The organism is Flavobacterium panici (genome assembly GCF_024499525.1).
GTDB lineage: Bacteria > Bacteroidota > Bacteroidia > Flavobacteriales > Flavobacteriaceae > Flavobacterium > Flavobacterium panici.
The window spans coordinates 692,059-922,744 of sequence record NZ_CP100437.1 but is presented as its reverse complement, the minus strand read 5'-3'; the positions used below and the strand labels follow the sequence as shown (position 1 = coordinate 922,744).

Annotated in this window: 204 protein-coding genes and 3 tRNA genes (1 of these 207 cut by a window edge); 106 read left to right on the top strand and 101 right to left on the bottom strand. The window is 32.9% G+C overall.

From position 1 onward, the window contains the following. Positions 1–450 carry the 5' portion of an NUDIX hydrolase gene (locus NLJ00_RS04280; protein WP_053473428.1) on the bottom strand. Its footprint begins 285 nt before the window's first position, so 450 of the gene's 735 nt are visible here — the first part of the coding sequence; the start codon lies at positions 448–450; the stop codon falls past the left edge of the window. A gap of 20 nt (positions 451–470) precedes the next feature. Further along, positions 471–1,187 (bottom strand): NUDIX hydrolase, encoded by a 717-nt coding sequence (locus NLJ00_RS04275; protein ID WP_053473427.1) that lies wholly within the window; start codon positions 1,185–1,187, stop codon positions 471–473. Positions 1,188–1,650: 463 nt separating this feature from the next. On the opposite strand from NLJ00_RS04275, the gene NLJ00_RS04270 reads away from it, so the two are divergent. The 11 genes from NLJ00_RS04270 to NLJ00_RS04220 all read left to right on the top strand — a co-directional run bounded on the left by NLJ00_RS04270 (position 1,651) and on the right by NLJ00_RS04220 (position 25,177). Beyond that, positions 1,651–4,764, top strand: coding sequence for a SusC/RagA family TonB-linked outer membrane protein (locus NLJ00_RS04270; RefSeq protein WP_256636352.1), 3,114 nt, complete (start codon positions 1,651–1,653; stop codon positions 4,762–4,764). Between the two features lie 12 nt (positions 4,765–4,776). Beyond that, a complete protein-coding gene (locus tag NLJ00_RS04265; protein WP_053473454.1) occupies positions 4,777–6,378 on the top strand; it encodes a RagB/SusD family nutrient uptake outer membrane protein in 1,602 nt (533 codons plus the stop codon). A 20-nt stretch (positions 6,379–6,398) separates the two neighbouring features. Further along, positions 6,399–7,253, top strand: a complete 855-nt coding sequence (locus tag NLJ00_RS04260; protein WP_053473425.1) for a hypothetical protein — start codon at positions 6,399–6,401, stop codon at positions 7,251–7,253. Positions 7,254–7,347: 94 nt separating this feature from the next. Beyond that, positions 7,348–9,834 (top strand): beta-galactosidase GalB, encoded by a 2,487-nt coding sequence (gene galB / locus NLJ00_RS04255; protein ID WP_256636351.1) that lies wholly within the window; start codon positions 7,348–7,350, stop codon positions 9,832–9,834. 196 nt (positions 9,835–10,030) lie between these two features. Further along, positions 10,031–12,430 carry a glycoside hydrolase family 31 protein gene (locus tag NLJ00_RS04250; RefSeq protein WP_256636350.1) on the top strand — a complete coding sequence of 800 codons (2,400 nt, stop codon included), beginning with the start codon at positions 10,031–10,033 and terminating at the stop codon, positions 12,428–12,430. A 567-nt stretch (positions 12,431–12,997) separates the two neighbouring features. Beyond that, the gene (locus NLJ00_RS04245) at positions 12,998–15,004 is read left to right on the top strand and encodes a glycoside hydrolase family 97 protein (RefSeq protein ID WP_256636349.1); all 2,007 of its coding nucleotides are present in this window, start codon (positions 12,998–13,000) and stop codon (positions 15,002–15,004) included. Positions 15,005–15,142: 138 nt separating this feature from the next. Then, positions 15,143–16,714: a GH39 family glycosyl hydrolase gene (locus NLJ00_RS04240; RefSeq protein ID WP_256636348.1), complete on the top strand. Its 1,572-nt coding sequence runs from the start codon at positions 15,143–15,145 to the stop codon at positions 16,712–16,714. Positions 16,715–16,752: 38 nt separating this feature from the next. Further along, positions 16,753–18,987 carry a glycoside hydrolase family 3 C-terminal domain-containing protein gene (locus NLJ00_RS04235; protein WP_256636347.1) on the top strand — a complete coding sequence of 745 codons (2,235 nt, stop codon included), beginning with the start codon at positions 16,753–16,755 and terminating at the stop codon, positions 18,985–18,987. A 1-nt stretch (position 18,988) separates the two neighbouring features. Continuing rightward, positions 18,989–20,494: a cellulase family glycosylhydrolase gene (locus tag NLJ00_RS04230; protein WP_256636346.1), complete on the top strand. Its 1,506-nt coding sequence runs from the start codon at positions 18,989–18,991 to the stop codon at positions 20,492–20,494. A gap of 114 nt (positions 20,495–20,608) precedes the next feature. Then, the gene (locus NLJ00_RS04225) at positions 20,609–22,558 is read left to right on the top strand and encodes a sialate O-acetylesterase (RefSeq protein WP_256636345.1); all 1,950 of its coding nucleotides are present in this window, start codon (positions 20,609–20,611) and stop codon (positions 22,556–22,558) included. A 213-nt stretch (positions 22,559–22,771) separates the two neighbouring features. Then, a complete protein-coding gene (locus NLJ00_RS04220) occupies positions 22,772–25,177 on the top strand; it encodes a glycoside hydrolase family 95 protein (protein ID WP_256636344.1) in 2,406 nt (801 codons plus the stop codon). A 146-nt stretch (positions 25,178–25,323) separates the two neighbouring features. On the opposite strand, the gene NLJ00_RS04215 is transcribed toward NLJ00_RS04220, so the two are convergent. Next, positions 25,324–25,872, bottom strand: coding sequence for a CvpA family protein (locus tag NLJ00_RS04215; protein ID WP_256636343.1), 549 nt, complete (start codon positions 25,870–25,872; stop codon positions 25,324–25,326). A gap of 245 nt (positions 25,873–26,117) precedes the next feature. Here NLJ00_RS04215 and NLJ00_RS04210 point away from each other — a divergent pair, with 245 nt between their 5' ends. From NLJ00_RS04210 to NLJ00_RS04200, 3 genes are all read left to right on the top strand, one after another. Next, complete coding sequence (locus tag NLJ00_RS04210) at positions 26,118–26,474, top strand: hypothetical protein (protein WP_053473416.1); 357 nt, start codon at positions 26,118–26,120, stop codon at positions 26,472–26,474. A 122-nt stretch (positions 26,475–26,596) separates the two neighbouring features. Next, positions 26,597–27,616 (top strand): phenylalanine--tRNA ligase subunit alpha, encoded by a 1,020-nt coding sequence (gene pheS, locus NLJ00_RS04205; protein WP_053473415.1) that lies wholly within the window; start codon positions 26,597–26,599, stop codon positions 27,614–27,616. 123 nt (positions 27,617–27,739) lie between these two features. Beyond that, the gene (locus NLJ00_RS04200; protein WP_053473414.1) at positions 27,740–28,147 is read left to right on the top strand and encodes a hypothetical protein; all 408 of its coding nucleotides are present in this window, start codon (positions 27,740–27,742) and stop codon (positions 28,145–28,147) included. A gap of 138 nt (positions 28,148–28,285) precedes the next feature. On the opposite strand, the gene NLJ00_RS04195 is transcribed toward NLJ00_RS04200, so the two are convergent. The 3 genes from NLJ00_RS04195 to NLJ00_RS04185 form a co-directional block, all read right to left on the bottom strand. Next, complete coding sequence (locus NLJ00_RS04195) at positions 28,286–29,281, bottom strand: NAD(P)H-dependent glycerol-3-phosphate dehydrogenase (protein ID WP_053473413.1); 996 nt, start codon at positions 29,279–29,281, stop codon at positions 28,286–28,288. Positions 29,282–29,669: 388 nt separating this feature from the next. Next, the gene (locus NLJ00_RS04190; RefSeq protein ID WP_256636342.1) at positions 29,670–30,827 is read right to left on the bottom strand and encodes an iron-containing alcohol dehydrogenase; all 1,158 of its coding nucleotides are present in this window, start codon (positions 30,825–30,827) and stop codon (positions 29,670–29,672) included. A gap of 89 nt (positions 30,828–30,916) precedes the next feature. Then, positions 30,917–31,678: a type 1 glutamine amidotransferase domain-containing protein gene (locus NLJ00_RS04185; protein ID WP_256636341.1), complete on the bottom strand. Its 762-nt coding sequence runs from the start codon at positions 31,676–31,678 to the stop codon at positions 30,917–30,919. Between the two features lie 86 nt (positions 31,679–31,764). On the opposite strand from NLJ00_RS04185, the gene NLJ00_RS04180 reads away from it, so the two are divergent. The 12 genes from NLJ00_RS04180 (at position 31,765) to NLJ00_RS04125 (ending at position 40,471) form a co-directional block, all read left to right on the top strand. Then, positions 31,765–32,670 carry a LysR family transcriptional regulator gene (locus NLJ00_RS04180; protein WP_053473411.1) on the top strand — a complete coding sequence of 302 codons (906 nt, stop codon included), beginning with the start codon at positions 31,765–31,767 and terminating at the stop codon, positions 32,668–32,670. A 47-nt stretch (positions 32,671–32,717) separates the two neighbouring features. Further along, the gene (locus NLJ00_RS04175) at positions 32,718–33,077 is read left to right on the top strand and encodes a PKD domain-containing protein (protein WP_256636340.1); all 360 of its coding nucleotides are present in this window, start codon (positions 32,718–32,720) and stop codon (positions 33,075–33,077) included. 131 nt (positions 33,078–33,208) lie between these two features. Next, positions 33,209–33,565: a PKD domain-containing protein gene (locus NLJ00_RS04170; RefSeq protein WP_256636339.1), complete on the top strand. Its 357-nt coding sequence runs from the start codon at positions 33,209–33,211 to the stop codon at positions 33,563–33,565. Positions 33,566–33,686: 121 nt separating this feature from the next. Continuing rightward, positions 33,687–34,379 (top strand): NUDIX hydrolase, encoded by a 693-nt coding sequence (locus NLJ00_RS04165; protein WP_256636338.1) that lies wholly within the window; start codon positions 33,687–33,689, stop codon positions 34,377–34,379. A gap of 73 nt (positions 34,380–34,452) precedes the next feature. Continuing rightward, complete coding sequence (gene prs / locus NLJ00_RS04160) at positions 34,453–35,280, top strand: ribose-phosphate diphosphokinase (protein WP_256636337.1); 828 nt, start codon at positions 34,453–34,455, stop codon at positions 35,278–35,280. After that, positions 35,277–36,095 carry a TIGR02452 family protein gene (locus NLJ00_RS04155; protein WP_256636336.1) on the top strand — a complete coding sequence of 273 codons (819 nt, stop codon included), beginning with the start codon at positions 35,277–35,279 and terminating at the stop codon, positions 36,093–36,095. Before prs ends, NLJ00_RS04155 begins: the two co-directional genes overlap by 4 nt. A gap of 44 nt (positions 36,096–36,139) precedes the next feature. Further along, positions 36,140–36,667 (top strand): NADAR family protein, encoded by a 528-nt coding sequence (locus tag NLJ00_RS04150; RefSeq protein WP_256636335.1) that lies wholly within the window; start codon positions 36,140–36,142, stop codon positions 36,665–36,667. A 112-nt stretch (positions 36,668–36,779) separates the two neighbouring features. Then, entirely contained in the window at positions 36,780–37,250 is a 471-nt protein-coding gene (locus tag NLJ00_RS04145; RefSeq protein ID WP_256636334.1) for a macro domain-containing protein, read from the top strand. 14 nt (positions 37,251–37,264) lie between these two features. Next, positions 37,265–37,813, top strand: coding sequence for an RNA 2'-phosphotransferase (locus NLJ00_RS04140; RefSeq protein WP_053473404.1), 549 nt, complete (start codon positions 37,265–37,267; stop codon positions 37,811–37,813). Next, positions 37,810–38,541 carry a metallophosphoesterase family protein gene (locus NLJ00_RS04135; protein WP_256636333.1) on the top strand — a complete coding sequence of 244 codons (732 nt, stop codon included), beginning with the start codon at positions 37,810–37,812 and terminating at the stop codon, positions 38,539–38,541. The genes NLJ00_RS04140 and NLJ00_RS04135 overlap by 4 nt, the downstream gene beginning before the upstream one ends. A gap of 2 nt (positions 38,542–38,543) precedes the next feature. After that, entirely contained in the window at positions 38,544–39,005 is a 462-nt protein-coding gene (locus tag NLJ00_RS04130) for a nucleoside 2-deoxyribosyltransferase domain-containing protein (protein WP_256636332.1), read from the top strand. Continuing rightward, positions 39,002–40,471 (top strand): nicotinate phosphoribosyltransferase, encoded by a 1,470-nt coding sequence (locus NLJ00_RS04125; RefSeq protein ID WP_256636331.1) that lies wholly within the window; start codon positions 39,002–39,004, stop codon positions 40,469–40,471. Before NLJ00_RS04130 ends, NLJ00_RS04125 begins: the two co-directional genes overlap by 4 nt. A gap of 125 nt (positions 40,472–40,596) precedes the next feature. On the opposite strand, the gene nadD is transcribed toward NLJ00_RS04125, so the two are convergent. The 5 genes from nadD to NLJ00_RS04100 form a co-directional block, all read right to left on the bottom strand. Then, on the bottom strand, positions 40,597–41,178 hold the full coding sequence (gene nadD, locus NLJ00_RS04120) for a nicotinate (nicotinamide) nucleotide adenylyltransferase (protein ID WP_256636330.1): 582 nt from the start codon (positions 41,176–41,178) through the stop codon (positions 40,597–40,599). 109 nt (positions 41,179–41,287) lie between these two features. Continuing rightward, entirely contained in the window at positions 41,288–41,860 is a 573-nt protein-coding gene (gmk, locus tag NLJ00_RS04115) for a guanylate kinase (RefSeq protein ID WP_053473399.1), read from the bottom strand. Between the two features lie 77 nt (positions 41,861–41,937). Further along, complete coding sequence (locus tag NLJ00_RS04110) at positions 41,938–42,321, bottom strand: hypothetical protein (RefSeq protein WP_256636329.1); 384 nt, start codon at positions 42,319–42,321, stop codon at positions 41,938–41,940. A gap of 55 nt (positions 42,322–42,376) precedes the next feature. After that, positions 42,377–43,237: a YicC/YloC family endoribonuclease gene (locus NLJ00_RS04105; RefSeq protein ID WP_180855948.1), complete on the bottom strand. Its 861-nt coding sequence runs from the start codon at positions 43,235–43,237 to the stop codon at positions 42,377–42,379. A 201-nt stretch (positions 43,238–43,438) separates the two neighbouring features. Next, complete coding sequence (locus tag NLJ00_RS04100; RefSeq protein ID WP_256636328.1) at positions 43,439–43,786, bottom strand: arsenate reductase family protein; 348 nt, start codon at positions 43,784–43,786, stop codon at positions 43,439–43,441. 79 nt (positions 43,787–43,865) lie between these two features. Between NLJ00_RS04100 and NLJ00_RS04095 the strand changes: the two genes are divergently transcribed. Next, positions 43,866–44,321, top strand: a complete 456-nt coding sequence (locus NLJ00_RS04095) for a DinB family protein (protein ID WP_256636327.1) — start codon at positions 43,866–43,868, stop codon at positions 44,319–44,321. 41 nt (positions 44,322–44,362) lie between these two features. Here NLJ00_RS04095 and NLJ00_RS04090 read toward each other — a convergent pair whose 3' ends face one another. The 6 genes from NLJ00_RS04090 to NLJ00_RS04065 all read right to left on the bottom strand — a co-directional run bounded on the left by NLJ00_RS04090 (position 44,363) and on the right by NLJ00_RS04065 (position 51,362). After that, entirely contained in the window at positions 44,363–44,851 is a 489-nt protein-coding gene (locus NLJ00_RS04090) for a septal ring lytic transglycosylase RlpA family protein (protein WP_180855942.1), read from the bottom strand. 90 nt (positions 44,852–44,941) lie between these two features. After that, positions 44,942–45,364, bottom strand: coding sequence for a hypothetical protein (locus NLJ00_RS04085; RefSeq protein WP_053473393.1), 423 nt, complete (start codon positions 45,362–45,364; stop codon positions 44,942–44,944). Between the two features lie 107 nt (positions 45,365–45,471). Beyond that, complete coding sequence (locus tag NLJ00_RS04080; RefSeq protein ID WP_180855941.1) at positions 45,472–48,216, bottom strand: TonB-dependent receptor; 2,745 nt, start codon at positions 48,214–48,216, stop codon at positions 45,472–45,474. A gap of 322 nt (positions 48,217–48,538) precedes the next feature. Next, a complete protein-coding gene (gene pgi, locus NLJ00_RS04075; RefSeq protein ID WP_256636326.1) occupies positions 48,539–50,182 on the bottom strand; it encodes a glucose-6-phosphate isomerase in 1,644 nt (547 codons plus the stop codon). 120 nt (positions 50,183–50,302) lie between these two features. Further along, positions 50,303–50,791 carry a lipocalin-like domain-containing protein gene (locus tag NLJ00_RS04070; RefSeq protein ID WP_256636325.1) on the bottom strand — a complete coding sequence of 163 codons (489 nt, stop codon included), beginning with the start codon at positions 50,789–50,791 and terminating at the stop codon, positions 50,303–50,305. A gap of 10 nt (positions 50,792–50,801) precedes the next feature. After that, complete coding sequence (locus NLJ00_RS04065; protein ID WP_256636324.1) at positions 50,802–51,362, bottom strand: short chain dehydrogenase; 561 nt, start codon at positions 51,360–51,362, stop codon at positions 50,802–50,804. Positions 51,363–51,457: 95 nt separating this feature from the next. On the opposite strand from NLJ00_RS04065, the gene NLJ00_RS04060 reads away from it, so the two are divergent. Beyond that, positions 51,458–52,303 carry an AraC family transcriptional regulator gene (locus tag NLJ00_RS04060; RefSeq protein WP_256636323.1) on the top strand — a complete coding sequence of 282 codons (846 nt, stop codon included), beginning with the start codon at positions 51,458–51,460 and terminating at the stop codon, positions 52,301–52,303. Between the two features lie 24 nt (positions 52,304–52,327). On the opposite strand, the gene NLJ00_RS04055 is transcribed toward NLJ00_RS04060, so the two are convergent. From NLJ00_RS04055 to uvrC, 11 genes are all read right to left on the bottom strand, one after another. Next, complete coding sequence (locus tag NLJ00_RS04055; RefSeq protein ID WP_256636322.1) at positions 52,328–52,864, bottom strand: hypothetical protein; 537 nt, start codon at positions 52,862–52,864, stop codon at positions 52,328–52,330. Positions 52,865–52,867: 3 nt separating this feature from the next. After that, positions 52,868–53,023, bottom strand: coding sequence for a hypothetical protein (locus NLJ00_RS04050; RefSeq protein ID WP_165590704.1), 156 nt, complete (start codon positions 53,021–53,023; stop codon positions 52,868–52,870). A 103-nt stretch (positions 53,024–53,126) separates the two neighbouring features. Continuing rightward, on the bottom strand, positions 53,127–53,747 hold the full coding sequence (locus NLJ00_RS04045) for a hypothetical protein (RefSeq protein ID WP_256636321.1): 621 nt from the start codon (positions 53,745–53,747) through the stop codon (positions 53,127–53,129). Positions 53,748–53,768: 21 nt separating this feature from the next. Beyond that, complete coding sequence (locus NLJ00_RS04040; protein ID WP_053473385.1) at positions 53,769–54,989, bottom strand: M23 family metallopeptidase; 1,221 nt, start codon at positions 54,987–54,989, stop codon at positions 53,769–53,771. A gap of 23 nt (positions 54,990–55,012) precedes the next feature. Further along, the gene (locus tag NLJ00_RS04035; protein WP_256636320.1) at positions 55,013–55,954 is read right to left on the bottom strand and encodes a tryptophan 2,3-dioxygenase family protein; all 942 of its coding nucleotides are present in this window, start codon (positions 55,952–55,954) and stop codon (positions 55,013–55,015) included. Next, positions 55,954–56,724: a DUF3108 domain-containing protein gene (locus NLJ00_RS04030; RefSeq protein WP_256636319.1), complete on the bottom strand. Its 771-nt coding sequence runs from the start codon at positions 56,722–56,724 to the stop codon at positions 55,954–55,956. Before NLJ00_RS04030 ends, NLJ00_RS04035 begins: the two co-directional genes overlap by 1 nt. A 298-nt stretch (positions 56,725–57,022) precedes the next feature. Continuing rightward, on the bottom strand, positions 57,023–58,183 hold the full coding sequence (gene hppD / locus NLJ00_RS04025; protein ID WP_142451496.1) for a 4-hydroxyphenylpyruvate dioxygenase: 1,161 nt from the start codon (positions 58,181–58,183) through the stop codon (positions 57,023–57,025). A gap of 229 nt (positions 58,184–58,412) precedes the next feature. Next, on the bottom strand, positions 58,413–59,570 hold the full coding sequence (locus NLJ00_RS04020; protein ID WP_053473381.1) for a homogentisate 1,2-dioxygenase: 1,158 nt from the start codon (positions 59,568–59,570) through the stop codon (positions 58,413–58,415). A gap of 258 nt (positions 59,571–59,828) precedes the next feature. Beyond that, on the bottom strand, positions 59,829–62,126 hold the full coding sequence (locus NLJ00_RS04015) for a patatin-like phospholipase family protein (protein ID WP_256636318.1): 2,298 nt from the start codon (positions 62,124–62,126) through the stop codon (positions 59,829–59,831). A gap of 62 nt (positions 62,127–62,188) precedes the next feature. Then, positions 62,189–62,701 (bottom strand): XAC2610-related protein, encoded by a 513-nt coding sequence (locus tag NLJ00_RS04010; protein WP_256636317.1) that lies wholly within the window; start codon positions 62,699–62,701, stop codon positions 62,189–62,191. Between the two features lie 6 nt (positions 62,702–62,707). Then, complete coding sequence (gene uvrC / locus NLJ00_RS04005; RefSeq protein ID WP_180855926.1) at positions 62,708–64,507, bottom strand: excinuclease ABC subunit UvrC; 1,800 nt, start codon at positions 64,505–64,507, stop codon at positions 62,708–62,710. Between the two features lie 136 nt (positions 64,508–64,643). On the opposite strand from uvrC, the gene NLJ00_RS04000 reads away from it, so the two are divergent. From NLJ00_RS04000 to NLJ00_RS03990, 3 genes are all read left to right on the top strand, one after another. Then, positions 64,644–65,624 (top strand): succinylglutamate desuccinylase/aspartoacylase family protein, encoded by a 981-nt coding sequence (locus NLJ00_RS04000; RefSeq protein WP_256636316.1) that lies wholly within the window; start codon positions 64,644–64,646, stop codon positions 65,622–65,624. Next, positions 65,611–66,183 carry a 5-formyltetrahydrofolate cyclo-ligase gene (locus NLJ00_RS03995; RefSeq protein ID WP_256636315.1) on the top strand — a complete coding sequence of 191 codons (573 nt, stop codon included), beginning with the start codon at positions 65,611–65,613 and terminating at the stop codon, positions 66,181–66,183. Before NLJ00_RS04000 ends, NLJ00_RS03995 begins: the two co-directional genes overlap by 14 nt. A 375-nt stretch (positions 66,184–66,558) precedes the next feature. Next, positions 66,559–68,109: a vWA domain-containing protein gene (locus NLJ00_RS03990; protein ID WP_256636314.1), complete on the top strand. Its 1,551-nt coding sequence runs from the start codon at positions 66,559–66,561 to the stop codon at positions 68,107–68,109. Between the two features lie 450 nt (positions 68,110–68,559). Here the strand turns inward: NLJ00_RS03990 and NLJ00_RS03985 are convergent, their stop codons facing one another. The 9 genes from NLJ00_RS03985 to NLJ00_RS03945 all read right to left on the bottom strand — a co-directional run bounded on the left by NLJ00_RS03985 (position 68,560) and on the right by NLJ00_RS03945 (position 78,419). Beyond that, positions 68,560–69,306 (bottom strand): tetratricopeptide repeat protein, encoded by a 747-nt coding sequence (locus NLJ00_RS03985; RefSeq protein WP_256636313.1) that lies wholly within the window; start codon positions 69,304–69,306, stop codon positions 68,560–68,562. A gap of 61 nt (positions 69,307–69,367) precedes the next feature. Then, complete coding sequence (locus NLJ00_RS03980; protein ID WP_256636312.1) at positions 69,368–71,122, bottom strand: BatD family protein; 1,755 nt, start codon at positions 71,120–71,122, stop codon at positions 69,368–69,370. Positions 71,123–71,245: 123 nt separating this feature from the next. Continuing rightward, entirely contained in the window at positions 71,246–72,016 is a 771-nt protein-coding gene (locus tag NLJ00_RS03975) for a tetratricopeptide repeat protein (RefSeq protein WP_256636311.1), read from the bottom strand. A 95-nt stretch (positions 72,017–72,111) separates the two neighbouring features. Then, entirely contained in the window at positions 72,112–73,140 is a 1,029-nt protein-coding gene (locus NLJ00_RS03970) for a VWA domain-containing protein (RefSeq protein ID WP_256636310.1), read from the bottom strand. Positions 73,141–73,264: 124 nt separating this feature from the next. After that, the gene (locus NLJ00_RS03965) at positions 73,265–74,269 is read right to left on the bottom strand and encodes a vWA domain-containing protein (RefSeq protein WP_256636309.1); all 1,005 of its coding nucleotides are present in this window, start codon (positions 74,267–74,269) and stop codon (positions 73,265–73,267) included. Then, the gene (locus NLJ00_RS03960; protein WP_256636308.1) at positions 74,269–75,900 is read right to left on the bottom strand and encodes a hypothetical protein; all 1,632 of its coding nucleotides are present in this window, start codon (positions 75,898–75,900) and stop codon (positions 74,269–74,271) included. The genes NLJ00_RS03965 and NLJ00_RS03960 overlap by 1 nt, the downstream gene beginning before the upstream one ends. Positions 75,901–75,977: 77 nt before the next feature. Further along, positions 75,978–76,334 carry a four helix bundle protein gene (locus NLJ00_RS03955; protein WP_256636307.1) on the bottom strand — a complete coding sequence of 119 codons (357 nt, stop codon included), beginning with the start codon at positions 76,332–76,334 and terminating at the stop codon, positions 75,978–75,980. 73 nt (positions 76,335–76,407) lie between these two features. Next, the gene (locus tag NLJ00_RS03950; protein WP_180855917.1) at positions 76,408–77,271 is read right to left on the bottom strand and encodes a DUF58 domain-containing protein; all 864 of its coding nucleotides are present in this window, start codon (positions 77,269–77,271) and stop codon (positions 76,408–76,410) included. A 143-nt stretch (positions 77,272–77,414) separates the two neighbouring features. Further along, positions 77,415–78,419 (bottom strand): AAA family ATPase, encoded by a 1,005-nt coding sequence (locus NLJ00_RS03945; RefSeq protein ID WP_256636306.1) that lies wholly within the window; start codon positions 78,417–78,419, stop codon positions 77,415–77,417. Positions 78,420–78,631: 212 nt separating this feature from the next. Between NLJ00_RS03945 and NLJ00_RS03940 the strand changes: the two genes are divergently transcribed. From NLJ00_RS03940 to NLJ00_RS03930, 3 genes are all read left to right on the top strand, one after another. Next, positions 78,632–79,504 (top strand): aldo/keto reductase, encoded by an 873-nt coding sequence (locus NLJ00_RS03940; protein ID WP_256636305.1) that lies wholly within the window; start codon positions 78,632–78,634, stop codon positions 79,502–79,504. Positions 79,505–79,600: 96 nt separating this feature from the next. Beyond that, positions 79,601–80,356, top strand: coding sequence for an SDR family NAD(P)-dependent oxidoreductase (locus NLJ00_RS03935; RefSeq protein WP_256636304.1), 756 nt, complete (start codon positions 79,601–79,603; stop codon positions 80,354–80,356). Positions 80,357–80,486: 130 nt separating this feature from the next. Then, positions 80,487–81,632 carry an ATP-binding protein gene (locus tag NLJ00_RS03930; RefSeq protein WP_256636303.1) on the top strand — a complete coding sequence of 382 codons (1,146 nt, stop codon included), beginning with the start codon at positions 80,487–80,489 and terminating at the stop codon, positions 81,630–81,632. Positions 81,633–81,697: 65 nt separating this feature from the next. Here NLJ00_RS03930 and NLJ00_RS03925 read toward each other — a convergent pair whose 3' ends face one another. Continuing rightward, positions 81,698–82,441: a DUF3298 and DUF4163 domain-containing protein gene (locus NLJ00_RS03925; RefSeq protein ID WP_256636302.1), complete on the bottom strand. Its 744-nt coding sequence runs from the start codon at positions 82,439–82,441 to the stop codon at positions 81,698–81,700. A 104-nt stretch (positions 82,442–82,545) separates the two neighbouring features. Here NLJ00_RS03925 and NLJ00_RS03920 point away from each other — a divergent pair, with 104 nt between their 5' ends. Then, on the top strand, positions 82,546–83,688 hold the full coding sequence (locus tag NLJ00_RS03920; RefSeq protein WP_256636301.1) for a cystathionine gamma-synthase: 1,143 nt from the start codon (positions 82,546–82,548) through the stop codon (positions 83,686–83,688). 84 nt (positions 83,689–83,772) lie between these two features. Here the strand turns inward: NLJ00_RS03920 and NLJ00_RS03915 are convergent, their stop codons facing one another. Then, a complete protein-coding gene (locus NLJ00_RS03915; protein ID WP_256636300.1) occupies positions 83,773–84,567 on the bottom strand; it encodes a THC0290_0291 family protein in 795 nt (264 codons plus the stop codon). A gap of 323 nt (positions 84,568–84,890) precedes the next feature. Here NLJ00_RS03915 and gdhA point away from each other — a divergent pair, with 323 nt between their 5' ends. The 7 genes from gdhA (at position 84,891) to NLJ00_RS03880 (ending at position 97,689) form a co-directional block, all read left to right on the top strand. Further along, positions 84,891–86,234 carry an NADP-specific glutamate dehydrogenase gene (gene gdhA / locus NLJ00_RS03910; RefSeq protein ID WP_053473359.1) on the top strand — a complete coding sequence of 448 codons (1,344 nt, stop codon included), beginning with the start codon at positions 84,891–84,893 and terminating at the stop codon, positions 86,232–86,234. Positions 86,235–86,367: 133 nt separating this feature from the next. After that, entirely contained in the window at positions 86,368–88,650 is a 2,283-nt protein-coding gene (gene porZ / locus NLJ00_RS03905) for a type IX secretion system anionic LPS delivery protein PorZ (protein WP_256636299.1), read from the top strand. Between the two features lie 91 nt (positions 88,651–88,741). Continuing rightward, positions 88,742–89,455 carry a DNA repair protein RecO gene (recO, locus tag NLJ00_RS03900; RefSeq protein ID WP_256636298.1) on the top strand — a complete coding sequence of 238 codons (714 nt, stop codon included), beginning with the start codon at positions 88,742–88,744 and terminating at the stop codon, positions 89,453–89,455. 129 nt (positions 89,456–89,584) lie between these two features. Further along, a complete protein-coding gene (locus NLJ00_RS03895; RefSeq protein ID WP_053473356.1) occupies positions 89,585–91,474 on the top strand; it encodes an outer membrane protein assembly factor BamB family protein in 1,890 nt (629 codons plus the stop codon). Positions 91,475–91,531: 57 nt separating this feature from the next. Further along, entirely contained in the window at positions 91,532–93,451 is a 1,920-nt protein-coding gene (locus NLJ00_RS03890) for an Atg14 domain-containing protein (protein WP_256636297.1), read from the top strand. Positions 93,452–93,653: 202 nt separating this feature from the next. After that, positions 93,654–97,298, top strand: coding sequence for an isoleucine--tRNA ligase (gene ileS, locus NLJ00_RS03885; RefSeq protein WP_256636296.1), 3,645 nt, complete (start codon positions 93,654–93,656; stop codon positions 97,296–97,298). 10 nt (positions 97,299–97,308) lie between these two features. After that, positions 97,309–97,689 carry a TraR/DksA family transcriptional regulator gene (locus tag NLJ00_RS03880; protein ID WP_017497677.1) on the top strand — a complete coding sequence of 127 codons (381 nt, stop codon included), beginning with the start codon at positions 97,309–97,311 and terminating at the stop codon, positions 97,687–97,689. 243 nt (positions 97,690–97,932) lie between these two features. Here the strand turns inward: NLJ00_RS03880 and NLJ00_RS03875 are convergent, their stop codons facing one another. Together NLJ00_RS03875 and NLJ00_RS03870 are read right to left on the bottom strand one after the other, a co-directional pair. After that, the gene (locus NLJ00_RS03875; RefSeq protein ID WP_053473353.1) at positions 97,933–98,313 is read right to left on the bottom strand and encodes a hypothetical protein; all 381 of its coding nucleotides are present in this window, start codon (positions 98,311–98,313) and stop codon (positions 97,933–97,935) included. 33 nt (positions 98,314–98,346) lie between these two features. After that, the gene (locus NLJ00_RS03870) at positions 98,347–98,703 is read right to left on the bottom strand and encodes a roadblock/LC7 domain-containing protein (RefSeq protein WP_053473352.1); all 357 of its coding nucleotides are present in this window, start codon (positions 98,701–98,703) and stop codon (positions 98,347–98,349) included. A gap of 180 nt (positions 98,704–98,883) precedes the next feature. Here NLJ00_RS03870 and NLJ00_RS03865 point away from each other — a divergent pair, with 180 nt between their 5' ends. The 6 genes from NLJ00_RS03865 to NLJ00_RS03840 all read left to right on the top strand — a co-directional run bounded on the left by NLJ00_RS03865 (position 98,884) and on the right by NLJ00_RS03840 (position 108,819). Then, the gene (locus NLJ00_RS03865) at positions 98,884–99,090 is read left to right on the top strand and encodes a hypothetical protein (protein ID WP_053473351.1); all 207 of its coding nucleotides are present in this window, start codon (positions 98,884–98,886) and stop codon (positions 99,088–99,090) included. Between the two features lie 121 nt (positions 99,091–99,211). Then, positions 99,212–99,808 carry a lipoprotein signal peptidase gene (locus NLJ00_RS03860; protein ID WP_073485592.1) on the top strand — a complete coding sequence of 199 codons (597 nt, stop codon included), beginning with the start codon at positions 99,212–99,214 and terminating at the stop codon, positions 99,806–99,808. 167 nt (positions 99,809–99,975) lie between these two features. Continuing rightward, on the top strand, positions 99,976–103,134 hold the full coding sequence (locus NLJ00_RS03855) for a UvrD-helicase domain-containing protein (RefSeq protein ID WP_256636295.1): 3,159 nt from the start codon (positions 99,976–99,978) through the stop codon (positions 103,132–103,134). An 81-nt stretch (positions 103,135–103,215) separates the two neighbouring features. Continuing rightward, positions 103,216–104,409 carry a glycine C-acetyltransferase gene (kbl, locus tag NLJ00_RS03850; RefSeq protein ID WP_256636294.1) on the top strand — a complete coding sequence of 398 codons (1,194 nt, stop codon included), beginning with the start codon at positions 103,216–103,218 and terminating at the stop codon, positions 104,407–104,409. Between the two features lie 113 nt (positions 104,410–104,522). Next, the gene (locus tag NLJ00_RS03845) at positions 104,523–105,992 is read left to right on the top strand and encodes an OmpA family protein (protein ID WP_180855893.1); all 1,470 of its coding nucleotides are present in this window, start codon (positions 104,523–104,525) and stop codon (positions 105,990–105,992) included. A gap of 64 nt (positions 105,993–106,056) precedes the next feature. After that, on the top strand, positions 106,057–108,819 hold the full coding sequence (locus NLJ00_RS03840; RefSeq protein WP_180855891.1) for a PD-(D/E)XK nuclease family protein: 2,763 nt from the start codon (positions 106,057–106,059) through the stop codon (positions 108,817–108,819). A 438-nt stretch (positions 108,820–109,257) separates the two neighbouring features. On the opposite strand, the gene NLJ00_RS03835 is transcribed toward NLJ00_RS03840, so the two are convergent. Beyond that, a complete protein-coding gene (locus tag NLJ00_RS03835; RefSeq protein WP_165590703.1) occupies positions 109,258–109,401 on the bottom strand; it encodes a hypothetical protein in 144 nt (47 codons plus the stop codon). A 281-nt stretch (positions 109,402–109,682) separates the two neighbouring features. Between NLJ00_RS03835 and NLJ00_RS03830 the strand changes: the two genes are divergently transcribed. After that, entirely contained in the window at positions 109,683–110,003 is a 321-nt protein-coding gene (locus tag NLJ00_RS03830; protein ID WP_053473346.1) for a roadblock/LC7 domain-containing protein, read from the top strand. A 22-nt stretch (positions 110,004–110,025) separates the two neighbouring features. Further along, the gene (locus NLJ00_RS03825) at positions 110,026–110,400 is read left to right on the top strand and encodes a hypothetical protein (RefSeq protein WP_053473345.1); all 375 of its coding nucleotides are present in this window, start codon (positions 110,026–110,028) and stop codon (positions 110,398–110,400) included. A 72-nt stretch (positions 110,401–110,472) separates the two neighbouring features. On the opposite strand, the gene NLJ00_RS03820 is transcribed toward NLJ00_RS03825, so the two are convergent. Beyond that, positions 110,473–111,249: an alpha/beta fold hydrolase gene (locus NLJ00_RS03820; RefSeq protein ID WP_256636293.1), complete on the bottom strand. Its 777-nt coding sequence runs from the start codon at positions 111,247–111,249 to the stop codon at positions 110,473–110,475. Positions 111,250–111,590: 341 nt separating this feature from the next. On the opposite strand from NLJ00_RS03820, the gene NLJ00_RS03815 reads away from it, so the two are divergent. Together NLJ00_RS03815 and NLJ00_RS03810 are read left to right on the top strand one after the other, a co-directional pair. Beyond that, the gene (locus NLJ00_RS03815; protein ID WP_035653111.1) at positions 111,591–111,947 is read left to right on the top strand and encodes a hypothetical protein; all 357 of its coding nucleotides are present in this window, start codon (positions 111,591–111,593) and stop codon (positions 111,945–111,947) included. 90 nt (positions 111,948–112,037) lie between these two features. Continuing rightward, positions 112,038–112,556 carry a ferritin gene (locus NLJ00_RS03810; RefSeq protein WP_180855885.1) on the top strand — a complete coding sequence of 173 codons (519 nt, stop codon included), beginning with the start codon at positions 112,038–112,040 and terminating at the stop codon, positions 112,554–112,556. Between the two features lie 49 nt (positions 112,557–112,605). On the opposite strand, the gene NLJ00_RS03805 is transcribed toward NLJ00_RS03810, so the two are convergent. Both NLJ00_RS03805 and NLJ00_RS03800 read right to left on the bottom strand, forming a co-directional pair. Next, positions 112,606–113,505: an alpha/beta fold hydrolase gene (locus NLJ00_RS03805; protein WP_256636292.1), complete on the bottom strand. Its 900-nt coding sequence runs from the start codon at positions 113,503–113,505 to the stop codon at positions 112,606–112,608. A gap of 6 nt (positions 113,506–113,511) precedes the next feature. Then, the gene (locus tag NLJ00_RS03800; protein ID WP_256636291.1) at positions 113,512–114,804 is read right to left on the bottom strand and encodes an aminopeptidase P family protein; all 1,293 of its coding nucleotides are present in this window, start codon (positions 114,802–114,804) and stop codon (positions 113,512–113,514) included. 655 nt (positions 114,805–115,459) lie between these two features. Here NLJ00_RS03800 and NLJ00_RS03795 point away from each other — a divergent pair. After that, positions 115,460–116,725: a putative phage abortive infection protein gene (locus NLJ00_RS03795; protein WP_256636290.1), complete on the top strand. Its 1,266-nt coding sequence runs from the start codon at positions 115,460–115,462 to the stop codon at positions 116,723–116,725. 113 nt (positions 116,726–116,838) lie between these two features. Here the strand turns inward: NLJ00_RS03795 and NLJ00_RS03790 are convergent, their stop codons facing one another. Beyond that, positions 116,839–117,252: a helix-turn-helix domain-containing protein gene (locus NLJ00_RS03790; protein ID WP_256636289.1), complete on the bottom strand. Its 414-nt coding sequence runs from the start codon at positions 117,250–117,252 to the stop codon at positions 116,839–116,841. Between the two features lie 200 nt (positions 117,253–117,452). Here NLJ00_RS03790 and NLJ00_RS03785 point away from each other — a divergent pair, with 200 nt between their 5' ends. Together NLJ00_RS03785 and NLJ00_RS03780 are read left to right on the top strand one after the other, a co-directional pair. Further along, positions 117,453–117,995 (top strand): hypothetical protein, encoded by a 543-nt coding sequence (locus tag NLJ00_RS03785; protein ID WP_256636288.1) that lies wholly within the window; start codon positions 117,453–117,455, stop codon positions 117,993–117,995. A gap of 39 nt (positions 117,996–118,034) precedes the next feature. After that, positions 118,035–118,472, top strand: coding sequence for a GNAT family N-acetyltransferase (locus tag NLJ00_RS03780; RefSeq protein WP_256636287.1), 438 nt, complete (start codon positions 118,035–118,037; stop codon positions 118,470–118,472). 391 nt (positions 118,473–118,863) lie between these two features. On the opposite strand, the gene NLJ00_RS03775 is transcribed toward NLJ00_RS03780, so the two are convergent. Further along, entirely contained in the window at positions 118,864–120,225 is a 1,362-nt protein-coding gene (locus NLJ00_RS03775; protein WP_256636286.1) for a hydroxymethylglutaryl-CoA synthase family protein, read from the bottom strand. 356 nt (positions 120,226–120,581) lie between these two features. Here NLJ00_RS03775 and NLJ00_RS03770 point away from each other — a divergent pair, with 356 nt between their 5' ends. The 7 genes from NLJ00_RS03770 (at position 120,582) to NLJ00_RS03740 (ending at position 132,404) form a co-directional block, all read left to right on the top strand. Next, positions 120,582–121,247, top strand: a complete 666-nt coding sequence (locus tag NLJ00_RS03770) for a succinate dehydrogenase cytochrome b subunit (protein WP_053473333.1) — start codon at positions 120,582–120,584, stop codon at positions 121,245–121,247. 11 nt (positions 121,248–121,258) lie between these two features. Further along, a complete protein-coding gene (locus NLJ00_RS03765; protein ID WP_256636285.1) occupies positions 121,259–123,259 on the top strand; it encodes a fumarate reductase/succinate dehydrogenase flavoprotein subunit in 2,001 nt (666 codons plus the stop codon). A gap of 94 nt (positions 123,260–123,353) precedes the next feature. Further along, positions 123,354–124,100, top strand: a complete 747-nt coding sequence (locus NLJ00_RS03760; protein ID WP_053473331.1) for a succinate dehydrogenase/fumarate reductase iron-sulfur subunit — start codon at positions 123,354–123,356, stop codon at positions 124,098–124,100. 102 nt (positions 124,101–124,202) lie between these two features. After that, positions 124,203–125,219: a hypothetical protein gene (locus NLJ00_RS03755; protein WP_256636284.1), complete on the top strand. Its 1,017-nt coding sequence runs from the start codon at positions 124,203–124,205 to the stop codon at positions 125,217–125,219. A 141-nt stretch (positions 125,220–125,360) separates the two neighbouring features. Beyond that, positions 125,361–125,759 carry a hypothetical protein gene (locus tag NLJ00_RS03750; protein ID WP_256636283.1) on the top strand — a complete coding sequence of 133 codons (399 nt, stop codon included), beginning with the start codon at positions 125,361–125,363 and terminating at the stop codon, positions 125,757–125,759. Positions 125,760–125,870: 111 nt separating this feature from the next. Continuing rightward, positions 125,871–126,617, top strand: a complete 747-nt coding sequence (locus NLJ00_RS03745; protein WP_256636282.1) for a hypothetical protein — start codon at positions 125,871–125,873, stop codon at positions 126,615–126,617. 186 nt (positions 126,618–126,803) lie between these two features. Beyond that, positions 126,804–132,404, top strand: coding sequence for a reverse transcriptase domain-containing protein (locus tag NLJ00_RS03740; RefSeq protein ID WP_256636281.1), 5,601 nt, complete (start codon positions 126,804–126,806; stop codon positions 132,402–132,404). Between the two features lie 39 nt (positions 132,405–132,443). Here the strand turns inward: NLJ00_RS03740 and NLJ00_RS03735 are convergent, their stop codons facing one another. After that, on the bottom strand, positions 132,444–134,747 hold the full coding sequence (locus NLJ00_RS03735; RefSeq protein ID WP_256636280.1) for a family 20 glycosylhydrolase: 2,304 nt from the start codon (positions 134,745–134,747) through the stop codon (positions 132,444–132,446). Between the two features lie 190 nt (positions 134,748–134,937). On the opposite strand from NLJ00_RS03735, the gene NLJ00_RS03730 reads away from it, so the two are divergent. Next, positions 134,938–135,714, top strand: a complete 777-nt coding sequence (locus tag NLJ00_RS03730) for a DeoR/GlpR family DNA-binding transcription regulator (protein ID WP_053473326.1) — start codon at positions 134,938–134,940, stop codon at positions 135,712–135,714. On the opposite strand, the gene NLJ00_RS03725 is transcribed toward NLJ00_RS03730, so the two are convergent. The 8 genes from NLJ00_RS03725 to NLJ00_RS03690 all read right to left on the bottom strand — a co-directional run bounded on the left by NLJ00_RS03725 (position 135,711) and on the right by NLJ00_RS03690 (position 146,626). After that, the gene (locus NLJ00_RS03725; RefSeq protein ID WP_256636279.1) at positions 135,711–136,781 is read right to left on the bottom strand and encodes a dipeptidase; all 1,071 of its coding nucleotides are present in this window, start codon (positions 136,779–136,781) and stop codon (positions 135,711–135,713) included. The two genes, NLJ00_RS03730 and NLJ00_RS03725, sit on opposite strands and share 4 nt — an antisense overlap. A 17-nt stretch (positions 136,782–136,798) precedes the next feature. Further along, complete coding sequence (locus NLJ00_RS03720; protein ID WP_256636278.1) at positions 136,799–137,914, bottom strand: D-TA family PLP-dependent enzyme; 1,116 nt, start codon at positions 137,912–137,914, stop codon at positions 136,799–136,801. 3 nt (positions 137,915–137,917) lie between these two features. Then, positions 137,918–138,565 (bottom strand): beta/alpha barrel domain-containing protein, encoded by a 648-nt coding sequence (locus tag NLJ00_RS03715; protein ID WP_053473323.1) that lies wholly within the window; start codon positions 138,563–138,565, stop codon positions 137,918–137,920. Between the two features lie 9 nt (positions 138,566–138,574). Continuing rightward, positions 138,575–139,606, bottom strand: coding sequence for a sugar kinase (locus NLJ00_RS03710; RefSeq protein ID WP_256636277.1), 1,032 nt, complete (start codon positions 139,604–139,606; stop codon positions 138,575–138,577). Between the two features lie 283 nt (positions 139,607–139,889). Further along, positions 139,890–140,357: a RidA family protein gene (locus NLJ00_RS03705; RefSeq protein ID WP_053473321.1), complete on the bottom strand. Its 468-nt coding sequence runs from the start codon at positions 140,355–140,357 to the stop codon at positions 139,890–139,892. 4 nt (positions 140,358–140,361) lie between these two features. Further along, positions 140,362–141,681, bottom strand: a complete 1,320-nt coding sequence (locus tag NLJ00_RS03700; protein ID WP_256636276.1) for a GntP family permease — start codon at positions 141,679–141,681, stop codon at positions 140,362–140,364. Between the two features lie 228 nt (positions 141,682–141,909). Then, positions 141,910–143,436, bottom strand: coding sequence for a SusD/RagB family nutrient-binding outer membrane lipoprotein (locus NLJ00_RS03695; protein WP_256636275.1), 1,527 nt, complete (start codon positions 143,434–143,436; stop codon positions 141,910–141,912). Between the two features lie 34 nt (positions 143,437–143,470). Then, positions 143,471–146,626 carry a SusC/RagA family TonB-linked outer membrane protein gene (locus NLJ00_RS03690; RefSeq protein WP_256636274.1) on the bottom strand — a complete coding sequence of 1,052 codons (3,156 nt, stop codon included), beginning with the start codon at positions 146,624–146,626 and terminating at the stop codon, positions 143,471–143,473. A 237-nt stretch (positions 146,627–146,863) separates the two neighbouring features. On the opposite strand from NLJ00_RS03690, the gene NLJ00_RS03685 reads away from it, so the two are divergent. After that, positions 146,864–147,631 (top strand): nitrilase family protein, encoded by a 768-nt coding sequence (locus NLJ00_RS03685; protein WP_053473318.1) that lies wholly within the window; start codon positions 146,864–146,866, stop codon positions 147,629–147,631. On the opposite strand, the gene NLJ00_RS03680 is transcribed toward NLJ00_RS03685, so the two are convergent. Further along, positions 147,628–149,316, bottom strand: coding sequence for an Ig-like domain-containing protein (locus NLJ00_RS03680; RefSeq protein ID WP_256636273.1), 1,689 nt, complete (start codon positions 149,314–149,316; stop codon positions 147,628–147,630). The genes NLJ00_RS03685 and NLJ00_RS03680 overlap by 4 nt on opposite strands. A gap of 171 nt (positions 149,317–149,487) precedes the next feature. On the opposite strand from NLJ00_RS03680, the gene NLJ00_RS03675 reads away from it, so the two are divergent. From NLJ00_RS03675 to NLJ00_RS03650, 6 genes are all read left to right on the top strand, one after another. Beyond that, a complete protein-coding gene (locus tag NLJ00_RS03675; RefSeq protein WP_256636272.1) occupies positions 149,488–150,492 on the top strand; it encodes a hypothetical protein in 1,005 nt (334 codons plus the stop codon). After that, positions 150,452–152,809 carry a hypothetical protein gene (locus tag NLJ00_RS03670; RefSeq protein WP_256636271.1) on the top strand — a complete coding sequence of 786 codons (2,358 nt, stop codon included), beginning with the start codon at positions 150,452–150,454 and terminating at the stop codon, positions 152,807–152,809. The genes NLJ00_RS03675 and NLJ00_RS03670 overlap by 41 nt, the downstream gene beginning before the upstream one ends. 9 nt (positions 152,810–152,818) lie before the next feature. Continuing rightward, entirely contained in the window at positions 152,819–153,223 is a 405-nt protein-coding gene (gene mce / locus NLJ00_RS03665) for a methylmalonyl-CoA epimerase (RefSeq protein ID WP_256636270.1), read from the top strand. Between the two features lie 146 nt (positions 153,224–153,369). After that, positions 153,370–153,443 (top strand) — tRNA-Ile (locus tag NLJ00_RS03660). Between the two features lie 291 nt (positions 153,444–153,734). Next, a complete protein-coding gene (locus NLJ00_RS03655; protein WP_256636269.1) occupies positions 153,735–154,838 on the top strand; it encodes an IS3 family transposase in 1,104 nt (367 codons plus the stop codon). A 27-nt stretch (positions 154,839–154,865) separates the two neighbouring features. Next, complete coding sequence (locus NLJ00_RS03650; protein WP_256636268.1) at positions 154,866–156,023, top strand: IS3 family transposase; 1,158 nt, start codon at positions 154,866–154,868, stop codon at positions 156,021–156,023. A 142-nt stretch (positions 156,024–156,165) separates the two neighbouring features. Here the strand turns inward: NLJ00_RS03650 and NLJ00_RS03645 are convergent, their stop codons facing one another. The 3 genes from NLJ00_RS03645 to NLJ00_RS03635 are packed head-to-tail and all read right to left on the bottom strand — an operon-like array spanning position 156,166 to position 159,098. Next, positions 156,166–157,050: a PriCT-2 domain-containing protein gene (locus NLJ00_RS03645; protein WP_256636267.1), complete on the bottom strand. Its 885-nt coding sequence runs from the start codon at positions 157,048–157,050 to the stop codon at positions 156,166–156,168. A 30-nt stretch (positions 157,051–157,080) separates the two neighbouring features. Then, positions 157,081–158,730, bottom strand: a complete 1,650-nt coding sequence (locus NLJ00_RS03640; protein WP_256636266.1) for a DNA primase family protein — start codon at positions 158,728–158,730, stop codon at positions 157,081–157,083. Between the two features lie 2 nt (positions 158,731–158,732). Then, on the bottom strand, positions 158,733–159,098 hold the full coding sequence (locus NLJ00_RS03635; protein WP_256636265.1) for a helix-turn-helix domain-containing protein: 366 nt from the start codon (positions 159,096–159,098) through the stop codon (positions 158,733–158,735). A gap of 209 nt (positions 159,099–159,307) precedes the next feature. Between NLJ00_RS03635 and NLJ00_RS03630 the strand changes: the two genes are divergently transcribed. Then, positions 159,308–159,835, top strand: a complete 528-nt coding sequence (locus tag NLJ00_RS03630; protein WP_256636264.1) for a hypothetical protein — start codon at positions 159,308–159,310, stop codon at positions 159,833–159,835. A 528-nt stretch (positions 159,836–160,363) separates the two neighbouring features. On the opposite strand, the gene NLJ00_RS03625 is transcribed toward NLJ00_RS03630, so the two are convergent. Genes NLJ00_RS03625 through NLJ00_RS03610 form a run of 4 tightly spaced genes read right to left on the bottom strand, consistent with a single transcriptional unit; the run spans position 160,364 to position 165,108 of the window. Beyond that, complete coding sequence (locus NLJ00_RS03625) at positions 160,364–161,020, bottom strand: GNAT family N-acetyltransferase (RefSeq protein WP_256636263.1); 657 nt, start codon at positions 161,018–161,020, stop codon at positions 160,364–160,366. 32 nt (positions 161,021–161,052) lie between these two features. Then, on the bottom strand, positions 161,053–162,960 hold the full coding sequence (locus NLJ00_RS03620; protein WP_256636262.1) for a DUF262 domain-containing protein: 1,908 nt from the start codon (positions 162,958–162,960) through the stop codon (positions 161,053–161,055). A 4-nt stretch (positions 162,961–162,964) separates the two neighbouring features. Continuing rightward, complete coding sequence (locus tag NLJ00_RS03615) at positions 162,965–163,966, bottom strand: hypothetical protein (protein ID WP_256636261.1); 1,002 nt, start codon at positions 163,964–163,966, stop codon at positions 162,965–162,967. Beyond that, positions 163,963–165,108, bottom strand: coding sequence for an AAA family ATPase (locus tag NLJ00_RS03610; RefSeq protein WP_256636260.1), 1,146 nt, complete (start codon positions 165,106–165,108; stop codon positions 163,963–163,965). The genes NLJ00_RS03615 and NLJ00_RS03610 overlap by 4 nt, the downstream gene beginning before the upstream one ends. A 74-nt stretch (positions 165,109–165,182) precedes the next feature. Between NLJ00_RS03610 and NLJ00_RS03605 the strand changes: the two genes are divergently transcribed. Together NLJ00_RS03605 and NLJ00_RS03600 are read left to right on the top strand one after the other, a co-directional pair. Continuing rightward, a complete protein-coding gene (locus NLJ00_RS03605; RefSeq protein WP_256636259.1) occupies positions 165,183–167,258 on the top strand; it encodes an ATP-binding protein in 2,076 nt (691 codons plus the stop codon). 23 nt (positions 167,259–167,281) lie between these two features. Beyond that, complete coding sequence (locus NLJ00_RS03600; RefSeq protein WP_256636258.1) at positions 167,282–168,133, top strand: hypothetical protein; 852 nt, start codon at positions 167,282–167,284, stop codon at positions 168,131–168,133. A 17-nt stretch (positions 168,134–168,150) separates the two neighbouring features. Here the strand turns inward: NLJ00_RS03600 and NLJ00_RS03595 are convergent, their stop codons facing one another. Then, the gene (locus NLJ00_RS03595; protein WP_256636257.1) at positions 168,151–168,585 is read right to left on the bottom strand and encodes a hypothetical protein; all 435 of its coding nucleotides are present in this window, start codon (positions 168,583–168,585) and stop codon (positions 168,151–168,153) included. 54 nt (positions 168,586–168,639) lie between these two features. Between NLJ00_RS03595 and NLJ00_RS03590 the strand changes: the two genes are divergently transcribed. Then, the gene (locus NLJ00_RS03590; RefSeq protein ID WP_256636256.1) at positions 168,640–169,413 is read left to right on the top strand and encodes a hypothetical protein; all 774 of its coding nucleotides are present in this window, start codon (positions 168,640–168,642) and stop codon (positions 169,411–169,413) included. 153 nt (positions 169,414–169,566) lie between these two features. Here the strand turns inward: NLJ00_RS03590 and NLJ00_RS03585 are convergent, their stop codons facing one another. Then, positions 169,567–170,787, bottom strand: a complete 1,221-nt coding sequence (locus tag NLJ00_RS03585) for a site-specific integrase (RefSeq protein WP_256636255.1) — start codon at positions 170,785–170,787, stop codon at positions 169,567–169,569. A 134-nt stretch (positions 170,788–170,921) separates the two neighbouring features. Here NLJ00_RS03585 and NLJ00_RS03580 point away from each other — a divergent pair, with 134 nt between their 5' ends. From NLJ00_RS03580 to NLJ00_RS03570, 3 genes are all read left to right on the top strand, one after another. Further along, on the top strand, positions 170,922–171,122 hold the full coding sequence (locus NLJ00_RS03580) for a hypothetical protein (protein WP_256636254.1): 201 nt from the start codon (positions 170,922–170,924) through the stop codon (positions 171,120–171,122). A gap of 98 nt (positions 171,123–171,220) precedes the next feature. Further along, positions 171,221–171,625 carry an XRE family transcriptional regulator gene (locus NLJ00_RS03575; RefSeq protein WP_256636253.1) on the top strand — a complete coding sequence of 135 codons (405 nt, stop codon included), beginning with the start codon at positions 171,221–171,223 and terminating at the stop codon, positions 171,623–171,625. Between the two features lie 153 nt (positions 171,626–171,778). Then, the gene (locus NLJ00_RS03570; protein ID WP_256636252.1) at positions 171,779–172,219 is read left to right on the top strand and encodes a very short patch repair endonuclease; all 441 of its coding nucleotides are present in this window, start codon (positions 171,779–171,781) and stop codon (positions 172,217–172,219) included. Positions 172,220–172,221: 2 nt separating this feature from the next. Here NLJ00_RS03570 and dcm read toward each other — a convergent pair whose 3' ends face one another. Continuing rightward, positions 172,222–173,211 (bottom strand): DNA (cytosine-5-)-methyltransferase, encoded by a 990-nt coding sequence (dcm, locus tag NLJ00_RS03565; RefSeq protein ID WP_256636251.1) that lies wholly within the window; start codon positions 173,209–173,211, stop codon positions 172,222–172,224. A gap of 558 nt (positions 173,212–173,769) precedes the next feature. On the opposite strand from dcm, the gene NLJ00_RS03560 reads away from it, so the two are divergent. Beyond that, entirely contained in the window at positions 173,770–174,021 is a 252-nt protein-coding gene (locus NLJ00_RS03560) for a hypothetical protein (RefSeq protein ID WP_256636250.1), read from the top strand. Between the two features lie 34 nt (positions 174,022–174,055). Here the strand turns inward: NLJ00_RS03560 and NLJ00_RS03555 are convergent, their stop codons facing one another. After that, positions 174,056–174,646 carry a riboflavin synthase gene (locus NLJ00_RS03555; RefSeq protein WP_256636249.1) on the bottom strand — a complete coding sequence of 197 codons (591 nt, stop codon included), beginning with the start codon at positions 174,644–174,646 and terminating at the stop codon, positions 174,056–174,058. Between the two features lie 57 nt (positions 174,647–174,703). On the opposite strand from NLJ00_RS03555, the gene pdxA reads away from it, so the two are divergent. The 12 genes from pdxA (at position 174,704) to NLJ00_RS03495 (ending at position 183,524) form a co-directional block, all read left to right on the top strand. Then, a complete protein-coding gene (gene pdxA / locus NLJ00_RS03550) occupies positions 174,704–175,753 on the top strand; it encodes a 4-hydroxythreonine-4-phosphate dehydrogenase PdxA (RefSeq protein ID WP_053473307.1) in 1,050 nt (349 codons plus the stop codon). A gap of 105 nt (positions 175,754–175,858) precedes the next feature. Further along, on the top strand, positions 175,859–176,401 hold the full coding sequence (locus tag NLJ00_RS03545) for a YceD family protein (protein ID WP_053473306.1): 543 nt from the start codon (positions 175,859–175,861) through the stop codon (positions 176,399–176,401). Between the two features lie 9 nt (positions 176,402–176,410). Further along, entirely contained in the window at positions 176,411–176,605 is a 195-nt protein-coding gene (gene rpmF / locus NLJ00_RS03540) for a 50S ribosomal protein L32 (protein ID WP_008465217.1), read from the top strand. Positions 176,606–176,777: 172 nt separating this feature from the next. Next, positions 176,778–177,776, top strand: coding sequence for a beta-ketoacyl-ACP synthase III (locus NLJ00_RS03535; RefSeq protein WP_180856914.1), 999 nt, complete (start codon positions 176,778–176,780; stop codon positions 177,774–177,776). 23 nt (positions 177,777–177,799) lie between these two features. Then, positions 177,800–178,288 (top strand): acetyl-CoA carboxylase biotin carboxyl carrier protein, encoded by a 489-nt coding sequence (gene accB / locus NLJ00_RS03530; RefSeq protein WP_053473304.1) that lies wholly within the window; start codon positions 177,800–177,802, stop codon positions 178,286–178,288. A 110-nt stretch (positions 178,289–178,398) separates the two neighbouring features. Next, complete coding sequence (gene accC / locus NLJ00_RS03525) at positions 178,399–179,748, top strand: acetyl-CoA carboxylase biotin carboxylase subunit (protein WP_053473303.1); 1,350 nt, start codon at positions 178,399–178,401, stop codon at positions 179,746–179,748. Between the two features lie 681 nt (positions 179,749–180,429). Continuing rightward, positions 180,430–180,726 carry a hypothetical protein gene (locus tag NLJ00_RS03520; RefSeq protein WP_180856913.1) on the top strand — a complete coding sequence of 99 codons (297 nt, stop codon included), beginning with the start codon at positions 180,430–180,432 and terminating at the stop codon, positions 180,724–180,726. A gap of 69 nt (positions 180,727–180,795) precedes the next feature. Then, a complete protein-coding gene (locus NLJ00_RS03515) occupies positions 180,796–181,092 on the top strand; it encodes a hypothetical protein (protein ID WP_053473301.1) in 297 nt (98 codons plus the stop codon). Positions 181,093–181,119: 27 nt separating this feature from the next. Next, positions 181,120–181,410: a hypothetical protein gene (locus NLJ00_RS03510; protein WP_053473300.1), complete on the top strand. Its 291-nt coding sequence runs from the start codon at positions 181,120–181,122 to the stop codon at positions 181,408–181,410. A gap of 22 nt (positions 181,411–181,432) precedes the next feature. Beyond that, positions 181,433–181,729 (top strand): hypothetical protein, encoded by a 297-nt coding sequence (locus NLJ00_RS03505; protein WP_053473299.1) that lies wholly within the window; start codon positions 181,433–181,435, stop codon positions 181,727–181,729. A gap of 16 nt (positions 181,730–181,745) precedes the next feature. Next, positions 181,746–182,042, top strand: coding sequence for a hypothetical protein (locus tag NLJ00_RS03500; protein WP_053473298.1), 297 nt, complete (start codon positions 181,746–181,748; stop codon positions 182,040–182,042). A 129-nt stretch (positions 182,043–182,171) separates the two neighbouring features. Further along, positions 182,172–183,524: a sigma-54-dependent transcriptional regulator gene (locus NLJ00_RS03495; protein WP_053473297.1), complete on the top strand. Its 1,353-nt coding sequence runs from the start codon at positions 182,172–182,174 to the stop codon at positions 183,522–183,524. Here NLJ00_RS03495 and NLJ00_RS03490 read toward each other — a convergent pair. Beyond that, positions 183,521–185,962 carry an ATP-binding response regulator gene (locus NLJ00_RS03490; protein ID WP_256636248.1) on the bottom strand — a complete coding sequence of 814 codons (2,442 nt, stop codon included), beginning with the start codon at positions 185,960–185,962 and terminating at the stop codon, positions 183,521–183,523. The genes NLJ00_RS03495 and NLJ00_RS03490 overlap by 4 nt on opposite strands. 180 nt (positions 185,963–186,142) lie before the next feature. After that, complete coding sequence (locus tag NLJ00_RS03485; RefSeq protein ID WP_256636247.1) at positions 186,143–188,044, bottom strand: S9 family peptidase; 1,902 nt, start codon at positions 188,042–188,044, stop codon at positions 186,143–186,145. A 294-nt stretch (positions 188,045–188,338) separates the two neighbouring features. Here NLJ00_RS03485 and NLJ00_RS03480 point away from each other — a divergent pair, with 294 nt between their 5' ends. From NLJ00_RS03480 to NLJ00_RS03470, 3 genes are read left to right on the top strand one after another with little or no spacing between them, the layout of a single operon-like run. Further along, positions 188,339–189,451, top strand: a complete 1,113-nt coding sequence (locus tag NLJ00_RS03480) for an NAD(P)/FAD-dependent oxidoreductase (protein ID WP_256637457.1) — start codon at positions 188,339–188,341, stop codon at positions 189,449–189,451. Continuing rightward, positions 189,451–190,236: a monofunctional biosynthetic peptidoglycan transglycosylase gene (mtgA, locus tag NLJ00_RS03475; RefSeq protein WP_256636246.1), complete on the top strand. Its 786-nt coding sequence runs from the start codon at positions 189,451–189,453 to the stop codon at positions 190,234–190,236. Before NLJ00_RS03480 ends, mtgA begins: the two co-directional genes overlap by 1 nt. Further along, positions 190,226–191,182, top strand: coding sequence for a lipid A deacylase LpxR family protein (locus NLJ00_RS03470; RefSeq protein WP_256636245.1), 957 nt, complete (start codon positions 190,226–190,228; stop codon positions 191,180–191,182). The genes mtgA and NLJ00_RS03470 overlap by 11 nt, the downstream gene beginning before the upstream one ends. Before the next feature lie 38 nt (positions 191,183–191,220). Here NLJ00_RS03470 and NLJ00_RS03465 read toward each other — a convergent pair whose 3' ends face one another. Then, the gene (locus NLJ00_RS03465) at positions 191,221–191,751 is read right to left on the bottom strand and encodes a hypothetical protein (RefSeq protein WP_256636244.1); all 531 of its coding nucleotides are present in this window, start codon (positions 191,749–191,751) and stop codon (positions 191,221–191,223) included. A 33-nt stretch (positions 191,752–191,784) separates the two neighbouring features. Next, positions 191,785–192,327, bottom strand: a complete 543-nt coding sequence (locus tag NLJ00_RS03460) for a hypothetical protein (RefSeq protein WP_256636243.1) — start codon at positions 192,325–192,327, stop codon at positions 191,785–191,787. A 189-nt stretch (positions 192,328–192,516) separates the two neighbouring features. Between NLJ00_RS03460 and NLJ00_RS03455 the strand changes: the two genes are divergently transcribed. Beyond that, positions 192,517–192,672, top strand: a complete 156-nt coding sequence (locus tag NLJ00_RS03455; RefSeq protein ID WP_256636242.1) for a hypothetical protein — start codon at positions 192,517–192,519, stop codon at positions 192,670–192,672. A gap of 117 nt (positions 192,673–192,789) precedes the next feature. Here NLJ00_RS03455 and NLJ00_RS03450 read toward each other — a convergent pair whose 3' ends face one another. The 5 genes from NLJ00_RS03450 to NLJ00_RS03430 all read right to left on the bottom strand — a co-directional run bounded on the left by NLJ00_RS03450 (position 192,790) and on the right by NLJ00_RS03430 (position 196,409). After that, positions 192,790–193,185, bottom strand: a complete 396-nt coding sequence (locus NLJ00_RS03450) for a helix-turn-helix domain-containing protein (protein ID WP_256636241.1) — start codon at positions 193,183–193,185, stop codon at positions 192,790–192,792. A 138-nt stretch (positions 193,186–193,323) separates the two neighbouring features. Further along, positions 193,324–194,058 (bottom strand): hypothetical protein, encoded by a 735-nt coding sequence (locus tag NLJ00_RS03445; protein WP_256636240.1) that lies wholly within the window; start codon positions 194,056–194,058, stop codon positions 193,324–193,326. A gap of 20 nt (positions 194,059–194,078) precedes the next feature. Then, positions 194,079–194,648, bottom strand: coding sequence for a hypothetical protein (locus NLJ00_RS03440; RefSeq protein ID WP_256636239.1), 570 nt, complete (start codon positions 194,646–194,648; stop codon positions 194,079–194,081). A gap of 52 nt (positions 194,649–194,700) precedes the next feature. Beyond that, positions 194,701–195,285, bottom strand: a complete 585-nt coding sequence (locus tag NLJ00_RS03435) for an SMI1/KNR4 family protein (RefSeq protein WP_256636238.1) — start codon at positions 195,283–195,285, stop codon at positions 194,701–194,703. A gap of 95 nt (positions 195,286–195,380) precedes the next feature. Beyond that, positions 195,381–196,409 (bottom strand): oxidoreductase, encoded by a 1,029-nt coding sequence (locus tag NLJ00_RS03430; protein ID WP_256636237.1) that lies wholly within the window; start codon positions 196,407–196,409, stop codon positions 195,381–195,383. Between the two features lie 224 nt (positions 196,410–196,633). On the opposite strand from NLJ00_RS03430, the gene NLJ00_RS03425 reads away from it, so the two are divergent. Further along, positions 196,634–196,810 (top strand): hypothetical protein, encoded by a 177-nt coding sequence (locus NLJ00_RS03425; protein ID WP_256636236.1) that lies wholly within the window; start codon positions 196,634–196,636, stop codon positions 196,808–196,810. A gap of 205 nt (positions 196,811–197,015) precedes the next feature. Here NLJ00_RS03425 and NLJ00_RS03420 read toward each other — a convergent pair. The 3 genes from NLJ00_RS03420 to NLJ00_RS03410 all read right to left on the bottom strand — a co-directional run bounded on the left by NLJ00_RS03420 (position 197,016) and on the right by NLJ00_RS03410 (position 197,461). Next, positions 197,016–197,092, bottom strand: a tRNA-OTHER gene (locus tag NLJ00_RS03420). Beyond that, the gene (locus NLJ00_RS03415; protein WP_256636235.1) at positions 197,066–197,314 is read right to left on the bottom strand and encodes a GIY-YIG nuclease family protein; all 249 of its coding nucleotides are present in this window, start codon (positions 197,312–197,314) and stop codon (positions 197,066–197,068) included. The genes NLJ00_RS03420 and NLJ00_RS03415 overlap by 27 nt, the downstream gene beginning before the upstream one ends. Positions 197,315–197,387: 73 nt before the next feature. Next, positions 197,388–197,461 (bottom strand) — tRNA-Ala (locus tag NLJ00_RS03410). A 353-nt stretch (positions 197,462–197,814) separates the two neighbouring features. On the opposite strand from NLJ00_RS03410, the gene NLJ00_RS03405 reads away from it, so the two are divergent. The 4 genes from NLJ00_RS03405 (at position 197,815) to NLJ00_RS03390 (ending at position 200,219) form a co-directional block, all read left to right on the top strand. After that, the gene (locus NLJ00_RS03405) at positions 197,815–198,579 is read left to right on the top strand and encodes an enoyl-CoA hydratase/isomerase family protein (RefSeq protein WP_256636234.1); all 765 of its coding nucleotides are present in this window, start codon (positions 197,815–197,817) and stop codon (positions 198,577–198,579) included. A gap of 167 nt (positions 198,580–198,746) precedes the next feature. Continuing rightward, positions 198,747–198,923 carry a hypothetical protein gene (locus tag NLJ00_RS03400; protein ID WP_180856906.1) on the top strand — a complete coding sequence of 59 codons (177 nt, stop codon included), beginning with the start codon at positions 198,747–198,749 and terminating at the stop codon, positions 198,921–198,923. A gap of 32 nt (positions 198,924–198,955) precedes the next feature. Next, entirely contained in the window at positions 198,956–199,408 is a 453-nt protein-coding gene (locus NLJ00_RS03395; RefSeq protein WP_256636233.1) for a 6-pyruvoyl trahydropterin synthase family protein, read from the top strand. Positions 199,409–199,475: 67 nt separating this feature from the next. Then, entirely contained in the window at positions 199,476–200,219 is a 744-nt protein-coding gene (locus NLJ00_RS03390; protein ID WP_180856905.1) for a UDP-2,3-diacylglucosamine diphosphatase, read from the top strand. On the opposite strand, the gene NLJ00_RS03385 is transcribed toward NLJ00_RS03390, so the two are convergent. The 10 genes from NLJ00_RS03385 to NLJ00_RS03340 form a co-directional block, all read right to left on the bottom strand. Continuing rightward, entirely contained in the window at positions 200,220–201,431 is a 1,212-nt protein-coding gene (locus tag NLJ00_RS03385) for a cytochrome c3 family protein (RefSeq protein ID WP_256636232.1), read from the bottom strand. An 82-nt stretch (positions 201,432–201,513) separates the two neighbouring features. Further along, positions 201,514–201,870, bottom strand: coding sequence for a hypothetical protein (locus NLJ00_RS03380; RefSeq protein WP_256636231.1), 357 nt, complete (start codon positions 201,868–201,870; stop codon positions 201,514–201,516). Between the two features lie 165 nt (positions 201,871–202,035). Then, a complete protein-coding gene (locus tag NLJ00_RS03375; protein WP_256636230.1) occupies positions 202,036–202,950 on the bottom strand; it encodes an alpha/beta fold hydrolase in 915 nt (304 codons plus the stop codon). A 26-nt stretch (positions 202,951–202,976) separates the two neighbouring features. Then, entirely contained in the window at positions 202,977–203,555 is a 579-nt protein-coding gene (locus NLJ00_RS03370; RefSeq protein WP_180856901.1) for a hypothetical protein, read from the bottom strand. Further along, positions 203,555–204,835, bottom strand: a complete 1,281-nt coding sequence (locus NLJ00_RS03365; protein ID WP_256636229.1) for an MFS transporter — start codon at positions 204,833–204,835, stop codon at positions 203,555–203,557. Before NLJ00_RS03365 ends, NLJ00_RS03370 begins: the two co-directional genes overlap by 1 nt. Further along, positions 204,825–206,525: a single-stranded-DNA-specific exonuclease RecJ gene (recJ, locus tag NLJ00_RS03360; RefSeq protein ID WP_256636228.1), complete on the bottom strand. Its 1,701-nt coding sequence runs from the start codon at positions 206,523–206,525 to the stop codon at positions 204,825–204,827. The genes NLJ00_RS03365 and recJ overlap by 11 nt, the downstream gene beginning before the upstream one ends. Positions 206,526–206,541: 16 nt before the next feature. Continuing rightward, a complete protein-coding gene (locus tag NLJ00_RS03355) occupies positions 206,542–207,036 on the bottom strand; it encodes a hypothetical protein (RefSeq protein WP_256636227.1) in 495 nt (164 codons plus the stop codon). Between the two features lie 18 nt (positions 207,037–207,054). Beyond that, positions 207,055–207,399 carry a HopJ type III effector protein gene (locus NLJ00_RS03350; protein ID WP_256636226.1) on the bottom strand — a complete coding sequence of 115 codons (345 nt, stop codon included), beginning with the start codon at positions 207,397–207,399 and terminating at the stop codon, positions 207,055–207,057. A gap of 193 nt (positions 207,400–207,592) precedes the next feature. Further along, positions 207,593–208,312: a 16S rRNA (cytidine(1402)-2'-O)-methyltransferase gene (gene rsmI, locus NLJ00_RS03345; protein WP_256636225.1), complete on the bottom strand. Its 720-nt coding sequence runs from the start codon at positions 208,310–208,312 to the stop codon at positions 207,593–207,595. Positions 208,313–208,424: 112 nt separating this feature from the next. Beyond that, positions 208,425–209,468, bottom strand: a complete 1,044-nt coding sequence (locus tag NLJ00_RS03340; RefSeq protein WP_256636224.1) for a hypothetical protein — start codon at positions 209,466–209,468, stop codon at positions 208,425–208,427. Positions 209,469–209,713: 245 nt separating this feature from the next. Between NLJ00_RS03340 and NLJ00_RS03335 the strand changes: the two genes are divergently transcribed. Together NLJ00_RS03335 and NLJ00_RS03330 are read left to right on the top strand one after the other, a co-directional pair. Beyond that, entirely contained in the window at positions 209,714–210,304 is a 591-nt protein-coding gene (locus NLJ00_RS03335; protein ID WP_053473446.1) for a thymidine kinase, read from the top strand. Between the two features lie 47 nt (positions 210,305–210,351). Continuing rightward, positions 210,352–210,771 carry a hypothetical protein gene (locus NLJ00_RS03330; RefSeq protein WP_256636223.1) on the top strand — a complete coding sequence of 140 codons (420 nt, stop codon included), beginning with the start codon at positions 210,352–210,354 and terminating at the stop codon, positions 210,769–210,771. Here NLJ00_RS03330 and NLJ00_RS03325 read toward each other — a convergent pair. The 4 genes from NLJ00_RS03325 to NLJ00_RS03310 all read right to left on the bottom strand — a co-directional run bounded on the left by NLJ00_RS03325 (position 210,737) and on the right by NLJ00_RS03310 (position 217,356). Beyond that, positions 210,737–210,943 (bottom strand): hypothetical protein, encoded by a 207-nt coding sequence (locus NLJ00_RS03325; protein WP_256636222.1) that lies wholly within the window; start codon positions 210,941–210,943, stop codon positions 210,737–210,739. The genes NLJ00_RS03330 and NLJ00_RS03325 overlap by 35 nt on opposite strands. Before the next feature lie 601 nt (positions 210,944–211,544). Next, positions 211,545–213,005, bottom strand: a complete 1,461-nt coding sequence (rpoN, locus tag NLJ00_RS03320; RefSeq protein ID WP_053473445.1) for an RNA polymerase factor sigma-54 — start codon at positions 213,003–213,005, stop codon at positions 211,545–211,547. Positions 213,006–213,150: 145 nt separating this feature from the next. Then, the gene (gene asnS / locus NLJ00_RS03315) at positions 213,151–214,596 is read right to left on the bottom strand and encodes an asparagine--tRNA ligase (RefSeq protein WP_256636221.1); all 1,446 of its coding nucleotides are present in this window, start codon (positions 214,594–214,596) and stop codon (positions 213,151–213,153) included. Between the two features lie 393 nt (positions 214,597–214,989). Beyond that, entirely contained in the window at positions 214,990–217,356 is a 2,367-nt protein-coding gene (locus NLJ00_RS03310) for an efflux RND transporter permease subunit (protein ID WP_256636220.1), read from the bottom strand. Positions 217,357–217,537: 181 nt separating this feature from the next. Here NLJ00_RS03310 and NLJ00_RS03305 point away from each other — a divergent pair, with 181 nt between their 5' ends. From NLJ00_RS03305 to NLJ00_RS03290, 4 genes are all read left to right on the top strand, one after another. Continuing rightward, a complete protein-coding gene (locus NLJ00_RS03305; protein ID WP_053473269.1) occupies positions 217,538–217,867 on the top strand; it encodes a DMT family transporter in 330 nt (109 codons plus the stop codon). A gap of 152 nt (positions 217,868–218,019) precedes the next feature. Beyond that, positions 218,020–218,781 (top strand): sensor histidine kinase, encoded by a 762-nt coding sequence (locus NLJ00_RS03300; RefSeq protein ID WP_256636219.1) that lies wholly within the window; start codon positions 218,020–218,022, stop codon positions 218,779–218,781. Next, positions 218,744–219,463, top strand: coding sequence for a LytR/AlgR family response regulator transcription factor (locus NLJ00_RS03295; RefSeq protein WP_180856889.1), 720 nt, complete (start codon positions 218,744–218,746; stop codon positions 219,461–219,463). Before NLJ00_RS03300 ends, NLJ00_RS03295 begins: the two co-directional genes overlap by 38 nt. 302 nt (positions 219,464–219,765) lie before the next feature. Then, complete coding sequence (locus NLJ00_RS03290; protein WP_256636218.1) at positions 219,766–222,039, top strand: cation:proton antiporter; 2,274 nt, start codon at positions 219,766–219,768, stop codon at positions 222,037–222,039. 359 nt (positions 222,040–222,398) lie between these two features. Here NLJ00_RS03290 and NLJ00_RS03285 read toward each other — a convergent pair whose 3' ends face one another. The 3 genes from NLJ00_RS03285 to pyrH all read right to left on the bottom strand — a co-directional run bounded on the left by NLJ00_RS03285 (position 222,399) and on the right by pyrH (position 226,356). Then, complete coding sequence (locus NLJ00_RS03285; protein WP_256636217.1) at positions 222,399–224,894, bottom strand: DUF5686 family protein; 2,496 nt, start codon at positions 224,892–224,894, stop codon at positions 222,399–222,401. 117 nt (positions 224,895–225,011) lie between these two features. After that, positions 225,012–225,575, bottom strand: coding sequence for a ribosome recycling factor (gene frr, locus NLJ00_RS03280; protein WP_053472458.1), 564 nt, complete (start codon positions 225,573–225,575; stop codon positions 225,012–225,014). A gap of 73 nt (positions 225,576–225,648) precedes the next feature. Then, positions 225,649–226,356: a UMP kinase gene (gene pyrH, locus NLJ00_RS03275; RefSeq protein ID WP_053472459.1), complete on the bottom strand. Its 708-nt coding sequence runs from the start codon at positions 226,354–226,356 to the stop codon at positions 225,649–225,651. Between the two features lie 189 nt (positions 226,357–226,545). Between pyrH and NLJ00_RS03270 the strand changes: the two genes are divergently transcribed. Continuing rightward, complete coding sequence (locus tag NLJ00_RS03270; RefSeq protein WP_256636216.1) at positions 226,546–227,163, top strand: thioredoxin family protein; 618 nt, start codon at positions 226,546–226,548, stop codon at positions 227,161–227,163. Between the two features lie 371 nt (positions 227,164–227,534). Here NLJ00_RS03270 and truB read toward each other — a convergent pair whose 3' ends face one another. From truB to NLJ00_RS03250, 4 genes are all read right to left on the bottom strand, one after another. Next, positions 227,535–228,227 (bottom strand): tRNA pseudouridine(55) synthase TruB, encoded by a 693-nt coding sequence (truB, locus tag NLJ00_RS03265; protein WP_256636215.1) that lies wholly within the window; start codon positions 228,225–228,227, stop codon positions 227,535–227,537. After that, a complete protein-coding gene (locus NLJ00_RS03260) occupies positions 228,227–229,024 on the bottom strand; it encodes an undecaprenyl-diphosphate phosphatase (protein ID WP_180856883.1) in 798 nt (265 codons plus the stop codon). The genes truB and NLJ00_RS03260 overlap by 1 nt, the downstream gene beginning before the upstream one ends. Positions 229,025–229,108: 84 nt before the next feature. After that, positions 229,109–229,363, bottom strand: coding sequence for a DUF3098 domain-containing protein (locus tag NLJ00_RS03255; RefSeq protein WP_256636214.1), 255 nt, complete (start codon positions 229,361–229,363; stop codon positions 229,109–229,111). A gap of 102 nt (positions 229,364–229,465) precedes the next feature. Beyond that, positions 229,466–230,341 carry a cell division protein FtsX gene (locus NLJ00_RS03250; protein ID WP_053472464.1) on the bottom strand — a complete coding sequence of 292 codons (876 nt, stop codon included), beginning with the start codon at positions 230,339–230,341 and terminating at the stop codon, positions 229,466–229,468. Between the last annotated feature and the right edge of the window lie 345 nt (positions 230,342–230,686).

The window sequence follows — 230,686 nt, the reverse complement described above, 5'->3', positions numbered from 1 at the left end:
TAAAATCTCATTATGGTCAAAAATTAAATTGGGAACCTCATTAATCTTACACCATTTTGCTTCACGAACCGCTATACTTGCCCTAACATTATAATCTTCTTGATTTACAAGTGTATAATAACCAATAGTTACAATGCGGCGATCGTGAACACGACCCGGATTTGTAAAAGCTTTTAACTGCTCCAGATAAATATTATCCAGACTCGTAAGTTCATATAAAATTCGCTGTGCAGCATCATCGGCACTTTCTTCCCTTTTCAGCCAGCCTCCTAATACGCCCCAGCTTCCTTCACTTTCTCCGCCGGCATGCTGAACCAATAGCACTTCAAGACTTTCTTTTTTAAAACCAAAAATGACACAGTCAATTGAAATTCCGTCAATTGCTGTCGCATTATTTAAAGCAGATTTGCTTTCGGTTTTAGAAGTTTTTGTAGAAGATACTGTTGCCATTTAGCCTTTATGCTTGTTTTTTAAAATTCAAAATTGAAACCTTTTTCAGTCAGTTTTTTGTAAATATCAGGATCAAACTTATACAATTTTGCAGCCCTGTGTGAAACATCCTGTTGTTTTTCGTCTAAAGCAACTAATAATTTCATATGCAGAATTTTTCGGCGGAAATTAGATTTATCCATTTCAATTCCCAGGATTTCTTCATAAAGATGCATCAACTGCAGCAAAGTAAATTTTTCCGGCAAAAGATTAAATCCAATAGGCGCCTGACGAACGCGGTTACGAAGATTTTGTATACTATAAGATAAAATTTCGTTGTGATCGTAAATCAAATCAGGAATACTGTTGATTTTATACCATTTAGCATCAGAAGCTGTAAAACCTGCTTTAATATTATAATCTTCTCTTTTTACAAGCGCATAGTAACCAATAGTAATAACACGGCGAAGCGGGAAACGATCCGGATCTCCAAAAGCCTTTAACTGCTCCAGATAAATATTATCCAAACCAGTAAGTTCGTTTAATAAACGATGTGCAGCATCATCCGTACTTTCTTTTTTATAAATCCATCCACCGGGTAAACCCCATTTTCCTTTACTGATACCTTCTGCGTGCTGGACTAAAAGTACTTCCAGACTTCCTTCATCAAAACCAAAAACAACGCAGTCAATTGTGATTGCATTCATTGCATTTTGTTCGCTTTTTGCAACAGAGTCGGCATCTACTTTTTTATCCATATGCGAAATAAATTTTGACAAATTAAACAAATAAAATGCATAACTGTCTTTTTTGATTACTTAATATTTTTTTAACAGATCAAAAAATTGATAATCAGCTGATTGAAATTACGATGAAAAATTAAATTACAAATAAAAATCTTTTAAATGATTGATTGTCAAAACGCTATAGCGTTATTTTTTTGATGTTTTTTATTTCGTTTTAATCTTTAATCTTATCGGATTGACAAAAATGAATCCCCATAAATCAGAATAGAAAAAAAATAACCTTAATATTTTGCTAAAATAGAAAAAAAGTTTTACACTTGTAGTCAAATTTACCATAAGATAAATTCAAAATGACTATAAGTTTTAAAAAACTAACTTTTGAATTAGAAGGAGAAGGTAAATTATAGAGAAAAAGAACTTACACTTTGATCACAATAAACGTAACTAACTTAATTTAAACCAACTCTTATTTACTATGAAAAGCAAATATTGTATTAAAACAACAATGCTCTCGTTTTGCACGATGCTGTTGTTTAGCTTATTTATGATGCAGTCGGCTTTTGCTCAGGCACAATCCCGATCTGTGAATGGAATTGTAACATCGGCTGTTGACGGAATGGGCGTTCCCGGAGCATCTGTCTCTGTAGAGGGAACTAAAATTGGTGCCGCAACCGATTTTGATGGAAATTATAAAATAGAGGCAAAAGCAGGAGACGTTCTTGTTTTTACTTTTATTGGATTTAAAACTCAGAAAGTAACAGTAGGAACTCAAAAAACTATCAATGTTACCATGCAGGAAGAAACTGCAGAACTGAAAGAAATTGTAGTTATCGGGTACGGTACACAAAAGAAAAAGGTCAATACTGCCGCAACTTCATTAGTTTCAGGAAAAGACATTCAGCAGGTAGCAACCCTAGATGTTACAAATGCTTTGCAAGGTCAGGCTGCGGGTGTAAATGTCACTTCAACTTCTGGGCAGCCGGGAGCGGGAATGGCAGTAAACATTCGTGGAGTTGGAACAGCAGGAAATAATACACCTCTTTATGTAGTTGATGGGGTTGTTGTAGATAACGGAATTGGATATCTTGATCCTTCTTCTATAGAAAGGGTTGACGTTCTAAAAGATGCTTCTGCAGGATCTATCTACGGAGCCAGAGCGGCAAATGGGGTTATTTTGGTAACAACAAAAAAAGGAAAAGATGGTAAAATGAATGTGTCTTTTAATTCTTATACAGGTTTTCAGCAAGTAGCTAAAAAACTAGATTTGTTAAATACACAGGAATATACAACTATTATGAATGAAGCGCGTGTAAATTCTGGTTTAACACCATTATATACGCAGGCACAAATCGCTGCGTTTCCAAATCATGACTGGCAGGACGATTTGTTTAACGAAGGTGCAATAAAACAAAACCACTCACTTACTATTAGCGGAGGTGATAAAAAATCTACAATTGCAACCGGATTGTCTTATTACGGGCAAGAAGGCATGATTGGCGGTTCGACAAATCAATCGCAATATGATCGTATTACATTCAATGTAAATTCAACTTCAGAAGTAATTGAAAATTATTTGAAAATTGGAGAAAACTTCTCTTTTGCCAATATTAAAAGTTCAGGAGTTGCAGATCAGGGAATTTACAGTAATGCCATCAGAAGCTTTTTGAATGCAGCGCCAATTGATGCCGCTTATGATGCCAATGGAGGTTTTGCTCATTCTTCTATTTCAGCAGATATCAGCAATCCGCTTGGATCATTGTATTATAATAATTTCAACGAAACAAAATCAAACCGTTACGTAGGAAACATTTTTGCAGAATTAAAATTCTTTAAGAATTTTACGTACAGAACAAGTTTTGGTGTTGATATGACAGATAGCAATTACCGTTCTTTCAAACCGGTTTATTCTCTTTCTTCAAATGATAATAATACGGTTTCGAGCGTTACTCAAAACGCAACTAAATCTTTAGGATGGATTTTTGAAAACACGGTTCAATACAAAGGAACTTTAAACGGAGTTCACAATTTTGATGTATTGGTTGGTACTTCTGCCAAAAAAAATACGTCAGATTTCATGGAAGCAACGGGTAAAAACTTAACTTTTGATGATTTTGCTCATGCTTATTTGAGTAATGCTACAGACCAGACATCAAATACAGTAAAAGGAAATCGTGGAGATTACGGAATTCAGTCTTATTTTGGACGTTTATTGTATGATTTCAATAACCGATATTTATTTACAGCAACTTTAAGAAGAGACGGTTCATCAAACTTTGCAGCTTCAAACAGATATGGATATTTCCCATCAGTTTCTGCAGGTTGGAATGTTGATAAAGAAGCTTTCTTCCAGGAAAATAAAGTTTTAAATTCATTGAAAATCAGAGCAAGCTGGGGACAAAATGGTAACGATCAGATTCCTGCTTTTTCTTATATGTCAACTATTAGTTCCTACAATAAAAACTATCATTTTGGAACAGGAACAGAAACGTTACAAACAGGTGCAAGCCCGGATCAGCTTTCAAATCCTGACTTAAAATGGGAAACGTCAGAGCAATTAGATCTTGGATTTGATGCTGTTTTGTTTAAAAACTTCTCATTAACATTTGACTACTACGATAAAAAAACAAAAGACTGGCTGGTTTTAGCATCGATTCCAGTTTACGCAGGTGCTACAGCTCCTTATATTAATGGAGGAGATATTCAAAATAAAGGATTTGAAATTGCTTTAGCCTATCATACTAAGTTTAATGAAAATTGGAATTTTGCTGTAAACGCCAATCTTTCGCACAATGAAAACAAAGTACTTAGAGTTGCAAACAGCGAAGGTATTATTCACGGAGATCCAAATTTATTATTTCAGGGAACAGATGAGTTGAACCGTGTTGAGGTTGGACAGCCAATAGGTTATTTCTACGGATTAAAAACAGCTGGAATTTTTCAGAATGCGGCAGAAGTTGCAGCAAGCGCACAACCGGGTGCAGCGCCTGGAGATGTTCGTTTTGTAGATTTAAATGGAGATGGAAAAATCGATGCCAATGATAAAACGAAAGTTGGAGATCCAAACCCTGATTTTACTTACGGTTTAAATTTTGACTTATCATACAAAGCATTTGACTTAACGGTTAATACTTATGGAGTTGCAGGAAATCAAAATGTTTTTGGAATTCATGATCCAACACGCGGTTACACAAACTATACTACAGATGTTTTAAACAGATGGACTACAGAAGGAAGTTCTAACAGAGTTCCAAGAGTTACTTATGGAACAGATTCAAATGGAAATTACACTAAGTTTTCTGATTTATATGTTCAAAATGCTGATTTCTTCAGAATTAAGAATGCAACTTTTGGTTGTGATTTAACAAAATTGACAAACAAGTTGAACTTCTTCAGCAAATTCAGATTGTATGTTGCGGCTAATAACTTATTCACTTTTACCAAATATAAAGGAATGGATCCTGAAATTGGATTTGGGAATACTGCAAGAGACAGCAACGGTAACTTAACACAACCGTGGGCAAAAGGAATTGATGTTGGATATTACCCACAGCCTCGTACGTACATGATGGGTCTAAATGTTAACTTTTAAATTATGAAAACGATGAAAAAATATATAAAATTATTAGCTGTCTCAAGCTTGTTCGTTTTAGGAGCTTGTTCAAATGATTTTCTAGATACGGAGCCTTCTACAACCAAAGTTGAAGAGAATTTTTATAGAACACCAGCTGATGCCTATTCAGGATTGATTGCTGTTTATGATGTATTACAGCGTGAAGCTTACGGCGGGCCTTTATTGATTAGTGAACAGGCTTCGGACGATTGTTTTGGAGGATACGGTATTGCCGATGCGCAGACAGATATAGAATGGGACAGATTTTTATTTGTTTCGAATAAAGAAATGAATGCTGATGTATGGAAATATGCCTATTTAGGAATTTACAGAGCCAACATTTTATTAGAAAATCTGGATAGAGTAAACTGGGGATCTGATACAGCTCTAAAAACAAGATACGAAGCAGAAGCTCGTTTTTTAAGAGCACATTTCCACTTTATGGCAGCTAAAATGTTTGGAGATATTGTGCCATTAGACCATACTATTAAGGCAAGCGAATTTTTATTGCCGAGACAACCGGCTGAGGTAACATACGCTTTGATCGCAAATGATTTAAAATTCGCTTCAGATAATTTAAACAATGATAATTATTCTCAGGCAGGAAATGCCAATTATGGACGCATTACAAAATGGGCAGCAGAAGCTTATTTGGCAAGAACATTTTTATTCTACACTGATTATTATAAAAAAACGGACTTGGCAGGAGTTATAACTAAAGCACAAGCCGTTACTTATATTAATGATGTAGTCAATAACAGCGGACATGGATTAGTTGCTGATTTTGCTAATCTTTGGTTAGCAGCATCTTTCGACAAATTTGCCGGAGAAGATAATACAGAAATGGTTTGGGCTGTTCGCTTTAATGGTTCAGGAAAAGGAGACTGGAATTTGAATGAAGGAAATCGTTTTCAGGTTGATATCGCACCTCGAGGCGGCGCAATTGGTCCTTATGCAACAGGATGGGGCGGCGCAACTGTTACGCCTAAATTGTATAATGCTTACGAACCGGGAGATACCCGCAGAGATGCAACAATCATTGATTATAAAAATGAAAGCTATAAAGGAAATCCTTTAAATTTTGATCCGGTAGCAAGAGAGCAGCGTCAATACACAGGATATTCCTGGAAAAAATACTGCCCAATTAACAATGATGCAGGAGTAAGTATTGTAGAAGCAAACGGAGGAAATTTCCAAATTGACAACTATCAGGATTTTGCTGTTATTCGTTTTTCGGATGTATTGTTAATGGCTGCCGAATTAAATTTAGAAACTAACAGTGCTTTGGCATTGGCAGATATAAACAGGGTTCGTGACAGAGCTTTTAAAGATACAAATCACAGATTAACAGTGGCTAATTTTAATAAAGCTGCAATCATGAAAGAGCGCCAATTAGAATTAGCTCTGGAAGGATTACGTTATTTCGATTTAATCAGACAAGGAGTTGCTGTAGCTAAAGCTGAAATTGATAATGCAAACGTTGATTCTCAATTTAATGTAACATTTAGAACAGAAACGCAAGGCTGGTTTCCATTACCGCAATCTCAAATAGTTCTTTCTAACGGTACTATTTCACAAAATCCAGGTTGGTAATTAACTAAAAACAAACTATTATGAAACGTATATTATATATTTTAATAGCTGCAATAACACTAAGCTCACTACTGTTTTCATGCGAGCCGGTAGAAGATCGCGAGAGTTTGCCAGCAGTGACTTTAACATCGTCAACACTTAAGTTTTCGGTAACACAAAATGCTGCAAATAAGAATATAGTAATCTTAAAAAATCAAGATCCGGAAGTAATTCCATATTGGAGATATGTAGACGGAAATGGTAATGAATTAGGGCATTCTAATAAAGGCGAGGATCAAATTACATTTCCTTTTGCTGGAAAATATACCGTTTATTTTACGGCTTATACAAGAGGAGGTTCTGTAGATGCAGCCCCGGTAGAAGTAAATGTGGAAGAAAATGACGAAACGTATTTCAGCGATCCAAAATGGGCCATGCTGACTAATGGCGTAGCAGGTAAAACTTGGGTTCTGGATTTTATTGATCCGGTTGGCTGGGCAGGTTTAGACTATCCTGCCGCATCTGGAGACAACTGGAACTGGTTTCCGGATTATGCAAGTAACTCATGGATCATGCCAAGCAAAGACTGGGGAGAAATGTATTTTGATTTGAACGGAGGTTATAATACTACCGTAAAACAAACAGCAATTAGCAGTAATGTGCAGACAACCAAAAAAGGAACTTATAGTTTTGAAATCGCCAATAATAAATTAATTTTTAATGGAGGCGTAGAAATGCTGTATGGTGGAGATTATTATGCAGATTGTGCTATTTGGTACAGTGTAAAAGTGGTTGAACTTAAAGATAATTCATTGCGTCTGGCTGTTATTCGTAACCAAAGCAGAACCGGAGAAGGCGTTTGTTTAATCGTTTTTCATTACAAGCCTAAACCATAATACATTATAAAAAAGAAAACTACCGGTAGGGGATCGATACAGACACCTATCGGTATGTTTATATTTGTTATACAAACCACAAAAACGACTATCTATGAAAACCACATTTAAATATCTGAGCAGACTTTCAGTTTTGATTTTTTCTGCGATGTTTTTATTAAGTTCCTGCAGTAAAGAAAATACTTTTTCAAACCGAAAAATCTCTTTTAATGCAGACTGGAGTTTTCATTTAAATGATAGTTTAACAAATAAAGATACCATTGGAACTTCAACCAAATGGAGAACCTTAGATCTTCCGCATGATTGGAGCATCGAAGGCAAATTTGATGAGAAAAGCTCAGCTGGATATGGGGGTGGATCACTAAATGGAGGCTTAGGTTGGTATAAAAAAACTTTTAAAATAGCAAAAGAAGATATAAATAAAATAATATCAATAACCTTCGATGGCGTTTATAAAAACAGTGAAGTCTGGATAAACGGACATTATTTAGGAAAACGTCCAAACGGATATATTGGCTTTCAATATGAACTTTCACCATACTTAAATTACGGAGAAAAAACCAACGAAATAATTGTAAAGGTTGACAATTCAAAACAACCAAATTCACGCTGGTATTCAGGATCAGGAATTTTTAGAAATGTCTGGTTAGAAACCACAGATAAATTACACGTTGAACATTGGGGAACTTATGTTACAACTCCAAAAGTTACTGCCGAAAAAGCTTCTGTAAATATTGAAACTAGAATTCAGAACGATCATTTAGAATCAAAAAAGTTAACATTAGTAACTACCATTTATAAGGAAGATAAAAAAGTTACCTCAGGCTCCACTACATATATAACGCTTACTCCAAAAAGCGGCACATTGCTAAATGTAAAAGCAGAAGTAGAATCGCCAGTTTTATGGTCAGTTGAAAAACCAGAATTGTATACAGCTATTACGGAGATTTTGGTTGATGATAAAATTGTTGATCAATACAAAACGAATTTCGGAATCAGGGATTTTAAATTTGACTTGAACAAAGGTTTTATTTTAAACGGAAAACAAGTCAAAATAAAAGGAGTCTGTATGCATCACGATTTAGGTCCGCTGGGTTCTGCAATCAACACGCGCGCTATCGAACGTCAGTTAGAAATTCTGAAAGAAATGGGCGTAAACGGAATTAGAACGTCTCATAATCCGCCCGCTCCGGAACTTTTAGATCTATGTGATAAAATGGGTTTCATTGTCATGGATGAAGCTTTTGACATGTGGAAACAAAACAAAACCAAATACGATTATGCAAATGATTGGGACAAATGGCATAGACAAGATTTAGCAGATCAATTACGCCGTGACCGAAATCACCCAAGTATTTTTATATGGAGTATTGGAAACGAAATTCCGGAACAATGGAATGAAACAGGTGTTGAAATTGCCAAAGAATTGGCAGAAATCGTTCGTATAAACGATAAAACCCGCCCACTTACAGCAGCAATGAACCCGCCGGTAAATATGAATATTGATGCTGTAACATTACAATTCGAAAAAAAGAATGTTCAGTTTAATGCTATTGCAAAATCTGGTATTTTAGATTTAATCGGATATAATTATGCGCATCAAACCTATGAATATCATCAAAAGAATTTTCCAGACAAACCTTTCATAGCAACCGAAACAACTTCAGGTTTAGAAACACGAGGTTATTATGATACCGTTTCAGATACTATAAAGAAATGGCCCGTAAGATGGGATCTTAAATTTACAGAAGGAAATCCCGGAAACACTGTTTCAGCTTACGATCAGGTTCAGGCACCTTGGGGTTCAACGCACGAAGCAACCTGGAAAGTCATTAAAAAACACGATTTCCTTTCGGGAATGTACATTTGGACAGGTTTCGATTATATCGGAGAACCAACTCCATACGAATGGCCATCAGTAAGTTCGTATTTCGGAATTGTAGATTTAGCCGGTTTCCCAAAAGACGTTTATTATATGTACCAAAGCGAATGGACAAACAAAACCGTGCTTCACGTTTTTCCACATTGGAACTGGAAAGCCGGACAAACTGTCGACGTTTGGGCATACTATAATAATGCTGATGAAGTGGAACTTTTCGTAAACGGAAAATCAGTTGGAAAAAGAAGCAAAAAAGGAGACGATTTACACGTAATGTGGAGAATTCCTTTTCAGGCCGGAACACTAAAAGCCATTTCTCGTAAAAACGGAAAAACAGTTTTAGAAAAAGAAATCAAAACAGCCGGAAATCCTTCGCAATTAAAACTAACCGCAGACAGAAGTACCATTAAAGCCGACAAAAATGATTTGTCATTTGTAACCGTTGATATTTTAGACGATAAAGAAACTTTGGTTCCAAATGCCAATAACGAAATCAATTTCTCATTAACAGGAAATGGAAAAATTGTAGGCGTTTGCAGCGGAGATCCCGTAAGTCACGAATCGTATAAAGGAAATAAACATACTGCTTTGGCTGGAAAATGTCTGGTTATTGTACAATCTGGAGATAAAACAGGAAGAGTGGAATTAACCGCAAAAGCAAAAGGATTAAAACCCGCAACAATAGTAATCACAACAGAATAATAATACAACGTCAACATTCCTGCAAGGTTTCCAAAACCTTGTAGGTATAATTAAGTTTTAGATAAGTCTACACAAAACCTACAAGGTTTGAAAAACCTTGCAGGATGAATAAAATGAGATTTTAAATAGAAGAAAAAATACAAACCTACAAGGTTTTGAAAACCTTGCAGGAGAACTAACATCTAGAATATTACCAATGAAAAACACACAACTAACCACTTTGTTTTCAATCTGTATGTTTGGATTGCTGCTTACGCCAAAAGCATCGGCACAAATCCAAAATGCGGATGTATTAAACGCCCCAATAGACATCAGCAAAGATTTTCAGAACTATCTGAACACTTTTTATTTTGCCGATGAACTAGCTTCTTTCGATCCGGCAACGGGAAAAGGAACCATAAAATATTTGAGATACAATTACAAAACGCGTCAGGCTTTCAACAACATGATGATGAAACCTGATGTAGAAAAAGCAAACGAATTTCCAACAACAGAATATGAAGAATCTCCTGTTTTGCCATTCGAAATTCAGTTTGTTTCTGATAGAACGATCAGAATAAAAACCACTTCGGGACCGCAATTTCATCCGCAAAAAGAATCTCTAATGCTCGTTGACGGCGTTGCGCCAAATCATCCTGAATTATGGAAATATTCTAAAATTGAAGGCGGTCACAGTTATACAAATAAACATGGAAGAGTTGAAATTTTGACCAAACCATGGCACGTAAAAATTTACGATGAAAACGGAAAACTGCTGACAAGTACACTTCACGATACCGATTTTAAAAACACGTATACACCAACACTTCCATTCTCTTACGTTCGCAGAAACAGCGATTATTCAAGAAGTATGGGCGCGGCTTTTAGCTTAGAACCAGACGAAAAAATATTTGGCTGCGGAGAATCATTCACGCAATTCGACAAACGCGGTCAAAAAGTTGTTTTATGGACAGATGATGCAAACGGAATCCAGAATGAAACGATGTACAAACCCATTCCGTTTTACATGAGCAGTCGTGGTTACGGAGTTTTCATGCATCACTCAACACCAATAACCGTTGACTTTGGTAAATATTTTGGAAGTGCCAACGAAATGTACATTGGCGATGACGAAGCTGATTTGTTTTTCTTTATTGGAGAGCCAAAAGATGTTTTAGATCAATATACCAATTTAACCGGAAAAGCAGCAATGCCACCGCTTTGGTCTTTCGGTTTCTGGATGAGCCGTATTACTTATTTCTCTGAAAAAGAAGGAAGAGAAGTAGCCAAAGATTTACGCAAATATAAAATCCCAACCGATGTAATTCACTTTGATACAGGTTGGTTTGATGTAGACTGGAGAAACAATTATGAGTTTGCAAAAGCACGTTTCCCAGATGCAACAAAAATGATGTCTGATTTAAAAGAAGATGGTTTTCATGTTTGTTTATGGCAGTTACCATATTTCACACCAAAGAATACTTTGTTTCCGGAAATTATGGACAAAAACTTAGCTGTAAGAGACAGAAAAGGAAATCTTCCTTATGAAGATGCCGTTTTAGATTTCTCAAATCCGGAAACAGTAACTTGGTATCAGGGAAAATTGAAGAAATTATTTGACGAAGGAGTTTCAGTTTTCAAAGTTGATTTTGGAGAAGCCGCTCCGCCAGACGGAATTTACCATTCAGGAAGAACAGGATTTTACGAACACAATTTATATCCGTTACGATATAATAAAGCTGTTGCCGAAATTACTCAAAAAGAAAAAGGATATACTTTAATCTGGGCAAGAAGCACTTGGGCAGGATCTCAGCGTTATCCGTTACATTGGGGTGGAGATGCCGAAACTTCTAACGGAGCAATGTCGGCAGAATTACGTGGCGGACTTTCATTAGGATTAAGTGGATTCAGTTTTTGGAGTCATGATGTTGGAGGATTTGCAACAAAATCTCCAGAGAATTTATACAGAAGATGGGCACCATTCGGAATGTTTACTTCACATGTAAGAAGCCATGGAGAGCCTCCGCGCGAACCTTGGTTATACAGTAAAGATTTCTTGGAAGGATTTAGAAAAGCTGATAATATGCGTTACGAATTAATGCCATATATCTACGCTCAGGCAAAAGAAAGTTCTCAAAAAGGTTTACCAATGATGCGTGCCTTATTTGTAGAATATCCAAATGATCCGGGAGCCTGGTTAGTAGACAATGAATATTTATTTGGGTCAAGTATTTTGGTTGCACCGCTTTTTGAAGAAGTAACAGAAAGAGATGTTTACCTTCCGGAAGGAACATGGATTGATTATCAAACTAAAAAAGTATACCAATCTGGGTGGCATAAAATTAAAGCCGGAGAAGTGCCAATTGTAGTTTTGGTAAAAGACGGAACTGCATTGCCTCACATCGCTTTAGCGCAATCTACAAAAGATATGGATTGGAGTAAATTAACGCTGAAAGTTTATGCAAGCGACAAAACAACTTCGGCGGCAGCCAAAGTATTTTTACCAAATGACACTGCAGTTCAGGAAATAAAATTAACCAAAAACGGAAACAATTTCGATGTAACAACAAACCCATTAAACGGAAAAACCACTTTTAAAACGGAGTGGATAAAATAAAAAGTTTGCCACGAATTGCACGAATTTCCACGAATTGAATTTGTGATAATTTGTGTAATTGCTTCGCCTATTCGCTATCGCTCGGTTCGTGGCAAAAAATAAAATATTTAAACACATAGGAACATAGATTTTTGTTTGTGAATAAAAGAAAATAAAAAGAAACTAGTTTCTTCACACATAGAAATAAATGCAATTATGTAGATCGTGTTTATCCCCTAGGGATTTTATATCGGTAGAAAAAAATGTTACGCATTATATTTTGTCCCGTTAGGGACTAAACAAATTTAGAAAACATATAGTCCCTAACGGGACACTGGAAACGGATTTCTCTTTTTTTCTACCGATATGAAATCTCTACGAGATAAGGTAGATGTGAAAAGGCTAATATTCAAATTCAGCTATGTTTGTTTAAACAAATGAAATGCCTTTTATAAGTTTAGTAAATCTATGTCACTATGTGTTTAAAAATCACATAACAATATTAAAAATAAGTTTTTGTTGAGTTTCTAAATCGGGTGAAAGCCTTGCCAACGCCCGATTTATTAAAAATGAATTAAGAAAAATATCATGAAAAAACACCTGATTCTTCCCGCTTTATTACTTTCAGTTTCGATTGGATACAGTCAGAAAAATAAAAATGCGTACGAACTCGCTTCGCCAAACGGACAAAATAAAATCAAATTTGAGTTAGTAAAAAATGCTCCGAAATATGCCGTTTCACACGGAAAAACTGAAGTCATTACACCATCAGATTTAGGATTTTTATTGAAAGGAAATGAAGATTTTAGTACCAACTTCGAAATCAAAAATGTCAAAAACTCCACTTTTGATGAAACTTGGGAACAAGTTTGGGGAGAAAAGAAAAACATCAGAAATCATTACAATCAGCTTTCGGTAGAATTACAGCAAAAAACAGGAAACAAACGTAAACTGGAAATTCAGTTTCGTGCTTTCGATGACGGAGTTGCTTTCAGATATGTATATCCAAAACAAAATGTAAAAGACAGTATTTTCATTATGGATGAAAAAACGACTTTTAATTTAAAAGAAGATGGAAAAGCATGGTGGATTCCGGCCAACAGAGAAAACCGTGACGAATATTTATTTGAAGCTGCTCCGGTTAGTAAATTAGATACAGTTTTGACTCCGCTTACAATCGAAAGTAAAAGCGGATTAGCGTTGAGTTTTCATGAAGCAAATTTGATCGATTACGCCAGTACAACTCTGGTAAATAATGAAGGAACACAATTAAAAACAGATTTAGTTCCTTGGGCAGACGGTGTAAAAGTTCGTGTAAAAGATACCTTCACTTCATCTTGGAGAACGATTCAAATTGGAGAAAAACCAGCAGATTTAATTATGTCTTATTTGATTTTAAACCTGAATGAACCAAACAAATTAAAAAACACAAACAGCTATTTTAAGCCATACAAATACTTAGGAATTTGGTGGGGAATGCACATTGGGAAATATACTTTTTGGGAAAGCGACAAACAAGGCGCAACCACAAAACACGCCGAAGAATATATTGATTTTACAGCAAAAGAAGGTTTTCATCATTTGTTGATCGAAGGCTGGAACAAAGGCTGGACGCCGGGCTGGTATGAAAACCGTATGCACATGTTCAGTTTCACCCAAAACGCCGATAATTTCGATTTAGAAAAAGTAGTCGAGTACGGAAAGAAAAAGAATATCGAATTAATTGGATATCACGAAACAGGTTCGAACCTGATAAATTATTTAAAACAAGTTGACGAAGGTTTTGCCTTATACAAAAAACTTGGAATTCACACGGTAAAAATTGGTCACGTAGGTTCTAAATTAAATATGAAACAAATGCACTTCGGGCAGTTTGGAGTAAATTATTTCAGATACATTTTAGAAAAAGCAGCACAATATGATTTAGCTGTTTTATATCACGAATCCATAAAAGATACTGGAGAGCGCAGAACTTTTCCAAACATGGTTTCGAGAGAAGCAGCGCGTGGACAAGAATACAACGCTTGGAGCGAAGGAAATCCGCCGAATCATTTAAGTATAATTCCGTTTACAAGATTACTTTCAGGACCGATGGATTTTACACCGGGAATTTTTGATGTTGAGGTAAAACAAGGTTATCCGGGAAAAAGAATTCAGGGAACTGTTGGGCAACAATTGGCAATTTATGTAACGACATATTCTCCAATTCAAATGTTGGCTGATCTTCCTGAAAATTATGAAGGGAAACCAGCTTTACAATTCCTAAAAGATGTTCCAACAGATTGGGAAGACACAAAAGTGTTAAACGGAGAAATTGGTCAATACATCACAACGGCTCGTAAAGACAGAAACAGTGCCGACTGGTTTTTAGGAAGTATAACAAATGAAAACCCAAGAGAACTTGAAATTTCACTTTCTTTTTTAGATAAAAACGCAACTTACGAAGCACAAATTTATGCTGATGCCGAAGGAACAGACCAAAAACACAATCCCGAAGCAGTAGCCATTTCGAAGAAAACCGTAAAAGCTTCCGATTCGCTAAAATTAAAATTAGGCGGAGCGGGAGGAACAGCAATTAGATTTAAAAAATTGTAATTACACAGATATTCAAACCCGACAAGTTTTTTAAAACCTGTCGGGTTTACTCAACAAAACGATTACAAACAATTTGTAGAAACGCAATTCGTAGAGACGCACAGCAGTGCGTCTAACACAACGTAATTCCGAACAGATATGAAAAGAATTTTTATACTACTGGTTTTAATTCATTCAATCCAAATTATTGGACAAAATAACAATGCTGAAAACCGAATCATAAAAATCGATTACAATAAAGAAGCAGGAAAATTAAACACCATGTTTAAAGAATGCATCGGCGCCGGAAGAGCAAACGAAGGTTTACGTGCCGACTGGCAGGAACAATTAGCATTGGTTAAAAAAGAATGTGATTTTAAGTACATCCGAATGCACGGTTTATTGACCGATGACATGGCCGTTTATCGAGAAGACGAAAAAGGAAATCCTGAATACAATTATCAATACGTCGATGTTTTGTTCGATTATATAGTAAGCTTAAAAATGAAACCTTTTGTAGAATTAGGTTTTATGCCGAATGCATTGGCAAGCGGAAAAGAAACTATTTTTTGGTGGAAAGGAAATGTAACGCCACCAAAAGATTATAAAAAATGGGAAGATTTAATTCAAAATTTAACCCAGCATTTTACAGAACGATACGGAGCAGAAGAAGTAAAAACATGGTATTTTGAAGTTTGGAACGAACCTAATTTATCACCAGGTTTCTGGACAGGAACACAAGCCGATTATTTCAAATTATATGAATATGCGGCACGTGCAGTAAAAAATGTAAATAAAGAGTACAAAGTCGGCGGGCCAGCGACAGCAGGAGCGGCGTGGGTTCCTGAAACAATTGACTTTTGTGCAAAGAATAATGTTCCAATCGATTTTATTTCAACACATACTTACGGCGTAAAACATGGATATCTGGATGAATTCGGAACATCGGGAACAATTTTGAGTCAGGATGAATTCAGCGTAAGCGGCGATATTTTAAATTCAAGAAAACAGATTGCAGCTTCGGCAAAACCAAATCTGGAATTACATTATACAGAATGGAGTACTTCTTATACTCCGGCAGATCCAATTCACGACAGTTATCATTCTGCAGCGTATATTCTGCAAAAAATAAAACAAGTTGGTAATGCTGCAAACTCCATGTCATATTGGGTTTTTACCGATATTTTTGAAGAAGCAGGACCAAGATTTACACCTTTTCACGGCGGTTTCGGATTATTGAACACGCAGGGAATTAAAAAGCCTGCCTATTTCTCGTATTATTTGATGAACAAATTAGGAGAAATAGAACTTCAAAATTCAGATAAAAATTCATGGATAACTAAAAATGAAAAAGGCGATGTACAACTTTTGTTTTGGGATTTTACGAACACACATCCGGGCGATAAAGTTTTAAACCAAACTTATTATCTTCAGGATTTACCTTCGAAATCAAAAGGAGTTGTAAAAATCGAATTAGACAATCTGGTAAAAGGAAAATATAATCTGGAAATCTATAAAGTCGGTTATAAAACACACGATGTTTATGCCGATTACTTGGCAATGAAAAGTCCAAAACAATTGAGTAAAGAACAAGTAAAATTGCTTAAAGAAAAAAATAACGATTGTTTGATTTCATCAGAAAAAATAAAAATAGATTCAAAAGGAGCATTCAATAGAGATATTTCAATTAATGAAAATGATGTTTATATGTTTAGATTTGTAAAACAGTAAACTAACTATAAAATCTAAAAACTAAAAAACCACAATCAATGAAAAACAAATTTATATACTTCTCGGCGGCACTGGCAGTGATGCTGTTTGTTTCGTGCAAAAATGAAGTACAAAATTCAGATGCTGAATCAGCTCAAAAAGAATATTTAGGAAAAGAAATCGGTACAGAACATGATGCCGAAATAGATAAATTAATTTCTCAAATGACACTTGAGGAAAAAGTTGGAATGCTTCACGGTAACAGTATGTTTGCCAATGCGGGCGTAAAACGTTTAGGAATTCCGGAATTAAAAATGGCCGACGGACCGCTTGGTGTTCGTGAAGAAATTTCACGCGACAATTGGGCTCCGGCAGGATGGACAAACGATTTTGCAACTTATTATCCAGCAGGCGGCGCTCTGGCAGCAACTTGGAATGCAGAAATGGCGCATACTTTCGGAACTAGTTTAGGAGAAGAATTACGTGCGAGAGATAAAGACATGTTACTTTCTCCGGCAATCAACATGGTAAGAACGCCGCTTGGAGGAAGAACTTATGAATACATGAGTGAAGATCCGTTTTTGAATAAAAAAATCGCCGTGCCTTTAATTGTAGGTTTACAGGAAAAAGATGTAATGGCGTGTGTAAAACATTTTGCAGCCAACAATCAGGAAACCAATCGTGATTATGTAGATGTACAAATTGACGAACGTACACTTCGCGAAATTTATCTTCCGGCTTTCGAAGCTTCGGTAAAAGAAGCAAAAGCATACAGTATAATGGGCGCTTACAATAAATTTAGAGGAGAATATTTATGTGAGAACGATTATATGCTGAATAAAATCCTACGTGATGAATGGGGATTTAAAGGAATTGTGGTTTCAGATTGGGCTGCGGTCCATTCTACAGCAAAATCATTGAAAAATGGTTTAGATATTGAAATGGGAACACCAAAACCGTTCAATGAATTTTTCTTAGCCGATAAATTAATTGCTGCAGTTAAATCCGGAGAAGTTTCAGAAAAAGAAATTGATCTTCATGTAAAACGTATTTTACGAGTTTTATTCCAAGTTAAAGCAATGGGCGGCGGCGAACGTGCAAAAGGAAGCATCGCAACCGAAGCACATTACCAAGACGCTTATAAAATTGCTGCAGAAGCAGTTGTTTTATTGAAAAATGAAAACAACGCATTGCCATTAAAATTAGACGGAGTTAAATCTATCGCTGTAATTGGAAACAATGCCACAAAGAAAAATGCTCTTGGCGGATTTGGTGCGGGAGTAAAAACAAAAAGAGAAATTACGCCTCTTGAAGGTTTAAAAAACAGGCTTCCATCTTCAATAAAAATCAATTATGCTGAAGGTTATTTAGAGCGTTACGACGAAAAAAATAAAGGAAATCTAGGAAACATAACATCAAACGGTCCGGTAACAATTGATCAATTAGATCCGGCAAAAGTTCAGGAAGCAGTTGAAGCTGCTAAAAATTCTGATGTTGCGATCATTTTTGCAGGCTCAAACCGTGATTATGAAACAGAAGCTTCTGATCGTAGAGATCTGCATTTGCCTTTTGGACAAGAAGAATTAATTCAAAAAGTATTGGCTGTAAACCCAAAAACAATTGTAGTTTTTGTTGCCGGAGCACCTTTTGAAATTGAAAGTATCAGCAAAAAATCGCAAGCTGTAGTTTGGTCTTGGTTTAACGGTTCTGAAGGAGGAAATGCTTTAGCCGATGTATTATTAGGAAAAGTAAATCCGTCAGGAAAATTACCTTGGACAATGCCTAAAGCGATTATGGATTCTCCGGCGCATGCCACAAACAGTTTCCCTGGAGGAAAAACAGTAAATTATGCTGAGGGAATTTTAATTGGATACCGTTGGTTTGATACCAAAAATATTGCGCCTTTATATCCTTTTGGTTACGGATTATCATATACTACTTTTGGTTTTGAAAATGCGAAAGCAGATAAAACTGATTATGCGCAAAATGAAACAATCTCAGTTTCTGTTGAAGTAAAAAACACAGGAAAAGTGGATGGAAAAGAAGTAGTTCAATTATACGCTTCAAAATCAGATTCTAAAGTTACACGTGCAGCTCAGGAATTAAAAGGATTCTTAAAAGTTTTAGTAAAAGCAGGATCTTCGCAAACAGTTACAATTAAAGTTCCGGTAAAAGAATTAGCTTATTATGATGTTACTGCCAAAAAATGGACAGTTGAGCCAGGAAAATACACTTTAAAAGTGGGGAATTCTTCAAGAGATATTAAAAAAGAAATTCCTGTAACAATCAAATAAGATGAAAAATACAATTAAAACTTATTTTTTAAGTACGCTTTTATGCTTTTCATTTTTGAGTCTTTGGGCTTGCAGTTCTGATAAAGAAGGAGAAAAAGCAGCGGCAAAAACACTTACAGTCGACACTAATAAAATTGATTTTGTAAGCAAAGGAAGCGAAGCCAGCGTAAAAATAAATACAAATGTTACAGCATGGACAATTAGTAATCCAAATTCAAACTGGCTTCAGTTAAGTCAGGCGGGAGGAACTTCGGGAACTATTACCGTTAAAATAACAGCTCTGGAAAATACAAGTACCGAAGCAAGAACGGCAACAATTACAATTAATTCAGGCGAAACTTCATCTGTACAAATTGCAGTTACTCAGGCAGGCGCGGCAGTTGTTACGAGTTTATATCCGAGTTACAATACAAACCCAATTACGGCAGATCAATCCGGAATGTCAAGTACTGCTGTACAATTAGCAGCAAAAATAAAATTAGGCTGGAATATTGGCAATACATTAGAAGCAACCGGAGGAGAAACTGCTTGGGGAAATCCAAAAGTTACCAAAGCTTTGATTGATGCTGTAAAAGCAAACGGATTTAATGCGATAAGAATTCCATGTTCTTGGAACCAATATTTGGAAAATGCTTCAACAGCAAAAATCAAAACAGAATGGCTCGACAGAGTAAAAGAAGTAGTTCAGTATTGTGTTGATAATGATATGTATGTTGTAGTGAATATTCACTGGGACGGCGGCTGGCTGGAAAATAATATCACCGAAGCTAAAAAAGTCGAAAACAATGCAAAACAAAAAGCTTTTTGGGAACAAATTGCAACACATTTACGCGGATTTGACGAACATTTACTTTTTGCAAGTGCCAATGAACCAGCGGTTGAAGATGCCTCACAAATGGCAGTTTTAACTTCGTATCATCAAACTTTCATTAATGCAGTTCGTTCAACCGGAGGAAAAAATGCTTATCGTACTTTAGTAGTTCAGGGACCAACAACAGATATTGAAAAAACAAACAAATTAATGACTACTTTGCCAACAGATTCTGCGGCAAACAGAATGATGGTTGAGGTTCATTATTATGCTCCGTGGAATTTTGGCGGTTTAACTAAAGATGAAACCTGGGGAAAAATGTTCTATTATTGGGGAGCAAATTATCATTCCACAACAGATACAGAACGAAATGCAACTTATGGAGAAGAAGCAGATTTAGAGAAAAATTTCAAATTAATGAAAACTCAGTTTGTCGATAAAGGAATTCCGGTTTTGTTAGGAGAATTTGGAGCCATTCGCAGAACGACTTTAACCGGAGATGCCTTAACTTTACATTTAGCTTCGAGAGCGTATTATTTAAAAACGGTGGTAAAAACAGCAAAAGCAAATGGATTATTACCTTTTTATTGGGACGAAGGAAGCATCGGAAATAATGGTTTTGGAATTTTTAAAAGAAGCGATAATTCCGTTTTCGATACTCAGGCCTTAACCGCTTTAAAAGAAGGATTACAGTAAAAAAGTTTTTATAAACCATATAAGTGATATAAGTAAAATTAAGTTTTTTGTCAGCATTGAGCTTAAATTATCTTATATCACTTATATGGTTTAAACAATTTAAATTTAGAAGAAATGAAAAAATGTATTGTATTTATTTTTCTGATAATAAATGTTTTAGCTAATGCAAATGTCAAAATGCCTTTACTGTTTTCTGATGGAATGGTATTGCAGCGTGATAAAAAAATCCCGTTTTGGGGTTTTGCCGATGCAAATGAAAAAATAGAGGTTCATTTTAACAAACAAATTCAAAAAACAACTGCCGATAAAAACGGAAAATGGACTTTAAATCTAAATTCTGAAAAAGCGGGCGGACCTTTCGAATTAATTATTATCGGGAAAAATAAAATCACAATCAAAAATGTTTTGGTTGGTGAAGTCTGGATTTGCAGCGGACAATCGAATATGGAATTTCAGGTTTTTAAAACGATAAATGCCGAAAAAGAAATTGCCAATTCTGATTATCCAATGATTCGTCATTTTGGAGTTGCACAAGATTTAAGCGGAAAACCAAAAGACGATTTAAAAGCCGGAAAATGGGAAATAGCAAATAAAGAAACTGTTGGTAATTTTACAGCAGTTGGATATTACTTCGCCAGAAAATTATATGCCGAATTAAAAATCCCAATTGGAATCATTAATACTTCTTGGGGCGGAACGAATGTAGAAACCTGGACAAGCCGCGAAGCATTTCAAAAAAGTGATGATTTCAAATCTATGATTGCTGAAGTTCCTTCGCTAAATGTCGATTCTATTTCGAAATTGTACGCCAAAAAAATGAAAGAAAGAGTCGAGAAAATTCAGGGAACTCCGGTAAGTACAGATAATGAAAATACTTTTAAAGAATTTGATTTCAACGATTCATCTTGGGGCGAATTAAATACGCCGAGTTTATGGGAAAACCAACCTTTAGGTGATTTAGACGGAATTGTTTGGATGCGAAAAACGATTACACTTTCTGCAGAAGATATAAAAAACAAAGCAACACTTTATCTTTCAAAAATTGATGATGAAGACATTACATACGTAAACGGAATTGAAGTTGGTAAAAACTCACAATACGATTTAAAACGTGTTTACGAAATCCCATCAAATGTTTTGAAAGAAGGAAAAAATGTAATTTCGGTTAGAATTGTAGATAATGGCGGCGGCGGTGGAATCTACGGCGATGCAGCCGATTTGAAACTAAGTCTCGGCAGTAAAAATATTCCGCTTGACGGAAAATGGAAATTCAAAGTTATTACTGTAAAAACAGCATTATCACCAAACAGTTATCCGTCGTTGTTATACAATGCCATGGTAAATCCGCTGGTTCCGTACGCTATTGAAGGCGTTTTATGGTATCAGGGCGAAGCGAATGTTTGGAGAGCGAAGCAGTATAAAAAAGCATTTCCGTTAATGATTACAGATTGGCGAACAAAATTTAAACAAGGTGATTTTCCTTTTTATTTCGTTCAATTATCAACTTTCAATGAGTTCAACGGAAACAGTAAAACAGGAAGCCGTTGGGCAGAACTTCGCGAAGCACAGTCTGAAACTTTAAAACTGCCAAATACAGGAATGGCGGTTACGACGGATATTGGAAATGCAAAAGATATTCATCCAACAAACAAACAAGATATTGGATTGCGTTTGGCAGCAGTTGCTTTAAATAATATTTATGGCAAAAAACAAGTTCACAGTGGACCAACTTATAAATCGCAAGAAATAAAAGGAAATCAAATTATTTTGACTTTCGATAATATTGGTTCGGGTTTAACGGCTTCAGATAATTCAGAAAACCTAAAAGGATTTGAAATTGCAGGTGCAGACAAAGTTTTTCATTCCGCGAAAGCGATAATAAAAGACAACAAAGTAATTGTATCAAGCGATCAGGTTCAAAATCCCGTTGCAGTTCATTATGGCTGGGCAGATGACGATACCGAAATTAATCTTTTCAACAAAGAAAAATTCCCGGCATCGCCATTTAGAACTGATAATTGGGAAATGATTACGGCGAATGAAGTTTACAAAGTGAGTAAATAGTTTTTAGTTCTTAGTGATTAGTAAATAGTAATTAGTGAGAAGTAAAAAGTCTTTTGAACGGTTTTTTGAAACTTGTTTGAATGAAAATAAATAAAAATGTTCCGTTAGGAACAACTCGTCGGTAGCAACGGATGAAATCCGTTGATCAAAAAAACAACATTGCAATAATGTTCCGTAGGAACATCTGATCGGTAATATTTAAAACGCAGCAAAATGAATCCAAGCCTCATAAAAACATTTCTCATTTTACTTTTCGCCTCTTACTACACAAACATTTCGGCACAATCGAAAAATGTTTTATGGTACGATAAGCCTGCTGATTTCTTTGAAGAAAGTTTGGTTTTAGGAAACGGAAAAATGGGTGCAACGGTTTTTGGAGGTGCAAATTCAGATAAAATTTATTTGAATGATGCGACGCTTTGGTCGGGAGAACCTGTGAATGCAAAAATGAATCCGGAAGCGTATAAAAACATTCCCGAAATTCGCGAAGCATTAAAAAACGAAAATTATAAACTAGCCGAAGAATTAAACAAGAAAATTCAAGGGAAAAACTCCGAATCGTATGCACCTTTAGGAACATTAGAAATCAACAATGCTGAAAAAGGAAAAGCGGTAAATTATCATCGAGAACTGGATATTTCGAACGCCATTTCGAAAGTAAGTTATGAAATGGCCGGAATAAAATATACACGTGAATATTTTGTTTCAGCTCCAGATCAAATTATGGTAATCAAATTAGCAGCCGACCAAAAAGGAGCTTTAAATTTTGATATCAATTTAAAAAGTCTTTTACAGTCAAATATTGAAGTAAGAAATAATATTTTGGTAATGACAGGTTCTGCACCCATTCATGAAAATGCCGGATATGCTGTTTCACCAAAATATCTGGAGATAAAAGACAGAGGAACAAAATTTACCACTTTAGTCCAAATCAAAAAAACGGACGGAAAAATTACAAGTTCGAGAGAAACACTAACTTTAAAAGATGCGACGGAAGCTATTATTTATGTTTCTGTAGCCACAAGTTTTAATGGTTTTGACAAAAATCCAGCAACTGAAGGTCCTGATGATGTAAACATTGCATTGCAAAACCTGAACAAGGCATTTGCAAAACCTTTCGACAAATTAAAAGAATCTCATATTGCCGATTATCAAAAATTCTACAATCGTGTAACGTTAGATTTAGGCAAAACCACAGCACCAGATTTACCAACAGACGAACGTTTACTGCGCTACGCTGACGGAAAAGAAGATAAAAACCTCGAAATTCTCTATTTTAATTACGGGCGGTATTTATTGATAAGTTCTTCAAGAACATTGGGCGTTCCGGCGAATTTGCAGGGAATTTGGAATCCGTATTTGAATCCGCCTTGGAGCAGTAATTATACGATGAATATTAATCTCGAAGAAAATTACTGGCTGGCAGAAAACACGAATCTTTCAGAAATGCATTTGCCGCTTTTGAGTTTTATAAAAAATCTTTCGGTAACCGGAAAAGTGACAGCAAAGACTTTTTATGGTGTAAACGAAGGCTGGGCGGCGGCGCACAATTCTGATATCTGGGCAATGACAAATCCTGTTGGGCAATTTGGAAAAGAAGAACCAATGTGGGCTTGCTGGCCAATAGCGGGCGCTTGGTTAAGCACACATATTTGGGAACATTATATTTTTACTGAAGATGAAGCTTATTTAAAAAAAGAAGGTTATCCTTTGATGAAAGGTGCAGCCGAATTTTGTTTGGGCTGGCTGGTAACAGATAAAAATGGAAATTTAATTACATCGCCATCAACCTCACCGGAAAATCAATATAAACTAGCAGATGGTTTTGTAGGCGCTACATTATATGGTGGAACTGCCGATTTAGCTATGATTCGCGAATGTTTTGATAAAACCATTAAAGCTTCAAAAGTTCTGAATGTTGATGCTGATTTCAGAAAAAAATTAGAAACAGCACTTTCAAAACTGTATCCGTATCAAATTGGTAAAAAAGGAAACCTTCAGGAATGGTATTTTGACTGGGAAGATAATGATCCGAAACACCGTCATCAATCGCAGTTGTTCGGACTTTTTCCGGGCGATCATATTACGCCTTTAAAAACTCCAGATTTAGCCGAAGCTTCAAGAAAAACACTCGAAATAAAAGGCGATGAAACTACGGGCTGGTCAAAAGGATGGAGAATTAATCTTTGGGCAAGACTTTGGGACGGAAATCGCGCTTATAAAATGTTCCGCGAATTATTGCGTTACGTTGATCCAGACGGTAGGAAAACAGAAAAACCAAGAAGAGGCGGAGGAACGTATCCGAATTTATTCGACGCGCATCCGCCATTTCAAATTGATGGAAATTTTGGTGGAGCCGCAGCCGTTGCCGAAATGTTAGTGCAGTCTAATGAAAATGAAATTAGATTACTTCCGGCCTTACCAGATGCCTGGGAACAAGGTTCTGTAAAAGGAATCTGCGCAAGAGGCGGGTTTGAATTAGAAATGATTTGGAATAATAAGAAACTGGAAAAAGTAATTGCTTCTTCGAAAAAAGGAGGGAAAACAACTTTAATTTTTGGAGATAAAAAACAAGATATTATCTTGAAAAAAGGAGAAAGTATAGAAGTGAAATTCTAAATATTATTTTGAAAAATATTGTCATCCTGAGCGAAGTCGAAGGCTCGATTAACATAAAATGGCTTCGACTTCGCTCAGCCTGACACACTAATTAACAAACCCGACAGGTTTTTAAAACCTGTCGGGTTTACTTTGCGCAAAGAATATTATTCTTTTTTAGAAGGATCTTTTTCTTCTTCAGATTTCTCAGCTTGTTTTTCTTTAAAAGTCTCATACCATTTTTCAATAGAAGGATAAACAAAAGCAGCCACTTTTTTAACCGGATTATAGAAAATAGATTTATCTAAAGTTTCCTTTTTAGCGAAAGTATTATTGAAATTGATTTTCTCGAACAAAGCAATAAAAATACTTAAGATCAGGATTGTTTTTAAGATTCTGAAAAAACCTCCGCCTAACTTATTCATCCAGCCCAGCATTGCAAAATCAGCAATTCCGGTTAATATTTTAGCAAGGAAATAAACACCAATTACAACCAGAATAAAAGTTAGGATAAAAGCAGTAATTTGAATATTAGTAGGATTCCATGAAACATGTTTTGAAATCATGCCGGCTATTAAAGAAGAAAATTTAATCGCAAGATAAATTCCCAATAAAAGTGAAATAAAAGAAGCAACTTCTACAAAAAGACCGTTTTTAATTCCTTTGTATAAACTGTAAACTAAAAGTGCGGCAACGATAATATCAAAAAAACTCATGTTTTGGTATGTTTAATAAAGGCGCAAATATATGTTTTTTTTAAGGTTTAAAGGCTCAGAGCTGCAAAGGTTCAGACGTTTTTAATCTTGATATATCTAATATTTAAAATCTATGTTTCTATGTGTTTAATTTTTTTAACGTGTTTGAATTTGAACTGTGTATCTTTGCAGCTCTAATTTAAGACTTCAGATTGCAGATTTTAGATTTTAAATCAGCAATCTAAAATCTAAAATCATAAATAAAAATGTCTAGAGATACACAATTAAAAGAGCGCTGGGAAAAGCTCGTCGATATACTTTCAAATCAATTTTCGCAAGGCGAAGATTTAGATTTAGATGCCATAATTTACCTAATTGGAGTTCAGGAACTCGGAAAAGTGCACCGTGAATTCAAAAAAGATGAAAAATTAAACTTAATGCATATTGCAATTTGTAGATTGCTTGAACCTTATGGGTTTTATGAATTTGATTTTTTTGATGCTGAAGGCTGGCCGCATTACAAAGTAAAAGAGCAATTGCCTGCGCTAAAAGCCGGAGAACAATCTGTTTTAATGAAAGAAGCAATTGTAAATTATTTTTTAGAAAGAAACGTTATTGAGTAGTTTTTAGTTTACAGTCGCAGTCTCAGTTTACAGTCGATTGAACTGAAAACTGAAAACTGCGACTGCGACTGCGTACTTTAAACTAAAAACACTAAATTTGTACTCTCAATTATCGAAGGAAAATGATAGATAAGATCAAACAACATATAGAGGAAGCTAAAGCCTTTAATGAGAAAAATAAAGAATCGTTAGAACAATTCCGTATTAAATATTTAGGAAGTAAAGGTTTATTGAAAGAACTTTTTACTGAATTTAAAAATATTCCAAACGACCAGAAAAAAGACTTTGGACAAGTAATAAATACTTTAAAAGCTGTTGCTGAAGAAAAAGTAAGAGTTATTCAGGAAGAACTTGAAAGCAAAGAAGAAACAAAAGGAATTTTTGGCGATTTAACACGTGCCGCAGAACCGGTTATTATTGGTTCTCGTCATCCTATTTCTATCGTAAAAAATCAGATTATAGATATTTTTGCCAATATTGGATTCAACGTTTCTGAAGGTCCGGAAATTGAAGACGACTGGCATAACTTTACGGCATTAAACCTTCCGGAATATCATCCGGCAAGAGATATGCAGGATACCTTTTTCATTCAGACAAATCCTGATGTATTATTGCGTACGCATACATCATCTGTTCAGGTGCGTTATATGGAAAATCATAAACCGCCAATTCGTACTATTTCTCCGGGACGTGTTTTCCGTAATGAAGCTATTTCATCACGTTCACACTGTATTTTCCATCAGGTAGAAGGATTGTATATTGACAAAGATGTTTCTTTTGCAGATTTAAAGCAAACGTTACTTTATTTCACTAAAGAAATGTTCGGAAAATCTAAAATCCGTCTTCGTCCGTCTTATTTCCCTTTTACAGAGCCAAGTGCTGAAATTGATATTTATTGGGGACTAAAAACGGAAACCGATTACCGTATTACTAAAGGAACGGGCTGGTTAGAAATTGGTGGCTGCGGAATGGTTGATCCAAACGTTTTGAAAAACTGTGATATTAATCCAGACGAATACAACGGTTTTGCATTTGGAATGGGAGTAGAGCGTATTGCCATGCTTTTATACCAAATTGGCGATATCCGTATGTTCTACGAAAATGATGTTCGTTTCTTAGAGCAATTTAAAGCAAATATATAAGTTGCAATTTAGATTTTAGACTGTAGATTTTAGATTAATTCGAATGTCTAATTTATTATAATAATATAATAAACCTTTGTTGAAGTTTAGGCTTTGACAAAGGTTTTAAAGCTTTTAATAAAAATGAAAAAAGATATAACAATTCCAGAAGTTGAAAATGTGTTTCTTGCTGCGGTGCAGGAATGGAGCGATGATTTTATGGAAAAAGTGTGGTACGCTTATCTTGTAAACGACAGCGACTTTAATTTAGACAGCGTTATGGTGGTTTCAAAAGCATTTGGAACTATTGATGGTGAAATGAAAAAAACATCGGTTTTACGTCACGCTTTTGTTGAAGTTCCGGCAGTTTCTGTAGTAAAGATCGAAATGATAGAGAAAAGCCTTTTGGTTTTGAATAATGAATTTATGGTAACATTCTTTATCGGGAACACTTTGTACGATAAGAAATTTATATTCAAATCTAATTTAATCAACGAAAATAATACGGAAGAAGTGCCTATTTTGTTTGTTGAAGGGATAATGGTGAAATAGTTTTTAGTTTACAGTCGCAGTATTCAGTCTCAGTTTACAGTGAAAAGTAAATAGTGAAAAAATAAAAAAGTCAGGAATAATTTTAAATTATATTCCTGACTTTTTTATTGACTGAGACTGTAAACCGAGACTGAATACTTAATCTAAAGACTCCGTTAATTTCTTAAATACAGACTTCGCATCTTTTCCTTCATATAAAACAGCATAAACAGCGTCTATAATAGGTGTTTTTGCTCCGTAACCCTGATTTAGTTTATAAGCACTTTTTGTTGCGTAATAACCTTCCGCAACCATGCTCATTTCCATCATGGCACTTTTTACAGTATATCCTTTTCCAATCATGTTTCCAAACATTCTGTTTCTTGAGAAAACCGAATATCCTGTAACTAATAAATCTCCTAAATAAGCAGAATCATTAATGTTACGTTTCATTTTATGAACTTTACGAATGAATTTTTTCATTTCACGAATTCCGTTACTCATCATAACCGATTGGAAATTATCTCCATAACCTAATCCGTGAGCAATTCCGGCAGCGATTGCATAAATGTTTTTAAGCATTGCAGCATATTCGGTACCAATAATATCATCAGAAATTTTAGCTTTAATATAATTTCCAGAAAGTGATTTTGCAACCGTACGAGCTTTTTCGGGGTCTCCACAGGCAATTGTTAAGTACGAAAGTCTTTCAAGAGCAACTTCCTCAGCGTGGCAAGGACCAGTAATAACACCAATATTATAATATGGAATATCGTATTGAATGTGAAAGTGTTCACCAACTATTAAACTTGTTTCTGGAACAATTCCTTTAATGGCTGAAAAAATGATTTTATCAGCTAATGAAACCGTCATGTTTTTTAATTCGGCATCTAAAAAAGCAGATGGAATCGCAAAAATGATATAATCTGCAAATTCGATTGCTTCGTTTATATTGCTTGTTAATCTAAGTTTGCTGGTATCAAACTCAACAGAACTTAAATAATTAGGATTGTGTTTATATTTTTGGATATGTTCGATTGCAGATTCATTACGCATATACCAGGCAATTTCTGAAAGATTCACACATAACATCTTTGTAATTGCCGTTGCCCAGCTTCCTCCTCCAATTACTGCAAATTTTAATTTTCCGCTCATTATTTTAATAATTTAAAACAAAAGTACTTAATAATGTAGTAATAATACAAAATCTGATTTAAGAAATTTGATGAACGTCTTTAATTTCAATGGTTTTCAGCATGTTTGAATAAAATAAATAATATTTTTAACAAGTATGCAATAAAGAATAAAAACGTGCGTTATAACTAATTGTAAATTAGAATTTAATGAATTTATCAAGAATTGAGTTAGTTAGTTTTGTTTTAGTATTTTGAAAAGGCGTTCCTAAACTTATTAAGAACGCCTTTTTTAGTTAAATTCCAATTTAGAAAATCCAAATTCCAATTTCAGCTTCAAATAAAAAATTCCAAATCCCAATAATTAAGTATGCTATTGGAATTTGGAATTTAAAAATTTTGGAATTTACTTAATAACTAAGCTCAACAATAGATTTTACTTTATCTAAAGTTACCAATTGATTTTCGCCTAAACCTTTCCAGCCTCTTTCGTCGAAACGATTTACGATAAAATCTGCAGTTTTGGTATAATCATCCGTGTATTGAGAAAGTTTCGTGTCCATTCCCATTGTATGGAAAAATTCAACCGTTTTATTGATTGCTTCTTTTGCCACTTCATCATCAGAACCAGAAAGATTAAAAATACGTCTTCCGTATTGTGCTAATTTTCCTTTTTTAGTTTCGAACATTACGTTATATAAACTTGGGCCGATAATTGCCAAAGTTCTCGCATGATCAATTCCGTAAAGAGCCGTTAATTCGTGACCAATCATATGCGTTGCCCAATCACTTGGAACACCTTTTTGAATTAATCCGTTTAATGCCATTGTACAGCTCCACATAAAGTTGGAAGCCAAAGCATAATCATTTGGATTTTCAACCACTTTTGGGCCAACTTCAATTAAAGTCTGTAAAATTCCTTCGGCGATTCTGTCTTGAAGAAAACCTTCATGCGGATACGTTAAATATTGCTCCATTACGTGTGTGAAAGCATCAACAACACCGTTTTGAATTTGTCTTTTTGGTAAAGATTCAATTACAGTTGGATCACAGATAGAAAATTTCGGAAATAATGCACTTCCGCCAAAAGCCAGTTTTTCCTGAGTAGCTTCGATTGTAACTACAGAACCTGAATTCATTTCACTTCCTGTTGCAGGCAGCGTTAAAACAGTTCCGAATGGTACAGCGTTTTCTTTAATCAGAATTCGTTTTTGTAAAATATCAATCGGATTTCCTTGGAAATTAACGGCTGCCGAAATAAATTTCACACCATCAATTACAGATCCTCCGCCCACGGCAAGAATGAAATTAATTTTCTCTGCTTTGATAACTTCAACAGCTTTCATTAAAGTTTCAAAATGCGGATTTGGCTCAATTCCTCCAAATTCAACAATTTCAAAACCTTTTAAGTTTGCGATTACCTGATCGTAAACGCCATTTTTAAAAATACTTCCACCCCCATAAGCCAAAAGGATTTTTGCATCTTTTGGAACTAAAGTCGAAAGTTTTTCAATTTGTCCTTTTCCGAAAATTAAATTTGTCGGATTGTATAATTCAAAGTTTAGCATGATTTTTATTTTTAAGTTGCTAAGGTTCTAAGATGCTAAGATTCTAAGTTTTTTTAAAAGAATTTAATCTTAGAACCTTAGCGCCTTTTTTATTTCAATTTTTCTAATAATTTTCCAGCTACTAATTTAGATGATGCCGGGTTTTGGCCTGTAATTAAAAGACCGTCTTCAACAGCATAGGGCTGCCAGTTTGCACCTTTAGAAAAAATGGCTCCGTTTGATGCCAAAGCATCTTCTAATAAAAATGGAACAACTTTAGTTAATCCAACGGCTTCTTCTTCGGCATTTGTAAATCCGGTAACTTTTTTACCTTTTACTAAATAATCCCCTTTTACTTTTACATTTTTTAAAACAGCGGGAGCGTGGCATACAAAAGCTACAGGTTTTTTATGGGTATAAAAATCTTCAATCAAAGCAATTGAACTTTTATCTTCCACTAAATCCCAAAGCGGGCCGTGTCCACCAGGATAAAAAACAGCGTCGTAATCTTTTTGGTTAACCGTTGAAAGCTTTAGCGTGTTTTTTAATTTTTCCTGTAAAGTTTTATCAGCGTCAAAACGTTTTGTGTCTTCAGTTGCCGATGAAGGATCTGCACTTTTTGGATCAATTGGGGGCTGTCCTCCAAGCGGAGAAGCAATTGTAATTTCAACTCCTTTATCTAATAATTCATAATAAGGAGCTGCAAATTCTTCAGACCAAAATCCTGTCTTTTCTCCTGTATTGCCCAGCTTATCGTTGCTGGTAACAACAAATAATACTTTTTTCATCCCTTTTTTATTTGATTTTTGTGCGACAGCAGAAACACCTGCAGCGGCAAATGCAATTATTGCGAGTAATGCTATTTTTTTCATGTGATTAAAATTTTTAACAAATTTACGCGGAAAGTGATATTAGTAAAAATAAAATAAACTATGTTTGTTATAAACAAATTTATATCATGGTAAATTTAGAATGGTACAGAACTTTTAAAGCAGTTTACAAAAACGGCAATTTTTCAGTTGCCGCAAAAGAATTATTTATGAGCCAGCCTGCAGTAAGTCAGCAGATTTCTATGCTCGAGGCTCATGTGGGGAATAAATTGTTTAATCGGAAATCAAAAGGAGTTGAGCCAACCGAATACGCTAAGTTACTGAATAATTTAATTATAGACGCACTCGACAGACTCGAAAGTGTCGAAACAGGTTTTAGGGCAAAAGCAGAAGACGCCAACCGATTAATTTCTGTTGGGGTTTCAAAAAATCTTTTTGATTGTATTGGTAATCTTTTAATTGCTAAGTTTGATTTAATCGATTTTACTTTTGCAGAAAACGACGAACTTTTTGAATTAGTGAATTCAAAAAAACTCGATTTTGCCATTACCACAAAAAGGTTTGATACGTTTGATACGACTTATGAAATTGTTGGAAAAATTAAACTGATAATGGTTGCGCCAACAAGTTTAGACATAACCGAATTCCGCCAAAGATTAAAAGCCGATAATTTTACAGAAATAGAACAATGGCTGAATGCACAAAAATGGTACAGTCATGATGCGAGAATTCCGCATATAAAAATGTTTTGGCTGCATGCTTTTAATAAAAAGAGACCGTCCATGGTTCCTAATTATATTATTCCTTCAGAATCTGAAATGCTTAGGCTTTTATCTAAAAATGAAGGGGTAGCCGTTACCTGGAATTGTAATGCAAGAGATTACATCAAACAAAATAAACTGCAGTTAGTTTGGAACAGTTTTCACGTTCCGGAAGAATTTGTGTATTTGTTAACTCCTAAAAACAATAATTTGAATTCGTTTTTCGAAATTATTTCTAAAGAACTAAAATTGTTTTACGGAAATAGATTGTAACTAATTCTAAGAATATCTTTAACTAACCAAATCCCTTTAAACCTTAAATGAAAATAGCGGCGAAAATTTTATTACTACTAATGGTAATTTTCATTAGTGATTCCTGCACAGAAGAACAATTAGATTCTATAATAAATTGCTGGGGACAATCCTCTAAGGTTGAGATACAATATTCTTTAGATCCGCTTAATGCTAAGAAAATTACGTATTCAGTTAAATATGAAGGATCAGGATCCTTAAGTACTATAAAATGGACATTTGGTGATGGTAAACCAACTGTCGAAGGTTTAAGAGTAACTCATACTTATGAAACAGCAGGAAATTATGAAGTTCAAGCGGATATTACAGTTAGAAAAGATCAAGAGAATTGTAATATAATCGAAAAGAAAAATATACAGGTGAATTAATATAAATATCCAAAAAAGCTTTCTTTAAAACCTGAAACGGTTATAAAAATATATGAAAATTCTTCTTTTTTTGTTTGAGCTTGCCTTTTAAAATCATAAATTTGATTTAACAAACCTAAAATCAATTACTTATGAAAAAGATGAAAAGAATTTTTGCAGTTGTTATTATAGTTTTTTTAGGTATTTCCTGCAGTAAGCATGATGACGAGGAAATAGTAGATTGTTTTGGCGAATCGATTTTAATTCAGTTAAAGCATTCTGTTGATGGAGCTAATTCCAAGAAAATAAATTATTCGATAGAATATGCCGGAACAAAAACAGTAAGTTCTGTAAAATGGACTTTTGGAGATGGAACTTCTGGTGAAGGAATGAATGTTTCACATACTTATGCGGCTGCCGGCACATTTGAGGTAAAGGCAGATGTTACTACAAAAGAAGGAAGTTCAGAATGTACAAGCAGTCCAAAGAAAAGTATTACGGTGAATTAGAAAAGGTTAAAGAAAAATAGTAAGATAAAAATATTGAGAGTCAATTTTATAATTTATGCTTGTGCATTAGATTATAAAATTGGCTCTCATTCGTTATATTTGTTTGATATGATTTAGGATTATGGAAAATTTACAAAATATTAGAATTGCTGTCGATGCGATTGTTTTTGGATACAAAAACAATGATTTATATGCGTTATTGATTGAACAGCAATTTGGAACTTCAGAAAAATATTGGGCTTTGCCAGGCGGTTTGGTTCAAAATTCTGAATCGTTGAGCGATGCCGTTATTCGGGAACTTCACGAAGAAACAAACGTACAGCTGACTTTTATGGAACAACTATACACATTTGGAGACGATATTTACAGAGATTCCAGAAATCGTGTAATTTCTGTTGCTTATTATGCTTTGGTGGATGCTTCAAACTTAGACATCAAAGCAAGTACCGATGCTGAAAGAGTACAATGGTGTAAAATAGATGAAATTCCGGCTTTGGCTTTTGATCATAATTTAATACTCGAAAAAGCAATTTCAAGATTAAAATCTAAACTTACTTACGAACCAATTGGTTTTGATTTACTTCCTGAAGAATTCTTATTTTCAGATCTTGAAAACCTTTACTGCACTATTTTAGAAAAAGAAATTGACCGACGAAACTTCAGAAAAAAAATCTTAAGCTTTGATATTTTAGAGGAAACAGAAAAATTTTCACCAATAAAAACAGGTCGTCCTGCTAAACTTTTTAAGTTTAATAAGCAGAAATATAACGAGTTAACTCAAAAAGGCTTTCACTTCGAAATAAAGTTTGCGTAATTTTTACACTAAATAAATTGTTTATTTAAAATTTAATTCTACATTTGCGTATAATTAACGCAAACTAAAAACCATGATACTAAATCTCGACCCAAAATTCGCTCCTTTCCAAAATCAGGAAGAAATCAAATTTCAAAGTTTTACATTCTCTGGAGGAGAACCACACATAAAAATTAATCCCGATTTTGATAGCAATCAAAAAATAACAATCACACACAGATTAAACTCTTTCAACGATTTAGGTTTGTTGTGTATTACGGTTGATGCTTTACGCAGAATGGACGTTAAAATCATCGATTTGTTTATTCCATATTTCCCTGCTGCAAGACAAGATCGTGTTATGATTCCCGGCGAACCATTATCTGTAAAAGTGTATGCTGACATTATAAACGGACTTCAGTTGAATAAAGTTTTTGTTTTTGATGCGCATTCTGAAGTTACTCCGGCTTTGGTAAACAATTGTACCATAATTCCGAACCATACTTTTATTCAGCAGATTTTAAAAATCATTGGTGAAAACGTAAAATTAATTTCTCCGGATGGCGGAGCTTTAAAGAAAATCTATAAAGTTTCTGAATTTTTAGGCGGAATTGATGTGGTAGAATGCAGTAAAAGTCGTGATGTAAAAACAGGTAAATTATCTGGTTTTAAAGTTTATGAAGACGATTTAAACGGAATTGACTGTTTAATTGTAGATGATATTTGTGACGGCGGAGGAACTTTTGTTGGACTTGCCGAAGAATTAAAAAAGAAAAATGCCGGAAAATTATACTTAGCCGTAAGCCACGGAATTTTCAATAAAGGTTTTGAAGTTCTGGATTGCTTTGACAAAATCTTTACCACAAATTCTTTCAAAGATTTTGATGATGAAAGAGTGGAGGTTATAAAATTAGAATTATGAATAAAAATTACCGAGTAGAAATAGCAAATAAAACCTTAGAAATCGTAAAGAATGGTTTTTATGAATACAAAGGAAAAAAGATTGTTATAGAAAAAGAACTCGAAGAATCTATAGAAAATACGTTTACAATTGCACCAAATGATTGGGAAGCAATCTTGAAAACTTCAATTGAAAATACGTTTGAAACAGAAATCGTTACCAAAAATTGTTCGACAATTGAAGCACTTGATCAGGAGAAAAATGGAAAAATCTGTGTTTTGAATTTCGCTTCTGCAAAAAATCCGGGCGGTGGATTTTTAGGAGGAGCTTCTGCTCAGGAAGAAAGTCTGGCAAGGTCTTCAAACCTTTATGAAACGCAAATCAAAAACAAAGCGATGTATGATTTTAACAGAAATCAATCTTCGTTTTTATATTCAGATTACATGATTTATAGCCCGAATGTTTTGTTTTGGAACGATGATAATGGAGATTATTTTGAGAAACCACTAACAGCAGACGTAATTACGGCAGCAGCTCCAAACAAAGGCGCGATGTTGCAGCATAACAGGAAAGAAGAAATTGCCGAAATAGAAGAAGTTTTAAAAAACAGAATGGATAAAGTATTGGCAATTGCTTTAAAACAAAAAAGTGAGACAATCATTTTGGGAGCTTGGGGTTGCGGTGTTTTTAGAAATGAACCCAAAGATGTAGCACATTTGTTCAAAGAAATTATTGCAGAAAAATACACAGGTGCTTTTAAAAAGATAGTTTTTGCAATATTTGACAATTCTGAAAAGAAATCAAACTTTAAGCAGTTTGAAGATATGTTTAATTAGTTTCAAGTTTGAGAACGTGAAACTTGAAACCTGAAACAAAAAAAATGAAATACAATATAGATACCATAGCTCCGGAAAGTAAGTTTTTATTTTTCTGGGGACATCAGGCTAATAAAGACGGAAAAATTACCAAAACCTGTTTCAGTCAATGGTGGTTAAGTTCTTTTAAAGTTGAAAAAGTAACCTATAAAACAGCTGAACACTGGATGATGGCAAAAAAAGCAGAATTGTTTCAGGATGAAGAAATCTTAGAAAAAATTCTAGAAGCAGATTCTCCGGCCGAAGCCAAAAAGTTAGGAAGAGAAGTTAGAAATTATGACGAAAAACTTTGGTTAGAAAACCGATACGAGATTGTAAAACAAGGGAATTATCATAAGTTCAGTCAGAATCCAGATTTAAAAACATTTTTACTAAATACAAAAGATCGGGTTTTAGTGGAAGCAAGCCCGGTTGATCCTATTTGGGGAATTGGAATGGCAAGTGATCATACAAATGCTTCAAATCCTGAAAAATGGCAAGGATTGAATCTTTTAGGTTTTGCTTTGATGGAAGTTAGGGATGAATTAAAATAATGGGAGATTATGGAATATCAAAGATGTTCCATGGGAACATTTCATCGGTAGAATAAAGTATCCCCAATTGTATTTACGTTCCGTAGGAACGTTTGATTAAAATATATAAAAAATGAAAGACATTCAATATATAAAAGGAGATGCAACATCGCCACAAACATTAGGAAACAAAATAATTGTACATGTTTGCAATGACATAGGCGGATGGGGAAAAGGATTTGTTTTGGCTATCTCAAAAAAATGGAAAGAACCAGAAACCCAATATAGAGAATGGTTCAGATCAAAAGATAATTTTGAATTAGGAAAAGTGCAGTTTGTTCAGGTTGAAGAAGATTTATGGATAGCAAATTTAATTGGACAGCACAAAATAAATAAAGATGAAAACGGAGGCGCTCCAATACGATACAACGCCATCGAAGAAGGATTAGAAGCAGTTTCTGATTTTGCAGAAAAAAATAATGCTTCTGCTCACATGCCTAGAATTGGTTGTGGTTTGGCTGGAGGAAAGTGGGAAATGATTGAACCAATTATTCTCAAAACGCTTTCGAGTAATGATATTGAAGTCGTTGTATATGACTTCTAGAAAAAATAATAATAATGAATGAAAATATAGCAAAAACAGTAAGTAAATTTCTAAGTTTAGTACTTAGACATTCACCGGAAAAAATCGGATTAAAACTAGACGAAAATGGCTGGGCAGATGTAGAAGAATTAATTTTGAAATGTTCTCAAAAAGGAAACAAATTAGATAAAGTTCTTTTAGATTATGTGGTAGAAAACAATGATAAAAAACGCTTTGCATATAACGAAGATGAAACCAAAATCCGTGCAAGTCAGGGACATTCCATTTCGGTTGAATTGAATTTATCGGAAACAGAACCTTCGGAATATTTATATCACGGAACCGTTGGAAAGTTTATGGAAAACATCCAGAAAGAAGGTTTGAAAAAAATGAGCCGTCAGCATGTACATCTTTCCAAAGACAAAGAAACGGCAATAAAAGTAGGAAGCAGACGTGGAGTTCCTCAAATTTTAACCGTTAGAAGCGGAGCAATGCACAGAGACGGATTCAAGTTTTATTTGTCTGAAAATAATGTTTGGTTGACAGATGAAGTTCCGGCAAAGTATATCGAATTTAAATCATGAAAAGAACTTTAGTTTTTGGAGATATTCACGGCGGATTAAAAGCATTAATTCAGTTATTAGAACTAATTGATTACACAGAAGATGACAGATTTATTTTTCTTGGAGATTATGTTGACGGTTGGAGCGAATCAAAACAATTAATTGATTTTCTTATAGATTTATCCCAAAAACAAGAATGTATTTTTATAAAAGGAAATCATGATGCCTGGTGTCAGGAATGGTTAGAAAAAGATATCGTAAATGATATTTGGTTTTTGCACGGAGGAAAATCGACGATAGAAAGTTATGCCGATATTGAGTCTTCGGAAAAAGAAAAACATCGCCATTTTTTCAATGCTATGAAAGATTACTTTGTAGATGAAAATAATAATTTGTTTATTCACGCTGGTTTTTCATCCATGCACGGACCAGAAAAAGAACATTACAAAACAAACTATTCTTGGGACAGAACACTTTGGGAAATGGCTTTGACAATGGACAAGAGAATCAAAAAAGATTCCCTTTCGTACCCAAAAAGATTATTACTTTATAATGAAATTTATATTGGCCATACACCAACACTTCATTATAATGTTGAAGTGCCAATGCAAGGTTGTAATGTGTGGAATATTGATACCGGAGCTGGTTTTTACGGAAAATTAACTTGTATTGATGTAGAAACAAAGAAATTTTGGCAGAGTGATGCAGTACAAACGTTTTATCCAGCTGAAAAAGGAAGAAATAAATAGCCATGAAGAAAATTTATAAAGCACCAGAAGAAATTCCTTTGCAAATTGATTTAAAAACCGTTTTCTTAGCAGGTTCTATAGAGATGGATAAAGCTATTAACTGGCAGAAAAAATGTGAAGAATTATTACAAGATCAATTCGTTATTTTTAATCCAAGAAGAAACGAGTGGGACAGCAGCGGGTCGCAAACCATAGAAAATATTCATTTTAAGGAACAGGTAAGCTGGGAACTTCAGGCACTTGAAAGGGCAGATATTATTATCATGTATTTTGCAGGAAATACAATGTCACCAATATCGTTACTGGAGTTTGGACTTTATGCACAATCGAATAAAATGAAAGTAGTCGTCGAAGAAAATTTTTGGCGTAAAGGAAATATTGATATCGTATGCGAAAGATATTCGGTAGAACAATTTAAAACTTTAGAAGAGTTAATTCAAAATTTATTAAATAAAAATATATGAACACATTATTATTAACCGACGGTTACAAAGTTGACCACAGAAGACAATATCCAGATAATACCACTTTAGTTTATTCTAACTGGACGCCACGTAAATCAAGAATTGAAGATCTTGATGAAGTTGTGTTTTTTGGATTGCAGTATTTTATTAAAAAATATATCATTCACGATTTTGAACAATATTTCTTCAAACAGCCAAAAGAAGAAGTAGTTAAGAAATATTCTAGAAGAATTAATAACTATTTAGGCGAAAACCAAGTTGGAACAAAACATATCGAAGATTTACATGATTTAGGATATATTCCGATGGTTTTTAAAGCTTTGCCAGAAGGAGCAAGCGTTCCATTGCGAGTTCCAATGTTTACGATGTATAATACAATTCCTGAGTTTTTCTGGTTGACGAATTATTTTGAAACCTTGCTTTCAGCAGTAATCTGGCTTCCTTGTAACTCAGCAACAATTGCAAAAGAATATAGAAAAGTATTGGATAAATATGCAGATGAAACTTCTTCTGTTCCAGAATTTGTAGATTGGCAGGCGCACGATTTCTCTATGCGCGGAATGGGCGGAATCGAAGCGGCAGTAACTTCTGCAGCCGGACATTTATTAAGTTTTACAGGATCAGATACAATTCCGGCAATTGATTTCTTAGAAGAATATTACAAAGCCAATTCAGATTCAGAATTAGTTGCAGGTTCAGTTGCCGCTACAGAGCATTCTGTAATGTGTATGGGAACGACAGAAGGCGAATATGAAACCTTCAAAAGGTTAATTACAGAAGTGTATCCAAAAGGAATTGTTTCTATCGTCTCTGATACCTGGGATTTATGGAAGGTTTTAACGGATTATTTACCGCGTTTAAGAGAAGATATTGTTTCTAGAGAAGGCAAAGTAGTAATTCGTCCTGACAGCGGTGATCCGGTTGATATTATCTGTGGAAATCCAAACGGAAAAACAGAACAGGAAAAGAAAGGTGTAATTGAATTGCTTTGGGATGTTTTTGGCGGTTCTGTAAACCAAAAAGGATTTAAAGAATTAGTTCCGCAAATTGGAGCAATTTATGGTGACAGTATTACCGTAGCAAGAGCGACACAAATTTGCGAAAGGTTAAAAGAAAAAGGATTTGCATCTACAAACGTAGTTTTAGGAATTGGTTCTTTTACGTATCAATATAATACCAGAGATACTTTCGGATTTGCGATGAAAGCAACTTACGGGGAAGTAAAAGGAGAGGGAAGAGCTATCTTTAAAGATCCGATTACAGATGACGGAACTAAAAAATCGGCTAAAGGATTGATGAAAATCGATTTAATCGACGGGAAGTATCATTTAACGGATAATGTTTCTTGGGAAGAAGAAAAACAAGGCGAATTGAAAGAAGTTTTCAGAGATGGAAAACTTTTAGTAGATCAATCTCTAAGTGAAATCAGAACCCGAGTAAAAAGTGAAGTTAACGTTGAAGCATAAAAATAAGAAAGCCTGAATTTAAATTCAGGCTTTTTTATTTGTCATTGCGAGGAACGAAGCAATCTCACTGCAATATACTAATTGATCTAGCAAGTGAGATTGCTTCGTTCCTCGCAATGACAGTTTTATTTCTTATAAAAATTATTATGATCTATATATTCCCAAACTTTCGGCGGTAACAAAGGCTGAATATTTTTACCTTCTTTAATGCTGTTTCGAATAAAAGTTGAAGAAATTTCTACAATTGGCGCATCGATTACATGAATTTTTGGGTGCGATTTTAATTCTATATTTTCAGGTTCATCAGAAATTCTCGGATAAACATAAATATCATGATTTTCAAGAATCACTTCATAGTTTCTCCATTTATGAAGCGTTTTCAGATTGTCTTCACCCATAATCAAAGAAAATTGATGGTTGGGATATTTCTCTTGTAAATGCACTAAAGTAATTACGGTGTAATTTGGCTGAGGTAACTTAAACTCAATATCCGAAGGTTTAATTTTCGGATAATCCTCAGTTGCCAGATAAACCATTTGCAAACGATGATGATCATCAAGCAAAGTTGCTTTCTTTTTTAAGGGATTATGAGGCGTAACGACCATCCAAATCTGATCTAAATCTGCAAACTCGGCCATATGATTGGCAATTATTAAATGACCAACATGAATGGGATTATATGTTCCGAAGTAAAGACCTATTTTCATTTTTTTAATTTTCTCAGAGATTCGCTAAGATAGCACAAAGATTCGCAAAGTTTAATTAGAACTCTGCGAATCTCTGTGATTTTTCTTTGTGAATCTCTGCGGAATAAAATTACTTATTTACAAAATCCTTAACCAATTGATGTGCTTCTTCTAAAGCAACTGGTAAATCGTAGTTTTTGATAATCACGTCAAATTGTGGCGCAGTAGCTAATTCTACAGACGCTTTTGCAATACGCATATTGATTTTATCGTCGCTTTCTGTAGAACGCTCTTTTAAGCGGCGTTTAAGTTCGTCCACACTTGGAGGTTTTACAAAAACGGCTAAAGTTTGTTCCGGAAATTTATGTTTAATACGTAAACCACCTGCAACATCAATGTCAAAAATTACATTTTTCCCTAAAGCCCAGATTCTTTCAATTTCAGATTTTAAAGTACCGTAAAAGTTATCGCGGTAAACTTCTTCCCATTCCAGAAAATCTTCAGCTTTAATGTGTTTTTTGAATTCTTCCAACGAAATAAAATAATAATCTTTTCCGTGGACTTCCTCACCGCGCGGATCACGTGATGCTGCTGAGATCGAAAATTCAAGATTTAAATCTTCTTGTCCTAATAAATGTTTTACTATAGTTGTTTTTCCTGATCCTGAAGGTGCCGAAAAAACAATTAATTTTCCTTTGTTCATTATGTATGCTTTAGGCTTTAGGCAATATGCTTTAAGCTTTAATTTGTATGTTGTTTAGCTTTTTAAGCCGTAGTTATTTATTCTATTTTTTCATAAGTTGTCGAGCATCCTTCGTCACATAGAATTGTATAATCAGCTGATACGGTTTGTAAATACATTTTCTCAGAATCGCTTTCGTCTTGATGATAGATATAGTAGATTTCTTCGTTAGGGAAAATGATATGTAATCTATTTTCTGAAATTTCATATTTCCCTTTATTTTTAAGATCATCACTTATGATATTCCCTTTTTCAAAAACAAGTTCATTTCCATCCTCAATATCTGTCCGATACATTTTGGCTCCATCACTTCCGCTTGATTCTATTGCTTTCCATTTTCCTATTAAGGTGAATTCTTTTTTTTGAAATTTGCAACTAGTAGTGAAAATTATTATGATTAAGAATAGAATTAATTTTTTCATAAACTTTAAGGAATGAATACTACAAATAAGTTGATTTTAAAATAACTTCTAAAAGTTATAACACATTTAAAACCTGTTCCTTAATTTTCTCTAATTCATCCTTCATCATCACAACCAGCTTCTGCATTTGCGCATGATTTGATTTTGAACCCATGGTATTGATTTCACGACCCATTTCCTGAGTAATAAAACCTAATTTTCTACCATTTGCTTCGCTTCCGCCTAAGGTTTCGATGAAATAATCTAAATGATTCGTTAAACGAACTTTTTCTTCTGTAATATCTAATTTTTCAAGATAATAAATCAATTCCTGCTCAAAACGGTTTTCATCAACATTAACCTGTAATTCTGCAATTGCGGTCTGTAAACGATCTTTTATTGCCTGAACGCGTTCTGGATCAAGTGCCAAAGCATCATTCATATATTGGCGAATATTACCAATTCGAAGATTAAATTCTTTTTCAAGAGATTCTCCTTCGTCTTTTCTAAAACTTAAAATGTTTTGTAAAGCTTCGTCTATAATAACCTGAATTTGCTCCCAATCGTTTTCATCGATTTCTTCGCGTTCTGTTTTTAATGTATCAGGCATACGAACCGCCATTTTCATTAATTCAGTTTCATCAGCATCAGCATAAACCTCTCTCAATTGTGCAATATAATTTTTCACAACAGGCACATTTACTTTCGTCGAAGTTTGTTCTGCAGTACTTTCTACATAGATTGCAAAATCAATTTTCCCTCTTTCCAGTCTGGTTGAGATTTGAGTTCTTAAACCTAATTCCATTTCACGGTAAACCGATGGCATTCTTACGTTTAAATCTAAACCTTTACTGTTTAAGGATTTTACTTCGACTGTGATTTTTTTTGTAGGCAATTGCAAAGAAGCTTTGCCAAACCCTGTCATAGATTGTATCATATAATTGAGTATAAAGGCGCAAAGATAAATAAAAGTTTGCAGTGTTATGATGTAAAATACTATTCTGTAAGGTATAGAGGTATTTAAAGTTTTTTTGTCGCGAATTTCACGAATTTACACTAATATAATTTCACAGTTTGAGACTTAACAAGCCTAAATAAAATTCGTATAAATTCGTGAAATTAGTGGCAGAAAAAAAAACTAACTCAAAACCTGAATAACTTCCGCTACATTTTTTTGGCTGTTGCCAATGTAAATCTTACCGTCAATAATAAAAACCGGACGGCTTAGAAAAGTATAATGTTCTAAGATGTATTTTTTAAAATCAGCTTCGGTCAATGATTTGTTTTTTAAATCCATTGATTTGTATAACTGTGCTTTTCTGCTGAATAAAGCTTCGTAACTTCCTGAAAGTTTATACATTTCTTCTAATTCAGCTTCAGTAATTGGATCTTGTTTGATATCGTGAAAAACCAAATTGTTTTTCGGAAGACTTTTGATGATTTTACGGCAAGTGTCGCAAGATGCTAAATAATATATTTTGTTCATGCTTTTTCGAATTTGTTAGAATACAAAGAAAATTCATTTGAAACTTAAAATTGTCTAATTTTAGAAAAAAAATAAAATTATGAGTTCAGTTTTTGAAACACAAAAGACTATCAGGGAAATCCTTGTAAAAATTTTAGACCATCATTCATTGGAACAATTAAATAAAATCCCGGACGGATTTAAAAATAATTTGATTTGGAACATCGGACATTGTATCGCTTCGCAGCAAATTTTAGTCTATAAATTATCAGGTCTGCCTTTGCAGGTTTCAGATGAACTTATTGCCAAATATTCAAAAGGAACAAAACCGGAAGCAGATGTTTCGCAGGAAGAAGTGAATGAAATTAGAAATTTGCTTACCCAAACTCTACTTCAAACAGAAAAGGATTATAATGATAATGTTTTTACTAATTATAATCAATACACGACCAGTATGGGTTTTGATCTCAAAAATGTAAAGGACGCATTAGATTTTGTGAGTTATCATGAAGGAATTCATACCGGAATCATAATGGGGATTAAGAAATTTATCTAAAAATGAAAATCCCGTTCTGAAATTTCAGAACGGGATTTTTTTTATTCTATTATTCTTTCGATTGTTACTTTCATCGCACCGGCACCTTTGTGCTTTGTAATTTCCATAAACGCTCGTTTTGAAAGGTCAATTTCACGGGTTTTTACAAATGGGCCGCGATCTGTTATTTTTACAATTACAAATTTTCCGTTTGCTTCATTTGTTACTTTAACTCTTGTTCCAAAGGGAAGTTTTTTGTGAGCGGCGGTGTATTTGTTGTTGTTAAATCTGCTGCCGTCAGCTGTTTTTCTACCATTAAAACGATCTGCATAGTAGGAAGCATGTGCCGTTTTTTTGTATAGTTTTAATTTTAAACCGTTGTCTGTAAATACAGAATCGGTTGGTATTGCAATAATGTTTGGTCTGGCATTTTTTACAGTGTCTTGAGGTACTTTGGGATCAATTACTGGCTTTGTTTGACTTATTACGTAGGTAAAACAACTCAAAAAAGTTATTGCAAATGCGGTAAGTATAAAGTTTTTTTTACTCATGGTTTATTTTTTTTCAGACTTGGGGAGTTTGTACAAATAATATGCCGAGATAAAAAAAGCCCTTTTTTGGAGGGCTTTAATTGGTATTTTCTAGAACCAAAGGTTCCACGGAATTCTACTTAAAATAAGTATTAATCCTAATCCGTAATAAATAGCAAAGGTTTTATGTTTCGCCTCACTATTAATTAGTTTTTTATGTTTTGACCATCCAATAGTAATTAAAACTATAGCAATTAGGTTAATAAGCGGATGTTCTAATGATGTTAATCGTAATGCGGCATTAGACATTTGACCAAAAGAATCTTTTCCTAACGGAGACACAAAATAAAGGATCAATCCAATCAATAATTGTGTATGCGTTCCAATTAAGGCAAATAAAGAAATTTTGCGGTCTTTTGCTGTAAATTCTTTTTTAGAAGTCAAGCCGATAACAGCGTTAATTACTGCAAACAATAAAAGCAGTAAAGCTAGATATGCCCAGCCCGAATGAAGCTTTTGAATAAAATGATACATAAACTGTGTTTTTTTGTTAAAAACAAATATAGCAAAATTGGTCAAAAAAAAACGGCATTAAACTTAAAAGTCAATGCCGTTTATAGTATTTATTTAGATTCTAAATATTAGAAATCGTAACGTAAAGCAAAGTTCCAAGTTCTACCGAAACCGAAGTATACTTGGTTTGTAGTAGCAATACCTTTGTATGTTGGAACAGTAGGGACATCAGCTGCAAATATATTTGTTTTAGCTTCAGCAATGTAAGTGTAATCAAAAACGTTGTTAACGTTTAATCTGAAACCTACCGAGTTGTCTTTGTTTTTACCAACTAACCATTTGTAAGATAATCCAGCATCAGCTGTACCATAAGAAGGTAATTGTAATGACCCTCTGTTAGTTGCAGAAGTAAAGTTTCCTGGAGAAATTGCAGCATATAACTTATCATTGTAGAAATAGTTTGCATCAACAGTAAAACGAGGCAGGATTTCGTAAATTGCTCCTAACGCTGCAGTTGTTTGAGCAGCATCTCCAACTCTTACACCGTCAAGGTATAATGTTATAGGAGTTCCTCCACCGATAGGATTGTTTCCTGAGTCGTAACGATTACTTGTACTTGTTCCGTCATATTTCCAATCTCCAATAGAAAACATTCCAGTAAGAGTAAGTTTGTCAAGAACTTTTGCAGTAGCGTCAAACTCTATACCTGAGTGAATTTCTGTAATTCCAGCGAAATCAAAGTAACCTCCAGGGTTGTCAGCAGCTCCGTCATTTTGTCTTTGGTATCTGTCTTTCCATGAAGTACGGTAAAAGTTTAAGTTTGCAGTAAACATTTGTGTACGTAAACCATAACCAGCCTCAATACCGAAGATTTTCTCATTTGTTAAATTACCATTTACTAATGAAGCGTTGTTTGGGTAAACAGCATTAAAGAATGGTTGTTTTGAGTAGTATCCTGAGTTAACAAAAACGTTATGGTGCTCGTTGATGTTGTAGTTAACACCACCTTTTACGTTACCACCTAAGATGTTCTCGTAATCTGTACTTGCCAACGGAGTTCCAGCTTGATATTTGAAATAATCAACTCTTTTGAATCCTTGTTGAGAAAGTGCACCTTGCACGAATGCAGTAAATTTATCTGTAGAATACTCTAATTGAGTAAATCCACCATACCATCTTACATCACCATCATTGTTGAAGTTGATTTTTTCTTCTTTGTCAGTATCTTTAAATACATTCCAAGAAGCGTATGTAGAATATGTATTTGTTAAAACTCTGTTTGGATTGTTTACATCAAAGTTATCAATGTAAGAATTAGCCCCTAATAAGTTGTTTATGTTTTGGTAGTGAAGACCTTTGTATCCTCTAACGTCAACTCCTAAATCCCAAGTTAAATGATCAGAGAATTTTTTGTTGAAGTTTACGATTGCACCGTACCAGTTATGAGAGTTAACTGATGAAATTTGAGAAATACCAGTTGTAGAGTTTGTTAAACTTCCAGTAGCAGAACTGTTTTGGAATTGTCCGCTTGTACCGTTAGTTGTACGAGTGTAATTAGTACCATTAATGTTTACTGTTTGTCCTGAGTTGTAAGCAACAATTTTGTCAAAATCAACTAAACCGTCCGCAGTTCTGAATGCGTTATTAGCATAGTTAAAACCTCTAATACCACCAGCTCCTCTAGAACCTCCTCCACGTCCGAAAGAAACGTAAGCTACAGTAGATAATTTTGAAGTTTCGTTAATGTTCCAATCATAATTTAATGAAACAACTGGCTTGTGGTAGTAGTTTCTTACCATATTAAATGATTCTCCATTTTTATAACCCCAATCAGAGTTATATTTAATGTTTGGATCAGACTCTGTACCATATTTTTGGTATTGAGCTATAGTAATAAATGTAGATCTTTGATCGTGCCATTGTGGAGCACCAGTAACTGTAAATTGGAAATCGTGCTTGTTATTTTTTGTAGTATAACCAAGAGCTATATAGTAGTTATCTCCGTTAAATTTAGTTCCATCAACGTATCCATCACCTTGTGTATGGCTATATAAAACAGAAGCAGAGAATCCGCTGTCTAATTTTCCTGTATTGTAAGAAACGTTAGATTTGAAGAAATTATCGTTACCAAAAGAAGTACCAACAGTACCGCCTTGTTTCAAATCTGAAGCTTTGGTTACGTAGTTCATAGTACCCCCAACAGAAGCAATAGCTAATTTTGAAGATCCTAAACCTCTTTGTACTTGAATGAAAGAAGTAACGTCAGATAAACCCGCCCAGTTACTCCAGTATACAGCTCCGTTTTCCATATCGTTAACCGGCATACCGTTTACCATTACGGCAACGTTATTTTGGCTAAATCCACGAACTGTAATTCTTGAATCTCCAAAACCACCACCAGATTTAGTTACGTAAACAGATGGAGTGCTTTTTAACATTTCAGGAATCTCTTGATTTCCTAATTTTGCCTGAATTTCAGCTGCTTTAATTGTAGAAACTGCCACAGGTGTTTTTCTGTCTTTCGCAATATCTACAGTAGTACTTTTTACAACGATTTCACTTAATTCGTTTGAATTAGAAGCTAAAACGATTGTTCCTAAGTTTGTAGAACCATTTACTGTGAATTTCACAGTTTGGCTTTGATAACCTAAGTAAGAGATAACGATTTCTCCCGTACTTGTTGCAGATTCGATAGTGAATTTACCATCAAAATCTGTTGAAGTCGCTGCGCTAGATCCTTTGATCACAACGTTAGCGCCTGGTAATGAACCTGTACCATCTGTAATAGTACCAGTCACTTTTCCTTGAGAAAATACGGTTGAAACTATCATAAAAAATAGTCCAGTAAGTAACCAATTTTTCATTTTCTTCATTTGTTCTTGAGTTTATTGTTTTTGGCAAAATTATAACAATTAAATCAGATAATGTTATCAAAATGTTAAGAAAAATAAGTTTTACGGTTTGTGCTGCACATTAAAATGAATATTTCTGTTTTCTTTAAACAAAATAACGATTTATTGAATTTAAGCATTCGTATTTTGTTAAAATAATAATATTTCAATGGGTGTTGTAGCGCTATACTTGCAATTATTCGTAAAAAAAAGATCATATGTGGCTAATTTATACGAAAAAACGCCTTAATTTTTATAAATCAAGGCGTTTTCAGATTGTTAAGAAAAATGTTCTTTATTATTTTTATTTATTCTTCAAAAAGTGGTTTAACAAAAATGAAGTTGAGCTATCGTGACTTTTTACTATTTTAGAGTTGATCTCGTCTAAAATTGAATTTGCCAATTGTTTTCCTAATTCAACTCCCCATTGGTCAAAACTAAAAATGTTCCAGATAACGCCCTGAACAAAAATCTTGTGTTCATATAAAGCAATTAATGAACCTAAAGATTTAGGAGTTAATTTTTGAATCAAAATTGTATTGGTTGGTTTGTTTCCAGTGAAAACTTTAAATGGTCGTAAATAAGAAGCTTTGTCTGCAGATAAACCTTGTTTGTCAAATTCTGCCTGAACTTGCGCTTCCGTTTTTCCGTTTAATAAAGCTTCTGTCTGAGCAAAAAAGTTTGACATCAATTTGTTATGATGATCTTCGTTTCCGTACAGTGGTTTTACAAATCCAATAAAATCTGTTGGGATTATTTTTGTTCCCTGATGAATTAATTGGAAAAATGCGTGCTGTGAATTTGTTCCCGGCTCTCCCCAAATAATAGTTCCGGTTTGGTAATTAACAGGTTTTCCGTCGCGGCCAACACTTTTTCCGTTACTTTCCATAGTTGCCTGCTGCAAATACGGAGCTAATTTTGATAAATATTGTGTGTACGGAATCAAAGCTTCACTTTCGGCACCAAAGAAATTGTTATACCAAACGCTTAACAAAGCTAAAATTACCGGAATGTTTTGGTCAAACTCAGCCGATTTAAAATGTTCGTCAGTTTCATTTGCTCCAACTAATAATTGGTTATAATTATCAAAACCAATTGCCAAAGCTATACTTAAACCAACAGCACTCCAAAGAGAAAATCTTCCTCCAACCCAGTCCCACATTGGGAAAACGTTGTCTGGATTAATTCCGAATTCAGTTACTTTTTGGATATTAGTTGAAACCGCCACAAAATGTTTTGCCACATCTTCCTGAGAAGCCGATTTCAAAAACCATTCTCTAATAGTTTCAGAATTTGATAAAGTTTCCTGAGTTGTAAAAGTTTTAGAAACAATTAAAAATAATGTCGTTTCAGGATTCAGTTTTTTAATAATCTCGTTTACGTGATCACCATCAACATTCGAAACGAAATGTGTGTTCAGGTGATTTTTGTAAAATTGTAAAGCTTCAACTGCCATAACCGGACCAAGGTCAGAACCTCCAATTCCAATATTTACAATATCTGTAAAAGCTTTTCCTGTAAAACCTTTTCTCTCTCCCGAAATAACTTCGCTTGTAAAGTTTTTGATTTTATTTTTTACTTCATAAACTTCTGGAATTACGTTTTCTCCATCAACTTTAATTACTGCCGATTCCGGAGCGCGCAAAGCCGTGTGAAGAACAGCTCTGTTTTCAGTTTGATTGATTAATTCTCCTCCAAAATATTGAGCAATTGCATCTTTTAATCCAATTGAATTTGCTAATTCTAATAAAAGAGAAAGTGTTTGAGGAGTAATATTGTTTTTAGAATAATCAACTAAAAAATCATTCCATTGTAAGTTGAATTTTTCAGCACGAGCATTATCCTGCTGAAATAACTCCTGTATTGTAGTTCCGTGAATTGCGTTATAGTGGTTTTGCAGATTTTTCCACGCTTCAGTCCCGGTTGGGTTTGTTGTGTTTAAAGCCATTTTTATTTTATTATTGAGATTGTTTTTTTTAGAATCACAAAAATACTGAAATAACTTTTAAAAGGGTAACGCTTCATGATTATATAACAATAAGTTGCGAAAACGTTTTTTGAATCTGCATCACAATTTTTTCCAGACAACTTCTGCCGTGACAGATTTTCCTCCCTGCGTTGTATTGGTAACAACATATTTAAGTTCGTTATTTATCAAAGTAAAAGATCGCTTTTGAATCGTTCCTTCCCAATTTGGAAATGAAGCGGTTTTTATTTTAAAAGTAATAATCTTATTTGCTTCGTCAATTTCATATTCTCCAAGGTGCGAATTACTTCCTTGAACAATTGACGCATTTTCTTCGGGAGTGCATTTATTTTTATCGCCCGAAATTATTTTTGATCTTTCGTTTTTATATATCTGAATGGCATAATTTCCTTTTTCATCAAAAAATAAAGTGCCTCTTGGATTTACATCATACGGAAGGGTTTTTGTTCCGTCAGAGTTTTTGTTTTCAACCGAAACCAAAGTCCATGAACCTAAAAAATCAGATTTCGTTTTTTGTGCAATTGCCGAATTTAAAACGAATAGTAATAATAGCAAAGTTGTGTTTTTCATCTTTAAAATTTTAATAGTTTACTTTAATAATTTCTCCATTTATTGATTGTTCAATACCTTTTGCATAAGCATTTATTAAATCTTCTACAGGAATGTCTGAAATCTTTGCCGGACTAATGGCATTTATCCTAATTCCTCTTTCTAATTCCAGCGAAGCCGAAAGCACAAAACTGTTAATTCCGCCATTTACAATTGCTTTACTAATATTATTCTTCACTGGTTTATCGCCCATTTTTCCCGAAGTCAATATAAATGATCCGTTATCGTTTAAATATTTTTGTCCAATTAAAACAAGATTTACCTGACCCAATAATTTGTTTTTAATACCAATATTTAATTTTTCTTCGTCAAGCGAATGCAAATCTCCTGTATAACAATCGCCCGCAACACAAATGCACGAATCAATATTTTTGACTTCGCCGAATAATTTTTCTATTGATTTTGAATCTGGCAAGTCGATTTTATAATCATCGCCGTTTCTTCCTGCCGAAATAATTTCATGATTTTTTGCCAGAGCCGGATTCAATATTTTACCAATTTCTCCATTTGCTCCAATTAAAAGTATTCTCATTTTTGTAGATTTTAGTTTGTTATCTGAAACAAAATTAAGAAGTTAGCTTTTGCCGAAAATTGTACTTATTGGTACTAAAATTGTATTTTAGCATAATGACAAATACGAATTTATATCTTCCTTTTGAAGTTGATTTTAAAGAATTAGAACAGTTTCCGAAAACAATTCGGAAGAACAATTTTTTTGAATTAATTTATGTTGTTGACGGAACGGGAATCCAGGTTATTAATGATAATAAATTCCAATACCGAAAAGGAAATATGTTTCTTGTAACACCGCAAGATGTTCATTCGTTTGAAATTACAACGCTAACAAAATTCTTTTTTCTTCGGTTTAATGAATATTATATCAAAGCAAATTCTCAAAACGGACAATCGGAAACGGTTTTGCGAATGGAATATATTCTTCAAAATGCAAGTCATCGTCCCGGCTGTATTCTGAAAAATAAAATTGACAAACCTTTAATTGCGTCGCTGATAGAAAATATAATTCAAGAACTAGACAATCAGCAGATTTATCATCAAAAAATTATTGAGCAGATTGTAAATACTATAATTACAATTGTTGCGAGAAATATTGCCTTAAAACTTCCGAAGAATATTAAGGAAACAACCGGAGAAATGGTTTTGGAAATACTACATTATATTCAGGAAAACATATATAATCCCAAACAGTTAAAAGCAGAAAGAGTAAGTGAGCATTTTAATATTTCTCTTAATTATTTAGGGAAATATTTTAAGAAACAAACTGGCGAAACACTGCAGGAATATATTGCAAACTATAAATTAAGATTGATTGAAGCCAGACTTTTAAACAGCGATATGCGCATTAACGAAATTGCTGATGAATTAAATTTTTCCGACGAAAGTCATTTGAATAAAGTTTTTAGAAAACATAAAGGAATGAATCCGTCTGAGTTTAGAAAGAAGTTTTGTAAATGATCTTCTTTTAATCTTTATAGATTGTTATTCTAATCTCATTAAATCAAAATACATAAATCTATGTTTTTCTTCTTCATCAGAATCGAGTAGAAAAGTAAAATCATTTTTTTGATAAGTAGAAAGCTGAACAGGTTTGTTATAAGCGTCTAATATTAATAATCTACAAGCTGGTTTGTGTTCAATAAAAGTCCAGCCTTTAATGAAATCAAGAAGTTGATGAGATAGTCCGTTGCATTTGTATTTTTTATCAATTCCTAATCGTGCTATTTTTACAGCAGGATATTGTCTGATTCTTTTCTCGTTTGGTAATTTGATTTTTCTGTGTAATTTATTCCAAATAGAGTTTTCATAACCTAAATCATTTAAGCAATCATTTGAAATAGAAAAGAAAGCAGCTACCTCGTTGTTTTCTTTAAATAAATAAGTGTTTGTGATTTTTTCGCTTTGAAAATTCTTAGAATCTTCAAGTAAGAATTCATTTATTTGGTTGTCTTCACAATCAAAATTATCTAAAACGTCGTCATTGTGTAATGATGAAAAAGCAAAATCAAATAAATTCATTCATTAAGCCTTTTTTGCCATTACCTTGCTGACTAAAGAAAATATTTCAGCTTTTTTTTCTTCAGAAATCTTGTTTGTTTTACTTGTAGATATGGCAGCATTGAATCTTTCAGATTCCTTGCCTTTTACTACCGGAGTAATTTTAATTGTAGTTGCCATTTTATAAGTTTTAATAAAAAGTAATAATTATGCTACAAATATACAAAAAAATATATTAATTTCAATTCTTATATTTCTGTAGACTTTTAAGAAATATGCTATTTTACCAAATTTTCCACCAAGGCTTTTTATTAACTTCAATAGTTTTTTTCTCGATATTGATTTCGATTCTTTTTGGTGATTCAACTTTAATTTTTGAATCGTCAAAAAATAATTCTCCATTATCATTCATTCCGAGAGGAGATTTTATTCTTTCTTTCCAGTTTTCCGTTTGTAATTCCGGAATTAAAGCTAGGTGAATTTTAGATTCAAATTTCCTTCTTGCTTTTTCTATAATCTCATCTTCCAGATTTGATGATGAATTTTTTAAAAGTAAAATTGAATTGTCTGGAATGTTTAAAAGAAAAACTTGTGTTTTATTGCCGATTTTCTGAATATCCAACACTTTAAAATAAGCAATAGTGTCTAAAAGAAAATGACCAATTTTTGCTGAGTCGGGATTGAATTTTGATAAATCTTTGGCATGAGAACTTGCAATTAAATACCTGAAATTGCCGGAAAGTCCACCGCCAATAGAAGTCATATCTGTAAAACCTTTTTCCTGAATTATTTGTCCAATTTTATAATTTGAAATTAAATTTTCAGGCAGATCAGTATCTCTGTAATATAGTTTTAAGCCTGAAAAAGTATCATTGTAAATTGCTTTAAGACGTGAATTTTTCATTCGGCTTTTGATTTCAGATATTTACAAATTCCCAATACTATCTAACTCTCTTTTCAAAGGTTCGATTTGTTTAAAGAAACGGGTTTTATCATTTCCAGTTAAAGATTCTCCGGTTGGTAAATTCAATCGAAGCGCATCTACCTGAACACCATTTTTCCAGAAACGGTAACAAACGTGAGGGCCAGAAGCTAAACCTGTGCTTCCAACTAAACCAATTGTTTGTCCTTGTGTAACGCGTTGTCCGCGGCGCACTAAAATTCTGGACATATGTAAATATTGAGTAGAATAAGTTCCGTTGTGTTTTACTTTTACAAAGTTTCCGTTTCCTGCCGTATATCCGGTTGCTTCAACCACTCCAGATGCTGTTGTTGAAATTGGCGTTCCGGTTGGAGCTGCATAATCAGTTCCTTTGTGTGCTTTCCAGGTATGCTGAACCGGGTGAAACCTGTTCATAGTAAATCTGGAAGTGATTCGGCTGAATTTAATTGGAGTTTTTAAGAAAAAGTTTTTCAGTGTTTTTCCTTCATCATCATAATATTCAATTTTTCCTGAAAGAGTATCTTTTTCAAAAGGGAAAGCATAAACTATTTTTCCTTTATATTCAAAAAAGGCAGCTTCAAGATCTTCAACACCATCGTAAGTTTTTCCGTTGATGAAACGTTCTGTAAAAATTAAACCGTAACGATCGCCTTTTTTAAGTTTGAAGAAGTCAATTGACCAGGAAAACACCTTTGTAATCCTGCTTGCAAGTGCGGTTTCTACATCTTCATCTCCTAAAGTTTCAGATAATGAAGTTTTTAAAACACCGCCAATAATTTTTCTTTTTAAAGTAACCGGTTTTATTTTTTTATAGGCTTTTGCAATACTGTCACGTAAATCGATTACATAATAAGTTAAAGCATCTGGCTGATAAATAAAAACCTGAAGATTATTTGTTTTGTTTTTTGAACGAAGTAATGTAAAAGGTTTGTTGTAACGAATAGTTCTTACATCAAAAGTGTCTTTAACCTGTTCAACAATGTCGTATACTTTTTTGTCGCCAATATTTTGACTCTGCAAAATAGATCCAAAAGAATCTCCTTTGGAAATGGTATCATTAACAACATTAAAATCAGCGTAATTAAAACCAAACTCTACCTTTTTGGTTTTTGGTTTTGTAATTTTAATTTCAACTTTTTCCTCTGTTTTAGTACACGAAAATATTGAAAATAATACTATTATAATTACGAATGCTTTTTTCAAACTCTTAATTTTTTTGCAGGAAATTAAAGTAGATCTTCATTTCCCCAATTGGACAATTCTTCTTCGGTCCACAATTTAGGAAAAAAGATGCGTCTTTGGTATTTTGGATGCATATATTTTTGCCAGTCACTTCCACCAGTTGCTTCGCCGTTACCTTTTCCACTTTCTAAGATGTATTTTCTTGCAGTATTAAGATGCTGCATAACCCAGGTAATGTTCACCGTTTTGTCGTAATGACGCATTGCATGAATTAATTCTTGGTTTTGCTGGTCTTCGATAGGTAATTGTGTGAATTTCTGCCAAATATTTTTAGTCTTAAACGTAGACATTTGTCTCAAAAACTGAACTTTATATTTGTTTTCGAATTCCTGAAGTAAATATGATTTTTCACCCGTATGATAATCTTTTCCAGCGGCTTGCCAATAAAGGTGTTCAAAAGTGGTTTCTAAATCTGTATTTTCGTCAAAGTTTGCTTTGTATCTTCTGTCTGTCAAATTGATAACATCTGTCGAAGCAAATTCAATTAATCTGTATTGAGCACTTTGAAATCCGCTTGCAGGAGTAAGTGTATTTCTAAATTTCATGTATTGATCGACTTCCATTCCGTTTTCCATAATACTGAACGAATTCGTCAGCATGTCAAAATAGCGGGTAATTCTGGAAAGTCTTTCGCTGAAAAAATCAACCTGAATATTTTGTGTGTCGGCGATTTGATCGATTTCCCACAAAATCATTTTAAAAATCAATTCATTAACCTGATGATACATAATAAATACCATTTCATCAGGAAGTGTTGTGCGTTGTATTTGTAAATTTAAAAGAGCATCTGTTTGAATGTAATCCCAATATGTAATTGGTTTTGACCAAAGTAATCCTTCTAACTGAACATCAGTTTTTTGGTTTATTGCTTGAAATTTAAGGTCAATTTCTTTTAAAATTGATTCTGAATGATCATTAGGGTTCATTATTTTTTAACTTTAAATGGATTTTTCAATCCTTTATATTCATCAAGATCTGCTTTTAGAGATCCAACAGCCAAATCCGCTTTAATTCTAATCGGAACTTTGTTGTCATCATCTGTAATCCAGAGCGTTAAACTTTCTTTTTCTTTAAAAACTCTTCCTGTTTGTACAAGTGGTTTGAAAACCATCGTAGAAACCGTCCCAAATTTAGTCGTAATATCTTGACGGCCTACATATTTTAACTTAAATTTTGTGATTTCATCATCAAAAAACATATCGATCGTAATCGATTCGCCCGATTTTAATTTATCAATATTCGGATGGTTTCTTAAGTAGTAAAAAGCAGATACAATATCTTGTACATTATCAGTTATTACAATCGTTTTTTCAGTCTTTCGTTTGTAATCTTTTACCAAAACCCTGTTCTCACTCTGACTAAAAAAACCTTCCTGATTTTTAGTGTAGCCTCCTTCGTCAATTTTTCTGACAAAGCGGTAAGGATCTCCATTTTCTTTGTCAAAATAACTTTCGTATAAATCTTCAACTTTGAAGAAAAATTTTGACATTCCGGTTGTGTATCCTTTACCAACAGCATGATGAACTTTTTTATTATTTATTGTGGCATCTTTAACCTCTAGAGTTGCATAGCCGGCATTTACGATTCCGTAATGTATTCTAAATTTGAAATACTCCCCGGTATCAAAAGCATTTTCTTTTTGTGTATCGAAAGCTAAAGTAGAGAGTATTAATATAGCGAGAATGAACTTTTTCATAGTACAATTTTTACATTTCATTATAAAGGTAAATAAATGCAAATTCTATTCCAAATGTACCAAAACAAAAAAACTCAGTCAAGGATGACTGAGTTTTTATGCTATTAACTAACCAAAAAACTATAAATTATGAAATTTATATCAATTCAGAAGGAAACCACCCCTTCTTGATTTGCGAGTGCAAAGATAGATAGAAAGTTCAAAAAATAAATAGCAAAAGTCAAGTTTAACATAACATTTGCATTAAAACCAACGTTTTACAGAGAATTTTTCTGCATAATGCAAAAATAATGCGTTTTTATAGCGTTCCTCTCAATTCCTGTTCTCTCTCGATTGACTCAAAAAGGGCTTTAAAGTTACCTGCACCAAATCCTTTTGCACCCATTCTTTGAATAATTTCGAAGAAAAGGGTAGGACGGTCCTGAACCGGCTTAGTAAAAATTTGTAAAAGGTAACCATCCTCATCGGCATCAACCATGATGGCAAGCTTTTCAATTTCATTAATATCTTCTTTCATCATATCCATATGAACTCCTAATCTTTCAGGAATTGCCTGATAATAGGTATGAGGAGGAGCAGATAAAAATTCAACACCGCGTGCTCTTAATTGTGATACTGTTTTAATAATATCATCTGTAGCAATAGCGATATGCTGAATTCCCGGCCCGCCATAGAAATCTAAATATTCTTCAATTTGAGATTTTTTCTTTCCTTCAGCTGGTTCGTTGATAGGGAATTTAATTCTTCCGTTTCCGTTTGACATTACTTTACTCATCAATGCAGAATATTCTGTAGTGATTTGTTTATCGTCAAAAGATAAAAAGTTTACAAATCCCATTACGTCTTCATAAAATTTTACCCAGGTATTCATTTCATTCCAACCCACATTTCCCACCATGTGATCAATATATTTTAATCCCGTTGGTTCTGGATTGTAATCTGATTTCCATTCTTTATAACCTGGTAAGAAAACACCATTGTAGTTTTTTCTTTCTACAAAAATATGAACCGTTTCTCCGTAAGTGTAAATTCCCGAACGAATAACTTGCCCAAATTCATCTTCCTCAACAGTTGGTTCCATGAAAGAACGTGCGCCTCGTTTCATCGTTTCTTCGTAAGATTTTGTAGCATCTTCAACCCAAAGTGCTGCAACTTTTACTCCGTCGCCGTGTTTTTTTAAGTGTTCGTTAATTGGAGAATCTGCGGTTAAAGGTGTAGTCAAAACAATTCTGATTTTGTCTTGTTTCAAAACATACGATGCTCTGTCTTTTACTCCGGTTTCTAATCCGGCGTAAGCCAATGACTGATATCCGAAAGCAGTTTTATAATAATGTGCAGATTGTTTTGCATTCCCTACATAAAACTCTACATAATCTGTTCCTAATAACGGAAGGAAATCTTGTGCTCCTTCAAAGATTTTTTCTAATCCGTATTCTACTGATTTTACTTCTTTACTCATGATGTTTATTTGTTTAATCGGTTAATCGTTTAATTGAGAAAACCGAAATTTATTTTTTTAAGATTTGTTTTTTTACCGCAAAGAGCGCAAAGATTTTTTATTACTAAGATTTTATAAATTGCAAAGCACGCAAAGCTTTGTGAACTCATTTAAGTAAAACGTCATTAAAAATCTTTGCAAACTTTGCGAAAAATCCTTTGCGAACTTTGCGTTAGATTAATTACAATAATTATTCAGTCCAAGATTTATAATACTGTCCATCATCAAGACCCATAGCTTCTTCCGTAACCATAAGTGGTCTGAAAGTATCAACCATAACGGCTAATTCCTGAGTTTCTTTATGACCAATACTGCGTTCCATTGCGCCAGGTGCTGGACCATGCGGAATTCCTTTTGGATGTAAAGTGATATGACCCTGCTCAATATTATTACGACTCATAAAATCACCATCTACATAATACAGAACTTCATCAGAATCTATATTGCTGTGGTTGTACGGCGCCGGAATTGCTTTCGGATGATAATCGTAAAGTCTAGGGCAGAATGAACAAACGACAAAAGCTGCCGTTTCAAAAGTTTGGTGTACCGGAGGCGGTTGGTGAACACGTCCCGTTATAGGTTCAAAATTGTGAATCGAAAATCCGTATGGGAAATTATAACCGTCCCAACCCACAACATCAAAAGGATGCGTTGCATAAACCACTTCGTGAATCATGCCTTCTTTTTTGATTTTAATTAAAAAATCACCTTTTTCGTCGTGTGTTTCCAATTCGTTAGGCAAAATAAAATCACGCTCACAAAACGGAGAATGTTCTAAATGCTGACCTGATTGGTTTTTATATCGTTTTGGAGTATAAAATGGAGAATACGATTCTACATAAAATAGTCGGTTTTCTGTTGTTTCGAATTCGATTTGGTAAATAATCCCGCGTGGAATAATTAAATAATCACCATATTCAAACGGAATATTTCCTAACATGGTTCTTAATTTTCCTTTTCCTTTATGGATGAAAAGCATTTCATCAGCATCGGCATTTTTATAGAAATAATTTCGAAGCGATTCTTTCGGCGCAGCCAAACCAATAATACAGTCTTTATTGACTAACATGGCTTTGCGGCTGTCAAGAAAATCATTTTCCGGTTTTAATTCAAAACCTTTAAAAAGAAGTGATTTTATATTTTTTCCGATTGCAATTTTTGGTTCAACCGAATAAGAATTTAAAATTTCTTTAACCTGCGTTGGTCTGTGAACATGATAAGAAAGGGAAGAATGTCCGTGAAAACCTTCTGTTCCAAATAACTGTTCATAATAAAATCCGCCGTTTGGTTTTTCGAATTGGGTGTGTCTTTTTTGAGGGAAATCCCCAAGTTTATGGTATAGTGGCATGGCTTTTTCAATTAGATAATTTGTAAATTAGATAATTCGAAAATTTGAATTGAAGAACAGATAACCAGTTCAATTTTTTCAATTGACTAATTATCTCAATTCGATAGAGGCATTACTCTGGATTTCTCTTGATAAGAAATTGAAGATACTCTAATAAACCTGTCCAATTTGTTTTCATTATGACAAATGTCGTAATTTTTATTGATCAAAATTACATATTATATTATTTATAACATAAAATATTTCTAAAAAATCAGCTTAAAAGGCAAATCCAATACTAAACCATGTAAAGCTTTTTGAAGTTTCCGGCGACCAGGATTGTTTAACTTCGATTGGGCCAATTATAGTTTCTAATCCGTAGCCTAAAGCATAACCGGAATATTTAGGCATTGAAATCCAATCGACTGTCGTAAAAATATCATCTCCAATGTTGGCGAAATTTGCCGAAATATTGATGTGATTCTTTTTTAGGATCTCGTAATCCAAAGTAATATCTGATTTTATAAAACTATTTCCGGCAATACTTAAAAAATCATATCCGTAGAAATAATTGAAGTTGTTGATCTTGTTGTATCCAAAACCTCCAAGTATAAAATCGAAAAAAGGAACGCTGTCGCTGCCAATGTTAAATCCGGCATCGGCTCCAATTTTAATGGTCGCTTTTCTAAATACAGTTTTCACAAAAGAAACTTCTGCTTTTGCAATCGAGAATGGTTTAAATTTATTGGTATAATCAGACGAAGCCAGATAAGTCTGCAAATCTGTAGAAAAATACAATCCCGAATTTGGAAAATGTTTATCATCAAACGAATCGTATTTTAAATAAGCAAATGCGCTGATATAACTGCTTTTGTCTATTATGTTTTCTTCATTACTAAGTGTAGGCGAGTTTATTTTTAGGTATTTATATTCTAAACCGCCGCCCATTAAAAACTTTTGTACAAAAATGGTTTGAAAATAAGCCTGATTAGTCAAATCTAAAAAGTCAACATTAATCAGTTTTAAATTTGGATTTTCTGAAACCAGTCCGCTCAAACTCGTGGTTACATTTCGGTTAAACTGATTCAATCTGGAACGGAAACCAAAGCTGATATTAAAACCATTTTCGACATAATAGTTGAAATCATATCTAAAATTATCTCCCAAAATAATGTCCATCGAAGTAACATCATTTTTTAAAAATGTCTTTTTATGAGTAAGATTCAATAAAACAGCACTCTTGTAAAGTCCGTCATAATGAAGTCCAAGTTTTAAAAAAGTCTGTGTTGGATTTTCTTTCAATACCAAATCTAAATCATCCTGATTACCGTCTGGCTGTAAACAATACGAAATCGTACTAAAGTTTTGAGTGGCATTCAAATTATTTATTCCCCTTTTCAGATCATCATATGTAATTGTGCTTCCCGGTTTAAAACGAAGTTTTCCGCGAATGTATTCTTTCGTATAATTATCTAATTGTTCCGTATTTATTTTTTGAATTTCAAGAGTATCTGAAGCGATTTTCAATTTCGGTTTTTTATAAAAATTGTCTTCGTTTACGAGTGATTTAATTTTTTCGTAAACGGCAAAAGCAGCTTCTTCACCTTTCCTGATAATTTCTTCTCCTCTGTCAAATGAAATTACACCAAAGTCACGAATGTCCGGTTTTATGTAAACATCGGTATCCTTTATTTTGCTTTTCATTTTATCTATAGATTGCAAATTAGTAATCTGAACCAAGATTCTGGTAGCGTTTTTTAGGTTTTTACGCTTCATTAAATCGTCCTGAACATCAACACCAATAATAATATCGGCACCAAGATTACGAACTTCTTTAATAGGATAATTGTTTACAACACCGCCGTCGACCAATAAATTGCCGTCGATTTCAACCGGAGTAAATAGGGAAGGAAAAGCAGCACTCGCCATCATGGCCTGAACCAGGTTTCCTTTATTTAAAAGTACTTCTTCGCCCGTTTCAATATTGGTTCCGATACATAAAAACGGAGTTGGTAATTTATTGAAATCACGAAAATGACGAACGTTTCTCGTTAAACTGCTCAACAAATTATAATTGTACATTCCTTTTGAAAGTGCTTCGGGAATACCTACTCTGAAATTACTAAACGGTAAAACGATCGCATATAATTCGTCATTTTTTTTACCGTAAAAGTTTTTTGAGGAACGCGGAATATAATCGTTTATTAATTCGTCGAAATTGGTTCTTTTGAAAATAGAATCAATTTGTGAAGCGTTATAACCAGAAGCATACAATCCGCCAATTACAGAACCCATACTGGTTCCTCCAATATAATCGATTTTAATTCCGGCTTCTTCCAAAACTTTTAAAACACCAATATGCGCAAAACCTTTGGCACCGCCGCCGCTTAAAACCAAACCAATTTTAGGTCTTTTTTTTACACTGTCTTGTTTTATTTCCTGCGAAAATAAATTTTCGGGCAGCAATAAAAACACAAAAAACAACAATGCCGCACCCCAAATGGTTCCGATACTTTTCGGAACGGGAGAAAATCCTGTTGACTGAGTTTTTAAAATTAACAGCTTGTTGAGGCGCATAAAAAATAAGTAATTGGTTTTGTAAAAGTCGGTAATTTTTTCGGCTTTACACTAGATTTATCTTAATATGATTGTGTTTTTGAAAGTATTAATTTTTTGTTTTTATCGTATTTCCAAACATCGGTATGATTTCTTGCACCGCCCCTGCAGCTTGATGTAAGTGTCTTTTTGATTTTATCAATTTTCACATCACAAAACATATCGCATTTAGGGCTAAAGTTTGACGGAAAATTTAAACTGTCAAATTGTTTTGTCTTCGGATTAAAAATAAAAATTTGATAAATGGTATAAACTCCCATTCCATCATCGGTATGAAAAGAAGCAAAATCTGTAAACCCGTCAAAATTATAATCGTTAACTTCTAACCTGGATTGTTTCCCTGTTATCGAAGCTTCAACATTGTTTATGACTTGAATTTGCCCCGTTTTAGAATTTTTTATTTTCAATGTTTCAAAATCATCTTCAAAACTTACTTTAAATTCACTTTTGCCTTTTTGTATAACCGAAATTTCATTTTGACTATAGGAAATAGAAAAAACGAACAAGAAACAAATAGGTAAAAAGAGCTTTTTCAAAATGAGTTAATTTTCTTTTGGATGATAAAATTCGACAATTTTTTTGGCTTTTGATACACCGACAACTGCTGATATGTCTTTTTCAGAAGCTAATTTCAATCTCTTAACACTCTTGAAATGTTGTATTAACGTGAGCATTGTTTTTTCTCCAATTCCCGGAATACTTTCTACAGAAGAATTAAGTGCTGCTTTGCTTCGTTTATCACGGTGAAATGTAATCCCAAATCGATGTGCTTCATTTCGTAATTGCTGAATTACTTTTAAAGTTTCTGATTTTTTATCGAGATATAACGGAATCGAATCGCCGGGATAAAAAAGTTCTTCGAGACGTTTCGCAATTCCTATAATCGCAATTTTTCCTCGCAAACCTAATTCATCAATACTTTTTAAAGCGGCAGACAATTGTCCTTTTCCACCGTCTATAATTATTAATTGCGGTAAAGGTTCATTTTCATCTAATAATCTTTTGTAACGACGATACACAATTTCAGTCATCGAAGCAAAATCGTCAGGACCTTCAACCGTTTTTACATTAAAATGGCGGTAATCTTTTTTACTGGCTTTTCCATCTTTAAAAACGACGCAGGCCGCAACAGGATTTGTTCCCTGAATATTCGAGTTATCAAAACATTCTATATGTCGAGGCTCAACAGGAAGACGTAAATCTTTCTGCATCTGTGCCATAATTCTATTAACGTGACGATCAGGATCAACAATCTGCAATTGTTTCAATTGTTCAATTCGGTAGAATTTGGCATTTCGAATTGATAAATCCAAAATCTGTTTTTTATCTCCAAGCTGCGGAACGGTTACTTTTATTTTTTCGCCCAAATCAATTTCAAACGGAACAATAATTTCTTTTGATAATAATTGAAAACGCTCTCTAAGTTCTATAATCGCCAGTTCTAATAATTCTTCGTCGCTTTCGTCCAGTTTTTTCTTGATTTCTAAAGTATGCGAACGAATAATCGAACCGTGAGAAATTTGTAAAAAGTTGACATAAGCCGCACTTTCATCAGAAACAATCGAGAAAACATCAATATTGGTAATCTTTGGGTTTACAATTGTTGATCTTGATTGGTAATTTTCGAGGATTTCTATTTTTTCTTTGATTTTCTGAGCTTCTTCAAAACGTAAATCCTGTGCATATTGTGCCATTAAACGTTTGAAATCTTTCATACTTTCCTTGAAATTTCCTTTTAAAATCTCTCGGATTGCGTCGACTTGTCTTTGATAATCTTCCAGAGATTCTATGCCTTCGCACGGACCTTTGCAATTGCCAATATGATATTCCAGACAAACTTTGAATTTGCCTGATTCAATATTGGATTTGCTTAAATCGTAATTGCAGGTTCTTAACGGATACAGTTCTTTAATTAAATCGAGAATCGTATAAACCATTTTGAAATTAGTGTACGGGCCAAAATATTCAGATCCGTCTTTGACCATTCTTCTCGTTAAAAATATTCTCGAAAAAGGTTCTTTTTTTATACAAATCCAGGGATAACTTTTATCATCGCGCAGCAAAACATTATATCTTGGCTGTAATGTTTTGATTAAATTGTTTTCTAATAAAAGCGCGTCGGTTTCTGTGGGAACCACAATATGTTTTATGGTTACGATTTTTCGAACCAAAACATTTGTTTTAGCCGTATCGTGAATTTTATTGAAATAGGAAGAAACCCTTTTTTTTAAATTTTTGGCTTTGCCTACATATAAAATTTTCCCGTCTTTATCGTAATATTGATACACACCGGGATTATCCGGCAAAGTGAGAATTTGTAGATCTAAGGACGGTTTTGACATTCTGTTTTATTTCTGAAGATAGTTGAAAAGCGTTTTCAAAAACCATTCTGGTTCCTGAAAAAAGCTTAACAGTGATTTAGTTTCAAATTTACGAAATCAAAAGAATAATTTCTATATTTAGATTTTATAATTCTACATGAAAAATAGTAAGCCCCTTGTTATTTTTGGCGAATCGATTTTGCCGGGAGAACATAAAACCATAAACGTCGAAATAGCGCGATTACATACTACAACAAAACTCAATATTCCTGTAATTGTCCGTCGTTCCAAGCTTGAAGGCCCGGTTGTTTTATTTTCGGCAGGAATTCACGGCGACGAAATTAATGGAGTAGAAGTCGTTCGGCAGATCATCAGCAAAAAAATAAACCGCCCGCAAAGAGGAACAATAATTTGCATTCCCATTATCAATATGTATGGTTTTGTGAATAAATCCCGCGAGTTTCCTGACGGAAGAGATTTAAACAGGGTTTTTCCGGGAAGTAAAAAAGGTTCTCTGGCCAGCCGATTTGCGTATCATATAGTAGAACAGATTTTGCCCATTATAGATTATGCAGTCGATTTTCATGCCGGCGGTGCAAGCCGTTTTAATGTTCCGCAGATTCGAATTACCGAAAATAATATGGAATTGAAATTACTGGCTGATATTTTTAATGCTCCTTTTACTTTATATTCCAAAAATATTGGAGGTTCTTTTAGAAATACCTGTGAAAAAGCAAATATAAAAATGCTGCTTTTTGAAGGAGGAAAATCGCTTGATATAAATGATGCTGTTGCCAATGAAGGAATAAAAGGAGTAATGCGTTTACTGAATTATTTAGGTATGCTCGATCCGAAACACATTGTTGAACCAGCTTTAGAATCTTCTATTTATATAAAATATTCAGTCTGGCTTCGTGCAAAATGTTCCGGTTTGCTTCATGATTATAATATGGTTGGTAAATTTGTAACCAAAGGAACTATCCTGGCTATTATTACAGATCCGTTTGGAAAGTTTGAGCAAAAAGTAAAAGCTCCGCACGACGGATATGTTATTAATGCCAATCACTCGCCAATTGTTTATGAAGGCGATGCAATTTATCACGTTTCTAAAAATTCTCCTGTAAATGACGACGAGTAAAAAAGAATTAAGACTTGAATATAAAAATCTTCGAAAACAACTTTCTGAAACTGATATCGAAGAGAAAAGTCTGGCTATTGCCAATAATTTAATTCAGCTGCCTATTTGGGATAAAACGTATTATCATGTTTTTTTACCAATTACGGAGCAAAAAGAAGTTGATACCGAGTTTATTCTGCACTTACTTTCCGGAAAAGACAAAGAAATAGTGATCTCAAAAAGCGATTTTGAAACCAGGGAAATGATTCATTTTTTATTGACAGATAATACCAAAATCAAAAAAAATGAATATAATATTCCTGAACCTGTAAACGGACTTCCCGTTCCTGTAGAAAATATTGAGGTTGTTTTTGTACCGCTTTTAGCTTTTGATGTTTTTGGAAATAGAATTGGTTACGGAAAAGGATTCTACGATAAATTTTTAGCCAATTGTAAACCCGAAACCATAAAAATTGGTCTTTCTTTCTTTGAATCCGTAAATCAAATCGATGACGTTTTTGAATCTGATATAAAATTAGATTATTGCGTTACGCCTGAGAAAGTTTACAATTTCCAATAAACTTTTCAACATATATTTTCACAATCAAAATTGTAGAGCGCACAGCAGTGCGTCTACGCAAAGTTTGTCTACACAGAATTTTTATAAGTTTGCGCAACGTTTGCCGATATACTGGACGTAGACTCACTGCTGTGCGTCTCTACGATATACGGTGTCGATACATTTGTTATAAATAAAAATATCAATTAATTACAAACAAACTTAAATTTCCTTATATCACTTATATGGTGAAATATCTTCATGTTTAATTTTTAGGAATCTTGGCATCAAATTTGGATTGCCGGAAATTGCAGATAATTTTCTTAGTACATCCGGAATGCTAGTTATTATTTGAAAGAAAAAAATCAAATTATTAATTCCTAAAATTTATTTTAAATGAAAAATAAACCATTTTATTTGTTAGCATTCCTTTTACTTACTGTATTAAGTTGTAAAAAATACGACGCCGCAGCTGAAGAGACAATGAACATGGACACGACTGTTGTTGCAACAACTGATGAACTTCCCGAAGAGAATATTTCAGATCCTAATACTGAAAGTTACGCCGGACTCGAAGAAAATCCTTTTGAGTCTCCACAAAAATCTCCTCTTTCTACTTTTTCCATAGATGTCGATAATGCATCTTATACCAATATCCGCCGATTTATAAACGAAGGTCAGCCTGTTCCTAAAGATGCCGTTCGTATCGAAGAAATGATGAATTTCTTTAAATATAAATACCCACAGCCAGAAGGACAAAATCCGTTTTCTATCAATACCGAAGTAAGTGAAAGTCCGTGGAATAAAAATTCTTTATTGTTGAAAATAGGTTTACAGGGAAAAAATATTCCAATGACAAATCTGCCTGCTTCAAACCTTGTTTTTTTAATTGATGTTTCGGGTTCTATGGATGAGCCTAATAAACTGCCATTATTAAAAGAATCGATGAAAATTTTGGTAAAAGAACTGCGCCCGCAGGATAAAGTTTCGATTGTGGTTTATGCAGGTTCTGCCGGAGTTGTTTTATCACCGACTTCTGGTGATGAAAAAGATGAAATTATGGATGCTTTTGATAAATTAAGCGCGGGTGGAAGCACAGCCGGCGGCGAAGGAATTGAATTAGCCTACAAATTAGCTCAGGAAAATTTCATTAAAGAAGGAAACAACAGAGTTGTAATTGCAACCGACGGCGATTTTAATGTTGGCGCATCGACTGATGATGATATGGAAAAACTGATTGAAGAGAAAAGAAAATCGGGTGTTTTTCTAACCGTTTTGGGTTTCGGAATGGGGAATTATAAAGACAGTAAAATGGAAATTCTAGCCGATAAAGGAAACGGAAATTATGCTTATATCGATAATATTCAGGAAGCAAACCGTTTTTTAGGAAAAGAATTTAAAGGTTCAATGTTTGCGATTGCAAAAGATGTGAAAATCCAGATTGAGTTTAATCCAAAACATGTTCAGGCATATCGATTAATTGGCTACGAGAACCGAAGATTAAAAGACGAAGATTTTAAAAATGATGCTGTCGATGCAGGAGAATTAGGAAGCGGACACACGGTAACGGCGCTTTATGAAATTATTCCAACTGGTGTTGAAAGCGATTATGTTCCATCTGATTTAAAATACACAAAAGTAAAAACGGATGAATCTAATTACAGCGATGAACTGGCTACAATTAAATTCCGTTACAAAAAGCCAGATGGTGATAAAAGTATTGAAATCGTAAATATAATTCCAAACAGAAAAGTTTCTTTAGACAATAGTTCTTCTGATTTTAAATTTACAACCGCTGTTGCCTGGTTTGGTTTGAAATTGCGAGATTCTAAATTTATTAGTAATTCGTCAACTTCAGACATTAGAAAATTAGCAAAATCTGGTTTAGCAAATGATGATGAAGGTTACAGAGCAGAATTTGTACGATTAGTTGATGCGGTAAATTAATTTTAAATTCCAAAAAAGAAAATCCCAAATTCCAAGATAACAATTGGAATTTGGGATTTTTTTATTTGAATTTTTTGCACAATTTATTCCGTAGAGACTAACAGCAGTGCGTCTTCGCAAAGTTTGTCGACAAAGATTTTTTATATTAATTGTTTTAAGAAAAATTCGAAAAATAAACGGTGTGTTTATACAACTGTTGTCGATATGTTGGACGTATACGCACTGCTGTGCGTCTCTACAATATGCTGGGGTGGATATAGATTGTAGAGAAAAGGTTTGTAAATAAATTTTTGCCCAAGAATATTTTGACAATCAAAATCGTAGAGACGCACAGCAGTGCGTCTACGCAAAGTTTATCGACATAGATAAATCAAATTCCAAAAAAGTAAAAATCCCAAATTCCAACATAACATTGGAATTTGGGATTTTTTATTTGAAATTTTTGAAACCTTATTTTACTTCCTTAATTGTTGTGGCATCAATCCAGCCTTCAGTTCCGTCTGTTAATTCGATTTTTTTCCATTTTCCAACCGTTTCCATAACATAAACTTTTGCACCTTCATGAAGCAGAATAATAGCAGAACCTGCTTTTTGCGGCTCGCTTCGAACTTCGCTTAATTCAGAAAAAACAATTGCCGGACGGTCGTTGTCAAAATGGTCTTTTTCAGACATTCCAGCAAAAACACTTAAAATCAAAGCAACTAAAAGAATAAACATTCCAATAAAATAAATTCTTTTTGTAATGGTAAGCTGTGAAAAATAGTAACCAATAAAACTCAGCAAAAATATAAAACCAAAGGCAACAGAAATCTTTGCCCATTGATTATAATCGAAAATGCCCGTAAAATTCTGGATCAGTTTTGCAAAACCAACTTTCGGAACTTCTTTGATTTCATCAATTGTTAGCTTTTTGGCAAATTTTAAGTTGTTTAAAGTCTCAGGATCGTTTGGTTTTAGTACCAAAGCTTTTTCGTAATTGTAAATAGAAGGCGCAACTTTATTCAGTTTATAATAACTGTTTGCCAAATTAAAATACAACTCTGCCGACTGCTGTTTGTTTTCTTTAATAATATCCTCATAAACCTGAACAGCTTCCTGATATTCTCCCTTTTGGTACAAAGCATTTCCTTTTTCAAAGCTGCTTTGAGCAAAGAAAACCTGTGAGATTAGTAAAAAGAGATATAATATATTTTTCATTATTAATTTTTTAAACCCGACAGGTTTTAAAAACCTGTCGGGTTTGAATTTAAGTTAAAAATTAAACGATCTGTTTTTCTAATTCTGAAATAATCAAAACAGCTTTGTCATAATCCTGCTGAATCGAAGCGCTTGATGCTGGAGCATAACGTGCAAATTCGCAGTTTTCGGTCAGATTAATGAAATTCTGAACCGTTTCAGGATTTGAATTTCTTGATAAAAGCAGTTCCTGAATATTGTCTTTACTCATTTCTGATGTTTCAATATGGAGTTTAGCTTTTAAGAAATTATGCATCGCTTTTTCCAGAGCAATATAAAACGCCTCTTTATTATTAAGCTGTTTTTTAGCCTGCGATAAATATTTCTTCGCAAGTTTATTGTTCATTCTAATTCTGTTTCCGGTTACATCGCTGTCAATTGCTTCTTTTTTCTTTCTAACCAAAATTATAATTGGAATAATGGCAAAAGGGAAAAACAATAAAGCATAATACAAATCTGAACCGTAAAAATCATCTTTAGCAATTGATGCTAAAGTTGTTTTTGACTTAATATACTTGAATTGTTCTGTTTTAGTAATTACGTTTTTAGTCGCTGTCGAAGGATTTGCTTCCGCTAAAGTCGGGCCGTCTAAAACATCCACCATAATTTCTGGAGAAGTTATCGTTTTATAAGAACCTGTACTCAGATCAAAATAAGAGAACGTCATTGGTTTGATAGCATATTTTCCTTTGTACTGCGGAATAATAGTGTATTTATCGGATATTTTTCCAGACATTCCAGACAATGAAGTAGTTACTTTTTCATCGTGAACAGGATCGTACATTTCTAATGCATTTGGTACAACAGGTTTTGGCAGCGTAAACAATTTCATGTTTCCTGTACCTGAAGCGCTCACAAGTAAATCTAAACCTTCACCGCTTTTTAACGTTGTTCTGGATGGTGTAACTTTAAAACTAAAGTTTCCAACTGCACCGGTAAATCCTTCTGGTTTTCCTGATTCAGGAAGTGGTCTTACACTTATAGTTCGGGCTCCTGTTGTTACTACTTTATTATCTTCAGCAATAATCATCTGGCCAAACATATCGCGGCGATTTGTTGGCAATTGCACGCCAATATCTAATGAAAATGGTGCAATTGTTAATCTGCCAGATTTTTGCGGATATAAAATGGCTTTCTTTAATATTACATAATGACATCTCTGACCCTGATAACTTCCTTCTTCCATTACCAATCGTGTGATGTCAATATTCTGATTCCAGAAATCATTGTATTTTGGTTTAGCAATTTCTCTAAATCCAGTAACACCAATTTCATTAAAATACAGTTTGTAAACAACCGTTATTGGCTCATTTACATAAGGAGTTGTTTTAGAAACCTCTGCAACTAATTGTAATAACTCGTTTCCAGAACCTCCGCCTTGTTGTCTTGGATCATTCGGATCTCTTTCCTGCGCAACAGCATTGGTGACAGTAACTTTTATTGGAGCCGTTTTGTAAACCTGTCCATTATATTCAATGGCAGCCTGTTTAATAATAACAGTTCCTTTTTTTTCAGGCTGAAGAATATAAGAATATATTTTTTGAAAAGAGCTTCGGCCGTTTACCCAAGACTGGCTTATTTGCTGGCTTGGCCCGGCTACAAGTTTAAATCCTTCAAATGCAGGCTGGTCAAAATTATCGCCATCGACATTCATAATGAAGTCAACGCGGAGTCTTTCGTTAAGTCCAAGCGTGTTTTTGCTTACTCTGGCTTCAAATTGAACTTGAGCCATAAGCCCTTGAAAAGTGAGCAGTAATAGAATTAAATATCTTTTCATTAATTGTTAGTCAGTTTTTGTTTAACTGTTTAATTGTTAATTTGTTTAATCGTTTTTTTTACTGTTTTATTGCTACAGTTTTGCCGAATAACAGATTAAAAAATAAACGATTAACCTAAAATCCTACCAGTCTTTTTCTGGTTTTTTAGGATTTCCTTTTATTTTTTGAGCGTTTACTTTGTCTTGAATTTTCTTTTCTTCGTTGTTTACAGCATCTAATAAATTCTGAACACGTTCTTTTGAAATTCCTCCCAGTTGCGGTTTAGGTTCTCCTTTATTGTCAGACTTGTCGTCTTTCTTCGGATCATTTTTACCGTCATTTTTATCTTTGTCCTTATCGCCTTTGTCGTCTTTTTTATCCTTGTCCTTATCTTGGTTTTTATCCTTGTTCTTGTCTTTATCTTTATTTTTATCCTTATCTTTGTCCTTATCCTTATTTTTGTCTTTATTCTTATCGTTTTTAGGAGGATTTTCTTTTAGCTTCTGTTTAGCATAAGCATAATTGTAACGCGTTTCGTCATCGGTAGGATCATTTCTCAATGCTTCTTTATATGCTTCAACGGCCTGCGTATAATCTTTCTCTTTCATAAAAACGTTACCAAGATTATGAAAAGCTTTGTGTTTTTCAGGTCTTGTTTTGGCAATTTTTATGGCATTCGCGTAAGCGTATTTTGCTTCAGAAGCCTGATTTTGTCTGTAAATCGAGTTTCCTAAATTGTAAGAGCCAGCCGCGCGTTTTGAAAATTTTGAAGCCGAAATTCTATAATTAGCTTCGGCGTCAGTAAATTTATTCTGCTTATATTCTTCATTGGCATCAGGCAATGTCTTGTCTTTTTCCTGAGCAGAAACTGCAAAAGGAAGCGTTAGTAAAATATAAAGAAGTAAATTTTTCATTCTAATTTTTTATGTTTTTTATTTTGCCACGAATTGCACGAATTATCACTAATTATTTTTTCTTGTAAATTCCTTTAATTAGTGGCTAAACATTATTATTTCTTTTCGTTGAATAAATTCAACTCTTTAATCCAGTTTGTTTTTCTTTCTAAAAGGAAAATGTCTACAAATAATAGTAAGAGTCCAAAACCAATAAACCATTGAAACTGTGATTGAAAATCGGCCATTTGTGTCGATTCAAATTCCGTTTTCTGAATCTTGTTTAATTCGTTTTTGATGAATTCCAAAACCTCTTTCGTATTTCCGCCGTAAACATATTTTCCTTTGGTTGCCAGAGTTTTTAATCCTTCCTGATTTAGTTTTGTAATAACAGTTTGTCCGTTTTGATCTTTCTGATAATTTTTAACGATACCATTTTCTCTTAACGGAATTGTTCCTCCTCTTTCTGTTCCAACACCAATCGTAATGATTTTGATTCCAAGTTTACTGGCTTCTTCTGCCGCCGCCGAAGCACCTTCAGAATGATCTTCCCCATCAGAAATCAAAATTATAAGTTTACTTGTTTTGCTTTTTTCGTCAAAATATTTAGCTGATAATCTAATTGCTTCATCAAGAGAAGTTCCTTGTGATGAAACCATATCAGGATTCATGCTTTGAAGGAACATTTTTGCAACACTGTAATCAGATGTAATTGGCAAAACCGGGAATGCACTTCCTGCATAAGCTACAATACCAATTCGGTCGCTTCCTAATGAATTAATAATCTGCGAAACTAATTGTTTACTTTTCTCTAAACGACTTGGTGCCACATCTTCGGCAAGCATACTTTTAGAAACGTCGACAGCAAAAACGATATCAATTCCTTCACGTTTTACAGTTTCCATTTTTGTTCCAATCTTCGGATTTACTAAACCGATAATTAAACACGCCAATGACAAAAGCAAAATCGATAATTTTAAAACAGGTTTAAAAACAGATCTGTCCGGACTCAGTTTTTTTACCATGTCTAAATCTCCAAATTCACGTTGTTTTTTTCTTTTCCAATACATATTGAAAAGGAAAATACACACCACAATTGGGAGTAATAGTAAGAGATATAAATATTTTTTTTCGTCTAATTCCATAAATTTTTTAAAATTCCAATCCCATTATTGCCGGGATAAATTCCAAATTCCAAACTTGTTTTAAATTCCAATTTTATAAATTCCAAATTCCAATTTGTTATTTGGAATTTTTTGATTTTTCAAATCAAATGAAGCTTCTGTAAACTGTATTTCTTAAACCAACTTCAAGTAGTAATAAAAATGCTGCGAGTAAAACAAAAACTCTGTATTTTTCATCGTAATCATAGAATTTTAATTCCTGAATTTCAGTTGTTTCTAATTTGTTAATTGAACTGTATATTTCAGCTAATCTATCGTTGCTTGTTGCTCTAAAGTACGTTCCGTCTGTTTTGCGGGCGATATTTTTCATTAACTGCTCATCAATTTCAACTTTCTGCATTTTGAATAAAAAACCGCCGTTTGGTGCATAAGCGTATGGAGATTCTGCCATTCCGTTTGTACCAAGACCAATTGTATATACTTTTATTCCGTATTGTTTTGCAATATCAGCAGCAGTTTCCGGCTCAATAAATCCGGCATTATTAACACCGTCTGTCATTAAAATAACAACCCTGCTTTTTGCTTTACTGTCTTTCAAACGATTTACTGCCGTTGCCAAACCCATTCCAATTCCGGTACCATCTTGTAAAACCGTATCGTATTTAATTCCTTTTATAGCTTCGAGAATAATTGGTTTGTCGCTTGTAACAGGAGTTTTTGTATAAGCTTCAGAAGCGTATAAAACTAAACCAACTCTGTCATTTGGCCTTTCTTCAACGAAATCAGCAGCAACTCTTTTTAAAGCTTCCATACGGTTTGGCTTTAAATCTTTTGCAAGCATACTTCCAGAAACGTCAATTGCTATTACAATATCAATTCCTTTTGTCGTTTTAGTCTGATTACTAATGTCGACTGTTCTTGGTCTTGCTAAAGCAATAATCAGCGAACTTAAAGCGATAATCCTGAAAACATATAAACTAGGCTTTAATTTGGTCAATAACGATTCGCTGTTTTTAAAACCTGCCGTCGAACTCATTTTTAATGTAGCCGACTGCTGATTTCTTTTCCAAAAAAACCAGCCAATAGCGATTGGAATTAACAGAAACAACCAAAAGAATTCCGGATTTAAAAAAGTGATCTGATTATTCATTAGTTACTTGCTTTTTTAAGTTCAACAGAATTTAGAATTCGGGTTGTAATGTCGTTTGCATACGTATCGCCTTCCTTATGCAAAATCATAATTTGCTGTAAACCTTGATCTTGTTTAAAAAGAAGGATTTCGTAATATGATTTTGTACTTGTTTTACTGTTTGGATCGATAATGCTCATTGTTCCATATCCTTTTATTCCCTGAATACCTTGATTGGTTTGAAAATCTTCTTGCTTAACGATGATGTTTTGACCTCCTTGAAGCTCGATTACTTTTAAAGCGCCTTCTAAAGCCTTAGATAAATCGATATCAGTAGGAGTTTTAAATTTGGTAGTTGAAACTGCCACATAAAAATTGTCAATCATACTTCCGTATGCAAAAAGCTGCATTTCCTTAATCAACGCCATTGTTTCTTTTGGAAGTGCTTTTTGTACATCCATTCGTTTTAAAACTTTTGGAGTTTCAATGATAACGCCCGGATTTCCGTATTCACTTTTTACCCATTCTCCTTCTAATAATTCTTTAGTAGGATGTCCGATAATATTGTCTTTTACATAAGTAAAACCTTTTGTTGCAATAAAGAAAGTTGTAGTTGCTAATAATAAAAACAAAACAGAACCTACTGTAATGGCAATTCGTTTGTTTCTTTGTTTTTTTAACTGCAGCTGAATTTGTTTTTGTCTTTGCGCTTCGTTTAGCAATTGATCTTCTTCTTCAGCCGGAACTTCTGTTGGTATTGCATTGTCAAGCGTTAAAATTACTTTCTGAATTTTATTTCTATCATCCGTAATTTCAAATTCAAGTGGTTTTGATTTAGCAAATTTTACTAAATCGGCCTGACGTAATACGCGTTCCAGATTCTCAACTGTTTCTGGCGTTAAAGTCATTTTCTTTTTAGTCGAAGCTGTTCTAATTGCCTGAATTAACTCAGAAGTCGTGCTTTCCATCGCTGGAATATGAATCGCTTCTTCAATATAATTACGGGCAATATCCGTTAGTTCGCTATAATATTCTTTGATTTCTCCTTTTTGAACCAGTTCTTTTGACTCTAAATTGTTTAATAAGCTTGTCGCTTTTTCAATAGGAGTTTTATAAACTTCTTCTTCGATTTTCTTTTTCTGGTGTTTTTTAACGTACCAATAAATTCCGGCCCCAATTGCTAAAATAATAACCAGTGCCAAAACGTATTTCCACCAATCGCCAATTCCGCCATCTGCAGCGGTAATTTCTTTGATATCATACATTTTTTGCTGTAATGTATCGACTTTTACATTAGCGACTTCAACACGAATAGAATCTGAGAAATAAGGTTTTTTATCAATTAAAATTTGAACACTCGGAATCACGTATCTTCCTGAATCAAATTGAGTTAATCCATATTTTTTGATTAATTCGTAAGTATCGTTTTTCTTTACTGTATCGATAGGATAAGACTGGATAACCTCTAAAGGGCCAAATCTTTTTAGTTTAGGGAAAACAACTTTCGAATTAGCATTTACAACTGTTTTCAGCGTTAGCTTAAACTCAGCGCCAATTTTATTTTTGGTGGTATCAATGCTGGTTTCGACTTGTTTTTGAGCAAAAACAGCCGTAGAAAGCAAAAATAAAAATATGTAAAACTTTAATTTCATTATGATTAACGATTGAAGATTAACGATTTTTGATTTCAGATTTATTGTGAAACTTAAATATTAATCTTTGTTCTTTTTTATGAATTATTTTTTGATGTTTTAATACTTGATACAAAAATTGAGATTAATTGATTGGCCTCTGTTTTTGCTCTGATTAAACTTTCATGATCTTTTGAAAGATTTGCTTTCTCTATTATTTTTAAACAAACAAATGTTTCTCTTAACTCTTTCAGACAAATTCCCATTTTATGGATAAAATCTTTTTTACTTTCTGCACTTTGCGCTTCACCATAATTTAAAGCAGGTGATGTGCTAGAACGAGTTATTTGACCTAATAAATGATTTCCAGCGTAATTTTTTTCAAATGTAATTGTTAGTAATATTATGCTTGCAGCAAAATCAATCAATCTATTTTCTAATTCTTGTTTAGTCATTCCTTAATTCTTCCTTTAACCATAAATCATATACATCATAAATCAAAAATCGTTAATCAAAAATCTTAAATATTTACCTTGACTTGAAATAGCCTAACAGCTTAGTAACATAATTTTCGTCGACTCTTGTGTTTACAACACCGGCGCCGGATTTACTAAAAATATCTTTGAAATAATTTACGCGTTCCTGATAATGTTTTTCGTAATTCATTCTCACCGTTTTTGAGCCTGTATTTACCAATTGAATTTTTCCCGTTTCGGCGTCAAGCATGGTTACCATTCCTAAATTTGGGATTTTTTCTTCACGGATATCGTACACGCGAACACCTGTAATGTCGTGTTTTTTAGAAGCAATTTTTAAAGTCTGTTCATAATTCTCAGACATGAAATCAGAAATTACAAAAACAATCGCTTTCTTTTTCTGCGTTCCCGATAAAAATTTCAAGGCTTGTGAGATATCTGTTTTGTGACTTTTAGGTTCAAATTCGATTAATTCACGAATGATTCGCAAAACGTGTGAACGGCCTTTTTTGGGCGGAATGTATAATTCGACATTATCAGAAAATAAGATCAATCCAATCTTATCATTATTTTGTGTAGCCGAAAAAGCCATCGTTGCAGCAATTTCTGTTACGATGTCTTTTTTAAACTGACTTTTTGAACCAAAACCTTCAGAACCCGAAATATCAACCATTAAAACCATGGTTAATTCTCTTTCTTCTTCAAAAACTTTTACGTGGGCTTCGTTGTAGCGTGCGGTTACATTCCAATCGATGTTACGAATATCATCGCCATATTGGTATTGGCGCACCTCGCTGAAAGTCATCCCGCGCCCTTTAAATGAAGAATGGTATTCACCCGAAAAGATATGATTGCTCAGTCTTTTGGTTTTGATTTCTATTTTCCGTACTTTTTTTAAAAGCTCTTTTGTATCCATTTTTGTTAGTGTTCAGTGATCAGTTAGAAAGTGTTCAGTTAAAGTTCAAATTCTAAAAGTTCTTTCTATCTTTTATTAGTGTTCAAGGATAAAAGTATCAGTTTGTTGACTGAATACTAAAACCTGAACACTGAGCACTTTTTTTAAGGTACTTCAATCTCGTTTACGATTTTGTTGATAATGTCTACAGAAGTAATGTTTTCGGCTTCAGCCTCATATGTGATTCCAACTCTGTGACGTAATACATCATGCACAACTGCACGAACATCTTCTGGAATTACATAACCACGACGTTTGATGAAAGCGTAACATTTAGCAGCGTTTGCTAAGTTGATACTTCCACGTGGAGATGCTCCAAAACTGATAAGTGGTTTTAAGTCGGCTAATTTGTATTTTTCTGGGTAACGAGTAGCAAAAATGATATCCAGAATATATTTTTCAATTTTTTCATCCATATAAACTTCACGAACCGCTTCTTGCGCACGTAAAATTTTTTCTACAGAAACTACGGCATTTACTTTTTCGTAGCTTCCTTTTAAGTTTTGACGAATTACAAAACGTTCTTCATCAATTTTTGGATAATCAATTACAGTTTTCAACATGAAACGGTCAACCTGTGCTTCAGGAAGCTGGTATGTTCCTTCTTGTTCAACCGGGTTTTGAGTTGCTAAAACTAAAAAAGGACGATCTAGTTTGAAAGTGGTATCACCAATTGTAACTTGTTTTTCCTGCATCGCCTCTAAAAGCGCAGACTGAACCTTTGCCGGAGCACGGTTTATCTCATCGGCAAGTACGAAGTTGGCAAAAATTGGCCCTTTTTTAATAGAGAATTCGTTTGCTTTAATGTTGTAAATCATGGTTCCGATAACATCGGCAGGAAGTAAATCCGGCGTAAACTGGATACGGCTGAAAGAACCCTGAACCGCTTGTGACAACGTATTAATGGCCAAAGTTTTTGCTAAACCGGGAACTCCTTCAAGTAAAATATGTCCCTGACCCAAAAGACCAATTAACAGACGCTCGACCATATGTTTCTGGCCCACAATAACTTTGTTCATTTCCATTGTAAGAAGGTCTATAAAAGCACTTTCTCTCTCAATTTTTTCATTTATCGCTCTAATGTCTAAAGTCGTTGTATTTTCTTCCATATAAATATTTTTAAAACCTTGATTTTTACGCCTAATTTTTGAGAGTGCAAATTGAATATTTTTTAAGAAGTAAGATGTTAAAGAATGGTTAAAACTTCGACCAATCACCTAATTTTAAGGACGAATTGTGAATCTATTTTTATATTTTTAAGAACTTTGGTGATTATGTTTTATAAAAGCATATTTATTAGCAAAAATAACTCAATATAACCATGAGCAAAACAGCATTATCGCCTATAATTTCGGGCACTATGAATTGGGGTGTTTGGGATAAAAACCTTTCACCAAAAGAAATGGAAAACATGATACAAATTTGTATCGAAAACAAAATCACAACTTTTGATCACGCCGATATTTACGGAGATTATACCACCGAAGCCGATTTTGGTAAAGCATTTAAAGCCAGCAAAATTTCGCGCGAAAAATTACAATTAATTACAAAGTGCGGAATTCAGCTTGTAACAGAAAGCCGTAATAACAAAATCAAACATTACGATTATTCTAAAGATTACATCATTTGGTCTGTTGAAGAATCTTTAAAGAAACTGAAAACAGATTACGTTGATGTATTTTTACTGCACAGGCCAAGTCCGTTAATGCAGGCAGATGAAATTGCAGAAGCAGTTGAAAAATTAAAATCGGAAGGAAAAATTTTAGATTTTGGACTTTCTAATTTTACAAGTTCTCAAACCGAGTTAATTCGTCAAAAAACTGAAGTAAGCTATAATCAGGTACAATTTTCTGCAACTCATTTTGAACCAATGGTTGACGGAAGTCTTGATTATATGCAGACACACGGAATTCGTCCATTGTCATGGAATCCGCTTGGAACTGTTTTTAGAGAAGACACCAAAAAAACACGTCGTTTGAAAAAGTTATTTTCAACGTTGCTTGAAAAATACCACCTTGGTGCAGATACACTTTTATTGGCCTGGATTTTAAAACACCCGGCAGCAGTTATTCCAATTGCAGGAACAGTTAACGTTGCCAGAATTCAATCTTTAGTAAAAGCCGCTGAATTAGAAATGGACAAAGAAGACTGGTTTGCGATCTGGACAGAAAGTATGGGTGACGATGTCGCTTAAATAAAAATATTAGCCCACAGATTTTACAGATTTAAAAAAATTACAGTGTAAATCAGTTTAATCAGTAAAATCCGTGGGCAAAAACAAATACATAGAATGAAAAAAACAGTTTTAATTACTGGCGCTACAAGCGGAATTGGAAAAGCTACGGCTCAGATTCTAGCTAAAAATAATTATAAAATTATTCTTTGCGGAAGACGTAAAGATCGTTTAGAAGAATTAGAAAAAGAGCTTTCTGCTTTTACAGAAGTTCATTCGCTTTCTTTTGATGTACGTGATAAAAATGATGTTTTGGAAAAAATTGGTGCTTTGCCAGCTGCATTTTCAGATATTGATGTTTTAATCAATAACGCTGGAAATGCACACGGTTTAGATCCGATTCAAACAGGAGATTTAGACGATTGGGACGCGATGATTGATATTAACGTAAAAGGACTTTTATATGTTTCAAAAGCGGTGATTCCGAAAATGACAGCTAAAAATTCCGGACATATTATTAATATTGGTTCAACTGCGGCCAAAGAAGTTTATCCAAACGGAAATGTATATTGCGGAACAAAACATGCTGTTGATGCCATTACAGCCGGAATGCGAATCGATTTAAATCAATTCGGAATTAGAGTTGGAGCAATTCATCCCGGAATGGTAGCAACAGAATTCAGTGAAGTACGTTTTAAAGGAGATACAGAAAGAGCTTCAAATGTATATAAAGGATTTGATCCGCTGCAGGCAGAAGATATTGCAGATATTATTCATTTTGTAGTTTCAAGACCATATCATGTCAATATCGCTGATTTAGTCGTGATGAGTACCGCGCAGGCATCATCAACGATTGTCAAGAAAAATATTTGATAAAATTTTATTGTAAAGACGCACGGCAGTGCGTCTTTTTTACGTTTTAAAGTAATAGAATTGAAAGTAAAGTGATTACAAGTTTTAATTAGTGTAAATTAGTGCAATTAGTGGCAAAAAAACTTAGACTATGATTAATAAACGCCTTTTAATAAAGAATTTACTTGCTCACAATGACGAGAGCAGTTTTTATGACAAAAAAAGGCAGTTGAATCTACATTCGCGAGAAGGCAAAGGAAAGTTTTTAAAACACATTTGCGCACTCTCCAATTCAAATCCGGCGAATAACTCTTATATCGTTGTTGGAGTAGAAGATCAGGACAACGAAATTGTAGGCGACGATTTCTTCGATGACAGCCGAATTCAGAATCTCGTAAATGCTTTTTTGGAAAATCCACCAAAAATTCAATACGAAAACGTACCATTTCCCAATCTTCCAAAAGATAAAGTAATTGGCTTGGTTACGATAAAGCCTAAAAGCAAAATTTCCTATTTTAAAAAAGGAATTCACACCATTCTTGCCAATAGCGTTTTTATAAGGCGCGGTAGTAATTCCATTCCTGTGGAAGAACATGAAGAAGTCGAAAAAAATAATCAGAATACAGAAACCGTAATTGGGATCGAAAATAGTTCCCGAAACAGCATTCAATATACACTGGACGGCGTAATTGACTTTATGAATTTCAGACATAAAGATATGTCGCCAAAATATAATGTTTTTAAAGAATTGTTTGTTATTTGCTGGGCGGGAGTTCCAAAAAAATCAAGAGATAAAACCTTTTTATCCCGCGTAGATATTGAGTTAATTAATGAGCAGGTTAAACTTTTTTATTCGGCGCAGGATGTGGTTACGATTTTCTTTGATGATGATACTTTTACAATTACAGAATATGTTCCGCTTGGATTAAATGACAAAACAAGTTATTATCCGCTGGAAGAACAAACCATCCACTTTTTTGATAACGGCTATTATAAAATTGACCGTAAAATGCTTTTTCAACCGCCTGAATTCAATCGGAAAATGTTATACCATATTTATAACGCAAATATGGCATTGTTAAATAAACTTCAAAAAGAAATCGCATTATCTGAGCGTGAAATGAAAGATTTGGAAAATCTGCCTTCTACTTTTATGATCTGTCATTTGAATGGTTTTGAAGATGCCAAACAAAAATTAATCGATGCCAAACTGCTTTTAAAACCTTATAAACATATTTATTCTTCATTTAAAGAGGCATTGAGAATTTTGCGTAAAATGAAATATGATGTTCAGTAGAAAAGGTTCAGACAAAGGTTTTTTCTGTAGAGACGCACAGCAGTGCGTCTAACCCAATGCTTTTCTTATTGAAATTTCAAATATTTACTCACTTTATCATACGGAAATACAATTTCTTTTGGGCCATCGGCATAAGATGCAGCTTCGTATGAATTGTAATAAAGGAGTAAACCTGCAGAAGTATAGAAAATATTCTGAGGCAATTGAAATTTGTCATTTTCGAACATTAAACCTGTTGCGTTTATGTTGGCATTTTCGGGAATTTGATATTTAAGTCTGAATTCTTTTTCGGCGAAAGCCTTAAACTCTTTTTCATTTTGAAACAATTGATCGTTAAAAATGACTTTTCCGGTTTTTTGGTTAAATAATAAAGATCTAAAACCTTGGTAGCCATGCGCGCCGCCGGTAAAAGTATAATGATCTATTTTGATGTTTAAAATCTGTTCCGATTCAAATTCGACATTTCCCGTTATTTTTCCTTCCCAGCCAAAAGTATCGTGCGGGAATTTTTTATGCATTTCTTCGTAAGAAACAATAAAAGATTTTGACAATGATTTATAATCGTTGACCTTTGTTGAGTCTTCGCCGAAATAGATGATTTCTTTTATTACATTGAAAACTTTTTTATTAATACTGTCAGCGATGATATTTTTATTTTTAGCAATTGGGACTTCTATTGTGATTTTCGGGCAATCATTTTTGCACGGAATAGTAGATTTTTCTTCAAACGTTTCATTTTCAAATGAAAGCTCTTTGTTGCAACTCGTAAAAATCAAACACAAAAAGATTATAAATATGTAATTTTTCATATCAAAAAGTGTTAATTATCTACAAAGGTAAGAAGTTGTATCAGGATAAAATAAATTAAGCGGTAAATTTGTGCGACAATTATGGATTTAAAATTTATAACTATATGAAATTCAATACAAAAGTAATACATGGTGGCCAGCATCATGATCCAAGCACAGGAGCGGTAATGCCGCCGGTGTATCAAACGTCAACTTTTATTCAGACAAGTCCGGGAAAACCTTTGGCAGATTATGAATACAGCCGCGCATCAAACCCAACTCGTACAGCTCTTGAAGAGGCTTTAGCAAGTATTGAAAATGGTACACGCGGACTGGCTTTTTCTTCTGGTCTTGCCGCTACAGATTGTATTTTAAGATCATTTAAAGCAGGTGACGAAGTTATTGCAATGGATGATTTATACGGCGGAACTTACCGTATGTTTTCAAGAATTTATAAAGATTCAGGAATAAAATTCCATTTTGTTGATATGACGGATATTGCAAAATTGAAATCATTAATCAATGAAAATACAAAATTGGTTTGGGTAGAAACGCCAACAAATCCGTTAATGAAATTAGCTGATATTGCAGAAGTGGCAAAAATCACTAAAGAACATAAAATTTGGTTTGCTGTAGATAATACTTTTGCAACACCATATTTACAAAAACCTCTTGATTTAGGTGCTGATATTGTTATGCATTCGGCTACAAAATATTTAGGCGGACATTCAGATGTTATTGCCGGAGCTTTAATTGTAAAAGATGCAGCTTTAGGAGAACAATTACACTTTCAGCAATTTGCTACTGGAGCAACTTTAGGGCCAATGGACAGCTTTTTAGTTTTAAGAGGAATTAAAACTTTAGCATTAAGAGTGCAGAGACATTGTGAAAATGGAGAAAAAGTAGTGGAGTATTTAACTAAGCATCCCAAAATAAATACAGTTTATTATCCTGGATTAGAAAATCATCCATTTCATGAAATTGCAAAAAAGCAAATGAAAGCTTTTGGCGGAATGGTTTCTTTTACATTCAAATCGGGTAAAAAAGAAGATTCTATTGCATTTTTAGAGAAATTGAAAGTATTTACTCTGGCTGAATCTTTAGGGGGAGTAGAATCGCTTGCAAATCATCCGGCTTTAATGACACACGCTTCAATTCCTGCTGATAAAAGAGCAGAAGTTGGTATTACTGATGACTTAGTAAGATTAAGTGTTGGAATTGAAGATGCTGAAGATTTAATTGCAGATTTAGAGCAGGCTTTAGCATAAATTAAATCCCAAATAAAAAATCCCAAATTCCAATTTTAATATTTTGGAATTTGGGATTTTTTTTATTTTGATATTTCCTCAGAATTAGAATTCTAAGTAATAAATGTATCCAACATTAAACCAAACCTGCCAGTCATTTGACTTGTTTTCTGTGTAAAGATCTTTGTTCGGGTTTAAACCATCAATCCAGTCTGAACTAAAAGCTTGAAAACGAGTTTCAAACATTACATCGCTCATTTGAGTTAATTTAAGGTGGAATCCAACACCGGCAGTTGCTGCTAAAGCTACTCCGCTTTCACTTGCAAAACCATATTGGTGGCCGTCTGAAGGAGTTAAATATTTAGGGAAAGTTGTTGAAGGAAGTCCTAATTCACCCATTGTTGAGCTTACTTTCGAAGTATAATAAGTTGCCAGGAATCCGACACTAAAATACGGGCTAAAACCGCCTGCTGTATTTTCGAAATCGTGAATTTTCATAAATGGAGAAAATTCTAACTGAGCTCCAAGATTTAATAAAGTAGATTTACCACTCATTGCTTTTAACTGCGCAACAGCCAATTTGTTTTTTGCAGTTTCAATATAACCGCCAAAATGGTTAAGAGTTGTGGTATTAAAAGATAATTCGGATCTAACTTTAAAATGTTCTGTGAAGAAACTTTCTCTGTTATTATTTGCAGAAAAGTTAATAAAGTGAACAATTCCTACACCAAAACCAGTGTTTCCCACATTGGTATCGAAATTATGTCTTTCTCCAAAATCGGACTGAAATGCTACAGGGCCGAAAATAATTCCTACTTCTTGTGCCAGATTAGACTGAGCATTGGCAATAGTGGTAATGCCAAATAGGGCGAAAATTGTGAAATATAGGTGTTTAAACATCTCTTGGGGCTTTCAAAATATTGGCAAATATAAAAAAAACATAGTCGAATCAAAATAATATATACTTCTATTAAAAATTTAATAACAAAACACTTAATTTTCTGACTTTAAAGGCGGTAAATTGCTGTAAAATCGGAGGTGTAAAATTGTATTTTTAAGATTGTTTAAAAAATACACAATTCTTCTCTAAAAACAAAAAAAAATAACAAATCATGTTGATTTTGCTATATCTTTGTATGTTATAACGAAAACGTTTTCTTAAAACGTATTTTCTTATGTAATTGATTAAGTTTAAAACTATTATTTGAATAATTTATTATAAAATGGAACAAAAAATAAATGAATTTATGGCTCTTGTGGAGTCAAAAAATCCAAACGAGCCAGAATTTCTTCAAGCCGTTAGGGAATTTGCAGAAACGGTAATTCCATTTATCGCAGAAAGAAAAAAATACGACGGGAAAAATTTACTTCTTAGAATTGCTGAACCAGAAAGATCTATAATTTTCAGAGTTCCGTGGGTTGACGACAAAGGAGAAATAATCGTAAACAGAGGTTTTAGAATTCAAATGAACTCAGCGATTGGCCCATATAAAGGCGGAATCAGATTTCATCACACTGTAAACCTATCAGTTTTAAAATTTTTGGCTTTCGAACAGGTTTTCAAAAATAGTTTAACAACACTTCCAATGGGTGGAGGTAAAGGAGGATCTGATTTTGATCCAGAAGGAAAATCAGATGCAGAAATCATGCGTTTCTGTCAATCATTTATGACTGAATTATGCCGTCATATTGGTCCTGACTTAGACGTTCCTGCAGGAGATATTGGAGTTGGTGCCAGAGAAATTGGTTATTTATTTGGTCAATATAAAAGAATCAGAAATGAATTTACCGGAGTTTTAACCGGAAAAGGACTTGCTTACGGTGGTTCATTAATCAGACCTGAAGCTACAGGATACGGAGTAGTTTACTTTACAGATCAAATGCTTCGTACAATTGGTCACGAAATTAAAGGTAAAAGAGTTGCTATTTCAGGATTCGGAAACGTTGCCTGGGGTGTAGCTTTAAAAGTGAATGAATTAGGAGGAAAAGTAGTTACGATTTCGGGACCTGATGGTTATATTTTGGATGAAGAAGGTATTTCTGGAGAAAAAATTGATTATATGGTCGAAATGAGAGCAACGGGTGATAACAGAGCTGAGAGATATTTAGAAAGATATCCAAATGCAATTTTCCATAAAGGAAAAAGCCCTTGGGAAGTTAAAGTTGATATCGCTATTCCATGTGCTACTCAAAATGAGCTAAACGGAGACGATGCTAAAAAATTAATTGACAATGGTGTTTTATGTGTGACTGAAGCGGCAAATATGCCTTCTACTTTAGATGCAATAAAACTTTTCTTAGATAATAAAGTACTTTTTGCGCCAGGAAAAGCAGCAAATGCTGGTGGAGTTGCAGCATCTGGATTAGAGATGACACAAAACTCTATTCGTTTAAACTGGACAAGTGAAGAAGTAGATTTAAGATTAAAAGATATCATGGTTGGAATTCACAACCAATGTAAAAAATACGGTGCAGAAGAAAATGGTTATGTAAACTACGTAAAAGGAGCTAACATTGCCGGATTTGTTAAAGTTGCCGATGCTATGCTTGCTCAGGGTGTAGTTTAAGATTAATTACAATTGAAGAATGCTCTCATTTGTCTTGTTAAGGATAAATAGGGAGCATTTTTTTATTTCGTTAAAGAACAAAAATCAAATACTTTCGTTTGTAGTATATTTGTCTATCCGATATTTGTAAACAATGATAAGAAAGTTTCTTTACGTTTTATTTTTAGTACTGTTTCAATCTGGCTTTGCACAAGGCCAATTGTCGTGGGAAGGCTATTTTTCGTTTAATGAAATAAAAGATATTTCAGAATCTTCTACAACGGTTTTTACTGCTTCAGAAAATGCCTTGTTTTCTAAAAACGCGGCTTCAAATACTGTAAAAACAATAACAACTGTCGACGGACTTTCGGGACAGACGATTTCTGCAGTATATCATAGCGAAAGTTTCAAAAAAACAATCGTTGGTTATGAAAATGGTTTGATGATCATCATTAATGAAACAGACGGAAGCATCATAAAAAAAGTAGATATCATTAATAAACAATTATCGGCAAGTCTTAAAAATATTAATCATTTAATGGAACATAACGGATTATTGTATGTTTCCTGCGATTTCGGGATTGTGCAGTTTAATTTAACGACATCACAATTTGGAGATACTTATTTTATTGGAGATAATGGTGCCGAAATCAGCGTAAAACAAACCACTTTTTTTAATGGATTTATTTTTGCTGCCACTTCCAGCGGAATTAGAAGAGCCGATATTACAAATCCAAATTTAATCGATTTTAGCCAGTGGACTGTAGTAAACACAGGAAATTGGGCAAGTGTTGCAGCACTGGATTCAGAACTTATCGCAATCAATTCAACCGGAAATATTCATCGATATAACTCCAATACTTTTGTTAGTTTCTCGCAGCTTCCGCAGCCTTCTGTTGATATGCGAGCGGTAAATCACAATTTGTTTGTTACAACATCAACTTCTGTTTACGTGTATAACAGTCAAATGGTTTTAACTCGTTCGATAGTTAATACACAGCTTCCGGATATTAATCTGACGTTTTCTTGCGCATCAGCAGTTGGTGATATAATCTACATTGGAACAAAAGAAAAAGGATTATTTTCTGGCGCACTTTCGGGAATTGGAACTTTCGAAAACAATACTCCGGCAGGTCCTTCACGAAATAATATTTTTTCACTAGATGTGACACCAAATGTTCTTTGGGCAGTATACGGAGATTATGATATTTATTACAATCCTTATGACTTAGATAGTTATGGTATAAGTAAATTTAATAACTCAAAATGGTTAAACATCCCATATTCAGAAGTTTATGATGCAAAGTCAATTACTCGCGTTATTATAAACCCAAGTAACGAAAAACAAGTTTATGCGAGCTCTTTTTTCTCTGGATTATTGCGAATTGAAGATGATGTTCCTAATTTTTTATTCAATGAAAAAAACAGCGGATTAGAAACTTTGACTTATGAAGGGCCAAATTATATTGATGTTCGTATTAACGGAACTGCATTTGACAGAACAGGAAATTTATGGGTAACAAACAGCCGAATTAAAAACGGATTGAAAGTTTTAAAAACCGATGGTCAATGGCAGAGTTATTCTACAAGTACAATTTTAAGTAATGCCGAAAGTACAAGTTATGCTAATATTGTTATTGATAAAAATAATGTCAAATGGATTTCTACAAGCAATGATGGTGTAATTGCATTTAACGAAAGCACAAATACTTTCAAAAAAATGACTTTTGGTACCGATGCGGGAAATTTACCAATTGCAGATGTAAGATCAGTTGCAATCGATACCAAAAATCAGCTTTGGATAGGGACTACAAAAGGATTAAGAGTTTTGTCGAATGTTGGAAATTTCCAGACCGAAGCGCAGCTAAAAGCAAATCCAATCATTATTCTGGAAGATAATCTGGCTCAGGAATTAATGTACGAGCAATTTATTACTTCAATTGTGGTTGACGGCGCGAACAATAAATGGATTGGTACAGCAGATTCAGGTATTTTTATGGTTTCACCAAATGGTCAGGAAACCAAATATCATTTTACAATTAACAATTCACCTTTGCCAAGTAATACGATAAACGATATTAAAATTAACAGCGCAACCGGAGAAGTTTTTATAGCAACTAATAAAGGAATGATTTCTTTTAAAGGAATTGCAACCGGTGCAAACGATAATTTAAACAACGTTTATGTATATCCAAATCCGGTTCGTCCAAATTATTCGGGAACCGTGAAAGTGGCTGGTTTGATTGATAAAGCGAATATTAAAATTACCGATATCGAAGGAAATTTAGTTTACGAAACCACTTCAGAAGGCGGAACGATAGAATGGGACACAACAGCCTTTGGAAAATATAAAGTAGCCTCTGGTGTATACATGGTTTTTATTTCTGCACAAGACGGCGGCGAAACAAAGGTTAAGAAAGTTATGATTATTCGTTAGTATTCAGTCGCAGTTTTCAGTCTCAATCGCAGTTTAAAATTTAGATTTCTAAAATCAGCAATCTAAAATCAACAATCTAAAATCTAAAATTTTGCTCGTCAAAACCAAAGCAATAGTAATCTCCTCTTTAAAATTTCAGGAAAAAAGCTTGATTGTAAAATGTTTTACACTTTCAAGCGGACTGAAATCTTATTTTGTGCGCGATGCTTTTTCCAATAGAAAAGCAAATCAAAAAATTGCTTATTTCCAGCCATTGTCCATTTTAGAAATCGAAGCCGTACATAAAAACAAAGGAACGCTTGAAAACTTCAAAGAGATAAAAAACGGAATCCCTTTTCAAACCATTCATACGGATATTGTAAAAAGTACGATGGTCATGTTTCTGTCTGAAATACTTCATTATTCTATTCAGGAAGAAGAAAAAAATGAATCCCTTTTTTTGTTTTTAGAAACCGCCTTGACATGGCTCGATAATCATGATGAAATTTCTAATTTTCATTTGATTTTACTTTTAGAAATCACAAAATACTTAGGTTTTTACCCCGATACTTCAGAAATAGATCTGCCACATTTTGAAATGAATGATGGTGTTTTTACACTTTTCAATAAAGGTAATGTACTTTCTGAACACGAAACAAATCTGCTCAAAAAGCTAATCGATTTAAAGTTTGATAATACCGAAAAAATCTTTCACGTAGTCGAAAGACAAATTTTATTGAAGGTATTAATTGATTACTACAGCTCTCATTTAGAAGGATTCAAGAAGCCAAAATCACTAGAAGTTTTGAAAGAAATATTTTCTTAAAACTGATTCCTATTTTTATATATTTGTGCAGCGAATTTTTATTAAAAAAATCTTAATTTTTCTTTTAATAAGTTAATTCGCGAATGATAAGCCTCAAACAAATATTAATTTTTTAACGAATCAATCACTATGAAGAAAATTACTTTTTCGATTATTTTGCTTTTATTAGTCAGCGTTTCGGCCATTTCTCAAAGGAAATACGACGAAATTGTTAACACAGAGAATGCCGTACAAGATTTGGTACAAAACGGAATTACAGGAATCGTTGTTTTTAAAGAAGGCGGAACTGTAAAAGGTTTAGATCCTGAAACTAAAAAAGTGGTTTGGACTTTGACCAAAGAGGATTTTGGAGGTAAATCTGCAGTGGATATCATAGCCGACACAGATCTTACAAAACTTTTTGATGATAAAAGCACTTTAACAAACGTTGCCGGAAGTCCTTATGTTGAAGCTTACATCAATAGTAAATACCTTATCATTAATACTGATACTGGAAAAGTGGTTTACAATTCATCAAAAGAATCTTTTTGGGTAACACAATCAGATTTTATTCCTGAAACAAATGAGTATTTGCTTACTTTGAAAAAAGATGGCGACATGGCAATTGCATTATTGGATATGACGACTGGCGAATTAAAATGGACTACTACTGTAGACAAAGCAAAATCATTATTTAGCTTTTCTTTAAAAGAATCTGTAAACACAAACGTTGCTACAGTACACGGATCAGTAATTTACTATTTACTGTACGGAAAATTATATTCTTTTGACAGAGCAACAGGAAAATTAAACTGGAAAGGAGAAGAAGATTATTCGAAATTCTTTTTAACTCAAAATGATAAAAATATTGTTGTAGTAAATAACACCGGAACTTTTTCGAATAAACAATATTTAAATGTATTGAATACAGAAACAGGAAAAAGTATCTGGAAAGAATCTATCAAAACAAAAAGAGTTGTTTACCTTGAAGATTGGGGAACAAAAATATTAGTAGCTCATTACAGCGGATTTAACTTTTTTGATTTAAAAACTGGAGAAAAAATCTGGAAAAAAGATGCTCGTGGAGACGGATTGAAAAGAGTAATCCCTATCGATCAGGATTTCTTATACGTTGCAGAAAACGAAATGATGTTGATCAACAAAGACGGAGAAAAACTTTGGAAAAAATTCATCGAAATCTCTGATGATAAAGAAGACCCAATTTATTACTTAGGAAAAGTTGGTGAGAAAGTAATGTACCTTACAGGAACTTACGGAAACATGGTAGATTATAAAACAGGTGTTAAACTTTGGAAACGTAATATCTCGTTTGACAAAGATCGTCCGGTTTTGCCTACTTATGACGAAGCTACAAATTCTTACTTAGTATATAATGACGAGAAATTATACAAATTTGATCCAAGCATTAGCGACAAACCAGAGCCATTTGCTAAAGTAAACATCAAAAAAGAAAAAGAATTAAACAGTATCGAATTATTCCCTTGGGGAGTTGTGCTTTCAGGACCACTTGAAGTTATGGGGGTTAATATGGATGGTACAGTTAAATATCACCTTACTTATTCACAGCCTGGAGAAGGAACAAGACGTCTTATTAAAAGTGCTGCTATTGTTGGAAGCATTGGTTTAGGTGTTGGTTCTGGAGTAAGTTCAGTTAAAGGTGCTGATTTGACTATGACATATCGTGATACTGACGGTAACATGAGAACTGTAGTTGCAAAAGGAGATCAGACAAATAAGGATCAGGCAAAAACTTATGCAGCTGGATCAGCGGCTTTAGGTATAGTAGCGGCTAAATTTAACTCTCGTTTTAATGCAATGAAACAAAACAGAGACTACTCTTATATTTTTGCAAAAGCAGAAACTGGAGAAAAAATCCTTGTAAAAGTGAGTAAAGTTGACGGTCTTGAAGTTGATAAAATTATTTTCAACAATAACAAACCGATTTATGAAGTAGATCCTGCAACACAAAACATTTTTTATGTTTCGGATAAATCTATTCAGATCTTTAATAAAAAATAAGAAAAATAAAAACCCAAAGCCATCAGGATTTATTTCTGGTGGCTTTTTTTTTTGCCTATGAAAAAAATAGTACTCTTAATTACTTTGCTTGTAATTGGTTCAATTCAGGCACAAGAAAAAATAAGCTCAAAAAAGAAGAAATTTTATATACCCGTAATTAAGTATTCAGAATTTCCTGTTCTGGATAATGTGTTAACGCAGACCACTTTTTATCAAATGGATAAGCAGTTTATACAGGAAGAGCCAATATTGAAGAAAAAGTTCTTTGATATAGAAGGCTTTATAAAAGATCCTGCAAACGGAAAACTAAAAATTTATTTAACCGTTGAACTGCCGCAATATAAAGCAACAAAAATTGACAGTATATTTGATAAAGAGAAGAATGGCTGGGTATTTCAGGCTTTTTCTAATTATAGTGTAAAAATAAAAGTAGAAGCGAAATGTGCAGATAAACTTCTATTAACTCAGGATTTTAATACTGTAGAATCTTATTTACTTGCCTTTGGATCTAAAAAAGACAATTTGAAAGGTGCAGTTGATATGAACAATAAAAAGCTTGCAGAAGCCGAGAAAGATGATAATTATACAGTTGCAGAATTAGGATTAGACCGGGTAATTTACAGTTCTGTTGAGGCAATACAAAGATATCTTAACTACACATTAAGGTACAAAACAGGTGAAGATAAAGTCAAGTTTGAATTTGTAACATCTAAAGGACATTCAGAATACAACCAGATGCTGGCATTTGAGAACGAAATTACCGCTCAAATGGCAAAAGTAACTTTGGAAAAAGGCTTAGACGAAAAACCGTTATTGCCGCATTTGCAATATCTGGAAAGTTTATTAGTAAAATATCCGCCTTCGCCTGCAAACGAAAACATTCGATTTATAGTAACAAACAATTTAGCTGAAACTTATTTTTTACTTGAAAATAAAGAAAAAGCATTGTTGTACGCTAATTTACTTATTGAAAATGACAAACAGGATTCCAGAGGAACTGCTATCGTTAAAAGTGTAAACAGAGGTTTTTTTGTTGATAAAAAAATAAGAAGCCACACCACACGTTTTGCCGATCTTCAAAAATTGGGTCTTAAAATTGCAGAAGAAAAAGAAGAAAAAAGATTAGCCTTTTTCGAAAAAATTCAGCAGCAAGATGCCGAATGGGAAAGTGAAAAAGCACGACGCGAAGCCTATTTAGAAAAAGCAAAAACCCAAAGATTTAATCTTTTGGATTCTATTCCATATCAGTCAAATGCAAATTTACTAGCAAAAGTAGTAGATAATTTAGGCGGAAGCCAGGCTTTGAAAAAAGTAGAAAAAGCACATTATTTTTCTAAACTTTCAATAGAAGGAAATAACATACCTCAAACAGAAGAAAAATGGGCAACAAGTACAAATTATCTTTTGAAGAAAAAAATGCCCGAAACCTATTATGAAATTGTAAATGGTGCCGAAGCCTGGAGTCATGACGATCGCGAAAGCGGTTTAAATGCCAAATGGGCAAAATCAACAACTTACGATTACAACAATTTATCTAAGAATGTTGATTTAATTAATTTCCTTACAGATTTAAGACTGGATTTGTGGAATAATTTTGAAGTTCTGCAAGATGAAATGTACGAAGGAAGATTGTGTTATCATTTGAACTATTTTGAAAAAACCTTAAGTTCAGGAAACAGAACAATTCCTAAAACAGATTATCACGTTTTTATTGATAAAGAAAATTACAATATCGTTTCGACAGAAAAAACAGAATTTGACAACGGAAATAAAAGCTTTTTTGAAAAAAGACTTTATGGCGATTACCGCCCAACGGCAGCATTAAATTCAGGAAAAATCCCGTATAAAATTAATTACGAAATCGAGGATTTTAACGGAGAAACCATTTATCAGGAAGTCCGTGAAAAAGTAGAAATAAATCCTGTTTTTGGAAATAGAATTTTCATGAAAGAAGTCTATTTCGGAGGATTTAAATAAGATTTTATTCTTCTGAAGAAAATAATTAGAATTGGTTAGTTTTTGGAATGTGGACTCAAAATTTTGAGATTACTGCCAAAAATTGACCAATTCTTTTGTTTTTGTACCCATTATCTCAACAAAAGTTTGTGAAATTTAAAGAAATTGATGGACAATAATTCAAAATTCCTTACTTTCGCACCTCGTTTAAGAAAAGGATAAAATGAGTACAAAATTTACTGAGTACAAAGGACTTGACTTGCCAACTGTAGCGTCGGAAGTTCTTGATTTTTGGAAGAAAGAAAATATATTTGAAAAGAGTGTAACTACTCGCGAAGGTGCAGAGCCTTACGTATTTTTTGAAGGTCCGCCTTCAGCAAACGGATTACCAGGAATTCACCACGTGATGGCGCGTGCGATTAAAGATATTTTTTGCAGATATAAAACTCAAAAAGGCTTTCAGGTTAAAAGAAAAGCAGGCTGGGATACTCACGGTTTACCTGTAGAATTAGGAACCGAAAAAGAATTAGGAATTACAAAAGAAGATATTGGTAAAACAATTTCTATCGAAGAATATAACGAAGCGTGTAAAAAAACCGTAATGCGTTATACCGACGTATGGAATGATTTGACCGAAAAAATGGGATATTGGGTAGATATGGAAGATCCATATGTAACCTATAAACCAAAATACATGGAATCTGTTTGGTGGCTTTTAAAACAAATCTACGATAAAGGTTTGTTGTATAAAGGATACACAATTCAGCCATACTCTCCAAAAGCAGGAACAGGATTATCTTCTCACGAAGTAAATCAGCCCGGAGCTTACAGAGATGTTACAGATACTACAATCGTAGCGCAGTTTAAAACTTTGCCGGAAACGCTTCCGAGCTTTTTACAAGGTTTTGGAGATATTCACATCTTGGCCTGGACGACAACTCCTTGGACATTGCCATCGAATACAGCTTTAACGGTTGGGCCAAAAATCGATTATGTTTTAGTAAAAACATTCAATCAATATACTTTTGAGCCAATCAATGTTGTTTTAGCTAAAAACTTAGTTGGAAAACAATTTGGGAAAGGATTTTTTAAAGTTGATGATTCTGTTAGTTCAATTGATATAGATGATTTCTACATTAATAATTGTAATAGAAATTTCGATAATGATGAAATTTTAAATGAAGAAGGTAGAAAAAAGAGAATTGAATTAATCTTAGGAAAAGAATTTACTTATGAGCAATTTGGTCTGATAATTAATATTGTTGGAGCAAATAAAAGAATGGGTGGTTTGAAAGAGGTTTTAGATGTTGAGTTTAATAATGTTTTGACTGAAGAAGATATAGATCTTTTAGTAAAGAATAAAGTTAATCAAACAAATAAAACGATTCCATATAAAATTTTGGCAGAAGCCAAAGGTGCTGATTTAGTAGAAATTCGTTACGAACAATTATTGCCTTATGTTTTACCATACGAAAATGCTGAAAATGCCTTTAGAGTAATTGCCGGAGACTTCGTAACTACAGAAGATGGAACAGGAGTTGTGCATACAGCGCCTACTTTTGGTGCAGATGATGCTAAAGTAGCAAAAGAAGCAAAACCGGAAGTTCCGCCAATGTTAGTTTTGGATGAAGAAGGAAATCCAGTTCCTTTAGTTGATTTACAAGGGAAATTCACTTCTCATTTAGGTGATTTAGCAGGTAAATATGTTAAAAACGAATATTACGATGCAGGACAAGCTCCTGAGAAATCAGTAGATGTTGAAATCGCAATTCGATTAAAAGAAGAAAATAAAGCCTTTAAGGTTGAAAAATACGTACATAGTTATCCACACAGTTGGAGAACTGATGAGCCGTTGTTATATTATCCACTAGATTCTTGGTTCATAAAAGTAACCGATGTAAAAGATAGAATGTTCGACCTGAACGAAACTATCAACTGGAAACCTAAATCTACTGGTGAAGGACGTTTTGGAAATTGGTTGAAAAATGCCAACGACTGGAACTTATCTCGTTCTAGATATTGGGGTATTCCATTGCCAATCTGGAGAACGGAAGACAAAAAAGAAGAAGTTCTGATTGGTTCTGTTGAAGAATTATACAATGCGATCGAAAAATCGATCGAAGCTGGTTTTCAAAAAGAAAACCCATTTAAAGGTTTCGAAATCGGAAACATGTCTGAGTCAAATTATGATTTAATTGATTTGCACAAAAATGTAGTTGATCAAATTACTTTAGTTTCGGCTTCTGGTAAGCCAATGAAACGCGAAAGTGATTTAATTGACGTTTGGTTTGATTCTGGAGCAATGCCGTATGCACAATGGCATTATCCTTTTGAAAACAAAGATAAAATTGACGAGAACAAAGATTTCCCTGCAAATTTCATTGCAGAAGGAGTAGATCAAACTCGCGGATGGTTTTATACCTTACACGCAATCGGAACTTTGGTTTTTGATAAAGTAGCGTATAAAAACGTAGTTTCAAATGGTTTAGTTCTGGATAAAAATGGACAAAAAATGTCTAAACGTCTGGGGAATGCAACAGATCCTTTTGAAACAATTGCAGAATACGGCCCGGATGCCACACGCTGGTATATGATTTCAAATGCAAATCCTTGGGATAACTTAAAGTTTGATATTGAAGGAATTGCTGAGGTTCGCCGTAAATTCTTCGGAACATTATACAACACGTATTCATTCTTTTCGTTATATGCTAATATCGATGGGTTTAAATATGCAGAAGCAGAAATTCCGTTAAACGAAAGACCGGAAATCGATCAATGGATCATTTCTGAATTACATTCATTAATCAAATTTGTAGATGAATGTTATGAAGATTACGAACCAACAAAAGCAACAAGAGCAATTTCTGACTTCGTTCAGGAAAACTTAAGTAACTGGTACGTTCGTTTATGTCGTCGTCGTTTCTGGAAAGGTGAATATGCCCATGATAAAATTGCAGCTTACCAAACGCTTTATACTTGCTTGTTAACAATCAGCAAATTAAGCGCTCCCGTAGCTCCTTTTTTCATGGATAAATTGTACAGAGATTTGACAGCTTCGACAGGAACTGAGGATTTTGCCAGTGTTCACTTGGCTCAATTTCCAAAATTTGTCGAAAACTTTGTTAATAAAACGTTGGAAAGCAAAATGCAGAAGGCGCAAACAATCTCATCTTTGGTTTTATCATTGCGTAAAAAAGAGATGATTAAAGTACGCCAGCCTCTGCAAAAGGTAATGATTCCGGTACTTGACGAGAATCAGAGAGCTGAAATCGAAGCGATTTCTGACTTGGTAAAAGCCGAAGTAAACGTGAAAGAAATTGCACTTTTAGACGATGATTCGGGTATTTTAGTTAAGCAGATTAAGCCTAATTTTAAGGCTCTTGGACCACGCTTTGGAAAAGATATGGGGTTGATTTCTAAGGAAATACAAGCTTTTTCTGCAGATCAGATCAACCAATTAGACAAGCAGGGAACGTTAGATATTGTTATTGCTGGAAATAATGTAACTTTATCACTAGAAGACGTCGAAATAACATCGCAGGATATCGAAGGATGGCTGGTTGCAAATTCAAACGGAATTACAGTTGCACTAGACATTACAATATCTGAAGAATTGAAAAACGAAGGTATAGCGAGAGAATTAGTAAACAGAATTCAGAATATCCGTAAAGATTCAGGATTTGAAGTTACTGATAAGATCAAAGTACAAATAAAAAGAAACGGTCCATTAGAGGAAGCAGTTTCTAAAAATGAAGACTATATTAAGTCTGAGACACTAACAGATAATTTGGTTTTTGTTGACGCTTTAGAAAACGGCACAGAAATTGAGTTTGATGATATTAAAACATTGATATTAATTTCAAAATAAGTATAATACCATGATAGATGAAATTACAAGATACTCTGACGCTGATTTGGCAGAGTTCAAAGAAATAATCCAAAGCAAAATACAAAAAGCGCAAGCAGATCTTGATTTAATTAAGAGTGCTTACATGAATGATTTGAATAACGGAACTGATGATACTTCTCCAACTTTTAAAGCTTTTGAAGAAGGAAGCGAAACAATGTCAAAAGAAGCAAACTCTCAGTTAGCTATTAGACAAGAGAAGTTTATTCGCGATTTAAAAAACGCGCTTTTCCGTGTTGAAAACAAAACATACGGTATTTGCAAAGTAACAGGTAAATTAATCAGCAAAGAAAGGCTTAAAATCGTTCCTCATGCAACAATGAGTATCGAAGCTAAGAATTTGCAGAGATAATCAAAAATACATAATACAATAAGCGCTCCTTTTAGGGGCGTTTTTTTTGTTTAATGTTTTGACTTGTTTGATTTTGCTGATAAAACAACGTAATGAAAGAAATTATTTATAATTAGTCAAAATAAATTGATTTAAAAATAAATTGATTTTGTAAGAATGTTACAAGTATAATTACCTAAGAAATTTTACAATAGTCATAAAAAAAACCGTCTTTATCTATGACGGTTTTTAAAAGTAAAATTGTTACGCTAGATTTTTTTCTAAATCTGCTTTGTGTTTTCTTAAAACCGCTCTGGTCATCCCAAGATTTGCTTTTGTTGCATCTGCAGCAAGATAAATCATGAATTTTTTGTTTGGCGAAATGTCAATAATGTGAATTTGGTTTGAAAGCGTAATCAAAATATCTTCAATATCCTGATTTAAACCTAAGGCTTTTACCGCATTCAGTTTTGCTTTTACAACTTCGAGATTATAAGCAGCGGCCAGTTCGGGATCAAAAGCTGAATCTACTGTTATGTTACCAAAGCTTAATCCTGTCTCAATTTCTGTTACAGCTACAGCAATAAAGCCGTTTACGTTAGTTTTCATTTCATTCAAAAAAACGTTTAAAAAGTCGTTACTCATAGTTCTTGGGGTTTGTGGTTAATAGATGTATGTTTATTTTAATAGAGAATTTTTGCTGAGTTCTACAGATAATTCATCAGTAGAGTGCATTAAGATACCAAGGTTGCTTCCTTCACGTGAAAATGCAATCACGAAGTTAGAACCGCTGATTTTATTTCCGACGACAACCCCATCGGAACTTTTTAAGTAAAGTTGTTTTAAAGAGCCTTTTTCCAGGTCAATTAGAAATTTTTCGCTCATAGATAAAATTCCTGCACTCATTGCAGCAATACTGTCGCTGTAATCCAGATTAAGAGAAGTGATTAGTTTTCCTTTTCCGTTTAAGATTAAAGCTGCACTGGCTTTTGTTTCGACCAAAAAGTTGTTTAGAATAGTAGTTATTTCATTCATAGTTTTGTAAGATTTGAGGAAAGAGTTAAAATTAATTCGTTTTTGGTATATATTATCAAATGTAGTTGTGAATCTTCCTAAACAATTGTTAATTCTTTTTAACAAATATAAATTAAATTATGTATTATTGTAAAACCAAATCGTTAAATATTTTATTTTTTTACTTAAAAAACTTACACTATGGCTAAAGTATTGAAATTCAAAGATGTAAATTCCGATGTTGAACACAGAATGAAGGAATTTGAAAAATTACGCGTTAAATTTAAGGCAGAAGTTAAAAAAGCAGAAGCCAAGAGAGCTGCCGCTGGAAAACCCAGTAAAGGAATTTTTAAATCTATCTCAGAATTCTTTTCAGATAGTCCGGCAAATGCTGTTGCAAAAAGATAGATCAAAAACTAATAATAGAAGCAAATTATTTTGTTTAAGTTTTATTACAAAACAATTAACGTTCCCAAGGGAGCGTTTTTTTTGATTTAATTGTTATTTTTGCGCATCAAAAAATCATAAAATGTCATTAAGAAAAGCGTATTTCCTTATATTTTTAGTTCTAATTGTCGATCAGCTCTCTAAAATCTATGTAAAAACAAACTTCGTTCTAGGTGAAGAAGTGGTGCTTTTTGACTGGTTTAGAATTCATTTTATTGAAAATGAAGGAATGGCTTGGGGAACAAAAATTCCGGGAGAATACGGAAAATTGATTTTGACTGTTTTCAGAATCTTTGCAGTATTTGGAATTGGGTACTGGCTTGCTGATGCTGTTAAGAAACGTCACTCCACTTATTTGATTGTTTCAATAGCTTTAATTTTTGCCGGAGCCGCAGGTAATATTATCGATTCTGTTTTTTACGGAGTTATTTTTGATGACAGCACACATAATCTGGCAACACTTTTCTCGCCGCATCCATATGGAACCTGGTTTCATGGTTTAGTGGTTGATATGTTTTACTTTCCTATTTGGGAAGGTGATCTTCCATCGTGGCTTCCAATTTTTGGAGGAAAACATTTTATGTTCTTTAATGCTATTTTTAATGTTGCGGATATGGCGATTTCTACAGGTGTTGGAATTTTGTTGGTTTTCAATAAAAGAGCATTTCCAAAACACTAAATAGATTATATTTAAAATTCAAAAAAGAAATTCCGAATTCCAATGTTTGAGTGTTCATTGCACGCAGATATTGGAATTTGGAATTTTTATTTTTTGGAATTTGAAAACTTTACATTATTGAGGTTTGATATTATTGTACTATTTTTACAATACAAAAAACCAAACCTATGCAAAGTCCGTCTTTTTCCATTTATGATGCTTCTGCAGGATCAGGAAAGACGTATACTTTAGTTAAAGAATATTTAAAAATTATTCTTTCATCAAAAACTCCCGATGCTTACCGTAATATATTAGCCATAACTTTTACAAATAAGGCAGTTCATGAAATGAAAAGTCGTATTGTGGGAAGTTTGTCTGAATTTGCAAAAGACGAACCTTCTGCAAAAGCAGTCGATTTAATGGAAGATTTATCCCGAGATATCGGACTTTCACTTATTCAGATTAAAGTAAAAGCGCAAAGTATCATCAAGCATTTAATTCATAATTATGCTGCTTTTGATATTTCTACCATTGATAAATTTACGCATAAAGTAATTCGGGCTTTTGCACACGATTTAAATCTTCCCATGACTTTTGAAGTCACTCTGGATACCGAAAATTTATTGGTAGAAGCCGTTGATGCCATTATAGCCCAGGCAGGTCAGGATGAAACACTGACCAAATTGCTGATCGATTTTACAATGGAAAAAACCGACGATGATAAAAGTTGGGATATTTCCAGAGAAATTCTTGAAACCGGGCGCTTGGTTTTGAATGAAAATAATCGAAATGAAATTCTTCATTTTAACGATAAAACAATCGAAGAGTTTATTGAGATTAAAAAGAAAATGCTGGCTTTGTGCAAAGATCTGGAGTCAGAAAACGAACAGTTTGCAATAGAAGCACTTTCATTAATTGATAAAAACGGAATTGATTTAAAATCATTTTCAAGGGGAACATTCCCAAATCATCTTGAAAGTATTCGAGACGGAAAATTTAATCCACGAAATAAAACTTTTCATGAATTTGATGATATTGCCATTAATAAAACAGCAAAAGACAAATCATTAATTGAAAATATAATTCCGGAATTACTTCAAATTTTGGTCAAGGTTTATAAGAATTTTGAAAAACGAGATTTCTACAAAGCCTTTTTAAAAAATATTACGCCGCTTTCTTTGCTAAATACAGTGAGCAATGAATTGGCAAAAATTCAATCAGAACAAAATGTTTTATCCATTTCAGAATTCAATGCGATAATTCATCGTGAAATTCAAAATCAGCCGGCGCCATTTATCTATGAGCGCTTAGGCGAACGATATCGTCATTTTTTTATTGATGAATTTCAGGATACTTCAGAAATGCAATGGCAGAATTTAATTCCGTTAATCCATAATTCACTTTCCGGTGAAGATGATTATGGTAATAAAGGAACTTTAATGATTGTGGGCGATCCTAAACAATCTATTTACAGATGGAGAGGAGGAAAAGCCGAGCAGTTTATTGAACTAGGGAAAGAAGAAGTTTCTTTTTTTAGTCATGAAAAAGTGCTGAAACATTTAGATACAAACTACAGAAGTTATAGCGAGGTTATTAATTTTAATAACGCCTTTTTTAAATTGATTTCTTCTGAATTTATAAATGAGGATTATAAAGATTTATATGAAAATCATAGTTTTCAAAATACAAATTCAAAAAAAGGAGGTTATGTAAATATTTCTTTTCTTCCAATAATCGAAAAAAATGATTTTGCGGATGAAGAAGAAGTCGTTGAAAAATCAGATTTATATGTTTTAGCGACTTTAAATACAATTCAAAAAGTACTTCGGGAAGGTTTTAAATATAAAGACATTGTTGTTTTAACTAGAAAAAGAGATCAGGGAATTGCAATTGCAAATTACCTGACAGAGCAAAAGATTCCGCTTTTATCATCAGAAACATTAATGATTCAAAATGCGACAGAAGTTCGTTTGATAATTAATCTTCTGAGATATTTAAACAACAATGCAGATTTAGAATCAAAAGCCTATTTTCTTCATTTTTTAGCTGAAAATAAAGAAATCGAAATGCCAATCCACGATTTTATTGCTCAGGGAATGTCGCAGAAATTTGAAGAAGATTTTGAAAAATGGCTCTTGACATTTGATGTTTCGCTTTCTTTTGAAAATGTTCGAAAAAAATCACTTTATGAAGCCGTAGAAATAATCATTTCAAAATTTGTACCTCCGTCAGAAGGAAATGCGTACGTACAGTTCTTTCTGGATATTGTTTTAGAAAGAGATATTCGAAATCAAGCCGGAATTGCTGATTTTTTGAATTACTGGGATAAAAATGCTGAGAAATTTAGCATTCCGTCTCCGGAAGGAAATAATGCAGTTCGAATTATGACGATCCATAAATCAAAAGGTTTGGAATTTCCGGTTGTAATTATGCCTTTTGCAGAAGAAGATTATAACAGAAAACCAAAAGATAAATTATGGCTCGATACCGAAGAATCTGATTTAGGCGTACCAAAAGCCTTAATTGATAATAGTAGTGCAGTTGAAGGTTTTGGTGAAAGTGCCTCGGTGGTTTTTAATTTGAAAAAGCAGGAAGAATTACTCGATAATATTAATGTTCTATACGTTGCCTTAACACGTGCCGAAGAACAATTGTATATTATTTCCCAATCTTTAAAAGAAAGAAAAGACGGTGAATTTCCAAATAATATGGCATCGTATTTCATTAAATTTTTAATGCAACAAGGAGTTTTTGATTCTGAAAAGCTGGAATATGAATTTGGAAATAAAACAAAACTTTCTAAATCTGAAGAATCTGTTGATACTCTAAAGATAATTCCAATAGTAAAAGAAGTTTTAAATCCTAAAAACATTAAAATAGCACAGCGTGAAGCCTTAATGTGGGGGACACATCAGCAGGAAGCAATTTCGTATGGAAATATTGTGCACGAAATTTTGGCTTTTATAAAAGATAAGTCAGATATAGATCTTGCAGTTGTAAAAGCACTTGAAAATGGTTTAATTACGATTGATCAATCTGAAATGGTTTTAAAAACACTAAATGAAATTGTAAATCATGACGAATTAAGTATTTGTTTTGATGGTAATTATAAAGTTTTAAATGAACAGACAATAGTTCAAAAAGAGGGGAAGATTTTAAAACCGGACCGCGTTGTATTGACTAATAATAAGGAGGCTTATTTACTGGATTATAAAACTGGTGCAATTAACTCAAAATATCAGCAACAAATTCAAGAATATCAAGATGCTATTGAAGATTTAGGATATAAAGTGTTAAAAAAGGTTTTGGTATATATAGGATCGGAAATTGAAGTGGTAAATTTGTGAAAATATTAATCAGATGTTAAAGAAATAACTACTCTTTTTACGGGTTAAGTTGTTAATATTTAACGTTTTAAATAGATAAAAATGTACGGTAAAATTAAAGAGCATCTGCAAAGTGAGCTGCAGACAATCGAAGAAAATGGAATTTTTAAAAAAGAGCGAATTATAACTTCTGCTCAAGGTGCGGAGATTACAATTTCGACAGGAGAGACAGTTTTAAATTTTTGTGCCAATAATTATTTAGGTCTTTCGTCGCATCCAGAAGTAGTTCAGGCAGCAAAAGACGCAATGGATACACATGGTTTCGGAATGTCGTCTGTACGTTTCATTTGCGGAACTCAGGATATTCATAAAACACTAGAAAAAAAGATTGCAGATTTTTATGGTACAGAAGATACCATATTATATGCGGCAGCTTTTGATGCAAACGGCGGCGTTTTTGAACCTTTATTAGGAGAAAACGATGCGATTATTTCAGACAGTTTAAATCACGCTTCTATTATAGATGGAGTTCGTTTGTGTAAAGCAGCTCGTTATCGCTATGAAAACAGCAACATGGAAGATCTGGAACAGCAATTAATTAAAGCAACCGAAGCTGGAACTCGTTTTAAACTAATTGTAACCGATGGTGTTTTCTCTATGGATGGTTTAGTTGCTCCGCTGGATAAGATTTGCGACCTGGCAGATAAATACGATGCATTAGTTATGGTTGATGAATGCCATGCTGCCGGATTTATTGGTGCAACCGGAAAAGGTACACTCGAAGCAAAAGGAGTAATGGGACGTGTTGATATTATAACAGGTACATTAGGAAAAGCATTGGGTGGAGCAATGGGCGGATACACGACTGCCAAAAAAGAAATAATAGAAATTTTACGTCAGCGTTCCAGACCTTATTTATTTTCTAATTCATTAGCACCGGCAATTGTAGGAGCTTCCATAAAAGTTTTCGAATTATTAGAAAAAGATACAACGCTTAGAGATAAATTAGAATGGAATACTAATTACTTCAAAAAAGGAATGAAAGAAGCCGGATTTGATATAATAGATGGTGATTCTGCAATAGTACCTGTAATGTTGTACGATGCGAAATTATCGCAGACTATGGCTAATGAGCTTTTAAAACAAGGAATTTATGTTATAGGATTTTTCTTTCCTGTTGTTCCCAAAGACAAAGCAAGAATAAGAGTCCAGCTTTCAGCCGCTCATACTAAAGAGCACCTGGACAAGGCGATAGAAGCATTTAAATTAACAGGTAAAATGTTAAAAGTTATATAATTACCACATTAGTGTAATTTTTGTAGGTTTTTTTTAACATTTGATTTTGTATTTAAAAAATTTGGTGTTACTTTTGCTTGTAATTAACTAAATTGTAATTAAAAAAATTAAGTATGAAACATCTTAACAAACTTTTAGTTGCTGTAATGATGGTGATGGGTTTAAGTTCTCACGCACAAGACAGTAACAATCCATGGGCTATCTCTTTCGGGGTTAATGCTGTGGATACAAGGACTAGTGCAAGTCCAGATCATGTTGACTTTTTCCCTGCGCACTTTTCTCAGCCATTCGCAGTAAAAGACAATTGGAATATTCTTCCTTCTTTATCTTACATTGGTGTGTCTAGATATGTAGGTAGCGGTTTCTCAGTTGGTTTACAAGGATCTGTAAACAAAATTGATAAATATGTTCTTTATGCTCCAACTGCTGCTGGACATGATTCAAGAGGTATGATCGTTTACAATCCTGGAGACTTAATGTACTACGGAATTGATGCTACTATTAAATACAGCTTCCAAGAATTAATCAAATCTAAAGTGATTGATCCTTCGTTATCTGTTGGTGGTGGTTACACTTTCTTCGGAGATAGCAGCTACGGAACTGTAAATCCAGGTGCTGGAATTACTTTCTGGTTTACTGATGCTATTGGTCTTGAGTTAGCTACAAAATACAAATGGTCTGTAAGCGGAAATAGAGAAGAAGCGGATGGTGTTACTCCAGATGCTCCATCTCACTTCCAACACACTGCTGGTCTTGTATTCAAATTTGGTGGTAAAGACACAGACGGTGACGGTATCTACGATAAAGATGATGCTTGTCCAGATGTTGCTGGTTTAAAACAATTCAACGGATGTCCTGATACTGACGGAGACGGAATCGTTGATGCTTCTGATGCTTGTCCAAACGAATTTGGTTTAGCTGCATTAAACGGATGTCCTGATAGAGACGGAGACGGTGTTGCTGACAAAGATGACGCTTGTCCAGATACTGCTGGTTTAGCTGCATTAAAAGGTTGTCCTGATACTGACGGAGACGGAATCGCTGATAAAGACGATAAATGTCCTACAGTTGCAGGTCCTAAAGAAAATGGTGGTTGTCCTTTCTTAGACGCTGATAAAGATGGTGTTTTAGACAAAGATGACGATTGTCCTACAGTTGCTGGTCCAGCTAGTAACAGAGGATGTCCTGAAGTATCTTCTCAAGCTTTAGAAGATCTTAAAGTTCAAGCTAGAGCAATCTACTTTAACTCAGGAAAAGCTACTTTCAAAACTGGTGACAAAGAAACTCCAGCTAGATTAGACGCTATTAAAGAAATCCTTAAAAACTATCCAAACGCGAAATTCTCTATTGAAGGACACACAGATAGTACAGGTTCTGCTAAAATCAACGACAAATTATCTCAAGACAGAGCTGATGCTGTGAAAAATGCATTAATCGAAAGAGGTGTTAACGCTGAAAACTTAGAGTCTAAAGGATTTGGATCTTCTCAACCAGTTGCAAGTAACAAAACTGCTGCAGGTAAAGCACAAAACAGAAGAACTGAAATTAAACACATAGGTTCTAAATACCAAGGTAAACTATAATTTACTTTTGTAAATAAATACTAAAAGCCATTCTTAATTGAATGGCTTTTTTTATTTTTATACAATGATAAATACATCTTTCTTAGAGAAAATTGCAGCTGTCGTAATTCAGGATTATTCAGATAAACTTGCAGAAACTACTATTGTTTTACCTAACAAAAGGGCTAAGGTTTTTTTAATTGAAGCGCTTAAAAAAGAAACTTCTAAAACAATACTTTCTCCTGAAATTATAAGCATTGAAGATTTTGTGCAGGATGTTGCTTCAATTCGGTCTGTAGATTCAATTGAACTGTTATTTGAGTTTTATGAAGTTTATTTATTAGTTACTGAAAAGCAGCATCAGCAATCTTTTGAGTTGTTTGCGAATTGGGCAAAAACACTTTTGCAGGACTTTAATGAAATTGATCGTTATCTTCTTGAACCGAATCATGTTCTGTCTTATTTAAAAGATATTGAAGACATTAAGAAATGGGGAATAGAAGTCGAAAATAAAACTAAGCTTTTAGAAAACTATATTGACTTTTGGAAATTGCTACCTCTTTATTATGATTCATTATACAATCATCTTTTAAATAAATCAATTGGTTATCAAGGTTTGATTTATAGAGAAGCCGTAAATAATCTGAATCATTTTTCAAATACTATTTCCAATCGTAATTTTATTTTTGCCGGATTCAATGCCTTAAATGCAGCAGAAGAAAAAATTGTGCAGCATCTTTTAGCGCTTGATCAGGCCAAAATTTACTGGGATGTAGATCAGGCTTTTTTAAATGATCCTTTTCATGATGCAGGACTTTTTGTTCGTCGTTTTAAAGAAAGTTGGAAACATTATAAATTTCATCCTTTTGAATGGATTGTAGACGATTTTTCTCAAACCAAAAACATTCAGGTTATTGGTACACCAAAAACAATTGGACAGGCTAAACTGGCCGGAAGTATTATTGAGAATTTAATTAATGAAAATCCAGCTGCTTCTCTAGATAAGGTTGCAATAGTGCTGGGAGAAGAAAATCTTTTAATTCCGGTTCTGTATTCGCTGCCTTCATCGGTTGGGGCTTTAAATATTACAATGGGATATTCAGGGAAGAATAACCCTTCGCAGATATTGGTAGCTAAATTTTTCAAAATGCATACCAATGCGCTTTCACGTGCTGGCGGCAGTTATGTTTTTTATTATAAAGATGTTCTGGATGTTTTGACGCATCCTTTAGTTGAACCGTATGCCAAGACAAATCATATTGTTAGAATAATCAAAGAGAATAATTATACTTTTATTACGCTGAATAAGATTTTAGAGCTTAATCAAAATCCATCTGAATTGTTTTCTTTATTGTTTCAGAAATGGGAAAACGGATCTGTAGCGGTTCTTGAAAATATTTCGGCAATATTACTTTTGATAAAACAGAATTTTAGCAATGATAATGAAGAAGAGAAAATTGCTAAAACTTTTGTGTATGCTGTTTTTAAAGTGATTAATAAACTCATAAATTATTATTCGCAGCATAAACACATTGATAATATTGATACACTTCATGCTATTTATAAGCAGATTATTGATGTAGCTGAAGTTTCTTTTGAAGGGGAACCTTTGCGTGGATTGCAGATCATGGGAGTTCTGGAAAGCCGTGTTCTTGATTTTGAAACCGTAATTGTCACTTCGATGAATGAAGGTAAATTTCCGGCGGGAAAATCTCAGAATTCATTTATTCCTTATGATGTGAAAAAAGAATTAGGTCTACCCACTTTTAAAGAAAAAGATGCTATTTATACCTATCATTTTTATCATTTATTACAGCGCGCAAAAAATATCTATCTAATTTATAATACCGAAAACGACGGATTAGATGCCGGAGAACGCAGCCGTTTTATAACCCAGCTTGAAGTCGAAAAAAAATCAAAGCATAATTTGACTTTTGATATCTATAATCCGGTATTACCAGCTACGGCATATCAGCCAATGGTTATTCCGAAATCAGAAGCGGTTATGGAGCGTTTAAGAGAAATTGCAACTGCTGGTTTTTCTCCTTCGGCATTGACGAGTTATATCCGTAATCCAATTGAATTTTATTTTCAAAAAATCCTGCGAATTCGGGAAGTCGAAGAAGTAGAGGAGAACATCGCCTTAAATACACTCGGAACAATTATTCACGAAACATTAAAAGCGCTGTACGAACCTTTTATTGGAAAATTTATTTCAGAATCTGATTTATTAAACTGTTTTAAACTGTTAGATGATGAAGTATTAAAACAATTTAAATTGGTGTATAAAGAGGGTGAAATTAAAAAAGGGCGAAATCTTTTAGCTTTTGAAGTTGCAAAGCGAAATGTCTCTAATTTTTTGAAAATGGAATTAGAATCAGTTAAAAATGGAGATGCAATTAAAATTATTGCTCTGGAAACTAGATATGAAAGATATCTGCATCATCCAAGTTTACCATTTCCTGTTTTAATTGGCGGTGAAGTCGATAGAATTGAACTTCGTAACGGAAAAATAAGAATCATTGATTATAAGACCGGAAAAGTCGAAAAAACAAACGTTATACTTAAATCGTGGAACGGATTAACACAAGAGCTTAAAAATGATAAAATTATTCAGGTTTTAGCTTATGCGTTTATGTTTGAAGAAAATGCAGGAGATACTCCAATTGAAGTTGGAATTATTTCATTTAAAAATTTAAAGTCAGGATTTTTACCTTTTGGATTTAAAGAAGAAAAAGATCTGGATATTACAGTAAGCAAAGTAATTTTGAATAGTTATATAGAAGAAATAGTTGTATTGCTAAATGAAATATTTGACAGCAATATTCCTTTTGAAGAAAAAGTGTAACTAGTTACTTACAACGTTTTTAGCGTCAAAATTAATTTATTCTCAATTACTTGATCATTCAGAAAATTTCAAATTATCCATCGCTAAACAAAATTACCCTGTTTTTAACATTTGCCGGTTTGTTGGGATAATTTGAAATCAAAAGCGAAAATAAGATTTCAGAATAAAAAACCTTTATCTCAAATTTAAAATGAGTTTTTAGATCATTTTAAATTTACTTTTTAAAAGGATTTCTCAAGTAAATTGTTTGAAGTTTAAAGATTAAATTTAAGAATCCAAAAATTAAAAAGAAAAGAATAAGTCTTGTTTAGGACAATTTTGAAAATGTAATCCTGATCAAAAAGGATTGTTTTTTGCAAACAAATGTAAGCTTCACAGCATAAAGGAAAAAGCCGCAATTATTATTTAATAATAATTGCGGCTTTTTGTAAGTAGTTTTTAACTAAATATTTTTTTGAAGAAACCTTTCTTTTCAGATTCTTTTGAATTTGGAGTATTTACTGGTCCGTTTTCAAAGCGAAATCTTCTAAACTTCATCAGTTTTACATTTAAATCAAAGCGTAATTCGTCAACTGTTTTCATTGGAATAATTTTTAGCAAATTTAAGAAAAACTTCTATTAAACTGATTATCTGTACTTATCAAACCTATGTTTTGAATTTTTTGAACTAAAATGTTTCAATTTTGAGTAAATCTCTTTTTTCTGTTAAATATTTTTGAAGATTTTCTTTTAAAGATAGAGTTAAGTTATACTATAAATAAAAGTGAGTCAGATAGTTGGGTGTTCTGTTTTTTTTAACAAGTGTTCATCAAACAATTTTATTTATTAAAAATAACTTTGACATTCTTAAACATTTTAACATTATGATTGATTTAAATACATTGGTTGAAGAAACAGGCGCAGAGTCTGGAATTACCTTTAATATAGACGGAATTTTATTAGAATCTGTTAACCTTGAATATGACGGAAATGTTGCCGCAATGATTGGAATGATTTTAAAAATGTGTTTAGAAATGTCTGAAGATGTTAACAATGGTGACTTAAAACAAGTCATGATTAAAAACAATGACGGGATCGTGGTTGCAAATAAAGATCAGGATGATAATTGTGTTGCCTTGCTGTCTAAAGATATCAGTAAAATGGGCCTGCTGCTTAGAAAAATGGATACCGTTTTCAATAATTAATTTAAACCAATATATATAAAACATGTCAGATTTTTTACAGAATTTTCAAAATGATTTAAGAGAGAATGTTAGCGGATTTATTGCAGTTTCAGTAACTGAGGTTGAGACAGGAATGTCTTATTGCTCACTTTCTATAAATCCAGATTTCGATCCGGAATTAGCCTCTGCTTATAATCTAGAAGTTGTAAAAGCAAAATTAAACGCCATTAAAGCTCTAGGATTAGATCAAAAAATAAACGATATTTTAATTACACTAACAGATCAAATACATATTATAGACGTTTCTGAAGACGGACAGTATTTTATTTACTTAGCTGTTGATGCAAAAAAAGCGAATCTTGGATTAACAAGAGCGACTTTGGGGAAATTCAAAAAAGACATCATTTCAAAACTATAAGTTTTGCTTCTAATAAAAAAAGGCCATTTCGAAATTTCGAATGGCCTTTTTTGCTTTTAATATCTCAATTATTTAGTTGAAGAAATCTAACAAGATTGGTTTTAGTTCTTCTTTATTTTCGATGTGACTCATGTGTCCATCTTCAAAAGAAACCAATTCTACAGTTGTGTCTTCAATTTGAGCAAGACTTTCCTCGTAGTTTAAAACAGGATCTTTTTTACCTAAAATCAATAAAACCGGAAATCTGTTTTCGTGTAAAAGCCATTCGCGGTCTTTTCGTATTTTCATGCCTTCAAGCGAAGCCACAATTCCCTGCAAAGGAGTTTTTAAAGCTTGTTCCTTTACTTTTTCAATTTCGTCTGCTAAGCGGGTTCTGTTACTTTCGCTGAATAAATTCGCAATCGCCAAGCTTACAAAGTTTACATAATTTTGTTTTACTGCTTTAATGGCGCGCGTTCTGTTTAATTTTTTTTCGGCACTATCTTCTTTAGAAGTCGAATTTAGTAAAACTAATTTTTTAATGTTTTCCGGGAATAATTCGGCGAAAGCCAAAGCAACATAGCCGCCCATAGAATGACCTAAAATAGTTGCTTTTTCAATTTTTAAAGATTCTAAAACTTCGTAAACAACACTTGCATTGTTTTCCATTTCATGAACGTAACCTAAAGAATCAGATTCTCCGTGACCTAATAAATCGATTGTAATGACACGATATTTTTCTGAAAACAATTCAACATATTCTGCCCACATTTTTTTGTTTTCCAAAAAGCCATGAAGCAGTACAATTGCGCTTCCTTCTCCAGAGTCAGTAAAAGATATTTTGGTGTTTTTATATAAAATGTTTTTCAAAACGATATTTTTTGTTGTGATAAGCAAAGTTAAGAAAGCTGAAGTAAAATATTGTGATGTCTTGATTTAATTGGGAAATCTTTAGAATAATTATAGATTTATTTATAACAGAGCGATATTTCTTCTCTAAAAATTTGATGACCTATTTCATTTACCTGCATAATTTCTAAATTTTTTATTTTTAAAATTAAATAAATGATACTGTAGAATACTACGGTCTTTGAGTGTACTTAAGCTGTTTTTAAGAACATTAAGTGATTTTGTTATTTTAAATTAGTCTTAATTATGTGTTTAATTACTTTTAATTCTATATTTTTGCACCGTTATTATATTTTATCAGAATGGCATTAGTTAGTGATTTGACCACCAAAGTATTATTTGAAACCGAAAAAGGATACAGTTATCAATGTGATTTGACGAATAGTATAATCATCAATTTTGTTGATACTGTTTCAAGTTATAAAATTCATGATTTTTTGATTTTTCAAAGAAAGGTTAATAGCGTTGACATTCTTAATATGCTTTATGACTTATCTGATCAGTCAGACGCGCAGCTGATTGAAACTACCAAAAGAAATTTTTCCAGAAATCTTACTATCTGTGAAATAGTGCAGTTAAGAGATTTATTAAACGGAACAAAATTTACCCTCAACTTACACTCTTTGCTTTGTAATACGGTCAACGTCGAGCTTATTTAGATTCTTACTTAGATTAAATCCAAATTTTCAGGCGTTTAGAGCTGTCTTCTTTAATTTTTGTAATTTTACATATATAAAAAATTAAAGGTTATGAAAGATTTACTAAGAACCAGTACTTCATTAGTTGAAGGAATAGAAAATATATTGAACTTACAGGCAAAAATTGAAAGCGACGCTTCTAATAAATATTTAGCTATGGCTGCATGGCTGGATAGAAACGGTTATGCACATACAGCATCGTATTTGTATAAGCAAGCTGAAGAAGAGAGAGAACATTTTCTAAAAATTTTTAAATTCATTACAGACATGGGAGGGATTGCAGTTACGCCATCTGTTCCAGAAGTGCAGCAAGAATTTGCTTCTTTTAGAGAAGTGTTTGAAATTGCTTTGCAAAACGAAATTGCAGTTACTCAGGCAATCAATAGAGTAATTGCAAAATGTAGAGCCGAAAATGATTATGCTACAGAAGATTTTATGATGTGGTATGTGGCTGAGCAAAGAGAAGAAGAGAAAAACGCAAGAAGAGCTTTAGAACTTTTCGAACTGATCAACGGAAACGAAGCTGACGGTAAATTTCAATTAGATCTTCAGATTTCAAAAATCGGATAATAAACGTTTATAAAACAAAAAAGCCCTTAATAACATTAAGGGCTTTTTTTTATGATTTTAAAAATGAATTAATATCCGAGAAGTATTTTTCTCTCGCATCAAGCCATCCGTAATGTTTAGAATGTTCTAATAAAATTAGTTTAGAATTTGGAAAAGTTTGATGTGCCAATTCTCCAATTTCATTACTGATAATATCTTCTTTTCCCTGAATAATTAAAACCGGATTTTGGAAGGTTTTTAGCTTGTCTTTGCAGTCAAAATTCATTTTCTGCATATCAGACCATAGCAAACCATTTATTGTCGAATTTCCCTGTGTTAACCTTTCGGCAATTATCGGGATAAATTTACGATCGTAAACATAAGCCGGAGCCATTGCTCTTCCGCGTCCAAGTCTTGCTTTGTGAGACGTGTCGCCTTTTTCAATTTTATCATTCCAGTAATCCAGAGAATCTTTTTCAACTTTGCTTAAACCCGCTTCAATTAAATTTGGACTTTTTAATAAAGTCAAATCAACGCCGCCAGATGATGATAAAATCAATTTGTCAATACTATTAGGATAAACCGTCGCATAATACGAACCTAACATTCCGCCAAAAGAATGCCCCAGAATATTCCATTTTTTAATTTTAAGATGTTTTCGTAACGATTCGATATCATCGGCCATTATTTTCATTGAAATGGTCTTAGTATCTAATTTTGAAAGTTTCGATTTTCCGGTTCCTCTTTGATCGTAAATAATCGTTTGCTGATTTTCGCCCAGCGTTTTCGCCATATCTTCAAAACCATTGCTGTTCATTCCCGGGCCGCCGTTTATAATTAAAAGCGGTTCACCTTTTCCAAAAGTTTTGTAATAAGTTTTACTTCCGTCAGTATTAACTGCATAGCCTTCTGTCTGGGCAAAAATGTTTCCCAAAAACAATAAAAATCCAACTAGAAAAATCTTTTTCATCGTGAACTAAGAATTCATCAACGTTTCGATTTCATCCACTTCAACAGGAATATTGCGCATTAAGTTAAAAGGTTCTCCTTTTTCCTGAACCACAACATTATCTTCCAAGCGAATTCCGAATTTCTCATCCGGAATATAAATTCCAGGTTCAACCGTAAAAACCATATTTGCTTTCATTGGTTCGTGAAGCAAACCGTAATCGTGCGTATCAAGACCTAAATGATGAGAAGTTCCGTGCATGAAATATTTTTTGTAAGCCGGCCATTCTGGGTTTTCGTTCTGAACATCGGCTTTAGAAATTAAACCTAAACCAATTAATTCTGAAGTCATAATTTTACCCACTTCAACATGATATTGTTTCCAAAGTGTTCCCGGAGTCAGCATTTTTGTAGCTTCATTTTTAACTCTTAAAACAGCATTGTAAACCGCTTTTTGACGATCAGAAAAACGTCCCGAAACTGGAATCGTTCTGGTCATATCGCTGGAATAATTCGCATATTCTGCTGCAACGTCTAATAAAATTAAATCTCCCGCTTTACATTGCTGATTGTTTTCAATATAATGTAAAACATTGGCATTGTTTCCAGAAGCAATAATTGGCGTGTAAGCAAAACCTTTAGAACGGTTACGGATAAATTCATGAGCTAGTTCAGCTTCGATTTCATATTCTGTAACATTTGGTTTTACAAACGAAAGCAATCTGCGGAAACCTTTCTCCGTAATATCACAAGCTTGCTGAATCAAATCAATTTCTTCGCTTTCTTTTACAGAACGAATTCTTTGTAAAATTGGGTTACTTTTCGCAACATTATGCGCTGGGTAACGATCTTTCCACCATTTTACAAAACGAGCTTCGCGAGTTTCTACTTCAACAGTTGCGCGATAATGTTCATTTGTATTGATGTACATCGTATCGGCATACGTCATCATTTCGTTCAAAACTTTATGAAAATCCTGTAACCAATAAACCGTTCTAATTCCCGAAACCTGAAACGCGCGTTCTTTAGTCAATTTTTCACCTTCCCAAACTGCGATATGATCATTAGTTTCTCTTAAAAAAAGAATTTCTCTTTGGTTTTCATAAGGCGCATCCGGAAACAAAAGCAAAACACTTTCTTCCTGATCTACACCGCTTAGATAAAAAATATCTCTGTGCTGTGCAAACGGCAAAGTACTGTCGGCACTAATTGGGTAAATGTCATTTGAGTTGAAAACGGCAACAGAATTAGGTTTCATTTCTGCCGTGAATTTTTTGCGGTTTTTTACAAAAAGAGCGCTGTTTATTTGATGATATTTCATAATAACTTAGTTTTTGAACTTCGAATTTCAAAATTAGTGATTTTTGAATAAGTGGCGTATAATTGATTTATTAAAGTTTTCTTATTTGTTTTTGGGTTTGCCACGAAGGCGCTAAGGCACAAAGTTTTTTCTTCAAACTGTAATGAAATAATCTCGCAAAGTCGCAAAGACGCAAAATTTATGACTTTTTTGTCTTCCTGAGCGAAGTCGAAGTATTAGCGCAAAGTTTTACACAATCTTGTCATCTCGACGAAGGAGAGATCTTCGTAAGGAACTCGACAAAGATTGAGAAACAAAAAGTCTTGTCATTTCGAGGAACAAGAAATCGCACTAGAAACTCGACAAAGATTGACGATTCTCTTTGTAGATTCCCGAGTGCGATTTCTCCTCCGTCGAAATGACAATATTGAGAAAATATCATAACCTTAATTTGGGCGTGCCCCTCCGGGTCGGGCTTTCGGCTATATCTTTTATTCCGCTCCGCTGCATAAAAGGATACCGCCTCTATCCCTCACGCGGATTTTTACGAGAAAGTTATAGTTTTGTAAGAAAGATTAGTCGGTCCGATTTGGGATTTTGTATATTGTGAACAAAATTAAAGATAGGCTCTTTGGGTGCTTTTTTATTAATGCTTAAATAATAAAATCAAAAAAATATGGAAGATAACTATGATAATTATACTCCTTTAGAAAGCAGGGGAACACAAAAAAATCTTATGCGTTTTGGCGCAATCTCATGTACAATAATTGGAATAGGGTTGACATTTTATTATATTCAGTTAGTTGCTAAATCACATTCTTTGCCAAAAGATGGCCAGGTTTTAAATTTAACTAATTTTGGTGCTTTTGGAGATTTTATTGGAGGTATTGTTGGTACTATCTTTTCTTTGGCAGGAATCTTTTTTCTTTATTTGACACTAAAAGAGCAAAGGGAAAATTTCACGAAAGAAAGATTAGAAAATAATTTTTTTGAAATGATAAAATTTCATAGAGAAAATGTAAATGAACTTGAGTTTACATATTGTGAGAATAAAAAGGAAGAGAAGGTTACAGCTGTTAAAAGAAAAGTATTTAAAGTTATTTATGGACAGTTCAAAGATTTATGGTCAGAAACAAATTTTCTTTTTGAAAATACAAATGTTAATGACATTTATTTAGAATCTTTTTTGAAGGAAGTGACAGGTAATGATAGTTTTAAGTGTTTAAAGCAATTGTCGCAAATTGATATAGTTTATTTAATCGTTTTTTTTGGGTTAAGCAAAGAGGATATTATAACAATAAAAACAATTTGTAAAAATAAATATAAAGAACAATTTCTAGAGAATGTAATTTCAGTAGCAGTATTAAAGCCCAAAAAAGAATCTGATTATTGGAAAGAATGGAATATAATTAATGAAATTAAAGATTTTGGTATAAAGGCTCATATTATTGATTCATTTTATAAAAAGAGGAATAATAGATTTATTCTAGATCCTATAAATGATTTATTTTTTAATTATCAAACAGTAAATGTTTATTATGAAGATAATTATTTTAAGTATTATGGAGGGCATCAATTTCGGTTAGGGCATTATTATCGTGGTATTTTTCAAAACATTAATTTTATAAATGATCAAATATATCTTAAATATGAAGAGAAATATTCGTATGTAAAATTATTAAGAGTTCATCTATCTAATTATGAGCAAATATTACTTTTTTTGAATAGTATTTCATCCATTGGTAGAAAATGGGAATTTGACAGAAAATCAAACGACATCAATAATAGGTTAATTACTAAATATAATTTAATAAAAAACATTCCAAGTGAGAAAGTTATTGATGTTATTTCAATAGAAGATTATTATCCTTTAGTTAATTATGAGTCAATCAAATTAGATAATCAAAAGCAAAAAAGCAAGATTGTGAAATGTTATAAATAATTAATTTGTTTAAAATAAATATTCTGGATATTTAATCCTAATAAGAAGATAAAAAAAACCGAAGCTAATCCAGCTTCGGTTTTTCATTACTTAGAGTTAAATCTTTTTGGTAATTATTTTTCTTTAAGTAATTTTTCTAAATAAGTTGCTTTATCTTTTTCGATTTGAATCAATCTTTCGTAAAGTTGTTCATTCTTTTCAATAGTTTCCAGAAGTTTATCTAGCGGATTAAAAGAGCATCCATAACTTATTACGGAAGAACCAGTATTGTTTTCTATTTCAATAGTATTTCCAATAATATTAAAAACAGCATCTTCAGAAAAATTTTTAATAGCTTCACTTGAAACTCCTAATGCATCAGCAATAGTTTTTAATTTTTCGTCGTCAACGCTTTCGCTTCCTTCAATAATAGAAATCGATTGTTGAGTTGTGCCAATTGCCAGCGCAAGCGCTTCCTGCTTCATGTCTCTCAGTTCTCTAATTCGGCTTATGTTTCGGCCAATATGTTTTGGTTTTGCTGTGCTCATAGTTCAAAGATATTCAAAATTTTTTTATCTTCTTTGGTTTGTGTAGAAAACAAGTTTGTATTTGTGAGATACATTTTTGAATTATTTACTGTTTTACAAAAGTACAATTTTTCTGATAATTATTGATTTTAAATTTAGAATTGTGTAATCTTGAATGTTGAAAATTATTTAATTAAGCGCAAGAAAATTATAAATGAAATATGTCATATTCAAAAAGAATAGCTGTTTTGTCTTTAAGAAGAGGGATTAAACCCCAAAGAGATGTAATTATTGGAGTGGCTGATTCTGCAATAATTAATTCAAGTTATTTATCTGATTTTAATTTGAGTTCGATAAATAAAATTGTAATTAAATTAGAGGAATTAGTTAGAAGTGATGGAGGAGGGTTTATCTGGGGACAAGAATATATTATGATTGATTCTTCTCCTGAAATTTCATTTTGTGAAAATGACTTAGATAAAGAAACTTTACCAGATGTCCCAACTATTTCATTATTAAAGTTAATGATTGAAATTCAGAAAATAAAAACTGAATATCAAAATCCTGATAACCTTAAAAAAATAATTGGACAGGTTTTTGCCATTATAAAATCAGATCCGGACAATCATAGAAGATGGACAGAATCAGATACAGATTTTGCAGTTACTATTAATGATGTCTATATAGTACTTGTGCTAGTGTCCGAAGATTTTGATTTGACTGTAGAGGAATATGTGAGTCAATTACAGACTACTTTTTATTAGTTTATCAAGATGTAATAAATGTCGTTGATTATAAAAAATATGAGACCAAAAATTAAAATCAGAAAAATACAAAACCAAGACCTAAACTTCGTCTACCAAGCAATCTGCGAACTCGAAAATGAAGTTTTAAATTTTAAAATTTTCGAAGAAATTTTCAATGAAAATATCTCAAACCCAAAAAATCTTTATCTAATTGCCGAAAACGAAAATGAAGGTTTAGGATTTGTTAGTTTTCACACCCAAAATCTTCTCAATCATTGCGGATTGGTTGGTGAAATACAGGAGTTTTTTATTCATCAAAATTATCGTGGTCAAGGCGTTGGAAGATTATTAATAAATGAGATTTTAAATTTTGCAGATCAAAATTATTTAAAAAGTATCGAAGTTACCACAAACAAAAAACGAGTAGAAAATGTTGCGATTTATGAAAATCTTGGTTTTGAATTAAGTCATAATAAGTTTACGATTTATAAATAATTATTCTCAAAGATTTCAATAGCCCCCAGTTTCAACTGGGGGTAATATTGGGACAAAAAGACAAGGCTTTAGCCAAAAAGGAGTATTTAGGCTAAAGCCATTTATATTAAACTTTCTTAACCTCCAGCTAAAGCTGGAGGCAATTTAATTTATGTGTGACGACCTTTGTCAAAGTTTAAAACTTTGACAAAGGTTTTTTTTGGCGCAAAGCTTGTCATCCTGAGCGAAGTCGAAGGACACGCAAGGAGCTCCGCTTGCCAAATCACCAATCTTTGTCGAATTCCGAGTGTGATTCTTCGTTCCTCAGAATGACAAACTGTGTGTAAAACAAAAAAACCGAAGCAATCAGCTTCGGTTTTTTATTGGAATTTGTGATTTCAAAAATTGGAATTTAATCTACCCATTTATAATATCTCGCTCCAATCAAAACTGGAATCTCTTTTTCAATTCGGTCTAAAACCCATTCATTTTTTGGAGTTCTTACGCTTTGTTTTAGTTCTTTTTTATGAAGACTTTCATAAGTATTGAAATCAATTTCTACGCTTTCCGCTAAATTTTCAAAAAGCTTGACATCTGCCAAAGCCGATTTCCATTCGGGTTGAATTGTTCCTTCAAAAACTTTAGATTTTGATCCGCTTCCGTAAGCCAGGAATCCGAATTTAGTTCCCGAAACGTCTTTGTTTGTATCATAAAAATGAGCCAAAGTCGATAACAATCCCATGAAAATAGAACCTGTATAAAGGTTTCCAATTAAGGAAGAAGCTAATTCTGCTGGTTGTAATTTCTCAGTTACAAAACTTTTGTAATCGTCTGATTTTGCAACTTCCTTAATTTTTGTCTGATAATCTGCAGGTGCAATATCATCGGCAATAATTTTTTCGGCGCTGTCTAAAGCATAGATTTCAGATAACATTCTTCTTCCTTGAAAAGAATATGGCAAATGCATCACAATACTATGCCAAGTGTTGTATAACGTTTCGGTTGTATTTTTTAATTTTTTAAATGAAAAGTAAGCATTTCGCGTACGATCCATATAACATTGGTTAGAATATTGACCGTCAAAAACCGGCTGATCTTTGTGGATTTCGATTTCGGCTTCTAAATTGTCAAACCAGGAATCATTGTTGGTGTTTTTTGTGATTTCTTCTTTAGAGATAGTTCTGTATGGTTTAAAGAAATCAAAAACGCCTTTTGTGCTTGTTGCCCAATTATCATCAAAAGCAATAATTTTTGGATTTGCCGTAATCAACATCGCCACAGCTCCGGCACCTTGCGTATATTCCCCGCCAGAGTTTAAATCGTATTTTGCAAAATCGGTCGTAACTACAATTGCTTTTTTGGCCGGATTTAATTTTACAAAATCAAGACAGTTTTGCAAAGCGTCAACTCCGCCAATACAGGCAAAAGTAAAATCTACAACATCGCATTCTGCCAAAGAATCTTCACCAAATTTTTGCTCCATTAAATTAATTAAATAAGAAGCAATTGGTTTTGAACTGTCGATTCCGCTTTCGGTACCGACATAAATTCGGCTTATTTCGTTTAGGTTGATTTTATTATCAGTAATAAGTTTAGTTAAAGCATTTGCTCCAAAAACAACCGCATCCTGATGAACATCCGGAAAAGTCATTTTAAGTAATCCAAGACCTTTTTCTAATTTTTCTGGTTCAATATTTCTGGCAATTGCCAAAGTTTTTATGGGTAAGTGTATGTTTGCAACATCAAAAGAGATGGCATCAATTCCTGTTTTCATTCTTATTTTTTTGAGCTGCTAAAGGTAAAACTATGTTATGGAATGACAATTTTTTGCTTACATAAAATTATGTACAGCTGGTACTTTTGAAGAAAACAAATCAAAACTTTGAATAAAATATCAATATCATAATTTTTAGGAAACTCATAAGTATTGAAATTAGGCTGAAATCACTCTAAAGCAGTTTTTTATGCTTTTTTATACTAAATTATTTATTATTAAAAATAAATTTATACGTAAAAATACGTATACGTAGTCTATTTTAAAATGATTATAAATAACAACGAAATGGTTGTAGTTCTTTGGTAATTGAGTTATTTTTGTCTAATTTTTTAAAACAAACTACTTAAACACTTATGGCACAATCTGCACAGTTGAATGCTTCCATCTTAAAGAAAGTGGCTATGGCCCTTTCGGGAATATTCTTAATCACGTTTTTAGCGCTGCATGTTACCTTAAATTTTATTTCTATTTTGAGTGAAAGCGTTTTCAACGAAGTCTCTCATTTTATGGGTTACAATCCGTTGATACAATATGTAATGCAGCCAGTTTTGGCATTCGGAGTAATTTTGCACTTCGTAATGGGATTCATTCTTACTGCTCAAAACAGCGCAGCAAGACCAATTGCATATGCGAAATACAACGGAGCTGCAAATGCTTCTTGGAGTTCTAGAAATATGATTATTTCTGGATTGGTTATTTTGGCTTTCTTAGGATTGCATTTTTATGATTTCTGGTTTCCTGAACTAGGCTATAAATATATAGCAGGAACAGCTCCAGATGCTACAAGGTATTACGGAGAGTTAGTTCATAAATTTCATAGTCCGGTACGTACAGGATTGTACTGTGTGTCTTTTATCCTGTTAGGATTTCACTTATGGCACGGATTTGCATCTTCTCTACAATCAATGGGAATGCACAACAAATATTCTCGATTTTTAAGCAAAGTTGGTTTATGGTTTGCAGTTGTGGTGCCAGCCGCTTTCGTAATTATCGCATTATTTCATCATTTCAATAATTAATATCAATTATAATGGCATTAGATTCAAAAATTCCAAGTGGTCCTATAGCGGACAAATGGACAAATTATAAAGATCATATTAATTTAGTAAACCCTGCTAACAAACGTAATTTAGATATTATAGTAGTTGGTACAGGTTTAGCCGGAGGTTCTGCTGCGGCTACTTTGGCTGAGTTAGGGTATAACGTAAAAGCATTTTGTTTTCAGGATTCACCTCGTCGTGCGCACTCTATTGCTGCACAAGGAGGTATTAATGCTGCAAAAAATTATAAAGGTGACGGTGACTCAGTTTACAGATTGTTTTACGATACTGTAAAAGGTGGTGACTACCGTGCACGTGAAGCAAACGTTCACCGTTTGGCTGAAGTTTCTGCAAATATTATTGACCAGTGTGTGGCTCAAGGGGTGCCATTGGCTCGTGAATATGGCGGACTTCTTGATAACCGTTCTTTTGGAGGAACTTTGGTTTCTCGTACATTTTATGCACAAGGGCAAACAGGACAACAATTATTGTTAGGAGCTTATTCTGCAATGAACCGTCAAATTGGTCGTGGAAAAATTAAAATGTACAATCGTCACGAAATGCTTGACATTGTAATCGTTGACGGAAAAGCGAGAGGTATTATCGCTCGTAACTTAATCACCGGAGAAATAGAAAGACATTCTGCTCACGCGGTAGTAATTGGTTCTGGAGGATACGGAAACGTATTTTTCCTTTCAACAAATGCTATGGGAAGTAACGCAACAGCAGCTTGGAAAATTCATAAAAAAGGAGCGTTTTTCGCAAATCCTTGTTACACACAAATTCACCCAACATGTATTCCGGTTTCAGGAGATCACCAGTCAAAACTGACTTTGATGTCTGAATCTTTACGTAATGACGGTCGTATTTGGGTTCCTGCAAAATTAGAAGATGCTCAGGCAATTCGTGAAGGAAAGAAAAAAGCAACAGATTTATCTGAAGAAGAAAGAGATTATTTCTTAGAAAGAAGATATCCTGCATTTGGTAACTTAGTTCCTCGTGACGTTGCGTCTCGTGCGGCTAAAGAAAGATGTGACGCTGGTTTTGGAGTTAACAAAACAGGCGAGGCAGTTTATTTAGATTTCGCGGCAGCAATTAAACGTTACGGAACGGAGGATGCTTATGTAAAAGGTTTAGATGATAAAGATGCTGCTTTGGTAACTAAATTAGGAGCTGCAATCGTGAAAAGTAAATACGGAAACTTATTCCAGATGTATTACAAAATCGTTGACGAAGATCCTTATACAACACCAATGATGATTTACCCAGCGGTTCACTACACAATGGGTGGAACTTGGGTTGATTATAACTTAATGACTACAATTCCTGGATGTTTCTCAATTGGAGAATCTAACTTCTCTGATCACGGAGCAAACAGACTTGGAGCTTCTGCTTTAATGCAAGGTTTAGCTGATGGATATTTTGTATTGCCATATACTATTGGAGATTATTTAGCTCCGGATATTAAAATGGGAGAAATTTCTACAGACTTACCAGAATTCGTTGAAGCTGAGAAAGCGGTTGTTGATCAAATTAATAAATTTATCAATAATAACGGAACTCATTCTGTTGATTATTTCCACAAAAAACTTGGAAAAATCATGTGGAATAAAGTAGGTATGGCTCGTAATGCTAAAGGTTTAACTGAGGCTATCGAAGAAATTGCTGCTTTACGTGAAGAGTTTTATAAAGATGTAAAAGTTCCTGGAAGCGCTTACGAATTTAATCAGGAATTAGAAAAAGCAACTCGTGTTGCCGATTTCTTAGAATTAGGAGAATTGTTCGCGAAAGATGCTTTACACCGTAATGAATCTTGTGGAGGTCACTTCCGTGAGGAGTACCAAACAGAAGAAGGAGAAGCACTTCGTGATGATGATAACTTTGCATATGTTGCAGCTTGGGAATACAAAGGAAAACCAAGTGATGCAGTATTACACAAAGAACCTCTTAATTACGAAAACATTAAATTAGTTCAAAGAAGTTATAAATAAGAATTTGGTCGAAAGCCAAAGTCTTAAAGTCAAAAGGCAAAATGTGCCAAGCGACTTTCGACTTTCGACTTTATGACTTTCAAACGAAAAAGGTATGAAACTTACATTAAAAATATGGCGTCAAAAAAACGCCCAAGATAAAGGAGGGATTGTAGAATATCCTATTGATGGAATCGAACCAGACATGTCTTTCCTTGAAATGCTTGATGTTCTTAACGAACAATTAATCAATAGAGGAGAAGAGCCTGTAGCATTTGATCACGATTGTCGTGAGGGAATCTGTGGAATGTGTTCTTTATTCATCAACGGTGAAGCGCACGGACCAGACAGAGGTGTTACAACTTGCCAGTTACACATGCGTATGTTTAAAGATGGTGATACGATTTTTATCGAACCATTTAGAGCAAAAGCTTTCCCGGTAATTAAAGATTTAGTTGTTGACAGAAGTTCTTTTGACAGAATTCAACATGCAGGAGGATTTATCTCTGTAAATACTTCAGGAAATACAATTGATGCAAATACAATTCCAATTAACAAACACGATGCAGATAAATCTTTTGATGCTGCAGCTTGTATTGGTTGTGGAGCTTGTGTTGCAACTTGTAAAAACTCATCGGCAATGTTATTCGTTTCTGCAAAAGTTTCTCAATATGCATTATTGCCGCAAGGTAAAGTTGAGGCAGTTGACCGTGTATTAAACATGGTTCACCAAATGGATTTAGAAGGTTTTGGTAACTGTACAAATACAGGAGCTTGTGAAATCGAATGTCCAAAAGGAATTTCGCTTGAAAATATCGCACGTATGAACCGTGAGTATTTAGCAGCAAGCTTGAAAGGATAATACAACAATTTAGTATATTTAAAAAACGCATTCATTAATTTGAATGCGTTTTTTTTGTACTACATTTATTCCGTAAATAATAACCAAAAACAAAATCATTTAATGAAAAGAATTTTACTATTTGTAATGCTGGTTTTCAGTGTTAAAAACTATTCTCAGGTTTCGGTTTCTCCGTCTGATAGAGGAGCAAACGAAAAATTTGAAAAAGGAGAATTAGAAAAATTTAAGGCAACAACTACCATTTTTGTACTGCCTCAAATAAATCAAAAAGAAGATTACGAAAAAATTTTAAAAGAAGTCTGGACTGTAACGCCTTACAAATTAGTTGAGTTTAAAGATTTTAATATAACAGGTTATGCTGACGATGCCTATTCATTTGCAGAGCTTTTTGGAGATATAAGAGTAACAGGAAAAGGTACTGTTTATGTTCATACTAATTTTGGAATACAGCTTTTAGATCAGGAAAAATTTGAGAAAGGTTTTGCAAAGCTAAAATCTGATGATAAAAAGTATAGCAGAAAACTGAAAAGTCTTTTTAATGAAAATTTATCTTTTGTTGCAAGAGCCCCGCTTTCTGTTAATTCTAAATTTTTGGCAGATGCAATGGTAGCAAGATCAGATGAAAAAGCAGGTCTTCTTTATGATAGAATGTATACCGAAAAATCTTTCACAAATACCAATTTAGGAATGCTGAAAAACTATTTTCAGCTAATAAATAAAATGCTTACTAAAGGAGAAAACATCGGACTTTATGACGATTTTGTTACTCCCGAAATTAAAAATCTAAAAGATAATACACTGTATATTCCGGAAGCTTATAAACTGGAGTTTAGCCCTTGGAGAATATCAGAAAAAGAGAGAGACGAAAAAGATCTTAAAGAACTTTTAGAAGATTATAAATATAAGTATGAATTTATAAAAGATGAGGATTTAGAAAAGAAGATTTTAAACAATGAAGAGATTTATTATTTAAGATATGTAAGCATGAATGCAAATAAATATTTGCAGGTTGTAAATGCTAAAACAGGAGATCCGGTATATTATTTTTATGGAGTAGCAAGTTATAATTTAAAGGATAATGACTTTGAAAAAATTAGCAAAGCCGTTAGCGGTAAATAGTTTTTTAAAATAAAAGAAGAACGCATTCATTAATTTGAATGCGTTTTTTTATTTCATTATAAATAGTGATGTGTAATTAAAGCGTTCAAAATAAATTTGATTCCATATAACAACTGTTCTTAAGCAGTAAAAAGAACAAATATGTTTACGATCAATATGCCTTTTTTTACCAATGATAATTATTTGTATTATCAATTACTGTTTACTTGTATTTTGTTTTTGCTGCTGTTTTTTATTGGCGGCTTTTCAGAATCTTTTGTAATAGAATATGGCTCTTATGTGTTTGCCCGAAGCATTATTATAAGTTTTTTGATTTCATTTTTTATAGATCATTACTGGCAGTTTTTACTGCATTGGTTTTTGTTGTCAATAGTTCAATTTCTTTTTTGGGCAGTGTTGATTTTTATTTGCGGACATTATGGAAAACCTCATAACGGAGACGGCTGGATAATCCTTTTACTTCCCGGTTATTTTTTGCCTTTTTTAATATTTGTTTCCATCTTAATAAAAGTGCTAAGAATTATAATCCAGAAATTTTAGCAGATAAAACATTTTACTTGGAAGAGATTTTAAATTATTAAATCATTAGAAATAGTGATGCAGGTTTAAATAAGAGGCGATAAATTTGATCTTATTATAATAGATTAAAAAATGTACAAAAACATCCGAATAATAGTTTCTTTATTAGTCTTAATTAGTTTGTTTTCCTGCTCTCAGGAAAATAATATAGAAAAAGAAAATGTTCAAAAAGAAAGTATCAATAAAAAATGGATCGTGCAAAATTCAACAGAATTTGAATCGGTTGAGTTTGATACAAACGGAAACTATATCATCATAAAAAACGAAACCAGTAAAACTTCAAAAAAGAACGCCGAAATTATTGTTTCTGGTACTTATGAAGTTTTAGATACAGATGTTTTATTGCTTTCTAATTTCGGTTCCATGAAAGTGGATGATAGTGATCCTGATAATATTACGTTTTCAATTAAATACGAAGGATCTGATACGTATACTTATCAGCTAAAAGTTACTAAAGCAGCTGAGTTTACCAGTACGCTCAAAACAGATTTGTTATGCGATAATACCTGGAAATTCACCAAAAAAGAAACTATTATAGATACGGTTAGTTTAGTAAATTTTTCTAAAGCCGGAACTTGTTTTACGAATTTTAGTATTACATCTCAAGAAAAAGGAAGTTACTTAGAATTTGGTAAATGGCAATGGCAGGATGCCAGCGAAACTAAAATAATAATCACCCAAATAAAATCTCCAGAATGGGTTTTGGATAAAGATGAGGAAGTAGAGTTTGAAATAAGTGGTTTAAATACTGGAAAACTTGAAATGAAAGAAGTTTTTGAAGGGAAAAGTTATGATGTTGCTTTTGATGTTTTGAAATAAAAAAAGTGAATAATTAATAAATAGAGAATATAAAGCAAAAACGCATTCATTAATTTGAATGCGTTTTTTTATCAATTTTGCTTTTTAGATTATTATGAGTCAAATTATATTGCTCATTGATTAGTAGAGTAAGAAAATAGAAATAATAATATTACATTTGATTATTAAAAATATGTCTTTATATAAATGAATCAAGAGGATATTTATTTAGAATTATCAAATAAGTTATTTGAAGTATTTTATGTGGATGATAAAAAATACGGCAGACAACAAAAGGATGGTAGTTACAAATTAGTAAAGGAAAAAATTTCTCCTGTTACTATTGAGGATATGCTTAAGAAACAGAAAAGTCTACTAACTTATCAAGAATTACATATCGTTGGTAATGCTTTGATTAAATGGATATGTATTGACTTAGATATTCAGAAAAAAGAAATAGATAAAAACGAAGTTAATTATGAAAACCTTAAGCTTGTAAAAGCTGCTGCTGATGAAGTATGTGTGTTTCTGGATTCGATTAATGTACCATATTTACTAGAATTTTCAGGAAGAAGAGGTTTTCATATTTGGGTTGTCTTTGAAAAGTTAATTTCTAAAGAAAGTGGTTTTAGATTTATAAATTTTATTGTTTCAAAAGTAAAAGCGAAATTTAATGAAATTATAATAGCTGATAAATTTCCTAAAACCGCCTTTGTAAACCCTAAAACAAAAGGAGTTGGTTTTGGCATTAAGTTGCCATTATCTCAAAATAAAGGAAATAATAAACTCTCTTTTTTTCTTGAAAAGAATACTTCTTTTGAGTTCGATCAAGATAAATGGTTATCAAAACCAAATGATAAGTTTCTTGAAAATCAGTTAGATATTTTAAGTTCGTTAAAAAGTGTGAGTTTAGAGGAAGTTCAGCCTTTTATTGATGAATATAATATTTCAATAGGGGGACAAAAAACTACAGAAAACTTTTTAAGAACAAAAAAAATAAATTCATTCTTACCTAAAGATATAAGTTTAGAAAAAATACTTGAAGACTTAAGGAAATGTGAGCATCTTTATAAGATTTTATATGACTATGAGAAAGGACTCGGTGGAAAAGAACGAGCTATTTTGGTTGGTTTATTAGGTCAATTAAAGACGAATGAAGATAGCGATTTTGGATTTAAAATATTAATGGAATTATTTTCAAATATTCAAAACTTTAATTCCGAAATCACTGAAAGAAATCTTCAAAATTTAAAATATTTTCAACCAATTACTTGCAGCAATTTTGGAAAGTGCAGTTCTTGTAACAATTGTAATTTAATTTCTCCAATTCAGCTTATTGATAGTGTTGATTTAGTAGATAAACCGTCGTATTCGATTAAATTAATTGATGAGAATTTATTTGAAAAACTTAAAAATTCAATTTACCAATATTCATTAAAAAATGACGAGGTTCCCTTATATCCTCAATTAAGAAAGTCATCAAATTTAACCTTGAATGAAGTACAAAAAGTTATAAATAACATATATGATGGCAATAATTCCATAATTTCTGAGTCATATAGTTTTAAAAGAAATGAAATAAATAAAGTAAGAACTTTATATAATCTTGATCCATTAAATAATTTTATTTCTACTTATTTCACTTTTATTTTAAACACTTTTTATTATACTGAAATTTCTAATAATTCTTATGGTTATCAATTTTCTGGTAGTTTGTATCAGAACAACATTTTTAATAATTGGTTTGCAAATTGGGCTAAATTTTCAAAAGAAATTGAAAAGGTATTGTTTAGTGAAGAGTACGAAGATTTCTATGTCATAAAGTTAGATATAAAAAGTTTTTATGATAAAATAGATTTAAAACGGCTCAAAATTAAACTTTATGAAGAATCTCCATCTAATATAAGAGAGAAACTGAACGATTTATCAGATGAAGATAAATTGAAGTATAAACACATCGTAAATTATCTGATTGATTTATCAATAAATACAATAAATAATGGAATTGGATTACCACAAGGACCTGCTTATGCAAGATATTTAGCTGAGTTGTATTTAAATGGATTAGATAATTTAATTGAAAAAACTTTTATTGTTGATCAGAGAAGAGAGTTTTATAATCGTTTTGTAGATGATATTTTCATTTTTGTCGAATCAAAGGAACGTGCATTTGATTTATATGAAAAAATAAAAGATTGGTTAACAATTAATAATTTGGAATTAAACTCTAATAAAACTGTAATAAGAAATGTTAGGGAATATGCCGAATCTCACGAATATCATAGATATAAAGACAATGTAAAATATGATATTAATTATGCAAATAAAAATAAAAATGTTTTATCTGAAGAAGAGATTCAAAATGCAATTTCAAGCTTAGATGCTTTAACTGATGATTCCAAATTTGGATTAAAAGATAATTTAAGATTCTTTTATAATCAGTTTAAGGGAGATAAAAGGCTTGATTTTATAAGGGCTAAACTTTCAAAAAAACTTCCTTTTTCAATTGACGGGAGAGGTACATTATATATGATTTTCTATGCTGATTTAATAGCAAACTTTAATGATGTTTTTTGGAACTTGGCTAATAAAATTGATGAGATTAATGGGTTGTCATTTACTCATTACTTGAATACTATTTTATTAAATGAAGATTTATTGAACGAAAATTTGTCGTCGATAAACAATCTAATAGAAAACTGTGTAAAAAAAGAAAATATTTCAGATGCAGATAAGTTACTAATAGCTTCTATTTGCGTGAAATGTAATTTAAATATAACTCCAGATTATGCTAGTGAAATTATGTACTCAGCGCTTGAAACTCCTAATATGAAATACACTATTAAATTATGGAGTATTATGTATAATAAATTGTCAGAGCTAGTTGATAAAGATGAATTTTTAAAAGAATTAGAGAGAATAATATACGATAACACTTATGAAATTGAATTTCTTAATAAGCTTTCTGATTATTCTTTTTTAAGATTTACAGAATGGAAAACTGAAGACTATCAAATTGAAAATAATGATTTTCTTAAGTCATTTTATCATTGCCTTTGTTTCCTAACATTGTTTTTTAAATCTGAAAACAGTGTTAATCTTGAGGAATCATGGAGCTTCTTGTTGAAACAATCGACAAAAACAGGTAAAATGAGTGATGATAAACATCAATTTAGTTGGGTAACAAAAATTTTAACGTTTGATTTCGAAGATTTTAGTAATGGTAGTTACTTGTTAATATTAAGTGATAAAAATGGATCAAAACTTAGTGAGATTCAATGTCAGAATAATTTTCTTGAATCTTATAAGGAAGTTTTACTTATGATATTGTTTTCTAAGGGGAAAAAAGATAATAATTTAGTTGAATTTAAGAAAGTATTATCCGCAATTGAAGAAGATGAAGATTCATTGTTTTTAAAATGGGTTAATGATTCAAGCGTTGATTTATTTCCTCATGTACATGATATAAATATTTGTTTAAAAAATATTGCTCTAAATGGATTGATAGTGTTGAAGAAATCCAATAAATTTTTCATAAAAAGTGTAAATAAGGATATAGATTTTCTAAAGTATGATTATTTAAATATTATACAAAAAGACAATAATAAAGAGGTCGAATATGAGTTTGAAATTTCCTGCTTGAGTGAAAAATTACGGGACAACTCTTTGTTAGCAGTTTTACAAAATATAAATAATATAATTTTAGAGCATAAGTTGTTCGCTGAAAAGTATAAAACAAATCATCCAGTTTTTTATTACCCTGCCTTTGATGTGAATTTTCATCCTGTAATTCCTTTTTATTCAGATTTTGATGAAGTAATTGATTTTAAAGGAAAGATAGTTAGTAATACTTTAGAGCAATATTGGGAAAATTTACATTATTTATTCACTGAAAAATTTCACACACCTAATGATATAAAATTGACTTCTGACCATAATGATTTTAATTTTAATATACTTGAATTAAATACGAGGTTCTTTCCAGATTCTAAGCTTATTGTAAATTCAATTAATGATAAAATAGAGTTTTTAAAACTATTTATTTCTTATTTAGATAAAGATGCAAACATTTCGATATTCGAATTTCAGTATTATTGGAGTTGTGTAGTTTATGAATTTATTAAAAAACTTAAAAATAACAATCAAGATTATATTAATTTTTTAAAAGTACATTTTGATTTGTTTACAAAAGAAAAAGAAAATATTGACATATTTTTCTCAATAAACGATAAGATAGAATTAAAAGATAATAATTTATATGAGTTTTTTAAAACTATAAAAAGTTCAATTAATATATTCCAATCAGAAGTATCGATTAATCGAATTGATTTTATAGAGTTATTGGATTCATATATACCTCAATTGTTTTATTCAATAGAATCAGAGAAATTATTTATTGACTTAAAATATTTCGAATTAATAAATATTGATGTTAAGTCTACTAGAAATAGGATTAATGGTACAAATAATTTTACTTTGGTGATTAATGATAATGAAATAAATGAAGAAATTAATATTTATTTGTTTAGTGATTTTAAAAGAGAATTTGAAATAAAAAAAATAGAAGAAATTGAAACTATTTTAAAGAAGGAAAAAATATTTTCATATAGATTAGATAAGAATATTTTTCTATACCATCCGGAGAATGAAATTTTGTATGCCTATAAAAGAATAAATGAAAGAAAAGAATTACATAAAGAAATTTTAGAATTAAATCTTTCAGATTCTAATTTAGGTAAATTATTCCCTGAAAATAAATATTATAAAAGTGCTTTAAACTCATTTGAAACATTTTCGGAAAAGATAAGTTTAGTTAAAAAATTAGGATTTCAATATAACAACGACTTTGAAATTAAAGAGAGAGTAGTAAATTGGTTGTCAATCTTTAATGAAAAGAGTATAGGAGGTAGTGTATTAGAAACATACATGGATGGCAAATATTCTATTGAAAATTTACATCAATCGATATTAGTGATATTAGAAAAACATATCTCAATGGATAATAATCATATATCATTTTTCCGAACTAAATTGGAAGAATTTAAATCAAAAAATCCAAATATTGAATACTTTTTAATTAAAAATGCACCAAATGACCAAAATGGATTATTTAGATTAATGGAAAAAGCAAAATTAGGTGAAGATCGAAATCTTGATTTTGAAAAAGTATTTAATCGATTATGTACAAATAAAGTTGAGTCAAAAGAACTAGTAATAATTTCAGATATTTTTATTTCAGGAAATCAATTTGAAAAAGCAATCAAGAATTACTATTTTAAAGATTTTGCTAGCAATGAAGATTTAAATTCTTATTATTTAGCTAAAATTGATGGTAAGAAGAAATCTCCTAGCGAAGAAAAATATTATAATTTTATTGATAAAGAAAAATCAGAAATCTTTAAATCTAATTTTAGAAATTTTGAAAAAATATCTTTTTTGTCGCCCATAATGACTGAGAATTTCAAAGAAGTGGTTAGAATAATTTTTAAAGAATTTAATGTAAATTCAGAATTGGAATTTATTTGTATAGAACCAAGTTTGCAGGAGGAATATTTGTTTAAAAATATTTCTTTTAACAGAGAAAGAAAAGCACTATTTGATGCTTTGCTAAATGATGTAGAATTGCTTTATAAATTATTTAAAATGAATAGCAAGTCTAAAAGATTTTATGCTAAATCTTTAAATGAAATTGATGATGTAAATTTAATTTTCAGATTAGGCTCATTAACAAAAAAACACATTCAATTATTCACTTTAGAGCCCAAAAAGGGCAAAAAGATATTAGATTATATTAAAGAATGGGAATAGTATGTAAAAAAAGCATCAGCCATGGCTGATGCTTTTTTTTTACTCGTAATACAATTGCGAATCACTTATTTCCTGTTTTTCTTTTCCTTCCTGCTGAATGAAAAAAGTTAAAGTTGTTCCTCCAATTTGGTCAAAATAACTAATATTGATTTTATGAAACCCTTTTTCAAGTTTAACAACTCCATAAGCTTCGTTGAGCCAATGAATGCCGTCGTTGTTTACAACTAGTTCATTATCTATAAAAAGCTTCGATCCGTCGTCTGAAAGGGTCGAAATGGTATAATTTGCCGTTTCCGGAATAAAGATATATCCGTCAAATTTTAAGCCTATATAGCGCTCGATTTTCGATTTCCATGTTTCACTGCTTATTTTGCCTTCAAAAATGCCGGAATTAACAGGTTTTACCAATTCTAAATCCTGAACCTGCTGAAATAATGTTCCCGTATAATAATCGAATTTTAATCCTTTCTTGGTTGGCTTTACTGCTAAAGCTGGTTTCAACTCTGGATTTCTAACCAATATTTTACTGATCGAACTTTTCCTGCTGCTAGGGCTAATCTGAACCGTTTTTATAATTCGGAATTCGCCTTTTGGAATGTTTATCGTTACAGGTTTAGTATAAAGTTCAGCTGTTTCGTCTGGATTATAACCATCAATGGTATAAAAAATCTGTCCGTTTTTAATGGTTGGTTTTAAGTCCAGAATATATTTTGATCCAATTAAAGCTGTTTCTTCGGCTCCAAAAGGAATTGGAACTTTATAGATTCTTTTTTGCGATTCCAGTTTTTCTAAATGATGCGGAATCCTATTCAAAATAAAATTGTTGTAGTTTTTATTCTGAGGTTCTGTCCAGGCAATTTCTGCTAAAGCAAAAACTCTCGGATAAATCATATAATTTAATTTCGCCGGACTTGTCAAATATTCAGACCAAAGATTCGACTGAACTCCCATAATATATTTTTGCTCTTCAACCGTTAAACTGTCTACAGGAGTTGGGTTATACTTGTATATTTTTTCAACCGTTGTTAATCTTCCAATTGTTAAAGGTTCCTGAGGAGAATAACCCTGATTATAATCTAAATATAAAACCTGTTCAGGATTCATGATTACAAAATGCTTTTGTCTTGCCGCGCTGATTCCACCAGATTCGCCTCGCCATGACATTACGGCTGCATTTGGAGCAAGTCCGCCTTCGAGCATTTCGTCCCAGCCCAGAATTTGTCTTCCGTGTGCGTTTAAGAATTTCTCGATTCGGGTTGTGAGGTAACTTTGTAATTCATGTTCGTTTTTTAAACCTAAGTCTTTAATTCTCTTTTGACAGTTTGGACATTCTTTCCATCTGGCTTTTGGGCATTCGTCTCCGCCAATATGAATATATTTACTCGGAAATAAAGCCATAACTTCGGTTAGAACATCTTCTAAAAAAGTAAAAGTTTCCTCTTTTCCGGCACAAAAAATATCTTCAAAAACACCCCATGATTCTACCACTTTATAATTTCGATCGGGAAAACAAGATAAATTTGGATAAGCAGTTACTGCTGCCGTTGCATGACCCGGCATTTCGATTTCGGGAATGATATTTACATAATGGTCTTCGGCAAATTTTACAACGTCCTTAATTTCTTCCTGAGTATAAAAACCGCCGTACGGATTTCCGTCAAAAAAATAGGGAGATCTTTCAAATTTATTGCCCACTAAAGTCTGTGCTCTTTTCGAACCTACTTCGGTCAGTTTTGGATACTTTTTTATCTCAATTCTCCAGCCCTGATCATCGGTTAAATGCCAATGGAAATTATTTAATTTATAATACGACATTTGTGCAATAAAATCTTTTATAACATCAACCGAGAAAAAATGACGGCAAACATCGAGGTGAAGCCCTCGGTAGTCGTATCTGGGCTGGTCTTCGATGGAAACGCAAGGTAATTTTACTTCTTGATTTTTGGGTTGATTCGGTAAAAGCTGCAATAAACTCTGAACAGCATAAAATAATCCTTCTTCACTTCCGGTTACGGTTATTTTTTTGGAAGAAATATTGATTTTATAAACCTCTTTTTTTGAAGCTGAAGATGGTTTTTCGGCAATAAACAAAACTTCAATATTGCTTTTTTTATTTGACGTATTCGAGTTTATAGCCGACTCAAAAATCTGCGCTGTTTTCAATTCTTTTGCGCTGTATTTATTTTTATCAAATACAATTTTAATTTTTCCGTTGATGCGAATGCTGTCTCCGGTTGATTTATAAAAATTTGGAGCGGGAATAATCGAAATATTATCTGAAGTACTTTGCGCATTTCCGAAAGAAAAACAGAAAATCAAAAAGAGAAATATACTTTTTTGCATGGTTACTTTTTTGTTTTGTGAATCAAATTTAAGGTTTGTAAAATTAGTCTGCATTTTTTTTGCAAAAGGTATTGGCGTTTAAATGTCTTTAAAATAGCGTAATTAACTTTTTAATTACGTTGTGTTATAATTTGTTTCGCAAGAATATTGCATTTATTGTTTACATTTGTCCTTACAAAAACGAATTTGCATGAATAATGATAATGAAGTGGTTAATTACACTAAAGAAGAACGTAAAAATCTTATTTTAAAAGAGATTAACTTGCATACTCGTGTAAGTTTTGAAACCCTTTCGGCTAAATTATTTGTTTCAGAAGATACTGTAAGACGTGATATAAATGAACTTGAGTCAGAATCTTTATTGATTAAAGTAAAAGGCGGCGCGATGACAAAAGCCTATCACCATTCTTCCTCTAATCAAACTTATGCGGGCGAATCCAAACAAATTATTGCGCAAAAAACATTAGGTCTTCTTCATGACGGAATGGTTTTATTAATTGGCGGTGGAACGACAATTCGCGAATTCATTCGTTTAATTCCTAATGATTTAAGTTTAACTATTTTTACGGTTACCGTTTTATCTGCGGTTGAACTTTTAGATAAACCCAACGTTAAAATTATCATGATTGGCGGCAGCATTTCATCCTACAGCCAAATGTGTGTGAGCGGCGATGTTTACAATCAGCTGGCTAATATTAAAGTTGATTTATTAATATTAGGAACCAATGCTTTAGATATCGAAGGCGGTTTCTCAGATTCTGACTGGGAAACGGTTCAGGTTAAAAAAGCAATGATTCAGGCTTCAGAAAAAACAGCGATTCTTACGATTTCTGAAAAACTAGATACAGTTTTAAAAATGAAAATTGCCAACTTATCTGAGGTTGATTACGTTGTGACGGAAGTTGATCCAAGCGACGAAAAATTACAATCGTATAAGAAGGCAGTTCCAAGTTTAGTTTTTATTTAATCCCAATTCTTCATTAAAAAGTTGATCCAGTTTTGGTGAAAGATTTTATTTAAATCTTCATCAGAATATCCGTGGTTTTTAAAAATCAGAACCAATTTTTGTAAATCAGCAATCGTATTTAAATCATACGGAGATTGTTCTGTACCAAAAGCACCATCCAAATCTGAACCTACACCAATGTGATTTGCGTTTCCGGCCAATTGGCAAATATGATCCATGTGTTTAAAAACCGTTTCTAAATCACAATTCATTTCTAATGGCATCGAAATACCTCTCTGCCAATTCGGAACTAACATCCAAGCGTCTAAAGCGCCTCCAATAACAGCTCCTCTCGAAATTAAAGCTTTTATCATTTCATCGCTGTATTGACGATTATGATCCACCAGACTTCTGCAATTGTTATGACTTGCCCAAACTGGTCCGTTATAATGATCTAAAGCCTGCCAAAAAGCATCGTCGCACAAATGCGTTGCATCCAGAATAATATTCATACGCTCCATTTCTTTTAATAAATCAATTCCGTTTTGATTCATTTTTCCAGTTGCGTCTGTTCCGTTTGCGTAACGTCCGGGGCCGTAGTGTGCGGGACCAATCGCTCTTAAACCGTAATTGTATGCTTTTTCTAAATAAGAAATATCAATTATAGAATCAGCGCCTTCTAAACTCAAAATATAACCAATAGGTTTTTTATCGTTTGGAGTGCCGTCGTTCCATAAATCAAGTTGTTTCTGGAGCGATTTTTTATCTGTAATTGGTGTTATTTCTCCGGCTTCTTCCATGGCTTTGTACCAGGTCAATTGCCCTTGCGTTTGTGCCCAGGCTTGTTCAGGAGAATTCCAACCCGGAATAATACTGCCCGGTTTTACAAATCTTGCAATCTGCGTTGCCACAACAATTCCAATATTGCCGCGTCGCAAATCAGGAAACGAAACTGTAGCGCGTTCGCGATCAAGTTTGTCCGTCATTCCTTTTTCTAAACTGCGCAAAGTGGGAACATCATTTCTTAAATCACGGTTCCATTCCATCGCATTCATGCTCAGGTCTAAATGGGCGTCTATTATAAACATATATTTTGACTTAAATTTTATATATTAATTTCTCTGCTTCGGGCGGCAACTTTCCATTGATCACAAATTTGATGTCCTTTATTTACAACCTGAACTGTATCATAAAGCGCGCAGGTAGGGCATACATGATAAGGAAGTGCGTAAATAGTGTAGCCAATTTTATACTCGTTTTTACCTCGGTTTTCTAAAATCAAATGTTCTTCAGAATGTGCTGTCGGGATTAGATTTTCATCATTTAAAATCACTAATCGCTTGTCAATTGGATTTTCTGAAGCAACCGCTTTGTAGCCAATATCAATACAAAGCGTTGCATTTGTTGGTTTTGAAATTATGGTTCCAACGATAACCAAAGCAGGTTTGAATTTTTGTTCGGGCAGATGAATCTGATAATTGGAATCCCAAAAAACAAATGTTCCCGGACTGCATTCTACATTTTCCTGCGTGGTATAAAAAGGAAATGTGTTAGAACCGCCGGCAACAATTTTTAATTCGTAACCCAATTTTTGTTCGATTGCTTCCGTTTTTTCTTTTATTTCAGAAAATGAATTTGAAGCCGTATTCGTTCGTTCTTCGACACTGCCTTTTAAATGACCGTCGTAAATATGAATACCCTCAAAATGAAGGTTTTTTAATTTAATAATTTTATCGATTAAAGCCGTCCAATCTTCTGAAATCGAAAATCCGGTTCTGTTCATTCCGGTATTTAAATCCAGATAAATGTTCAACGTTAAATTGTTTTCTTTCGCAATTTCATTTAAGGCTTTCGCCGAATCCAGATTGTCTGTAATTGTTGAAAAACGGGTATTCGGATATTTTTGAATCAGCGAAATCCATCTTTCTTTTTTAATTCCAATAGGCTGATAGGCGAGAAGAACATCCGGAATTTCGTGTATTGCTCCTAGTTCAGCTTCGGCAATTGTGGCGCATTTTATTTTTTTGATGTTGTAAATTTTAAACAACTCCAGAATTTCGCCAATTTTATGGGTTTTAATATGAGGCCTTAATTTTTGTGTGTCACCATTTACTGAACCAATAAGGCGTTCAAGATTAAACCGGATACGATCTTCGTAAGCGGCTAAAAATGGCGTATCAATGTTGATATCAGATTTAATTTTCCACCAATTTTCCTGCATAATTTAGTTTCTTGTTTTTTCTACAACTTCAATTAAATTTTGAAAAGCCTGCAATGCCTGCTCATAATTTAAATTCAAAAGCATTTCTTTCGAAAATAAATTTGAACCAATTCCCACGCAGACAACTCCAGATTTAAACCACGATTTTAAATTACTTTCTTCGAGCGTTACGCCTCCGGTTGGCATTATTTTTAAACTTGGAAAAGGCGCTCGTATCGCTTTTACATATCCGGGACCACCGATTTTATCAGCCGGAAAAAGTTTTACAACCTCGGCACCTAATTTATTGGCGTGTAATATTTCATTTAAAGTAGCAGCCCCGGGAATCCAGTAAATATTATTCTTAAGGCAGTATGCTCCAATTTCCGGATCAGTATGCGGACAAACGATGCAGTCTGCTCCTAATTGATGGTATATTGCTGCTTCATCAACAGACAAAATAGAACCAACGGCTATTTTAACATCCAGATTATTTGCTTTTTTAAAGGCTGTCATTTGAGTAAAAACTTCTTTTGCATCATTGGCGCGAGCAGCAAACTCGATAATTTTTATGCCAGCATCAGCCGCTGATTGCAATACTATTTGGGCTGTTTCAATGTTGATTTGGGTTACTAACGGAAGTACACCTTGCGTTTTTAAAATGCTGTACATATTCTTTATTTATCTATTAATTCTATTACTTGAGCCGTTTTTAATAAAATGACTTATTTCGTTGAGATTGCTTATGGCAAAATCTCCGTGAATGCTTTGTTTGATTACGCCGCAGGCTGTTGCCCATTCAATGCATTCCTGTCCGGATAATTTATTGGATAATCCGTATAATAATCCGGCATTGAAAGCGTCTCCTGAACCAATTTGGTCGGTTACAATATGTATTTTGTGTTCTGGCGTTTGATAAAAATTACCTTCATGCAGCAATAAACCTTTGTATAAATGTGCTGGCCCGTCTGATTTTCTAAAACTCATGGCGAGTGTTTTTAGAAAAGGCATTTTTACTTTTAATAATTCGAAGGTTTTTTGAAAGCGATTTTCATCGGATTCGTTTTTATCGGTTTTGATTCCGAAATAAATTTCAATCGCATCTAAATCTGCAACCGTTATTGTGCTGTATTGTAATAAATCGGGCATAATTTCCGACGGATGTTTTCCGTACTGCCATAATTTGGATCTGTAATTAAAATCAGAAGAAATCGGAAGTCCTTTTTTATGCGCTGTCAAAATTGCTTCTTTACAGGCCAAACCTGCTTCATTAGAAACTCCCGGACTTATTCCTGACCAGTGAAAATGCGTAACATCTTCTAAAACTTCATCCCAGTTAATTTGATCTTTTTGAATGGTTGCGAAAGAAGAATTGCTTCGGTCGTAAATAACCTGCGATTGTCTGATTTGATTTCCGGATTCGACAAAATACAAGCCCAAACGTTCTCCGCCATAAACACATTTTGAAGTATTTACTTTGTATTTCTGAAGTTCGTTTAAAGCCAGTTGTGCCAAATCATTTTGAGGCAATCGGGTAATATAATCGGTTTGGATTCCGAGTTGGGAAAGTAAAACACAAACATTGGCTTCGGCACCGCCCACATGAATTTTTATTTCATCTGCCTGTGTAAACCGGTTTCCATTGGCAACATTCATCCGAAGTAATAATTCTCCAAATGTTGCTATTCTTGTTTGTGGGATATTTGTATTCATGTTTTTTGTTTTTTGCCACAGATTTCACAGATTAAAATGATTTTTTTTTGGATGGTGGTTAAATCTTTTGCCACGAATTACACGAATTTGCACTAATTTTTATATGCTTTAAGTAAAAAAAGTAATTCGTGAAAATTCGTGTAATTCGTGGCGAAAAAAATAATCCCTTTAATCTGTGTAATCTGTGGCCTATATATTTTTACATAACCACAGACTTACGACTAGAGTATTTCCTTAACCAATTCAGATTGCTCTATAATCTTTATCGTCTGTGGCCTAATTTTTAGAATAATTCGAAAACAGCTTCAACTTCCACAGGAATATTGTCCGGTAAAGAACCCATTCCTACGGCACTTCTTACTCCAATTCCGTTTTCCTGTCCCCAAACTTCAGCGAATAATTCACTGCAGCCGTTTATTACATATGGATGTCTTAGGAAATCGCCATTGCAATTCACCATTCCTAAAACTTTTATAACTCGTTTTACTTTGTTCAGACTTCCAAAATTGGTTACAATTGTCGAAAGCATCGTTAAGCCAACTTGTCTTGCTGCCAGTTTTCCTTCTTCGATATCCATGTCATCGCCAATTCGGCCAATGATTAAGGATTTATCGTCGCGAACCGGACCGTGACCAGAAAGATACAAGTATTTTCCGTCGACTAAATAAGGTTTATATATACCAAGAGGTTGAGGTGCTGGCGGTAATGAAAGGCCAAGGGTTTCAAATTTTTCTTGTGGTAATAAATTCATGATATTAATGTATAATTGAGTTTAAAATAAATACGAAAACAATTCCTAAAACAGATACTAAAGATTCCATAACCGTCCATGATTTGAACGTGTCTTTCAGGCTGATATTAAAATATTCTTTGAACATCCAAAAACCCGGATCGTTTACATGCGAGCACATTAAGCTTCCGGCTCCAACAGATAAAACTAACAGATTGGGATCGAGACCAGTAGTTTGTAACAAAGGTAATAAAACACTTGCAGTCATTAATCCGGCTGCGGTTGCAGAACCTACACAAACGCGAATAATCGCTGCCATCATCCAGGCCAATAAATACGGATGAATGTTTATTTGTGTTAAGGCCGCAACAATAGTTTCGTTTACGCCGCTTACAATCATAACTTCTTTCAAACTTCCGGCACCGCCTACAATTAAAACAATCAAAGCGACATCTTTTATCGCAACGGCATAATCGTCCATTATAGATGGGATGCTTCGGTTCATTCTGATTCCTAAAGTATAAGTACAAAGAATTAAAGAAATAAGCATAATCATACTTGGTTCTCCTACTGTTTTGCAAACTTCAATCAGCGTTTCATTAGTTGAAATTAAAGGCAATATCGAAGTTATGGTCAAACCAAAAACCGGAAATAAAGCCGAAAATAAACTCAGGGAAAAACTCGGAAGTTTACCGTGGTTTACGACTTCTTCAACATTTAAAATTTCATGATCCGATTCGGTTTTGATGTTTTTAAGGAAATTAGAAAATAATAGTCCGGCAATAAAAATGGTCGGAATTGCAATTATAATTCCGTAAACTAAAACGAGTCCAATATCAGCATTTAAAATACTGCTCAAAGCCATTGGTGACGGATGTGGGGGCAAAAAACCATGTGCTACTGAAAGCGACGCCAGCATTGGAATTCCCAGATATACTTTTGACAGTTTGAACTGATGGGCTACTGAAAAGATTAGAGGTACTAACAAAACAAATCCAACACTATAAAATAGAGGTATCCCAACAATAAATCCGGTAATCATTAAGCCGAGTCTAACGTATTTTCTGCCCGTCCATCCCATGACTGTTTTGGCAATGACATTGGCGGCGCCTGATGAAACGGTAAGTTTACCAATACAAGTTCCGAAAACAATAATCAGCGTAATAGATCCTAACATTTCACCCAAACCTTTTTGAACGGTTTGTGACAAAGTGCTTATTGGCAGGCCTAAAAACAGACCTGCTAATAAAGCTGTTATGATAAAGGCAATAAACGGATTGATTTTAAGCCAAGCTATTTGTATGATTAAAAACGCAATGCATGCCGTAAGAATTAAAATGCTCATTTATCTTTTTGTATAATATTATTTTTATCCCTGTCTAAGGATTAAAACTCTTCAATTTGTGCCGTCAGGCACTTAATATCGGTAGAAAACATGAATTAGAATATCTCGAGCGTGCCCTAGGTACGCAATTATTGTTGTTTTGTTGCGTACCTATGGCACGCCAATGGATTTGAAACTAATTTTCTACCGATATTAAGTGCCTATGGCACATTTCAACTCTTGATTCTATTATTTATCCCACCAGATTTTTGTTGTAAAAAGGTCTTGACCTTGTCGTTTAACCGCTTCTGCTAAGTTAGTCGAATTCACTGAATATTCGCTGGTTGGATATTTGAAACGTCTTGGTATTGTGCCGTTTGTAACGTTACCCGGAAAGTTTACCGGAATTAAAACCGGATAACCTGTTCTTCTCCAGTTAGCATAAACTTCCTGCTCGTCTACAAATAAGGCAATATAAACCTGAGTATGAATTTGATTCATTTTAGCCTCAAAAGATCCTGCAGCATTGTACGGATTTGCCGTTAAATAGGGCGTTGCATCTGGAATAGTGTAGGCTACTCCATAAATTCCCATGTTTAAGAAAGAAGCCTGCACACCTTTTTCATATAAATCTTTATCAGACGCTGCGTACCAACCTCTTGCAGCGGCTTCGGCTAAATATAAATTAGTTTCGGCGTTGCTGATTAATACAAGCGGCGCATCGTATTTAAAAACCGTACTTTGGTTAGGCTCAGAATACGTTGCTTGTTCAGCAGGAGTTGGGGCAATTTTAGTTCCGTTAGGGAAACCTTTTTGAACGGCAAGGGCTGTATTTTGAGTTGTTCCCTGCCAAACTCCCGCGTAAACACTAATTCTAGGATCGGCAGTTGATTGTAATAAATCGATAAATGTTTTAGCTAATTTTCCGCCTTCCACATTTTTTGTACCGTAAGAACCTGCTGTAAAATCTTGTTTTCTCGAATCGAAACCAACCGGATTTCGGTTAAAATCATTTGGGCCATCCGTGTATTTCATGATCGCATTATCAGCGGTATTCAAAATTACTCCTCCTGCAATAGCTTTTGTTACCCAGGTTTGTGCCAATGCAGCATCAACTTTTGTTAATCTTAAACCTAAACGAAGCATTAACGAATAAGAGAACTTTTTCCATTTGGCAACATCTCCGTCATAAATGAAATCAGATTTACCGAAACTTGGTTTTGCAGGATCTAATGCGGCTGCCGCTTCGTCTAACTCCTTCAATAAATCTTTATAAATAAATTCCTGAGAGTCATATTTAGGAAGAAATATTTGAGTGCTGTTTGCTTTTGCTGCTTCAGAATAGGGAATATCTCCGTATAAATCTGTAATTCTGTGGTATAAATAAGCTTTCCAGATTCTCGCAATATTCAATTTGTTGCTTTCGTTTGGATTGTTTTTTACCTCATTTATTACAACTTCTGTTTCATTTAAAGCGGTTGGATACGCCTGATTAAAATAAGCAGAATAATAAACTTCATTACTTAAATATTTATCACCAGCTCCAGATGCTTCTTTGTAAGTTGCATAATGCTGCAGCATTCCGCCGCATTCTAAAATGTTAGTTGCAAAATAATTGTTGTTTAAACCATCAAGCTGTGCTTTACTGAAAACAAAATTCGGATCTGGTTTTTCAACTGAATTAGGGTTCGTATTGATTTCTTCAAAATCATCGGTACAAGCTGTCATACTTCCTAAAAGTGCGCCTGCGATATATAAAAGGGTTATCTTTTTCATGTCTTTTAATTTAATTATTAGAAATAAAGCAAGCTTAAAATTTGACATTTAAGTTTAAACCGAAACTTCTTGTTTTTGGTACTCCAAATTGTTCTACACCCTGAGCATTTCCTGCACTAAATACAGATTCCGGATCTACGTTTGGTGTTTTCTTGTAAAGAATGAATAAGTTTCTTGCTACAAATGAAACAGAAGCGCCCTGAAGTTTTGATAATCCTTTTATTTTTTCAATAGGTAAATCGTAACCCAGAATTACTTGTCTTAATTTGATGAAACTTGCATCATAAACAAATTCAGAAGAAATGTTTCTTAAACCGTCATAATAAGTTCTTAGGTTTTCCGGAGCAATTACCATATCAACCGGATTTCCGTTAACATCAACACCTTTAATTGGCAAACCGCTTTCACGACCTTCAAGCGTCAATTTTGTCAATCCCATACGAGTTCCGTACAAGTTAGTTCCTGAATATAAGCTTCCGCCAAATTTACCATCGATTAAAAAGCTCAATGAAATGTTTTTGTATTTGAATTCGTTGGTAATTCCCGCAGCCCAAGGATGAACACCCTGACCTAATTCTTCAAGCGGTCCCTGTGCAATAGTTGCAGATCCGCCGCTTACATTATAAACCGTATTTCCGTTAGCATCTTTACGAGGTCTGTACCCTTTTATGATACTGTACGGACGTCCAACATCACTTGTAATCGTTACATATCCGTTTACAGAAGTTGCCATTGTAATCGAGTTTAACTGATCTGTAAGTGCTTCAACTTTATTTTCGTTGTAAGATCCGTTGAAACTTGCGTCCCAGGAAAATTTATCAGAATTGATGATTTTACCGCTTACTAAAAACTCAACTCCTCTGTTTCTCATTTTTCCTAAATTCAATAAAGCAGTATTGGCTCCGGAAGCTGTTGAAATTGTAGTTTCAACAATATCATTTGTAGTCGCACGGTTGTACCACGCAAAATCAAGATTTAAACGATTGTTGAAAAAACCTAAATCAGTTCCAATCTCAAATGTTGTAGAAGTCAACGGACTTAAAGTTGCATTTGGAACTCTTGAACTTGTTGGTCCCTGAACCTGCTGGCCGTTATGTCCGCCCTGAATCATTGAGTACGATTGGTTCAATGCATAAGGATCTGGCGTTGCGCCTCCCACTTCTGCCCATGAACTTCTTAGTTTAGCAAACGAAACAAATTCCGGCAGTGTTATAATATCCGAAACAATTATACTTGTTCCAACAGAAGGATAAAATACCGTATTGTTTTCTTTTGAAAGGGTAGAAAACCAATCCTGACGGCCTGTTACATTTAAAAATACAATGTTTTTATAATCAAAATCGGCAGCGCCGTAAACCGAGTTGGTTTTAGTTTTTCCGTAAGGGTAACTATAAGCCAAAGTTGATAAATTACTTAAAGCGTAAAAATCATTTAATACAAAATTTGAACCTTCCACTCTGGTTTCGTCTCTCAAGGTCGTACGAGAGTTAACTCCAACTAAAGCATTTAAAGAGAAATCATTATAGAAATTCTTTTTGGTATAATTAAGAATTGCTTCTGAATTGATGTTTGATAATTTCATTTTTGAACCCTGCGCATATCCAACCGGATTGTTTAAAGTTGTTTTTGGAATGTATCCGAAGAAATCATAATCAGTATAATCTTGTCCAACTCTACCTTGAAGGAATAATTCTGGAGTGAAATTTACTTTTACGTTCAACATCCCGATGAAACGATTTTTAGTGTCTTTGTTTTTAATTTTATTAACAACAAAATAAGGGTTTGTTGCTACAGCAACAGGATTCCATGCTTCTTCAATTCCGTTGGCATCATAACCTGGGGCAAGATTTCGAATGTCAACCGTATTACCAATCATGTAAGTCCCCCAGTTTGGATTTGCCTCCGCATCAGAAACCGTTACTCTGTTGTTTGATTTTTCTAAATTATATTGTGCTACAACATCAAATTTTAACCAATTTGTTAAGTTCACATTACTCGCAATGTTGATGCTTTTACGGTTAAAATCAGAATTTGGAACCACACTTTGGTTATCCATATTCGAGAACGAAAGACGACCTGTAGCTTTTTCATTTCCTCCAGATAAAGCAAGAGAATTAATGAATGTCGTTCCTGTTTCGTAGAAATTTTTAATGTTATTTTTTTGCGCCACATAAGGTCTTGCAACACCGTCAAACTGAATTACGTTGCTTCCGTCAATTTTAGCACCCCAAGACCAGCGTCCGGCTGCAACAGCTTCTGCCTGCGTGGTTGGTTTTTTTCCGTTTGCTCCAGAACCATATTCATACTGCCAGTCTGGTATAATCGAAGGTGTTTCGAATGTAAATGAAGAATTATACTCCACTCCAATTCCTTTTTGAGCAGAACCTCTTTTTGTTTGAATTAAAATTACACCGTTTGCTGCATTGGCGCCATAAAGTGCGGCAGCCGTTCCACCTTTTAAAACCGTAATCGTTTTAATATCATCGGCATTAATAACAGAAGTTCCGTCACCACGATCCACATTTATTCTTGTTGAACCCGCACCGTTTCCAATTCCCGGTAAATTAAGCTGTGTATTGTCAATTGGTAAATCGTTAACCACATACATAGGCTGGTTGTTTCCGTTTAAAGATCCGTTTCCACGAATTACAACTCTCGTTGAACCATTTGCTCCGGTTGATGTACTGCTCACGTTTACTCCGGCAATTTTTCCAACTAATGCATTCGAAATATTGGTTTCTTTCGCTTTTGTAAATTCAGTTCCTTTTAATTCAGTAACAGCGTAGGCAACAGATTTACTGCTTTTTTTAACCCCCAATGCGGTAACTAAAACTTGTTCCAGAACATTTTCGGCAGGTTTTAATCGAATCGTTAAATCTGAAGTTTTAAGTAAGGCAAATGATAAAGTTTCATATCCCATATAACTTACAATAATATGAACTTCGTTTTCCGGAACCTTCAATTTGAATTTTCCGTTTTCATCAGATATTGTTGCTATTTTATTATTGCTCTCGGCATAAATTGTAGCTCCGGCAATTGGCATTCCATCATCCTGACCTAAAATCTGGCCCGAAATTTCAACTTGATTGCTTTGTTGTTCAAAAAGATGCTTTTTTATTGCAATCTCTTTGGCGTTTGTGGAGAAGATGATTCCTCCAATAAACACTAATGAAATAAGCTTTGTTTTCATAATAGTTTGGTTTTCATGTTTTTCTTTTGGTTTTTTATTGGCAAATCAAATATATAGATTAATTTCAAACATTTGCATTTTTTTTGCAATAACTGCATTTTTTTTGCAATAAAATTCATCCAAGTATTTTTTTAATCTTAAAAACATTTGATTTTTAAAGGCGTTTTGAGAAAATTTTGCAAAATGAGCTTTTTCATTAAAAAAATAATTTTGGCTGAAAATTCGTATTTTTGAAAAATGAAAATCGCACTTATTCAATCAGAATTGGTTTGGGAAGAAGCTTCTGCAAACAGAAAAAACTTTGAATCGAAAATAAAACAGATCAATCAGCACGTCAATTTGATTGTTTTACCTGAAATGTTTTCGACAGGATTTACTATGAATCCGTCGGCAGTTGCAGAAAAGATGGAAGGGGAAACAATTTCGTGGATGAAATTTATTGCGAAAGAAAAAAATAGTGCCGTTACGGGAAGTTTGGTTATTACTGAAAATGGCAATTATTATAATAGAATGTTTTTTGTTTTTCCGTCGGGAGAAATGCAGTATTATGACAAACGTCATTTATTTTCATTAGCAGGCGAAGACAAATTCTATACTGCAGGAACTCAAAAAGTAATTGTTGATTATCTGGATTGGAAAATCTGCCTGCAGGTTTGTTATGATTTGCGTTTTCCGGTTTTTGTGCGAAATGTAGAAAATTACGATTTACTTTTATATGTGGCCAACTGGCCAAAAATACGCACCAACGCCTGGGACGCTTTGCTTAAAGCGCGCGCGATTGAAAACCTAAGTTATGTTGTGGGTGTAAACAGAATTGGGCTTGACGCCAATAACTACGAACATACCGGACATTCGCAGGTTGTTGACTTTTTAGGAAATTACATTTTAGAACCACAAGAACCAGAAGGTGTTTTTGTGGTTGATTTAGATAAAAATGAAATGCTGGAAACCCGAAAAAAGCTCGATTTTTTAAGCGACAAAGATACTTTTGAGATTAAAATCTAGAAAGCTTTTCGCTGCTTTTCCTCTTTTTTCCTTTTTTTCTCGTCTTCTTTTTTCTCTATTTCGGGACTGTAAGGAATACTTAAATCCACGCTTTGATCAACGTCCCAATTGCTGCGGACATCAACTTCCTGCTGATAATAGAAAACTTCTTCGGCGTATCGTTTGTCCAGAAAACTTCCGGCATCATACATTTTGTTTTTATTATCGTCGTAAATAATCCTAACCGTAAACTGAGTTGGTACTAATAAATTGAATTCAATTTTAGTATTTCCTTCAGAATATTCGCTGGCCAAAACTTCATCGCCTTTTTTGTTCGTGATTTCAACAATGATCGGGAAACGTTTTACATTTTTCAAATTCAAAACTAAATTTCCGTAATCGGCAGCTTCTTTTGTGGATAGTTTATATGATAAAGTATCGTTTGTTTTTTCGTAAAAATCAGTCAAAGCGCCCGGGAAAAATGTAAAATTGTATTTTTCCTGAGGTTCTTTTTTGAAATCGACATACAGTTTCTGATTGAATTCGTCATATTCTGTAGTAAAATCAACAGCTGTCGAATCTTTGTTAACTAATTTAATTTTTGATTTATCGAATTTCACCAAAGGCGTTTCAGTTTCTAAAGTAAATCTTTCTCTAAAATTAATTATACCGTTTTGAACCGCTTTAATGTTCATCGTGTCCTTTTTCTGGTCTTTTACTCTAAAAGTAAACCTCTTTTTATAGGTATCACGACTAACTTCTAACGATAAAGAATCGGCTTTTAAAGGTTTATACCAAACCTGAAGCGAATCTTTTTTAGGAAACTGCGTTACAATGGTTTCAAGAACCTGATCATTGTTTTTAAGTACAATTGTTGGCTTATTGATCTTGAAATTTTGTTTTCCTTCATAAGGTAAAAGCAATCTGTTTCCTGATGCCTGAATTGGTTTTACGGCTTTTAACGGAAGTGTTTCCTTAAATAATTCCAAGTCAAAAACAGTGTCATTTGGCACCGTAATAAAATGTTTGATAAACCCAATTTTATCATCTTTTGGGTTGTATTTATTGTTACTTGATTTATCTTTTAAAGCGACTAAAAGATATTTTCCGGCTTTTAAATTTTCAAATTCAAAAGTTCTTAAACTGTCTAAAGTATTGGTAACGTAACGCGGAAAATCCTTGTAAATAACAGAATCTTTGTATTTATCATTTGCCTCATACAACATTACCGAAACAAAATTATCTACCTTTTTTTCATACGAATCCTTAATGCTTCCTCTAAGTTTCAGCGAATCAATATAAGGTCCTGTTGAAAAAACATATTTAAATTGGTTTATCGCATTTCCTTCATTATTATCCGTAATACTTTGTCCAAAATTAAAACTATAAGTAGTGTTGGGCTGTAAAGTGTCTTTAATTTTTATGTTTAAAAATTTACTAACACCAGTTGGATAAATCAACGGCTCATTTTTCATTGGAGGTGAAATAACAAGTTGTTTGTTGAGGTTTTTCAACTTTACGTATTCATCAAAAACCAATGTAATTTCGTTTCCTTTAAAATCAGTACTGAAATTTTTAGGAACACTCGAAACCAAAACAGGAGCCAAAGTATCTTTTAATCCGCCAGTTATACTGCCTCTTTTGGCGCAGCTCATCATTAATAATACCAATAAAAATGAAATGTATTTGAGTTTGCTTTTAAACATAGCGGTTTTTAAATTTGATTGCACAAAATAACAATTATATTTGCTTTAATTGAAATTTTTTGGCCATTTATTAGGATTTACAGCTTTTAGATTTACTTCTTTTTTTGAATAAGAAATAAACAATAGGCTATAATTTCTTACTTTTGAGTTCAAATATAATTTCCTTAGGTTTTGATAAAAAGAATTTTCTTGGTTTTAATGGTTGTTTTGTTTTCTGCCTGCAGTAAAAATAACAAACCTGTAATTGCTTTTTATTATTGGAAAACCAATTTGAAATTTTCTCCAACAGAAAAAGAAGTTTTAAAAGAGAATGACGTTCATAAACTCTATGTTCGTTATTTTGACATCGGACTTCATCCTGAAACGCAATCTCCAATTCCGATAAGTCCTATTCATTTTCAGGAAAATATCCAGAATTTTGAAATTGTTCCCGTGGTTTTTATTCAAAACAAAGTAATGCTGCAAACCAATCTTGATGTTGAAGATCTGGCTAAAAAGACGATTCATTTAATTGACGAAATCAATAAAAAGAATAAAATCAATTATGCTGAAATTCAAATTGACTGCGACTGGACCTTAAAAAGCAAAGACAATTATCTTAAATTTATTGAACAGATTAAAAAGCTTTCGCAGAAAAAACTCTCAGCAACAATCAGGCTTCATCAGGTAAAATATTTCAGAAAAACTAAAATCCCAAATGTAGATCACGGCGTTTTGATGTTTTACAATATGGGAAGTATTGCGCCAGATTCGTTAAATTCTATTTACAGCCAAAAAATCTCGGCAAATTATTTGAAGAGTTTGAAGAAATATCCGCTTGATCTGGATTATGCATTGCCAATATATTCATGGGCGGTTCATATCAGAAATAATAAAGTTGTTGGACTTCGTTCGAAAGTGAATTTCAGTGAACTCAAAAAGGATAAAAACTTCGTTCAGATCAATTCCATTTTTTTTAAAGCCAGACAATCAAATTATAAAAATGGTGTTTATTATGAAGAAAATGATCTGCTTAAAATAGAATCCATTTCTGCCGAAGATTTAAAAGAAATGGGAGAAGATTTAAGCGAAAATTCGGCGAAAGCCCCAAAAGAAATTATATTTTACGATTTAGACGAATTCAATTTAAAAAGTTATGAAAAGAATATTTTTGAGCAAGTTATTTCTTGTTTCTAGTGTTACGATACTTTCGGTTTACGGAATACTATATGCCTGCGGCGGCGGAGACGATTGGGATTTTTTTGGTTACAATTCTAATTTCACGCCCGAAACTTTTGCAGATAAATCATATTCGCCCTTGTTTTTGGCCGGAGATATTTTTTATGGAGTTGGTTTTGATACCAAACACAATTCGCGTTTCAATGAAAATATAAAATCAGATTGGGGAACTTATCTAAAAGGTGTTGTTGATACTACAACGGTAAATTATTTTTTAATTGGAGATGATAAGCCAAGATATTATTCTGATGAAAAAAACACTATTAAAAACAAAGAAGAAATTACAGATCTTCATGTTTTTTATAAAAACAAAAAGCAAAATGCTTCCTCTGTAAAATGGGGCAAAAAAATGCCGTTGAAAGATGCAAAAGTGAAAAGCTTTGTAGAGTTTTTGTATCTGGCTCAAAAAATTGAAACGGTTTCAATTGGCGAAGATTATTGGAGTTACGATCCTGTTGTGGCAAAAACTTTTAATGATTTGCAAATGATTCAGTCGATCGAAAATGTTTACAACACAACTGCAGATCCGTTTTTGAAAAACAGATATTGGTTTCTAACAATGAAAGCTCGTTTTTACAGCAACAGCAAACAAAAAGCAATTGACTTTTTTAATAAAACCGAAAGTTCTGTTCCTAAAAATGTATTGTATTATCGCGCACTTTCGTACGTTGCAGGAATCAATTATCAGCAGAAAAAATATGCAGTTTCTAATTATTTGTATGCACAGGTTTTTGACAAATGCCCGGAATTAAGAATTGTAACGGCGTATAGTTTTCATCCAAAAAATGAAGCGGACTGGACAAAATCGCTGGCAATGGCAAAAAATAATAAAGAGAAAGCGGCGCTTTGGGCCATTCACGGATTTTATAAAGATGAAAAACAAGCGATTGAAAAGATTTATGAATTAGATCCAAAAAGTGAACATTTAAATTATCTGGCAACGAGATTGGTAAACAAACAAGAACAGGCACTTAATAATTCATTTCAACAAAAAGCAGAAGAAAATCAGCCGGTGAAAAACCAAACGGTTGCGGAGAATAAAACTGAAAATCAATCTAAAATAGATAAAAGTGCTTTTGATTTAATTACAAAAATTTCGGCAGCAGATAATACCGCAAGACCTTATTTATGGGATTTGTCTTTGGGTTATTTACAGACTTTAAAAGGCGATTATGCCAATGCTGATAAAAGTTTTGATAAAGCAGTAAAAACACTTCCTAAAACAGAATTGGCGGGAATGCAGTTGCGTTTATTGCGCTTTGTAAATAATTTGAATAAAATTGATAAACTGACGGATAAAAACGAGAAAACAATTCTGTCAGATTTAAACTGGCTGTATTATGAACTTCCAAAAACATATAAAGAAGGAGAGTTTCGTTATCAAAATGCTTCTTCGTGGAGCAGAAGTTATTTGTCTGCACTTTATAAAGGAAAATCAGATCCGGTAATGTCGGAGATTTTTGGTGAATCGCGCTATAGTTATTGGAATGATGGAAATGCTTTTTATGACAATGAAAAAAATCTGATTGATATCAAAACATTTTTGGCAAAGCCAAATAAAACCGAAATCGAGAAAATTGGTGCCGGAATTTATAGTTTGAAATTGAAAGATATTAGCAATTTCCAAGCAGTTCAGGCGACTTTTAAAAACAAAATCCCCGAAGCGATTGCTTTTATGAAGGAAACAGATTCTGTTCAATACTATAAATTTTTAGGAAATCCGTTTAACGGAAGCATTAAAGATTGTCACGATTGCGATCATGCGGCCTACCAAAAAAGGAAATATACTTTTATTGATTTTTTAAATACGGTAAAAGAAATGCAGGATAAACTGGCTCAAAAAGAAGATGTTTACACAAATAGTTTGTTGCTAGGAAATGCATTTTATAATATTTCGCATTTTGGAAACGGAAGAACTTTTTATGAAATTAGTATTGTAGGTTACGGTTCAAGTCCATATTCGTTTAGAGATTCCATGAAAAAAATGATTACCAATTGTGATGTTTCTAAAGGGTATTATCAAAAAGCATTGCTGGCTGCAACGACAAAAGAGCAAAAAGCAAAATGTGTGTATTTGATTGCGAAATGTGAACGAAACGAATATTATAATAATAAATATAACAATGTTACAAACTGGTGGAGTATTGAAGACGATAAAATTAATTTTATTGCCTGGAATGGTTTTAAAACTTTAAAAAAGGATTATTCAGACACTCAATATTATAAGGATGTAATTGCTGAATGCGGTTATTTTAATACTTACATTAATCAATAATAGAAAGTCATGGTTAATAAAATAGAACATATTGGGATCGCGGTAAAAAATATGGATGATGCAAATGTATTGTTCGAAAAAATGCTTGGTGTTCCCTCTTATAAAATGGAAGCGGTAGAAAGCGAAGGTGTTTTGACCTCGTTTTTTCAAACCGGAAATAACAAGATTGAGCTTTTAGTGGCGACAAATCCCGAAAGTCCTATTGCAAAGTTTTTAGAAAAGAAAGGGGAAGGAATTCATCACATCGCTTTTGATGTTGATGATATTCATGCCGAAATTTCCCGTTTAAAAAATGAAGGTTTTGTGCTGATAAATGAAGTTCCGAAGAAAGGTGCCGACAATAAATTGGTAGTTTTCCTGCATCCTAAGAACACAAATGGCGTTTTGGTAGAGCTTTGTCAGGAAATTAAATAAAAAATATCACTTTTTGTTTTTAAATAAGGTCTTGAAAATCAATCTTGTTTTGAATACTGGGACTTTGAATTGAAATTAAATGCAAATCATGTCTTAAAATATTTGGAGTGAACGAAAAATAGTAGTAATATTGCATCCTCTAAACCGGTCCTATAGCTCAGCTGGTTAGAGCACCTGACTCATAATCAGGTGGTCCCTGGTTCGAGCCCAGGTGGGACCACACTTAGAATCAAGCCTTTACAGTGATGTAGGGGCTTTTGTTTTTTATACCAGTGCACACAATTTGCACACAGCTTTTAAAATTAGTCAGTTTTCGACATTTATCATGCAGTGTAATTGATTAATTTTTATGCTGATTTGTTTGTTGTTATTATTTATTTTAATAAATCTAGATAATATTATAAAACAGGTTTCACATTAATTTTAAACATACATAGATTTTTAATTATTTTATATCTTCCTCTAAGTCATTATTTCTTAAATTCACTTAATAGAACCTGAATTTTACGAAATGAAAAAAGGTAGTAGAATTTATGACCGAGAATTTAAAGTGAAGGCTGTCCAGTTAGGATACGAAATAGGTCTTACAAAAGGCGCAAGAACGCTTGGTATTGCTCCTTCATTTATGACTCGATGGAGACAAGAGTTTCTTGAATTTGGAAAAACAAGTTTTTGTGGACGTACTAAATGGAGATTAAATAAAGAACAAACAGAATTTTCCAAATTAAAAAGGAAATTAAAAAATGAGCTTAAAGAATCAGAACTTAAGCTTGAAATTTTTAAAAGTGCAAGTAAATACACTTCTCAAGGAAACCTTACCGTCTATGACTTTATAAAAAACCATTCGGACAAATACACGATTACAAAAATGTGTAAAGTTTTGGGTACAGATAAAACTACATTCGACAAATGGAAAAGTCAGGCAATTTCGCCAAGACAACATAGAGTAAATTTGTTAAAAAAAGAGATAACTTCCATATTTTATGAATATAAAGAACTATACGGTGGAGCAAAAATTGCTGCAGAATTGCAGAGCCGAGGGTTTAAAATAAAAACATGTCAAGTGTGTATTCATATGAGAAATCTAGGTCTAGTTAGTAAGATTAGAAGAAATTACAGGCTTAAAACAAATTCACTAAATATCCCTTATAAGTTTCCAAATATTTTAAATCAACAATTCATATTCGAAGAACCATGTAAGGCATGGATATCTGACATAGCTCGAATCCAAACATCCAACGGATTTTTGTTTGTAACAATTATTATGGATTTATTTGACAGAAAAATTATTGGATGGAATCTTAGTAATGGATTAACTATAAATGAAACAACAATGCCAGCATGGGCAATGGCTGTCAAAAATAGAAAACCAGAGAAGGGATTAATATTTCATTCCGATAGGGGCATTCAATATGCTAACAAAATCTTCAGTCATAAATTAGACTCATATAAGTTTATTAAAAGAAGTATGAGTCGAACAGGAAATCATTCTGACAATGCTGTGTCAGAAAGTTTTTTTAAATCCTTTAAATCTGGACTGGTTGATTTAAATAATCTTCTTACCAGAAAACAAATGCAAGAAAAAATATTAGAATATTTTGAAAATCGACTATAGAAAAACTTTCATCAAAAACTTCAGATTATGATAAAGTATGAACGTACTTTCAAAGTAAATGCAGTCAAATTAAGTTATGAGCGTGGTAAGGGACAACTTGCATGCCTTGCAAGAGAGTTAAGTATTGCTCCAGATTATTTGTACAAGTGGCGAAAAGATTTTGAAAAATTTGGAACAGGAAGTTTTTCAGGATGTGGACATCCAAATTTAACTCCAGAACAAGCTGTAATTAGAGAGCTTGAAAGAAAAATTAAAGATTCTAAAATTTCTCTTCAAATTTTAAAAAGAGGAACTAAATACGTTTCACAAGGAAAAATACAGACTAAAAATTTCATTGAAAACAACAAATCTGAATTTACAATTGCTAAAATGTTAACTGTGTTAGAAGTTTCAGAAACAACATATTATAGAACAAAAAAACAAGAACTTACAGATACAGAGTCCCGAGTAATTTTATTGAAACAAGAAATTACTTCTATATATTATGAATTTAAGAGAAGATATGGATGTTTCAAAATTACGAGAGAGCTTCAAAACAGAGGGTTCAAAATAAAAAGTTCGTCAGTAAAAAAATATATGAGAATGTTGGGGCTACGTCGAAAAATTAAAAGAAAGTTTAAGGTCACTACTGATTCATTTCATAATCACTATGTCGTACCAAATCTTTTAAACAGGGAATTTACAGTTAATGATCCCGCTGATGTCTGGGCTTCAGATATAACATACATACAAACAGTTAAAGGCTTTCTATATCTTACAATTATTATGGATTTATTTGATCGGAAAATCATAGGCTGGAATTTAAGTTCTAACATGAGTACTAAAGCAACAACTTTGCCCGCTTGGGAAATGGCAATTAATAATAGAAAAATCACTAAAGAATTAATTTTCCATTCTGATAGAGGTGTTCAATATGCTAATAAAATGTTCACTAATTTATTAGATTCGAATGAATTTGTTAAACGAAGTATGAGCCGTAGAGAAAATCATGCTGACAATGCTGTTTGTGAAAGCTTTTTTACACATTTTAAAGCTGAATTACTTGTGGGAAATAGTCTTCTAACGAGAAAAAAGATGAGAGCCGAAGTATTCGAATACATCGAAAATTGGTACAATAAAAAGAGAAGACATTCAGCTATAGGTTATATGACAATCGAAGAATTTGATAAAATTTATTTAAAATAATTATGTAAGTTTAATATTCTGGTGGACACTGAAGTATTTTTGTCTTATATGATTAAGCATTATTTTAATCGTGAAGTCAAAAAAAAAAACCACAACTAAACTTAATTAATTGTGGGTTGTCTTTTAAGCAAATTATCTTTTTTTAAATAATGCCGTATTGTTCAGTCCAATAAAAAAATGTTCCGATTCCATAACTATATTTTTTTTCTAGACAATTTGTAAAAAAACGATCACACTCATCGAAATGGTACTTAGAGTGATTTTGAGAAACTAAATGAAAAATGTCCCGTCCTTCATCACCAAACTCATTTGCCAAAGCACATCCAATTTGAAACCATTGGTCATAATTTTCAGTCATATCAATTGAGGAGTCATTTAATTTATTGACAATTCTCATAACTTTACTAAATGTCATTTTTTCTTTAATTTCATTGTCTCTGATTTTACTATTAATTCTTTTATGAGATTTTTCATGTTTATATTCAAGAATATGTTCAAAAACAGTTGCATTTTCATTAATGTAATCGTTTTCATCATAAGAGTATCCTCTTAATCTGCTTACATCTCCACAGGATTTATCGATTGTTATCTTAAATTTTAGGAATAGAATTTTAAGCGCTTCAAAATGTTCCTTGTGTTTTTCGGGAAATTTAATTGGAATTAAACAAAACACTCCCTTTCCACTAACAGATAATGCAACATAAGATATGTTCTTTATTTTTTTTAGTTGATCTCTAACATTTACGAAATCATTCAAATGCAGATTATCTGCACCATCTATGTCTATACAAATAAATCCACTATGTTGAATTAAAGCTTTTGCATTTCGTGACGTAAATTCTCCACTAGGCGTTATACAAGGAAGTTCCGATTTTAACTTCCTTATTTCGTTTTTATCTGATAATGTTCTTATATAGTAAACTAAATCTTTGTACCTGTCGTCACGAAACCAGTCGTAAAGACTGATGTTTTCGATTGGACTTGCCGACTTATAGTTTGAAAATTTTGATATTATTACGTTTTTCATTTTTAAAGGTTTCTAAAATAATTGTAAATTTTAAATTTGCTTTTTAGGCAAGAATAATTCCAAAAGATTTGAAATGTTCTCTTCTGTGGTATTGTCTAGATTATTATCGAAATTTTTCTTCCCATAATAGAGATAATAGAATCCACCTGTACTTCTACTAATTTCATATCCTGCATCTCTTAATTGGTCATTAAATTTTACTGATGAAAAAGATTGATAATTATTACGAATACAGTAATTTTGGTATATCTCAAAGAAATCGCTAATTTTTACTTTTTCAGTTTTTGATGGAATGTAATTTTCATCATCTAAAAATGTAAGTACACTATTTGAATCCCTTCTGTATTTCTTTAATTCTTCTTCGGTAATTTCAGAATATGTAAAATTGTTTTGCTCTACAAGTCTTTTCATACCTTCTATAACCATATTAAAAATACCGGGTAATTCGTTGGAAATAATTTTATTTGCTAAATTTATATCTATTTCGTCTTCAGGAATTTTCACTTTGAATGGTAAGATTATAAGACGACGATAAAAAGCATCCTTATTTTCTGTAACTCGAGGAAGTGTATTACAATTAGATATCATACGACCATAGTTTTCAATTGTATATGGATTTTGATACAACTTTTTTGCTTCTATTTTTTGATTACTAACTAATGTCTTAAAAATATCTAAATCAAATTTGCCAGTTCCAAATTCTTGTGAGCAATTAAGTAGATTATTTTCAAGTAATGGTCGAGTTTGGCTTTTTGGATCACACAAGCTTGTAACTGAAAAACTAGTAACATTTTCCTCTCCCAAAAGAGAATGTATTATCTCATTGACAACACTTTTTCCATTTCTACCATTTCCAAATAGTAACAACATTTTTTCAAGTTTCATTTTCTTAACAAAACAATAGCCTATAAACTCCAATAGAATTTTTTGAAGTTCTTTATTGGGTAATACTCTGTCTAAAAATTTTTGGAAAATGTATGCTTTAGCTTCAGGATTATACTCAAAAGGTAATTGGTATGTCGAAAAGTGTTCCATTTTAAAACCTGTCTGTTCAAATTGTCCGTTTTTAAAAATTAACGTGCCATTTTTTAGAGGTATTCTTATCTCATTTGATTTTTTATTAAAGTCAGGGATTTCTGCATCTGACTGAAATTGCTTCATCAGGTCAATTTTTACTTTTGATTGTTGTGCTTCTAACTTTCCAAGTCCCGATTTTTGAGCAAAATCTCCAAGAAAACTGTTCAAAAAAAAATGATCCTTTTGCTTCCAATATATTCTGTTATAATAATAAAAGAGATTATTAGATATACCGATCCCGATCCCAATTTGTTGTGCTAATTCTAATAACTTACGTATTATTATTACATATTTTTGAGGATTGTTCGGCGCTATTTTTTGGATTTGTTTTTCTATTCGTTCACTTTCCTTGGGATGTTTGGCATTCTTTAGTTCTTCCCTTAGCAATAAAATTATATCCCCGTTTGCCTCAAATTCAAAATCTATTATTGGCGCTTCCTCAAGCAATTCATTAATAATACTTTCCTTTTTTATGCCTAACTGCATCCATGTTTTAAAATTACCTTTTTCTATCAAACTAGTTTTTTCATCTTTACAGACTAATTTTAATGGTATATCATTAAAATCAGTTTCTTCTTCTATATAAAGTTTATTGCTTTCCATGATTAATTATTTGATTTTTTTCTGGCTGAATTTGCAATTATCATTGCGTATTCTGAATCCAATTTCATTGATGATTTTATTTCATTTGCGAACCAACTAACGAGGTTGTCTTTTTTAAAAAGGACCCTCATTCCGAATTTTTCATGAGGTATTTTTCCTTCAGATGTTAACTTGTAAAGTTTTGATTTACTGATTGGGAAGCCTTGCTCTCTAATAAACTTAATAGCTTCATTAGTTGAAAGTCTTTTAATCTCTGGATCATTTGTTGAACTGTCATTGATTAAAATCTTTTTGATTTCTTCCATCTCTTTTAAGATTAGTCCGACTGCGCTAGGAAGTGTTTCGAAACTTAATTCTTGATTTTTCATATTTGTAGATATTAATATTATAAAGTTTTTAGATTATCTAAAACTCAAAGTATTTAGCATCAGTTTTAAAAAAAAACGGTACAATTAAGCAAGAAGTAAACTATCCTGAGCTTTAATATCTTTAAAACCAGGTTTATATTTGATGAAAAATATTTCAAAAAAGAATATTTTTAACATTATTTTTGTTTTTGAATTTACTGTAATAATTTATGCCAAGGAAAATAAATGTAAAGGTTATAGAAGAAATTGTTTTTTTACAAGAAAAGCTTTCGAAGTCAAAGGGCAAGCTTGAAAGTGATAGGATAAAAACTTTGATTTATATTAAAGAAGAAAAATTCCATTTCCAAAATGAAATTGGTAATGATTTGGGAAGAAGTGAAAAAACAATTCGCACTTGGATACAGAGCTATGATATGAATGGCATTGAAAGTTTTTTAAAAGAAAAAAGAGGAGGAAATAATATTCGCACAATATCTGATAGAGCTTTAAAACTAATATCCAAAATAAACAGGAGATCTTACAGTAATCTTGGTTTTTCCTCTTTTATTGAATTAAAATTGCTGTTAGAAAAAGAATTAGATGAGAAAATAGACTACGACGCTCTGTACTCATACTTTAGAAAAAACCATAAAAAGAGGTTTGATCGATTGAAAAAAATATTTAAGGAAAAAAAAATTTCTCCTAGACTAGATAGGCAAATAAAAAAAATGTTTCCAGAGGAGAAATATAATTTGTAAATACCGTTTTTTGTATTTTATGAAGTTTTATAAAACTGAAAGACAAATCAAGAAGTGAAGTGAGTGAACTAATATCTTATAAAGATTTGGAAAAAAATATATTTAGTAAGTCACTATTGATAAAAAATAAACTTTCCTTAATTCTACTTCACTTTCTTCACTTGAATTTGAATCTTTTTTTAGTCTACTAAGACAAAATTCAAATTACAACAAATTTACGGCTATTATTGGCGGAAATTTATAAAATCACAAGATGTACTTGGACGTGTAAGTAGTTAAGTACATCATTATCAATTCGACTACTTATTTACACCGTCTCAAAAAGTTTCTGTTTTTGACACAACAGATGGCTCAATTTATAGTGAAGTACTTAAATACTCAACTTCACTACAAAAAAGCGAAAAGCGAGATCAAATATTTATAAACTGCATCAGTAATAAAGATAACTACAATTACAAAATTGGTTAGAAGGATAAATTAATTTTTGAATACTAAAATAGTTAAGCAAACATTAAGAACACTTAGAGCTTAGAGAGACTCAAAATATTTTGATACCCTTTGAGTTTCATTTTGAGTTTCAAGATTTAAAACATTAAGCAAATATTTATAATTTGTATATTTTGATTGAAACTCTTGCATTGCCAATCTTGCTGTTGGTGATTTATACAACTCCTCTTCATCTATTGTAACGATAGTCCCAAGGTCGTCAAAATAATTGAAATACATCCCTACTTGGGTTTCCCATTGTTCTCCAACAATAAAACCTAGCTTTTGGTATATTGGTACTAAATCTAAAAAACAACTGAGAGTAATCGATGCTGATCTATTTTTTAATGCATTCATCATCAATGTTAAAATGCCTTGTTTTCTGTAATTCACATTAACGATAGTACTAATAATAGAAACATCTTTAGGATTATGAGTTGAAGGCTGATATAAAATGTATCCAATTATTTTATTATTTTCTTCAGCTAGAATTAAATAAGTTGTAGACGATTGATTATTATTCAATCGCTCCAAGTACTTGCTTATTTTTAATTTTTCTCTAACACTCATAAAGCTATAAACTTCTGAGTGTTTTTTGTAAACATAAAGGCTAATATCATTAGCATTGTTATTAACCAATTCAAGAATGTCAATTTCTTGATTCTTTGAAATTTTACTTGGCTGTACTATATTTACCATAATTATTTATTGAAAGTAAATCGTATTTATTTTTAAATTATATCTGACACATTCCATCCTATGTTGGACATTTCTGCAAAATATGTCTCACATAGAAAAAGTCGAATTTCATCAGAATAATCAAACATTCCAGCATTCTCTTTCAAATAACTACTTGGCATTTCGTTTATAACATCTTGTATTACTTGTTCATCCAAGAAATATACAAGTTCATCAACATCATAAAAGGTATTTACGAATTGTGGTCCATCATCAGAATCATAATACACACATTTCTGTAAATTATCCCACTCTAGCTTATTACAATGACCTTTAATAGATAATTTTGAAATATCATCTTCATAATAATTATCAGCCCCAAAATATTCAATACCTAATGATTCAACAAAATTTGATTCAGAATTAATTATCAAATTTCGTCTATAAAAAATCATTTCATCAATTCTCTTATCAAAATATAAATCGATCACTTCCTGATCAATTAAAAATCCTTTAAAATGTTCATTATCTAAAATGTCAAAATATGACAATAAATCATTCCTTTTATTTATCAACGAATAATTAAAAGTATTTTTATTGACTGGAATAGCCATTTCTGCTTTTTTTCCCTTATTAATCAAATATTTGAATTCAAAATCTTTAAATTGGTTGTCAGTATTTTTCTCATTACTAAAGGTTAAATAATATTTAATTAGAAACAAGCCTAAACATTTCGATCGTACACTTCCATAAAGGATTTTTTCGGGAAACTCTAATGTTTTAAATCGTTGTCTTTTGTCATCATTATAGACCGAACTTGATATGTTTCCTTTAGCAAAATCTTGAAATTGCTTAAAAGCAATTCTTTGTTTACTTAAAGAATAGATTGAAAAATAATTTGCGTAAGAAGTAATCCAAAACCATTTTATCAATTCTTGTAGTTGAAAATAGGTAGGCGAAGCATTTAATCTAAAAAATTCAGTAATAAAGATTAATTGTAGGTTATAGGGCAAAATTTTACTATCAAATACATTAACTTCATTATATAGAAATTCAACAGCTTTCTCAATATTTTTAAAAGTATCTTTTACTAGCAAAGGAAAATCTTTCCTTTTTGACAAAGTTTGTAGATTTACATCAAAATAAATTTTCCCCGTTGATGTTTCGATGCAATGCAAAATAATATCTGAAGGTAGATCTTGAAAATTGTATTTTTCTAATTTTTCTTTTAACTCATTAATTTCATTATTAAATCTAAACTCATCCTCAACGTATGTCAATGCATTAAGCATCCAAATTGGCGATATGTCGCTACCTTTAGAGTTAACTCTGTGAAATATATCTACAGCATCTTCAATTTCTCCGCCAATTATTTCTACATATGGTATCTCATAGTCCAAAAGTTGATTTGCTAATCTTTTAGCGCTATTAATATATTGGGAACTAAGTTCAATATCTGAAATATTTAATCTTAAATTTTCTGAAAAACTCAAAAATTCAAAAGTATCAATAAGTTTATAAAGAGGTATCTGAAAAATTTCTTCTTTGTTTCTTAATAATACAAATTCCTCTTCTTTTAAATCATAATGAATTATGTAATCATTAAAATTATCATCAACACCTTCTCCATACGTAAAAGGATTAATAAGTGCTCCAAATAATGTTGAAATTCGCTGAAATCCATCCAGAACATATGAATAATTTGATGAGTTTGATTTAATTTCAAAAGGTCCTATTTTTGGAGTGAAATTAAATACTAAATCTTGAGGCTTCCAAAATAGCAAGCTCCCAATTGGAAACCCGCTATTTAAACTGTCAAATAAATCCAATCTCTGATTTTTTTTCCACACAAAATCTCTTTGAAAAACAGGAATTCTAATTCTTCCAGATTTAATATCTTCCAAAAGATTTATTAACCTACTTTTCTCAGGTTTGACGTATATTTTGCTCTTTAAACTCATTTTGTTAAAGTAAGTGTTCTAACTTTTTAATAATTTCAATTATTTCTTCGGGGTCATCTTGCATTGCACAATTTTCTAAGAGATTTTCTCGAGAAATACTAGAGTGCTTAAATAATAATGGGAGAACTTTTTTGGATGAAAACCCATTTTTAAAGGATTTATTAAATCCTACACGAAGATGCTGTTCATCTACTTCAGATAGTCCTGTATAAAGATTTTGTATGTTTATATCTAGTGTACTTATCTTTTTCCCATCAAACCCCTTTTCAAAATCGTAAAATGATTGCTGAATATTGTTTAAATTTAAATAACTACTTACAATTTGATGATTATGTGGAAAGTCAGCGAAAACCTGAACTGGTAAGTAGTTCTCTATTTCTCTTTTTTCAAGTACATGGTGTTTTATCTTTTTTTCATCACAGTAATCTATAATTGAAGTGTGAATATCACTTAAACTTTCGCTAGGATATTTTTTATCACTGTCAATTATTACAATTGCACGTAAATATTTTTCACTTGGTAATGCTTCATATCTAAATTTACGAAGTTCATTATTGATTTCTTTAATAAATTCATTTTTCCCTCCAACTCCTTTCAATCCAATCCATCTCTTTTTTAAGCCATTTTTAATACTATCGCATTCTGTAAAATTATTAATTATGCTTTTAAGAAATAATCCGTCACTTGTCGCATTTTCCACAAATATTATGGAATTGTTTTGTAATAAAATATAAGCATCATATACGGAATAGGTATCTTTTTCTAAATCATTTTTAGTATCAATTTTAAGATTAACTTTTGTAACAGAAGAATAAATACTATTTTTAAATTCGACCTCACAAAATTCTCTGGTAGTTTTGCTAGTACTTTTGGCCCAATCCGTTGCAGAAATATCTTCGTTTAGAAATAAAATATGTTTCCCATCTTCAAAAAAAGCGAACATATGATTTAATTTTTGGAAATTGCTTTCTATTCCAAACACATCAGATTTTATATGGACTATCATTTATTTTCAGTTTGAGCTTTTCTCAAGGCTTTTACTTCTTCGAAACTTTCTTTAAATATATCTTTTGGCCAATAGTCTACTTCACCGTTCTGGTCTACATTAATTCGTTTTAAAAAACTGCACTTATCTTTCAAATCATATTCGACAGAATATATTACTAAATTATTTAAATCTAATCGTTTTTCAGCAACCATTCTCCTTAGTCTTAGAATGAAATTTTCTGAATGAGTCTCAATTAAGAATCTGTTTTTTGTCTCCGTAATTGATGTAACAAGTAACTCGGCTAAATTCCCATGAGCCGCTGGATGAAGATGTAACTCAGGTTGCTCTATTATTACAAGAGATGGATTAGATTTCATGTAAGCTTTAACTATTATAGGCAAAGCTTGGCTCATACCTTGCCCAACATCAACAATATTCACTTCACTCTCGGTTCCAAAATTATCTTTTATAATTTTAACCTCGTAATATGGATCGTTTTTGGTAAGTTTTAATCTCCATCCGTCAAAATTATCAAAATACCAATCTCCAACTTCTTTTACCAAATTATCATTGTTGTTAAAACTGTTTGCTAATATCTGATATGCATTTTCTCCTTTATTACCAATTCTTTTAAATTCTGTTGCACCATGAAGATAAAAATTTCTGGGAGGGTTTAATCGAAATGGACCTAAGTAGTTAGTCTCAAATTTAAACTTAGACTTTAAATCTTCTATGTTTTTAGGTAAAATACCTTCAAAGATTGTATCCTTTATATTTGCAGTATTGATTTCGGTAATTCCACCATTACTTGCTGAGTATTTCCATCTCGTAATTACTGGAGAATTATTTAAGGGATCATTATTTATTTGAATAGCTATAGACTCATTATCTGAGTTTTCAATTTTCAATTTAAGTTCTCCTTGAATATTTCTAGCATATAATAAATCACGAAATTCAGCACCTAGTTCAATTCCTTTTATTGTATGAAGTATTGGAGTTTTACTAGTAGTTGAAAGTGACTCTTCAATAATAGTTGGTAATTTCGCAATGGCACTTTTACCAGAGCTGTTTTTTCCGATAAGAACAGTCATAGGTTTAATGTGAAGCTCATTCACATTTTTAAAACCTTTATAGCCTTGGAAGGTTATTTTTTCAATCATGAAAATAAAAATTTATCAGCTAAAATAATCAATTATTTTTTTTAAAATCAAATACTTAAATTTAAATCCTAAATTTGAAACAAATAAGTTTTATGCTACAAACTCAATCTTCTACAAATTTAAGGAACAGAGTTAACAAACTACATCTTCCTAAAACAAAACCATTACTTCCGTTATTCGAAATTATCAGTAATGCTATTCATGCTATTGAAGAAAAAAAAGAAATTGAGAAATCACTTATTGGATTAATTTCTGTTAAAGCAATAAGAAACGGAGATGAACTTACATTGAAGCAAGTTTCTGATATAGAGCAATATCCAATTAACTCTTTTGTAATAATTGATAATGGAATAGGATTAAATGATGAAAACTTTGTTTCATTTCAAGAATTTGACAGTGAAAAGAAAATAGATATTGGTGGAAAAGGCATTGGAAGATTAGTGTGCTTAAAAGCATTTAGAAAACTGACTGTTGATAGTATTTATTTACATGGTGATAAATTCCGTTATAGAAAATTTGAATACAAAAAATCTAAGGAGGGCTTTGATCAATATGAAGATGTAGAAAGTGAAAAAAGGGTGTCAGGAACTAAAATTAGTTTATGCGAATATGAAAATGAATATATAAAGCAGACCCCTAATGCTATAAGAGAAATCGGAAGGCAAATTATTACTCATTTTCAGCTATATTTTATTCAAGCCAAACAACCTGAAATCATTATTAAAAATCAAGATGAGATCGAACTAAATTTAACAAAACTATTTAATGATGAATTTGAAAAGGAGATACTCCAAAAGTTTTTTTGGATAGATGAAAATAAATTCACTGTCTTTATTTCTAAATCGTTTACTGCTAAAAGTCATAAATTACATTTCTGCGCACATGAACGGACAGTCCGAGAAGAAGGACTTTCAAAATATATCTCTGACTTTAGAAATATAATCAAGAATTCTTCCGAAGAAGGCTTTTATTATCAAGTTTTTGTTGTTGGAGACTTTTTAAACAACAATGTTAACGAAGAAAGAACTAGTTTTAATTTTTCAATTGAAGATGACAACGAAGAATTTGACACTCAAGAAATGACTTTGGCAAAAATTCGTAAAGGAACATTACAAACTATTGAAGAATTATTAAGTGTTATTTTAGCGCAGGTAAGAAAAGAAAAATTGGATATTTATCTTCCAATAATAGCTAAAGAATTTCCTAATTACAATGTTGTTGTAAACAACAATAAGGAAAAGGTTGAAAAACTCCCTGCGGGTCTAAATAAGAATGAATTAGATATTAAATTATATGAAATAGAAGCCGAATGGAGAACCAAAGTGAAAGAAGATGGTTTAGATATTGTAGAAAAAAAGAAGGATGTAACATCGTTAGAACAATATAAAAATCTTTACGGAAAATTTCTTTTAGAGTTTAATGAAATTGGTCAATCTGACTTAGCAAGATATGTAATTCACAGAAGATCCGTTATAGATCTATTAGATAATTTGTTGGGATGGGATGATAATCAAAAATTTATTGACGAAGACACGATTCACAGTTTGTTTTTCCCAATACGAGAAACGGGACAAACTGTAGTTCATGAAAAGCAAAATCTTTGGCTTTTAGATGAAAGACTTACTTTTAATTCTCTTTTGGCATCTGATAAATTGTTCAAACAGGTACCATCTTTAAACTCTGATTCACGAGAAAGAATAGATTTGATAATTAAAAAAGATGAAGTATTTGAAAAAGCGACCTTGTTTTCTGAAAATAAAAGTCCTTTTGAGTCATTTACAATAGTAGAATTTAAAAAACCAGGGAGAAATGATTATGTCTATGGTGATCCTGCAAAGGACCCAACTTTTCAGGTTAGAAGATACATTAGAGAAACAATTGACGGTCACACTAAATTAAAGGGAAGACCAATTCAAGCAAAGAATAACACTCCTTTTTATTGCTATATTGTAGCAGATATAACTGAAACACTACTTTATATTCTTTCAGAGGAAAGCTATATGCCAACAGCAGATGGGAAAGGTTACTTCAAATTTTATGATACACCAAATTATAAGGCATATGTCGAAGTTTTACCTTTTGAAAAAGTTATAAATGATGCTAAACAGAGGAATAGAATTCTTTTTGACAAGCTGAATTTGACATTATAAGCAATCAAATAATTTTTTATAATATGGAAAATGAACCTCATGGAGTAGAAAAATTGGCTTCAAATTTAAAGGTAATGGAGTGTATGCATTTTATTGAATCAATTTTAGGATATAAACTTTCTGCTGGTGACAAACAATCTTTTTTATTCTTCCACAACTACATTACTAATCCTGAGCCAGAATTTTTGATAAATTGGAAAAATGATCCTACAAGAGAAATTTGGTATCATAAATTTAGTAATAGAATTTTAGGCGATGTACAAAATGCTTTTCCATGCGTGTTATATCATTTTGATAAACTTGTGGAATTAGAGGGTAAATTATTTAGTGGAATTGAAAAATTTAATTTTAGAGATGCCATTGGCAAGAATTGTGGTGTAGGTGGCGGAAACACATTAATTTTTGATTTTGAGTATCAGGCTTACATTTTAGCTTACAGAAGATGTTTAGATTATTTAGCTAGAGCAATTGGTACTTATTTTATGCAAGATTTTAATTCTTTTAGAAAGCTTGGCTCTTTCTTAAAAAAATTAAATCGCCCAATAGTTACTGAACCTCTGATAAAATTACATGAAAAATATTCACCTTGTTTTGATTTTGTTTTGTCAGAAGGAAATAAAAAATCAGTTCGTGACATAATTTCTCATTACGAATTTGTTTCAGTTGGTACAATTAATTTAAATAATAGAGGAATTATTATTGCGAGTGGTGGTAAAAATGACTTCGTGCTATACGGCGAAAAGAATCTATTGCTTTCAGAAGTTCTTCATAATCAAGTTTCTAATTTAAAATTATGTATCAGAGAATTCATTTACATTTATGTTGATTCAATAAAAAAAGAAGAATTTACTCGAAGAGATTCGTCGATTCCATAAGCAACTTAGGTAATTTTCTAGTCTATTCTTTTTTTTAAGAGATCATTATACTCTTCCAACAGTTTTAAATATTTATTTTTCCAATAGTCAGGATTTGCTTCATCATTTTGGTAATCAAATGCAGACTCATTCAATGCTTTCTGGTACGAATTAAATTCCTTTATTTCATCCTTGAAATCATAATGAATAATTTTTCCTATTTGTAATATAATATCTAATGAAACATTAGCATTTTCAAACATAAGATAAATCCACCTTCTACTTTTTGATAATCTTTTGGCTAGTTCCGTAATCGGATAACCACTTCTATAAACTGCTTCTTTTACTATTTCACCTCTGTGTTCCATACTCCAAAGATTGATACTTTGGTGAGAAAATATTTTTACTATAAATGCACATATATGTGCATTTATAGTTATTTTTGTGGGTAATTTAAGTGTGTTGGCATTCATATCTGTGAATTATGTGTGCAAATAGACTTCTTTACAAATCTAAAACATCTAAATATGAGAAGAGCATTACTATTACTTACAATTATTTTCAATCTAGTACAACCATGTCAATCCCAAACCTTTCCATCGGAAATTAAATGGAACTATGCTGACATAACTCCAAGGACATTTGTTTTTAATAAGTTAATAACTAATTATTTTATAGAAGAAAATAAAGATTCTCCAAGAATAGCTATGGATATTTTTTCAGATTCTACCGCGACTAGTAAAGTTGGCACTATCAAACTAAGTGAAATATTGCCGACTGAAATTTTTGATATTTTAGCTTATAGTTATAAGGATCAACTTTATTTAATTAAAGCGAAAAAAGACAAGAAAGTATACTTAATACACGAAGATGTAATGTATTATCAAAATTGGAGCAAAAGTAATGGTACTAGATTAACAAAAGATTATACGGAACCCAAAATACTTGCGAAAGAAAAATTAGTCTTAGATAGTTATCGCTTAAAATTAAAAAATGCATTGTTTACAGTTAGCAAACTAGAAGCTATTAACAACAAACATTTGGTAAATATGGTCAATGCTTATGGAGTAGTTGTCGAGCAAAAATATGATCCAACTAAATTTACAAAAGACGAAAAAGTCATTTACAAACAACTAATACAAAAGTTGAAATTACAGCGTGATGAAATAAATGTTGAATTAGAGAAAAAAATTGATTCAAAAAAAACGCTGACTGAATTAATTAGCATTCATGATATAAATAAAAAAATGCAAATAGAACATGCATATAAAGATTATTCTTATCATACACTAAATTGGTAAAAATAAATTTGCGCCTTAACGATCATAAATTTGTATACCGTCACAGATTATATGCATAATCAAAGTACTATGAAGATTAGTTGCTATTGTGCAATATTGTCGTTTTAAGAAAAATGCTGAGGTTTTTGATTTTTTTTTGTAAAAGTTTATAAGTTAAAAATTAGTCAACATTTCAGCATTTTTTTGGCGTTCTTCTTTTTCAAAACTAGCTAGATAACTTTCTGTTGTTTTTAAATCATTATGACCTAAACTTTCAGAGATGTAAGCGATGTTTGCTCCGCTTCTCTTCAATACTGTAGCGAAACTATGTCTCGCAGTGTAGGTAGTGATGTTTCCAGCACCTACTTCATTACCAATAGATTTCATTCGCATGTTTATACGTTTTGTCAGATCTTTGGTAATTCTTTTGCGTTTTTCGGCATCTTCTCTTCCGTCAATATAAGGGAAAATGTAATTTTCAGGAAGTGGATTATTTCCCCATCTAACTATTATGTTTTTCAGCTCTTCGGTAACAGTTACTCGAATCTCTTTTCTTGTCTTCGTGGTTTTTTCAGTTTTTTGTCGAATAAAACAAATTTCGCCATCAACGATGTTTTTGTATTTTAATTTTACAAGGTCAGCAACATTTATTCCATTACATAAATAAATAAAAAACCAAAGATCTCGATATCGCTCAGTTGTTTCGTTTCCGTCAGAAAATTTTACTACTTGACCGATTTGTTGTAATGTTAGTGCTTTTTTTTGACCTTCAGCAGTTTTTATTTCGTATTTGTCTTTGCCAAAAGGATATTGAGTGTCTTTTATTACTCCAGCTTTTTTAGCTTCATTCATGATTGTGCGTATTTCTCGCATATGCATTCCTACTGTAGAATAACTTTTGTCAATTAATAAGTATTTTTCAAATTTTTTAAGCCATTCAACTGATATTGTTTCAAAGGAAATATTAGTCCCATTAAATTTTTCTAAATTATTTAATACTGTTCTACACATGTCCATAGAGCCGATTCGATCCTCTTTCTTTAGATTTGAAATTTTTGCTTTAAAAGCTGTGTTGACAGTGTCTCCCGTAGCTTTACTCAGCCTTAAGTTTAAAGCATCAAAAGAGAATCCGCCTTTTTCGGCTAATGTTTCAACACTTTTTTTTACAATTGCAAAACTATTTTCAATTCTTTCCTTTACTGTTCTTAATTCTTTACTTCTAGTAGTAGGTAGCAATTTCCATTCTTCTTCTGTCAATGTAACTCCTGTAGAATAGTAGCTTCTTATTCTTTTATAAGTTACACGTATTTTAATTGGATAAGAATTTTTTTGATTTTTTCTTCTGTTGTCAAGCCATGAAGCGACAGTTATCCCATCTTTAGAGTAAGTAAACATTTTTTTATTTTATTTATTTGCACACACAATTTGCACACAAATATAGGTTAAAAATGAAATTTGATGATAAGAAATAAAATTAGTTTTTGTATATTTCCTTTGTTTATGGGGATTTATAAGATGTTTGAAAATAGATGAAAAAAGAAGAAATTAGAATGATTATGACTCATAATCAGGTGGTCCCTGGTTCGAGCCCAGGTGGGACCACTTCTTTAGAAATAGAAAGCCTTTACAGAAATGTAGAGGCTTTTTTGTTTTCTTACGACAAAGGATTTATATACATCTATTCCAATTCTTTAAAAGAGAAGCTTCTTCAAAATATCGATAATATCTGACAAAAGAATGTTTTAAAGGATATTTTTCTATCTTTGAAAATCAGATTTTTAATTCGCGTGCCCTTATATTTAGGGCTTTAGAAAAATTAATATTCATTATGGAACAAAAAATACATCAGGGAAGAAACGTAAAACGTTTCAGAGAAATGCTTAATATAAAGCAAGAGGCATTGGCTTATGATTTGGGAGAAGACTGGAATCAAAAGAAAATTTCTCTACTGGAGCAAAAAGATGTAATTGAAGAAAATCTGCTGAAACAAATTTCGGCTGTATTAAAGATTCCTGTTGAAGCCTTTCAGAATTTTGATGAGGAGCAGGCAATTAATATTATTTCAAATATTTTTCACGATGAAGCATTTATCGGTAATTCTGGTGGCACTTATAATGTTAATCCATTACAAGAAATTTTAAAGCTTCACGAAGAAAAAATTAGTCTGTATGAAAGAATGCTAAAAGAGAAAGATGAAATGATGCAAAGGCTTGAAAAGCTAATCAATAAATAATTTAGGAATCAATCTTATTCAAAAAGCCTTTACAGAAATGTGAGGCTTTTTTGTTTTTAGCTGTGAAAAATGAAATTTTTACGCAAGAATAATTAAACTTCCATATTCCTTAAATGCCTAACTTTATCTGTAAGAAACAAATTTAATCTTCAGATGGATAATTTAACTCCCGAACAACGGAGAAAAAATATGCAGGCCATAAAAAGCACGGCAACTACGCAGGAAGTCAGGCTTGCCAAAGCTTTGTGGGATTTAGGTTATCGCTATCGAAAGAATAATAAAAAAATATTCGGTAAACCGGATTTGACTTTTGCAAAGTATAAAATCGCCATTTTTATAGACAGCGAATTTTTTCACGGTAAAGATTGGGAAACGCAGCAATTGCGAATCAAATCAAATCGTGATTATTGGATTCCTAAAATCGAACGAAATAGGAAACGGGATGTTGAGGTCAACGCTTTTTTAATTGCTAAAAAATGGAAAGTAATTCGGTTTTGGAGCAAAGAAGTTCAAAAAGAATTAGATACTTGTGTGGCAAAAATTCGGGAAGAAATAGAATTCTCGAAAATAAAAATAGAAGAAAAAAAGAGTTGATTTTATACTTTTTCTTTCTTCTTTTCTTTTGCTTCGACTTTTTCGATAACCTTAAAAATTTCTTCAGCTAGTCTTTGAATAACCGGCATGCTGACAGAATTTCCTGCTTGTTTATATAAGCTTGAATTTGAAATTGCAGGCAGTTTATAATCATCAGGAAAGCCCTGAAGTCTAAAACATTCTCTTGGAGTCAGTTTTCTAAAACCAAAATCGGTAGTAATGATCGGAACGTTGTGTCCGCCCGTTCCCATATTGGCCGTTAGAGTAGGGCATAAGCCAGATTTGTTTTCTCTAACATATTGTCTTCTAAATTGATAGATGTGATTCTTGTTTACAACCGCTTCCTTCAGTTTATTGTACATGTACTTCTCTTCGCCATAATAAAATTTATCAGAAACTTTTTCTGTAATAATTAAATCTTTAATAGACTTCGTTAATTGTTCTTTTTCGGGGAATTTAAACTTGAAACTTTTGTTGTTTAAGAAGTCTTTGTCAAAAGCAATCATAAAAAGCCGCTCTCTGTTGTGCGGCGTATTTCCAAAATCTTTGGTATTTAAAATAGAACTGTCAAAAGTATAATTGCGCTTTTTTATTTCGCTTTTTATAACTTTTAACGTGTTTCCTTTATCGTGCCCTTTTAGATTTTTGACATTTTCAAGAAAAACCACTTTGGGTCTAATTTCATCGATGAAATCCAGAATCTTAAAAAAATGATTTCCTCTTCTGTCATCAAAACCTTTTCGGTGACCGGCAAGTGAAAAAGGCTGACAGGGAAAACCGCCAGTTAAAATGTCTACTTTTTCAATAGTTGTTACGTCAAGATCCATAACATCGCCTTCAATAAGATTATGTTTGAAATTGTTTCTGTAGGTAACGCAGGCTTTTTTGTCAAATTCATTGGCCCATTTCAAATTAAAACCAGCTTTTTCAAAACCTAAACATATACCGCCTACGCCTGCATACAAACTTCCAACTGTATATTTATTTTTCATTTATTAATGGCTGTTTTTGACTCAAAGAAGTCTTAAGGTCTTTTTTTATAAATTTATTGAATGCAAATATATTAATTCAGAAATATTTGATTGTTCTTAGAATTTGAAAAAGAAAGAATTTAATATTTTTTCAGCGTTTTAAACTACAGTTCTTTCTGACTTATTGAAATTTAGCCAGTTTTTTAAAAAAAAATATCTGGCTGCGTTTTTTAAGAAATTTTAAAGTCTTGCTTAAAATCCCTTTTGATTTTAAAATTTGAGTTTATGTACAATAAATGTCTGAAATACAGAGTTTAATATATGTTTTGTGAGTAAGGAAAATGAAAAAGATAAATAGATTTTTAGATGTTTTTTATCTGAATTTTGTTGTTTTTAGATCTAAGTCTCTCAGTATTACGTATATTATTTTTACATCACTTTATTGATTTTAAAGTTGTTTTTTTGTAAAAATCGTATACTTTTGCCAAAGAATTTCCGTGTAGATAACATTTTTGTGATGTATCTCTATAAAAATATTTGCCCCTAGTATTATTTATTGAATTTCAGCACGTTTAACCTATGAAGATAAGGAATATATTATTAGCACTTTTTTTAATTGTATCGAGTGTGTCGGTTACTTTTGCTGACAACACGCCGCCACCGCCGCCGCAAGCAGCTAAAACATCAGGGACGTCAGGAACAGCTGATGATGATGATATAACGCCTCCAGGTTTGCCAATTAATGATCATATACCGTATCTAATTGCAGCAGGATTCGTTTTAGGAATGACAATTATATACCGAAACAAAATAAAAAAAGCTTCAATTTAAATCGAAGCTTTTTTTATGCAGTAATTTTTCTTGATTATTTGTTAATCGCGTAGAGTCTTGAAATGTATTTTCCAACAACATCAAACTCTAAATTTATTTTAGTACCTACTTTGAAATCTTTAAAATTGGTATTTTCAAAAGTATAAGGGATTATCGAAACGCTAAATTCGTTTGTTTTAGAATTTACAACAGTTAAACTGACTCCGTTTACGGTAATCGATCCTTTTTCAATTGTAATATTGTTTAAAGTTTGATCGTATTCAAAAGTATAATTCCAGCTTCCGTTTGCTTCTTCAATTTTGGTACACGTTCCCGTTTGGTCTACGTGACCCTGAACAATATGTCCGTCAAGACGGTCGCCAAGCTTCATTCCTCTTTCTAGATTTACAATGTCATTAGCTTTCCAGTCGCCAATATTGGTTTTTAAAATCGTTTCTTCAATAGCAGTAACTGTATAGTGTGAATCTTTTATAGCAACAACCGTAAGGCATATTCCGTTATGCGAAACGCTCTGGTCAATTTTTAATTCGTTAGTGATCGAAGACTCAACAGTAACATGCAGATTGTTTTTGTCTTTTTGTATTTCGTGGATTCTTCCAAGGGTTTCAATAATTCCTGTAAACATTGTAGTTTTATTTTACTAAATTTGCACATCAAAATTAGTAATAAATAAGCTGAGCTCATGAATAAAAAAGCAGAAAATATAATTGTTGGAATTTCAGTTGGAGATTTAAACGGTATTGGAAGCGAAGTTATACTAAAAACATTCGAAGATTCCCGAATGTTAGAATTGTGTACACCTGTTATTTTTGCAAATGCTAAAATCCTTTCTTTCGTTAAAAAAAGTTTTACTTCGACCGTGCAGTTTCATGGTGTTGATAAATTAGAACAGGTAATTCCGGGAAAAGTAAATGTATTGAATCTTTGGAGAGAAGGAGTAGATATTAATTTAGGTACTAATAATGAAAAAATTGGTGAGTATGCAATAAAATCTTTTGTAGCAGCTACTAAAGCTTTAAAAGAAGGTTTGATTGATGTTTTAGTTACGGCACCAATTAATAAATATAATATCCAGTCAGAAGATTTTAAATTTCCTGGACATACCGATTATCTGGATCAGGAATTAGAAGGGAATGCACTGATGATGATGGTTCAGGATAATTTAAGAGTTGGTTTGTTAACAGATCACGTTCCGTTAAATGAAGTTTCATCTCATTTAACAGAAGAATTAATTACCAGAAAAATCGAAACCATCAGAAAATCCCTTATTCAGGATTTTAGTATAGTAAAACCAAAGATTGCAGTTTTAGGATTAAATCCGCATAGCGGCGACGGCGGAGTTATTGGAAAAGAAGAAGATTTGATTTTAAAACCAGTTTTGAAGAAAATATTTGACAGCGGTACTATGGTTTTTGGGCCATTTTCTGCCGATGGATTTTTTGGAAGCGGTCAATATGAAAAATATGATGCTATTGTAGCAACGTATCACGATCAGGGATTGATTCCTTTTAAGACGCTTTCATTTGGAAAAGGAGTTAATTATACTGCCGGATTAAATAAGGTTAGAACTTCGCCGGATCACGGCACAGCATACGATATTGCTGGAAAAGATATGGCAGATTTTAATTCGTTTAAAGAAGCAGTTTACCTTGCGCTAGATATTTTTCGCTCGCGTAATCAGTATGAGGAGATTAGCGAAAAACCTCTTAAAATAAAAGAAAAACAGTTATAAACAAAAAAAGGTGAATAAGATTATTAGATTTATAATAATTTTATATCTTTGCACCCCAATTCAGATATGTAGTTTTGTATTTGAATTAAACAAATTGATGTTGAAATGAGCAAATCAAAAGAATTTTTAATTCCTTTTATAGGGTTAAAGCTGGGAAAACACCATTTTGAGTATCAAATAAATAACACGTTCTTTAAGGACTTTGACTATGAAGAGTTTCAAAGTTCAGATATTAAAGTGAATTTGGTTTTCGATAAGAAAAGCAACATGTTAGAGTTAGAATTCAAACACAAAGGGACAGTAAATGTGCCTTGTGATTTAACCGGCGAAGATTTTGATTTACCTATTAAGGGGAAAATGAAGTTAATTGTTCGTTTTGGAGATGAGTTCAATAATGATAATGAAGAATTGTTGATTTTGCCACATGGAGAACATGAATTAGATGTGTCACAATACATTTATGAAATGATTGCACTTTCGGTGCCTCAAAAAAGAATTCATCCTGGCGTTAAAGACGGAACATTACAAACCGAAGCTTTAACAAAATTGAATGAATTAAGTGTAAAAGAACAGAAGGAAGAGAGTAATAAAGAAGAAGATATTGACCCGCGTTGGGAAAAATTAAAGAAACTATTAACGGATAAATAATATAGTAAAATGGCACATCCTAAGAGAAAAACCTCGAAAACAAGAAGAGATAAGAGAAGAACACATTATAAAGCTACTGTAGCTCAAATCGCTACATGTCCTATTACAGGTGAGGCACATTTATACCACAGAGCTTACTGGCATGAAGGTAAAATGTACTACAGAGGGCAAGTTGTTATCGATAAATCTGAAGCGGTTGCTTAATACGTTTTTGTAAATTATACTGGAACTCTCACATAGTGAGAGTTTTTTTTGTTGGTTATAATTTTCGTTTTTTAAGAAAATACAGGCAAATTCGCTTCGTTTTTTTTTGTAATTTTCAAGTCTTTTAAAAATTTTTCAAATAATAATATTTGAAAGGAAATAATAGAATATAATGAATACAATCACAGCCGCAATTACCGCTGTTGGAGGCTACGTTCCAGACTTTGTACTTTCTAACAAAGTATTGGAAACAATGGTAGATACCAATGACGAATGGATTACCACTCGTACAGGAATTAAAGAAAGAAGAATTCTTAAAGATGCTGATAAAGGAACGTCGTACCTTGCCATACAAGCAGCAAAGGATTTAATAGCAAAAGCTAATATTGATCCTTTAGAAATTGATATGGTTATAATGGCAACTGCAACACCAGATATGATGGTGGCTTCTACAGGAGTTTATGTTGCTACACACATTGGAGCTACAAACGCATTCGCATACGATTTGCAGGCAGCTTGTTCAAGTTTCTTATACGGAATGTCTACTGCTGCGGCTTATGTACAATCTGGAAGATATAAAAAAGTATTATTAATTGGTGCCGATAAAATGTCATCAATTGTAGATTATACAGACAGGGCAACTTGTATTATTTTTGGTGATGGAGCTGGAGCAGTATTGTTTGAACCAAATTATGAAGGTTTAGGTTTACAGGATGAATATTTAAGAAGTGATGGTGTAGGACGCGATTTTCTTAAAATTCCTGCCGGAGGTTCTTTGATTCCACCAAGCGAAGAAACTGTAAAAAACAGACAGCACAATATTATGCAAGACGGAAAAACAGTTTTCAAATTTGCTGTTACTAATATGGCCGATGCAAGCGAATTGATTCTGAAAAGAAATAATTTAACAAATCAGGATGTTGACTGGTTAGTGCCGCATCAGGCTAATAAGCGTATTATTGATGCTACAGCCGGAAGATTAGAGTTAGAAGATTCAAAAGTATTAGTTAATATCGAAAGATATGGAAATACTACTTCTGGAACTTTACCATTAGTATTAGCTGACTTTGAAGATAAGCTTAAAAAAGGAGATAATGTTATTTTTGCTGCATTTGGTGGTGGATTCACATGGGGATCTATTTACTTAAAATGGGCTTACGATAAAAAATAAATTAAAACTAAAAACGAATCATTATGGATTTAAAAGAAATTCAAAACCTAATCAAATTTGTAGCAAATTCGGGAGTTGCAGAAGTTAAGTTAGAAATGGATGATGTAAAAATCACTATTAGAACTACTTTAGAAGGAAATGTTACTGAGACTACTTATGTACAGCAATTACCAGCTCAGGCTGCATTGCCGCAAGCTACACCGCAAGTTACAGCTCCAATAGTTGTAAATACTGCTGCTGAAACTCAGGCGCCGGCTGCTGCAGATTCTAAATATGTTACTATAAAATCTCCAATCATTGGAACATTCTATAGAAAACCATCTCCAGATAAACCAGTTTTCACAGAAGTAGGAAGCACTATCGCAAAAGGTGATGTTCTTTGTGTAATTGAAGCAATGAAATTATTCAACGAAATCGAATCAGAAGTTTCAGGTAAAATTGTAAAAATTCTTGTTGACGATATGTCTCCAGTTGAATTTGATCAACCTTTATTCTTAGTAGATCCATCATAAATAAATTTAGATTTTAGATTTTAGATTTTAGAAGGATTCAAAAAGAAAATTTTGTTAACCATCTAAAATTATCTAATTATCAAATTGTCTAATTATCTAATTAAAATAAGATGTTTAAAAAAATATTAATTGCGAATAGAGGAGAAATTGCACTTCGTGTAATTCGTACATGTAAAGAAATGGGAATCAAAACTGTAGCAGTTTACTCTACAGCCGATGCAGAAAGTCTACATGTTAAATTTGCTGACGAAGCGGTTTGTATTGGACCTCCTCCAAGTAACTTATCGTATTTAAAAATGTCAAATATTATTGCTGCTGCAGAAATTACAAATGCAGACGCAATACACCCAGGATACGGTTTCCTTTCTGAGAATGCTAAATTCTCAAAAATTTGTCAAGAGCACGGAATCAAATTTATTGGTGCGGCTCCTGAAATGATCGACAGAATGGGAGATAAAGCTTCTGCAAAAGCTACAATGAAAGCTGCAGGAGTACCTTGTGTGCCAGGTTCAGACGGATTGTTAGAATCTTTTGAACATGCACAAAAAACAGCAGCTGAAATTGGTTACCCAGTTATGATGAAAGCTACTGCTGGTGGTGGTGGAAAAGGAATGCGTGCCATCTGGAAAGAAGATGAGCTTTTAAAAGCTTGGGAAAGCGCACGTCAGGAAGCTGCTGCCGCTTTTGGAAATGACGGAATGTACATGGAGAAACTTATTGAAGAACCACGTCATATCGAAATTCAGGTTGTTGGAGATTCTTACGGAAAAGCGTGTCACCTTTCTGAAAGAGACTGCTCTGTGCAGCGTCGTCACCAAAAACTTACTGAAGAAACACCTTCGCCTTTCATGACAGATGACTTACGTACAAGAATGGGAGAAGCTGCTGTAAAAGCTGCTGAATTCATTAAATACGAAGGAGCCGGAACGGTAGAATTTCTTGTAGATAAACACAGAAACTTCTATTTCATGGAAATGAATACTCGTATTCAGGTTGAACACCCAATTACTGAACAAGTAATTGATTATGATTTAATTCGTGAGCAAATTATGGTTGCTGCCGGAATTCCTATTTCAGGAAAAAATTACTTACCAGAATTACACGCTATCGAATGTCGTATTAATGCTGAAGATCCTTATAACGATTTTCGCCCTTCACCGGGAAAAATTACTACGCTTCATATGCCAGGAGGACACGGAGTTCGTTTAGATACTCACGTTTACTCAGGATATAGCATTCCACCAAATTACGATTCAATGATTGCTAAGTTAATTACAACAGCGCAGTCTCGTGAAGAAGCGATCAGCAAAATGCGCAGAGCTCTTGACGAATTTGTAATCGAAGGTGTGAAAACTACAATCCCTTTCCACAGACAATTAATGGATGATCCAAAATATATTGCAGGAGATTATACAACTGCATTTATGGATACTTTCAAAATGAAACCTATTGAGGAATAATAAATAAAAAAGCTGTCGATTTTTCGACAGCTTTTTTTATAATCAAATTTCAACCCTACAGTTTTTTAAACCTGTCGGGTTTGTTTTTTTATATCCATACATTAAACCGGATTAAAATCCGCCAAACAATAATGCAAGCCGAAGGCTTTAAAAGTTCCGAAGGAACAAATTATTTTGTAGAGCTGGACTTCAGTCCAGTTTAAGTAAAAGGATATTATTTGTTATTGCATAAGAATATTTGATTGGTAGAAAAAAATATTAATGTATTTGAATTGTGTTTTTCAAAATGAATAGCCCGGAATAATTTAAAGCCGTCAATCGATGGCCTTTTATTTTTAGAAATTTCATCTATTAAACCGGACTGAAGCCCGGCTCTACAATATAGTTCGAGCCGAAGGCTCTTTCAAAAGTTCCGAAGGAACATATTATATTGTAGAGCTGGACTTCAGTCCGGTTTAAACAAAAACATAATAGCGAAGTATACACAAAAAGTGTATACTTTTTACACACTTCTGCCTCAAAGTATACACTTTTACACTATTTCAATTTTTGGCACATTTTAAGTAATCCCTTTATTTATAGGCTTTAAGCAGGTTTTGAGGTTGATGTTTGGTTTTCGGCACAATAGTTTCTTTATCTAAAGTGTAAAACAAACTATTAACTATTTAAAATATACACATTATGAAAAATTTATTCTTATCAGCCGCGATCGTTTTAGGAGGTTTAACATCATTTGCTTCAACTTCTCCAATAACGAATTCTATTGTAAAAGTTGTTTCAGTTGCAGACGACTATGTTGAAATTAAATTAGAAGAATTACCAGCTCCAATTACTGAAGCTTTGAAAAAAGCTTATCCTGACGCAGTAATTACTAAAGCTTACAAAAATGAAAAGTCAGAATATAAATTGGATGTAACAGTGGGCGACAAAGTAGGAAATCTTTTTGCTAATGCTGACGGAACCTGGATTAAAAAATAATCCCGTGTACCGTGAAAATCCAAATTAAAAATACTAAGATTAAATTACGAATATTAAAAAATAATTATCATGAAAAATTTATTTTTATCAGCCGCAATCGTTTTGGGAGGTTTAACATCATTTGCTTCAACTTCGCCAATTACAAATACTATCGTAGAAGCAGTATCATTTCAAGATGATTATACTGAAGTGAAATTAACAGAAGTACCGGCAGCGGTAACAGATGCTCTTAAAAAAGCATATCCAGACGCAGTTCTAAATAAAGCATACAAAAACAGTGCTTCTCAATACAAATTAGAAGTAACAGTAGGAGACAAAGTAGGTTCTCTTTATGCTAACGCCGATGGATCTTGGGTAAAAAAATAAAAAATTAACCCTAAAAAAACTATTATTATGAAAAAGCTAATATTATCGGCAGCAATCCTGTTAGGAGGGTTGTCAATGCAAGCAGGAAATACTGTTTTAACCACCACAACAGTAAATACAATAAACTACCAAGATGATTATAAAGAAGTCGACGCTGTACCGGCTGCGATTAAAAAATCTCTTGATGAAGCTTATCCAGGTGTAAAATTGGACAAAGCTTATGTGAATTCGAAAAAAGAATACAAAATTGAGGTTACAGTAAGAGGTGAAAAATCAATCGTTTATACTGATGCCGCAGGAACTATTCTTAAAAAATAATAACTCTAAATCTTAAAGCATTATGAAAAAGTTAATCTTATCAGCAGCGATTATTTTAGGAGGTTTGTCTCTTCAGGCAGCAGCTCCATTACAATCAAATTCAGTAGTTAAATCAGTAAATGTTCAGGATGAATATACTGAAGTTGCTCCAGATGCCGTACCGGCAGCTGTTAAATCTACAATTGAAAAATCGTTTGTAGGTTCTAAACTGGAAAAAGCATGGAAAAATGCTAAAGACGAGTACAAACTTGAAATTTCAAAAGAAGGTAAGAAATATACTTTTTTTACTGATGCTTCAGGAAATATCATTAAAAAATAATTAAACACAGAGCAATATGAAAAAGTTAGCCATCTCAGCAGCTATTCTTTTAGGATGCTTATCAATTCCTGCAATAGCAGAGATAACTCCAAATAAAGTAAAAACGACGGTTTCTGTACAAACAGAATACACTGAAATTAGCACAGATGTTGTTCCGGCAGCTGTAAAGACTGCTCTGCAAACCGCTTATCCAAATGCAAAACTGGAAAAAGCGTATGTTAATGATAAAAAAGAATACAAATTAGAAATATCGGTTGGTGACCAAAAGGCTACTGTGTATTCAGATGTCAATGGCAACTGGTTGAAGATATAATTAGGTGAAATTAGATTTATGTTTTTGGTGAAAAAGAGATTGCATTGTGCAATCTCTTTTTTTTTCGCATAATTTTAAGAAATTATAACTTTAATAGTATTATTTTAGCAAAAAAGTCCCTCCAGTCACATGTCAAAGATATTAGTAATAGAAGATGATATTTCATTTTGTAAATTATTAGAGAAATTTCTAGTAAAAAACCAATACGAAGTAAGCGTCGCGTTTTCTGCATCAGAAGCCAGATCGGCAATCAAAAACGAATCTTTCGATTTGATTTTGACAGATCTTCGCTTGCCTGATTCTGACGGAATTGTACTTATGTCTGAAATCAAGAATTCACATCCTGAAATTCCTGTGATTTTAATGACGGGATATTCTGATGTTAATACCGCTGTGAAAGCAATTAAAAATGGTGCGGCCGATTATATTTCGAAACCGTTTAATCCAGATGAGGTTTTATTGGTTATTACAAATGCATTGAAAACTTCTGAAATTGAAGAAGAAAATGAAGCTCCGGTTAAACAAAAAAAATCGGTAAAGAAACCAGTTTCTGCAGAAAATGAATTTGTACGCGGCATTTCTGTTGCATCCAAAAAACTTTTAGATCATATTCAATTGGTAAGCCCAACAGATATGTCGGTTTTAATCATCGGCGAAAGCGGAACGGGAAAAGAAATTATTGCTAAAAGTATTCATCAGCAAAGTAATAGAAAAAACAACAATTTTATTGCAGTCGACTGCGGAGCCATTCCAAAAGAATTGGCAGCAAGTGAATTTTTCGGACATTTAAAAGGATCTTTTACGGGAGCAATCAGTGACAAAATGGGATATTTTGAAGCCGCAAACGGCGGAACTCTTTTTCTGGATGAAATAGGAAACCTTTCATACGAAAACCAAATTCAGTTATTGCGTGCACTTCAGGAAAGAAAAATTAAACCTGTTGGAAGCAATAAAGAAATAAACGTCGATATCCGCATAATTACAGCTACAAACGAAGATTTACGTGAGGCAGTAAAAAATGGCGATTTTAGAGAAGATTTATACCATAGAATCAACGAATTCTCTATTCAGTCTCCATCTTTAAAAGACCGAGACGAGGATTTAATGGTTTTTGCCGATTATTTCCTTGAAAAAGCCAATCAGCAATTGAATAAAGATATCATTGGATTTTCTCCGGAAGTAGTTTCTATTTTCCAAAATTACAACTGGCCGGGAAATTTACGTGAATTACAAAACTGTGTAAAACGTGCCACACTTTTAACGCAGGGCGATTTTATTGAAAGCGATGTTTTGCCAATTGAATTTTTCCAATCTCAAAAACAAGCCGGTTTTAGCGGCAGTTTTTCTTTATCAGATAATGAAAAAGAAGCCATTATTCAAGCTTTGAACAGAACACAAAATAATAAATCGGAAGCGGCTAAACTGCTTAAAATTACCAGAAAAACGCTTTACAATAAATTAAAGCACTACAATATTGATTAAACGATTTCTTGTTCTAAAACGGCAAAAAGCTTGTTTGTTTTTGCTTTAAGCGCTTCAAAAATATCTTTCGAATCTGCAATTTCAAGATTATTTTGTTCCAGTGTTTTTAATAGAATGCTAATATCTCGCGATTCTATTTGTCTAAACATAGGCGCAATTCGATGCGCTATAGAATTTATTTCAGGAACATTTTTTTCATGAATCGCATTTTCCAGCAAATCTAAATTTTCATTACTGCTTATTATAAAAGCTTTTAATACATCGTTTAAAGCATTTTGATCATTCCCTAAAAATTCTTTTAGAGTATCTAAAGTATATAATTGGGAAGAAACCGTTTCTTCAACTTCATTTATTGCAGCTTTGGGCAATGTATCATGATCCAGAATATGCTGAATTGTTTCCAGTAATATTTTAGGTGAATACGGTTTATTTACAACTGTTGTAAAACCGGCTTCATCATAAACGGCAGCGTCTAAATCTGTTCTTCCGGTCAAGGCAATTACGGGCTGATTTTTATAAATACCTTTTTCAGAATTACGAAGACTTTTCAAAAACATAAATCCGTCCATTTCCGGCATTTGAATATCGGTAATCACAAAATCAAAATTAGTATTCTGGATCGCTTCTAAAGCTTTTACAGAATTGCTAAAAGATAAAACCTGATGTCCTTCCTGCCTTAAAACGCCGCTCGTTAAATTCAGCAGATTAATATCATCGTCAATTACTACAAAAGTCTGTTTTGTCGTATTACGTGCAATGTTTCTTTTTATTTCTTCAACCGTAATTTCGCTTTGATCCAGGATTAAAGGAATTTTTATTTCAAATGTACTTCCTTTACCAAAAGTGCTTTCGAGACTTATTCTTCCGCCCATAAACGAAATTATCTTTTGGCAGATAGAAAGACCTAAACCAGTTCCGCCATATTTCTTTTCGATATTTTCATTTGCCTGAGCAAACTCTTCAAAAACTAATTTTTGATTTCCTTTTTCAATACCAATTCCGGTATCTTCAATTGTAATAATAAAAAAGTTTTCATTTTCGCTCACATACGAACTGATTTTAATATGACCTTCTTCTGTAAATTTATAAGCGTTCCCAATAATATTGGTTAGAATTTGTTTCAGTCGAAACGGATCTCCAACAACTCTTGTGTGCAGTTTATCATCTACATTAATAATCAAATCAATGTTTTTTTCTTTGTAAACCGTTTGAATATTTCTTGCTGTATCTTCAATAAGTTCAGGAAGATAAAACGGAACTTTTTCTATCGTAATTTTTCCTGCTTCGATTCTGGAGAAATCCAATAAATCCTGAACTAACTGTGTAATATATTCAGATGAATTTTTGATGTTTTTAATAAAATAGGATTGTTTTGTATTAATATCAGAATTTCCTAAAAGTTCAGAATAACCCACAATCGTACTCAGAGGTGTTTTTAAATCGTGACTTACTGTTGAGATTAACTGTTCACGGCTTTTTAATAAATTCTTGGTTTTGAAATTCGCAATTTCAAGCTGTTTTTTATACAACTGCGATTTCGAATAATCACTCACAATTAAAACAGAAAAAAACAAAGTCAAAATTAAACCCGCAATAGCCGAAGCCGTTACAATCTCGTTGACCTTTTTAAGTGATTTTTCTTTTAAAGAATTGTTTTTTATCGAATTGATGATAATTTCCCTTTCAATAATTCGAAGTACTTTTCGAAGCTGTTCCGAAATGGCAATTTCATTTTTCAGCAATTTATTTTCCTCAAAATTCAGTGTTTCTTTTTTCTTTTCGGCTTTTTCTTTTACGTTGCTAAGCAGTTTTTTAGAATTGGCCAAAATAGAATCAGAAGCTTTTTTACTCAACGTGTTCGTGCTGTCATCCGGAATATTCTGGTTTAAATAATCCACATATTTCTGCAGTACATTTCGCTGATAATTTCCTAATTCATTTGGGTTTTTGGTAAAATCCTGAAGTTCCAGTTTTCGAAGATTAAACTCCATTTTGGTAATTTCGTCAATAGCATTATTGACCGAAACTTCATCTTCAGCTTTGTTTTTTATCGTTTTTAATTGTCGGATATTTTCTGTTTTTTCAGACAATAAATACGTTACACTATCCAATAAAACTTTCTGATATTCTGTAGTAACAATTTGTTTTAAAGTATCAATTCTCGCTTTTAAAGAATCGGTTTCGATAAGATAACTTTTAAAATCCGTTTCAGAATTGGTTTGAATTGTTTTTCGGGCTAAACTTTCTGTTTTATATACATTCGAAAACAATTTACTTACACGAAGAATTTTAGTTTTTTCCTGGGCAATTTTGTCTTCCAGTTTATTGTAAACGACATTTTCAGAATACAGAAACCATCCCACAGTAACCACCAAAGCAAGTAATGCAACATAGCTGAATAAAACCTTAAGTGCTGTATAACTTTTTTTGCTTTCCATAGTGTTTATTTGGCGTTTACGAAGTTTACTAAAATTACAATTCACCGCAATTTATTTAAAATTTCCATTTAAGAAAAGTAAATGCAAATCAAATATTTACATAATTCAAAGGTTTTAAAAATAAAATAACCGCAGATTATATAAATAATGCTGCGGTTAAGTTTATTTTAATTTTATGATTTAAAGCGTTTCGTTTAACCATTTAAAGAATTCTCCCTGCCAAACCTGAGCATTTTGCGGTTTTAAAACCCAGTGATTTTCATCTGGAAAATACACAAAACGGCTTTTGATTCCTCTTAACTGCGCTGCCTGAAAAGCTTCTTGTCCTTGCCCAATTGGCACACGGAAATCTTTTCCTCCCTGGAAAATCAAAATTGGTTTATTCCAGTTTTGAACCAAAGTTGCAGGATTAAAAGTAGTATAAGCTTTTTGAGCTATAGCATTATCTTTCTCCCAATAAGGCCCGCCAAAATCCCAGTTGTTAAAGAAAACTTCCTCAGTTGTTCCTAACATACTAACCGTATTGAAAACACCATCGTGAGCGATGAAAGTTTTAAAACGGTTTTTGTGAATCCCTGCTAAATAAAATACAGAATATCCACCATAACTTGCTCCAACGCAACCTAAACGGCTTTTGTCAACATAACTTTCTTTAGCAACATCATCAATTGCCGAAAGGTAATCGTCCATAACTTGTCCGCCCCAGTCTTTACTAATTTGCTCGTTCCATTCAACACCATGCCCCGGCATACCGCGACGGTTTGGTGCCACAACTACATAACCTTTTGCCGCCATTAAAGAGAAATTCCAACGGAAAGAATACGATTGTGTCAGCGCACTTTGAGGCCCGCCTTGACAGAACAATAAAGTTGGATATTTTTTAGTAGCATCAAAGTTTGGAGGTAAAATAACCCAAACCAACATTTTTTTACCGTCGGTTGCCGTAACGTAACGTTTTTCGGTTTTGCTTAATGCTAAAGTTTTATACGTTTCAGTATTTACGTTAGATAATTGTTTCCAAGTGTTTTTCTTCAAATTAAAAGAAAAAATCTCACCAGCATGATTCATATCTGTTCTCGTAACGATGATATCATCTCCAGAAAAACCAACTAAATCATTTACGTCAAAATTACCATTTGTTAACTGACGAACGTTAATCGCAATTTTAGTTAAACCCGGAAAATTAACAGAGAAAAGTTGTTTTGTTCCGTCAATTGGCGCAACAAAAAATACCGTTTTTCCGTCTTTACTCCAGATAAAATTATCTACAGTTCCGTCCCAATTTGCCGTTAAGTTCGTTTTGATTCCTTTAAACTCAACAATAATATCGTTTTTGTCCGACTCGTAACCGTCACGTTTCATTTGCAGCCAAGATAAATTTCCTGTTGGAGAAAATTGCGGTGCTGTATCGTAACCTAAATTATCTTCGGTTTTATTTGTCGTTTTTTGAGTCTCTAAATTGTACTCATAAATATTCGTGTTTGTAGAAACAGCATAAGCCGTTCCTGCTTTTTTCTTGCACACATAAAAAATACTTTTGCTGTCTGGTGACCAGATATAATCTTCGTCACCGCCAAAAGGTTTTTGCGGAGAATCAAAAGTTTCACCTTTCAAGATGTCGATTCCTTTTGCGCCGTCTTTGTTTTCTTTATAAAAAACATGATTAAATTTTCCTTCGTTCCAGGTATCCCAATGACGATAATCTAAACCATCATAAATTTGAGCATCAGATTTATCTAACTTCGGATAAAAATCTTTACCTAAAACATTGTCGATTTTTACTTCTTCATTATAAACTAAATATTTTCCGTCTGGCGAAACATTTTTATCTGCTAAAACGTCTTTAGTATCTTTAATTTCAACTGCATTTCCTCCGTTTACAGGAATGGTGTAAAATTTAGAATGCGATTTGTTTTCTTCTACAGAAGGCGTTGAAACCTTAAAAACTACATTTTTTGCATCTTTAGAAATTCCAAGCGGAGTAACTCTGCCTAATTTCCATAACAATTCCGGAGACATAACATTCTGCCCGATAGCGTTTAAACTCATCATTATTAAGGTTGTTAATAATACTTTTTTCATAATAAAAATTCTATTTTTTTGTGCGCTAAAAATACAACATTTAAATCCCAATCAGTTAAATTTCAAATTCCAATTTATTGTTAAAATTCCAATTATGAAATTCCAAATTCGAAAAACGCTGCCTTAAATTTTTATTCACCACGAATTCACGAATTATTTTTTGATAATCTTTGAAAATAAAAATACGCGGCTATTAAAAAATCAATAACAAAGTTTGGAATTTGGAATTTAAAAAATTTGTAATTTAACCCAAGATTGGAATTTGGAATTTAAATATTGGAATTTAATAAAGATATGGAACTAAGTTATTGGGAACTAAAAAACTGGTTCACAGATATTGATTATACAATTGTGGGCAGCGGTATCGTTGGCCTGCATAGTGCTTTACGCTTACGCGAAAGATTTCCTGCTGCAAAAATTTTGGTTCTCGAAAGAGGAATGCTGCCACAGGGCGCGAGTACAAAAAATGCTGGTTTTGCCTGTTTCGGAAGTCTTTCGGAAATTTTAGATGATTTAAAAACACATTCAGAAGAAGATGTTGTCGCACTTATCGAAAAACGCTGGAAAGGTTTGCAATTACTCCGAAAAAGATTAGGCGATCAGGCAATCGATTTTAAACCTCACGGCGGATATGAATTGTTTTTGAAAGAAGATGAATTTGGATTTAGCGAATGTATCTCGAAACTGCCTTTTATAAACGAAATTTTAAAACCACTTTTTAAGGCCGATGTTTTTTCTAAAGAAACCGACCGATTTGGATTTGGAAATATTCAGGATTATTTAATTTTTAATCCGTTTGAAGCCCAGATCGATACCGGAAATATGATGCAGGAATTATTGAAGCAAGCGGTTTCTGCAGATATTTTAATTCTGAATCAGCAAACTGTAACTTCTTATGCTGATGCCGGAAATCATGTTGAAGTGGTACTGAATGATTTTAGTTTTAAAACTAATAAATTACTTTTTGCCACAAATGGTTTTGCAAATACTTTGACAAATGGAGAGGTGAAACCCGCGCGTGCTCAAGTTTTAATTACAGAACCCATTAAAAATCTGGATATAAAAGGGACTTTTCATCTGGATCGTGGTTATTATTATTTCAGAAATATTGGCGATCGAATTTTATTTGGCGGAGGCCGAAACTTAGATTTTGAAACAGAAACTACAACCGAATTTGGTCAGACAGAAATTGTTCAAAATAAATTGGAAGAGTTGCTGAAAAATGTAATTTTACCAAATCAGGATTTCCAGATTGCGCACCGTTGGAGCGGCATTATGGGAATTGGAAATAGTAAGAATCCTGTTGTTTCTCAATTGTCTGAAAACGTGTTTTGTGGAGTGCGTTTAGGCGGAATGGGAGTAGCGATAGGCAGTTTAGTAGGAACAGAATTAGCAGATTTAATATAATGGCAGCAGCGAAGAAACCAGCACCAAAAAAAACAACAACCGCAAGTAAACCAAAACCAAAAACACCTGGAAAAAAATCAAACCGTTCTTTTGGAGAAAAAGTAAAATGGTTTTTGATTAAAACTATGTTGTGGTTTTTCGGAATTTCGATAGGATCGGTTATCTTTTTTAAATACGTTCCCGTGCCTTTTACGCCTTTAATGCTTATTCGTGCCATCGAAAATAAAATGGACGGAAAAGAAGTTTATTTTGATCACGATTGGGAACCAATTGATAAAATCTCGATGAATTTGCAAAAAGCCGTAATTGCGAGTGAAGACGGAACTTTTTTAACACATAATGGTTTTGATTTTAAAGCCCTTCAAAAAGCTTACAAAAGCAATGAACGCGGACGCCGAATTCGAGGTGGAAGTACAATTTCGCAGCAAACGGCAAAAAATGTGTTTTTATGGCAGGGAAAAAGTTATTTCCGCAAAGGTCTTGAAGCTTATTTTACCGTTTTAATTGAAATTATTTGGGGTAAAGAACGTATTATGGAAGTTTACCTGAATAGTATCGAAATGGGCGATGGCGTTTATGGCGCGTATGCAGCGACAGAACATTGGTATCGTCGAGATGCTTCGAGTTTAACGCCAATGCAGGCTGCGGGAATTGCGGCGATTTTACCAAATCCGAGAAAATTTAAAGCTACAGGTTCGTCAAGTTATATTAACAGGAGAAAAGAAAGAATTGTTCGTGAAATGCGTTACGTAGGGAAAATCAATTATAGCGGGGATGGGAAATAAAAAAGCATTTTTTGCTTTTCTGATTTTGACTTCAACGTTAACTTTTGGACAAGGAAAAACTAAAGAAATAGGTTTTATAACCGACAATGATTTATATACTTCGTCTAAAAACGATATGTATTATACCAATGGTTTGGAGATTTTTTATCGGTTTTTATCTAAAAATGAAAATGAAAAAATCAATAAAAAAATTACCGAATTCAGGATTGGGCAATATATTTATAATCCGAGATTCATTAATAAAGAAGCCGTTGATGTAAACGACCGCCCTTTTACGGGATATCTTTTTGCAGAAGCAGGAAGAAGTTTTTTCTACCAAAGTGAATCGGTTTTAAAAACTGATTTTCAATTGGGATATATGGGACCGAATGCTTTGGGAGAACAAACGCAGGAAGGTTTTCATAAACTTATTGGATATAAAACAGTTTACGGCTGGGACAATCAGCTGCATAATGCTTTGGCGGTTCAGGCGCATGTTATGTATTCGAAGAAATTATTTCCATCGAAACATAATGATTTTATAGATCTTCATTTTCAGTCTGAAGCAAATCTGGGAACTATTTTTACAGGAGTTTCAACGGGATTTTTAACCCGAATTGGTTTCAAGAGACTGACTCCAATTTATGATTCTAATCTTCATGATGCTTCGGTAAGTGCAAATGCACAGCCCAATATTAGAGAATTTTATTTCTATGCCATGCCAAGCGTTAATTATCAGTTTTATGATGCGACAATCGAAGGCAGTATGTTTAATGATACAAGTCCGATAACTTTCGATTTGGTTCCGCTTCGTTTCAATGCCGAGTTTGGTTTGAAATACAGACACAATAACTTCAATATGTCGTATTCTTTTATTTATCGCGGAAGGGAATTAGAAGGCGATGTTAATGATACGAATACGGGGTACTTTTTTGGGTCGATTAGAATGGGGTTTTTGTTGAGATAGGTTTTTTGCTCGCAAAGTCGCGAAGTCGCAAAGTTTTTTTAAAAATTATTAAAGACATGTTCTTCTAGTTTTTTTATTAAAAAATTTTGCGATAAAATTATTTCTTCAACATGATCGACTTGTTTTCTTATATAGGTTAAACGGAATTCTGTGGTTGTTACTGATTTCCAAGATTTAGCAGTGATTGCTCCAAATTTTTTTTCTACCGAATCAATTTTACTTTCACTGCAAGTAATTAAAACATCATTGTTTTTTTCATAAGGCTCGCCCCATACACCATGAATAAATAAGTTTCTTATACGTTTGATATTGGATATTTTATCAGCGAGATTTTTTATTAGATTAATTTCGAAATCTCTTTGCACACTAATTTTCTTTATCAAATCTATATTTTGGGCCAGTGTGTTTCTTTCAAATAAAACACTGGCTAGCACAAAATCATCTGTAATGAGTTTGCCTGTAATTATTAATAGATTTGATTCCATTTTAGCAAAAAGAGTCGATAAGAGACCTAGATAGAAATAAAATTCTTTTTTTGATTCGTCAGTATTTTTGTAGAGCTTTGTCATTAGCAATTAAAAAAAGATCATTATTAATTTTTATTATTTCAAAAATTGTGGATTGGTCAATTTGTAACTTCCTCCTTTTCCAGTAAGATTTACAAAATATTTATTTCCGAGACGATCTTCATAAATTATTTGTATTTCGTATTCGACATCTCTTAATCTTTTTTGAGAATTGTTAATTGTATATATGTATCGCCTTGTAGTATCAGCTAATAAATCATTATTGAATTTTGGTTCAAGTTCATAAGGAAGATGTTTGTTTTGTTCATCTAAAATAAGATCTCCAGAAATAATATTAAACTCTAATAATCTGCACCATTCTCTTTTATTATTGATGTCAAAAGCCATTGTGTTTTCAGCTTCTCTTGATGAGTTGCCATTACACCATAAATGAGGTTGATATTTTATTATTAGTTCTTTTTCTAATACTTCTGCAACTCTCTCTAAATTAGAAATTCTTTTACTCTTTTTGTAATCAGATATGAATAAATAAGCAAAAGATACTCCAGTTATAAGAGCTCCAAAGGATGTAGCAATTACATTTATTAAATCTAGTATGTCGCAATTGTAAACTGTCATTTAATTGATTAATTAAGGTTAGCTGTTTAAATTCTATTGATGAAATTTAAACAAAATTCAAAAGCAAATAACTAATTTGTTAATAGATTTTAGGGGAATTTTAACTGACTCATAAAAAATATATGAATATGTGAGAAATACTGAACTTCTTTACAGATTTTCAGTATAATATTATATTAGATAAAATATATGAAAGAACATTGTATTAATTCATCATTAGATGAATTGGGGAGATTAATTTTAATTCCAGAAATTATAGGACAAAAGCCAAATCAGGAAGTAATCGATAAAAAGGTAGAAGATATAATAAGAATGTGGGTTGAGGATTTAGAAAAATATATGTAGCGTTATTGTTTAATATGATAGAGGCTTTTTAGTGCGCATAATTCCTTTGTTAGAACATTAAAAAAGCCACTCCGCTTATAGGAATGGCTTTTTTTATATTATCCAAAATAAAGAGAACTATTTCCCTTTAAATAATTTTTCTAAATACTCAACTTTATCTTTCTCAGCCTGCACCAAACGCTCATAAAGTTCCACAACTTTATCAAGAGGATTAAAATTGCAAATTGCACCACTAGCAAAATTTCCAAAGTTTCCGTGGCTGTCTGTGAAAGTATTAAAATAAGTGATCATGTTTTCATCTGAAAAACTTTTTATAGCTTCTGCAGAAACACCAAGTGCTTTTGCTATTTCAATAAGTTTTTCTTCGTCAATCGTTTCGCTGTTTTCAATTGTAGATATTGATTGCTGGCTCATGCCTAAAGCTTGTGCCAAAGCTTCTTGCTTCATATCGCGAAGTTCACGAATACGACTTATTTTTCGCCCGATATGATTTGGTTTTGTTGCTGTGCTCATAATTCAAAGGTATTTAAAAAACATTTACAAAATCGATTTTCAGTAAAAAACAGACTTGTTTTGGTAAAATACGATTTAGAGTTTGAAAGAAGTAAAAATACAACTTTTCATACAATTTTATTGTTTTAATATTTTGGATTATTTCGTCAGATAATCATAATCTGCTTTTGAAAGTTTGGTAGGAACGCGGAAAAAGAATTCTACATAATTTCCATATTCTTCCAAATTAAGATTTTCTTTATTGAAATAATTGGTAAGTTCTTCCAGACTGTGTTTGCTCCAATCAGTTTCCTTTTGAGCGTGTTTACCTCTGTCTTCGGTAGCATAAACCTGCGGAAAAGAAAATTCTTTTTTTACCGTTAAGGATTTTGCCGAAATACCAGCTTGCTCAAGATTAATCCAGGTATGAATATTTACATCGCCATTTACCTGAAATTCAAACGGTTTTCCGCCTAAACCTTTTCCGGTTGTAAATAAAACTTCGTCGACTGTTACATTTCCCATTACCTGCGAAAAAGTATTGGGTCTACTTGTATAATTTATGTCGAGGTTTTTAGTGTGAAGATTTCCGGTAATCAAAACTTCTTTTATTGATGCTGTTTTGCAGCTGACATTGCCTAAGATAACCGGAATAGAAAAAAGCGGAATATTTTCTTTTTCCTCTATAAATTTATAATAAACGCCCCAGCCCACATCATCATTCGGATTTAGCGCTTCTGTTGCAATATCACCTTCGTGAACACAGATAAATTGTTCGTCAAATTTATTTTTGTCTTTTGCTTTTTCGTATAATTTTTCTAATTGATTCCCGGCAGGAAGCACAACTTTGAGTTCTTTGTACGTATATAATTTTAAATTGTCCTTGTTAATCATCAATATAAAAGCTTTAAAAATTAATCCAAATTATCTAAATCCATTTCTTTCGCCAGCTGATCCCATTTTTTGTTGAGAAAATCTTTTGTCTGTTCTACAAATTTCGGATTTACATCTTTTAAAGTCTGCGCTTTCGGACTCAATATCGCCTTTCCATCTTCAAAATAAATGTAAACATGAACGGCATCATCTCCCCAAAAGAAAGGAAAAACAATCGCTTGGTTTTCTGTACCTTCAATCACGTATTTCTCCAAGCTTATGATAAAGGCGAACATTGGTATCATTTCTGTAAAATTCTGACTGAAAAACATCATTCCCCAATGCCATTCTTCGGCAGCTTCATCATAATCTGAAAAAGCCATTGCTTCGGGATAATCAATCCAGCCGTCAATAACTTCTTCATTAATATCGTCGTTATAAGTGCGCAGTAATTCTGGAGTCAATTCCATTTTTGAATACATTTTGCGGCTGTTCCACCAATCGAGCCAGTTTTTATTTAATTCTGGTTCTTCAAGCGGACTGTTTAAAAACTTTTCAAGCTGCAGTTTTGTGATTTTTACTTTACAGTATAATGAGCTTAATTCAGACATGATTTAGATTTTGGTTTTTTACTATTTTGATTAGAAAAATTAAATTAATGGTTTAATCCCATCGACTTAAATTTCCTTCGGCACGTTCAAAAAGTTCTTCCAGAACATCTTCTAAAGTTCTTTCCTGAATTCCAGAAACGAGTAATTCAAGTAATTGATTCGCGGTATCGTCAATACTATCTTGATGGCAATATATATTGGTGAAGTTTCCGTTTTTGTCGAAAATTATATATTCGCCGCTTTCATTAATATCTTCTTCTGACATTATCCAGCCAATACACGGAAAAGCTTCGTTTATTTTTTGAGTTTGTTCTTGGGTAAGAAATTCATATTCCTGAAATTCAGGTCTGTCATTTCCCCAAAAAGCAATAATCATATCGATAATTCCTGTAGAATTATTTGCAAGATCTGATCTTTCCTGAATTTGTTCCAAAAGATTTTCTGGAGAAAAAATGCTGAATATTTCATCAGATTCAATTCCGCCAACTGTTTTATAAAACGCAATTAATTCTTCTGGTAAAGGCTGCGAAAAATATTTGCTTAAGCTTTGTATTTCTTCGTCTGAAGCTGGAGACGATTCTTTTATTTCATCATATTCAAGTTCACAGGCAGCTATGCGGTTTTTAATTTCTTTCATTGTATATATTATAATTTTTGTAGTTGGAATTTGGAATTTGGAATTTGGAATTTGGAATTTGGAATTTGGAATTTGGAATTTGGAATTTTTAGTTTTTAATGACGATTATCGCACTGCAGATAAATTTCTTCGTTTGATTTATCAATAATTGAAATTCCCGGACATCCAAATGATTCATACAAAAAGCCGAAAACAACTTGCGGTTTGTCTTTAAAAAGTTTTCCTGTCCATTGGTTTGCATCGGGACCATCTTCATAATTAAGCGGAGCAGGAGAGGTACCTTCACTTTGGCTGTAAAGTTTTTCGATAATAATATCTTGAGTTTTAGAATCGGCAACTAAAAGACGTCTGGTATAAATTATTTTATGACTATCGAGATAATCTTGTAGAAAATAATTATAACTATCTGTTTTAAATAAATAGGTATTGCCTGATACTGTGTTTTTTAATAAAGTACGGTCTTCATTTTTCAATGTTTTAGCCGGATAGTCTTTTTTGGCAATTTTTTTCCAAGCAATTGGCTTTAAACGTTCTTTTGAAAACGGATTTTCTTTACCAACATACACTATAGCATCTCTATAATATTCACTGAAACCGTTTAAATATTTTTTATTGATTTCGAAGCCAATCATATAATCATAGTTGTGATAAGGCCAATCTTCACCAGAAGAATAACCGTTTAACAACGCAGCTGTTTTTAGATTTTTTACAGCAAAAGAAGCCAGTTTGTTTTTAGCATAATCTAATACGAAAACAGAATCATTTTCGGAGATATTGGTTTTAGATAAAAATCTTTTTCTGTAAATTTTATCAAACGTAAAATATTCAGCATTGTCTTTTCCAATTTTTTCAAGATTAGGCAAAGCAAGTGTATCTTTTTCATCGCCAATTGGGTATATGTCAGAAAGCGAAACAAAAGCAATATCGCTGCTGTCTTTTGGCATAATTGTAAATAAATTGATGCTTTCTTTTCTGGGAGCTGATTCTTCTTGGATTGAGTCATTTTCTACCGCTGCTGTTTTGCCAACTGCAGGTATTTCTTTGTCTTCTATGGTTTTTTTATCGTTACAAGAAAAAAATAATAAAGCTGTCGCGGCGAGTAATGTTGGTATTTTAATATTCATAAACGTGGTATTTAAATGTGTTTTAGGTTTATAATTGATTGTAATTAACGATTATAAATGTAAAAAAAGTTTTCACAAAACAAAAAGCATTCTTTTCTGATCTAAATAGAAAAAATACCTTTTTCTAGCTTACGGGTTTAAAATGAAGTTCAAAAAATAATGCTTAACATTTTGATAATATGGAGTGTAGTTTAAATTTTTACTTTTAATTAAAATTTAAGATTATGGAAATTAATTGGGTTGTAATAGGAGTTGTAGCTGTTTTGATTATTATTTTGGTTGTGCTGACAATTAGAAAAAATCAAAAGGAAAAAAAGAAACTTACCGATTTGCTGAATAATGATTTCAAAAAAGAAGAGGAAGTAGATGTTAATGCTGAGGATTCGGCAAATGAAAAATAAATTATAGAGAGATATAGATGCAGTTTGTCATTTCGACGAAAGGAGAAATCGCACTAGAAATTCCACACAGTAAGTCGCCAATCTTTGTCGATTCTCTAATGCGATTTCTCCTTTCGTCGAAATGACAAGATTGTGCTGAAAAGTTGGAGTAGAATAAAAAAAAATAAACCCTTGTAAAACTGAATTTACAAGGGTTTTGTTTTCGTGGAGAATACCGGATTCGAACCGGTCACCCTCCCGATGAATCGGGATACTCTAGCCTTTTGTTTCTATTAAGCTTTCAATGTATTTGCGGCTCTTCATTTTTTTTATTTGCAACTCTCTTTTCATGGCATCGCTCCGAGTTTCAAAAGTTTCATGATATTTCAATTCCCAATCTTTTACCACTTTAGTAAATTTACTTCGGCTATTTAAATGATCTTGCAAACGTCTCTGAATATCCTGACAAGAACTAATATAATATTTGTTAAGAGTAGCTGAATAAAGAATATAAGTATAAAACATAATGGCTATAAATGAAAATACCCGAACATTTTTGTTCGGGTATTTTTGTTGTGATAAAATTGTAAAAAAATTGTGGAGAATATCGGATTCGAACCGATCACCTCTTGCCTGCCAGGCAAGCGCTCTAGCCAAATGAGCTAATCCCCCTTGTTTTGTGGAAAATCTCCGATTCGAACTATCACCATCCCGATTTTCCATCGGGACACTTTAGCCAAATGAGCTAATCCCTCTTGTTTTGTGGAAAATATCCGATTCGAACTATCACCATCCCGATTTTCCATCGGGACACTTTAGCCAAATGAGCTAATCCCTCTTGTTTTGTGGAAAATACCCGATTCGAACCGTCACCTTCCCGATTTTTCATCGGAACGCTCTAGCCAAATGAGCTAATCCCCCAAAGTGTTAACAAATAAAGTCAAATATTTCTCAAAAAACAAATTTCAGAACCTATCAGATAAAATATTTTTCAAAAGCGTAACTTTACGTTTAAAAATATTTTTATGAGTTCAGAAAATACAAAAGGATCTTTAGAGACTTCTTTTCAAGATACAATTGCCACAGTGCAGTTTGGGCATCCTGCAAGTAATTCTTTTCCGCGTGAATTATTGAATCAATTGACAACAGAAATTAATGAATTGAGCCGAAATGAGAATGTTTCGGTTATCATTTTAAAGAGTCAGGGCGCAAAAGCTTTTTGTTCAGGAGCGTCATTTGATGAACTTTTACAAGTCGAAAATGAAGAGCAGGGAGCAGAATTTTTCTCTGGTTTTGCACATTTGCTAAATGCAATGCGTAATTGTAATAAATTAATTATTGGCCGCGTTCAGGGAAAAGCAGTTGGAGGAGGTGTAGGGATTATTGCGGCTTGCGATTATACTTTTGCAACATTGTTAAGTGATGTGAAATTGTCAGAACTCGCTATCGGACTTGGACCTTTTGTAATTGAACCGGCTGTTTCTCGTAAAATAGGAAAAACTGCAATGGCCGAAATGACATTGGCTGCCGAGCAATGGAAAACAGCTGAATGGGCTTTTCAAAAAGGGCTATATTCTGTTTTATGTGATGCTTCTAATCTGGATAACGATGTTCAGAATTTTGCTAAAAAATTAAGTTTATACAATCCCGAAGCGCTTCAGGAAATGAAAAAGATTATTTGGGAAGGTACAGAACAATGGGAATCATTACTAATCGAAAGAGCTTCAATTACAGGAAAACTAGTTTTGTCTGATTTTAGCAGAAATGCCTTGAGACAATTTAAAAAATAAGTTTGCTTAATAATTTAAACACATAGAAACATAGTTTTTTGGCTTTTGTATAAAGGCGTTTCACTTGCATTTATGCACATAGCTATGCGTGAAAAACTGGTTTTTTTATTATTCTTTTATCAAGTATAGAAATCTATGTTTCTATGTGTTAAATAAATTCTTTGAATATGTATATTATTTCATTACTGCAAAAAGTCGATGTTGCAGAGAAAATTAAAAACGCTCCAGACAGCGGTTATCAAATTGGAGTTTTGATTGGATCTTTTATTCCGTTCCTGTTTTTAATAGGAATTGCTTACTGGATGTATATCAGAGCCAAAAAAAGAGATAAAAACGGTTATTAATTTGTAAATTTGCAACCTTAAATTAAAAATCGATGAGTAATATCAGAATTACAAAACAATTTAGTTTCGAAACCGGACATGCATTGTACGGTTACGACGGAAAATGCAAAAACGTTCACGGGCACAGTTATAAATTGTCGGTAACCGTTATTGGCTCGCCAATTACTGACAGGTCTAATGTGAAATTCGGAATGGTGATTGACTTTTCTGATCTAAAGAAAATTGTAAAAGAAGAAATCGTCGATCAGTTCGATCATGCAACTGTTTTTAACCAAACAACGCCACATGTAGAATTAGCAAATGAATTAAAAAACCGCGGGCATCATGTAATTTTGGTTGATTATCAGCCAACAAGTGAAAACATGGTGGTAGATTTCGCAGAAAGAATCATCGCAAGACTTCCATCTGGAATCTCTCTTTTCTCCCTTAAGCTTCAGGAAACAGAATCTTCATTTGCTGAATGGTACGCATCTGATAATATTTAAATTTCAAAAAAAAGAAATTCCAAATTCCAAGTTTTTCACTTATAACTCATAATCCATAACTTCACGAATGAAAAAAGTATATTTTGCTTCAGATCAACATTTTGGTGCGCCAACTCCTGAGTTGAGCCTGCCGCGTGAGCAAAAATTTGTGGCTTGGCTTGATAAAGTTAAAGAAGATGCCGAAGCGATTTTTTTATTAGGTGATTTATTTGATTTTTGGTTCGAATACAAAACTGTTGTTCCAAAAGGTTTTGTTCGTGTTTTAGGAAAACTGGCTGAAATTCGCGACAGCGGCATTCCGATTTATTTTTTCGTTGGAAATCACGATTTATGGATGAATGATTATTTTCAAACCGAATTAAATATCCCGGTTTACCACGACAATAAAGAATTTACTTTTAACGGAAAAACCTTTTTAATTGGTCACGGCGACGGAAAAGGTCCTGGCGATAAAGGTTATAAACGAATGAAAAAGGTATTTACAAATCCGTTTTCAAAATGGTTATTTCGCTGGCTTCATCCAGATGTTGGTGTAAGTTTAGCACAATATTTATCAGTAAAAAACAAACTAATTTCCGGTGACGAAGACGTAAAATTTTTAGGTGAAGAAAACGAATGGCTGGTTTTATACGCCAAACGTAAATTAGAAACCAAACATTACAATTACTTTATTTTCGGACATCGTCATTTACCAATGATAATTCCGGTAGGCGAGGATTCAAACTACGTAAATCTGGGTGACTGGATTGGATATTTTACTTATGGAGTTTTTGACGGCGAAACTTTTGAACTTCAAAAATTCGAATCGTAATTACTTTTTTTCCATTGGATAAATACCAATTTTATGTGTTCTCAGAATATATTCTGAAAGTTGTTTACTGTTTGAAAGCTGAAATTTAATTGCTCCTGATGTTTTTTTCGGCATATGACATTCTACACAATTATCGGCCATTAATTTCTCAGGCATTATTTTTAGTGTTTTTTCATTGTGTTTTAAACCTTGATGACAAGTCATACAAATTTTAGAATACGATGCCATATTCTTAGAAGCATTTTCATGCGGATTATGACATGTAATACAATCCATTTTTTCGCTGTTTATAAAACACTTGCTTTGCGCCATCAAACGAAACTGATTTCCATGAACATCAAAATTGGCTGTATCGTTAATACTTCTGGTTTCACGATAAAACTCAGATAAATTATCTCCCGGTTTAAATTCAAAACGTGATTTCATTTTCATTCCGTCATTTCCAGCGTGGCAAAGCGCACAGGCATCCAGTTTTTGCTGTCTGTTTAAAGTTTTAAAACTGGTAATGCTGTTTGCAACTTTTACATTTGGATTTTTTAAATGAAAATCAACGTGTTTTTTTGCCGGACCATGGCAGCGCTCACAATCAATTCCGTAAATAATGGTTTTTTTATCGATAATATCTTCAACATCCATCGATAGAAAATTTTTCTCCTCAGAATTTTGATTGACGCTTCTGCTGCTGGCATTTGATGCATGGCACGAATAACAATCTTTAACTACCATTCGGTCAAAATAAGGTTTATCAGCAGGAAATCCCGGACTTGTTGCCCAATTATGTATAGAATTGTAATAAGAAACAGGTAATTCGTATGTATTATTATTACGCCAGTAAACAGAAGTCTGCGCGTGTTTTACTCCAAAAACAATATCAAATGGATGCGCTTCGACTTCTTTTCCGTTTTTATATAAAACCTGATAAAGACTATCGTTACGTTTTTCCATGACTAATTTGGTGTTTTTGTAATAAATAAAAGTATGATCGCCTTTGTCAAAATCGCCTAAAACATTTTCTGAAATTGCGGGAGCAGTTGCTTTAAAGTGAGAACTCTGCAATGCCATGTTATATTGAACCTGATGACATTGAATACAGCTTTCAGAACCGGCATAGTCAGTTCCGCGCGGATCAATATATTCATCAGATTTGTTGCTGCAGTTAGTAAAGAAAACTGATAAAACAACAAGGGTAAAAAGAATGCCAATTTTTTTCATTGTTGTAAATATACTTTATTTTGAATACAATCAAAATATATTTGAATAATGAAAAAATGGTGTTAAAATATTTAGAATGTTTCTAGTTTAAGCCAACTCCGTAAACATATTCATCTAATTCAATTTTAAATAAAGAACCTTCAACTAAATCTTTAATTGATTTCAGTTCCGTCATCGAAACAGCAAGATCTATTGAATTGCAAGGCGTTTTCAATAAAAATTTATGGCAGGAATATTTCATTTCGCAAGCTTCGCAACAAGTATTTTCCATCATACTGTCTTCGATTAAATCACAAAACTGGTTCAATTCTGATAGACTGAAATAAAAGCCTGTTTCTTTAAAAACCAATTGCACCTTGTCCAAAATGGTTTGATTATTTTGTTTCCAGTAAAAGGTTATTCCAAAATTGTTATGATATATCTTCTCTATTTCTCTCATCGTAAATCCTTTTATTTCAACAAATATAAATATTATTTATATTAATTCTAAATAAAAAATCATAAAAATGAAAAAATATTGAACCATATAAGTGATATAAGTTCATTTAATAAATATTAAACATAAAACTTAAATTACCTTATATCACTTATATGGTTTAAAAAACTATTTAAGCCATTTATTTATTTTGGAAAGAAATTCAACTTGTTGATCAACAAAAAGATAATGGGAACAATTATCCAGAAATGCGAAGTGATCTTTGCCAGCCCGGTTTTTTATCGAAGTAATTTGTGCCGAAGAGAAAATACCGTCTTGTTTTCCGTAAATAGCGAAAATTGGAATTCTTTTGGCTTTAATTTTCTTTAAAAAAGGCCTGCTGTCGATGTTATTTTGCTTTTCGTTTTGATAAAAAAGCAAAGGTGCATTTTTGTTCCGAATGTTGGTTTTAAAAAATTCTCCAGCTTCATAATCAGCATATAATTTTTTTGATGCCTTGGTGGGTTTTGGCATTTTAAAATAATTTTCATCACTTGCCAAGTCAAAACAATGTTTTCTATATCCGGCAGAATTTTTATCTAGTTTTTCTATGTAAGCTATTTTATTTAGTGTTTTAGAATCGCCGTCATGAATTTTCTTTATAGAATTTAAAATATGGTCGTAAGTTTCCTGCTGAGAAAATAATGCTCCGGCCAAAACCAAAGCGCTTACATTCTGCGGATATTTATTGGTATAAAGTGTAGCAACTAAACCGCCAAAACTATGGCTAAGTAAAACCGCTTTCTTTAAATGGTATTTTTTATAGATTGAATTTAAATCCTGAAAAGCTTCTTCATAAGTAAACTTCGCATCAGGATCTGCAGATCTTCCTTCACCTCTTCGATCGTATGCAATAACATAAAAACCTTGATCAGCCAGATTTTGAGCTGTTGTTCCTTCAAATAAAGTTGCATTGCCACTTGGGCCTCCATGAATAAAAATAAGCGGTTTATTCTTTTCGTTTCCGTATGTTTTGATATAAAGATTTTGACCGCTTGCGAAAAAAGATATTACAAAAAGAAAAGTAAAGAGTATTTGTTTCATTTTTGAATTCGAATCAATTTGAATTTTTATTTCAATAAAGTATATATAGTAGTGTCTTTTGCAAAATAGTGATGATCTTTTTCGTCATAATACTTTAAAATGAGATCCATTTTTAAAGTGTCAGTTTTAATTTTAATATCTTCTTTTCTAAAATATAGATTCCTTTCAAATTGAAATTCAGATAATTTCTTTTCAAATAAATAATATTTTTCTTGAGTTACTTTATAAGTACAACATTCTTCCAATCCTCGAAACTCCTTTTTAATTTGAATTTTTTCATTTTCAAATCTTATATCATTTTGGGTGCAAAAGCAAAAAATAAAAATTGATGCTAAAGTAGTTCCCAAAGTTTTATTGATCAACCAGCTGAAAAAAATGAAAACTGGAGAGAAGATATAAATTGAAAAGTATAAAGCCCTTTTTTTAAATGGCTTCACATAATAAAAGAACAAGATGCAAGCTGAAACATAAAGTAGAATTTTAAGAACTAAACGGATATTGGCAATTAAGCTAATTTCGAAAACAACATTAATTATTAAATTAATTAAAAGTATAATTAATGTTGCAAGATGTATTCTTAAAATTATATTTTTAATTTTCGCCATTACTCCTGATTATGATGATCATCCATATCTTTTTTAAGATCTAAATTTCTAAAAGTAGGAGATATAAAACCAAAACCTAAAACCGTCAAAAGTGTGATGCTTCCTCCAAAAATAACCGATGTAACCGTTCCCATCAATTTAGCAGTTGCACCACTTTCAAAAGCACCTAATTCATTAGAAGATCCAACAAAAATTGAATTTACGGCACCAACACGTCCGCGCATGTGATCCGGAGTTTTAAGCTGTAAAATGGTCTGACGAATTACTACAGAAATTCCGTCGGCAAGTCCGCTTAAAAATAAAGCAAAAACCGAAAGCCAGAGCGACGTAGAAAGACCAAATAAGATGATTGATAATCCGAAAACAAATATGGCGACTAAAAGTTTCTTTCCTGCATTTTTGTATAAAGGCACATAAGCAGAAACGAGCATTGTAATAAAAGATCCAACTGCAGGCGCGGCTCTTAATATACCAAATCCTTCAGGACCGACTTTTAAAATATCCTGCGCAAAAACGGGTAATAAAGCAACTGCACCTCCAAAAAGTACAGCGATCATATCAAGCGATAAAGCACCTAAAACAATTTGATTTTTAAATACAAAAGTTAAACCTTCTGTAAGACTGTCTTTTATTGATTCTCCAATCTTCGGATTGATGATTGGTTTTGTATTGATTTGTGATAAAGCTGCTAATGAAAGAAGAGAAAATCCGAAAACAAGGCACATTGACCAGTGAACCCCAATCCAGTTAATTGAAAATCCAGCCAGCGCCGGGCCCATCACGGCTCCAATCTGCCAAACAGAACTACTCCAGGTAGCAGCATTTGGATATGCTTTTTTAGGAATAATAAGTGATAATAGAGAGAAAATAGTTGGCCCAAGAAAAGCTCTAACTAATCCGCCCAAAAAGACTAAAGTATAAATGGAATATAAAATAACAGTTGGAGACCAATCGCCAACTACTTTTGGCCAGGTCAGTAAAAACAGTCCAAAACTAATTACCGAAAATCCAAAAATACATTTTACGAGTAATCCTTTCTTTTCTTTTTGGTCTACAATATGTCCCGCAAACAATGCCATCGAAACAGCAGGAATAACTTCCATTAAACCAATAATTCCCAGCGAAAGTGGGTTTTTAGTTAAACTGTAAACTTCCCATTCAATCACGATAAACTGCATCGCCCAGGCAAAAACCATGCAGAAACGAAGTAATAAAAACACATTGAATTCTCTGTAGCGAAGTGCCTGATACGGATCTGGCTTGTTTGATTTAGTTGTCATTTGTTCTAATGTCTTTCAGCATAAGCTGTGTTGAAATAGTTCCGTTCCATTCGTTTTCGGCAATTGTATAAGCCAATTGAAACAGATTTTGATTTTGTGCTATATTGAGTTTTTTTCCGAGTCCGAAGCCAATAGCAGCAATTCCGTCGGAATTAGATTGTTTAACGAAAAGTCTTAAATGTTCTTCTTCAGCGCCCAGTGTTTTAGCATAACCCGTATCTTTTATATCTGAAGTCATAAAAACCGGCGTCATATTCTGCGGACCAAAAGGCTCGAATTGCTTTAAAATCCGGATGAGTTTTGGTGTAATATCTGAGAAATTTATTTCAGAATCAATTTCGATTTCCGGAGTTCGCATTTCCGGTAAAATAGTTTCCTGTACACATTTCTCAAAAGCCTCTTTAAAAAGCTGATAATTTTCTGCTTTTAAAGTCATTCCCGCGGCATACATATGACCTCCAAATTGTTCCAAATGTTGGGAACAAGCATCGAGTGCATTATAAACATCAAATCCTTTTACAGATCGGGCAGAAGCCGCATATTTGTCTCCGCTTTTAGTAAAAACCAAAGTCGGACGATAATAGGTTTCAATTAATCTCGAAGCCACAATCCCAATCACGCCTTTGTGCCAGTCTTCTTGAAAAACAACTGTAGAAAAACGTTCTTCTTCTTTATTTTCCAGAATTTGCTGAAATGCTTCTTTGGTGATTTTTTTATCTAAATCTTTTCGGTCTGCGTTGTATTGTTCAATTTCTGAAGCGAATTGCTGCGCTTGCTCAAAATCAAATTCGGTTAATAATTCAACCGCATGATTTCCATGTTTTATTCTTCCTGCCGCATTAATTCGGGGAGAAATAATAAAAACCACATCGGTAATATCTAAAACTTTCTTTTTTACCTGATGAACCAGAGCTTTAATTCCAGGTCTTGGTTCGCTATTAATTACTTTCAAACCGAAATAAGCGAGAACACGATTTTCGCCAGTTATCGGAACAATATCTGCCGCAATTGCCGTAGCAACTAAATCCAGATAGGGAACCAAATCTTCGATAGTTTCATTTCTGTTTAGACCTAAAGCCTGAATCAATTTAAAACCAACGCCGCAACCGCATAATTCGTCGTAAGGATAGGAACAGTCTTCTCTTTTTGGATCTAAAATTGCAACCGCATCCGGAAGAAATTCCCCGGGTCTGTGGTGATCGCAAATAATAAAATCTATATTTTTTGCTTTCGCATAAGCGATATGATCGATTGATTTTATTCCGCAGTCGAGCGCAATGATTAAAGAAATCCCATTATCGTCTGCATAGTCAATTCCTTTGTAGGAAATGCCATATCCTTCGTCATAGCGATCTGGAATGTAAGTGGCAATATGGGAATAATGTGATTTTAAATAGGAGGAAACTAAAGAAACAGCCGTTGTTCCGTCAACATCGTAATCGCCAAAAACTAATATGTTTTCCTGATTTTCGATTGCCTTTTCTATTCTTGCAACGGCTTTGTCCATATCCTTCATCAAGTATGGATCGTGAAGATGTTCTAAAGACGGACGAAAGAAATTCTTGGCATCTTCAAAAGTATCAATGCCACGCTGAATCAAAAGTGTTGCTACAAAATCTTCTACATTTAGGGCTTGCGCCAAATGTTTGATTTTATCTTCAGAAGGTTTTGGTTTTATGGTCCAACGCATTTTTTAATTGTAGATTTTAGACTTCAGATTTTAGATTCTCAAAACTGGCGTTTATTAAAACTATTAAATCTTCAGGATTTTTATTTTGACTTTTGAAATTGTGAAATTCATTGTTTATTGATATATCTAACGCTTTTCCATTGCTAATTTTAATTAGATATGGAAATCCTTTTCGTTTAGAAACGTTTAGTAACATATGTGAAAGATATTCCCGGTTATCTTCATTTCTAATTCGTCTACCTTCAAGAAAAATCGGTTCAATGTCATTAGTGAGATTTGGAATAATATTTTTTTCGATATAATGATGATTGTTTTTGCGATTGTTGTAACAGAAGATTTTTTTTCCTTCGATCGATAATAAATAATTGCTATATCTTTTTTTGAATCCTTTTTTTTGAAAAAATTCAAATATCAAATAAACCAGAATTACAGGAAAGAATAATATAGACAAAGGAATGCCAATTATAAGCAGAAATATTATAATTGGGATTTCTTTTAATCTTTCCTTCATTTTAAAAAAGTATTAGTATTATTTCAGTTCCAAGGCATTTCCTTCAAACTTAATTCCGTCCCAGCCTAAGTTGATGAAATTCCTAATATTTTGATGATTCGTTCCGTTTGGATCTCCTAAAACTTCTTCAAAATAGAAAGCTCCAAAACACGCTAAAGTTTCTTCTTTGCTTAAGTTTTGCAGTTTTGCAAAAGAAAATAATTTACAAGAACCTGAATTTTCTCCGGCAGCATTATGCTGTGTTCCGTTTTGAAAAGCAGTTGGCGTAAAGTTGTAATTTTCTTCGATTACTGCAATAGTTTCAGGAAATGTTATTTGAGTTGGAGTTTGTTTTACTTTTTCTAAAAAGGCTTGTATGCTCATGATGATTATATTTGATTTTTTTGCCACAGATTAAAATGATTATAATGATTTTTTATTTTTTTTGCCACGAATTTCACGAATTTCCACTAATTTAATTCGTGCTAATTCGTGAAATTGCTTCGCCTGTCGCTATCGCTCGAGTCGTGGCAAAAAATAATCCTTTTAAATCTTTTTAATCTGTGGCATGAATAAATTATTCTTCTTCGTCTTTAGAAAATTTACTTTTCTTAGCTTCTTTTGTTATTGTTTTTCCGGCAACGACCACGACAATTTCGCCACGCGGAGCTGTTTTTTCGAAATGCGCTAAAACTTCTTTCGCCGTTCCGCGTACATTTTCTTCGTGTAATTTTGATAATTCCCTTGAAACGCAGACTTGTCGGTCTTCTCCAAAATAGTGAATAAATTCAGCTAATGTTTTAACAAGTTTATGTGGAGAAACATATAAAATCATGGTTCTGGTTTCTTCGGCTAGGGCCAAAAATCGAGTCTGACGTCCTTTTTTATCAGGAAGGAAACCTTCAAAAATAAATTTATCATTTGGGAGTCCGCTGTTTACAAGTGCGGGAACAAAAGCTGTTGCGCCCGGAAGACACTCTACTTCAATTTTATTTTCGACACAAGCGCGAGTTAACAAAAATCCAGGATCTGAAATTGCCGGAGTTCCTGCGTCAGAAATTAGAGCGATCGTTTCGCCGGCTTTCAAACGTGCAATTAAATTTTCGGTTGTTTTGTGCTCGTTGTGCATATGATGGCTGTGCATGTGCGTGCCAATTTCAAAATGCTTCAGGAGTTTTCCGCTTGTTCGGGTGTCTTCCGCCAAAATCAAATCGACTTCTTTCAAAACCCGAATGGCTCTAAAAGTCATGTCTTCAAGATTGCCAATTGGCGTTGGAACGATATATAATTTTGACATATTTTTTTATATTATAACACGAATTTCACGAATTAACACAGATTATAAGTGCTTTTAAAAATTTCACAAAGAAAAAATTCGTGTTAATTCGTGAAATCTGTGTTTTATTTTTCTAAGCGAATTTTTTCTCAATAATTCCAAGAAAGCGTTCCGCGTAATCGTCTTTTCCTTCCCAATTATTATAATCCGGTTTTACCATGTTTTCGATAAAATCCTTTGCTTCTACATAAGAATCAAAAGTTAATAATTGGTTTAAAACGCGACTGTAATCTTCTGTACTGTTTCCGAAAAGATTTTTTGTAAAAGCAATTCTGTCATTTAAGTCAATATGGAAACCTTTTGCCAATTTTTCGTTTAAAGAAACTGACTTTGCTTCTTTCGGAGTTTCTAAAACTGGGATTTCAAAATTCTTTTTCTCTTTTAAATCATTGTTTGAAGAAGAAACAGGTTCGAAACTATCCACTTTTACAAATTGTGCATCGGCATAATTGATTCCGAAATCTTCAAATGCAATTGGAATTGGAGTTCCTTTTGATTCTGTTTTAGGTTCTTCTTTAATTTCCTCTTTTATTTCTTCTGTGTCTAACTCAAAAGCAGGTTTGAAATCCGGAATTGGTTTTAAATTATTTACAGTCGTAAACGAAAGTTCTTCAAGATTGTTTTTTGAATCTTCTGCCTTTTCAACTTCTTCTACAACTTCTGGCTGAGGAATTTCTGCAGCAATTGGCTCTTCTATTTTTTCTTCAACAGGTATTTCAACGGTTTCCTGAACAGGTTCAGAAATTGTCTCTTCAGGAATTTCTGCTGTTATTTCTTCGATAATCGCAGGTTCAGGAGTTTCTTCTTCTTTAATTTCTTCAACAACTGGAACTTCAGCAGTTTCTTCAGCTTTAACTTCTTCAACAATAGCCGGAGCAGCAATAGTTTCTGTCTGAATTTCTTCTTTTTCAAAAATAGTTTCAATTTCAGAACTGATTTCGCTGTGGCTGATTGTTGGTTTTACCTCGTCAAAATTTTCATCGACAAATTTTAAAATCGCTAATTTCTCGTATAATTTCTGAGTTTCAAGATATAATTGATTGATATCGGATTTATTTTTAAGTTTTAAAATTCGATGTGCAATGCTGATTAAATCGGCTTCCAATTTTTTTTTCATAACTGTTGAAATTATAGTGAATAAGGTATTTTAGTGTATTTGATGCTTGAATGTCTTTATTCTTAAGGAAAACGGACAGATATTTTAAAGATATTTTTTATTTCTGTTAATAAGCGTCTGCCAATCCCTGATTTGATAAAAATTTTCTACTTTTGAAAAAATGTAAAACAGCACATTTTTACGTCGATTTATTACCAGTACAAAGTAATAAAAACTATTCATTTTTAAAGGCAGAAAAATACAAAATGTTTCTCGAAAATACAGTAAATCACAAAGAACAATTTGGTTGGATTGAAGTTATTTGTGGATCAATGTTTTCGGGTAAAACCGAGGAATTAATCCGCAGATTAAAACGCGCCCAGTTTGCCAAACAAAGAGTCGAAATTTTTAAACCCGCTATTGATACCCGATATCATGACGAATTGGTGGTATCGCACGATGCCAACGAAATTCGTTCTACTCCAGTTCCGGCTGCAGCCAATATTGCTATTTTAGCACAAGGTTGTGACGTTATAGGTATTGACGAAGCTCAGTTTTTTGATGATGAAATTGTTACAGTTTGTAATGATCTTGCTAATCAGGGAATTCGAGTGATAGTTGCTGGACTTGATATGGATTTTAAAGGAAACCCTTTTGGGCCAATGCCGGCACTTATGGCTACTGCCGAATATGTAACGAAAGTTCACGCTGTTTGCACCAGAACCGGAAATCTTGCGAATTACAGTTTCCGTAAAACGGATAATGATAAATTGGTAATGCTTGGTGAAACTGAAGAATATGAGCCGCTGAGCCGTGCTGCCTATTTTAAAGCAATGAAAAAAAACCAGGAAAAATAAATCTAGATTCTATTTAACTTTAATAACCAATACAAGAAAAGCAAAGTATGAGAAAACAGAATATCTTACTATTAGTTGTGATTGGAATTGCGGTGGCTTTAGCTGTTTATTTTCAATTTTTTCTTTCGGAAAAAGCAGATGAGGTAAGCACTGAAATAACTGAATTAGTTGAAAAATATAATAAAAGCTGTCCGTTAAAAATTCAGGAGGGCATTCGTTTAGACAGCGTTAGTTTACATGAAGAAAGAGTTGTTCAGTATAATTTGACATTGCTGAATGTAGCAAAAGAAACTGCGGAAGTTAATGTTATACAAGACGAAATTGAGAAAAGTCTTTTAAGTACAGCAAAAGCAAATCCGGGGCTTCAGGTTTTTAGAGACAATGATTATACTTTGATTTATAGTTATAGTGATAAAAAGAAAGGATTTTTGTTTACGGTGAAGATATTACCGGATCAATATAAATAATTTGAACTTTTACAAGTTGGTAAACCCGATAGGTTTTTAAAACCTGTCGGGTTTGTTGTTTTTTAGAAGTCATTCCATTCCATACATTCCATAGGAATGTTTCATCGGTAGAAAAATATTGGATTTGTGAGGTATACGTTCCGTAGAAACGTTTGATTAATATAACAGACATCGTTTTAATATAAAAAACCAAGTGTCCCGAAGGGACACAATGCCAAACGCTAATTTTTTTTTCTACCAACCAGATATTCCTACGAAATAACAAATAATATCAATTAATGTAAACTGGACAGAAGTCCAGTTCTACAAAATAATTCGTTCCTTCGGAACTAAGAAAGAGCCAGAGGCTCGATATATATTGTAGGGCTGGACTTCTGTCCAGTTTAAGATGTAATGATGAGTAAAAGCACAACCCGATTTTTTAAAAACCTATCGGATTTGTTGTTTTTAAAAGGAAATATTCATTCCGTAGGAATTTTTCATTGGTAGAAAAATATTTGTTTGTGAGGTACGTTCAATAGGAACTTTTGATTAATCGATAATGAATAATCTCAATTGATGTAAACTGGACTGAAGTCCAGCTCTACAAAATAATTCGTTCCTTCGGAACTTTGAAAGAGCCAAGAGGCTCGATATATATTGTAGGGCCGGATTTTAATCCGGTTTGACGTGCGATGATTATGTGGAAATAATAAACCCGATAGATTTTAAATCTATCGGGTTTATTATTTTAAATGAACTTATATTTCTTATATGGTTTAAAAAAGAAAAACCTAAATTTTCTTTCTCATTCTTGCAACCGGAATATCAAGTTGTTCACGATATTTTGCAATAGTTCTTCTTGCAATTGGATACCCTTTTTCTTTTAAGATTTCGGCCAATTGATCGTCTGGAAGCGGTTTCTTTTTATCTTCTTCTTCAATTGTATTCTTAAGAATTTTTTTGATTTCTAAAGTGGAAACATCTTCACCCTGATCATTTTTCATCGCTTCAGAGAAAAATTCTTTAATCAGTTTTGTTCCGTATGGCGTTTCCACATATTTACTGTTAGCAACACGCGAAATCGTCGAAATATCCAAACCAACCATATCTGCAATATCTTTTAAGATCATTGGTTTTAGTTTGGTTTCATCGCCGTCCAGGAAAAATTCTTCCTGATAATGCATAATCGCATTCATCGTTACAAAAAGTGTTTCCTGACGTTGTCTAATCGCATCGATAAACCATTTAGCCGAATCCAGTTTTTGTTTGATAAACTGAACTGCATCTTTCTGTGCCGTCGATTTATCACGAGAATCTTTATACGTCTGCATCATTTCCTGATAATCTTTAGAAACGTGCAGGGAAGGAGCATTTCGCCCGTTTAGAGTTAGTTCCAATTCGCCATCCACAATTCTGATAGCGAAATCCGGAACCACATTTTCAGTTACTTTATTATTTCCAGTAAAAGATCCTCCCGGTTTTGGATTTAATCTTTCAATTTCGTGAATTGCTTTTTTAAGCTGTTCGTTCGAAACGCTGTATTTCTGTAATAATTTGTCGTAATGTTTCTTTGTAAAAGCATCAAACTGATTTTCAATAATATCGATTGCCAAGTCAACATATTCAGTTGGCGTTTTATGCTTTAATTGTAATAATAAACATTCCTGTAAATCACGCGCTCCAACTCCCGAAGGTTCAAGTTCATGAATGACATGCAGCATTTTTTCGACCATTGCTTCATCAGTATAAATTCCCTGAGTAAAAGCCATATCGTCTACAATATCCGGAACACTTCTGCGGATATAACCCATATCATCAATACTTCCAACAAGAAACTCCGCGATTTCGCGTTCTTCATCGTTTAAAATAAAAGTATTCAGCTGATTGATTAAATCCTGATGAAAACTAATTGGCGAAGCAAAAGGCGTTTCGCGTTCTTCATCATCACTATAATTGTTAACCTGAGTTTTGTAATCTGGAGTATCGTCGTCGCTTAAGTATTCGTCAATATTGATATCATCTGCTTCGATTCTGTCCGATTCTGCATCATCATAATCGTCGTAGTCTTCATTTGCGAATTCATCCGCTTCGTATTCTTCTTCTTTTCCTGCTTCAAGAGCCGGATTTTCGTTCATTTCTTCTAATAAACGCTGTTCAAAAGCTTGCGTAGGCAATTGAATTAACTTCATCAGCTGAATTTGCTGTGGAGATAATTTTTGGGATAATTTTAAATTTAAAAATTGCTTTAGCATTTGTTTTTGTTAAAAGTTTCAAGTTTCAAGTTTCAAGTTTCCAACTTAATGGATAAACTTAAAACCTGAAACTTGAAAACAAATTTTATAATTTTAGTTCAAGTTCCAACAACCTGAAACTTGAAACCTGAAACTTTTCAACTTTTTAGAATTCCGCGCTACCAGGAGTTCTAGGGAAAGGAATTACGTCTCTAATGTTTGTCATTCCAGTTACAAACAATACCAAACGCTCAAATCCTAAACCGAAACCTGCGTGAGTTGCAGAACCAAATCTTCTGGTGTCTAAATACCAGTATAATTCTTCTTCGTCGATTTCCAGAGCTTTCATTTTTTCAACCAAAACATCGTAACGCTCTTCTCTTTCAGAACCACCAACGATTTCTCCAATTCCAGGGAAAAGAATATCCATTGCACGAACCGTTTCTCTTCCTGGCTCCGTGTTGTCGTTCAAACGCATGTAAAACGCTTTAATGTTTGCCGGGTAATCAAATAAAATTACCGGACATTTAAAGTGTTTTTCTACTAAATAACGCTCGTGTTCAGATTGTAAATCAGCGCCCCATTCGTTGATGATATATTGGAATTTCTTCTTTTTATTTGGAGTAGAATCTCTTAAAATATCAATTGCTTCTGTATAAGAAACACGTTTGAAGTTGTTTTCTAAAACAAAGTTCAATTTCTCTAACAAAGCCATTTCGTTTCTTTCCGCTTGTGGTTTTGATTTTTCTTCTTCAAGAAGTCTTCCTTCTAAGAATTTCAAATCATCTTTACAATTGTCTAAAGCATATTTAATTACATACTGAATAAAATCTTCAGCCAAATCCATGTTGTCATCAAGATCGTTGAAAGCAACTTCCGGCTCGATCATCCAAAACTCAGCCAAGTGACGAGAAGTGTTTGAATTCTCTGCTCTAAAAGTTGGTCCAAAAGTATAAATCTGACCCAAAGCCATAGCAAAAGTTTCACCTTCTAACTGTCCAGAAACCGTTAAGTTGGTATGTTTTCCGAAGAAATCTTTTTTGAAATCAATGTTTCCTTCTTCATTTTTTGGAAGATTGTCAAGTGGCAATGAAGTTACCTGAAACATTTCCCCAGCACCTTCAGCATCAGCTCCAGTGATAATTGGTGTGTTTACGTAAACAAAACCTTTATCCTGAAAATATTTATGAACTGCATAAGACAATACCGAACGAACACGCATAATTGCTCCAAAAGCATTAGTACGTACACGTAAATGTGCTTTTTCTCTTAAAAATTCTAAAGTATGTTTTTTAGGCTGCATTGGGAATTTTTCAGGATCAGAATCTCCAAGAATTTCCAATTTAGTAACCTGAATTTCGTATTTCTGACCCGCACCTTTACTTTCAACCAAAGTTCCAAATACAGAAACCGCAGCTCCGGTCGTGATCCTTTTTAAAGTCTCTTCCGGTGTATTTTCAAAATCAACAACACATTGTATATTATTAATGGTAGAACCGTCATTAAGCGCGATGAACTGATTATTTCTAAAAGTTCTCACCCATCCTTTTGCATTCACTTCCTGTAGCGTCGTCGTACTGTTTAATAAGTCTTTAACCTTTGTGTGTTTCATTTTAATTTTAGATTTTTAGATTTCTGATTTTAGCTTAAAATAAAATCAGTGTTTTTTATATCGAATTGCAAATATAAACGATAATAATTAATTTTTGAAGCTGTTTCCTGCTATCCGCTATATCTTTTTCTTGCTAAAGGAGCAAGAAAAAGGATGTCGCTTCTATCAGGGCTAGGGCATTCGGTTTTATGATAACCTTTTTTATTTCTTAATTTTTGTCATTGCGAGGAACGAAGCAACCTCACTACGATAAAACATAAGACTTGATCTACTAAATGAGATTGCTTCGTTCCTCGCAAAGACTTAACGTTGCGTATAAAAAGAATTCGTGCTAATTCGTGACTCGAGCGATAGCGAACAGGTGAAGCAAATTCGTGGCAAAAAAGAAAACTTCTATTTCTCCAAATTCTCCAATTCCTCTTTCTTAGTTTTTTTCTTCTCAAAAGTCAAAACCAGCGAAGGCAGTACAACTAAATTCGCAAACATTGCAAAAGCCAAAGTACAAGAAATTAATCCTCCAAGCGCAATAGTTCCGCTAAAGCTTGATAATGTAAAAGTCGCAAAACCTAAAATCAAAACTACAGAAGTGTAAAAAGTACTAATTCCAGTTTCTCTTAAAGCACTGAAAACCGATTTCTTAACTTTTCCGCCGCTTTGAAGCAAGTCATGTCTATATTTCGCCATAAACTGAATTGCATTATCAACCGAAATTCCAAAGGCGATACTAAATACCAAAATCGTTGAAGGTTTCAACGGAATCCCGAAATAACCCATTAATCCAGACGTAATACAAAGCGGTAAAACATTTGTAATTACAGATGCCATTACCATTTTGAAAGATCGGAATAAATATAAAATCAGAATTGCAATCGTTAAAATCGCGAAGATTAATGACTCAATTAAGTTTTCTACCAAATATGTAGTTCCTTTTTGGAAAACCAATGCTTTTCCGGTAACGGTAACTTCATAACGATCTTTTGGGAAAATTTCATCGATCTTGCTGTGCAATTTTTTCTCCACTTTAGCCATTTCGTCCGTTCCAATATCTTTCATGAAAGTCGTGATTCGGGCATATTGTCCAGTCGAATCAACATAAGCTTTCATTAAGTTTTCTTTACTGTTTTTGGTTGCATTTTTAGCGTAACTCAAAATAAAAGTCTGTTCCTGCGAAGTTGGCAATTGGTAATATTCTGGATTTCCGTTGTAGAAAGCCTGTTTCGAATATTTAACCAAATTCACAATGGAAACAGGTTTTGCCAATTCTGGAATTTCAGCAATTGTATTTTGCAGTTCATCCATTTTACGAATAGTCGAAGCCTTCATAACACCTTTTTTCTTTTTGGTGTCAATCATGATTTCAAGCGGCATAACTCCGTTAAACTCTTTTTCGTAAAATAAAATATCTTTAAAGAAAGAAGCGCTTTTTGGCATTTCACCAATCAAACTTCCTGAAACTTTCATTTGTGAAACTCCAATTACGCTGAAAACCAAAAATAAACCGTAAACAATATAAACGTATCGACGTTTTGTTTTAACTACATCTTCGACCACATTTAATAAAGTCGAAATGTAAGTTTTAGTCAAATGGTATAAATGTTTTTCTTTTGGCAATGGCATAAAACTGTATACAATTGGCACAATGAAAAGGGTCAATAAATAAACAGAAATTACGTTGATCGAAGTTACCAGACCAAATTCAAAAAGCAGATCATTTCCGGTAATCATAAACGTAGCAAAACCAATCGCAGTCGTTAAATTCGTCATTAAAGTCGAAACCCCAATTTTTGAAATTACACGCTGCAGCGCCTTAGCCTGATTATTATGTAATTTAATTTCCTGCTGATATTTATTGATTAGAAAAATACAGTTCGTAATTCCGATAACGATAATCAGCGGTGGAATAATTGCTGTTAAAATCGTGATTTTATAACCAAATAATCCAAGTGTTCCAAACGACCAGATTACACCGACAATTAAAATACAAATCGAAATAAAAGTCGCTCTGAATGAACGGAAAAAGAAAAAGAAAATCAACGAAACAGTCAATAAAGCAGCACCAATAAAAAGACCAATTTCGCCTTTCATATCAGCCGCATTGATCGTTCTAATGTATGGCATTCCAGAAACTTTAAGATCGATTCCGGTTGTTTTTTCGAATTTATCGATTTTCGGAACCAGGTTTTCAAGTATAAAAGTTTTTCTTTCAGCAGTATTTACCAGTTTTTTATTGATGTAAATTGCAGAGCGGACACTTCCGCTTTCTTTATTGAATAATAATCCTTCGTAAAAAGGTAAATTATGGAATAAATCGTGCTGAACGTTTTTTAAATAGGCAGGATCTAAAACTTTGGTTTGATCGATAAATGGTGTTAAAACAAATTTTTCATTAACGGTATCTTTCTCCAGTTTTTTCAAATCATTTAATGAAACAACTAAATCAACTTCTTTAGATTTTTTTAAACCCGTCATTAACTCATTCCAGGCAGCATAATTCTTTGGAGTAAAAAAGTTTTTGTCCTGAAAACCAATTACAACCAGGTTTCCTTCCTCGCCAAACTTGTCTAAGAATTTTTGATATTCTTTATTTGCGATATGATCTTTTGGAAGAAGGTTTGCTTCAGTATAAGTCATAGCAAGGTTTTTCCATTGGTAACCAAGAAAAATAGTTAAAGCAGAAAGGATGACCAGAATTGTAATTCTGTTTTTAAGTATGATTCGGGCTAATTTCTCCCAGAACCCAACTTTAATAGCGTTTTTCATAAAATCTTTAAAAATGGTTGCAAATGTAGTGAAAACTGCTCAAAATCATAAACAATCGATTGTATTTTACTTAATGTTAACACAAATGAACACCTTAAAAATTTGTGATAAATTTCTTTCTTTTCACTGTTTAGTCGTTAGCTTTTCTCATATTTGCAGTTAATTTAAAAATGAAAAGAAAATGAACTGGATTTTATTGATTATTGCCGGACTATTTGAAGTGGGATTTGCATCGTGTCTAGGAAAAGCAAAAGAAACATCAGGAATTACATCAACTTATTGGATGGCCGGATTTTTTGTATGTCTTTCAATCAGTATGATTTTATTGTATAAAGCAACGCAAACTTTACCAATTGGAACCGCTTATGCCGTTTGGACAGGAATTGGAGCAGTTGGAACTGTTTTAGTCGGGATTTTTATTTTCAAAGAACCGGCAGCTTTCTGGAGAATATTTTTCCTTACAACATTAATTGCTTCTATTATTGGGTTGAAATTCGTTTCAAGTCATTAAAAAAATATGGCCCGCTGATTTTACGGATTGAACTGGTTTACGCAGATTTTCTTTTTAAGATTTATCCGTTATATAAAAAATAAAAATTCGTGTTAACCAGTTCAATCGGTAAAATCTGTGGGCTAAAAAAAACTTTTAATCAATCTTAAACAATGCAAGAAAACAATACCACAACTTTTATTTTTTTAGCGATTCTTTTACTGTTGATTGTCATAATTTGTTTTATGATTTATCAATTAATGCAGGCAAAAAAAGCAAAAGATAATGCCGAGAAAAGTTTTTATGCACTCGAAGCAAAAGTAAACGACTTGCAGTTAGAAAATTTAGAGTCAAAACTAAATCCGCATTTGTTTAAGAATATTTTGAATTCGATTCAGTCGCACGCATATCAAACTTATTTTGCTCTGGATAAACTGGCCAATGTGCTGGATTATATTTTATACGAAAGCAAAAAGAAATTCGTAACCGCAAAAGAAGAAATAAATTTCGCATTGAATTTAATCGAAATCAATAAAATCAAAATCAGTCCGCTTTTTGAACTGAAGATCAAAACCAATATCAACGAAGATGATAAATTGTACGATCAGCCTTTGCTGGCGCCTTTGATTTCGATTGATTTAATTGAAAATGCCTTTAAACATGCTGATCTTCAAAGTGCCGATGCTTTTATTTCGGTAGTTTTTGAATTTCGTGATAATGCTTTTTCTATGACCGTTTCAAATAAGATTTCAGATAAAAAAGTATTGAAAAAAGAGCGAAGCGGTTTTGGTCACGCCACTTTAGAACATCGTCTGCGCATTATTTACAAGAATAATTTTAAACTTGATAAATTTGTAGAGAACGATGTTTATATTGCCCACCTAAAAATAGATTTACTTGAATACAAAACTGAAATGCTTGCTTCTGGACGATGAGATTCCTGGATTAACGTACTTAAAAATGCTTTGCGAACAAATTCCTGAACTGGAAATCATAAAGACATTCAATAATCCGCAGAAACTTTTGTCTGATATTCCCGAACTCGAATTTGATTTGCTAATTTCAGATATTGAAATGCCTGGAATGGACGGACTTCATCTGGCTGAAATGGTTGGTAATAAATTAGTGATTTTTTGTACCGCCTATAAAGAATATGCCGCTGATGCTTTTAATATCGATGCGGTAGATTACATCACAAAACCGGTAAAACTGGAACGTTTGCAAAAAGCAGTCTCAAAAGCTTTAGAACGTTTTGAAAAGCCGGATGCGGCCAAAAAATTCATTCAGTTAAATACCGATAAAGGAAAAACACTGCTTTATTTTAATCAGGTTCAATACATCAAAACTGCTGTAAGTGACAGTCGCGATAAAACGGTTTTACTTGCCGACGGAAGTTTTTTAAATTTGAAAAACGTAAAATTCGATACACTTTTAAAAGAATTACCTGAAACCGATTTCTGCCGAATTAACAAAAAAGAAATCATTGCCGTAAAAGCGATAAAATTCTTCAACCACAACGAAATTGTACTGCATCACATTGAAGAAAACAATAAAAATACTACTTTAATTTTAAGCGATACTTACCGATCTGATTTTTTGAAAAAGGTAAAATTATAAGCTCTTCGACTTCGCTCAGAGTGACAGCACAGAACGTTTAAGAATAAAGTTTTAGCTATTATTTGAATTTGAAATTTCAGGATTTGGAATTTTATTTTACTGTCAGGCTGAGCGAAGTCGAAGCCCTTTTTAGTTCCATAGGCTTTTGACTTTGCTCAAGATGACAATGCTTTTTCGATGTTGCTTTTAACTTATTACAAAGTTTTTCCGACTTGTTACATACATTGAAAATTAGGTGTAAATTTACTTTTCCACTTGAAGCCCACTTCTGATATTTGCGGCAATAATTAAAAGAACGAGTTATGAATAACATTAAGAACTCCTTATTCTATGTAACCATTATTGGAGGTTTTACCGCTCTGATATATTGGGTAATTTCAAAAGGCGCTGCACTAGAAGTAGGCCGTAATATCATCAAGAAAAAAATCGAAAGTAATCATTGGAATGATTTTCTTCATTCAATGGTTGAAAATTTACAGCATCCATTAGCTATTTTACTGGCGCAGATTGTGACTATTATTTTAGTGGCACGTTTGTTTGGATGGTTTTTTAGAAAAATTGGACAGCCGTCTGTAATTGGTGAAATGATCGCCGGAATTGTTCTTGGACCATCTTTAGTTGGGATGTATTTCCCTGAATTTTCTGCAGCGTTGTTTCCAAAAGAATCCTTAGGGAACTTACAATTTTTAAGTCAGATTGGTTTAATTCTTTTCATGTTCGTTATTGGAATGGAACTGGATTTGAAAGTACTAAAAAACAAAGCACACGATGCCGTTGTTATTAGTCACGCCAGTATTGTAATTCCGTTTGCATTAGGATTAAGCTTAGCATATTATATATATCATACTTTTGCGCCGGTTGGTGTGGAGTTTGCTTCTTTCGGATTGTTTATGGGAATTGCGATGAGTATTACTGCATTTCCGGTTTTGGCCAGAATTGTGCAGGAAAGAGGTATGCAGAAAACCAAACTCGGAACCATTGCCATAACGTGTGCCGCTGCAGACGACATCACGGCTTGGTGTATCCTGGCTGTTGTGATTGCTATTGTAAAAGCAGGTTCTTTCACGAGCGCATTATACGTGATTGGTTTAGCAATTTTGTATGTAATTATTATGTTGAAAATCGTTCGTCCGTTCCTAAAACGTGTTGGAGATTTAAATTCAACCAGAGAAAGTTTAAACAAACCAGTTGTTGCGATTTTCTTCATTACACTTTTAATTTCTGCATACGCTGCTGAATTAATCGGAATCCATGCTTTATTTGGAGCTTTTTTAGCGGGAGCAATTATGCCGGAAAACAATAAATTCAGAAATATATTTATTGAGAAAGTAGAAGATGTTGCGATAATTGTATTACTGCCATTATTCTTCGTATTTACAGGTTTACGTACACAAATAGGTTTGCTTAATGATCCCGGATTATGGAAAATTACCGGATTAATTATAGCGGTTGCCGTGGCCGGAAAATTCTTTGGAAGCGCATTAGCAGCAAAATTTGTGGGTCAAAACTGGAAAGATAGTCTGGCTATTGGAGCCTTGATGAACACGAGAGGTTTAATGGAACTGGTTGTTTTAAATATTGGATATGATCTTGGTGTTTTATCTACAGAGATTTTTACCATGATGGTTATTATGGCATTGGTAACTACTTTTATGACAGGTCCGGCCTTAGACTTCATCGGGTTTATTTTTAAAGATAAAATTACCGCTATTCCGCAGGAAATTGGAAACAAAAGCAAATACAAAATACTGCTTTCATTTGGAACTCCTGAAAGAGGAAAAAAACTGTTGCAAATTGCCAATAGTTTAGTTAAAAAACAGCAGGATAATTCAATTGTAACGGCAATGCATTTGTCTTTAAGTACAGAAATACATTCATTTGATATAAAAGAACACGAACGTAAAATGTTAGTTCCGGTTATTGATGAATCTCATAAGCTGAATCAAAATATGGTCAGTCTGTTTAAAGTTTCTAATGATATTGATACCGATATTATTGACGCGGCGAACCAAGGCGAATATGATTTACTATTGGTTGGTTTAGGTCAGTCTATTTTTGACGGAACTTTACTTGGAAAAATTCTTGGTTTTACAACCCGAATCGTAAATCCGGATCGTTTAATTGACAAGTTTACCGGAAAAGAAGGTTTGTTTGAAAATAATCCTTTTGACGAAAGAACACGTCACATTCTTGCAAAAACCAAAATGCCGGTTGGTATTTTTATTGATAAAGATCTTGAAGAAGTGAATCAGGTTTTCATGCCGATTTTTAGCCGTGAAGATGCTTTTTTAATTGATTTTGCTAAAAAATTAATCAATAATAATGGTTCGCAAATTACAGTTCTGGATGCCAGCGGAGAAGTAAAAAACACACGCGATATTCAGGAAACGATTCGTTCTATCGAGCAAATTGCACCAAATCATATTATGATTATGCACGACAGAACAATCAAAAAAGATTTTCTGGATAGTCAGAACTTAATGATTATAAGTTTAGACAGCTGGAAAAAGTTGATTGAATCTCAAAGTACATGGCTGAATAATACGCCTTCGGTGCTGATTTTGAAACCTAGTTAGTTTAAAATTCCAATATTTAAATTCCAAATTCCAATTTTTAAGATTGGGGTTTGGGATTTTTTTATGGTATTAATTGTCTGCAGACCTTTGTCAAAGTTTAAAACTTTGACAAAGGTTAACCGTAAAGTTTATTATAGAAATCGAAATGACAAACTTTGTGTATAATTAAACTTTGTGGAGTTACGAGACGATCCTTCGACTTCGCTCAGGAAGACAAAAATAGGAGAACTGCTTTGTGCTCTCATCAAAACATGTTTTCTTAATAAACTTTGCAAACTTTGCGAAAAAAAACTTTGTGACCTTTGCGGTTAAACTCGCTCTAATTGGAATTTGGAATTTTAAGATTTGGAATTTAAAATTTATAATCCCAAATCAAGAACATAAGAAATCTTAACCGCAATATTATCATCAAATTCAGGTAATTGATTTGGTCCATAGCGATAGAATCCGCCGAGACCAAAACCTTTGTAGATTTTATTTAATTCAATTCCCGATTCGAAGAAACCTTTATCTAATGTTTTATAAGTTGGGCCAACATGCTGTTCTGGTTTTTCCATATTTCCCCACGCCATTCTGGTAACTAAAACCAATGAAGGACGTACTTTTTTCATGATTTTAATTCTATCAAAACCATGTTTGATTTGGAAAAACACATATTGACTGGAGAAAAATTCATTAAAAAACATAGTTTCAAAACTGTTTCTTCCGGCAAAAGTTATACGCTGGATAATAGTTTCCTTAGTAAGATTATTCGGCATGGTATTATATAAATGCGTAATCGGAACATCACCTATTGCATGACCTCCCTGTAAAAGCAGACTTGTTTTTTGACCGTTTAGATATTTCTTTTCGTACTCCGTTTTGAAATCTATTTTTCCGAAACTAAAATCATTATCTAAAACATTTGGCAGCGATTGTGTATACTGAAAAGTAAATCTCGGGAATCTTTTATCAGATTCAGTTCTTCCTGTTGGAGTCTGCATAAAGTCGCTGAAAGGCGCCCAAACAATAGAAACCATTGCGGTTGTCATAATAAAACTTGAATACAACTGACCGTTGTAATTAAAAAGATAATCGAACTTAGGCTCAACATACGTTCTGGATAGTTCCAGAACAGCTTCTGTCTTCGGGATAATTTTCGTTTGCACATTTGCTTTCCAACTAGTGTATTTGTAGAAAGTACTAATGTTGATTGGTCTAGGGTCATAAATTTTAAATACACGTTTGTCAACAGCAAAAACGGTACTCGCAATTTCCCGAACATCATCTGTATATGATCCGTTTAACCAAGTGTTCGTATTTTGGTCTAATAAAACACCAGCTCCTAAATTGTATTTAACAACACCGTCTTTTGTACCGTATGCCGTATAGCCTTCAATTCTAAAATCTTTAGAAAATTTATCATTTGTAATGCCTCCAAGACCTAACCGAAAACCTTCGTAATTGTTGTAACTAATAATTTTCTTTAAATCTAAATCAACAGGGCCAATTGGAATATAGCCATTAATGATTTTTCTACCTAATCCTAAACGTTTTTCAATTCTTTTATTAACGGATAAACTATCTAATAATTGATACGTTTTCTGGCTTTTTTGGTCTAAAGCTTCTTTACGGTACTGATTCCAGAATTCTTCCGGTTTTTTGCTTGCATCGTCTTTAATTTCAATATAAAGAGATGGGTTTTTTATTGGAGTTTCGGTATTGTAATTAATATCAAAATTATTACTTTCAGAAAGTAAATAGGTGAAATCTGAAGCGGCTTTTTTTCTAGGTTCAAAATCTTCGGCAACATCTCCGTCAAACTGAATCGTTCCGCCTAAAATTTTAATATCATCGTCATTTTTACCTTTTACGATTTTAAAAGTCGTATTACTTTGAAACCATACTTTTTCATTTGGCACGTAATCAAATTCGTGAATACCGCTGATGTCCAAAACGCCTTTTATGCGCATTACCGCTTTTGCAATAGCAAAATTTTGCAAGTCGATATACAACACACCTTCTAAGCCTGATGTTCTTCGTTTGTGTTTATTTTTAAAGTAAATCATAAAAGTTTCACGTCCTTTTATGTTTACGGTATCCAGTAATTTGTAATTGTAGGTTCCAGGAGCTGTGTTCGAAATAGGATTTTCGTATTTAGTTTCAAACAGCTCGTATTTGTTATCGTAAATCGAAATAGACTGTAAATTGAAAGCGATAACTTCATAAATAGGATTTTTAAAACCGGCTATTTTGGTTCCCAGAACCGTTTCTTTAAGTTTATTATTTCCGAATTGATATTGTGAAACTTTTTCGGTTTGAAATAAATGCTGTTTGCTTATTATTTCTTTGAATTTATAATCAGAAGAATCGATGTTGATTTTCTTTTTATTAAAGTCTTTATAAACGGCAGAAGAATCTATTCTCCCGTCAATTGAATCCGGATTAGCAGTAACAATAAGTTTATTATAGGTTTTATACTCAAAACTGCTTAATTTTTTCTGCGGATTATTATTGTTTTTATTGGCAATAACTTTTTTGATAATCGTTAAAGCCGGATTTTCATTAGAAACAATAACTTCTTTTAAATCATCTGTTTTTTGAGATAATGAAACAGAATAAAACTTTTTGTTTTCTACTATGGCAATAGTTTTAGTTTGAAAACCAATATAGGAAACAATAAAATTTCCCGAGTTTATAGAAGTTTTGAATGTAAATTTCCCGTCAACATCCGTAATTGTGTTGCTATTATCAGAAGTTTTAATAGTAGCGAAAGGAAGCGGCTTGTTGTTTGAATCTGTTACAATTCCGCTTATTTGAAATTGCGCCTGAATACTAAGCGTGAAAAATAAAGTCAAAAAACAAAATAGCCTCATAGAGAATTATATAGATTCAAAAACGGAAAGAATTCAATTTTGGTATGCAAAAATAAGAATAAAAAAATCCGTCTGATAATTTTACCAGACGGATTTTTCAATTTCAGTATCAAATACTTAAACCTTCATGATTTCAGCTTCTTTTGCAGCTAATAATTCATCAATTTTTTTAATATAGGTGTTTGTTAAGTTTTGAACTTCTTCTTCTGCAGATTTACAAATGTCTTCAGAAGTTCCTTCTTTTTCTAATTTTTTGATGTCAGTATTTGCATCTTTACGAGAGTTACGAATACCAATTTTTGCATCTTCAGCTTCAGATTTAGCTTGTTTAGCCAGATCACGACGACGCTCTTCTGTTAAAGGCGGAACGCTGATAATGATAACATCTCCGTTATTCATTGGATTGAAACCAATATTAGCAATTAAAATAGCTTTTTCAATGGCTTGTAACATGTTTTTTTCGAAAGGCTGCAAAGTAATTGTTCTTGCATCAGGAACACTGATTTTTGACACTTGAGAAAGTGGCGTTGCAGATCCGTAATAATCAACAAAAACACCTCCAAGCATAGCCGGAGAAGCTTTTCCTGCACGAATGTTTAGAAATTCTTTCTCTAAGTGTGCAATAGAACCGTTCATAGATTCTTCAGTACTTTCTAATATAAAATCGATTTCTTCAGTCATTTTTTTTTAGTTTTCAGTTTTTCAGTCTCAGTTTTCAGTTTAAGCCGTTGCGACTGTAAACTGTTACTGGGGCTTATATATTTACTACAGTTCCGATGTTTTCTCCTTCGCAGATTTTTAAAAGGTTTCCAATTTTGTTCATGTCAAAAACAACAATTGGCAATTTGTTTTCCTGGCTTAAAGTAAAAGCTGTTGTATCCATTACATTTAGTCCTTTTTTAAGAACATCATCAAACGAAATAAAATCAAATTTTACAGCCGAAGCATTTTTTTCAGGATCAGAATCATAAACGCCATCAACGCGTGTTCCTTTTAAGATCACGTCAGCATTGATTTCGATTCCTCTTAAAACCGCTGCAGTATCAGTTGTAAAATATGGATTTCCTGTTCCGGCACCAAAAATAACAATTCTTCCTTTTTCTAAGTGGCGATCTGCTCTTCTTTTAATATAAGGTTCTGCAATAGATTCCATTTTTAAAGCAGTCTGCAAACGCGTTTTCATTCCCTTGTCTTCAAGTGCGCCCTGCAAAGCCATTCCGTTAATAACAGTAGCAAGCATTCCCATATAATCACCTTGTACTCGGTCCATTCCTGCGCTGGCACCGGCAACGCCTCTAAAAATATTTCCTCCTCCAATAACGATTGCAATTTCTACTCCCTTTGCATGGATCTGTTTAATTTCATCTGCATATTCGGCTAATCTTTTAGGGTCAATTCCGTATTGTAAATCACCCATTAAGGCCTCACCGCTAAGTTTTAGAAGAATTCTTTTATATTTCATATTTCGTGTTGCGTTAATTTGTGCAAATATAGACATATTCTGATTTTTAAAAATAATGTTTACAAAAAATTAATTGTACTTGAGATTTAATTTTATAACGACTTTTTTGATTTTTTCTTTTGAATGTGATAAAAGTCATTCGAGGTTGTTTTAAAATCCGTAATTTTATAGTAAGCAAAATAAACCTCTATGAAAAGTACTGTAGCCAAAGCATTATTCAACAGTCATTCCTATGCTGAATATCGAAAATTAGTTACTGATTTATTATCTGAAGGAAAATCAACAGGAAGCCAACAGTCTGAAAGTCTGACTAATTATTCCAAATTGAACGAAGCCAGAATGAATCGATTAGAAAAAACAATCAAAATCTCTGAAGATGTCATTTCAAAACTCCAGCATCTGGATAATCATTATATCTGGCTTGTAATTTCTGAAGGCTGGTGCGGAGATGCAGCACAGATTCTTCCTATTTTAGATAAAATGGCGCATGCATCTAATAAAAAAATTGATCTTCGAATTGTACTTCGTGATGAAAACGACGAATTGATGAATCAATATTTAACAAACGGCGGAAGAGCAATCCCAAAAGTTATTGTGATTTGTAAAGAAGCCGGAATTGTTCGTACCGATTGGGGACCAAGACCAAAAGGCGCAGCCGAATTAATGGCTAACCATAAAAGAGATGTTGGCCCAATTGATGAAAAAATTAAAACCGATTTACAATTATGGTATCTCGCAGATAAAGGTCTTTCTGTGCAGGAAGAGCTGGTCGAAATCATGGAAAAGATCAAATATAACCGACTTTAATTGTTGATTACTTTTGTAATACTTGTCTGAAACCCTTTGATGGTAAAGTGTTGATAGTAAATGTTATAATGTTTTTAAAAAATGTAAGAAAATAGTTTTTTTATTAGAAAATTTTGTATCTTGCTATAACCAATCCCACTTCTATTATATATTTTTTGATTTACTCTTTTTATTGGTGTCTATTTTCTACTAACAATTAAAAATGCACTATTATGAAAAAGTTATTCGAAAGGTTTTATGATTTTTTCTCCAGATATTTATTCGGAGGACAAAGAAATGTTCCTCACTATTGATTAAGCAATAAGTATGGAGTAACATTATTTTAGGAGTAGGCACATTACAATATTTATATGTAATGTGCTTCTTGTTTTTTATGAAGTAAGACTTTCTTCAAACAACGTAATATCAATCGCATTTTTTACGTCATAGTCACCAATCTTTGTTCGGCGTAAAACAGTTAAATGCGAACCGGAATTCATTGCTTTTCCAAAATCGTAAGCCAGAGAGCGAATATACGTTCCTTTACTGCAAACTACTCTAAAATCAATTTCAGGCAGCGCAATTCGTGTAATTTCAAATTCATGAATCGTAGTTTTTCTGCTTTCAATCTCTATAGATTCTCCGGCACGCGCATGTTCATATAAGCGAACACCATCTTTTTTAATAGCCGAAAAAATGGGCGGTTTCTGGTCGATTTCGCCTAAAAATTGTTTCACCGTTTCGTGAATTAAAGCTTCGTCGATATGTTCTGTTGGAAAAGTCTGATCTATTTCGGTTTCTAAATCATATGATGGAGTAGTAGCTCCAATATAAAACGTTCCCGTATATTCTTTTGCCTGACCCTGAAGTTCAGAAATTCTTTTGGTAAATTTTCCAGTACAGATTAATAAAAGACCGGATGCTAACGGATCTAAAGTTCCGGCATGACCAATTTTAAACTTTTTTGGAAGCCCAACTTTATTAATTAAAAGGTATTTTAATTTATTGACCGCTTGAAACGAACTCCATTTTAAAGGTTTGTCTATCAATAAAACCTGTCCGTTTAAATATTCTTCGGGTGTCATTATATAATGGTAAGCGGGTGAATGAAAAAGTGAATCAGCAATAAGATGATTCCGGCAAGAATTCGGTAATAACCAAAAACTTTAAAACCATTTTTAGTCAAAAATCCAATAAAGGTTTTAATAGCCAAAAGCGCTACAATAAAAGCAACTATATTTCCAATAATTAAAATATTGATCTGATCATGAGATAAGTCGAAACCTGCTTTGTAATAATCATAACATTTTTTTGCAGTTGCACCTAACATTGTTGGAACGGCAAGAAAAAACGAAAATTCGGCAGCCGTAGTTCTTGATAATTTTTGAGACATTCCGCCCACAATACTTGCGCCGCTTCGTGAAACTCCGGGAATCATCGCAATACATTGAAATAATCCAATTTTAAGAGCTTGCAAATAGGTGATTTCTTGTGAAGTTTCGGCAGTATTCGGGTTGTTGAACCATTCGTCAACTTTCAATAAAATTAATCCTCCAATTAAAAGAGAAACTGCAACTGTAACCGGATTTTCTAATAAACCATCAATAAAGTCACTTAGCAATAATCCTAAAACTACGGCCGGAATAAAAGCAACTAAAAGTTTAAAGTAAAAATCAAGCGTTTGAAAGAAACGTTTAAAGTATAAAACAACAACCGAAAGTATAGCGCCAAGCTGAATAACAATCGTGAAAAGTTTAGTGAAATCTTCGTGTGCGATTCCAAAAAAAGAAGAGGCAATAATCATGTGTCCAGTTGAAGAAACAGGTAAAAATTCTGTGATTCCCTCAATAATGGCAAGAACGATAGCTTGTAATGTGTTCATTAGAAATTTTAGATTTTAGATTTTAGATTTCAGATTCTTCCTTTCGCTGCGCTCAAAGTTTTAATTGAAATCTATAAACCTGATTTATTTAGATTTTTTGAAAATAGAATAAATCGTGATTCCAAAACCAATTAAAACAGTGGTTGGAGCTAAACGAATACGTCTAAAACTAAAAACATCCTCATTAAAAACATTCGGATTATCACTTCCACCGCCAGACATTAAAATAAATCCTAATGCAATCACACCAATACCAATTAATAAAATTTTGTAATTGATGCCGTCAAAAAGGAATTCCTGTTTTTGCTGTTGTTCTTCTTTAATATTGTTGTTCTTCATTTTTTATATTTTGTTGCCCTGAATAATCAAGGACATTTTTATTTATTTGTCAGCCTGAGCGAAGTCGAAGGTCTTTTCAAATCTAAAATCTGCAATCTAAAATTAATAAAGATCGTCAGTTCTTAAATTAAGGAAACGCTGTGTTGCAAAGTGTGTGCTTACCCAGGTAATTAAAACCCCTAATCCGAAAACGGCCAATAAAACCAGTCCAATTAAAGCTTTATCTTCTAAAATTCCTAAACCAGGGAAATTAGTTTCTACATAGAATAAAAGTCCAATTAAGGCGATAATTGCCAATAAAGCACCAAGCATTCCTAATTTTACGCTGCGTGTTACAAAAGGTTTACGAATGAACGATTTTGTAGCACCCACCATTTGCATGGTTTTAATAATAAAACGGTTGGAATGGATTGATAAACGAAGCGAACTATTGATTAATAAAACAGCAATTACAGTAAGGAAACCACTGATAATCAAAATCCACATACTTACTTTTTTAATATTGTCGTTTACAAGGTTTACTAATTGTTTGTCGTAAACAATGTCTTCAATCATGGTGTTTTGACGTAATGCACTTTCGATTTTAGAAATACTGTCCCTTTCAACATAATCAGCTTTTAAGTGAATGTCGTATGAATTCAATAATGGATTTTCGCCCAAAAATGTCAGGAAGTCTTCTCCAATAATATCAGTATGTTCTTTTGCTGCTTTTTCTTTAGTTACATAAACATAAGAAAGCGCAAAAGGAGCTCTTTTTAATTCTGAATCAAATGCTTTGATAATACTGTCATTCGCTTCGTTTTTAAAGAAAACCGTCATGGCGATTTTTTCTTTAAAATCATCTGCCAGTTTTTTAGAATTGATAATGAATAATCCCAGTACTCCCAAAAGGAATAAAACCAAGAATACACTTAATACAACCGAAAAATAAGAGGAAATTAACCTGCGTTTTTGAAATTTATCAAAATTAGAACTCATAGATACTTAAATTATGTGGTAAAAATAATAAAGAATTTCTTTATTTAAAGTTAATAACAAACTTTTATACTATAAATGTACGATTTGATATTGAATAAAAGTTTTTATTTAACCGCAAAGTGCGCAAGGTTTTCGCAAGGTTCGCAAAGTTAAAAGAGAATAGCTGCAGATTAAAGGATTAAAATGATTTCAAAATCTGTGTGAATCCTTTTAATCTGTGGTTAAAAAATAGTAACGCAAAGTTCACAATGTTATTTTAAAGGTATTGTTTTATAAAAATACAAAGTTCGCAAAGCTTTGTGTTGATAAGCTTTGTGAATAGCCACAGATTAAAAGGATTCACAC

Excerpts from the sequence above, each read along its gene's own strand:
- NLJ00_RS04275 (WP_053473427.1), bottom strand. The coding sequence starts at position 1,187 with ATGGATAAAAAAGTAGATGCCGACTCTGTTGCAAAAAGCGAACAAAAT.
- NLJ00_RS04270 (WP_256636352.1), top strand. The coding sequence starts at position 1,651 with ATGAAAAGCAAATATTGTATTAAAACAACAATGCTCTCGTTTTGCACG.
- NLJ00_RS04265 (WP_053473454.1), top strand. The coding sequence starts at position 4,777 with ATGAAAAAATATATAAAATTATTAGCTGTCTCAAGCTTGTTCGTTTTA.
- NLJ00_RS04260 (WP_053473425.1), top strand. The coding sequence starts at position 6,399 with ATGAAACGTATATTATATATTTTAATAGCTGCAATAACACTAAGCTCA.
- galB (WP_256636351.1), top strand. The coding sequence starts at position 7,348 with ATGAAAACCACATTTAAATATCTGAGCAGACTTTCAGTTTTGATTTTT.
- NLJ00_RS04250 (WP_256636350.1), top strand. The coding sequence starts at position 10,031 with ATGAAAAACACACAACTAACCACTTTGTTTTCAATCTGTATGTTTGGA.
- NLJ00_RS04245 (WP_256636349.1), top strand. The coding sequence starts at position 12,998 with ATGAAAAAACACCTGATTCTTCCCGCTTTATTACTTTCAGTTTCGATT.
- NLJ00_RS04240 (WP_256636348.1), top strand. The coding sequence starts at position 15,143 with ATGAAAAGAATTTTTATACTACTGGTTTTAATTCATTCAATCCAAATT.
- NLJ00_RS04235 (WP_256636347.1), top strand. The coding sequence starts at position 16,753 with ATGAAAAACAAATTTATATACTTCTCGGCGGCACTGGCAGTGATGCTG.
- NLJ00_RS04230 (WP_256636346.1), top strand. The coding sequence starts at position 18,989 with ATGAAAAATACAATTAAAACTTATTTTTTAAGTACGCTTTTATGCTTT.
- NLJ00_RS04225 (WP_256636345.1), top strand. The coding sequence starts at position 20,609 with ATGAAAAAATGTATTGTATTTATTTTTCTGATAATAAATGTTTTAGCT.
- NLJ00_RS04220 (WP_256636344.1), top strand. The coding sequence starts at position 22,772 with ATGAATCCAAGCCTCATAAAAACATTTCTCATTTTACTTTTCGCCTCT.
- NLJ00_RS04215 (WP_256636343.1), bottom strand. The coding sequence starts at position 25,872 with ATGAGTTTTTTTGATATTATCGTTGCCGCACTTTTAGTTTACAGTTTA.
- NLJ00_RS04210 (WP_053473416.1), top strand. The coding sequence starts at position 26,118 with ATGTCTAGAGATACACAATTAAAAGAGCGCTGGGAAAAGCTCGTCGAT.
- pheS (WP_053473415.1), top strand. The coding sequence starts at position 26,597 with ATGATAGATAAGATCAAACAACATATAGAGGAAGCTAAAGCCTTTAAT.
- NLJ00_RS04200 (WP_053473414.1), top strand. The coding sequence starts at position 27,740 with ATGAAAAAAGATATAACAATTCCAGAAGTTGAAAATGTGTTTCTTGCT.
- NLJ00_RS04195 (WP_053473413.1), bottom strand. The coding sequence starts at position 29,281 with ATGAGCGGAAAATTAAAATTTGCAGTAATTGGAGGAGGAAGCTGGGCA.
- NLJ00_RS04190 (WP_256636342.1), bottom strand. The coding sequence starts at position 30,827 with ATGCTAAACTTTGAATTATACAATCCGACAAATTTAATTTTCGGAAAA.
- NLJ00_RS04185 (WP_256636341.1), bottom strand. The coding sequence starts at position 31,678 with ATGAAAAAAATAGCATTACTCGCAATAATTGCATTTGCCGCTGCAGGT.
- NLJ00_RS04180 (WP_053473411.1), top strand. The coding sequence starts at position 31,765 with ATGGTAAATTTAGAATGGTACAGAACTTTTAAAGCAGTTTACAAAAAC.
- NLJ00_RS04175 (WP_256636340.1), top strand. The coding sequence starts at position 32,718 with ATGAAAATAGCGGCGAAAATTTTATTACTACTAATGGTAATTTTCATT.
- NLJ00_RS04170 (WP_256636339.1), top strand. The coding sequence starts at position 33,209 with ATGAAAAAGATGAAAAGAATTTTTGCAGTTGTTATTATAGTTTTTTTA.
- NLJ00_RS04165 (WP_256636338.1), top strand. The coding sequence starts at position 33,687 with ATGGAAAATTTACAAAATATTAGAATTGCTGTCGATGCGATTGTTTTT.
- prs (WP_256636337.1), top strand. The coding sequence starts at position 34,453 with ATGATACTAAATCTCGACCCAAAATTCGCTCCTTTCCAAAATCAGGAA.
- NLJ00_RS04155 (WP_256636336.1), top strand. The coding sequence starts at position 35,277 with ATGAATAAAAATTACCGAGTAGAAATAGCAAATAAAACCTTAGAAATC.
- NLJ00_RS04150 (WP_256636335.1), top strand. The coding sequence starts at position 36,140 with ATGAAATACAATATAGATACCATAGCTCCGGAAAGTAAGTTTTTATTT.
- NLJ00_RS04145 (WP_256636334.1), top strand. The coding sequence starts at position 36,780 with ATGAAAGACATTCAATATATAAAAGGAGATGCAACATCGCCACAAACA.
- NLJ00_RS04140 (WP_053473404.1), top strand. The coding sequence starts at position 37,265 with ATGAATGAAAATATAGCAAAAACAGTAAGTAAATTTCTAAGTTTAGTA.
- NLJ00_RS04135 (WP_256636333.1), top strand. The coding sequence starts at position 37,810 with ATGAAAAGAACTTTAGTTTTTGGAGATATTCACGGCGGATTAAAAGCA.
- NLJ00_RS04130 (WP_256636332.1), top strand. The coding sequence starts at position 38,544 with ATGAAGAAAATTTATAAAGCACCAGAAGAAATTCCTTTGCAAATTGAT.
- NLJ00_RS04125 (WP_256636331.1), top strand. The coding sequence starts at position 39,002 with ATGAACACATTATTATTAACCGACGGTTACAAAGTTGACCACAGAAGA.
- nadD (WP_256636330.1), bottom strand. The coding sequence starts at position 41,178 with ATGAAAATAGGTCTTTACTTCGGAACATATAATCCCATTCATGTTGGT.
- gmk (WP_053473399.1), bottom strand. The coding sequence starts at position 41,860 with ATGAACAAAGGAAAATTAATTGTTTTTTCGGCACCTTCAGGATCAGGA.
- NLJ00_RS04110 (WP_256636329.1), bottom strand. The coding sequence starts at position 42,321 with ATGAAAAAATTAATTCTATTCTTAATCATAATAATTTTCACTACTAGT.
- NLJ00_RS04105 (WP_180855948.1), bottom strand. The coding sequence starts at position 43,237 with ATGATACAATCTATGACAGGGTTTGGCAAAGCTTCTTTGCAATTGCCT.
- NLJ00_RS04100 (WP_256636328.1), bottom strand. The coding sequence starts at position 43,786 with ATGAACAAAATATATTATTTAGCATCTTGCGACACTTGCCGTAAAATC.
- NLJ00_RS04095 (WP_256636327.1), top strand. The coding sequence starts at position 43,866 with ATGAGTTCAGTTTTTGAAACACAAAAGACTATCAGGGAAATCCTTGTA.
- NLJ00_RS04090 (WP_180855942.1), bottom strand. The coding sequence starts at position 44,851 with ATGAGTAAAAAAAACTTTATACTTACCGCATTTGCAATAACTTTTTTG.
- NLJ00_RS04085 (WP_053473393.1), bottom strand. The coding sequence starts at position 45,364 with ATGTATCATTTTATTCAAAAGCTTCATTCGGGCTGGGCATATCTAGCT.
- NLJ00_RS04080 (WP_180855941.1), bottom strand. The coding sequence starts at position 48,216 with ATGAAGAAAATGAAAAATTGGTTACTTACTGGACTATTTTTTATGATA.
- pgi (WP_256636326.1), bottom strand. The coding sequence starts at position 50,182 with ATGGCTTTAAACACAACAAACCCAACCGGGACTGAAGCGTGGAAAAAT.
- NLJ00_RS04070 (WP_256636325.1), bottom strand. The coding sequence starts at position 50,791 with ATGAAAAACACAACTTTGCTATTATTACTATTCGTTTTAAATTCGGCA.
- NLJ00_RS04065 (WP_256636324.1), bottom strand. The coding sequence starts at position 51,362 with ATGAGAATACTTTTAATTGGAGCAAATGGAGAAATTGGTAAAATATTG.
- NLJ00_RS04060 (WP_256636323.1), top strand. The coding sequence starts at position 51,458 with ATGACAAATACGAATTTATATCTTCCTTTTGAAGTTGATTTTAAAGAA.
- NLJ00_RS04055 (WP_256636322.1), bottom strand. The coding sequence starts at position 52,864 with ATGAATTTATTTGATTTTGCTTTTTCATCATTACACAATGACGACGTT.
- NLJ00_RS04050 (WP_165590704.1), bottom strand. The coding sequence starts at position 53,023 with ATGGCAACTACAATTAAAATTACTCCGGTAGTAAAAGGCAAGGAATCT.
- NLJ00_RS04045 (WP_256636321.1), bottom strand. The coding sequence starts at position 53,747 with ATGAAAAATTCACGTCTTAAAGCAATTTACAATGATACTTTTTCAGGC.
- NLJ00_RS04035 (WP_256636320.1), bottom strand. The coding sequence starts at position 55,954 with ATGAACCCTAATGATCATTCAGAATCAATTTTAAAAGAAATTGACCTT.
- NLJ00_RS04030 (WP_256636319.1), bottom strand. The coding sequence starts at position 56,724 with ATGAAAAAGTTCATTCTCGCTATATTAATACTCTCTACTTTAGCTTTC.
- hppD (WP_142451496.1), bottom strand. The coding sequence starts at position 58,183 with ATGAGTAAAGAAGTAAAATCAGTAGAATACGGATTAGAAAAAATCTTT.
- NLJ00_RS04020 (WP_053473381.1), bottom strand. The coding sequence starts at position 59,570 with ATGCCACTATACCATAAACTTGGGGATTTCCCTCAAAAAAGACACACC.
- NLJ00_RS04015 (WP_256636318.1), bottom strand. The coding sequence starts at position 62,126 with ATGCGCCTCAACAAGCTGTTAATTTTAAAAACTCAGTCAACAGGATTT.
- uvrC (WP_180855926.1), bottom strand. The coding sequence starts at position 64,507 with ATGTCAAAACCGTCCTTAGATCTACAAATTCTCACTTTGCCGGATAAT.
- NLJ00_RS04000 (WP_256636316.1), top strand. The coding sequence starts at position 64,644 with ATGAAAAATAGTAAGCCCCTTGTTATTTTTGGCGAATCGATTTTGCCG.
- NLJ00_RS03995 (WP_256636315.1), top strand. The coding sequence starts at position 65,611 with ATGACGACGAGTAAAAAAGAATTAAGACTTGAATATAAAAATCTTCGA.
- NLJ00_RS03990 (WP_256636314.1), top strand. The coding sequence starts at position 66,559 with ATGAAAAATAAACCATTTTATTTGTTAGCATTCCTTTTACTTACTGTA.
- NLJ00_RS03985 (WP_256636313.1), bottom strand. The coding sequence starts at position 69,306 with ATGAAAAATATATTATATCTCTTTTTACTAATCTCACAGGTTTTCTTT.
- NLJ00_RS03980 (WP_256636312.1), bottom strand. The coding sequence starts at position 71,122 with ATGAAAAGATATTTAATTCTATTACTGCTCACTTTTCAAGGGCTTATG.
- NLJ00_RS03975 (WP_256636311.1), bottom strand. The coding sequence starts at position 72,016 with ATGAAAAATTTACTTCTTTATATTTTACTAACGCTTCCTTTTGCAGTT.
- NLJ00_RS03970 (WP_256636310.1), bottom strand. The coding sequence starts at position 73,140 with ATGGAATTAGACGAAAAAAAATATTTATATCTCTTACTATTACTCCCA.
- NLJ00_RS03965 (WP_256636309.1), bottom strand. The coding sequence starts at position 74,269 with ATGAATAATCAGATCACTTTTTTAAATCCGGAATTCTTTTGGTTGTTT.
- NLJ00_RS03960 (WP_256636308.1), bottom strand. The coding sequence starts at position 75,900 with ATGAAATTAAAGTTTTACATATTTTTATTTTTGCTTTCTACGGCTGTT.
- NLJ00_RS03955 (WP_256636307.1), bottom strand. The coding sequence starts at position 76,334 with ATGACTAAACAAGAATTAGAAAATAGATTGATTGATTTTGCTGCAAGC.
- NLJ00_RS03950 (WP_180855917.1), bottom strand. The coding sequence starts at position 77,271 with ATGGATACAAAAGAGCTTTTAAAAAAAGTACGGAAAATAGAAATCAAA.
- NLJ00_RS03945 (WP_256636306.1), bottom strand. The coding sequence starts at position 78,419 with ATGGAAGAAAATACAACGACTTTAGACATTAGAGCGATAAATGAAAAA.
- NLJ00_RS03940 (WP_256636305.1), top strand. The coding sequence starts at position 78,632 with ATGAGCAAAACAGCATTATCGCCTATAATTTCGGGCACTATGAATTGG.
- NLJ00_RS03935 (WP_256636304.1), top strand. The coding sequence starts at position 79,601 with ATGAAAAAAACAGTTTTAATTACTGGCGCTACAAGCGGAATTGGAAAA.
- NLJ00_RS03930 (WP_256636303.1), top strand. The coding sequence starts at position 80,487 with ATGATTAATAAACGCCTTTTAATAAAGAATTTACTTGCTCACAATGAC.
- NLJ00_RS03925 (WP_256636302.1), bottom strand. The coding sequence starts at position 82,441 with ATGAAAAATTACATATTTATAATCTTTTTGTGTTTGATTTTTACGAGT.
- NLJ00_RS03920 (WP_256636301.1), top strand. The coding sequence starts at position 82,546 with ATGAAATTCAATACAAAAGTAATACATGGTGGCCAGCATCATGATCCA.
- NLJ00_RS03915 (WP_256636300.1), bottom strand. The coding sequence starts at position 84,567 with ATGTTTAAACACCTATATTTCACAATTTTCGCCCTATTTGGCATTACC.
- gdhA (WP_053473359.1), top strand. The coding sequence starts at position 84,891 with ATGGAACAAAAAATAAATGAATTTATGGCTCTTGTGGAGTCAAAAAAT.
- porZ (WP_256636299.1), top strand. The coding sequence starts at position 86,368 with ATGATAAGAAAGTTTCTTTACGTTTTATTTTTAGTACTGTTTCAATCT.
- NLJ00_RS03895 (WP_053473356.1), top strand. The coding sequence starts at position 89,585 with ATGAAGAAAATTACTTTTTCGATTATTTTGCTTTTATTAGTCAGCGTT.
- NLJ00_RS03890 (WP_256636297.1), top strand. The coding sequence starts at position 91,532 with ATGAAAAAAATAGTACTCTTAATTACTTTGCTTGTAATTGGTTCAATT.
- ileS (WP_256636296.1), top strand. The coding sequence starts at position 93,654 with ATGAGTACAAAATTTACTGAGTACAAAGGACTTGACTTGCCAACTGTA.
- NLJ00_RS03880 (WP_017497677.1), top strand. The coding sequence starts at position 97,309 with ATGATAGATGAAATTACAAGATACTCTGACGCTGATTTGGCAGAGTTC.
- NLJ00_RS03875 (WP_053473353.1), bottom strand. The coding sequence starts at position 98,313 with ATGAGTAACGACTTTTTAAACGTTTTTTTGAATGAAATGAAAACTAAC.
- NLJ00_RS03870 (WP_053473352.1), bottom strand. The coding sequence starts at position 98,703 with ATGAATGAAATAACTACTATTCTAAACAACTTTTTGGTCGAAACAAAA.
- NLJ00_RS03865 (WP_053473351.1), top strand. The coding sequence starts at position 98,884 with ATGGCTAAAGTATTGAAATTCAAAGATGTAAATTCCGATGTTGAACAC.
- NLJ00_RS03860 (WP_073485592.1), top strand. The coding sequence starts at position 99,212 with ATGTCATTAAGAAAAGCGTATTTCCTTATATTTTTAGTTCTAATTGTC.
- NLJ00_RS03855 (WP_256636295.1), top strand. The coding sequence starts at position 99,976 with ATGCAAAGTCCGTCTTTTTCCATTTATGATGCTTCTGCAGGATCAGGA.
- kbl (WP_256636294.1), top strand. The coding sequence starts at position 103,216 with ATGTACGGTAAAATTAAAGAGCATCTGCAAAGTGAGCTGCAGACAATC.
- NLJ00_RS03845 (WP_180855893.1), top strand. The coding sequence starts at position 104,523 with ATGAAACATCTTAACAAACTTTTAGTTGCTGTAATGATGGTGATGGGT.
- NLJ00_RS03840 (WP_180855891.1), top strand. The coding sequence starts at position 106,057 with ATGATAAATACATCTTTCTTAGAGAAAATTGCAGCTGTCGTAATTCAG.
- NLJ00_RS03835 (WP_165590703.1), bottom strand. The coding sequence starts at position 109,401 with ATGAAAACAGTTGACGAATTACGCTTTGATTTAAATGTAAAACTGATG.
- NLJ00_RS03830 (WP_053473346.1), top strand. The coding sequence starts at position 109,683 with ATGATTGATTTAAATACATTGGTTGAAGAAACAGGCGCAGAGTCTGGA.
- NLJ00_RS03825 (WP_053473345.1), top strand. The coding sequence starts at position 110,026 with ATGTCAGATTTTTTACAGAATTTTCAAAATGATTTAAGAGAGAATGTT.
- NLJ00_RS03815 (WP_035653111.1), top strand. The coding sequence starts at position 111,591 with ATGGCATTAGTTAGTGATTTGACCACCAAAGTATTATTTGAAACCGAA.
- NLJ00_RS03810 (WP_180855885.1), top strand. The coding sequence starts at position 112,038 with ATGAAAGATTTACTAAGAACCAGTACTTCATTAGTTGAAGGAATAGAA.
- NLJ00_RS03805 (WP_256636292.1), bottom strand. The coding sequence starts at position 113,505 with ATGAAAAAGATTTTTCTAGTTGGATTTTTATTGTTTTTGGGAAACATT.
- NLJ00_RS03800 (WP_256636291.1), bottom strand. The coding sequence starts at position 114,804 with ATGAAATATCATCAAATAAACAGCGCTCTTTTTGTAAAAAACCGCAAA.
- NLJ00_RS03795 (WP_256636290.1), top strand. The coding sequence starts at position 115,460 with ATGGAAGATAACTATGATAATTATACTCCTTTAGAAAGCAGGGGAACA.
- NLJ00_RS03790 (WP_256636289.1), bottom strand. The coding sequence starts at position 117,252 with ATGAGCACAGCAAAACCAAAACATATTGGCCGAAACATAAGCCGAATT.
- NLJ00_RS03785 (WP_256636288.1), top strand. The coding sequence starts at position 117,453 with ATGTCATATTCAAAAAGAATAGCTGTTTTGTCTTTAAGAAGAGGGATT.
- NLJ00_RS03780 (WP_256636287.1), top strand. The coding sequence starts at position 118,035 with ATGAGACCAAAAATTAAAATCAGAAAAATACAAAACCAAGACCTAAAC.
- NLJ00_RS03775 (WP_256636286.1), bottom strand. The coding sequence starts at position 120,225 with ATGAAAACAGGAATTGATGCCATCTCTTTTGATGTTGCAAACATACAC.
- NLJ00_RS03770 (WP_053473333.1), top strand. The coding sequence starts at position 120,582 with ATGGCACAATCTGCACAGTTGAATGCTTCCATCTTAAAGAAAGTGGCT.
- NLJ00_RS03765 (WP_256636285.1), top strand. The coding sequence starts at position 121,259 with ATGGCATTAGATTCAAAAATTCCAAGTGGTCCTATAGCGGACAAATGG.
- NLJ00_RS03760 (WP_053473331.1), top strand. The coding sequence starts at position 123,354 with ATGAAACTTACATTAAAAATATGGCGTCAAAAAAACGCCCAAGATAAA.
- NLJ00_RS03755 (WP_256636284.1), top strand. The coding sequence starts at position 124,203 with ATGAAAAGAATTTTACTATTTGTAATGCTGGTTTTCAGTGTTAAAAAC.
- NLJ00_RS03750 (WP_256636283.1), top strand. The coding sequence starts at position 125,361 with ATGTTTACGATCAATATGCCTTTTTTTACCAATGATAATTATTTGTAT.
- NLJ00_RS03745 (WP_256636282.1), top strand. The coding sequence starts at position 125,871 with ATGTACAAAAACATCCGAATAATAGTTTCTTTATTAGTCTTAATTAGT.
- NLJ00_RS03740 (WP_256636281.1), top strand. The coding sequence starts at position 126,804 with ATGAATCAAGAGGATATTTATTTAGAATTATCAAATAAGTTATTTGAA.
- NLJ00_RS03735 (WP_256636280.1), bottom strand. The coding sequence starts at position 134,747 with ATGCAAAAAAGTATATTTCTCTTTTTGATTTTCTGTTTTTCTTTCGGA.
- NLJ00_RS03730 (WP_053473326.1), top strand. The coding sequence starts at position 134,938 with ATGAATAATGATAATGAAGTGGTTAATTACACTAAAGAAGAACGTAAA.
- NLJ00_RS03725 (WP_256636279.1), bottom strand. The coding sequence starts at position 136,781 with ATGTTTATAATAGACGCCCATTTAGACCTGAGCATGAATGCGATGGAA.
- NLJ00_RS03720 (WP_256636278.1), bottom strand. The coding sequence starts at position 137,914 with ATGCAGGAAAATTGGTGGAAAATTAAATCTGATATCAACATTGATACG.
- NLJ00_RS03715 (WP_053473323.1), bottom strand. The coding sequence starts at position 138,565 with ATGTACAGCATTTTAAAAACGCAAGGTGTACTTCCGTTAGTAACCCAA.
- NLJ00_RS03710 (WP_256636277.1), bottom strand. The coding sequence starts at position 139,606 with ATGAATACAAATATCCCACAAACAAGAATAGCAACATTTGGAGAATTA.
- NLJ00_RS03705 (WP_053473321.1), bottom strand. The coding sequence starts at position 140,357 with ATGAATTTATTACCACAAGAAAAATTTGAAACCCTTGGCCTTTCATTA.
- NLJ00_RS03700 (WP_256636276.1), bottom strand. The coding sequence starts at position 141,681 with ATGAGCATTTTAATTCTTACGGCATGCATTGCGTTTTTAATCATACAA.
- NLJ00_RS03695 (WP_256636275.1), bottom strand. The coding sequence starts at position 143,436 with ATGAAAAAGATAACCCTTTTATATATCGCAGGCGCACTTTTAGGAAGT.
- NLJ00_RS03690 (WP_256636274.1), bottom strand. The coding sequence starts at position 146,626 with ATGAAAACAAAGCTTATTTCATTAGTGTTTATTGGAGGAATCATCTTC.
- NLJ00_RS03685 (WP_053473318.1), top strand. The coding sequence starts at position 146,864 with ATGAAAATCGCACTTATTCAATCAGAATTGGTTTGGGAAGAAGCTTCT.
- NLJ00_RS03680 (WP_256636273.1), bottom strand. The coding sequence starts at position 149,316 with ATGTTTAAAAGCAAACTCAAATACATTTCATTTTTATTGGTATTATTA.
- NLJ00_RS03670 (WP_256636271.1), top strand. The coding sequence starts at position 150,452 with ATGAAAAGAATATTTTTGAGCAAGTTATTTCTTGTTTCTAGTGTTACG.
- mce (WP_256636270.1), top strand. The coding sequence starts at position 152,819 with ATGGTTAATAAAATAGAACATATTGGGATCGCGGTAAAAAATATGGAT.
- NLJ00_RS03655 (WP_256636269.1), top strand. The coding sequence starts at position 153,735 with ATGAAAAAAGGTAGTAGAATTTATGACCGAGAATTTAAAGTGAAGGCT.
- NLJ00_RS03650 (WP_256636268.1), top strand. The coding sequence starts at position 154,866 with ATGATAAAGTATGAACGTACTTTCAAAGTAAATGCAGTCAAATTAAGT.
- NLJ00_RS03645 (WP_256636267.1), bottom strand. The coding sequence starts at position 157,050 with ATGAAAAACGTAATAATATCAAAATTTTCAAACTATAAGTCGGCAAGT.
- NLJ00_RS03640 (WP_256636266.1), bottom strand. The coding sequence starts at position 158,730 with ATGGAAAGCAATAAACTTTATATAGAAGAAGAAACTGATTTTAATGAT.
- NLJ00_RS03635 (WP_256636265.1), bottom strand. The coding sequence starts at position 159,098 with ATGAAAAATCAAGAATTAAGTTTCGAAACACTTCCTAGCGCAGTCGGA.
- NLJ00_RS03630 (WP_256636264.1), top strand. The coding sequence starts at position 159,308 with ATGCCAAGGAAAATAAATGTAAAGGTTATAGAAGAAATTGTTTTTTTA.
- NLJ00_RS03625 (WP_256636263.1), bottom strand. The coding sequence starts at position 161,020 with ATGGTAAATATAGTACAGCCAAGTAAAATTTCAAAGAATCAAGAAATT.
- NLJ00_RS03620 (WP_256636262.1), bottom strand. The coding sequence starts at position 162,960 with ATGAGTTTAAAGAGCAAAATATACGTCAAACCTGAGAAAAGTAGGTTA.
- NLJ00_RS03615 (WP_256636261.1), bottom strand. The coding sequence starts at position 163,966 with ATGATAGTCCATATAAAATCTGATGTGTTTGGAATAGAAAGCAATTTC.
- NLJ00_RS03610 (WP_256636260.1), bottom strand. The coding sequence starts at position 165,108 with ATGATTGAAAAAATAACCTTCCAAGGCTATAAAGGTTTTAAAAATGTG.
- NLJ00_RS03600 (WP_256636258.1), top strand. The coding sequence starts at position 167,282 with ATGGAAAATGAACCTCATGGAGTAGAAAAATTGGCTTCAAATTTAAAG.
- NLJ00_RS03595 (WP_256636257.1), bottom strand. The coding sequence starts at position 168,585 with ATGAATGCCAACACACTTAAATTACCCACAAAAATAACTATAAATGCA.
- NLJ00_RS03590 (WP_256636256.1), top strand. The coding sequence starts at position 168,640 with ATGAGAAGAGCATTACTATTACTTACAATTATTTTCAATCTAGTACAA.
- NLJ00_RS03585 (WP_256636255.1), bottom strand. The coding sequence starts at position 170,787 with ATGTTTACTTACTCTAAAGATGGGATAACTGTCGCTTCATGGCTTGAC.
- NLJ00_RS03580 (WP_256636254.1), top strand. The coding sequence starts at position 170,922 with ATGAAAAAAGAAGAAATTAGAATGATTATGACTCATAATCAGGTGGTC.
- NLJ00_RS03575 (WP_256636253.1), top strand. The coding sequence starts at position 171,221 with ATGGAACAAAAAATACATCAGGGAAGAAACGTAAAACGTTTCAGAGAA.
- NLJ00_RS03570 (WP_256636252.1), top strand. The coding sequence starts at position 171,779 with ATGGATAATTTAACTCCCGAACAACGGAGAAAAAATATGCAGGCCATA.
- dcm (WP_256636251.1), bottom strand. The coding sequence starts at position 173,211 with ATGAAAAATAAATATACAGTTGGAAGTTTGTATGCAGGCGTAGGCGGT.
- NLJ00_RS03560 (WP_256636250.1), top strand. The coding sequence starts at position 173,770 with ATGAAGATAAGGAATATATTATTAGCACTTTTTTTAATTGTATCGAGT.
- NLJ00_RS03555 (WP_256636249.1), bottom strand. The coding sequence starts at position 174,646 with ATGTTTACAGGAATTATTGAAACCCTTGGAAGAATCCACGAAATACAA.
- pdxA (WP_053473307.1), top strand. The coding sequence starts at position 174,704 with ATGAATAAAAAAGCAGAAAATATAATTGTTGGAATTTCAGTTGGAGAT.
- NLJ00_RS03545 (WP_053473306.1), top strand. The coding sequence starts at position 175,859 with ATGAGCAAATCAAAAGAATTTTTAATTCCTTTTATAGGGTTAAAGCTG.
- rpmF (WP_008465217.1), top strand. The coding sequence starts at position 176,411 with ATGGCACATCCTAAGAGAAAAACCTCGAAAACAAGAAGAGATAAGAGA.
- NLJ00_RS03535 (WP_180856914.1), top strand. The coding sequence starts at position 176,778 with ATGAATACAATCACAGCCGCAATTACCGCTGTTGGAGGCTACGTTCCA.
- accB (WP_053473304.1), top strand. The coding sequence starts at position 177,800 with ATGGATTTAAAAGAAATTCAAAACCTAATCAAATTTGTAGCAAATTCG.
- accC (WP_053473303.1), top strand. The coding sequence starts at position 178,399 with ATGTTTAAAAAAATATTAATTGCGAATAGAGGAGAAATTGCACTTCGT.
- NLJ00_RS03520 (WP_180856913.1), top strand. The coding sequence starts at position 180,430 with ATGAAAAATTTATTCTTATCAGCCGCGATCGTTTTAGGAGGTTTAACA.
- NLJ00_RS03515 (WP_053473301.1), top strand. The coding sequence starts at position 180,796 with ATGAAAAATTTATTTTTATCAGCCGCAATCGTTTTGGGAGGTTTAACA.
- NLJ00_RS03510 (WP_053473300.1), top strand. The coding sequence starts at position 181,120 with ATGAAAAAGCTAATATTATCGGCAGCAATCCTGTTAGGAGGGTTGTCA.
- NLJ00_RS03505 (WP_053473299.1), top strand. The coding sequence starts at position 181,433 with ATGAAAAAGTTAATCTTATCAGCAGCGATTATTTTAGGAGGTTTGTCT.
- NLJ00_RS03500 (WP_053473298.1), top strand. The coding sequence starts at position 181,746 with ATGAAAAAGTTAGCCATCTCAGCAGCTATTCTTTTAGGATGCTTATCA.
- NLJ00_RS03495 (WP_053473297.1), top strand. The coding sequence starts at position 182,172 with ATGTCAAAGATATTAGTAATAGAAGATGATATTTCATTTTGTAAATTA.
- NLJ00_RS03490 (WP_256636248.1), bottom strand. The coding sequence starts at position 185,962 with ATGGAAAGCAAAAAAAGTTATACAGCACTTAAGGTTTTATTCAGCTAT.
- NLJ00_RS03485 (WP_256636247.1), bottom strand. The coding sequence starts at position 188,044 with ATGAAAAAAGTATTATTAACAACCTTAATAATGATGAGTTTAAACGCT.
- NLJ00_RS03480 (WP_256637457.1), top strand. The coding sequence starts at position 188,339 with ATGGAACTAAGTTATTGGGAACTAAAAAACTGGTTCACAGATATTGAT.
- mtgA (WP_256636246.1), top strand. The coding sequence starts at position 189,451 with ATGGCAGCAGCGAAGAAACCAGCACCAAAAAAAACAACAACCGCAAGT.
- NLJ00_RS03470 (WP_256636245.1), top strand. The coding sequence starts at position 190,226 with ATGGGAAATAAAAAAGCATTTTTTGCTTTTCTGATTTTGACTTCAACG.
- NLJ00_RS03465 (WP_256636244.1), bottom strand. The coding sequence starts at position 191,751 with ATGACAAAGCTCTACAAAAATACTGACGAATCAAAAAAAGAATTTTAT.
- NLJ00_RS03460 (WP_256636243.1), bottom strand. The coding sequence starts at position 192,327 with ATGACAGTTTACAATTGCGACATACTAGATTTAATAAATGTAATTGCT.
- NLJ00_RS03455 (WP_256636242.1), top strand. The coding sequence starts at position 192,517 with ATGAAAGAACATTGTATTAATTCATCATTAGATGAATTGGGGAGATTA.
- NLJ00_RS03450 (WP_256636241.1), bottom strand. The coding sequence starts at position 193,185 with ATGAGCACAGCAACAAAACCAAATCATATCGGGCGAAAAATAAGTCGT.
- NLJ00_RS03445 (WP_256636240.1), bottom strand. The coding sequence starts at position 194,058 with ATGATTAACAAGGACAATTTAAAATTATATACGTACAAAGAACTCAAA.
- NLJ00_RS03440 (WP_256636239.1), bottom strand. The coding sequence starts at position 194,648 with ATGTCTGAATTAAGCTCATTATACTGTAAAGTAAAAATCACAAAACTG.
- NLJ00_RS03435 (WP_256636238.1), bottom strand. The coding sequence starts at position 195,285 with ATGAAAGAAATTAAAAACCGCATAGCTGCCTGTGAACTTGAATATGAT.
- NLJ00_RS03430 (WP_256636237.1), bottom strand. The coding sequence starts at position 196,409 with ATGAATATTAAAATACCAACATTACTCGCCGCGACAGCTTTATTATTT.
- NLJ00_RS03425 (WP_256636236.1), top strand. The coding sequence starts at position 196,634 with ATGGAAATTAATTGGGTTGTAATAGGAGTTGTAGCTGTTTTGATTATT.
- NLJ00_RS03415 (WP_256636235.1), bottom strand. The coding sequence starts at position 197,314 with ATGTTTTATACTTATATTCTTTATTCAGCTACTCTTAACAAATATTAT.
- NLJ00_RS03405 (WP_256636234.1), top strand. The coding sequence starts at position 197,815 with ATGAGTTCAGAAAATACAAAAGGATCTTTAGAGACTTCTTTTCAAGAT.
- NLJ00_RS03400 (WP_180856906.1), top strand. The coding sequence starts at position 198,747 with ATGTATATTATTTCATTACTGCAAAAAGTCGATGTTGCAGAGAAAATT.
- NLJ00_RS03395 (WP_256636233.1), top strand. The coding sequence starts at position 198,956 with ATGAGTAATATCAGAATTACAAAACAATTTAGTTTCGAAACCGGACAT.
- NLJ00_RS03390 (WP_180856905.1), top strand. The coding sequence starts at position 199,476 with ATGAAAAAAGTATATTTTGCTTCAGATCAACATTTTGGTGCGCCAACT.
- NLJ00_RS03385 (WP_256636232.1), bottom strand. The coding sequence starts at position 201,431 with ATGAAAAAAATTGGCATTCTTTTTACCCTTGTTGTTTTATCAGTTTTC.
- NLJ00_RS03380 (WP_256636231.1), bottom strand. The coding sequence starts at position 201,870 with ATGAGAGAAATAGAGAAGATATATCATAACAATTTTGGAATAACCTTT.
- NLJ00_RS03375 (WP_256636230.1), bottom strand. The coding sequence starts at position 202,950 with ATGAAACAAATACTCTTTACTTTTCTTTTTGTAATATCTTTTTTCGCA.
- NLJ00_RS03370 (WP_180856901.1), bottom strand. The coding sequence starts at position 203,555 with ATGGCGAAAATTAAAAATATAATTTTAAGAATACATCTTGCAACATTA.
- NLJ00_RS03365 (WP_256636229.1), bottom strand. The coding sequence starts at position 204,835 with ATGACAACTAAATCAAACAAGCCAGATCCGTATCAGGCACTTCGCTAC.
- recJ (WP_256636228.1), bottom strand. The coding sequence starts at position 206,525 with ATGCGTTGGACCATAAAACCAAAACCTTCTGAAGATAAAATCAAACAT.
- NLJ00_RS03355 (WP_256636227.1), bottom strand. The coding sequence starts at position 207,036 with ATGAAGGAAAGATTAAAAGAAATCCCAATTATAATATTTCTGCTTATA.
- NLJ00_RS03350 (WP_256636226.1), bottom strand. The coding sequence starts at position 207,399 with ATGAGCATACAAGCCTTTTTAGAAAAAGTAAAACAAACTCCAACTCAA.
- rsmI (WP_256636225.1), bottom strand. The coding sequence starts at position 208,312 with ATGTCAAAATTATATATCGTTCCAACGCCAATTGGCAATCTTGAAGAC.
- NLJ00_RS03340 (WP_256636224.1), bottom strand. The coding sequence starts at position 209,468 with ATGAAAAAAAAATTGGAAGCCGATTTAATCAGCATTGCACATCGAATT.
- NLJ00_RS03335 (WP_053473446.1), top strand. The coding sequence starts at position 209,714 with ATGTTTCTCGAAAATACAGTAAATCACAAAGAACAATTTGGTTGGATT.
- NLJ00_RS03330 (WP_256636223.1), top strand. The coding sequence starts at position 210,352 with ATGAGAAAACAGAATATCTTACTATTAGTTGTGATTGGAATTGCGGTG.
- NLJ00_RS03325 (WP_256636222.1), bottom strand. The coding sequence starts at position 210,943 with ATGTCTGTTATATTAATCAAACGTTTCTACGGAACGTATACCTCACAA.
- rpoN (WP_053473445.1), bottom strand. The coding sequence starts at position 213,005 with ATGCTAAAGCAATTTTTAAATTTAAAATTATCCCAAAAATTATCTCCA.
- asnS (WP_256636221.1), bottom strand. The coding sequence starts at position 214,596 with ATGAAACACACAAAGGTTAAAGACTTATTAAACAGTACGACGACGCTA.
- NLJ00_RS03310 (WP_256636220.1), bottom strand. The coding sequence starts at position 217,356 with ATGAAAAACGCTATTAAAGTTGGGTTCTGGGAGAAATTAGCCCGAATC.
- NLJ00_RS03305 (WP_053473269.1), top strand. The coding sequence starts at position 217,538 with ATGAACTGGATTTTATTGATTATTGCCGGACTATTTGAAGTGGGATTT.
- NLJ00_RS03300 (WP_256636219.1), top strand. The coding sequence starts at position 218,020 with ATGCAAGAAAACAATACCACAACTTTTATTTTTTTAGCGATTCTTTTA.
- NLJ00_RS03290 (WP_256636218.1), top strand. The coding sequence starts at position 219,766 with ATGAATAACATTAAGAACTCCTTATTCTATGTAACCATTATTGGAGGT.
- NLJ00_RS03285 (WP_256636217.1), bottom strand. The coding sequence starts at position 224,894 with ATGAGGCTATTTTGTTTTTTGACTTTATTTTTCACGCTTAGTATTCAG.
- frr (WP_053472458.1), bottom strand. The coding sequence starts at position 225,575 with ATGACTGAAGAAATCGATTTTATATTAGAAAGTACTGAAGAATCTATG.
- pyrH (WP_053472459.1), bottom strand. The coding sequence starts at position 226,356 with ATGAAATATAAAAGAATTCTTCTAAAACTTAGCGGTGAGGCCTTAATG.
- NLJ00_RS03270 (WP_256636216.1), top strand. The coding sequence starts at position 226,546 with ATGAAAAGTACTGTAGCCAAAGCATTATTCAACAGTCATTCCTATGCT.
- truB (WP_256636215.1), bottom strand. The coding sequence starts at position 228,227 with ATGACACCCGAAGAATATTTAAACGGACAGGTTTTATTGATAGACAAA.
- NLJ00_RS03260 (WP_180856883.1), bottom strand. The coding sequence starts at position 229,024 with ATGAACACATTACAAGCTATCGTTCTTGCCATTATTGAGGGAATCACA.
- NLJ00_RS03255 (WP_256636214.1), bottom strand. The coding sequence starts at position 229,363 with ATGAAGAACAACAATATTAAAGAAGAACAACAGCAAAAACAGGAATTC.
- NLJ00_RS03250 (WP_053472464.1), bottom strand. The coding sequence starts at position 230,341 with ATGAGTTCTAATTTTGATAAATTTCAAAAACGCAGGTTAATTTCCTCT.